General features: G+C 43.3%; 192 protein-coding genes, 1 pseudogene and 2 riboswitches (2 of these 195 cut by a window edge). Of the genes and pseudogenes, 34 read left to right on the forward strand and 159 right to left on the reverse strand.

What is annotated here, in order from left to right; translation table 11 throughout:
* The 23 genes from BLS14_RS07145 to BLS14_RS07255 all read right to left on the reverse strand — a co-directional run.
* Positions 1 to 156, reverse strand: the beginning of a protein-coding gene (locus BLS14_RS07145; protein WP_090950511.1) for an SDR family NAD(P)-dependent oxidoreductase. The gene continues 627 nt to the left of window position 1, outside the view; only the first 156 of its 783 coding nucleotides appear in the window; it begins with the start codon at positions 154 to 156; its stop codon lies off the left edge, out of view.
* A 93-nt stretch (positions 157 to 249) separates the two neighbouring features.
* Positions 250 to 825: a dihydrofolate reductase family protein gene (locus tag BLS14_RS07150; RefSeq protein ID WP_064637762.1), complete on the reverse strand. Its 576-nt coding sequence runs from the start codon at positions 823 to 825 to the stop codon at positions 250 to 252.
* A gap of 333 nt (positions 826 to 1,158) precedes the next feature.
* On the reverse strand, positions 1,159 to 1,800 hold the full coding sequence (locus tag BLS14_RS07155; protein ID WP_176854409.1) for a hypothetical protein: 642 nt from the start codon (positions 1,798 to 1,800) through the stop codon (positions 1,159 to 1,161).
* A 467-nt stretch (positions 1,801 to 2,267) separates the two neighbouring features.
* On the reverse strand, positions 2,268 to 3,542 hold the full coding sequence (locus tag BLS14_RS07160; protein ID WP_072733062.1) for a glycoside hydrolase family 125 protein: 1,275 nt from the start codon (positions 3,540 to 3,542) through the stop codon (positions 2,268 to 2,270).
* A 158-nt stretch (positions 3,543 to 3,700) separates the two neighbouring features.
* A complete protein-coding gene (locus tag BLS14_RS07165; RefSeq protein ID WP_090806720.1) occupies positions 3,701 to 5,329 on the reverse strand; it encodes an alpha-amylase family protein in 1,629 nt (542 codons plus the stop codon).
* 8 nt (positions 5,330 to 5,337) lie between these two features.
* Entirely contained in the window at positions 5,338 to 6,165 is an 828-nt protein-coding gene (locus tag BLS14_RS07170) for a carbohydrate ABC transporter permease (protein WP_063563760.1), read from the reverse strand.
* Complete coding sequence (locus tag BLS14_RS07175; RefSeq protein WP_063563759.1) at positions 6,165 to 7,052, reverse strand: carbohydrate ABC transporter permease; 888 nt, start codon at positions 7,050 to 7,052, stop codon at positions 6,165 to 6,167. The genes BLS14_RS07170 and BLS14_RS07175 overlap by 1 nt, the downstream gene beginning before the upstream one ends.
* A 105-nt stretch (positions 7,053 to 7,157) precedes the next feature.
* On the reverse strand, positions 7,158 to 8,423 hold the full coding sequence (locus BLS14_RS07180; RefSeq protein WP_256336381.1) for an ABC transporter substrate-binding protein: 1,266 nt from the start codon (positions 8,421 to 8,423) through the stop codon (positions 7,158 to 7,160).
* 150 nt (positions 8,424 to 8,573) lie between these two features.
* Positions 8,574 to 10,082, reverse strand: coding sequence for a response regulator transcription factor (locus BLS14_RS07185; protein ID WP_176854413.1), 1,509 nt, complete (start codon positions 10,080 to 10,082; stop codon positions 8,574 to 8,576).
* Positions 10,063 to 11,835, reverse strand: coding sequence for a cache domain-containing sensor histidine kinase (locus tag BLS14_RS07190; protein ID WP_072733064.1), 1,773 nt, complete (start codon positions 11,833 to 11,835; stop codon positions 10,063 to 10,065). Before BLS14_RS07190 ends, BLS14_RS07185 begins: the two co-directional genes overlap by 20 nt.
* A gap of 246 nt (positions 11,836 to 12,081) precedes the next feature.
* Positions 12,082 to 14,202 carry a galactose-binding domain-containing protein gene (locus BLS14_RS07195; RefSeq protein WP_256336247.1) on the reverse strand — a complete coding sequence of 707 codons (2,121 nt, stop codon included), beginning with the start codon at positions 14,200 to 14,202 and terminating at the stop codon, positions 12,082 to 12,084.
* A 254-nt stretch (positions 14,203 to 14,456) separates the two neighbouring features.
* Positions 14,457 to 17,510 carry a glycosyl hydrolase gene (locus BLS14_RS07200; protein ID WP_176854415.1) on the reverse strand — a complete coding sequence of 1,018 codons (3,054 nt, stop codon included), beginning with the start codon at positions 17,508 to 17,510 and terminating at the stop codon, positions 14,457 to 14,459.
* Between the two features lie 17 nt (positions 17,511 to 17,527).
* Positions 17,528 to 18,529, reverse strand: coding sequence for a glycoside hydrolase family 130 protein (locus tag BLS14_RS07205; RefSeq protein ID WP_090950518.1), 1,002 nt, complete (start codon positions 18,527 to 18,529; stop codon positions 17,528 to 17,530).
* A gap of 32 nt (positions 18,530 to 18,561) precedes the next feature.
* Positions 18,562 to 19,389 (reverse strand): carbohydrate ABC transporter permease, encoded by an 828-nt coding sequence (locus BLS14_RS07210; RefSeq protein ID WP_090950520.1) that lies wholly within the window; start codon positions 19,387 to 19,389, stop codon positions 18,562 to 18,564.
* A 13-nt stretch (positions 19,390 to 19,402) separates the two neighbouring features.
* Positions 19,403 to 20,305, reverse strand: a complete 903-nt coding sequence (locus tag BLS14_RS07215; protein ID WP_063563752.1) for a carbohydrate ABC transporter permease — start codon at positions 20,303 to 20,305, stop codon at positions 19,403 to 19,405.
* Between the two features lie 79 nt (positions 20,306 to 20,384).
* Positions 20,385 to 21,749 carry an ABC transporter substrate-binding protein gene (locus tag BLS14_RS07220; RefSeq protein WP_090950522.1) on the reverse strand — a complete coding sequence of 455 codons (1,365 nt, stop codon included), beginning with the start codon at positions 21,747 to 21,749 and terminating at the stop codon, positions 20,385 to 20,387.
* 171 nt (positions 21,750 to 21,920) lie between these two features.
* Positions 21,921 to 23,579, reverse strand: a complete 1,659-nt coding sequence (locus BLS14_RS07225) for a response regulator (protein WP_090950530.1) — start codon at positions 23,577 to 23,579, stop codon at positions 21,921 to 21,923.
* Positions 23,576 to 25,285 carry a sensor histidine kinase gene (locus BLS14_RS07230; RefSeq protein ID WP_256336248.1) on the reverse strand — a complete coding sequence of 570 codons (1,710 nt, stop codon included), beginning with the start codon at positions 25,283 to 25,285 and terminating at the stop codon, positions 23,576 to 23,578. Before BLS14_RS07230 ends, BLS14_RS07225 begins: the two co-directional genes overlap by 4 nt.
* Positions 25,286 to 25,874: 589 nt before the next feature.
* Positions 25,875 to 26,186: a hypothetical protein gene (locus tag BLS14_RS07235; protein WP_090950534.1), complete on the reverse strand. Its 312-nt coding sequence runs from the start codon at positions 26,184 to 26,186 to the stop codon at positions 25,875 to 25,877.
* A 113-nt stretch (positions 26,187 to 26,299) separates the two neighbouring features.
* Entirely contained in the window at positions 26,300 to 27,796 is a 1,497-nt protein-coding gene (locus tag BLS14_RS07240) for an alpha/beta hydrolase family protein (RefSeq protein ID WP_090950539.1), read from the reverse strand.
* 381 nt (positions 27,797 to 28,177) lie between these two features.
* Positions 28,178 to 28,636, reverse strand: a complete 459-nt coding sequence (locus tag BLS14_RS07245) for an Imm26 family immunity protein (RefSeq protein ID WP_176854420.1) — start codon at positions 28,634 to 28,636, stop codon at positions 28,178 to 28,180.
* 153 nt (positions 28,637 to 28,789) lie between these two features.
* Positions 28,790 to 29,023, reverse strand: a complete 234-nt coding sequence (locus BLS14_RS07250; RefSeq protein ID WP_090950550.1) for a hypothetical protein — start codon at positions 29,021 to 29,023, stop codon at positions 28,790 to 28,792.
* Positions 29,024 to 29,029: 6 nt separating this feature from the next.
* Entirely contained in the window at positions 29,030 to 29,506 is a 477-nt protein-coding gene (locus tag BLS14_RS07255; RefSeq protein WP_090950555.1) for an HIT family protein, read from the reverse strand.
* A gap of 320 nt (positions 29,507 to 29,826) precedes the next feature.
* Between BLS14_RS07255 and BLS14_RS07260 the strand changes: the two genes are divergently transcribed.
* The 5 genes from BLS14_RS07260 to BLS14_RS07280 all read left to right on the forward strand — a co-directional run bounded on the left by BLS14_RS07260 (position 29,827) and on the right by BLS14_RS07280 (position 33,437).
* Entirely contained in the window at positions 29,827 to 30,330 is a 504-nt protein-coding gene (locus tag BLS14_RS07260; RefSeq protein WP_063563743.1) for a DedA family protein, read from the forward strand.
* A 46-nt stretch (positions 30,331 to 30,376) separates the two neighbouring features.
* Positions 30,377 to 30,943 (forward strand): class I SAM-dependent methyltransferase, encoded by a 567-nt coding sequence (locus BLS14_RS07265; protein ID WP_090950560.1) that lies wholly within the window; start codon positions 30,377 to 30,379, stop codon positions 30,941 to 30,943.
* 89 nt (positions 30,944 to 31,032) lie between these two features.
* Positions 31,033 to 31,713 carry a response regulator transcription factor gene (locus BLS14_RS07270; protein WP_090950566.1) on the forward strand — a complete coding sequence of 227 codons (681 nt, stop codon included), beginning with the start codon at positions 31,033 to 31,035 and terminating at the stop codon, positions 31,711 to 31,713.
* 190 nt (positions 31,714 to 31,903) lie between these two features.
* Complete coding sequence (locus BLS14_RS07275; RefSeq protein WP_256336382.1) at positions 31,904 to 32,806, forward strand: HAMP domain-containing sensor histidine kinase; 903 nt, start codon at positions 31,904 to 31,906, stop codon at positions 32,804 to 32,806.
* 34 nt (positions 32,807 to 32,840) lie between these two features.
* Entirely contained in the window at positions 32,841 to 33,437 is a 597-nt protein-coding gene (locus BLS14_RS07280) for a class I SAM-dependent methyltransferase (RefSeq protein WP_072733079.1), read from the forward strand.
* Between the two features lie 218 nt (positions 33,438 to 33,655).
* Here BLS14_RS07280 and BLS14_RS07285 read toward each other — a convergent pair whose 3' ends face one another.
* The 6 genes from BLS14_RS07285 to fabZ all read right to left on the reverse strand — a co-directional run bounded on the left by BLS14_RS07285 (position 33,656) and on the right by fabZ (position 39,057).
* A complete protein-coding gene (locus BLS14_RS07285) occupies positions 33,656 to 34,675 on the reverse strand; it encodes a phosphotransferase (protein ID WP_176854422.1) in 1,020 nt (339 codons plus the stop codon).
* Between the two features lie 488 nt (positions 34,676 to 35,163).
* Positions 35,164 to 35,484, reverse strand: a complete 321-nt coding sequence (locus BLS14_RS07290) for a hypothetical protein (RefSeq protein WP_090950574.1) — start codon at positions 35,482 to 35,484, stop codon at positions 35,164 to 35,166.
* Positions 35,485 to 35,554: 70 nt separating this feature from the next.
* Positions 35,555 to 37,117, reverse strand: coding sequence for an MFS transporter (locus BLS14_RS07295; protein WP_090950577.1), 1,563 nt, complete (start codon positions 37,115 to 37,117; stop codon positions 35,555 to 35,557).
* Positions 37,118 to 37,584: 467 nt separating this feature from the next.
* Positions 37,585 to 37,914 (reverse strand): ArsR/SmtB family transcription factor, encoded by a 330-nt coding sequence (locus tag BLS14_RS07300; RefSeq protein ID WP_064637734.1) that lies wholly within the window; start codon positions 37,912 to 37,914, stop codon positions 37,585 to 37,587.
* 165 nt (positions 37,915 to 38,079) lie between these two features.
* Complete coding sequence (locus tag BLS14_RS07305; RefSeq protein WP_256336251.1) at positions 38,080 to 38,547, reverse strand: GNAT family N-acetyltransferase; 468 nt, start codon at positions 38,545 to 38,547, stop codon at positions 38,080 to 38,082.
* 69 nt (positions 38,548 to 38,616) lie between these two features.
* Complete coding sequence (gene fabZ, locus BLS14_RS07310) at positions 38,617 to 39,057, reverse strand: 3-hydroxyacyl-ACP dehydratase FabZ (protein WP_090806731.1); 441 nt, start codon at positions 39,055 to 39,057, stop codon at positions 38,617 to 38,619.
* Between the two features lie 349 nt (positions 39,058 to 39,406).
* Here fabZ and BLS14_RS07315 point away from each other — a divergent pair, with 349 nt between their 5' ends.
* Complete coding sequence (locus BLS14_RS07315) at positions 39,407 to 39,682, forward strand: hypothetical protein (protein ID WP_063563735.1); 276 nt, start codon at positions 39,407 to 39,409, stop codon at positions 39,680 to 39,682.
* A 445-nt stretch (positions 39,683 to 40,127) separates the two neighbouring features.
* Here BLS14_RS07315 and BLS14_RS07320 read toward each other — a convergent pair whose 3' ends face one another.
* A complete protein-coding gene (locus BLS14_RS07320) occupies positions 40,128 to 40,550 on the reverse strand; it encodes a MarR family winged helix-turn-helix transcriptional regulator (RefSeq protein WP_090950586.1) in 423 nt (140 codons plus the stop codon).
* A 143-nt stretch (positions 40,551 to 40,693) separates the two neighbouring features.
* Between BLS14_RS07320 and BLS14_RS07325 the strand changes: the two genes are divergently transcribed.
* Positions 40,694 to 42,178 (forward strand): MFS transporter, encoded by a 1,485-nt coding sequence (locus BLS14_RS07325; RefSeq protein WP_371121621.1) that lies wholly within the window; start codon positions 40,694 to 40,696, stop codon positions 42,176 to 42,178.
* Between the two features lie 548 nt (positions 42,179 to 42,726).
* Here BLS14_RS07325 and BLS14_RS07330 read toward each other — a convergent pair.
* The 3 genes from BLS14_RS07330 to BLS14_RS33065 all read right to left on the reverse strand — a co-directional run bounded on the left by BLS14_RS07330 (position 42,727) and on the right by BLS14_RS33065 (position 44,203).
* Positions 42,727 to 43,698: an aldo/keto reductase gene (locus tag BLS14_RS07330; RefSeq protein ID WP_064637728.1), complete on the reverse strand. Its 972-nt coding sequence runs from the start codon at positions 43,696 to 43,698 to the stop codon at positions 42,727 to 42,729.
* A gap of 65 nt (positions 43,699 to 43,763) precedes the next feature.
* Positions 43,764 to 43,895: a hypothetical protein gene (locus tag BLS14_RS33060; RefSeq protein ID WP_256336254.1), complete on the reverse strand. Its 132-nt coding sequence runs from the start codon at positions 43,893 to 43,895 to the stop codon at positions 43,764 to 43,766.
* On the reverse strand, positions 43,883 to 44,203 hold the full coding sequence (locus tag BLS14_RS33065; protein ID WP_348537067.1) for an SDR family NAD(P)-dependent oxidoreductase: 321 nt from the start codon (positions 44,201 to 44,203) through the stop codon (positions 43,883 to 43,885). Before BLS14_RS33065 ends, BLS14_RS33060 begins: the two co-directional genes overlap by 13 nt.
* A 213-nt stretch (positions 44,204 to 44,416) precedes the next feature.
* Between BLS14_RS33065 and BLS14_RS07340 the strand changes: the two genes are divergently transcribed.
* On the forward strand, positions 44,417 to 44,887 hold the full coding sequence (locus tag BLS14_RS07340; protein WP_063563732.1) for a MarR family winged helix-turn-helix transcriptional regulator: 471 nt from the start codon (positions 44,417 to 44,419) through the stop codon (positions 44,885 to 44,887).
* Between the two features lie 244 nt (positions 44,888 to 45,131).
* Here the strand turns inward: BLS14_RS07340 and BLS14_RS07345 are convergent, their stop codons facing one another.
* The 4 genes from BLS14_RS07345 to BLS14_RS07360 all read right to left on the reverse strand — a co-directional run bounded on the left by BLS14_RS07345 (position 45,132) and on the right by BLS14_RS07360 (position 48,468).
* A complete protein-coding gene (locus BLS14_RS07345; RefSeq protein WP_090806733.1) occupies positions 45,132 to 45,428 on the reverse strand; it encodes an immunity 53 family protein in 297 nt (98 codons plus the stop codon).
* Positions 45,429 to 45,461: 33 nt separating this feature from the next.
* Complete coding sequence (locus BLS14_RS07350) at positions 45,462 to 46,547, reverse strand: protein kinase (protein WP_090950591.1); 1,086 nt, start codon at positions 46,545 to 46,547, stop codon at positions 45,462 to 45,464.
* Between the two features lie 73 nt (positions 46,548 to 46,620).
* The gene (locus BLS14_RS07355) at positions 46,621 to 47,001 is read right to left on the reverse strand and encodes a hypothetical protein (RefSeq protein WP_090950595.1); all 381 of its coding nucleotides are present in this window, start codon (positions 46,999 to 47,001) and stop codon (positions 46,621 to 46,623) included.
* A 432-nt stretch (positions 47,002 to 47,433) separates the two neighbouring features.
* The gene (locus BLS14_RS07360; protein ID WP_090950601.1) at positions 47,434 to 48,468 is read right to left on the reverse strand and encodes a glycosyl hydrolase family 18 protein; all 1,035 of its coding nucleotides are present in this window, start codon (positions 48,466 to 48,468) and stop codon (positions 47,434 to 47,436) included.
* Positions 48,469 to 48,820: 352 nt separating this feature from the next.
* Between BLS14_RS07360 and BLS14_RS07365 the strand changes: the two genes are divergently transcribed.
* The gene (locus tag BLS14_RS07365; RefSeq protein WP_090950605.1) at positions 48,821 to 49,858 is read left to right on the forward strand and encodes a hypothetical protein; all 1,038 of its coding nucleotides are present in this window, start codon (positions 48,821 to 48,823) and stop codon (positions 49,856 to 49,858) included.
* A gap of 139 nt (positions 49,859 to 49,997) precedes the next feature.
* Here BLS14_RS07365 and BLS14_RS07370 read toward each other — a convergent pair whose 3' ends face one another.
* From BLS14_RS07370 to BLS14_RS33530, 11 genes are all read right to left on the reverse strand, one after another.
* On the reverse strand, positions 49,998 to 51,305 hold the full coding sequence (locus BLS14_RS07370) for a 6-phospho-beta-glucosidase (protein ID WP_090950609.1): 1,308 nt from the start codon (positions 51,303 to 51,305) through the stop codon (positions 49,998 to 50,000).
* Positions 51,290 to 52,282, reverse strand: coding sequence for an N-acetylglucosamine kinase (locus tag BLS14_RS07375; protein ID WP_090950616.1), 993 nt, complete (start codon positions 52,280 to 52,282; stop codon positions 51,290 to 51,292). The genes BLS14_RS07370 and BLS14_RS07375 overlap by 16 nt, the downstream gene beginning before the upstream one ends.
* Before the next feature lie 113 nt (positions 52,283 to 52,395).
* Positions 52,396 to 54,039, reverse strand: a complete 1,644-nt coding sequence (locus tag BLS14_RS07380; protein WP_063563723.1) for an extracellular solute-binding protein — start codon at positions 54,037 to 54,039, stop codon at positions 52,396 to 52,398.
* A gap of 72 nt (positions 54,040 to 54,111) precedes the next feature.
* Positions 54,112 to 55,005, reverse strand: a complete 894-nt coding sequence (locus BLS14_RS07385; RefSeq protein ID WP_063563722.1) for a carbohydrate ABC transporter permease — start codon at positions 55,003 to 55,005, stop codon at positions 54,112 to 54,114.
* A 22-nt stretch (positions 55,006 to 55,027) separates the two neighbouring features.
* A complete protein-coding gene (locus tag BLS14_RS07390) occupies positions 55,028 to 55,981 on the reverse strand; it encodes an ABC transporter permease (protein WP_072733090.1) in 954 nt (317 codons plus the stop codon).
* 133 nt (positions 55,982 to 56,114) lie between these two features.
* Positions 56,115 to 56,945 carry an AraC family transcriptional regulator gene (locus BLS14_RS07395; protein WP_256336256.1) on the reverse strand — a complete coding sequence of 277 codons (831 nt, stop codon included), beginning with the start codon at positions 56,943 to 56,945 and terminating at the stop codon, positions 56,115 to 56,117.
* Positions 56,946 to 57,271: 326 nt separating this feature from the next.
* Positions 57,272 to 58,042: a beta-glucanase gene (locus BLS14_RS07400; RefSeq protein ID WP_063563719.1), complete on the reverse strand. Its 771-nt coding sequence runs from the start codon at positions 58,040 to 58,042 to the stop codon at positions 57,272 to 57,274.
* A 528-nt stretch (positions 58,043 to 58,570) separates the two neighbouring features.
* Positions 58,571 to 59,461: a GNAT family N-acetyltransferase gene (locus tag BLS14_RS07405; RefSeq protein WP_063563962.1), complete on the reverse strand. Its 891-nt coding sequence runs from the start codon at positions 59,459 to 59,461 to the stop codon at positions 58,571 to 58,573.
* A gap of 168 nt (positions 59,462 to 59,629) precedes the next feature.
* Positions 59,630 to 60,514 carry an AraC family transcriptional regulator gene (locus BLS14_RS07410; protein WP_090950623.1) on the reverse strand — a complete coding sequence of 295 codons (885 nt, stop codon included), beginning with the start codon at positions 60,512 to 60,514 and terminating at the stop codon, positions 59,630 to 59,632.
* 275 nt (positions 60,515 to 60,789) lie between these two features.
* On the reverse strand, positions 60,790 to 61,125 hold the full coding sequence (locus BLS14_RS07415) for a hypothetical protein (protein WP_090950624.1): 336 nt from the start codon (positions 61,123 to 61,125) through the stop codon (positions 60,790 to 60,792).
* A gap of 152 nt (positions 61,126 to 61,277) precedes the next feature.
* Positions 61,278 to 61,433 carry a TetR-like C-terminal domain-containing protein gene (locus tag BLS14_RS33530; protein ID WP_371121622.1) on the reverse strand — a complete coding sequence of 52 codons (156 nt, stop codon included), beginning with the start codon at positions 61,431 to 61,433 and terminating at the stop codon, positions 61,278 to 61,280.
* On the opposite strand from BLS14_RS33530, the gene BLS14_RS33535 reads away from it, so the two are divergent.
* A complete protein-coding gene (locus BLS14_RS33535; RefSeq protein ID WP_371121481.1) occupies positions 61,382 to 61,576 on the forward strand; it encodes a carboxylesterase family protein in 195 nt (64 codons plus the stop codon). The genes BLS14_RS33530 and BLS14_RS33535 overlap by 52 nt on opposite strands.
* Complete coding sequence (locus BLS14_RS33070) at positions 61,485 to 61,673, forward strand: carboxylesterase family protein (protein WP_371121483.1); 189 nt, start codon at positions 61,485 to 61,487, stop codon at positions 61,671 to 61,673. The genes BLS14_RS33535 and BLS14_RS33070 overlap by 92 nt, the downstream gene beginning before the upstream one ends.
* A gap of 267 nt (positions 61,674 to 61,940) precedes the next feature.
* On the opposite strand, the gene BLS14_RS07425 is transcribed toward BLS14_RS33070, so the two are convergent.
* Positions 61,941 to 62,504, reverse strand: a complete 564-nt coding sequence (locus tag BLS14_RS07425; protein ID WP_063563716.1) for a class I SAM-dependent methyltransferase — start codon at positions 62,502 to 62,504, stop codon at positions 61,941 to 61,943.
* A gap of 680 nt (positions 62,505 to 63,184) precedes the next feature.
* Here BLS14_RS07425 and BLS14_RS07430 point away from each other — a divergent pair.
* Positions 63,185 to 63,670, forward strand: coding sequence for a hypothetical protein (locus tag BLS14_RS07430; protein WP_063563715.1), 486 nt, complete (start codon positions 63,185 to 63,187; stop codon positions 63,668 to 63,670).
* Between the two features lie 274 nt (positions 63,671 to 63,944).
* Here the strand turns inward: BLS14_RS07430 and BLS14_RS07435 are convergent, their stop codons facing one another.
* From BLS14_RS07435 to BLS14_RS07475, 9 genes are all read right to left on the reverse strand, one after another.
* Positions 63,945 to 64,817 (reverse strand): AraC family transcriptional regulator, encoded by an 873-nt coding sequence (locus tag BLS14_RS07435; protein WP_090950630.1) that lies wholly within the window; start codon positions 64,815 to 64,817, stop codon positions 63,945 to 63,947.
* Between the two features lie 413 nt (positions 64,818 to 65,230).
* Complete coding sequence (locus BLS14_RS07440) at positions 65,231 to 70,261, reverse strand: golvesin C-terminal-like domain-containing protein (RefSeq protein ID WP_176854427.1); 5,031 nt, start codon at positions 70,259 to 70,261, stop codon at positions 65,231 to 65,233.
* A gap of 297 nt (positions 70,262 to 70,558) precedes the next feature.
* The gene (locus BLS14_RS07445) at positions 70,559 to 71,767 is read right to left on the reverse strand and encodes an SGNH/GDSL hydrolase family protein (protein ID WP_090950635.1); all 1,209 of its coding nucleotides are present in this window, start codon (positions 71,765 to 71,767) and stop codon (positions 70,559 to 70,561) included.
* 7 nt (positions 71,768 to 71,774) lie between these two features.
* Positions 71,775 to 74,015, reverse strand: coding sequence for an FAD-dependent oxidoreductase (locus BLS14_RS07450; protein WP_256336258.1), 2,241 nt, complete (start codon positions 74,013 to 74,015; stop codon positions 71,775 to 71,777).
* A gap of 84 nt (positions 74,016 to 74,099) precedes the next feature.
* Positions 74,100 to 75,722, reverse strand: coding sequence for a response regulator transcription factor (locus BLS14_RS07455; RefSeq protein ID WP_063563710.1), 1,623 nt, complete (start codon positions 75,720 to 75,722; stop codon positions 74,100 to 74,102).
* Positions 75,722 to 77,239, reverse strand: a complete 1,518-nt coding sequence (locus BLS14_RS07460; RefSeq protein WP_256336259.1) for a sensor histidine kinase — start codon at positions 77,237 to 77,239, stop codon at positions 75,722 to 75,724. The genes BLS14_RS07455 and BLS14_RS07460 overlap by 1 nt, the downstream gene beginning before the upstream one ends.
* 316 nt (positions 77,240 to 77,555) lie before the next feature.
* A complete protein-coding gene (locus BLS14_RS07465; protein ID WP_063563708.1) occupies positions 77,556 to 79,142 on the reverse strand; it encodes an extracellular solute-binding protein in 1,587 nt (528 codons plus the stop codon).
* A 70-nt stretch (positions 79,143 to 79,212) separates the two neighbouring features.
* Complete coding sequence (locus BLS14_RS07470) at positions 79,213 to 80,082, reverse strand: carbohydrate ABC transporter permease (protein WP_063563707.1); 870 nt, start codon at positions 80,080 to 80,082, stop codon at positions 79,213 to 79,215.
* Between the two features lie 13 nt (positions 80,083 to 80,095).
* The gene (locus tag BLS14_RS07475; RefSeq protein WP_053781115.1) at positions 80,096 to 81,043 is read right to left on the reverse strand and encodes an ABC transporter permease; all 948 of its coding nucleotides are present in this window, start codon (positions 81,041 to 81,043) and stop codon (positions 80,096 to 80,098) included.
* Positions 81,044 to 81,401: 358 nt separating this feature from the next.
* On the opposite strand from BLS14_RS07475, the gene BLS14_RS07480 reads away from it, so the two are divergent.
* The gene (locus BLS14_RS07480; protein ID WP_063563706.1) at positions 81,402 to 81,878 is read left to right on the forward strand and encodes a MarR family winged helix-turn-helix transcriptional regulator; all 477 of its coding nucleotides are present in this window, start codon (positions 81,402 to 81,404) and stop codon (positions 81,876 to 81,878) included.
* Positions 81,868 to 83,250 (forward strand): alpha/beta hydrolase, encoded by a 1,383-nt coding sequence (locus tag BLS14_RS07485; protein ID WP_090950638.1) that lies wholly within the window; start codon positions 81,868 to 81,870, stop codon positions 83,248 to 83,250. Before BLS14_RS07480 ends, BLS14_RS07485 begins: the two co-directional genes overlap by 11 nt.
* A gap of 159 nt (positions 83,251 to 83,409) precedes the next feature.
* Here the strand turns inward: BLS14_RS07485 and BLS14_RS07490 are convergent, their stop codons facing one another.
* From BLS14_RS07490 to BLS14_RS07540, 12 genes and pseudogenes are all read right to left on the reverse strand, one after another.
* A complete protein-coding gene (locus BLS14_RS07490; RefSeq protein WP_090950641.1) occupies positions 83,410 to 84,165 on the reverse strand; it encodes a class I SAM-dependent methyltransferase in 756 nt (251 codons plus the stop codon).
* A gap of 17 nt (positions 84,166 to 84,182) precedes the next feature.
* Positions 84,183 to 86,470 (reverse strand): annotated as a pseudogene (locus BLS14_RS07495) (DEAD/DEAH box helicase).
* 182 nt (positions 86,471 to 86,652) lie between these two features.
* Complete coding sequence (locus BLS14_RS07500) at positions 86,653 to 88,953, reverse strand: stalk domain-containing protein (RefSeq protein ID WP_090950644.1); 2,301 nt, start codon at positions 88,951 to 88,953, stop codon at positions 86,653 to 86,655.
* A 395-nt stretch (positions 88,954 to 89,348) separates the two neighbouring features.
* Positions 89,349 to 89,522 (reverse strand): hypothetical protein, encoded by a 174-nt coding sequence (locus BLS14_RS32505; RefSeq protein WP_161490550.1) that lies wholly within the window; start codon positions 89,520 to 89,522, stop codon positions 89,349 to 89,351.
* Positions 89,523 to 89,690: 168 nt separating this feature from the next.
* Positions 89,691 to 89,896: riboswitch (cobalamin riboswitch) on the reverse strand.
* A 112-nt stretch (positions 89,897 to 90,008) separates the two neighbouring features.
* Positions 90,009 to 91,556 (reverse strand): ABC transporter substrate-binding protein, encoded by a 1,548-nt coding sequence (locus BLS14_RS07505; protein WP_090950648.1) that lies wholly within the window; start codon positions 91,554 to 91,556, stop codon positions 90,009 to 90,011.
* 7 nt (positions 91,557 to 91,563) lie between these two features.
* On the reverse strand, positions 91,564 to 92,325 hold the full coding sequence (locus BLS14_RS07510; protein WP_064637670.1) for a response regulator transcription factor: 762 nt from the start codon (positions 92,323 to 92,325) through the stop codon (positions 91,564 to 91,566).
* A gap of 3 nt (positions 92,326 to 92,328) precedes the next feature.
* Positions 92,329 to 94,056, reverse strand: coding sequence for a sensor histidine kinase (locus BLS14_RS07515; RefSeq protein ID WP_090950651.1), 1,728 nt, complete (start codon positions 94,054 to 94,056; stop codon positions 92,329 to 92,331).
* Positions 94,057 to 94,230: 174 nt separating this feature from the next.
* Positions 94,231 to 95,736 carry an ABC transporter substrate-binding protein gene (locus BLS14_RS07520; RefSeq protein WP_256336260.1) on the reverse strand — a complete coding sequence of 502 codons (1,506 nt, stop codon included), beginning with the start codon at positions 95,734 to 95,736 and terminating at the stop codon, positions 94,231 to 94,233.
* An 84-nt stretch (positions 95,737 to 95,820) separates the two neighbouring features.
* Positions 95,821 to 96,750, reverse strand: a complete 930-nt coding sequence (locus tag BLS14_RS07525; RefSeq protein WP_063563695.1) for a carbohydrate ABC transporter permease — start codon at positions 96,748 to 96,750, stop codon at positions 95,821 to 95,823.
* 15 nt (positions 96,751 to 96,765) lie between these two features.
* Positions 96,766 to 97,710, reverse strand: coding sequence for an ABC transporter permease (locus BLS14_RS07530; protein WP_090806770.1), 945 nt, complete (start codon positions 97,708 to 97,710; stop codon positions 96,766 to 96,768).
* Between the two features lie 291 nt (positions 97,711 to 98,001).
* A complete protein-coding gene (locus BLS14_RS07535) occupies positions 98,002 to 98,295 on the reverse strand; it encodes an aldo/keto reductase (RefSeq protein WP_256336261.1) in 294 nt (97 codons plus the stop codon).
* 96 nt (positions 98,296 to 98,391) lie between these two features.
* Positions 98,392 to 98,931 (reverse strand): cysteine hydrolase family protein, encoded by a 540-nt coding sequence (locus tag BLS14_RS07540; protein WP_090950653.1) that lies wholly within the window; start codon positions 98,929 to 98,931, stop codon positions 98,392 to 98,394.
* Between the two features lie 179 nt (positions 98,932 to 99,110).
* Between BLS14_RS07540 and BLS14_RS07545 the strand changes: the two genes are divergently transcribed.
* Positions 99,111 to 99,491 carry a hypothetical protein gene (locus tag BLS14_RS07545; protein WP_090950656.1) on the forward strand — a complete coding sequence of 127 codons (381 nt, stop codon included), beginning with the start codon at positions 99,111 to 99,113 and terminating at the stop codon, positions 99,489 to 99,491.
* A 73-nt stretch (positions 99,492 to 99,564) separates the two neighbouring features.
* Here the strand turns inward: BLS14_RS07545 and BLS14_RS07550 are convergent, their stop codons facing one another.
* Positions 99,565 to 100,863 carry an NCS2 family permease gene (locus BLS14_RS07550; protein ID WP_063563691.1) on the reverse strand — a complete coding sequence of 433 codons (1,299 nt, stop codon included), beginning with the start codon at positions 100,861 to 100,863 and terminating at the stop codon, positions 99,565 to 99,567.
* A 443-nt stretch (positions 100,864 to 101,306) separates the two neighbouring features.
* Entirely contained in the window at positions 101,307 to 102,107 is an 801-nt protein-coding gene (locus BLS14_RS07555; RefSeq protein ID WP_090950659.1) for a GNAT family N-acetyltransferase, read from the reverse strand.
* Between the two features lie 331 nt (positions 102,108 to 102,438).
* On the opposite strand from BLS14_RS07555, the gene BLS14_RS07565 reads away from it, so the two are divergent.
* On the forward strand, positions 102,439 to 102,840 hold the full coding sequence (locus BLS14_RS07565; protein ID WP_072733113.1) for a VOC family protein: 402 nt from the start codon (positions 102,439 to 102,441) through the stop codon (positions 102,838 to 102,840).
* A gap of 117 nt (positions 102,841 to 102,957) precedes the next feature.
* On the opposite strand, the gene BLS14_RS07570 is transcribed toward BLS14_RS07565, so the two are convergent.
* The 7 genes from BLS14_RS07570 to BLS14_RS07600 all read right to left on the reverse strand — a co-directional run bounded on the left by BLS14_RS07570 (position 102,958) and on the right by BLS14_RS07600 (position 112,525).
* Positions 102,958 to 105,162 carry an ABC transporter ATP-binding protein gene (locus tag BLS14_RS07570; protein WP_090950661.1) on the reverse strand — a complete coding sequence of 735 codons (2,205 nt, stop codon included), beginning with the start codon at positions 105,160 to 105,162 and terminating at the stop codon, positions 102,958 to 102,960.
* A 40-nt stretch (positions 105,163 to 105,202) separates the two neighbouring features.
* Positions 105,203 to 105,787, reverse strand: a complete 585-nt coding sequence (locus tag BLS14_RS07575; protein WP_090950666.1) for a DUF1854 domain-containing protein — start codon at positions 105,785 to 105,787, stop codon at positions 105,203 to 105,205.
* On the reverse strand, positions 105,784 to 108,081 hold the full coding sequence (locus BLS14_RS07580) for an ABC transporter ATP-binding protein (RefSeq protein ID WP_090950671.1): 2,298 nt from the start codon (positions 108,079 to 108,081) through the stop codon (positions 105,784 to 105,786). The genes BLS14_RS07575 and BLS14_RS07580 overlap by 4 nt, the downstream gene beginning before the upstream one ends.
* Positions 108,082 to 108,528: 447 nt before the next feature.
* Positions 108,529 to 109,764 (reverse strand): MFS transporter, encoded by a 1,236-nt coding sequence (locus BLS14_RS07585; protein ID WP_090950676.1) that lies wholly within the window; start codon positions 109,762 to 109,764, stop codon positions 108,529 to 108,531.
* Positions 109,765 to 110,008: 244 nt separating this feature from the next.
* Entirely contained in the window at positions 110,009 to 110,458 is a 450-nt protein-coding gene (locus BLS14_RS07590; protein ID WP_063563684.1) for a nucleoside 2-deoxyribosyltransferase domain-containing protein, read from the reverse strand.
* Between the two features lie 66 nt (positions 110,459 to 110,524).
* Complete coding sequence (locus BLS14_RS07595; RefSeq protein ID WP_090806784.1) at positions 110,525 to 111,325, reverse strand: HAD-IIB family hydrolase; 801 nt, start codon at positions 111,323 to 111,325, stop codon at positions 110,525 to 110,527.
* 456 nt (positions 111,326 to 111,781) lie between these two features.
* Positions 111,782 to 112,525: an SDR family NAD(P)-dependent oxidoreductase gene (locus tag BLS14_RS07600; RefSeq protein WP_064640818.1), complete on the reverse strand. Its 744-nt coding sequence runs from the start codon at positions 112,523 to 112,525 to the stop codon at positions 111,782 to 111,784.
* A gap of 159 nt (positions 112,526 to 112,684) precedes the next feature.
* Here BLS14_RS07600 and BLS14_RS07605 point away from each other — a divergent pair, with 159 nt between their 5' ends.
* Positions 112,685 to 113,818 carry a LuxR C-terminal-related transcriptional regulator gene (locus BLS14_RS07605; protein ID WP_090950682.1) on the forward strand — a complete coding sequence of 378 codons (1,134 nt, stop codon included), beginning with the start codon at positions 112,685 to 112,687 and terminating at the stop codon, positions 113,816 to 113,818.
* A 72-nt stretch (positions 113,819 to 113,890) separates the two neighbouring features.
* On the opposite strand, the gene BLS14_RS07610 is transcribed toward BLS14_RS07605, so the two are convergent.
* The 8 genes from BLS14_RS07610 to BLS14_RS07645 all read right to left on the reverse strand — a co-directional run bounded on the left by BLS14_RS07610 (position 113,891) and on the right by BLS14_RS07645 (position 123,764).
* Positions 113,891 to 115,192 carry a sensor histidine kinase gene (locus BLS14_RS07610; protein ID WP_090806786.1) on the reverse strand — a complete coding sequence of 434 codons (1,302 nt, stop codon included), beginning with the start codon at positions 115,190 to 115,192 and terminating at the stop codon, positions 113,891 to 113,893.
* Positions 115,167 to 115,865, reverse strand: a complete 699-nt coding sequence (locus BLS14_RS07615) for a response regulator transcription factor (protein ID WP_064640817.1) — start codon at positions 115,863 to 115,865, stop codon at positions 115,167 to 115,169. Before BLS14_RS07615 ends, BLS14_RS07610 begins: the two co-directional genes overlap by 26 nt.
* A gap of 337 nt (positions 115,866 to 116,202) precedes the next feature.
* Positions 116,203 to 117,240, reverse strand: coding sequence for a branched-chain amino acid aminotransferase (locus tag BLS14_RS07620; protein ID WP_063563680.1), 1,038 nt, complete (start codon positions 117,238 to 117,240; stop codon positions 116,203 to 116,205).
* A gap of 291 nt (positions 117,241 to 117,531) precedes the next feature.
* A complete protein-coding gene (locus tag BLS14_RS07625) occupies positions 117,532 to 118,530 on the reverse strand; it encodes an NADP-dependent oxidoreductase (RefSeq protein ID WP_090950685.1) in 999 nt (332 codons plus the stop codon).
* A gap of 317 nt (positions 118,531 to 118,847) precedes the next feature.
* Entirely contained in the window at positions 118,848 to 119,600 is a 753-nt protein-coding gene (locus BLS14_RS07630) for an SDR family NAD(P)-dependent oxidoreductase (protein ID WP_064637642.1), read from the reverse strand.
* A gap of 84 nt (positions 119,601 to 119,684) precedes the next feature.
* Entirely contained in the window at positions 119,685 to 120,257 is a 573-nt protein-coding gene (locus tag BLS14_RS07635; protein ID WP_064637640.1) for a TetR/AcrR family transcriptional regulator, read from the reverse strand.
* 94 nt (positions 120,258 to 120,351) lie between these two features.
* On the reverse strand, positions 120,352 to 121,389 hold the full coding sequence (locus tag BLS14_RS07640; protein WP_090950688.1) for an aldo/keto reductase: 1,038 nt from the start codon (positions 121,387 to 121,389) through the stop codon (positions 120,352 to 120,354).
* 383 nt (positions 121,390 to 121,772) lie between these two features.
* Positions 121,773 to 123,764, reverse strand: coding sequence for a Na+/H+ antiporter (locus BLS14_RS07645; RefSeq protein ID WP_090950691.1), 1,992 nt, complete (start codon positions 123,762 to 123,764; stop codon positions 121,773 to 121,775).
* Positions 123,765 to 124,117: 353 nt separating this feature from the next.
* Between BLS14_RS07645 and BLS14_RS07650 the strand changes: the two genes are divergently transcribed.
* A complete protein-coding gene (locus tag BLS14_RS07650) occupies positions 124,118 to 125,224 on the forward strand; it encodes an FAD-dependent monooxygenase (RefSeq protein ID WP_090950696.1) in 1,107 nt (368 codons plus the stop codon).
* Between the two features lie 170 nt (positions 125,225 to 125,394).
* Here the strand turns inward: BLS14_RS07650 and BLS14_RS07655 are convergent, their stop codons facing one another.
* The 9 genes from BLS14_RS07655 to BLS14_RS07695 all read right to left on the reverse strand — a co-directional run bounded on the left by BLS14_RS07655 (position 125,395) and on the right by BLS14_RS07695 (position 141,112).
* The gene (locus BLS14_RS07655; protein WP_176854429.1) at positions 125,395 to 130,554 is read right to left on the reverse strand and encodes an NPCBM/NEW2 domain-containing protein; all 5,160 of its coding nucleotides are present in this window, start codon (positions 130,552 to 130,554) and stop codon (positions 125,395 to 125,397) included.
* A 156-nt stretch (positions 130,555 to 130,710) separates the two neighbouring features.
* Positions 130,711 to 130,802: riboswitch (cyclic di-GMP riboswitch) on the reverse strand.
* 193 nt (positions 130,803 to 130,995) lie between these two features.
* Positions 130,996 to 131,484 carry an NUDIX hydrolase gene (locus BLS14_RS07660; RefSeq protein WP_079693760.1) on the reverse strand — a complete coding sequence of 163 codons (489 nt, stop codon included), beginning with the start codon at positions 131,482 to 131,484 and terminating at the stop codon, positions 130,996 to 130,998.
* Positions 131,485 to 131,855: 371 nt separating this feature from the next.
* On the reverse strand, positions 131,856 to 133,070 hold the full coding sequence (locus BLS14_RS07665; protein WP_063563671.1) for an MFS transporter: 1,215 nt from the start codon (positions 133,068 to 133,070) through the stop codon (positions 131,856 to 131,858).
* A 494-nt stretch (positions 133,071 to 133,564) separates the two neighbouring features.
* Entirely contained in the window at positions 133,565 to 134,746 is a 1,182-nt protein-coding gene (locus tag BLS14_RS07670; protein ID WP_063563670.1) for a NupC/NupG family nucleoside CNT transporter, read from the reverse strand.
* 2 nt (positions 134,747 to 134,748) lie between these two features.
* The gene (locus BLS14_RS07675; protein WP_090950704.1) at positions 134,749 to 136,065 is read right to left on the reverse strand and encodes a purine/pyrimidine permease; all 1,317 of its coding nucleotides are present in this window, start codon (positions 136,063 to 136,065) and stop codon (positions 134,749 to 134,751) included.
* A 45-nt stretch (positions 136,066 to 136,110) separates the two neighbouring features.
* Positions 136,111 to 136,818, reverse strand: coding sequence for a purine-nucleoside phosphorylase (deoD, locus tag BLS14_RS07680; protein WP_064637627.1), 708 nt, complete (start codon positions 136,816 to 136,818; stop codon positions 136,111 to 136,113).
* Between the two features lie 159 nt (positions 136,819 to 136,977).
* Positions 136,978 to 138,414: an AcpB/EbpR/MafR family transcriptional regulator gene (locus BLS14_RS07685; protein ID WP_090950707.1), complete on the reverse strand. Its 1,437-nt coding sequence runs from the start codon at positions 138,412 to 138,414 to the stop codon at positions 136,978 to 136,980.
* Positions 138,415 to 138,988: 574 nt separating this feature from the next.
* Positions 138,989 to 139,618 carry a DapH/DapD/GlmU-related protein gene (locus BLS14_RS07690; RefSeq protein ID WP_064637624.1) on the reverse strand — a complete coding sequence of 210 codons (630 nt, stop codon included), beginning with the start codon at positions 139,616 to 139,618 and terminating at the stop codon, positions 138,989 to 138,991.
* 72 nt (positions 139,619 to 139,690) lie between these two features.
* Positions 139,691 to 141,112 (reverse strand): MATE family efflux transporter, encoded by a 1,422-nt coding sequence (locus tag BLS14_RS07695; protein WP_256336267.1) that lies wholly within the window; start codon positions 141,110 to 141,112, stop codon positions 139,691 to 139,693.
* Between the two features lie 91 nt (positions 141,113 to 141,203).
* On the opposite strand from BLS14_RS07695, the gene BLS14_RS07700 reads away from it, so the two are divergent.
* The gene (locus tag BLS14_RS07700) at positions 141,204 to 142,103 is read left to right on the forward strand and encodes an AraC family transcriptional regulator (RefSeq protein ID WP_090950712.1); all 900 of its coding nucleotides are present in this window, start codon (positions 141,204 to 141,206) and stop codon (positions 142,101 to 142,103) included.
* 274 nt (positions 142,104 to 142,377) lie between these two features.
* Here the strand turns inward: BLS14_RS07700 and BLS14_RS07705 are convergent, their stop codons facing one another.
* The gene (locus tag BLS14_RS07705; protein ID WP_090950717.1) at positions 142,378 to 143,283 is read right to left on the reverse strand and encodes a LysR family transcriptional regulator; all 906 of its coding nucleotides are present in this window, start codon (positions 143,281 to 143,283) and stop codon (positions 142,378 to 142,380) included.
* Between the two features lie 129 nt (positions 143,284 to 143,412).
* Here BLS14_RS07705 and BLS14_RS07710 point away from each other — a divergent pair, with 129 nt between their 5' ends.
* Positions 143,413 to 144,426 (forward strand): alpha/beta fold hydrolase, encoded by a 1,014-nt coding sequence (locus tag BLS14_RS07710; RefSeq protein WP_090950721.1) that lies wholly within the window; start codon positions 143,413 to 143,415, stop codon positions 144,424 to 144,426.
* A gap of 68 nt (positions 144,427 to 144,494) precedes the next feature.
* Here the strand turns inward: BLS14_RS07710 and BLS14_RS07715 are convergent, their stop codons facing one another.
* Positions 144,495 to 144,923: a MarR family winged helix-turn-helix transcriptional regulator gene (locus BLS14_RS07715; protein WP_063563662.1), complete on the reverse strand. Its 429-nt coding sequence runs from the start codon at positions 144,921 to 144,923 to the stop codon at positions 144,495 to 144,497.
* Between the two features lie 158 nt (positions 144,924 to 145,081).
* Here BLS14_RS07715 and BLS14_RS07720 point away from each other — a divergent pair, with 158 nt between their 5' ends.
* On the forward strand, positions 145,082 to 146,392 hold the full coding sequence (locus tag BLS14_RS07720; protein WP_090806813.1) for an amidohydrolase family protein: 1,311 nt from the start codon (positions 145,082 to 145,084) through the stop codon (positions 146,390 to 146,392).
* 173 nt (positions 146,393 to 146,565) lie between these two features.
* On the opposite strand, the gene BLS14_RS07725 is transcribed toward BLS14_RS07720, so the two are convergent.
* The 10 genes from BLS14_RS07725 to BLS14_RS07770 all read right to left on the reverse strand — a co-directional run bounded on the left by BLS14_RS07725 (position 146,566) and on the right by BLS14_RS07770 (position 159,642).
* On the reverse strand, positions 146,566 to 147,552 hold the full coding sequence (locus BLS14_RS07725; RefSeq protein WP_090950724.1) for a glycoside hydrolase family 43 protein: 987 nt from the start codon (positions 147,550 to 147,552) through the stop codon (positions 146,566 to 146,568).
* An 88-nt stretch (positions 147,553 to 147,640) separates the two neighbouring features.
* Positions 147,641 to 148,663, reverse strand: coding sequence for an endo-1,4-beta-xylanase (locus BLS14_RS07730; protein WP_090950729.1), 1,023 nt, complete (start codon positions 148,661 to 148,663; stop codon positions 147,641 to 147,643).
* A 51-nt stretch (positions 148,664 to 148,714) separates the two neighbouring features.
* Positions 148,715 to 150,271: a glycoside hydrolase family 43 protein gene (locus tag BLS14_RS07735; protein ID WP_090950735.1), complete on the reverse strand. Its 1,557-nt coding sequence runs from the start codon at positions 150,269 to 150,271 to the stop codon at positions 148,715 to 148,717.
* Positions 150,272 to 151,225 carry a carbohydrate ABC transporter permease gene (locus BLS14_RS07740; RefSeq protein ID WP_063563657.1) on the reverse strand — a complete coding sequence of 318 codons (954 nt, stop codon included), beginning with the start codon at positions 151,223 to 151,225 and terminating at the stop codon, positions 150,272 to 150,274. It lies immediately after the preceding gene.
* Positions 151,225 to 152,190 carry an ABC transporter permease gene (locus BLS14_RS07745; RefSeq protein WP_063563656.1) on the reverse strand — a complete coding sequence of 322 codons (966 nt, stop codon included), beginning with the start codon at positions 152,188 to 152,190 and terminating at the stop codon, positions 151,225 to 151,227. Before BLS14_RS07745 ends, BLS14_RS07740 begins: the two co-directional genes overlap by 1 nt.
* Positions 152,191 to 152,296: 106 nt before the next feature.
* Positions 152,297 to 153,970, reverse strand: a complete 1,674-nt coding sequence (locus tag BLS14_RS07750; protein ID WP_090950742.1) for a type 2 periplasmic-binding domain-containing protein — start codon at positions 153,968 to 153,970, stop codon at positions 152,297 to 152,299.
* Positions 153,971 to 154,087: 117 nt separating this feature from the next.
* Positions 154,088 to 155,623: a response regulator transcription factor gene (locus tag BLS14_RS07755; protein ID WP_090950747.1), complete on the reverse strand. Its 1,536-nt coding sequence runs from the start codon at positions 155,621 to 155,623 to the stop codon at positions 154,088 to 154,090.
* Positions 155,613 to 157,436, reverse strand: a complete 1,824-nt coding sequence (locus BLS14_RS07760) for a sensor histidine kinase (RefSeq protein WP_256336269.1) — start codon at positions 157,434 to 157,436, stop codon at positions 155,613 to 155,615. Before BLS14_RS07760 ends, BLS14_RS07755 begins: the two co-directional genes overlap by 11 nt.
* A 44-nt stretch (positions 157,437 to 157,480) precedes the next feature.
* On the reverse strand, positions 157,481 to 159,007 hold the full coding sequence (locus tag BLS14_RS07765; RefSeq protein WP_072733137.1) for a response regulator transcription factor: 1,527 nt from the start codon (positions 159,005 to 159,007) through the stop codon (positions 157,481 to 157,483).
* Positions 159,008 to 159,288: 281 nt separating this feature from the next.
* Entirely contained in the window at positions 159,289 to 159,642 is a 354-nt protein-coding gene (locus BLS14_RS07770) for a VOC family protein (protein WP_063563652.1), read from the reverse strand.
* A gap of 217 nt (positions 159,643 to 159,859) precedes the next feature.
* On the opposite strand from BLS14_RS07770, the gene BLS14_RS07775 reads away from it, so the two are divergent.
* Positions 159,860 to 160,324 carry a CBO0543 family protein gene (locus BLS14_RS07775; RefSeq protein ID WP_063563651.1) on the forward strand — a complete coding sequence of 155 codons (465 nt, stop codon included), beginning with the start codon at positions 159,860 to 159,862 and terminating at the stop codon, positions 160,322 to 160,324.
* Positions 160,325 to 160,348: 24 nt separating this feature from the next.
* Here BLS14_RS07775 and BLS14_RS07780 read toward each other — a convergent pair whose 3' ends face one another.
* Together BLS14_RS07780 and BLS14_RS07785 are read right to left on the reverse strand one after the other, a co-directional pair.
* On the reverse strand, positions 160,349 to 161,635 hold the full coding sequence (locus BLS14_RS07780) for a cellulase-like family protein (RefSeq protein ID WP_090950758.1): 1,287 nt from the start codon (positions 161,633 to 161,635) through the stop codon (positions 160,349 to 160,351).
* 97 nt (positions 161,636 to 161,732) lie between these two features.
* Entirely contained in the window at positions 161,733 to 165,128 is a 3,396-nt protein-coding gene (locus BLS14_RS07785) for a DUF5107 domain-containing protein (RefSeq protein ID WP_090950763.1), read from the reverse strand.
* 127 nt (positions 165,129 to 165,255) lie between these two features.
* Between BLS14_RS07785 and BLS14_RS07790 the strand changes: the two genes are divergently transcribed.
* Complete coding sequence (locus tag BLS14_RS07790; protein ID WP_079693775.1) at positions 165,256 to 166,152, forward strand: AraC family transcriptional regulator; 897 nt, start codon at positions 165,256 to 165,258, stop codon at positions 166,150 to 166,152.
* A 117-nt stretch (positions 166,153 to 166,269) separates the two neighbouring features.
* Here the strand turns inward: BLS14_RS07790 and BLS14_RS07795 are convergent, their stop codons facing one another.
* The 35 genes from BLS14_RS07795 to BLS14_RS07965 form a co-directional block, all read right to left on the reverse strand.
* Positions 166,270 to 167,499 (reverse strand): multidrug effflux MFS transporter, encoded by a 1,230-nt coding sequence (locus BLS14_RS07795; RefSeq protein WP_063563647.1) that lies wholly within the window; start codon positions 167,497 to 167,499, stop codon positions 166,270 to 166,272.
* A 332-nt stretch (positions 167,500 to 167,831) separates the two neighbouring features.
* Positions 167,832 to 168,263 (reverse strand): universal stress protein, encoded by a 432-nt coding sequence (locus BLS14_RS07800; protein ID WP_090806834.1) that lies wholly within the window; start codon positions 168,261 to 168,263, stop codon positions 167,832 to 167,834.
* Between the two features lie 2 nt (positions 168,264 to 168,265).
* Positions 168,266 to 169,501, reverse strand: coding sequence for a CynX/NimT family MFS transporter (locus BLS14_RS07805; protein ID WP_090806836.1), 1,236 nt, complete (start codon positions 169,499 to 169,501; stop codon positions 168,266 to 168,268).
* 222 nt (positions 169,502 to 169,723) lie between these two features.
* Positions 169,724 to 170,290, reverse strand: coding sequence for a helix-turn-helix domain-containing protein (locus tag BLS14_RS07810; RefSeq protein WP_063563645.1), 567 nt, complete (start codon positions 170,288 to 170,290; stop codon positions 169,724 to 169,726).
* Positions 170,291 to 170,436: 146 nt separating this feature from the next.
* Positions 170,437 to 172,695 (reverse strand): FAD-dependent oxidoreductase, encoded by a 2,259-nt coding sequence (locus BLS14_RS07815; RefSeq protein ID WP_090950769.1) that lies wholly within the window; start codon positions 172,693 to 172,695, stop codon positions 170,437 to 170,439.
* 19 nt (positions 172,696 to 172,714) lie between these two features.
* Positions 172,715 to 173,542, reverse strand: coding sequence for a carbohydrate ABC transporter permease (locus tag BLS14_RS07820; RefSeq protein WP_064637560.1), 828 nt, complete (start codon positions 173,540 to 173,542; stop codon positions 172,715 to 172,717).
* Positions 173,543 to 173,557: 15 nt separating this feature from the next.
* Positions 173,558 to 174,442: a carbohydrate ABC transporter permease gene (locus BLS14_RS07825; RefSeq protein WP_079693781.1), complete on the reverse strand. Its 885-nt coding sequence runs from the start codon at positions 174,440 to 174,442 to the stop codon at positions 173,558 to 173,560.
* 122 nt (positions 174,443 to 174,564) lie between these two features.
* Entirely contained in the window at positions 174,565 to 175,872 is a 1,308-nt protein-coding gene (locus BLS14_RS07830; RefSeq protein WP_090950775.1) for an ABC transporter substrate-binding protein, read from the reverse strand.
* A gap of 93 nt (positions 175,873 to 175,965) precedes the next feature.
* Positions 175,966 to 176,733 carry a response regulator transcription factor gene (locus BLS14_RS07835; RefSeq protein ID WP_090950781.1) on the reverse strand — a complete coding sequence of 256 codons (768 nt, stop codon included), beginning with the start codon at positions 176,731 to 176,733 and terminating at the stop codon, positions 175,966 to 175,968.
* The gene (locus BLS14_RS07840) at positions 176,711 to 178,534 is read right to left on the reverse strand and encodes a cache domain-containing sensor histidine kinase (protein ID WP_090950786.1); all 1,824 of its coding nucleotides are present in this window, start codon (positions 178,532 to 178,534) and stop codon (positions 176,711 to 176,713) included. The genes BLS14_RS07835 and BLS14_RS07840 overlap by 23 nt, the downstream gene beginning before the upstream one ends.
* 162 nt (positions 178,535 to 178,696) lie before the next feature.
* Entirely contained in the window at positions 178,697 to 179,500 is an 804-nt protein-coding gene (locus tag BLS14_RS07845) for a phosphoenolpyruvate hydrolase family protein (protein WP_371121623.1), read from the reverse strand.
* 52 nt (positions 179,501 to 179,552) lie between these two features.
* A complete protein-coding gene (locus tag BLS14_RS07850) occupies positions 179,553 to 180,767 on the reverse strand; it encodes a Tm-1-like ATP-binding domain-containing protein (protein WP_090950789.1) in 1,215 nt (404 codons plus the stop codon).
* Positions 180,768 to 180,910: 143 nt separating this feature from the next.
* Entirely contained in the window at positions 180,911 to 182,110 is a 1,200-nt protein-coding gene (locus tag BLS14_RS07855; RefSeq protein ID WP_256336271.1) for a phosphoenolpyruvate hydrolase family protein, read from the reverse strand.
* Positions 182,111 to 182,283: 173 nt separating this feature from the next.
* Complete coding sequence (gene map / locus BLS14_RS07860) at positions 182,284 to 183,024, reverse strand: type I methionyl aminopeptidase (RefSeq protein WP_063568306.1); 741 nt, start codon at positions 183,022 to 183,024, stop codon at positions 182,284 to 182,286.
* A gap of 168 nt (positions 183,025 to 183,192) precedes the next feature.
* Positions 183,193 to 183,708, reverse strand: coding sequence for a hypothetical protein (locus BLS14_RS07865; RefSeq protein ID WP_063568307.1), 516 nt, complete (start codon positions 183,706 to 183,708; stop codon positions 183,193 to 183,195).
* A 226-nt stretch (positions 183,709 to 183,934) separates the two neighbouring features.
* A complete protein-coding gene (locus BLS14_RS07870; protein ID WP_090950795.1) occupies positions 183,935 to 185,245 on the reverse strand; it encodes an ABC transporter substrate-binding protein in 1,311 nt (436 codons plus the stop codon).
* A gap of 24 nt (positions 185,246 to 185,269) precedes the next feature.
* A complete protein-coding gene (locus tag BLS14_RS07875) occupies positions 185,270 to 186,094 on the reverse strand; it encodes a carbohydrate ABC transporter permease (protein ID WP_064637538.1) in 825 nt (274 codons plus the stop codon).
* Between the two features lie 19 nt (positions 186,095 to 186,113).
* Positions 186,114 to 186,986 carry a carbohydrate ABC transporter permease gene (locus BLS14_RS07880; protein WP_090950800.1) on the reverse strand — a complete coding sequence of 291 codons (873 nt, stop codon included), beginning with the start codon at positions 186,984 to 186,986 and terminating at the stop codon, positions 186,114 to 186,116.
* Positions 186,983 to 188,071, reverse strand: a complete 1,089-nt coding sequence (locus BLS14_RS07885; protein ID WP_090950805.1) for an ABC transporter ATP-binding protein — start codon at positions 188,069 to 188,071, stop codon at positions 186,983 to 186,985. The genes BLS14_RS07880 and BLS14_RS07885 overlap by 4 nt, the downstream gene beginning before the upstream one ends.
* 24 nt (positions 188,072 to 188,095) lie before the next feature.
* Positions 188,096 to 188,932, reverse strand: coding sequence for a metallophosphoesterase family protein (locus tag BLS14_RS07890; RefSeq protein WP_176854431.1), 837 nt, complete (start codon positions 188,930 to 188,932; stop codon positions 188,096 to 188,098).
* A 38-nt stretch (positions 188,933 to 188,970) separates the two neighbouring features.
* Positions 188,971 to 189,804 carry an HAD-IIA family hydrolase gene (locus tag BLS14_RS07895; RefSeq protein WP_090950818.1) on the reverse strand — a complete coding sequence of 278 codons (834 nt, stop codon included), beginning with the start codon at positions 189,802 to 189,804 and terminating at the stop codon, positions 188,971 to 188,973.
* 18 nt (positions 189,805 to 189,822) lie between these two features.
* A complete protein-coding gene (locus BLS14_RS07900) occupies positions 189,823 to 190,536 on the reverse strand; it encodes a glycerophosphodiester phosphodiesterase (RefSeq protein ID WP_090950823.1) in 714 nt (237 codons plus the stop codon).
* 144 nt (positions 190,537 to 190,680) lie between these two features.
* Entirely contained in the window at positions 190,681 to 191,220 is a 540-nt protein-coding gene (locus BLS14_RS07905) for a glycerol-3-phosphate responsive antiterminator (protein ID WP_090950827.1), read from the reverse strand.
* Positions 191,221 to 191,408: 188 nt separating this feature from the next.
* On the reverse strand, positions 191,409 to 192,248 hold the full coding sequence (locus BLS14_RS07910; protein WP_079693787.1) for an ABC transporter permease: 840 nt from the start codon (positions 192,246 to 192,248) through the stop codon (positions 191,409 to 191,411).
* Positions 192,245 to 193,411: an extracellular solute-binding protein gene (locus tag BLS14_RS07915; protein ID WP_090950836.1), complete on the reverse strand. Its 1,167-nt coding sequence runs from the start codon at positions 193,409 to 193,411 to the stop codon at positions 192,245 to 192,247. The genes BLS14_RS07910 and BLS14_RS07915 overlap by 4 nt, the downstream gene beginning before the upstream one ends.
* Before the next feature lie 14 nt (positions 193,412 to 193,425).
* Positions 193,426 to 194,466, reverse strand: coding sequence for an ABC transporter ATP-binding protein (locus tag BLS14_RS07920; protein WP_079693789.1), 1,041 nt, complete (start codon positions 194,464 to 194,466; stop codon positions 193,426 to 193,428).
* Positions 194,467 to 194,508: 42 nt separating this feature from the next.
* Positions 194,509 to 195,333 (reverse strand): ABC transporter permease, encoded by an 825-nt coding sequence (locus BLS14_RS07925; protein WP_076289304.1) that lies wholly within the window; start codon positions 195,331 to 195,333, stop codon positions 194,509 to 194,511.
* Positions 195,309 to 196,373, reverse strand: a complete 1,065-nt coding sequence (locus BLS14_RS07930; protein WP_090950840.1) for a LacI family DNA-binding transcriptional regulator — start codon at positions 196,371 to 196,373, stop codon at positions 195,309 to 195,311. The genes BLS14_RS07925 and BLS14_RS07930 overlap by 25 nt, the downstream gene beginning before the upstream one ends.
* Positions 196,358 to 197,110 (reverse strand): glycerophosphodiester phosphodiesterase, encoded by a 753-nt coding sequence (locus tag BLS14_RS07935; RefSeq protein ID WP_063568311.1) that lies wholly within the window; start codon positions 197,108 to 197,110, stop codon positions 196,358 to 196,360. The genes BLS14_RS07930 and BLS14_RS07935 overlap by 16 nt, the downstream gene beginning before the upstream one ends.
* Positions 197,107 to 198,183 (reverse strand): CehA/McbA family metallohydrolase, encoded by a 1,077-nt coding sequence (locus BLS14_RS07940; RefSeq protein WP_079693791.1) that lies wholly within the window; start codon positions 198,181 to 198,183, stop codon positions 197,107 to 197,109. Before BLS14_RS07940 ends, BLS14_RS07935 begins: the two co-directional genes overlap by 4 nt.
* Entirely contained in the window at positions 198,180 to 198,647 is a 468-nt protein-coding gene (locus BLS14_RS07945) for a hypothetical protein (RefSeq protein ID WP_079693792.1), read from the reverse strand. Before BLS14_RS07945 ends, BLS14_RS07940 begins: the two co-directional genes overlap by 4 nt.
* A 262-nt stretch (positions 198,648 to 198,909) precedes the next feature.
* Positions 198,910 to 200,034 carry an N-methyl-L-tryptophan oxidase gene (solA, locus tag BLS14_RS07950; RefSeq protein ID WP_079693793.1) on the reverse strand — a complete coding sequence of 375 codons (1,125 nt, stop codon included), beginning with the start codon at positions 200,032 to 200,034 and terminating at the stop codon, positions 198,910 to 198,912.
* 178 nt (positions 200,035 to 200,212) lie between these two features.
* Positions 200,213 to 200,959 (reverse strand): type I methionyl aminopeptidase, encoded by a 747-nt coding sequence (map, locus tag BLS14_RS07955; protein ID WP_090950842.1) that lies wholly within the window; start codon positions 200,957 to 200,959, stop codon positions 200,213 to 200,215.
* A gap of 27 nt (positions 200,960 to 200,986) precedes the next feature.
* Positions 200,987 to 201,709, reverse strand: a complete 723-nt coding sequence (locus tag BLS14_RS07960; protein ID WP_079693795.1) for a TetR/AcrR family transcriptional regulator — start codon at positions 201,707 to 201,709, stop codon at positions 200,987 to 200,989.
* 297 nt (positions 201,710 to 202,006) lie between these two features.
* Positions 202,007 to 202,717 carry an SDR family NAD(P)-dependent oxidoreductase gene (locus BLS14_RS07965; RefSeq protein ID WP_072733155.1) on the reverse strand — a complete coding sequence of 237 codons (711 nt, stop codon included), beginning with the start codon at positions 202,715 to 202,717 and terminating at the stop codon, positions 202,007 to 202,009.
* 103 nt (positions 202,718 to 202,820) lie between these two features.
* On the opposite strand from BLS14_RS07965, the gene BLS14_RS07970 reads away from it, so the two are divergent.
* The 3 genes from BLS14_RS07970 to BLS14_RS07980 all read left to right on the forward strand — a co-directional run bounded on the left by BLS14_RS07970 (position 202,821) and on the right by BLS14_RS07980 (position 204,703).
* Positions 202,821 to 203,180: a MerR family transcriptional regulator gene (locus tag BLS14_RS07970; protein ID WP_063562626.1), complete on the forward strand. Its 360-nt coding sequence runs from the start codon at positions 202,821 to 202,823 to the stop codon at positions 203,178 to 203,180.
* A 227-nt stretch (positions 203,181 to 203,407) separates the two neighbouring features.
* Positions 203,408 to 204,235, forward strand: a complete 828-nt coding sequence (locus BLS14_RS07975; RefSeq protein WP_079693796.1) for a helix-turn-helix transcriptional regulator — start codon at positions 203,408 to 203,410, stop codon at positions 204,233 to 204,235.
* Between the two features lie 129 nt (positions 204,236 to 204,364).
* Positions 204,365 to 204,703: a cupin domain-containing protein gene (locus tag BLS14_RS07980; RefSeq protein ID WP_079693797.1), complete on the forward strand. Its 339-nt coding sequence runs from the start codon at positions 204,365 to 204,367 to the stop codon at positions 204,701 to 204,703.
* A gap of 132 nt (positions 204,704 to 204,835) precedes the next feature.
* On the opposite strand, the gene BLS14_RS07985 is transcribed toward BLS14_RS07980, so the two are convergent.
* Both BLS14_RS07985 and BLS14_RS07990 read right to left on the reverse strand, forming a co-directional pair.
* Positions 204,836 to 207,334, reverse strand: a complete 2,499-nt coding sequence (locus BLS14_RS07985; protein ID WP_090950847.1) for an FAD-dependent oxidoreductase — start codon at positions 207,332 to 207,334, stop codon at positions 204,836 to 204,838.
* Positions 207,327 to 207,644 (reverse strand): ArsR/SmtB family transcription factor, encoded by a 318-nt coding sequence (locus BLS14_RS07990; protein WP_090950850.1) that lies wholly within the window; start codon positions 207,642 to 207,644, stop codon positions 207,327 to 207,329. The genes BLS14_RS07985 and BLS14_RS07990 overlap by 8 nt, the downstream gene beginning before the upstream one ends.
* Before the next feature lie 715 nt (positions 207,645 to 208,359).
* Between BLS14_RS07990 and BLS14_RS07995 the strand changes: the two genes are divergently transcribed.
* The 4 genes from BLS14_RS07995 to BLS14_RS08015 all read left to right on the forward strand — a co-directional run bounded on the left by BLS14_RS07995 (position 208,360) and on the right by BLS14_RS08015 (position 212,822).
* Complete coding sequence (locus BLS14_RS07995) at positions 208,360 to 208,968, forward strand: RNA polymerase sigma factor (RefSeq protein ID WP_240321261.1); 609 nt, start codon at positions 208,360 to 208,362, stop codon at positions 208,966 to 208,968.
* A complete protein-coding gene (locus BLS14_RS08000) occupies positions 208,929 to 209,906 on the forward strand; it encodes a hypothetical protein (protein WP_090950854.1) in 978 nt (325 codons plus the stop codon). Before BLS14_RS07995 ends, BLS14_RS08000 begins: the two co-directional genes overlap by 40 nt.
* A 709-nt stretch (positions 209,907 to 210,615) precedes the next feature.
* Positions 210,616 to 211,230 (forward strand): TetR/AcrR family transcriptional regulator, encoded by a 615-nt coding sequence (locus tag BLS14_RS08010; RefSeq protein ID WP_063562634.1) that lies wholly within the window; start codon positions 210,616 to 210,618, stop codon positions 211,228 to 211,230.
* Between the two features lie 77 nt (positions 211,231 to 211,307).
* Positions 211,308 to 212,822 (forward strand): DHA2 family efflux MFS transporter permease subunit, encoded by a 1,515-nt coding sequence (locus BLS14_RS08015; RefSeq protein ID WP_063562635.1) that lies wholly within the window; start codon positions 211,308 to 211,310, stop codon positions 212,820 to 212,822.
* 496 nt (positions 212,823 to 213,318) lie between these two features.
* Here the strand turns inward: BLS14_RS08015 and BLS14_RS08020 are convergent, their stop codons facing one another.
* The 3 genes from BLS14_RS08020 to BLS14_RS08030 all read right to left on the reverse strand — a co-directional run bounded on the left by BLS14_RS08020 (position 213,319) and on the right by BLS14_RS08030 (position 216,842).
* Positions 213,319 to 213,795 carry a PTS sugar transporter subunit IIA gene (locus BLS14_RS08020; RefSeq protein ID WP_090950861.1) on the reverse strand — a complete coding sequence of 159 codons (477 nt, stop codon included), beginning with the start codon at positions 213,793 to 213,795 and terminating at the stop codon, positions 213,319 to 213,321.
* A 52-nt stretch (positions 213,796 to 213,847) separates the two neighbouring features.
* Complete coding sequence (locus BLS14_RS08025; protein WP_090950866.1) at positions 213,848 to 215,311, reverse strand: glycoside hydrolase family 1 protein; 1,464 nt, start codon at positions 215,309 to 215,311, stop codon at positions 213,848 to 213,850.
* Positions 215,312 to 215,462: 151 nt separating this feature from the next.
* A complete protein-coding gene (locus BLS14_RS08030) occupies positions 215,463 to 216,842 on the reverse strand; it encodes a PTS transporter subunit EIIC (RefSeq protein WP_090950870.1) in 1,380 nt (459 codons plus the stop codon).
* A gap of 150 nt (positions 216,843 to 216,992) precedes the next feature.
* Here BLS14_RS08030 and BLS14_RS08035 point away from each other — a divergent pair, with 150 nt between their 5' ends.
* Positions 216,993 to 217,985 (forward strand): AraC family transcriptional regulator, encoded by a 993-nt coding sequence (locus tag BLS14_RS08035; protein ID WP_090950875.1) that lies wholly within the window; start codon positions 216,993 to 216,995, stop codon positions 217,983 to 217,985.
* A 381-nt stretch (positions 217,986 to 218,366) separates the two neighbouring features.
* Here the strand turns inward: BLS14_RS08035 and arsC are convergent, their stop codons facing one another.
* The 3 genes from arsC to BLS14_RS08050 are packed head-to-tail and all read right to left on the reverse strand — an operon-like array spanning position 218,367 to position 220,568.
* On the reverse strand, positions 218,367 to 218,786 hold the full coding sequence (gene arsC, locus BLS14_RS08040) for an arsenate reductase (thioredoxin) (RefSeq protein ID WP_090950879.1): 420 nt from the start codon (positions 218,784 to 218,786) through the stop codon (positions 218,367 to 218,369).
* 47 nt (positions 218,787 to 218,833) lie between these two features.
* Positions 218,834 to 219,451 carry an NAD(P)H-dependent oxidoreductase gene (locus BLS14_RS08045; protein ID WP_079693805.1) on the reverse strand — a complete coding sequence of 206 codons (618 nt, stop codon included), beginning with the start codon at positions 219,449 to 219,451 and terminating at the stop codon, positions 218,834 to 218,836.
* 19 nt (positions 219,452 to 219,470) lie between these two features.
* Positions 219,471 to 220,568: a lipocalin-like domain-containing protein gene (locus tag BLS14_RS08050; protein WP_090806879.1), complete on the reverse strand. Its 1,098-nt coding sequence runs from the start codon at positions 220,566 to 220,568 to the stop codon at positions 219,471 to 219,473.
* Between the two features lie 124 nt (positions 220,569 to 220,692).
* Here BLS14_RS08050 and BLS14_RS08055 point away from each other — a divergent pair, with 124 nt between their 5' ends.
* The gene (locus BLS14_RS08055; RefSeq protein WP_090950883.1) at positions 220,693 to 221,232 is read left to right on the forward strand and encodes a TetR/AcrR family transcriptional regulator; all 540 of its coding nucleotides are present in this window, start codon (positions 220,693 to 220,695) and stop codon (positions 221,230 to 221,232) included.
* Between the two features lie 246 nt (positions 221,233 to 221,478).
* Complete coding sequence (locus BLS14_RS33075) at positions 221,479 to 222,342, forward strand: cupredoxin domain-containing protein (protein ID WP_256336274.1); 864 nt, start codon at positions 221,479 to 221,481, stop codon at positions 222,340 to 222,342.
* A gap of 139 nt (positions 222,343 to 222,481) precedes the next feature.
* Here the strand turns inward: BLS14_RS33075 and BLS14_RS32945 are convergent, their stop codons facing one another.
* Positions 222,482 to 222,607, reverse strand: a complete 126-nt coding sequence (locus BLS14_RS32945; RefSeq protein ID WP_063562644.1) for a hypothetical protein — start codon at positions 222,605 to 222,607, stop codon at positions 222,482 to 222,484.
* Between the two features lie 203 nt (positions 222,608 to 222,810).
* Between BLS14_RS32945 and BLS14_RS08065 the strand changes: the two genes are divergently transcribed.
* Positions 222,811 to 224,259 (forward strand): amidohydrolase family protein, encoded by a 1,449-nt coding sequence (locus BLS14_RS08065; protein ID WP_176854433.1) that lies wholly within the window; start codon positions 222,811 to 222,813, stop codon positions 224,257 to 224,259.
* A gap of 209 nt (positions 224,260 to 224,468) precedes the next feature.
* On the opposite strand, the gene BLS14_RS08070 is transcribed toward BLS14_RS08065, so the two are convergent.
* From BLS14_RS08070 to BLS14_RS08090, 5 genes are all read right to left on the reverse strand, one after another.
* The gene (locus BLS14_RS08070; protein ID WP_090950892.1) at positions 224,469 to 225,551 is read right to left on the reverse strand and encodes an ABC transporter substrate-binding protein; all 1,083 of its coding nucleotides are present in this window, start codon (positions 225,549 to 225,551) and stop codon (positions 224,469 to 224,471) included.
* A gap of 339 nt (positions 225,552 to 225,890) precedes the next feature.
* Positions 225,891 to 226,475 (reverse strand): LOG family protein, encoded by a 585-nt coding sequence (locus BLS14_RS08075; RefSeq protein WP_072733167.1) that lies wholly within the window; start codon positions 226,473 to 226,475, stop codon positions 225,891 to 225,893.
* Positions 226,476 to 226,481: 6 nt separating this feature from the next.
* Positions 226,482 to 227,360 carry an RCC1 domain-containing protein gene (locus BLS14_RS08080; protein ID WP_090950896.1) on the reverse strand — a complete coding sequence of 293 codons (879 nt, stop codon included), beginning with the start codon at positions 227,358 to 227,360 and terminating at the stop codon, positions 226,482 to 226,484.
* 153 nt (positions 227,361 to 227,513) lie between these two features.
* Positions 227,514 to 228,866 (reverse strand): FAD-binding oxidoreductase, encoded by a 1,353-nt coding sequence (locus tag BLS14_RS08085; RefSeq protein ID WP_090950902.1) that lies wholly within the window; start codon positions 228,864 to 228,866, stop codon positions 227,514 to 227,516.
* A 185-nt stretch (positions 228,867 to 229,051) separates the two neighbouring features.
* Positions 229,052 to 230,686: the 3' portion of a serine hydrolase domain-containing protein gene (locus tag BLS14_RS08090; protein ID WP_090950907.1), read on the reverse strand. 417 nt of this gene lie beyond the right edge of the window; only the last 1,635 of its 2,052 coding nucleotides appear in the window; its start codon lies off the right edge, out of view; its stop codon occupies positions 229,052 to 229,054.

The following is a 230,686-nucleotide window of genomic DNA, read 5'->3' on the forward strand; positions in this document are numbered from 1 at the left end:
CTTAATACGTTTCGCCGCAGCTTGAAGCGCCTCTTCGTTGCGGGCAACGATTGCCACCTTTGCGCCTTCCGATGCTAGAACAACTGCTGTCTCTAGTCCAATTCCTTTGCTACCGCCTGTTATTAGTGCAATTTTATCCTTTAATCCTAAATCCATTTGTATTTCCTCCCTTATTGCCTCCACTAATTGAACTAGACTGGTTATATTCAACTATCATTCCCGTTAGCGTAATCATCTTAAGTGACAAGGTCATCTTACCGTCTGGTAAACGAGGCCTATCGCTCCAGAATCAAAGGTCTTGTTTTCGATTAGCTTAAGATTGATCTTCTCCTTGAGACCTTGGAATAACGGCAATCCTTTACCGATCAGGACAGGAGAAACCGTAATTTTATACTCATCAATTAAATCAAGCTGCATAAGATGGTGTGCGAACCTAGGACTACCGAGGATGACCATATCCTTGCCTGGCTGCTGTTTGAGACTATTGATCTCTTCCTCGACATTTTCTTTCACGAGTCTGGAATTATTCCATTCAACTTTCTCCAGCGTCGTGGAAAAAACGATTTTGGCTGTGTTTTCGATCCACTCGGCATGATTCCGTTCATGCTGCGAAGCTGATGGGTTTGAGGGTACAGATGGCCAGTAACTGTGCATCATCTGATAAGTCCCACGCCCCCAAATGACAGTGTCGGCAGTACTCAGAATTTCTTTCGCGTGTTTCTCCAAATCAGCATCGTAGGAAACCCAGCCAATATCCATTTCACCGTTCGGCCCTTCTACAAAACCGTCAAGAGATGCGTGCAGAAATAGAACGAGTTTTCTCATTTTCAGTTCTCCTTTTTTCAAGAGGGATATTTACATTTTACATTTACTACATTTTACCATAATTTAAGTTGGGTTGTTTCTTATGGATTGCTAATCTCCAACCTGTCCGTTAACAAAAAAAGCAGCTGAATTTGGTATTACCCCCTTTTAGTCGACAAGGGATCAAAGACATCTTTAAGATGGACTTATCTTGCCTAACGAAGGGGATAACACTAATATTTCCACTTTCAAAGTTGAACAATTTCATATCCATCGATATTTATTCCCGACCGTAAAGTAAATTACACCATCACTCTATTAATAACTACAACGCCTTTAGCTAGTGCAGTTCATTTATTGTGCTTGTTGTTCATCTGCATAATACCTTTCATATTCTTTAGTCAACGTGTAACGCTGTACACCTTTGCACGCATTCATCGCTTCCTTAGTGTGTTGGATAGCCAGTTCGCGCCGACCCAATTTGCGTTCTATTTCAGCAAGAATCGCAGATCGCATCCATTGTCTTCTAATCGATTTCAGATGCTCCCTTGCTTGCTCACTCTTCTCTTCCTCCGAAAACAAAAACGTCTCGTAATATGTACGATAATCTGATCTGCGCATCTGGAGTACCGCTTGCCGAACGGCAGTGATGTCCTTGCGATAAGCACCGTAAGCTGCCTGATATATTGCTTGCCTCGATTTTATCGTCGTCTGTTTTCTTAGTTTTTCCATCGTGATCTCGACTTCATCATCCAGTCTGTTGGCAGTCACATAAAAAATATAAATATAAGGCGTATGATGATTTTTACGTAAAAAAGCTTCCACACGGTCCATCCGGGTTTCCCATGCCATTGGGTAGATAACGTAAATCGTAAACGCAATAACTGTGGCGACCAGCACCGTTCCTACGATAAGAAAAACAGATTGTTCATTCCACAACATCACCAGCACAAATACAAATACAACGGAATAAAACGCTACATTCCACCTACTCATTCTCATCTATCATTCCCTTCAGCATCTAAATCATGAAGTTTCTATTATATCAGAATTAAAACTATTTATTGTATAAATTTAGGAAACAAAGATTGATTTCACCAACAAAATAGAATTTCAACAGATATGGTGAAAACAAGTCTTCAACGTGCTTCCTGTACGCTGTGAGAACCATACGTATAGCTCGCTGTATGTAATGACAACAAAACAGGGCATCTTCAGTAGATGCCCTGTTTTGTTTCAAAAAATGGTCTTCCATTCATCACACTTGTTAAACACCCAAATTTGTTTTGTATTCAGCATTTTGCAAATGTCCGAATTGCTGAAATATTCATCCCCGTCCCAGTTTCTAAATGAGCCACTGAAACAATACAGATTCCGCTTAAGGTCCGTATTAGGTTTAGGTTCTGGGTTGAGATTAGAGTTGAGATTGGAATTGAGATTAGAGCCTGATCGAATCTCGATTCTTATTCTCCTTCATCGACATATTTCATTATCAGCTCACTGCAAATGGAGTTGGCCCAGGCGAACCAAGGTCTGGTGAATTTCCCGGGATCATTGACATCAAAACCTTCATGCATAAACCCGGTATCGGCATCTGTTGTCTCCAGCAGAACCAGCAACTGTTCCAGCTCTTCAGGGTCCTCGGTAGTCAGCCCTTGCATCGCCAAGGCAATATGCCAGATGTAATTATGCGGGGTATGCGGACTGCCAATCCCCTTTGCTTTTTCACCAGCAAAATAATAGGGATTATCCTTACTCAGAATAAACCGTCGGGTGTTCAAGTACACCGGATCATCGGCCTTGCAATATCCAAGATAAGGAAGGGACAACAGGCTGGGCACATTCGCGTCGTCCATCAGATTGTAGTTGCCCATTCCGTCCGTCTCATAAGCATAGATTCGTCCATATACGGGATGCTCCGTGATCGCATACGTCTGAATGCCTTCTTCGATCTCATCCAGCAGCAGCTGGGACCGGCGGCCGATATCCTGATGTCGTAGTACATCTTTATTAATCTCCACAATATAGCGCAGAGCCACGGCAGCGAACATATTCGCCGGAACCAGATACCCGTAAGTGCAAGCATCATCGCTTGGACGGAAGCCGCTCCAGGTCATCCCGGTATAAGCTACAGGCGTGCCGCGCCCACCATAACTCAGCGTATCCGTCTCCGGGCAGTTCAATCGCTCAAACGTGTACGGAGATTGCTCGTGGCGCTGTTCTTTTGTCCACAGATCGAGGATATTCAAAACTGCTTCCTGAAAAACATCGTCGAAAATCTCAATATCGCCGGTTGCCTTCCAAAACAGATACGCCAGCTGTATCGGGTAACATAGGGAGTCGATCTCGTATTTGCGTTCCCACACCCAAGGATTATGTTCGGTAATATCGTCCTTGTGGCCGTGATTATTGCCTTCACGGTTGAACGCATTGGCATACGGGTCCAGATTAATGTAAAACATTTGCTTGCGGATTACCCCTTTGATCATATCAGCTAGCTCGGAGTCCTTCACGGCATCGCCAATATAGTGCCGCACCTGGGCAGAGGAATCTCTCAGCCACATTGCCGGTATATCTCCCGTAATTACAAAAGCCGTTCCGTCTTCAAGTTGCTGAAAGGTGGTCTCCAGCGTGTTGGGATAACAGTTCTGGAACAGCTGCGCCAGTTTGGGGCGGTGGGAAAGCTTGCTTGTTACACGTTCAATCGTCTCCTTGATAGCGGTGATGTCAGATTTCATTTCCATAATCCTCCGTTGTTAATTATTATTCTATCTATATTTGGGCTGAGCCAAAATCAGCGTTTCACGTTGTGAATAAAGACGCTACATATTCAAAAGGTTCTTATGCTCTATTCGCACTTTATATCAACCTCTGATTCTTAAATTCAGCCTCTATATCAGTTCCAGCTAAAATAGCCCGAGCAGGCTTCGATACTCCCCTTATCCGTCCAGTCATAATCTGAAATTACCCCACCCGATTTCCAGCGGGAAGGTGCCATATTGGAGAGCCAGTCCAATGGCTCAGAGACTGCTGTAGCTATAGCTGCCCGTTCAAAGGCTTCGGTGACCGCCTTGCGCTGTTCACTGCCCATGGCTTTGGGATCGGCCGACACGAAGAGCGGGGTGCCGCTGCGCGACAGAACATCCAGCCACTGTCTGTTCATTTTCCAATCCACATTGTTTGTCAATCCCACACAATCAGCGTCAACGGCATAGAGCGTGTCATGCTGAGGCATTCGGAAGGCCAAGGTGTTGATCCCCATCCGGCGAGTGCGTTCCCATTGAAGACCACTGGTATCGTCGCCGGTACGCTGAATTTCAAAGATGCCTGCCGACAAGTGGGACAGTGTGTTGCAGCCGATAATGAGCGTATCTCCAGCATTACGTTTGATCGCCTTGTACAACGCAAGAATAATCTCTGCAGATGTTCTGGAACGGTCGGCGAAATGCCAGCCGTCATCGGTAATACCCATGCCAAAGCGGCTGCCCCAACGACCAAACAGATCATAGGTTGTAAAATCATGCTTCAGCAACTTGTAGCCCCAGCCTGTATAACGGGCTACATAGTCTGCGATGGACTCCAGCACCTCCGGAATGCTGGGATCCAGAATGTAACCTTCCGGCTGTTCCGCTTTTGCTAATGGATTGTTTAGCAGCCACTCCTTGGGCGAATCCATCGTTGTCAACAGCGGGCGGAACCACATGCCAGGACGCACGCCCGTCTCTGTCATTTGCCTGGCCAGCTGTTCCATATCCGGGAACAGCTGCTCGTCCGGCAGCCATGGCTGATGGCGGCTCGCGGCAAATTTGCCCCAGTTTTTCTGCCAACCGTCGTCAATGACCATGTATGGACGATTGACAGAAGAAGTGGCCAGCGAGGACATCAGCTTGCTGTCTTCAAGAATCTGTCCATGGGAGCTGTGCCCATAGGCATAATACCAGTTGTTTCCCCCGTAGACGGGGAATTTCGGCAGCACCGGTTGCTCGCACATTACACGGCAGAACGCCTGCGTTGCCTCAAATGGTGTCTCTCCAAGCTCTCCCTTACGGCTGACCACTTCAGCCGCCTCGAGCTGGCGACCACTCAGTAGCACGCCCGTACCCCCGCATCGCACATCAAGGACCAGCGTCACCCAGTGGGCGTCGACGAACCAACAGCATAGCGAGGCAGGCCCGGTCTTCACGCCGTAACCATGCGTGATGCCGTCTTGGAGGGCCATGAAATACCAGGGCATCTCCCGGTCTGGCATAATACCCGCCCATTGCAGATCACCATAAGATCTCTCCCAGTGGTCACCGAGCAGTCTAACATGCTCGCCGATCTCCCGGTTCCATCTCAGCGCAATCCGGCTAACCGGAGTCTGATCGGCAGATAGACTCACGCCTAGGCTTCCGGTCTGCTTACGTACCTCTACCCGGATATCCTTATCCGTATATACGCCGCTTTGCGACTCCATGCGGCTCCAGCTTTTGTCCTCCTGGACCAATACGATTTCGGGAAGTTCAATAAGATCAAGATAAGCCATACCATTCCTCACCCTTTCACAGCACCTGATGAGATGCCTTTAATAAATTGTTTCTGGAAAATCAGAAATAGCACAATCATAGGTGCAGCCGACATTAAACAACCCGCCGCCACCCAGTTCATCTGCGATTGGTACTGCCCAACGAATCTGGACAAAGCCACCGTAAGATTCTGCACATCCTTGTTCTGCAAAATATAGAGCGACATGCCGTACTCGTTCCAGATACCCACCCCTTGTAGAATTACCACTGACGCCGTAATCGGCTTCAGCAGCGGCAGAATCAGCTTGAAGAAAATACCGATTCGGCTCGCACCGTCAATATAACCGGCTTCATCCAGTTCTTTGGGGATCGAACTGATAAAGCCCGTATAAAGAAAGATGGACATCGGCAGTGAGAAGGCCGTCTGAACCAGAATCGCTCCCCATAGCGTGTTCAGCGCATGCATTTTGATCAAAATCATATACAGTGGCACAATCAGCGTCAGCGAAGGAATGATCATACAAGCGATAAAGGTGGTATAGATCGCTTTATTCAGTTTAGACTTGTTTCTCGACAGCGGGTATGAGGCCATGGAAGAGACCAAGATAACAAGTAGTAACGTAAAGACCGTAATAATAATATTGTTCATGAAAGCTGTGCCGAGACCCGCGCTTTTCCAAGCATCCACAAAGTTCGCAAATACAAACTCTTTCGGAATGCTGATCGTCGACTTGTAGTCGGTTACATCCTTCAGTGAGATGTTGATCATCATATAGAAAGGGATCAGCGGAATCAGGCATATGATTAGACTGACAACGGCAATGAAGATTTTCTTGACGGTATTATTCCGCTTCATCAATATTCGACCTCCCGTTTCCGCAGATTACCCAGCACAAGCAGACCGACGACACCGATAATGACGAACATAAAGTTTCCGACCGTTGTGGCATAGCCTGCATCCTGCTGCCCCGAGTAGACGGAGTACATGAATGTGGACAGGGACGAAGTTGTATATCCAGGTCCGCCATTCGTCAAAGCCATGATAATATCGAACAACTTGAGACCGCCGATAAGATTGTACACGACATTAATGGTGATGGCTGGCATAAGCAGCGGCAGGGTAATCGATCTGAACTTAGCAAAAGCAGAGGCACCATCCAGATCGGCCGCTTCATAGTAATCGGAAGATATCGACTGAAGTCCAGTCAGATAGATAATCATCGCCGGTCCAATGAACTGGAACGTATTCACAATAATGATGCTGGTTACAGAGCTGCTCCATTGATTAAGCCAGTTCTTCGGCTCTATGCCGAACCAGGAAATCACTTCATTCATCGTTCCGCCGTTATATTGGAAGAAATAGTACAAGATGTATCCCATAATGAGCGGTGAGACAATAACGGGCAAATACACGATCGTACGGACAACGCCCCGCAGACGGAATTTCATATCTACAAACAGTGCATACAGCAGCCCGAATAAGTTCTGGAAGACGGTACTCAGAATTCCATATAAAAAGGTATTGAAAATGACAAGCCCCATATCTTTATCCGCAAACAGGCGGGCGTAATTTTTCCACCCAATAAAATTCCGTGCTTCAGAGTAACCGTTCCAGTCAGTAAATGAGATCATAATGCCCTGAATGAACGGGTAGGCAATAAAAACAAAGAAAAAGATCAGTGCAGGAATGTACATTACGTTGATGCTTGACTGGGAATGTCTTATCTTTTTGAAGGTGTTCATTCGGCTTTACTCCTCCTATCTGTATTGCTTATCTTTGGCCTGAAATGAAGATACCTTCATCAGTCCCAAAGAGGGAACTTATGAAGGTACGTTATCCATCAAACCTTATTTATCGAGCAACCGGGTATAGCTATCGTTCATGTCCTTGGCAAATTGATCCACGGAGTACGACCCGGTGAACAGCATTTGACCGTATTTGGAGATAGCATCCCACATTCCACTTGGCAGGAAGGCCCGGTCAAAGTAAGGCACAATTCTCGCATTTTTGGAAGCTTCGTAATAAGGCGTCATCTCTCCCAAGTCCACATTGACATCGGTAAAGGCCGAGCGGATATTCGCTTCTTCACAGAGCTGCTTGTTGATCTCTGGCTTGGCAAAATACGCGATGTATTTCTTAGCAGCTTCCATATGCTTCGTGTTCTTCGAGATCCCCCAGGCATCAGTCTCTCCACCAACCAATACAGGCTCATCCTTATCGGAGAAGGTCGGAATTGGGAAGAATCCGATTTTCACATTGGGATTGTATTTCACTGCGGAATCCTTGATTCCAAATCCGGTGATAGCAATAAGCGCCTCATTGTTAGCAATGGCTTTGGCAGTATCGTCATTCTTGGCCGTAAGAATATCCACGTTGACATAACCCTTGGCTTTCATAGTCTGGAACAGCTCGCCAAGCGGCTTATAGTGATTCCAATCGAACGTGCCGTTCTTCAATTCTTCGCCGTAGTTATTGTTGCTGTCTGTCGTAAGCAGTGTGCTGGAGAAAAAATCTACAGCCTGGCCGATCGGCCAGCCGTCGCCACCGCCAATATGGATCGGAACTACTTTACCACCACTCTCGGTTTTAACCTTCTCACACAATGCCAGCAGCTCATCTACCGTCTTCGGCACTTGAAGATTGTATTTCTCAAACAGATCCACATTGTAAGCGATTGCAGAAGTGTCAGAATCAATCGTCATAGACAGCACCCGGCCATCCGCATCCGTTACCTGCTCTTTCAGGGAAGGAATTAAGCGGGGTACCCATTCCTCATTCGAGAGATCGGCCAGTTGGTCGCTGTACTTGCCAATGGCCCAGCCATGTGTTGACCAGATATCCGGCATCTCATCCGATGACATCTTGATCTTCAGGATGTTCTCATATTCCTTACCCGGGGCATTGAAATCAATTTTGATGCCCGGATTCTCGGCTTCGAATTGTCTCGATACTTTCTCCAGAGCGGCTGCACCTTCACCACTACGCTGGGTCCATACGGATAAAGTAATGGTATCTTCCTTACTGGAGCCTCCAGATTCCTTGCTGGAGTTGGAGCTGGAACAGCCGGTAAACAGTGCGGCAGCCATCGTCAGCATCATTGAAACCGCTAACATTCTTTTCAATCTTTTTCCTTTTGCCATCTGTCTGATTTCCCCTTCTGCATTTGTATTTGTAAGGCTTAATTCAATTCTAGGGCAGCCGCAACTGAATGTGCAGATAGCCAATCTACACTCCAGGTGCAAATTTCTATAATATCGGAGGGCTCACTTCGCTCGAAGCTCCGCCCTAAACTCCGAAGGGTAACTTCCACTATGCTCTTTGAACAGCTTGGCAAAATGTTTGGGACTGTTAAAGCCCACTGCTGCCGCTACCTCCTGCACCTGAAGGTCATGTCCAGCCAGCAGTTCTTTGGCCTTAGCAATACGCAGGTGGGTCATATATTTGACGAAGGTGCTGCCTGTTTTTTTATGGAAAAGTGAGCTGAGATAATTGGGCGTGATACTGAAAATCTCTGCTACCCCCGCCACGCCTATATCTTCGGCATAATTCCGCTCAATGTATTCGACGACACGATCAATCATATCCGTACTGCCTTCGGTATCACGGAGCAGTTCCTTCTCTCCACGTTCGAGCAGTTGTCTCCAAGCTGCAGCATCAGGTAGCGACTTTTCACGGGGGTCTGTGCCTGTAGACAACGCATTGTTGAGAAAAGATCCGGCATGATTTCTGGCCTGAATCGGCAGGCTGTCGTACCCTTTATCCAAGAAGCTCCCGATCCCTCGGCTAAGCATGACATACCGGTAGTAATCCTTTTTCCTATAAGTGTCAGCAAGCTCCACCAGCGCTCTAGACCATTCCCTCGCTTCCTTGGATAGCGTGCCCACCAGCCCGGATAGCTCCTTCCAGCGGATTAGATCATTGCGAGCCAGCAAAGCCTTTATCAGCAAAGCAGCTTCAATAATAGCGATATGGGCCTCCAGTTCTTGCAATCCGGCGCAAGGTTCGCCTGCCAAGGCATAGAATCCCAGACTACCACCACTCAAGCGTCCCAGCACCTTATTGATTTTGCCATAAGCGCTCTGCATCACCCACTGCTCCGTATGTTCATCTTCCCGGTCCCAGCCAAGCATGATTCCCACCGTACCTCCGGGTACAACGACCAGCGCAGCGCGCAGGCTCCGATTATTCAATTGCTGGACTGCGTTCTCCATCTCCGTATACCAGCCGGTAAGTTCCTCGGAATGTTGCCCCTTCTCCACATACCTGTCCAGTGCAAAAAGGATAGGCACATAGCTCAGTTGCTTCAGCTCATGTCCCTCCGGCAGCGTTCTGAGGCTCAGCGTGCGGTTAAATACAGCCGTCAAATTCTGCTTGAACGTGCTGCAGCGAACCTCGGTCTGTGCCAGCATTCGCTTCCTAATATCAGCCGTAATCAGCTCCAGTTGCTCCGGGGAGACGGGCTTGAGCAAATAATCTACCGCGCCAAGCTGTAGCGCTTTTCTGGCATATTCAAAATCAGCATAACCGCTGATCACAATCCATTGCGTCTCCGGAGACAGACCATAGGCCTGTTGAAATGCTTCAAGACCGCTCATCCGCGGCATCTTGATATCCAGGAACACCACATTCGGCTGAATCTCCCGAATCTTGTCCAGTACCTGGTGACCATTCTCCACCTCAATAATGGAGTACTCCTCCGTCAAAATTTCTTCCAGCATTTTTACCAGCCCGATCCGAACGTAGTACTCATCATCAGCTATGACGATCTTCATCGTTATCATCCTCCAGTGGAATGGTTATTGTAATTCGGGTGCCCACGTTCACCCTGCTCTGAATATTTAAATCGGCTTTCTTATAGGCATATTGAAGTCTGTTCTTCACATTGGTCAATCCCACACCCATCCATTTTGAACCTTCGGTCTGCTCCAGACCGGTGCCAGAATCCTCGATGACAATGACCACACAGCGCTGGAAATGCACAGTTTCTATACTCCCCAAGACCGTCAGTTGACCCGTTTCGCCAAGCGGCTCAATACCGTGCACAATCGCATTCTCCACCAATGGCTGAATCAGCAGTTTCGGGATTTTCATTGGTTCCGCTTCTGGGTCCAGTTGGATGGTGTATTCCAGCCGATTCTGGAATCTGAGCTTCTGTAGATAGCAGTATTGATTCAGCATCTGGAATTCTTCGTTCAGGGTTGTCCAATCGGCCTGCTCTGTCATATAACGCATCATACCAGTCAGTGACAGGATTGCTTGCTCCAGCACCTTGCTGTCGCCCAGACGGTTGATGCCAATCATTGTATTGAGCGTGTTGTATAGAAAATGAGGTTCAATCTGGGATTGCAGCGCCTTATACTCTGCGGATTGCTTGCTCAGAACTGCCCTATATTCACGATTCAACAGGTTGTTCACTTCGCTGAGCATCAAGTTGAAGGAGCTGCCAAGGATGGCTATCTCATCTCTTCCTCTCACTGGGACACGTACATTGAAATTGCCGGTCTCTACCTTGGCCATCACATTCACCATTTTTCGCAGGGGCTTCATCATACGTTGTGACAGAAGCGCCACCAGAAGTACAGAGAAAATCGAGACTAGAACATACACCCCTGTAACTGTGGCCTGCATAACATTAATTCTGTTGATATATTCCGTCTCAGAGACCATAGCCACCATGTTCCAATCCGTCTTCTCAATATGCTGGGTTGTTACACTGTACACCTCGCCGTGATCATCAATTTTGGAGGAATTGCTTTTGTTGCGGAGTTCTTTTAGCATCGTGTCCGATAACGGTTTGTTGGAATAGATCACATTGCCTTGCTCGTCGATAACGGACATAATCGAAGACACATTCAGTTTGATTTTATCCAGTATGACAGACAGCACCCGAGTATCCGCATCCGCCTTAACAACGGCGATTGGCTGTCTTGTATCCAGATCCTTGACCAACTTCACTATAGAAAAAACTTTATCTGCGGCCGGATCTGTCAGATAGTCCTGCTTATGCGAGCTAATGAATACCGTCTTGCCTTCGGCTGCTAACGCTTGTTTGTACCAGGTCTGTTCCGTAAAGGGATAGTCGCTGACCAGCCCACTATTGTTGGTGTACACGGCGAACACGGTCTTTGGAATGAAGCACACTAGCGTCCCTGTTATATCCTTACGCAAATTCTGTGTGTAATTGGGCAGGGTCGTGTTCATCGTTCTTGTGGCTTGCAGCTGCTCTAAGAGGGATACCGTCTTTCCGCTGTCAATCTTCCGAAAAGTGTTAAAAGCATCCATAATGGAATCATTCAGATAAGGCACCACGACGAGTCGCTCCAGATCCTCGATGTACGTATTCAGGTTAATGAGTGCAGATGAAATCGTAGCTTGCGTGGCGAAATTTATATCATGAGTCATATTCTTGTTATAATAAGAGGGTACAAATAACACGAAGGCTAGTGCTGGTATAAGTAATCCAATTAGCGAGATACCGATCATTTTGAAGCGGACACCGAGGCGGGGTTTCAGGGTTGGTCTCATCGTTGCACCCTCTCCGGCGTGTGATTACTCAGTTGCAGATTTATCCAATTAGTCCTCATCTTGTTTTTCCTCCTTCATCCAGCTTGCCCACCAGGGACAGGGCTCTATTCCAGCATTATAGCAAAATAGTCATGATACTTAGGTCAGAATCTACTTCAGAAGAAACTAAACAACCGTCCCCCGGTAGACTCCGGGAGACGGCCAAAGCGTAGTAATGACATTCTAGTCCTATCCTACTCGAAGGAGTTATTGCGTCGGTCCGTATACCTCAAATTCCCAAATTGAATACCCATAGATCGTAGCTCGGACAGTCCCGTACATACGAACATAACGTGCTTCCACTTCGTTAAAAGTAATCCTCTCTAAACCACCTTTGCCGTTAGTGGTGCTATAAACGTCCCTCCAATTTGCCTCCTGGTTTGGAGCATCGGCTACCTGTATGCGATAACTTTTACCGTACGCGGCTTCCCAGTACAACCTGACTTCATTGATCTTTTTAGTTTCTCCGAGATCCACATAAATCCAGCCTGGGTCCACCCCGCGCTTTGAACCAAAGCGGGTTGTTAAGTTTCCATCGGTCACATACGGTGCGGTGTTCTCAATTCCATCATTGGATGAAGCTACCGCTGGGCGATGGAGCGCCAAATTAATTAAGGGAAGCGGCTCAGTATTCTGAACCGGCTTAATCGTAACTCCGCTGTAATGCTCTTTATTTAGGAAATTCATCTCTTGTAGCGTACGAGCAGGAGTGTTGCTACCAGGCATGTAGACGTTCTCAAACGTCAGATCAGTAATCATGGCTCCTTCCAATCCTTTAATCTTGGCAAAGCTTTCCCCTGCGTCACGGACCGTAATATCTTTTACTGTGACTCCTCGAATGGTTCCCACTCCATGGTTGCCACCATTAACCGTGAACAGGGTCATCCAGGCACTATTGTCTTCGTTACTTCCACTGATGTCCTCGACATCCATTGATTCAAACCTCACATCACTAACGATTCCGGTCCCATATTTATGATGAATAGCGAAGCCCACTGCGGCTTTGTAAACGACTCCGTTTCTGAATACAATATTAGATTGATCTTGCATAACTCCTTGACCAATCTTATAACCATAACATAACGTCCACGCTATCGTATCCTTGAATAACACGTTTTGAACCGGTTCTGGATTCCCCGGCCAAGGTACTTTACCTGAAGCGATGTCTGTGTCCGCTTTCCAGGCTTTCGTAGAAAATGGATCATCCAAGGAAATACCGATCGCATTTTGTACAACTACATCCTGGGATTCGCAAATATCAATGCCGTCATTCTCGCCCATTCCCAGACTATTGAACAATTTCAAATTTGTGAAGGTCAGATCGTTAGAGCGCACCGTAACAACGGCCCAGCCAGATGATTCCCGTATAAGGATACCATCCATGACAAAATTGGAAGTGGCAATGGGAACAACCAGATTATTGATCATTCCTTTACCATTGCTAGTCTTATCATCGTGCAAGGCTTGCCCGTTGCCATCAATCGTACCCCGTCCATATATCCGAATATTTTCGGATTGAAATGCAGTTGAGATCCACCAGGTAGCCGGCCTTCCCATGGAATCCTTAAACCAGTGCTCCGTATAATCAACTGTCTTTCCTGTACCGATGAACGTTGCTCCAGGCTCCATGTAGACAGCAGTATTACTTTTTAATACCAGATTACCAATATAATAAGTTCCGGCCGGTACATAGACAATGCCCTGTTTACCGCCTCCTTGAAGGGTTCCGTATTGGCTGGCATCATTAATTGCTTGCTGAATGGAAGCCGTTCTCGTGCTTACTCCGGTTGCTGGTGTGCCTGAGGACACCACATGATATGGAGCGGATGTAACATTAAAAATGCCTTCTCCGTTTGAGGCGGGAACATCCTTCTCCATCGGATCTGCAGCGATAACCATGCGTGTTTGGCGATTATTCATTGTCACGATCAGGTATTCGTCAGATTGTGTTGTGAAGGTTATCGTCCTTCCCTCTATCTTTTCAGCTTGTATACCGAGCTTCTTTGGACTTATAGAATATTCATGTACTTTATCGGTATTTAAAATCGTTAATTCATACGTAACAGGCCCTTCCGACATGGAAAAATGAGCATAGTCGTAATCACTAAATCCTTTGACAACCGGCACAACGACCCCGTTTGCTTTTAACGTATAATTAGCCGAGTTAGTATAGCGCACTGATGGTTGATAAGTGTGAATCGTTGCTGGTGCCAAGCGAGTTTCTTCCGCATTTTCTACTCCAGATTGGGCGTTCGAGGTAAGTGTAAAAATGGTAGCAACTAGCATCACCACCAGAGTAGAGCATAAAAATTTTCTAAACATTGTCATCACATTTGCCTCCTTTAATTTTTTGAAAGCCCTTTCAAATTAAGTTGGACTGAAATTGCAGTCCCGCCGGCATGCAATTTCTCCCAGCACAATCATTATAAACTGCATCTATAAATCGAATAATGAGGGTAACTCCACAAAAAGGGCAGATTTCACACATTAATTATGTGAGCATCTGCCCTGAAAGGGAATCATTAATTAACACCATATGTCCTTTTATAAAGATCAAACTGACCACGTATCTTCTTGCTCTTTCAAGTCATCATAACTATCCGTGGTAATGTACTTAGTCCAAAGCGAACAAAAGCATAATGAGATTGATACAAATTGATATCTGGGTCTAGGTCTCTATCCATCCAACCGACTCTATTTTTAAAACTATCTGGGCCAACCTTCATTGGTTCACCTTTCACATGATGGTGAGGTCCAAGCAAGTTTCTACAACTGCTGGTCAGCTCCAGCTCAATCAGATTCTCTCCTTGTTGGAGATATTCTGAAATATCTGCTTCATAGGGTTCCCATAAAAAGGTACGAACTTCTTGTCCGTTAATTGATAATCTTGTGACAATCGCATTCGGATGTGAGCCGAATTGCCATACCCGTGAAACACTGTCTTCAAAATGTATTGCAACCTTCTGCACAAGTTGAATACTGCCTGCAAAGAACGGTAATCCCTGACAACCTAGATCAGTTATCAAGGAATATTGATGAGGGAGTTCTTCAAGTATAAATGGACCATCTGTATATATAACACCATGCTCGCCATTTTTATAAGGAGATTCCGATTTCACTGCAAAATGTCCAACTAGATACACGCTTTCAAGTTCCGTATCGAATTTCAGCTTATTCCCCTCAGACTCAAAACTTTGAGCACGTTCAATAGCTGCATACGTTTCAGCAGAATTCCAAAAATCCAATGTTAACCTGATGGTATTTCGACCATGCTGAAGGAACCCACTTAGATCAATTTTCTTGAAGGATACATCTCTCCACCAATCACAGCTATGAGATGCTATCTTACTGTCATTAATAAGAATTTGCACTTTCTCCGGATTTTCCATCACCAGATGCATTTCCCGCACGAGCGCAGGATCAAAGGCGATCTGAAATTCGAATTCCAATTCGACTTGAACAGGATATCCTATCTGAAGCAGTTCTTCTTGAATAAAAATAATAGGCTTAGGTTCCGACCAATCACCATTCTCCAGCCTGTACCTGCAAGTGTCCATCGTCAAGCTATTGTGATCGATATGGTCAATTTCCCATAACTCACTTAGTTCCTGAATGAACCTAGCTGAATTGTCTGTTTGGAGTAGAGTTACCTCATCCGTTTCCAGTTGACCTTTCGTCGGAACTAGTTTGATAACATAGGATTGGGTAGGGTACAGAGTCATGTTCAATTTGACGCCGTTACCTACCCTGGTATAGTTAAGTGGCCTGATATCACCACTCTCCAAATCAATTAGAGACAGTATACCCCTTCGAGGGAGAGTCACCTCTACATCTGGATAACACTTTTCTCCGGAATTCACCAGGTAATAGAGATAGGAATCTTCTAACTTAAGCGTCTGGATATTGACCATGTCCGATACGATAGGTAGTCCTTCCCTGTCAACGATAGCGATCGATGGAGAAACGGTTCTGGAAACAGATTCTACCAAGGCGTTGCGATTCCAATCGGGTTTTACTGCACCATTCACTAAACGACGGATTTCTTCACCCGGTTGTCCATTGATGAGGAACGGAACGGGTTCCAATACAACTAAGCTTCCTCCATGAAATACAAACTGATGGAGCAATTTCACCGTCATCTCGCTTAAGGTCACACTCGGTGGAACGACAACAACTCGGTAACCTATCTCTCCTACAACAAAAAGATTCCCCTCTACTCTGCCATGACGTTCAATAATTCCCTCGCTTCCATAATCATGCTCGATAAACGATTGGCACAACCAGCGAGAAAGCTGTGCAAATGATTCATGATATTGCTCAACCTGTGATGAGTTAGAACCCTCCAGTTCCACCCAAGCTGTTCGAATGGGATGAAGCAGTAATACCTCAGCTTGCCGTACTCCTTCCACAAGGAGCATGGACAAACGGGCAAAGTAATCATTAAAGTGATAATAGTACCTCCACCAAGGCTGCTGATAAAACAAAGATGGTGGATAATCCCGTTTACGAAGTCCCCTCAGCGTATAAGCTTGCAAATGTTGACACATTAGATTCATTCCATGAACAAATTGCCATTCCCCAATCCGCTTTAAATCCTGAAAGCTGACATTCCAACCGGAACAGCCGTAACTCTCCGTGATGGCTTGCTTTTTGCCCAACTGGCGAACAACGGAGCTAACTTGCTTAGGAACAACCGGCTCTTCACTCACAGAACGTCCAAGCCAGTCACAACCGGGGATTTGCAGATATTCATAGAAGAGCAGTGGATCGCCCACTGAAGTCGCTTGACTCATAAGGGTTTGCTCGTCTACAACATGACCCGTAGCTAACCATCCCCTTTGCTCGCACCACTCTCCAATTTGCTTGGCGTAGGACTCAGTAAACAAGGTGGTGACACATGACCAATAATCATACCTGACCCTGCGGCAGTCCTTCGTTTCCAAGAACAGAGCTGGAATTACCTTACGTAGCGAATACCCGTGCTGGTTCTGAAAGGCATCTTCGAGTTCTAACGACCACGGAAGATCTCCGCGTCCAAACTGCGGTTCATCCGTGAATATTCCTTTCAACACAGAGCCGAATTGTTCACCGAACTCCGCCCAGTAAGCATTATAGGTGGAATCAATGAACGCAGCTACAGCCTTTTTGCTTAACGTGTCGATATAATAAGGATTCAACTCGTAATATACTCGAAAGTCAGGTTTGCGTGTGTCGCCAGTAGTAAGCAGATGCAATTCTTCCTCAGACTGGACATAGGAGGCAATTGTCACTCTATTCCCCCGATTAAAAGGAGCCCATTCATAAGCTAACCGCTTCTGTTGATAAGCCACTCCAAGTGCAGGCACCTTTCCGTCAGCAAAACCACTAGGCCAGCCATTTTCATCATAGAGCCATGTTTCCATCCCAAGTTCCTGACTTTTCTTGATGCAGATCTGTATGGCCTCCATCCACTCTTTGCCCATGTAAGGAACAGTAAGGCCTCCCCTGGCATGTATAAAAAAACCACCGATTCCCGCACTATGCATTTCTTCGATCTGCCGTACGAGTTCATTGTGATCTAGATCGTCATTCCAGGACCAAAATGGCACCGTACGATAATCAGCAGGGGGATTTTGTAGGAGATCCCATATGGTCATTGTCTTATTCCCTCCTGTTAACCCTTCAGACATAACTGGATCAAATCATCAATATGGGCTGTTGCGAGACATTCAATCGTGTCTGCTGCACCATAATAAATCTTAACCTCACCATCATCTTCGAGTACCATTCCGCCTGGGAAGATGACATTGTTACGGAATCCTCCTTCAATCTCATAGCTAGCTTCTGGAGCCAGCAGCGGATTCTGATACATGCCGATTATTTTTTTGGGATTCTCCAAATCAAGCAGCATTAAGCCTGCTGTATACCGTTTCTGCCATGACGTTTCCCATCCGTTCTTGCCTCTTGTAGGGTCAATATCAACGGCATGAAATGTAGTAAGCCATCCCTGCTCTGTCTTGATGGGGGGAGCTGCAGGACCGATCTTATCATTGGCAAATGGTACATCTTCAACAGCAAGCAGCAAGTCAGAATTTCCCCAGTACCTCAAATCCGGGGATTCTGAAATCCACATGTCGAATCGGTCAACTCCCCCGCGGCTGTAGACTGTGAAAGGCCGTTCAAGCCTCATAAATTTTCCGCCAATCTTCTCCGGGAATAGTACCATGTTTCGCAAATCCGGTGTCGACAAACTCAGTATTTCAAATTCTTCAAAATCGTCGGTAACGGCCACACCACCGCGGATGCCATGCTGCGTGTCTACGGCAAAGCACATATAGCAGCGTCCGTCAATTACGGTAAGCCTTGGGTCATAGGCACGAATAATTTCTTGGTCATGTAGCTTAAAACACGGCTTCGGTTGCACCTCCCAATGAATTCCGTCATCGCTGAAGGCAACACCAAGATCTGTTGTATGATGTGCCTCGATCGTCTGCTGCTCCAAAGACCCATAGTCGTTTCGAAAAACCATCACATATTTTCCATTGAATTTCGTTACACCTGCATTAAACACAAGTGCAGTGGGATAGGGAACTCGAGAAGCATCTAGAATCGGGTTATTCAGATAACGTTCAATTACAGAACTTGATGTCAGTTTTCCAATATAAGGTGAATTCATTTCCATTCCTCCTGATGATGTTAAGAATACCACTAGCCCTTTAAGGAGCCCGCAGTCATTTGCATAAAGGATTTGTTAGCAAAAATATAAGCAATAAGGATCGGGAGAATGGACAGACACGCCCCCGCCATCATGAAGTGTGTCTGTGAAGCAGCGGTGATTCCGTACTTCAAATTGGCTAGTCCGACGGTCAATGTCTGCAGTTCGGGTTTACTGAGCGTAAACACAAATGGAATCAGGTATTCGTTCCACGCTCCCCGGAAGGCAAACAAGGCACACACTCCTAGCCCAGGCGTAAGCAGCGGAATAATGATTCTCCAGAATGTTCTGCCCGGAGAGCACCCATCGATGCGTGCAGCCTCATCAAGCTCTTTAGGAATTCCGTTCATGAAGCTGAGCAGGATAAAGAATGCCGAAGCATGTGTGCTGATCAGAATCAAAATTACGCCCCACAGCGTATTATGCAGATGAAGTTTAATCATCAGCTCGAATTGAGGTCGAAGAACGACTGCTCCGATCGCTACAAACATAGTAAATGCCTGGATGCTGACGTATAGTTTTTTGCCAATAAAGTCCATTCTGTTCACGACATAGGCTGCCATGGACGAGACAATTAATGTTCCTATGGTTGACGCGACGGCAACAAATACACTATTTAGTGTGTATGTTGAAAAATTAGCCTGTTTCCACGCTTCGATATAGTTGGTGAACTGCCAAATAGCTGGCAGAAAAGTCGCTCCGGCAGTAAGTTCGGCATTCGTTTTAAAGGAACCGAGCAGGGTGATAATTATAGGAAACAGCGTTAGAAATGCTACTATTAACAGAAACGCCCACAGTACGGTATTCCATGCAATTCTCATGAACGTTCCTCCCTTATTCGTTATGACTCATCCGTTTTGATCCATAAAAGTAAAGTATCGTGATGATGCCAACAATAACAGCTGTGACAAAAGCGACAGCACTACCATAGCCAAATTCTTGAATTTGTGTAGATGCCGTGGAACCCGCAGGCGGGAAAAATAATTTATATACATATAAGAACATGACATTGGTTTTTCCAATTGGCCCGCCATCAGTCATCACCATAATACTCTCATAACCTTTTAGCGCATTAATAATGGCTAGCATAATGATCATTTGCATGACAGGGCCCAGCATTGGAATGGTAATGTAACGAAATTGTTGGAATTTGTTAGCCCCATCCAGAGCAGAACTCTCGTACACATCTTCGGGAATATTTTGGAGCCCTGCTAGAAACAAAAGCATATAATTGCCTACCGCCCCCCATACAGCAACGAGGATGATCGTCAGCATGGCATAATCAACGCCCAGCCAATCTATAGCACTGCCGATCAATTTATATTTCAGAAGGAACTGATTGAGGATGCCATTATACGAGTTGAAAATGGTGAAAAATACGACCGCCATAACCGCTGTACTAATGATCGTAGGCATAAATATAATAGCTCTCAGCAGATTTCTCCCTTTAATTTTCCAATTCAGGATGACGGCCAATATCAGAGCGAGCGGTATCGATAGCAGGAGCTTGCCTCCAGCATAAACGAACGTGTTGGATACTGAATCCCAAAACTGATGATCTGTCATTACGCGTTCTAGATTTGCCAGTCCTACAAATCGTGCAGTCCCAAACCCTTTGTAATCGTAGAACATATATCTCATGGCCCACATAATCGGGTAGATGCCCAGAACAATGGTAAGAATATAGCTTGGCAAAAGAAAGCTGTATGAAAAAGCTAGATTCTTTGCTTTATTCATATCCTCTCAACTCCTTGCAATCTCTGTAAGATTTAATGAAAGGATGGAGCGTGCCCCACCCTTTTTAAACACCTCTATTTTATTTTACGTATTTTCCTGCAAGTTCCGCTGGATCGAAATCTGCAATAGGCTCGGCCTTCGTTTCTCCACTCGCAATTGCTGTATCCAAAGCAGCGTTATAACGAGTATTCAAATCGTTGATAATGGTATCCAGATTACCTCCGCTTAGAATGTACTTGACGAAGGCATCGTCAGATTTCATACCGTGTACCGGCACTGTAGGGTAGACCGGCCAGACACCGTCGTACTTGTTCGGCAGGAAACCTTCTATGCCTTTAACTTCCGGTTTCGCTGCAACAGCACTTACTGAAGGGACCATGGATATGCCAAAGCCTTTCTCTTGATATTGTTGAAGAACAGATTCATTATACATATACTCCAGGAACTTCCAGGCTGCTTCCTTATTTTCGGTCTCTGAACTTATTGCCAACCATTGGCCCCCTAAGAACCCAGAAGCACCATTGAAATTTCCGTCAATGGATGGTGCAGGTGCTGCAGCCCAATCAATTTTAGCTGGAAATTGAGATTGGTAGACTCCCGCTTCAGCAGAAAAGGATAAGTACATCCCGATTTTCCCTTCAGCGAATTGGGCGCGCAATGGGTCGATATCAAGCGATTCGACACCGGGCAACATACTTCCATCATCCTTGATTTGCTTAAATGCTTCCATGATGGGTTTAAAGCCACTATAGTCATATCGAGCTGTCTTAAAATCATAACCATATCCGCCGTAACCACTTACTTCTGCAATAACACGGGCAGATCGGCCCAAGGCACTGGAAGGATTTTTAAAATTCTGTGCGAAACCGTAGGCTCCGTTTGATTTACCCACTTGCGTAATTTTCTTGGCTGCCTCAACCAACTCATTCAGTGTAGTCGGAGGTTGTTCAATACCTGCTTTGGCGAAAAGCTCTTTGTTGTAAATCAGACGCATCGTTGTCCCATAGTTCGGCAAGCTATAGCGTTTTCCATCGAAGCTGTTCAGATCCTCCATGACAGGAAATGTATCTTTCATTTTATCTGTGAGAAACTCGTCAATTGGAGCTAGGAATCCTTTTTTATAGAAGGTCTGTATGGTGTTTTCTTTAACACGAATGACATCCGGTGGTTCTGAGGTCTGAAAAGACATATCCAGCGCTTGATCGAAATCATCTCCCTTGATAACCAGTTCCACTTCGATGTTATCCTTATTGGTTTCATTGAATTTATCGATCGTTTCTTTCACGAACTCAGAATCATGGCGGTCTCCAGTCCAGTAGGTGATCTTGGTTTTAGCCGCTGCGCTTGCTCCTTTATCTGTGGACTTAGGGCTACTGCAAGCCGCTAGGCTTCCCGTGAGCACGATACACAGTGCAGACATAAGAAATTTCTTGTTTAATTTCATTCGTATTACCTCCCCTTTTTATCTGTTATTCTCTTTCTTCTTCATTATAGTTTCTTGTAATCGTTTACATAATGCGGTAAACCACACATCAAGGGCAGGTTTTCTTATGAATCTGTCATTAAAAAACTAGCCCTGCATCCGAAACTTTCGGAAACAAGGCTATCTTTCGAGTTATGATTGATCATAGGCCAGATCCACAGGCGGACTGATCTTCCCTGTACTATATAATTTGAATTCGGATGGTGTCATATTGGTATGCTTCTTGAAAATTTCGCTAAAATAACGTCGATGCTCATACCCCAATTCCCTAGCGATCTCCTGTACCTGATAATCATTGATTAGCATTTCTTTAGCTTTTTCCATTCTTTGATGGATTACGAATCGCTGAAATGAAATATTTAGCACTTTTTTGAACAGATTCGAAAAATATCCGGGACTTAAATTGAACTGCTTTGCACATAAATCAAGTGATAAATTTAAATGCAAGTTGGCACATATATAATCCTTCGCCTGATAGATCAACTTGGTCGTTTCATCCGAACGCTCGTGCTCAATCCACGAACACGCTTCAAGACAAAGTTCTTTTACTGTATCCCGCATAATCTGAAATGTAACCACACCTGTGCGCTTTACATGGTTCCACTGCTTCTCAAGGTTCTTCACCCGATCAGGCGGAAATTGTTCTAACATGACTCGACATATCTTGGATGACAGCTCATAACAAAGGTTTTCGACTTGTTGCGGTTTGGGAAGAGGATCTCGCTGCAATAAATCATTAAAGATCTGCTCCAGAATAAGTCGGCATTTTTCTCGATTGCCCGAGCGCAAAGCCATTAAAAACTCGTGCTCCGTGGACGCAGTATAATGAAGCAAGGTTTTCTCATCATCCGATGTACTTGAATAACTGTTAACACCATTACCATCTGTATAAAAATGATAGGCCAGAGCACTTAAGGCTAGTTGATATGAATCCGGTAATTCATCGATAGATGTTACACAACTACCAATACCGATTGAGATGGTAGAGTTCGTGAATTGATAAATATTTAATCTGCATGCTTCAGAAATCTGCTCTGCGATTCTCATATCTTCACAATTGATCAGACAGATGAACCGATTTAACGCTTCACTAAAAACAACACCACTGCTAAAAGCTGCGATAGTTTCCTCCAAAATATTTCGAAGGCTGAATCTGATCAATTCCACTTCCCTTGAGGGTTGTGCTTTATATTTGTCCATAAAACGGTCTAGCTCCACAATAAAAAGATTGAAATTCTGAGGAGCAAGTTGAATGCCGAGTGTTTGCCATTTTTGAAAGGCTACGACAGCATTCGTCCTATGATGAACTAGCAAGGACAAATACTCCTGCTGTAATACAGGTAAGCTTTTTCTTACATGTTGCTTCAGTTCTATCGCCTTGCTCTGCTCCTGCCATTCTTCTTCGATTGCTGCCTTTGCTTTCAACACGACCTGAATGATTTCATCTATAGAGAATGGTTTCTTTACGAAATCAAATGCGCCTAATCGAATCGCTTGTCTCGTAAATGAGAAATCGGTATACGCGCTGAGAATGACAATTTTCGTAAAAGGAGCGTTTACGAGAATTTCTTGCGTCATGGCTAGCCCATCCTTTTTGGGCATCCGTATGTCTGTAAGAACAATATCCGGTTTGGTCTCTTGGATTAGGCGAATGCCTTCCTCCCCATCGAGTGCCGTACCAACCACTTCAATGTGATGTTCTTCCCAGGGCGGCTTCTGAGAAATCATATCGACTACACTTCGAATATCATCAATGATGCATAATTTAATCCGTTGGAGTTCTTCTATCATGATTCAACTTCTCCTTCTCTAATCGGAATCCAAATGTCAGTTCTCGATCCCTTGCCAGGACTGCTGTGAAGTTCGATTCGTGCTTCTTCTCCATAAAATAGGTTGAGCCGATTCACGATATTGTTCAGAGCATAACCCTTCTTGGAGACAGGCGGTTTCAACATCGCTTGACTTACCATAGCCGCATCCATGCCTGCACCGTTATCCTCAATAATCAAATGAACCCAATTGTTTTGTCTGTCCACCTGTATATGAATCTGACCTCCGAAAGTAATGTCCTTAAAGCCGTGTTGAATGCTATTTTCCACAATTGGCTGCAAGAGAATCTTTGGCAAAAGGCTGTTCAGCACAGATTTATCAAGTACAGTAACTTCAAACACAAACAGTCCTTCATAGCATTTTTGTTGAATTAAACAATACTGCTGTGCGTGCAACAATTCATCCTGCAGCGTGTTCCAATCCTTCCCCCCACTCAAGCCAAGCTGAAACATCTGGGACAAGGAGAGAATCATCTCATTGACTTCTTCATTTTCCCCCAGAACGGATTTGCAGTAAATCGTATTAAGAGTGTTATACAAAAAGTGTGGTTCCATTTGCGCAGTTAAAGCTCTCATCTCGGCCTTACGTTTTCCGGATTCGCTCAACCTTACATCATCAATGAGTCTGTTGATTTCATCCAACATGCGATTGAATTGAAAACCGACCTGAGCTACTTCATCGGACGAACGGCTGGCAAAGCGAACATTCAGGCGGTTATTCTCTACCTCGCGCATAAGTCGTTGAAGCTTGTATAGAGGATTTAGCAACAGCGCCGTCAGTTTATTGGATAAAAGGCTAGTGAACAGCAGAAAGAAAAGCATTATATAAAGGGTTGTGCGCTTTACACCGTTCATTTGTTCAAGCAGTTTATCCTTCTGTTGAATACCGAATAAGCTCCAATCTTTGACAACTGTTGATCTTGTGTAATTGACTAGGTAATCCGTTTCATCAAAATTATGAAAGAAAGAGCCCATATTGCTCTCAGATACATTGTACAAGAAAGGTTTATCTTTCATTAGATTATGGCTGGATGACCATGAAGTTCGGATGACTTCCTCGCCATTGGAATCGATTACAAAATAGTCGCTGTCATCATTCGAAGAATGTTTGTTAACCAGTCCTATTAGTCCACTCTCATTTACATTCACGACAATGTATACATTTGTATTGGGGACATTCTCTTGAGTTCCCTTTGTAACAAATGAAATAGCACGCTTATTACCAGAAAAAAACTTATCAGAATGCCCTTTTATCCACTTTCCTCCATAATTCTCAATCATATCGAAATACATACTGGATTCATAAAAGGATTGTGTCTGAGAACGTCTTTGTGAAATAGGATAAAAATCTCCAATGGGCGTGGCAATAAGTATACTTTCGATTAGAGGTTCGTTGAAATAAACCTGTGAAAACACATATTGGAGCTCTGACAAATGCACATAGTAATTGGAGATATCATTACTCTGTACATCCAGCATCATATCTTTGAAGGCATAGCTAAAAGTCAGTGAACGAATGGAGTTGGAGATCCCCGTTAATTTATCATCCAGTATCTGAGTGGTTTTGTTTACGGTTTCTTGACTAGTCTCAAATGCATTCTTCTGGAGCTCTTTGGATGCAATCCAGTAGGTTGTCAGACCTACCGCCCCAATTGCAAGCGTTATCATAGTTATGATGGATAAGCGAATTCTCTGTTTGAATGAACTGCTGTATATCAAACGATTGAATTTTTTAGTGATGTGCTCTGCCCAAAGTCGTCTCATAAATTCGGTATCAACCTCTCTTGTAAATAAAAGAAGTCTTGCTGAAATTAAACTTATCTATTTGCGAATCATTTTACATTAAAATATCAATTTAGCAATACATTCTTCATGTCAATACGGATTTATTACAAATATACTGTTCCATTCGGATCATCAATTAAACAATTCCACGCTCCGGTTTAATATGTTTCAATTCTTTTGCTGCCAAGAAGAAAAAATTTATATCAACTTAAATTTATTTGACTCGCCGATATAATCATTTTACTACTAAGGGGGGCTGAGGTTTTGCCGATCAGGGAGATTTTTTGTTTAGTTCGTTTCACGCACTCAATTGGCTTAAGCCATAACAAAAAAGCCGCTATATAGCGACTTCCAATGGAATCATGTTCTTGTCCCTCGACACTTCCCTTAAATCATCGTCTGTCTAAATGATCCTTCTATTTTTGGTCAACGTTGTTAGCCTTATGAATACCACATCATACGTTGGTTTAAATCACTTTAATTGTTTTAAATATTGCTCCATTACTTGTAACCACACTCTTAATTGACTCAAATTTTCTACTGAATGAGAGCCATATGGAAACAATTCAAATTGATATAGCTCTGGACTTCCAAATACATGACTAAAATTAACTTCAATTTGGTCTTTCGTAAAATTTAAACATTCATAGTAGCTCGTAATTTCTGCTTCACTATATTCATCTGGGCAGATGTAGTCGATTGCCTGTATGATTTGCTCATAATTATAATCTTCGGCTTTTACTTCAAATATGACCATATCTTCATGTGAAAACTCACGAAACATGGTTGCCACCTACCCTAATCATTTTTTGGTGAACGTTGCTGCCTTAATGGGGGTTAGTCATAGAAGAAGAGTTGTACGTAATAGCATATCAAAATTGGTAGCCTGTTTGTAATTTATAATAGCGAGGTTACGAACTTCACCTCCTGAAAACGGCTGTCCGGTCCTTTCATTAAGATTCCGCCTTGATTCTTTAGATACATATCGAAGAAATCCAGCATATAGGCATTGATCACGGAGTTCGCTCTTTCTGGCAGAATCTTCCCTGTAATGCCCAGCATATTGAAAACCGGAGAAATGAACTGTACGTCGGTAAAATTCAAATGCTCTGTATTTTCGATATAGAGGATTTGTCCTCCTTCGTCAACCGTTTCGCGCATCCGTTCAAGCTCCAACTTTTTATCTTCCGTTACTTGATCCATCCACTCTCTTGTTGATCCCATCCGGTTAAGCTCTGCATCAGTGTAGACCCGATTATTTATCACCCTGTTTAATTCTTCGAAATAGCTTTCAGAGTTGATGAACAAAAACGGCTTTCGCAGATCCTCGCTGTCACGCAGTCGATACAGCCCTCCATCCAAGTCTATTCCGACCGTGATTCGTGGATCGTAAGAAGCGTCGTAGGCTGTCGCTCCGCCGATGGAATGACCGAACACCCCGACATGACCGAGATCAATCCTCCCTTTTAAAGGACTTGGAATCTGTCCCGATTGGATGAGCTCGAATTGGTCCAGCGTAAACGCCACATCGGCGGTTAACACTTTTCCCAACTTGTCGCGATTTTCTCTTCCCGTTCGGTAATCATCTTCGGGAGAGAATAAGTCGTTGGTTGTGCTGGTCGTGATTCGACCGTCCGGAAACTCGGTTGCAACTGTATTGTAGGTGTGATCGATCACTGCCACGATATATCCGTGACTCGCGAGATTCTCAGCTTGCGACGTATGGAGGAACCTGGACGAGCCAAAGCCGGGATTTGCAAGGATCAGCGGATATGAAGTCTGTGCCGAGGAGACTTCGGCCCCCGAATAAGCATGACTGGATACGTACTTCAAGTGCTGAAGAGTAAACTCAGGAAGGCCATAGTTCGCGGCCATATAACGTAAAATTGGAGTATCGGGAATAAAGGGAGCGTACTTGCTGGTGCCAACTTTAACCGGATACCATACCTGAACCATCAACTCTCTCTTACCCTCTCTGGCTTCGTCGAAAATCTCTTCCCTATTAGTATCCACGAGATGAAAAGTTTGCGTTCCTACCTTAAATTCGCCTGTAGGTTTAGGTAGATTAAATACTGGAAAAGCATACATGACACCCGCTGTTACGACCAGCATTATCGCTATAACGGTATAAGCTGAACCCAACAAGAATCGCGGGATTTTTTTGGGGCCGTTTTTTCTAAAATAGCTATAACCTGAAATGGCTAAAAAAAAGATCGTTATGCAATATGAGAAAAATAGTTGAACTCTGTATCCTTCCACAGTCCAATGAATGACCAATAAAAGAGTGGCGATTCCGCTTGCAATGAATACCTTACGCCGTCCTTTCTTTAATAGGAATGTTAATGCAAACAAGCCGATGTTTGACAATAAAAGCAACAGTTCAAACAGCCTCATCTCGATTCTCCTTTTAAAAATTTTCTATTTTCGTTTGTTCCAATATTATCCTGCCAGGATGGCCTTAGCTATCGATTCCACTTACATTCACCTTACAATTTTGTAATTCTACCTTGTAGTACTGGAGGACTCGGAAAACGGAAATGACACAAAGTTCTTGTCTTCAGCTTTGGACAAGAACTTGATTCCTTAAAACAAAAAAAGCCGCTATATAGCGACTTTGAATGGAACAATGTTCTTGTCCCGGGACAACTGATAAATGACCTAATTAGTCTTTCAGTTTAGGGACATCGTTGTTATCCTTATAATATCTAGTTACACATTTACCTTAATTAAAAAAATTGAGAGCAATGAGCCCATTAAGCTTAAATTGAACATAAACTAATTTTTATAAATTAACTCATTATAGTACGTATCCCATTCTCCAGTTACAAATCTAGCATTGGCTGCTTTTTCTAGACTAACAGGTGACCAAGACTCCAGTTCGGGGACTTCTTCAATCTCCGAAGCACTGGGATCTTTATTCACAACATCACCCTTATGATCTACCAGCATATATCCATCTTCAGTTTCCACTTTGTACAACGGAAATGTCATGCTTGGTATTGGCCCATTTCCAATCACTATCCAGATACCATCTTCAATCCTAGAGTTTACAGTCTGTATTAAGAAAATGATGGATTTCGAGGTGATTTCACTAACCGTTGGGTGTTCCATTGATACCAAATCATATACAATCATACAATCTGATATTCTTCCTTCAGAAACAACTTGTCCGTAACAATAACGACCCTGATTAAGACTTATTGCGAAGATATCTCCTAACTTCAACTTAGGCACTATTAGTCTCCCTTGCTATCTCTTTTTAGGTGGACTAATACCATATTCTTTCCACCTTTTCTCACTAATCTGATTTTGTTTATTTTGTAACGCCAAAGAAAGTTATACGAAATCCTTGTAAATGCAGAATTAAACTAGAGCTATCGTGTCCCGTTAGTTTAAAGACTTATTAGTCATTTTGGGAGTTGGAAATTCCACAACTTGAATTTCAAATAGATCCAAAACCGCAATTATAGACAAAGCGAAACCACTGTTCCAACCCTCATCTATCCAATTTCCTTCAAATTTCTCCGTACATTCATTAATAAAATCTTGATTGATCAGGATTGGAGATGTTTCTGCCACTTCAGAGTATAGATGTTCCTCAACTCCAATTTTATCTATCATCCATCTTCAACTATCGTTTTTCTTTATCCAAGAACGCAACTTATCAGCATAGAAATCGCGTTCATCTGGATCGGATGGAGAACCCTTTGACAGATAAAGTTGATCATTCACATATCTAGGGTAAACATGGAGATGATAATGCCACACGTCTTGATTGCCAGCAGGCTCATTATGTTGGCGTGTAGAAATCCCATCACATCCATATGTACTTTTCATTGCAAATGCTGTGAGCTGCGCCGCGCGGTGAATTTCACCAGCGTAATCCGCTGGGAGATCAAAGATGTTCTCGAAATGTTGATTCGGAACAACAAGAACATGTCCTTTATTGTTTGGCCACCATTTGCTCGCTATAAATGCCGTTACCTTTTCATTCTGATAGATGATATCCCTTTCTTTTGTTCCCTGATTAGTTCGCTCGATACCCCAAACACAACAAAATGGACATACGTATCCTTCGGGCTTATGTGAAATTGATGCTGTCATCTTTCTCATTCCACTCCTTTCATATTTTTCCAACTAGCTATTAGACGCAGGCAACTTTTGTTCGTTGCGTTATCCTCAACATTGATAATCAATCTGAGCTCGTTTTTATTCCGGCATGACCGGCTCATTTGATCACCACTCCTGAATATATCCACCTTATCAAGTCTTTCCAGTAAGTTGGCAAGGCTTTTTTGTCTTGAACGTACCGTAGTTGTACCGCTTTGATTATGTAATCTTTAGATTTTCTTCAGAATTATGCTTATTAATTCCTTAGTTTTTTTCATTATGATTTCTATATCGACAAGAGAGGAGGCAAAACAATGATCAGTAATACGATCTTAGAGCTACTACATCAGTATGGATATCTGATTTTTTATTTTGCCTTCTCATTAGGGCCATTTGGCATTCCAATTCCGAATGAGATCACGATTATCAGTGGTGCTATTTTGAGTCACACGGGTGTTATCAGCTCATGTATCACATACTTCTGCATTTTAACAGGACTATTAACTGCCATTACCTTTGCTTATTTTGCAGGGAAGTTATTTGGGCCCAAGATAAAACACAAATTTCAACATAATAAACACTTCGTTAAGGCTGAACTGATTCTGAATAAGAGTGGCAATTGGGCGATGTGCATCGGTTTATTCATTCCAATCGTGCGATATGTTCTCCCTCTGGTCATTGGACTGAGCGGCGTTCAGTATCGGAAATTTGCTCTCATTTCATATTCCAGTGCTTTGCTTTGGACCATAACGTATTTTACAGCGGGAATCTACTTCGGCGCTCCCATTCTATCAATGCTTCATTTATTAAAATTTTGATCGAATTTGATAAAATACCATCACGTATACGGAGGAACCACAAACAATGAATTCCAATGAACCTATTTTATTTCTGAAAAGCTTTCTTCAAAGCCCAAAACATGTTGGTAGCATCATACCCAGTTCCCGGTTTCTCGCTAACAAAATGGTGAACCAAGCGCCTTGGCTAGAGGTAAAAGCAGTCGCCGAACTCGGATCGGGCACAGGTGCCATCACTCGTTATATTCATCAACAGGCACAAGATTCGACCCAAGTGTTATTGTTTGAGATGAACGAGACGATGAGGAATAATCTGAAGACTGAATACCCTTCATTCCCCTGTTATTCAGATGCCTCTCGATTAGTGGAATCCATGAAGCAAGAGGGCGTTGAGCAACTGGACTGTGTATTTAGCGGGTTGCCTTTCTTCAACTTTGAGTCTGAATTAAGGAATACGTTGGTAGACCAAATCCATAAGGCGCTTAAACCCGAGGGGTTATTTATCGCCTTTCAATATTCGCTTCAAATGAAAAAAACACTATCCGAAAAGTTTATCATCGAAAAGATAGAATTAGTGCCCTTGAATGTCCCTCCTGCCTTCGTTTATGTCTGTCGCAAAAAGGAAACAATTTAAACAACTCAGGCTATGGTTTACACTGATATTATCCTCTTTATAAGGATTTAAAATTTTATTTAGAACAGTCATAAAAGGAGTGTTGGATTGTGAGTACCGTTCTCATTGTTGATGATGAACCCGACATCCGTGATGTCATTCATGTCTATTTACGTAACGAAGGATATCAGGTCATTGAAGCAACCAATGGTGAAGAAGCACTAAATATTATCAAAACTACATCGGTCCAGCTCGTTATACTGGATGTCATGATGCCCATTATGGACGGAATCAAAGCCTGCTTCAAAATAAGAGAAATATCAACCTCTCCCATTATTATGCTATCCGCCAAAGAAGAGGACATAGATAAAATTACAGGCCTGACTACCGGGGCTGACGATTACATGGTCAAACCGTTTAATCCGTTAGAATTACTAGCTCGCGTTAAGGCTCAGCTACGACGCCAAACACTGATTGGCAAAGCAGAATTCAATTCACTTATCCTGATCAAGGACCTTGTCATTGATACAAGTAAACATTCCGTGAAGTTAAAGGAGAATGACATTCCACTAACTCCACTGGAGTTTTCCATTCTGGTGCTGCTTGCAAGCCATCCTGGACAAGTATTTAGCTCCGAAAAGATCTACGAAACCGTATGGAAAGAACCTTACGGGTATTCGGATAATACGGTTATGGTCCATATTCGCAATCTGCGAGAGAAACTGGAAGTGAATCCACGAGAACCTCAGTATATTAAAACGGTATGGGGAGTGGGTTATAAACTTGATTAGACGATCTAACCCCTCTCATCGAACTCGAAAGAAGAAAATACAGATTAACATTTTGATCCGAATTATTTTGAGCACCATTGCTGCAGCTGTCTTTAATAATATGCTCATTTACCTATCTATAGATGTTTTTAAAGCTTGGGAGCAGGCTTGGTTTCGCAATTCGCTTCCGTATGTCATTACTCCAATTTTTATATTAACTTTTATCTTAACCTTCCTATTTTTAACACGTCGAATGGTTAAAGATATTATTCATTTGGAGCAAGGATTGCAATTCATTTCAGAAGGAAATCTGGACTACCGGGTGCCCGTTAATCGACAAGATGAACTTGGGCGAGTCGCTTCCAACATTAATCACATGACTGAACAGTTGCAGCTGCAGATGGTTAAGGAGCGCGAGCTGGAGAAATCCAAGATGGACATGATCACGGGTATCTCACATGACCTGCGCACACCGCTTACCAGCATCATCGGCTATATTGAGCTTCTAAGAACAGAATCATTTCAAGACAAAGCAGAGTATGACCGCTTCATCCAGAACACCCATAACAAAGCAACGCATTTAAAGAAGCTGCTCGATGACTTATTTGAATACACACGTCTAACCTCAGTAGATACCCAATTGGATTTGAAAAAGGTTGACCTATATCAGCTATTGGACCAGTTGCTGTTTGAATTTGAACCTTTAGCTCAGGAGAATGGAATTCATATTGAGAAAGAGATTGGCGATTCCCCAATCATGGCCTGCGTGGATAGTGATAAGATTGCTCGGGCCATCGATAATCTTCTTATGAACGCCCTGAAGTATTCTGTGAAACCTGGTGCGATTCATATTCGAATGAGTATGCGTCATGAGTACATTATCATTAAAGTCGAAAATAAAGGTGAGCCGCTCACAATAGAGCAAAAAAGTAAGCTGTTTGATCGATTTTATAAGGTTGATTATTCAAGAAGCAGCGAAGGTATTCAAACGGGGTCTGGTTTGGGTCTTTCGATTGCAAGAAATATTGCGGAGTTACATCAGGGTACCTTAACGCTTCAACATACGCATAACGTATTTACGTTCCAGTTAAGCTTGCCTGCCAACATCAAGTGAAACATTATTGAATTCAACAATGGAGGATACCGCATTGAAAACATCCGAACCGTTTCTTTTCCTGCAAGGATTCTTAAAGAACCCCAAACGAGTAGGAAGTGTCCTGCCCAGTTCCAAATTTCTAGCCCATAAAATCGTCCAGTCTGTACAATGGGAAGAAGTTAAAACCATTGCAGAACTGGGGCCAGGAACAGGTGTTATCACACGTCTTATGAGAGCAAAATTACCGAAATCTTCAATCGTGTTTTTATTTGAGAGAGACCCCAAAATGAGGAGTAATCTGAAGAAAACATATCCTGAATTCATGTTCCATTCGAATGCATCCTATCTTTTGAAAAGGATCAATCATGAACATGTGCATCAGTTGGATAGTATCATTTGCGGACTACCATTTTTTAATTTTTCCAGAGAAATGAAACAAAACATCCTTTCACAGATGCATACAGCGCTTCGACCTGGAGGGATGTTAGTGTTGTACCAGTACTCACTTCATATGAAGAAACGATTGGCTGATTTATTCGATATTGAGAGAATTAAATTTGTGCCCCTCAGCTTCCCTCCTGTTTTTGTCTATACTTGTCGCAAAAAGAAAGATGAAGGACACAGTGAAACGAGGGAATCAGTATACTAACCATAACCATACGAAGTGATGTGAAAAAAAATGAGAAGTCTCTCTCTCTTCAAGCTCGAAGACGATTCTGCGTTTCCGCCCGGCTCAAGCTCGATTTTGGTAAAAGCTTTTATTCACTTCTCCGGGCCGGTCCAGTTTCATCATGAATAGAGTGCCGTAGCTTCCCCGCTTGTTGGGACGCAAACGTACTGCTAAATCGCATCTCATGATGAGACAATTTAATTGAGCTTATGAAGTGTACCGTTCTTATGTTCATTGAGCAGCTTTGAGAAAAGCTTGCTAGAGTAATCAATCCTACGCTCTGGAAACTCGCCTGTAAGTATAATCTTCAACATATGAAGCAGACGTTTACCCGTTAGTTCAGTAGGCCCGAGAGACCATTGTCTAATACTGGGATATAAGTATATCAACCCAGAGTAACGAAATGCTGCCCTCAATCTTTCATAAAAATCATCATAGCTAAGTGATATACCATTTGCAATTAATTCCTTGTAATAAATTTTGGCATCCTCAAGGTTAAAATAACTAGCCAGATCAATATAAAAGGGTGCATAATAACACCACCCGAAGTCAATAAAATAGGGTTTTCCATTGTAATAATGGATGTGGGAACCGTCTACGGATTGCAAATCTCCATGCGTAAGAGTTAGGCTTTCCTTCTCATCATACAAAGCCACCATATCACGTGCAAAAGCGTTTGCTTTTTCACGTAGTAATGGCAGATACGCGCCAAATTCCCTGTAAAAGTCGGGGTTCTGCTCTATAAGCGTTTGAAAATGGTCCACAGACACTTGTGTAACTAAATAATTTTCCCAATAATGACGGTCAGCATGGGGGAGCCACAGCATCTCCGAACCTCTATGCATATTAAGGGCATGGATTCTGGCTAATGCCTCCGCAACTCTTGGCGACCAGTCTACGCCAGGTGGAGGAGATTTAACACTACCCAAATCTTCTATCGCCATCCATCTAGGCTCATCTGTTTCTAGATCTAGTGAAAAAGTGGCGGGTGTGTTCTGATGGCCCTGGTCAGTTAACGTTTTCATTGCCATGCGTTCTTTTAGGGCAGCTTCTTTAAATATTACGCTCTCCTTTTGACCATTTTCATAAGTAACCTCTATACGACGTACATCCGCACCAGACCACCCACGTTCAGCATCCGTCATATACCCTTGCTCTAAATGACGGATCTTTCCACGTTGTAGTTCTTCGGCTAAACCTTGAGCAATTATGATCATATTATGTTCCAAATTAATCTACCTACCATTCTAGTTAATATAGGTTACTCAATAGAGCAATTTTTTGAACTCCTAAGAAATCTCAAGCAAACAGGTGTCCGACGTGCCTTCGAGTTCACTTCCTTCCTCATTATTTTTCAAAACAAAAAAAGGGCAGAAAATGAACAAATTGTTCATCTTCTGCCCCTGTAGAGAATTGACTAACGGATAACATGATGTCCAATTCAACCGAATGTCAAACAAATGACACTTGTCAAAATAGGCTTAATGTAAAAAAACCATGCATGAGAGCACGGTTCCGCAGTCAACTAGAAGTAGTCGATGTCCCATGTTCTTAACTAATGCAGGGGTTATTCCATTTTATTACATGAAGAAATAAACCACTTAAATAAGCGGATTTCTGCAAATTAAATGAAATAAACCTAATGCAATTAACTAGCTAAGAACAACAGCAGACACTTGATACTTCCCCCTTATATTGAAACTAGCTATAGTATAGATTGAAAACACGAACTAGTCAAAATTCTAAATGCTTTATGAGGAGCATCTGCAAGGTCTTCAGCTGACAACCCTCCATCCTTATGGAATACAAGCACAGTTGGCATTCCGCTGCTGGTGCCAGAGCTGTCGTTCTCTCCAATGGCTTTTTCTAATTCGCGGGCTACGGTCGAGGAGTACCCATCTGGAACATTAATCTGCCCCTTTGTTCGTACCAGATCCTGCATCCCCGGTGCGGTAACCATCAGTCCCACCGTTGCAATCAGCCAAACCGCAATTACCAGCCATCTAAACTTCAGTATTGTTCTCATTTCTAATCTCCCTCTTAATAAAGTAAAACTAAGGATTCATCATTTCCATTGCGAGTCTCTCGAAGGAAGATTAATTCCCGTTCTGTGTATTCTTTTTGTTTTTAATCAAAATTGCACTCGCGATTGTACCAATTATTAAGAAAATACCAATCAATAGTGTTACATTTTGCATACCTGAATTAAAAGCATTAAACACGAGTGACTTCATTTCATCAAAAGCTGGCATAGCTTTAAATGCTTCAGCTTGCTTGCTATCAAAAACTTGTGAACCCCCAAAAGCTCCAGCTTTATGGAAAACATCCAGCATTTGATTTCTAAACTCGGTAGGAATATTGGCTAAATTCATGATACTTGTGTTCAATGAAGCGTTATAACCTTCCGTTAATTTAATTCCAAGCATTACAACACCAAAGGAGATACCCACTTGTCTAAAAACATTTAAAATACCCGAAGCCATACCTACATACTCTTTATCAACTGAACTCATAGCAGCATTAGTAATAGGTGGATTAACTAGAGCATTACTAATACCTAAAAGAATAAAACCAGGCATCAGATAGCTCCACTCAAACGGAGCTTTGATCATATAACGCATAACAAATATTCCGATTGCACCGATCAATAGTGCTCCACTAACTAACCAACGGTTACCAATTTTCCCCGAGATAATTCCTGCAATTGGACCAAGAACTATCGTAAAACCACTAATGAGTAACATTTTTGCACCTGTATCAAAAGCCGAGTAACCCATGTAATTTTGCATAAGAATGGTTAAATAGGTAAAGCCTCCATATAGTCCAGCACCTAATACAAAAGCTGCGATATTAGCACCATTAAATGTCCAATTTCTAAAAATAGATAATTCAATCATCGGCTGTTCTACTTTTTTTTCGGTAATGATAAAAGCTATAAGTAAAATAAGTGATAATCCAAGTAGACTTAAAATGTGCCAATCAGTCCATGCGTAATCTCCATTCACTGACTTTTGAATTAAGGCTAGAATCATCGTAAAAATCATCGCTGTACTGAAAATCAGTCCCCAAATATCAATTCGTCCATTTTTGTTTGTTTCACTTTCTTTAATCACAAACATTCCTAATATAATTGCTACAACCGCAACTGGAATGTTAACAAGAAAAATAGATCTCCAACCAAAAACATCGACTAATGCTCCTCCGACCAAAGGACCACCGGCAATAGCAAGCCCAACGGCACTACTCCAAATACCTAGTGCAAGTCCTCTTTGATTTTCAGGAAATGAAGAAGTAACTATCGTTAAAGATAATGACATCATAGCTGCGCCACCAATTCCTTGAAATCCACGGAAGATGTTTAACCAAATATCACTGTTTGCCAATCCACTGGCTAAAGAGCCAATCATAAAAATACCCAATCCTAATAAAAAGACTTTTTTACGTCCGATAATGTCGCCTAATTTTGAAACTGGCAACAACATTGCCGCATAAACTAAAGTATAGGCATTCAACACCCATTGGAGATTTGAAAAACTCGATGAAAAATTTTGTTGTATATCTGGTAATGCAACATTGACAATTGTAATGTCTAACATGGCCATAAATACGGTTAAACTTACCGTGGCTAGAACCCACCATTTTCTTTTTGATTGTGTCAAAATAAAAACTCCTCTCATGTATACGTGCGTACAAATGCATATATATATTAAAATGAAGAGCACTACATTATTTCGAATTCATGAGTGCTTTCATATTGTTAGCCGTTATCTGAATATCAACAGAGGAAAAGTTATAAAAGTACCCTGCAAGTTCACTTCATATTCCGATAATCCAGATCATGCATCTTTGATTGAATTAAAATAAACCTCTTTATCGTGTATACGTGTGTACAAATGCATATATATATTAATATAAAAAGCACTGCATTATTGCAAATTCATGAGTGCTTTCATATTGTTAGCCGTTATCTGAATATCAACAGAGGAAAAGTTATAAAAGTACCCTGCAAGTTCACTTCATATTCCGATAATCCAGATCATGCATCTTTGATTGAATTAAAATAAACCTCTTTATCGTGTATACGTGTGTACAAATGCATATATATATCAATATAAAAAGCACTGCATTATTGCAAATTCATGAGTGCTTTCATATTGTTAGCTGTTTGTTCAAATTTATCTACAATGAAATTGTTATTCGTTTTGTAATAAACTTCTCGCCCTTCTTTTCTCCTTTGAACGATACCAAAACGACTCATGAAGTCAAGGTGCCGAGAAATAACTGAACGATTCTGTGGAAAATATTCTGCAATACCACCGATTGTCATTTCACCATTTGCAGAAAGAAAAATTAACAACTCACTCCGCACTGGATCAAGTACCGCTCGAAAAAACTCAATATCAATATTGTCTTCTATCAGCTTTTTACATTTATTTGGATCAAGATTTAATCCCATTGTCATACCCCCTGAATTCATTATATGCATTCGTGTGCACATGTCAATGTTTTCGGGAAAATTCAATGAACGAAATTTTATATCCCGTACTTACACCTCCATAAAATCAGTCAGGGAGTCTCTATATCTTTTGATCAGCTGTTATTCATTTTTCTTACCTACTGCTCAATCCCAGTGCTTTTCCATGGCTTCTTCACATCGAGAAAAACCATTTTTTGAATAAAACTTTACACTCTCACTACTTGGCCAAAGTATAAGAAACTCAACCTCATTTTCTTTTGACCATTTTTCCATAGCTTTATGAATTTCTGAGCCGATACCTAGATTCCTGAAAGCAGGGCGAGTATAAACATTCGTAACGTAACCGTAATAAGGATCTGGTGATTTCCCTGGCCTCGGAACTTTATGTATTAATTGCATATACATATGTGAGACAAGACTTAGACTTCCACTAATCTCTGCAATCCAAATATACCAATCTCCACTTTTGATAGCTTTCACCAAGAACTCACTACAAACCTGGTTAAATTCCTCAAATGTGACCGCAGTATCCACACTTTCCTCTTCCGAGAAGTCCCAACGCATTTGAACAAGCTGAGGCACATCCTCCAACGTGGCCAAGCGAATTATCATCATACATCCCACCTTGCTTTTAAATATCTTTAAACTTCATTTTATTATATCTTTGCGCTAACCAGCCCGTTAGTTGAATGCCTCAATAGAATTAAATGCAAACATTATTTCTGCTTCACAAACCAATTCATTGTTTACCTTTGCGATGCCTATTCCTTTGACAATCTGTCCCTTGGCTCGGGTCACTTCGAATTCCAGATGGAGTTGATCCCCTGGTTTTACTTGCTTTTTGAACCGACAATTATCAATACCAGTCAGTAACCCTATCTTATGGTTATTACTCTCTACGTTGGACATAGCGATACCACCCACCTGTGCCAGTGCTTCTACAATCAAGACTCCAGGCATGACAGGATAATCGGGAAAGTGACCAAGGAAATAAGGTTCATTAAAAGTCACATTTTTGATTCCAACAGCTTTCTTTCCCTCAACAATTTCTAAGATTCTATCGACCAAAAGAAAGGGATATCTATGGGGAATAAGCTCTATAATTCGATTAATATCAAGCATGGATTTCCTCCTCTAATATTGGCTTATAACCATTCTAACGTCATTTGGAGAAATCAGCCATTTTTATACTAACCTGCCCCCTGACCTTTCTCTTCTTTCACCAACCCTAATCTTCCCAGCCGCTACAAAAATCGGACATGCTCGAGTACCCGGCAATAAAGAACAAGGAAAGTCAATAAGCGATTGGACTTCTGCATTGTGGCTATGAGTATGAGAAATAACGATGCTCCTATTCCTAACAATTGACAGCTAATATAAATACCGCTTTAACAGAACGTACGTTCCTGTTATTATGTAATTATAGTGTTTTTGTTCTGGATTATATTTCTACTTAGAAAGGATACATAATATGAATTTATATAAGTTTGAATTAACGGTTAACGGATTTCTTTTACGCGTTCATTTTAGTGCCTCTGAAGAAAGTGGGCTAAAATGGTGTAAACGAATTGCTTCTGAATTCCAGAGTCATGTTGCTAATTTGGAGATAAAAGTTGATATACATAAAAAGGAGAAGCAAAAGAATGCATGGGAATATCACGGAAAACCTTATTTATATGATCGAACACTGAGGAAAAAGCCGCTGACAAAGAAAAACAATGTAGCTGAATCAACTGCTGCTATGTAAAGGGAATTATAGAGACGGAGAATTTAGCATACTGGAACATTTATTTGTTGTGTTTGAATTTCACGTTAAGTACGATACTGAAAATAAAATATTTTTATTGAAATCGAGGAATACTTTCAACATTAATATTAACTTCTCGCCATAAGCTCAGCTCAAGCATAGTTATTTTAGGATTTAGTGTGGGCGGATTTTGGGCTATCTCTATTGCAGTTAATATACCCACAAACCCAATCTGGGTATAACGGATCGAACCCAGCTTTTTTACAAACCCGTTCAATCAGGCCGGAAACATGCCGACAAGCAGTACGATCAGGCAAATCGTGGCTACGACTGACAGAGCCGGGATCATGATACCGATCACTCGGGCAATTCCCAGATACCCGGTCGTGGTTATGATCCATTCTTTTCCGGCAATATCCGCGTCAGTTGCTATGAACTTGATAATCTAGCCCTGTTTGCTGTCGTAAATTTTTTTCAGCAGGTCCGCAAACTGCTGTGTATCGCTTTCGGACAAACAATTCGTCATCTGAAGGCTGAACTCATCCAAAATCCGTTTCAGCACAGGTTCGAAATCTTTCGCTTTTTGCGTTGGATAAAGCAGGTATGAACGACGATCGCGAGCATCCACCGAACGGTAAACGTATCCAGCCTCCTCTAGCTGCTTGACGCAACGGGTCGTAGTCGCTTTATCGAACTTCACTTCATTTGTGAGCTGGTCCTGGTTAAGCCCGGGATTCGACAAGATCGCCTTAAGATAACTGTGGTGCCCGCCCCCGCCGATATCAAATGGTTTTAATATACCAGCCAATTCTTTTTGGTTAATACGATGAACGTAGGACAACATTTTGCCAATCGAAGGTTTCTTCAACCCAGTACCTCCTTAAAATCTTTTGTATCCAAAAATTTTACCTCATGCAAGTTGCGTACGCAACTAACTTAAAGTATAATCAAAACCAAATTAGTTGCTAATGCAACTAATTGTTTTTGACGATAGTAAGGAGTGATTATTTAGTGAAACTGAAACTGGAAGACGAGAATCGTTTCATTACTTATCAAGATGACCCAGTTATCCAGAAAAGACGTTGGATCATCCTGATAGTCCTGAATTTATTTACATTTATGTCGACGCTCGACGGCAGCATCGTCAATATTGCTCTGCCCGTTATCGCGAAGCGGATGGATCTGACAGTCGCTGAAGCGGAATGGATAGTCACCGCTTACCTGATGACCATTTGTGCAGCGATCCTCTTTTTCGGTAAGCTTGGAGACATTGTTGGTAAAATTAAAGTGTTCAAATGGGGTATGGTTATTTTCACGCTTGGTTCCCTTCTGTGTGGGTTCAGCTTCAGCCTGCCTCTTCTCCTGGGTTCACGACTACTCCAAGCCCTGGGCGCAGCGATGACGATGGCCAACAGCCAGGGCATCATTACAGACATCTTCCCAACAACAGAACGTGGAAAAGCATTGGGGTTGATCGGGACATTTGTCTCCCTTGGCAGTATAGCTGGACCGAGCCTGGGCGGTTTTATCGTATCCGGACTGGGTTGGGAGTATATATTTTTGGTGAATATACCGGTTGGGCTGATCGCGATTGCGATTGGGTGGAAGGTACTTCCTGCTGATCGCACCAAACTGAAGGTCCTTATTGATAAGGCCGGGGGTTTTCTATTCCCTCTATTTATCATAGCTTTGTTTTCAGGTCTACTGCTCGGGCAGCAGGTCGGTTATGGAGATATGCGGATCGTCGCTGCATTAATCATCTCCGCCATTGTTTTTGTTATTTTCCTTTTCGTTGAGATTCGTAAACCAGAACCCATGCTAAAGCTTACCCTGTTTAAAAATCCGCTGTTCAGCTTAAGCATTTTATGCGGCTTTCTGGTATTTGTGGCCAACTTTTGTTTTAACATCATCGCACCGTTCTATACGCAAAGTATTTTGAATCTTACACCCTCCCATGCTGGGCTCCTGCTAATGCTGTTTCCGATTGTCATGGTAATCGTAGCTCCACTCAGTGGCGCACTATCGGACAAAATTGGTTCCGAGCTGCTCACTTTTGCAGGACTCATTGTGATGGTTATCGCTCAAGTCGGACTTGCACGACTTCATAGCGGCAGCTCTATCATTCTGGTTGGGAGTTGGATTGGTATGCTCGGTCTCGGCAGCGGTTTGTTTCAATCACCGAACAACTCGTTGGTAATGTCGAAAGTGCCCAAAACCCAGCTCGGAATTGCAGGGAGTATTAACTCACTTGTCCGCAATATGGGCATGGTCGTGGGAATTACGGTTGCTACTACCACCCTATTTGGTGTTATGAGTAACTTAGCTGGTCATAGGGTCACAGGACTTGTGCCGGGCCGCCCCGATCTTTTTCTATCGGGCATGCACGTGGTTTTCATGACCTCCGCTTCAATATGCTTAGTAGCTGCAGTACTTACGGGTTGGAGGCTGTGGTCGGCAAAACGGACTTTACGCCGCGAACATTTACGGTCTCGATAATAATATACTGGAACTGTAAATCAACTGAGGTGCTGTTCTAGTCAAAAAAATAAATTATGTGAAAAGTAAAAATGTTAATTAGTAAAATTATTTATGTACTCTTTTTTTTCGGGCATAAATTAGATTGATACCCAATCATAAATAAAGGCACTCAGTAATTGCGTGCCTTCTATGCCCGAGAGGTACAACCCTTTTCACTTCTTATCCTCCCCAAAATGGAAAAACCCTCTCTAATACAGCTGACCTCGTGTTAATTGTTAACCGTATTTTTTGCGCTAACGATCATTCAATCCATGTTCAATAGATTAGGGGTTATTCCAGAAAGTTCCCCGCCATTTTGCCTATAAGGTATGCCTGAAACCAGGTTTACCGTTTTTTTAATCGGCTCCCAAATGTCTTCAACTGCTTGTCACATCGAAAAAGCGAATAAACTCTTCAAGGATCGCATCCAAGAAGAGTTTATTACAAAAGTTTTAGCTTATAGAATCGATGTTGTTGGTGAGGATATCGATACAGAACGGTATCATAATAAAGGATATGTGTCCAATTTATACTAATGCATGTGGTATATAAAGTTCTTCTAAACGGGTAATTTCTTCAGACGTTAATTTAACCGATAACGCTGAAACCGCATCTTCAAGATGGCTGATTTTGGTCGAACCGATTATTGGTGCTGTGACCTCTTCCTTTTGCAGCAACCATGCAAGAGCAACTTGTGCGCGCGGAATCCCTCGGTTAGCGGCAACTTCTGCTACTCTTTCAGCAACTTTGCGATCAGCTTCTTCCGTTTTTATAAACAACGCTTTTGCTATTTGGTCGTTCTCGGATCGCGAGGTCTGCTCATTCCAGTCCCGGGTTAACCGGCCTGCCGCCAAAGGCAGGTAAGGAGTGATGCCAACGCCCTCATCTTTGCAAAGGGGGAGCATTTCTCTTTCTTCTTCCCGATAAAGCAAGTTGAGTCTATTTTCCATGGAAACAAAACGTGTCCAGCCATTGCGCTCCGCGACATGCTGCGCTTTCGCAAATTGCCATGCCAACATGGAGGATGCTCCGATATATCTAACCTTTCCCGCCTTAACTAAATCGTGAAGAGCCTCCATTGTCTCCTCGATTGGTGTATTAGGATCCCACCGATGGATCTGGTACAAATCGACGTAGTCCGTTCCAAGCCGTTTTAGACTGTTATCAATTTCGGTCATGATGGCTTTACGAGAAAGTCCCATTGCATTCGGACCTTTGCGCATCGGAACAAATACCTTTGTAGCAATGACGGTTTCATCACGACGGGCGAAATCCTTTAATGCACGTCCAAGAAATTCTTCACTTGTTCCATCCGAATACATATTAGCAGTACTAAAAAAATTAATGCCCATTTCGACTGCTTCTTTAATGATCGCTCTGCTGTCCTCTTCATCCAATGACCATGGGGTATTGCCGCGTTCAGGTACGCCGAAGCTCATGGTTCCAAGACTTAACTTCGAAACATCCAAACCGCTTTGTCCCAGTTTCACATATTCCATTTAATAACACACTCCTTATATTTGTAGGCGTTACGCCTTATATTATCTGTAGATCTTCTGTTGAGTCACAAAATTGTTAAGATCCGTTGGGATGAAGTCAACCAACTCGAGCCGCTTGACACGTTAACAATACGTTCCGCTGCTGCTTCAATCAGAAGTGGCAGGATCGCTTGCGTGACAGCAATTACATCGAACACATTCGTTTCGAAAACTGTGCGTATCTCGTCGAGAGACGCGATGCTTGGGGAGCGGACCTTCCAACTTCCTCCAGTGGCCTACCTGGCAGACCTGCGGATGATATACCCGCGTTGTTAACAAGCACGTCAAGAGAGCCGAGTTCGCTGCGAATACGTGCTGAAGCAGCTGAGATGAAATCCTGATTCGTGACGTCGAGCTGTAGAGCACGAGCATCTTCACCGATACTTTTCTCTGCTGCATCCCCTTTTTCGAGATTGCGCGAGCCGATGAGTACCGCAAAGCCTTGTGACGCGAGAACTTTCGCTATTTAAAGCCCGATTCCTTTGTTTGCCCCAGTGACCAAGGCGACAGGTTTATGCATTTTTCACTCCTTCCTTTACATCCTTTGCAGAACTTTATAATTTTCATAGGTTGACATATCAACCTAAAAACAAATTCAATTCCCTTGGTTGATATGTCAACTAACAAAACAAACTGTACCATCTTGTGGTTGACGTGTCAACCATGGTATTATATTGGCATGGATATTAATGAACTAAACGACGACGAAATGCGACTATGGAATACATGGAAAGGCTCCTTTAAACGAGTCTTTGGCCACGTTGTAAAAGAAATGTCTGAATATACAGGACTATCAGAAGGTGATTTTGGAGTATTAGATCGTTTAGTCCAATTTGGGGATGGAAAACTTCGCCAACAGGAATTAGCTGACTCGATGGACTGGGATAAGAGCCGACTATCTCATCATCTAACGCGTATGGAAAAACGAGGTCTAGTTCTGAGGAAACCACTGGACACAGATCGCGGTGTGCAAGTCATTATTACTCCCGTCGGAAAGTCAGCCTTGGATGAAGCCCTTCCCATAGTCTCAAAGGCAATACGCAAGTATTTTCTAGATCTATTAACTGATCAAGATATTAAGTCAATAACTGAACTGGCGGAACGAACCAAAAAAATTGACAGATCGCCTAGTAACGACTCTTCATCTTGATCGCTGTTTTGGATGGCATGCACAACATATAAGTACTGCAATTGACAAGTAACGGGCCTCTCTCGCTAAAAATAGCGGAGGGGTCAGTTTAATTTTTCCAGTTGAAGTCGTATAGGTGTAATGCAGTCGAAACTTTATTAAATAATCATCAAATCAGTAATGTTATTGTTTTTTTATTTGGCACTAGTGTCCTAAAACAAGATTAGGGCAGCGCGATAGAAAACATCGATAACTTCCGTAATTATCATCTTTCTATGCTTGAAGCCCAATTTTTAAAGTGAATCAGTATCTCTTCTAGATTCGTTGCTCCGCCTGCACCATGAAATACTCCATCCCTCACAATACAGTAGAACCAATCTTCATCAGTTCTCTCTTCTTCTATCGAATCAAATGGCGTATCCTCTAAATAAGTTTCCGCCAAATTGATTTCAACAGACCAACCGGGATTATCCACTGTATCAATTTTCACACCATATGAATGTTCCCAATCTCCATTACAGTTTTCATAATACCAGTTCTGAAGCCATTTTAATGTATTCATCATCTCTACCTCTTCTTTGGAATTCCGTCTGGTCTAGTTAGTCTTACTACTACAGATCCGTTCAATCTCCTCAACTGGAAAAATCGTAGTTCTGCTCATCGAAACGAGATTAGTGTAGAAATCATTCATCACTACGGCTATTGGAGCGTACCGCATGATAATCTTTGCTGCTGAATCCATCATCTCTGGCAACTCGTCGCGCTCAGTACAACGGCGTATGTAGTCTATACGTTCAGTTCGGTTTACCGTGCCAACTAATGCCGTTACAAGCCAGTTCACTAACGTTGTTACCACATAACACCCATCATGAGTCTTGTTCACTTCAAGAAAATTCAATTCAGAATCGGACAGTTCAAACCGAGAAGACGTCGCAAGACCAAAGTCCGAAATATAAACACGGTTTCCGTCGGTTAAAACATTCTTAAAGTGGAGATCGAAATGATGTAACTTGTTTGCATTCATAAAGGAGACAGCGGATCGCAGATTCAAATCCACCATGGACAGTGCTGAAGCGGCTTTACTCTCACCAATAGCAATCTGTTCGGAAAGCCAGTCGTGCAGGTTGTAGGGAATGTACTCACAGAACAGTACAACACTGTACTCGGATTGTTCAAGTGCCTCAATACGGTCACCCATTTTTGAAGTATCCCAAAACTCAACCATACGGGAAACATCGCTCAGTTCATCAGAGATTGGAGTTCGTCGTTCTGGACTTTTTAACACCCGCCAGTGGTACATTAACGGAAAACTCGCACAGTGAGTTGCCAGCACCCAGTTGGTGGTCATGGTATGGGCTGCAACCTCGCGCCACACACTAAAACCTGGAGAACCTATGCCATACTGGCAATATGGAGGAAGTTTGAAAACGTTTTTCGTGGACATGGCATTTTCAGTGAGCCTTTCTTTTTCCGTAAGTGGTATTATTTTCACGAAGATGGGCGTTTCCTCAATCTGCATCAAAGCCGTTGCACCACCAATGCCAGTATCAAGACCCGTAGCATCTTCTACTCGTTCTCGAAGCTGTTCATCACTGAGCAATGTTACGGAAGTGGACACGATAGCATAGCGGGTAAGGCGAGTTTCATGAGACACATAAGACTCCTTCGGTGATGATGTCATAGGGGGTATTCTCCTTTTTTCCCAGATCGGATGGCGTGAAGTATGTACATTTTGTACATTGACATAAAGTTCCCTAACTTTCTCTGATCATAGCATATTTAACGACGTTCCATTGCCCTTGCTGGTAAGCAAGTATCATGTCTAAAGAGATTGATCCCTCGTTTGCACGATACTTACTAACCTCAATAGTCATCTCATCTGGGCTGATCGATTGCTTCTGTTTTTCAATGGTTAGAAGAATGCCTTTAAGCATCGTTTTCCCCTGCTCATATAACTTTTGCTCTATTAATTGTTCATAGTTGTAGTTATAAATCTTGATGTTATATTCTTTTTGTAAGTATTCTTCAATAACTTGTTTATCAGAACTTTTCAAAATAACTCCCTCTTCCCAAACCAGAGAAATGTACTCCATATCGGCATTAAGAGCTGTATCATTTGAAATCACTTCATCCAACGCTACGCGATAAGGTCCAGTAAGATCCTCCTGTGAAGCTGAACTAGTCAAACTGCTGGAGCAAGCTGTTGTTAGAATAATCAGCATAATGTTGAGAATAAAATATAAATATTTTACTTTTATTATAATCATCCCCTTTAAAGTACTTACTTAAATGAACGCAATACAACTATATAATGTTGCCATACAATGGAAAAACGTTCTTTTCCCTCGACTTTCCCCTCTGAACACAGTCTGTTAAACGTGTATAAAACATCGTTGTTAGCCTTATGAATATCACAACATACGTTGGTTTAATTCACTTTAATTGTTTTAAATACTGCTCCATTAATTGATTTATAAAAAAAATAGATTTTGATTCTTGCGAATATGCAAGAATCAAAATCTATTCCTCTATTAGCTTAGATGATCAATACTAACTCACCTTATACTTTACTCTTTCAATCCAGCTGATATGGCTTCCCAGAACCCTGAATCTTCTGTTCCCATAGACCAGATGGAGATGCCCGCGAGATTATACTTTATTGTTAAATGAGTTTTTTCCTGGATACTTGCTGCATTTTCGTACCAAACCACATGATTTGAACCATCATCTGCCTGATAGCGGAGAGATATTGAAGACGAAGACTCATCCCATTCTGGTTTAGCGCCTGTTGAAGCAATCAAAGCAGGGATATCTTTTAAACCTATAATATCTCCATTCTTCTTCGTTTCATTCCAATTATATCCATAAGCTGGCACTCCAATAATTACTTTTTGAAGAGGAATTTCAGATATAGTGTACTGAATGGCAGCCTCCATCCAATCTTTACCTGCTACTGGTCCAGAAGGTCCCCATGGACCATTCTGGTCATAAGTCATAACTTGAATATAATCAGCATGCTTGCCTAATTCCTTGTAATCGAAGGCACCTGACCAGCTATTAGTAGGATCATTTTCAAACTCAGCTGGAACCGATACCATTGTGAGATATCCCTTAGGTCGTAACGTTTGAGAAATCTCTCCAATAAAACTACTGAAAGCTTTACGATCCTTAGCCTCAATATTCTCAAAGTCGATATTAATACCTTTATATTGATTCGTTTTAACTAGGTTAAGAATACTCTTGATAGCCTCTTTCCTTACTTTCGAATCGCCTACAATTTTGTGAGCTAGTGCCGCATTGAAGTAATCTCCTTGCCAATTGGAAACCGCTGCAAACGTTTCGATATTTTTCTTATTAGCAAAAGAAATAGCTTCCTTGGGGGCAGAACCAACAATTTTACCCTTCGAGTCGAATGTAAATGAATCTGTGGAAACTTGAGTGAGGTAAGAATAATTAGTAATAAGAGAGTCATAAGCATTTTCATCTTGAGCATAGTATCCCAAAACTATTTTGGAGTTGGAACCCGCTGAAACATAACTCGACGATAAAAGAAAACTACTTAATATTGTGCTGATTATGGAGAGATATAAAAGTTTTTTCATTACAATACACACACCTCGTATTTAGTTATTTATTAATTTATCAGTATTTATGAATTGATTAATCTCTGGCATGACGTCATACCCAATTTCCCTAACGAACATTCGTTAAGCCACTGTAGCATAGCGTTTTTTTGAATACAATATATATAGATATAATCTCATATTATTAGTAATTCACTAAGACATTAGGATAGACAAATATAAGTGCCTCCCCATTCCTTGCCATTTTGCACTCAAGAAACTAACATTATTTATTTTAAAATTGTAATGAAATTTACTTTATTTTCTCTTTTGCAACAAATTGATATGTTGCTCCGTTAGAGGTGCTGAATACATCCTAGGAGGAAAACATATGAACACTCGTAACAAAAAAATAGCCTTAACTTTAGCCGCAACGATTATAGCTGGAGGAGCTTTGTCATTTACTAACTTTAACAGTTCCGATGCGGCAGAACTTAATTCAACTAAGGAAATCCACATTCTTCCTATGAAGATTTCAGAGGAACTGAACAATAAACTAAAAAATGTTAAGCTCTCATATCAAATTCCGAGTATCGTTATTTTCAACAAACATCTCAGTGATAAAGAATATAAGGATTTAGAGAAGAAGATTGGTAAGTTCCACATCAAAAATACGTATAGCAACGTTCTTGAAGGATTCTCTGCAAATCTCACAAAAAGACAAATTGAGCTGTTAAATAATGTCTCATTCGTGTCTTTAATTGATTTAGATTCAAAAATTTCATTGGGTAAAGAAATTACCATAACATCAGATTTTGTTAAGAATAGCGACCAATGGTCCGCCGGATTCGCAGATTACCCCAAAAAGGATCGTTCAATCTATAAACTGAATTATTCGTTTAATTCACTACCGAAAGAAATCAATATGAATCAAAGGGGGCTGTACCTGAGTGGTGTTAATCGTAGTGATGATTTATTCATGTTCGTGAAGAAAAAAATAGATAAGACATCTAAATTAAAGCCAAATCAGACCTATCTTGTAACCTTTGATTTTGATATTGCGACTAACGCAGCGAAGGATAGTATGGGTGCTGGTGGTTCTCCAGGAGAGAGTGTGTATGTAAAAGCTGGAGTAACTAAGCAAGAACCCAAATCGATTCTAAATAAGGATTATTTCTATCAAATGAATATTGATAAGGGCCAGCAGTCTCAAGAAGGCAAAGATGCTTTTGTGCTCGGAAATTTATCGAAGAGTACATCTACAGATCAAACATATGAAGTAAAAACGTTCAATAATAAAAACCGACCTTTTCTCGTGAAAACGGATGCGAAGGGAGAATTGTGGATTATCCTTGGCACGGATTCAGCATTTGAAAGCGAAACCAGTATTTATATCACAAGAACTAAAATAACCCTCAAAGAAATTTAGATTTTGAGTAAGGAGCTGTGCTAATGACAGCTCCTTTTATCTTTTTACACTCGCAGACGAAAAGTCTCTTTCTTCTTTTCTTCACTCCGGTTTTCAGTGTTGAGATCGTCCAAACATGATCTCTTTTTATTTAGAATCCTTACCTCCCATGGCAGAACTGCGGCAAATATTTACGGTTCTGCTCCAGCATTTCATTCAGGATCTCTTCTGATATACACACGGAATCGGTTAGCGGATGAGAGCTAAGGGCGAGCAGTGCCTTCTCCCTGCTTCCCGAGACTGCCGCTTCGATGGCCAGACTCTCATAGGTCTTCACCGCTTGAATCAGGCCAACTGCGGCATCCGGTATTCGTGTAATAGGTACCGGAACAGCTCCTTTCTTCGTTACCAGGCAATTCACTTCGATACTGACATCCTGTGGCAAAAAGTCCAGGGTATCGCCGTTCATGACGTTTAGCGTTAGAACCTCTCCGCTATCCGTATGAATCGCCTTCATCAGATTGACAGCCGCCTCGGAATAATAGGCACCTCCACGCTGCTCCAGCTGCTTCGGTTTCTCCACTAGCTCTGGCCGCTTGTAAATCTCAAATAGTTCATCCTCAAGGCGCTTGACCATCTCAGCCCTCGTCTCGCCTATGGCTGCGGCAGCCTGCTGCTCCGCCAACATCTCACGGTGAAGGTAATAATATTTCAGATAATAGGACGGAATAGCGCCAATCGCCCGAATCAGCGTAGCGTTCCAAGCAAGCTGTGGCACGTTACTGGCCGAGTAGCTTCCCCCTGCGTCCAACATCTCCTCCATCTTGGACTCTCCATCAATCTCGATCCGGCTGATCCAGTGCAGATGATTTAACCCGACAAACTCGCAATAGATGCGTTCCTCAGGCACCTGGTAGAGCGCAGACAGCCACTTGTAGGCGGCGATCGGGGAATTGCATAAACCAATGGAGCGGATGCTGGAATGCTTCATGATGGCTTCCGTTACCATTCCGGACGGATTCGTGAAATTAAGTAGCCAGGCGTCAGGACATAATAACTCCATATCCTTGCATATATCCAAGAGTACAGGTATGGTACGAAGAGCCTTCATCATTCCGCCGGCTCCGGTCGTCTCCTGCCCGAGCATTCCATATTTCAACGGGATCGTTTCGTCCCATGCTCTAGCCTCCAGCAATCCTACCCGCATCTGTGTAGATACATAATGGGCATCCCTAAGTCCTTCCTTGCGGTCCAAAGTTAAAGTAATATTAATCGGCAGTCCGCTTCGTTCAACCATTCGCTTCGCCAGCCCGCCAACAATGGTGAGTTTATGAAGGCCTTCCGGAATATCCACTAGCACGATATGCTTAACAGGAAAGCTCTCATAATGACGGATGAAACCTTCGATCAGCTCAGGGGTATAGGAAGAGCTTCCCCCAATAACAGCAACCTTTAATCCAGGGCCCATTTCACATTCCTCTCCTTTACGGCAAGTCCTTTGTGCAATTGGTCATATACAATGGAATCTGGTTTCACTCCGTTCTCATCCATTGCGAGCAGGATGGCACCCGCTGCTGGCTCAAGGTCCAAGATACGCAACCTGCACTTCGGTGCTGCTGTAGTAACCTGAGACTCGATATGCCGAACCACATAATCTCCTTCTCCACGAGTTAGCACGCTCCCGGCCAATACAACATCAAAGGAATCATTGCCCATACCTAGTTTATGAATAACTGCACTGGCGACTTTCCCCAGCTCCAAACCTTGCCTTTCCAATATTTTTCTTGCGACTTCATCCCCAGGCGCAGCCTGAAACAGCAGTTTCGCCAGCGTATGTGGTGCCCTTCTTCCATCGTCCAAAAAACGGTGGTACATCTCTTCCACGGTCTCGAAGGTAAGCGCATTCAACGTAAGCGAGGTCAATGTAGTAGGCTGCTCCCTACCTTCCCATGAACGAATGACTGTCCGAAACACCTCGACGGCCAGATCACCGCCTCCGCCGAAATCGCCGAATTCATAACCGAATCCTCCGATCTGAACCTCCTCGCCTGCAACGTTAACACCATATCCATTCGTCCCGCTTCCGCATATAAGGACAACCCCATCCGTCTGCCTTGTGCCGGCTCTCATGGCAATGACAGTATCGCATACGATACGATGTTTCTTTAAACCCATTGCACCTATTATTGGACGTAAGATGCGGAAATCCGCCTCACGATCGGCTCCCGCAAGCCCGAATGTAGCGTAAGTGATATTCTCTTTGTTAAGCCCCGCCTGTGCATAAGCCTCATCAACGGCCTGGGTTATACTACTTTCTGCAATGGCAGCACCAAGCTGATGATTGCCACAGCCGCTGATTCCCCTGCCTAATATTCGTCCCGTTTCGTCCGCCACGACGGCCAATGTCTTACTACCTCCACCATCTACTCCCAAGTAATAGTTCAAGTATGATCTCTCCTATGTTTCTCGGCTAATGAAGCAGCCAACCAAGACTCTCGTGCGAAAGCTATAGCTTCCCGCAAAAATCTTAACGAAAGGGCTGCTTCCAACCATGACTTTTATTTCGCAGCTGCCATTTTCGCCTTATTCTCCTGCCATCTCGCTGTTTTGTACTTCAACAACTTGTCATAACCGGATTTTTGCGCATCCGCCTCAGCCTTATCCAGAAGCGAAAGCACTTCCTGATCCGAGGTCGTGGAGCTTATCGCTTTAGCTCTAACTTGCTCATAGATCTCAAACACCCGCTGCGCAATAATGCCTTCTTCCGAATCGCTTGCAGGATCCAGATTGGCGAACTCCGTAGTGTTCATCTGCGTCTTCCACGTAATCTCCGATTGCCAATACGTTTCAAAGTTTCGCTTCTCTGGCGGAAGTTTAGACTCGAATTTCATCTTAGAATTGTCCACATAGACTGTGTTACCGTTCCACTGAAAGTTGACGGTTGCGTTCATCAACTCATCACGACCTTTAGCATCGCTTGTGAATTTGTCGGTGAACAACGGCATATCCTCCTCGTCCGTTCCATCCCAATATAATCCTTCTGGCCCCCACATAATCGTACGTTGGCCATCAGGACCTGTGAACCAATCCAAGAAGGCGAAGATGGCCTCTGGATCTTTGGCCGATTTCGTAATGACGCTGACATTCCAGCCTAGCTGTTTATAATCACCCGGGAAAATCTTGTTGCGATCCAACTCCGCTTTGTGTACAGGCCATACCATGATGTAACCAGCATCCGGGTCTTGCGCTTTAAGCAGATTGTTGCCCTTGGAGCCAAACTCGGTGGGACTGGACGCCACATAAATGGCTACTTTGCCGTTGATAACCTTCTGCTCGACCTGCTCCAGCTTCTGTGTGAAGGCATCCTGAGTGACAAGTTTTTCACGGTACAGACGGCTCATATACTGCAGCAGCTCACGATAGACAGGATCCGTGAACAGCGATACGAGTTGATCCCCTTGTGGAACGGCGATCATACTGTTGAATGTATGTGGGCGATTTTCTGCAAACGCAGATACCATGATGTCCACTCCTGCAGCAGTTTGACCAACCTCCAGCGGAACAACATCTGGATACTTTGACTTCACTTGCTTCAAATAGACGTACAGATCCTCTGGTGTTTCCAGGCTCGGCGAGCCGAGTTCCTCGTAAATCTTCTTATTGACGAGATATCCTGCGTTGCCGTTTGGCTGCGTGGTATACCAGTTAGGGAACTGATATAGCTTACCGTCAGGTGAGCGAAGCAATTCGAGCGTAGACTCCCCAGCCCACTTTTTCAGATTGGGGTATTTATTCAGATAATCATCGAACGGGACCAACATCCCCTCAGAACGGAGCTTTTCGACATCCGCTCCACGATCCATCCATATAACATCCGGCAGTTCACCGGCCACGATCATGGTACTGAGCTTGTTCTTGGCGACGCCACCGGAGCTGATCGGCACTACGTCGATCTTTTTATTCTCTTTGATCCACTTCGTCGAAGCATCTTTACCCCAATCCGGCATTGTGTACCAGTCATAATGGCCGTAGAATGAGAATTCCAGCGGTTTCTCTCCCAGTACAAAGGTATCCCCCGAGACTGGGTAATTCTTCTCTTGGCTTGCAGTATTACCTCCTGAACCCGAACATCCCATTAAAGCCATGACAATGATAAGTGTGAGTGACAAGCCAGAGAGAAGGTTCTTTTCCCCTTTTTTCATTATGAGTGCTCCCTTCGCGATTCATCTATGGTCAAAGCGGACGCTTAAAGCCTTGTCCGGGATTTGCTTGAATTACTCCTTCAAAGAACCGATTAATACACCCTTCACAAAATATTTCTGTACGAATGGATAGACGCAGAGGATCGGAATGGTTGCCACCATCATCGTCGACATGGACAACGATTTGGTAGTTACGGTTTTCATCGCGCTCATCCGGCCCTGTGCAGCAGCATCCATGTTCTGCATCTGTTCCATCATGATATTGGCATTAAGTATCTGCTGAAGCTTAGTTTGAATGGGTAGAAGATCCGTGTTAGATATGTAGATACTTGGCGCAAACCAATCATTCCAGTGATACACTGCCGTAAACAGCGACAGCGTAGCAATGACCGGTCCCGATAAAGGAAGTACGATTCGGATGAATACCCCCCAGTTCGAGGAACCGTCGATACGGGCGGACTCCTCAAGCCCGGGCGGGATACCCTTAAAGAACGTCCGGAATATGATCATATTCCACACGCTGATAATGCCTGGTATGACCATAACCCAAAAAGAGTTCATCAGACCCAGCTCCCGAATGAGCAAGTAGTTGGGTATAAGTCCGCCGCTGAAGTACATCGTTATGATACAAGTTACCATATAAAAGTTGCGACCCATCAATTCGCGTTTAGAAATGCCATAAGCTAATATGGCTGTTGCCACAATGGAGAGCAGTGTACCCAGCAACGTTCGGAGCACCGAGATGATGAAACCGTCAATCAGTCGCTCATCCTTAAACACCACATGATAATTTTCAAGCGTGAATTCACGCGGCCAGAATGTAATGCCGCCCTGCATCGTATCTGTCCCGGAGTTAAATGAAATGGCGGCAGCGTTCCAGAACGGATATAACGCAATAAATGTAAACAAAGCCAATGAGACGTAAATTATGCCAACAAACCATCGATCCCCATTCGACAGCCTCATGTGTATCTCTCCCCCTTCTCTCCTACCAAAGGCTGTTCCCCGATCGACGAGCCCAATAGTTGGCTCCGGACAATAACACAACGCTGATGATGGCCTTAAACAGCCCTGCCGCCGTTGCGTAGGAGTATCTGCTGTTCTGAATGCCAATTCGATATACATAGGTGTCCAGCACGTCGCTGACATCTCGCAAAACCGGATTGCCTCCCAGCAGCAATATGTCCTCAAACCCTGCATTTAGGAAATTACCGATAGCCAGAATCGAGAACACAACGATAATTGGCATAATAGACGGAATAGTGATGGAAAAAATCTGCTTCAGACGGCTCGCACCATCAATCGAAGCCGCTTCATACAGCTGGGGATTGATGCCCGCAATTGCCGCCAGATACACAATGGAGGAGAAACCAATCTCCTTCCACACATTCGTTACGGTCAAAATACTCCAAAAGTACTTTGGCTCCGACAGAAAGTTAATCGGCTCATCGATAAGACTCAGCTTCTGCAGCAGTATGTTTAGGCTGCCGTTGTCCGTAGACAAGATGGAGATCACAAAGCCCGATACGATGACCCACGACAAAAAGTGAGGCAAATAGCTGATCGTTTGAACAATTCTTTTGAAAGAATGTTTCCCTACTTCATTGAGCATCACCGCGAGAAGGATGGGGGCAGGAAACCCGATGCACAGTTTAAGCATGCCAATGACGAGAGTATTCCGCATAATGGTCCAAAACTCCGGCGTCCCGAAAAACGCGTCAAAATGTTTGAAGCCTACCCAGGGACTGTTCAGAAACCCTTTGAATAAACTGTAGTCCTGAAACGCCATCAGCACTCCGTACATGGGAATGTAGCTGAAGACCAGGATAAACATCATGGCCGGAAGCACCATAAGTTGAATATCCCATTGCTTCAGAAAGCGGTGCAGGTGACTTTTCTTAACAAGCGGCTTCGTTTTGCTGCTCATCTCCACTTGCGGCATTGGCATCTCCCCTTTTTAATTTAGTGTTAGATTTATTAACATAATTATGAGATGCTTGCCACTTCATTGTATCTCCTGCACCAGTTCATTTCTCTGCTAAAACCAGTAAAATATAGCACTATATTACTGATTTCTAGGGATTTTGCTTTTGTGAAGTCTTTGGCGTCATGCCGATGTGCTTTTTAAACAGCCGATTAAAGTTGGTCAGCGTGCGGAAGCCACATTCCAGAGCAATATCCATTACCTTCATATGGCCTCCCTCCAGCATTGTGACAGCTTGCTCCAGTCGAATATGGATCAGGTACAGCATCGGAGGCATGCCGACCGCGCGTTTGAATATTTCGCTGAACCTTGAAGGACTGAGATAGACAAGAGAGGCCAGCTCCTCCAGCGTCCATGGATGGGCGAAGTTTTGTTCCATAACCATAATCACCTGACGTATTTTCTCATACTGTCTCTCACTGATGAGGTGTTGACTACCGCAAATCCCCTCTATTCGACACTCCCGATTTACTATAGTCAGAAACTGGAGTATAAGCGAATATACAACCGTAGCGTAGGAACGCTGCTCCCTCTCATGCTCCAATTGGAGTTCAAGAAGAAGTGACCGCAGTCTGTCCATGGCCGGATGATCACGGTGGATTAGATTCGTGTAATGTTTGTCTATGTCGCGGAACGGGCTGAATAGCTCCGGATCGAATCGGAGATTATGAATAAACCAGGTCGAATCGAACGTAATGACAGTCATGACAAGATCCTTCGTTTCGTAAGCGCAGTGAAGATCATTCGAATTGATGAGCAGCACATCTCCCTGCTGGAAATCAAATTTTTGACCGTTGATGATGTAGTAGCCCGTGCCGGATTTGATATAATTAATCTCCAGAACATTATGCCAATGAAGCTTTTGATAATGGATAGTCACACCAATCGTGTCGCCGATATAAACTGGATAATTCTTATTCATTTTTACCTTTTCCTTCGGAACCACTTCTTCCCTTATGATAGATGGCATTCATAACTCCCCCCACAACTTTTCTTGTAAGCGCTACCAAATACATATCTTGTAAAAAACTCTATCACCTATATTCCATTGTTGTAAATAAAAAAGCTATCCCAAGAGCCATTACTGACCCGGGACAGCTTTTTAAAAGTAAACTCTGTAGTGCCTTTCAGATACACCTTATCGCTGCTAATTCTTCAGGACTTCAACTTCTGCCATATCGTTCAGAGTTATATTCAGATTATTTCACCTTATTTGTAAGTTTCGTTATAAATTCCATCTTTCGAACGTCAGTTGGCCGGTTTAAATTTGATCCAATCAAAATAGGCCCGTACCGGCATACCTGGGTAATTGAATTTTCCTGTCCATATTTCAGCCGGTCCCGAGCCCGACCACAGATTAACCATAATATAGCCAGGACTGGTCGGAAGTGTTCCACGTGATCCAGTCTCCGTGTGTACCAGTTTACCGTCTACATACCACTTAATGGATGATGGCGACCATTCGAACGCATAATTATGAAAATCGAGCGAGGCATCAAACCCCAGATTGATGATCGTGCTATGCTGGCCTACGCCATTCGTAAAATAATTAGTTTCCATCTTCGTCGTGTCTTTGCCCAAAATTTCAATGTCGATTTCGTCATTGGATGTGCCTGTTCCTTGCCCGGAATACGTGAAGAGGCTTGTGACGAGACCGACTCCTGAAGCCGCTTTTAAACGTGCTTCAACCCGGCCATAGCCATACTTCACATGGGTCGAATATTCAGCGGAAGCATAATTTTTCCCCGAGCAACTTGCGGGACACCCAGTATTGTCAAGTCGCAGAGCCATAATTCCATTCACGAATTCCTGATTAACCGCCTTCCAGCCCACTCCGAAATCTGGACCATTAGCCCATCCATCTGAGGTATAGAACAAATTAGGATTCACGCCGTTTAAAGGTTCGTTAAAAGCAATGTCTGCCGCCGACGCTTGAATGGGCAACAGCATCGCGCATATCAGGCCACTTGCCATTAACACAGCCGACATTTTCTTTCTAAAATCCATTAACTTTTTCATAAACAACACCTCTTCCTTGGAATGTAATTAAGAAAACATAAGCACGAGAAGTTATGCACTTCTGGGATTCCGGAATGAATAATTCCATCCTGAATCAACTTCATACTACATGTAAAAATGTAGTAAATCTCAATCATTTCAATGATTAAACTGCACTATTTAACGGTTTTTCGCATCAGTCCATTAGTTAAAAGGCTACAAACAGCCTATAGTTCCTTCCTGTTACGGTCTTCTTCAGCCTTCTTATCTCTAATCTTAGGCAGCGACCTGCGATACTATTTTGCAAATATTCTCGGAAATCTGTGCATATTGGAGCACTATAGTGACGCTATTGCCAATGAACTGTCCTGTCGGTTAGTTAAACAAGAAGACAGCCGATCGTGATCGGCTGTCTTCTTGTTTTTTTGCTCTATCGTGTCCCGTTTGCTTAATGATGTGTGTTGCTTTATTTCTTGTATCATGTATTCAACGAATGCTAAAAAAATTTGTAAGTCAACATTACTATTATCTATCTGTTTCTCTTTTATCTTAGTTAAGATCCATATTTCGCATCATGAGCACTTGCTCAACATTCGTTGTGAAACCTAATTTTAACAATAGATCGTTCAGAGGTTGATTGGATTTACGCAGGTTAGATGTCCCTCGTCTGCAAACATAGTCTAACGGGGCGAACAGTTCACTGAGTGCAAGCTTATAAATCTCCTCTGCATCTTCCCGCCCTGGAAGGACCTCACATTGATAGAGCGAAATGGTTACCATTTTACCCTCATGATCAAATGTTCGCTTATACAACGCATAGCATACAGGCTCGCTATCTTGTCTAATGATTATAGATTCACCCTCCTTCATGCTAGGCCATTGTGTCTGCCAAGCGGATAAACCTCGATAGAAGTCTAGCGCATATACATCACGGGGCAATCCTTTGGTGATAGAAAAGGGATGCTCAACAGATCGCTTCAATAATTGGGGATCTATTGTACCCGTATGTTGTAAAATCATTAATCGATCCGTAATTTCATACCCCACATACTGATATAGCTTGATCGCACTCTCATTCTGCGTGAGCGCTTCAAGTAACGCAAGTTCCACGCCTTGTTCTCGGTACAACTCTAGATTTCTTAACATGAGCGCTCTGCCAATGCCCTGCCCTCTAAATGCAGGCGCAATACCTGTCCCACCGTTCCATGCCACTTTCTTTCCATCTACGTCACGAAATCCATTCATGACAAACCCTGCAGGTTCACCATCCACATAAATAGCGAGTGAATTCTCCAAGGAAAGTCCTTCGTTAACAACCCTGGTCATCAAAGCATCAATCGTCATGACCATCTGTATAAAATAGCCCTCGAATCCTAGATTCCAAATACGTACATTTTCCTCCATCGATAGCTCACTTAGTTTCCTAAACGTCATTGTCATAAGTACAAACCTCTCTTTTACTTCGTTTAATGTGATCATTTTCGTATTTTCGTCCAACCTATATGCATTCTACTTTAACCGCTCGATAATGAAAAGTAAGGGAGCCATGGTCGAGTCGAACAACTAGACCTTTCCAATTCAAGAGTCACAGATTATAAAGAAATAGAACTAAGATATTTTTCTTACAGCAAACCATAGCTCAACAAAATTCAGACCATCTTTACCTCCAGTAATTTCAAATTCCATTCCGTCTAACTGTTCATATCCTGTAGTAGGAAGCCATTCAGAAAAGAATCGTCTATATAATGTTTCAATGGTTTCATCGAATTTATCCCATGTAAAGGGATCAGATGAAAAGATCGCCCACGTATGTGCTGGTATCGTTATACTTGTATACCCCTCGGCTTTACTTGTTTCATCTTTAAATGCACACAGCATGTATGGGAAAGTATCCTCTCCAGTTTTTTTGTAGCTACAAGCAGCATGTACTTTATGATAATACGGATTCACAAGATCTGGAAGGTCACTGGCATTTGCAGCAAGTCTTTCAACCTCGCCGTTTTCGTGGCTTTGCTTCCATAACTCTGCCGGAGTCTCTATCCCGTTTAATTGAAAAACTTTCTCAATTCCAAATATTTGAAAGGTTTCTTTTGTTTCGATACGATAGTTCATAGGCTCTTCCCCTTTAATTGAAATAAGGAAGGAAAGCCGAGGATAGGCTTTGAGAACAGTCCCTTCTTCACGGGCCATTGCTGGATTAACACCATGCAACGATTGAAAAGCCCTTGCGAATGAAACTGGTGATTCATAACCATACTTTATGGCAATATCAACAACTCTCATATCACTATTCTGCAATTCAATTGCAGCAAGCGTAAGCCGTCTTCTTCTTATGTATTCTGCAAGTGAAACATTTGTAATGAATGAGAACATTCTCTGAAACTGATGTGAAGAACAACAAGCACATTGAGCAATTTCCTTCAATTCGATCTCACCGACTAGATTGATTTCAATATAATCCAATGCCCGATTCATCCTCATAAGCCAATCCATCTGATCCCTCCTCTTAACAAAAGTATAGTTGTACTAGGGTTTCATATCGCAACTTTTTGTGCACAATTAAGTTTCGTATCCGTCGAAAAGTTTATGTCGTTATAAGTCCTCAGAACGTTGAGAGACCTCCAACTAATCTGCACGTTAGATTAATGTATTAGCGGCGGATAAATCTTTGAATACATACCTAATCGTTATAAGCTCACGTACTTGTCCCTCGACTTTAGTTCGAAAGAAGGAAAAATTTGACTCCTTAAAACCAAAAATATCAAAATCTATCCGAAATATTGAAGAATTAACTGGTATATTGCTATAGAAAGCCCTAAAATACTCGCTTTCATCTTAGAAGGATGATTTCTTTCGCTGCGAAACAAGTAAAAGAAAACCACTATAAATCCTAAGGGAATCCATAACTGAAAGACACCTTCTGTTGTAGCACGAGAATAAATGGAAGTAATGAAAGTACTAATTAAAAAGTAAAAGAAAACCGTAAAACGTCTTGTTTCTAATTGCTTGCTCCACCTTATTAAAAAGAAAATAATAATTATTGCGATAATTGTAATGTGTAAAGGGGGTAGAAAAATAGCAGCGTCCCCAAACTTGAATTCCATTCTACATCGTCCTCCTCATCTTTAGTACATCGCCAAATTTGATCAATGCAAATCTTGATCCTATTCAAACTGCATATACTGCTATCTTAAGATAGATTAAGAATTAATTACAGGTTAAAGAAGGCCCCACTACTTTTATTCCGAACTTCAAATTAATCTGTTGAGTTGGACAATAGTAGATGCATGACTATTTCGGCCATATCTTCGGGGGATTCGCGTTGGTTATTCTTAATCCAATGGACCAGCACACCAATCGATGAACCAACATAATGAAAAAATAAGTGAAGACAGCTTATATTTAAATGTATGGTTAGGTGCTACATCAGATCAGGAAAAGCTGCCTGTATTGGTGTACATCCATGGAGGGACATGTAAAAAACGGATCAGGTTCCATGGACTTGTACAACGGCGAAAACATGGCAAAAAAGGGAGTTGTATTCGTAACGATTAATTACCGACTCGGTATTTTCGGTTTTACGTATTGGGTAAATTTCGCCAAGAGTGGCGACCCTAACGATGATACACTACCATTTTTGGGCGCCATATGATGCTAAAACGAACCAGGTTATGACACTCGGAACGAAACTGGGAATGATCAAAATGCCTCGCAGAACATATATGAATTTCTTTGACGATTATGAGAGAAGAATCTACAAATACACCCTGTATGATCAATTCGATAAGCTTTCAACTCCTCTGTTATTTCCGGATACAACCAAGTTTCTTGTCTTGTCTCAGAATAAGAACTTAATATTATGTAGCAAAAAGGACGGCTTCGCCGTCCCTTATGGGAACTATAATTGAAAGCAGATTCACTAGTAACCCTTCTTCTGTGCAATAATGATATAGACGGGTTGGTTAGCAACTTGTGTTGGTGGATGAATCGTATCAATAACTGTAAAACCTGCCTTAACGATTTCTTCCTCCATCTCCTTCGATGAAACCCTTGGAGCATTAGTCATCTCCGTCTTCTCTAATTCAATGCACAAAAAGATCCCTTTGTCTTTTAAAACTCTGTGGATTTCATCCAACACCAATGAAAGAGGTTGAACCTCGTGTAACGAGATTGAAGCAACAGCTTTTTCGAATCTATCGTTCTCTAATGGCATTTCTTTAAAGTTTGCAGCGGTGGTCTCAATATTGGTTATCCCTTTTTCCTTAGCTTTTAGCTCTAGATACTGTAAAATATCAATATCGTAATCAAACGCAACTACCTTTTTCACATATTTAGCAAAAGAAAAGCTTATATAACCTGTACCAGCTCCAAGATCTAATAGTTCGTCCTCTTTATTAAGCTGTATAAACTTAAATAACTCCTCTGCTGGGAACCTCTCAATATTCTCCAAGTGCTCAATTTTTCTTTGTAGTTTTGGATTCATTTTTATACTCCTTGTATAATCGTATTTGTAAAAATATTTTGTTTTTTTCCAGCTGACGTCGAGGTAGATCCCAGTCTTGCCTGTTGAACTAAGGGATCAACAAGTTCTGCTTAGGAGATTTTCTATAGGCTTTTTAGTTCATATATTATTCTAACCACCGAAATTACCTCTCTGAGCACATTAAAGATATTCATTATCCATAATAACTATAATGTACAAAATAAGATTTGTAAATAACAATGTTTAACACACCAACCCCCTAATTTCCTACACTTGACCTAACCCGATATTTCATAAAAATTGGCAGAATCCTCCATCTATCACCAACGATCCAAGCTGGCATGAAACATGGAGTAAGGTGCTTGCTATCGTTCTCCTCAGTCTTGTAAGTCTGTTGGGTACTCGACCATGAAGCCTAATAGCCCGTCGCTCCAATCTCGACGAAAACGTAAAAAGAAGTATCGTTTTTCGAGCATCTTTCATTATTTTATCCTCATATCGCCTTGTCGCCAGAAGCTCTGCTAAAGTTAATGAATCGCGATCTCCTCATTCAGAGAACAGGCCGTTTGCGTATGACAGTCTCTTGGCAGGCGAATTTTATTCAATTTTTATCCATAAAAGAAAAATATATGATATATTTGATAAGTCACTTAAAACATATCAGGAAAAGAGGATGTTCTATGAAAAAAGTCTTTTTATCATGTATTGCCATGCTCTTGTTTTTGATTTCATTTTCCCCTGTGACTTCCGCCGCCAGTGGAGATCGTCTGATTTATGACACGATGTATAACGTCGCCGGTGGCGGGTTAGTGTCAAACAATATCAGGTTTTCGTTTCAATTTGATAATTATGGTGATGCGCAGATCTGGGACGTCAAGGCACGCAAGATGATATGGAACAGCAAAACCAAGGACACAAGAATACATAAACTCCAGATTAATTATTTCAGCGGGAAGTTGGTTATATCAGATCCGCAAAACACACCTTATTGGACGTCGGATAACCTAGCATGGTCTAAGACATATTATGGAGCAGACAATGTGCCAGCCAATCTTAGAGGCAATGTGCTGATCATGCAAAATGACGGCAATCTGGTACTGTACAACAATGAAAATCCGGCCTTGGGCTGGTATCCTGTCTGGGCTTCCGATACAGGTGGACATTAAACACCATAACAGTACCTTGCAAATGGATACACGCACTCATCTGCAATCATTATGTAATGTAATCTGACACTCATTAAACAGTTGTTGTACACCAAAAGATCTCTTCAATAACGAAGAGATCTTTTGGTGTTTCACATATAACCGACATTTGCAACTCAAAAATTCAATAATTCTCGCTTGCTCACTACATAGGAATACAAATTGAGGATGGGACTCTTCTTTATCCGCGATTTAAATCTATTGCGCCACCCCACACTTATGAAGATAAACAGCTTTATCTCTTCTGTATTGGTATCCATATCTCGCTTCTGTATTGCAAAGAAGTAACATCCTTGTGCTCATTCCACAGGATTTCCGGTCCTTCGCTCAGCTCATAATCTGAAGAAGGAAACCACTCGGAATAGATTCTTCCCCAGATATCCTGAAGCGTACCGGGAAAAGGACCAACGACAGTAAACACTGCCCATGTCGAGGAAGGCACTTCCAGTTGTGCCAAACCCTCAGGAGCCTTTTGGGTCGTAGCTGCACCGATATAATAATCTAGTTCCCCCTTTTCCTCCATCCGTTCCTCACTAAAATGAGCCGAAGCACTAATTAGCCCAAGCGGCTGAACATTGGATATCCTCTTAATCGTCTCAATTAATTCCGGCGTAAGACGTTGATACATCGCAGCAATGTCCGGGTTTACCCCGTTGAACACGATCGGCACCCTTTTACTGATACCCACAATCCGAAAGGCGTCTTTGTCTTCAATACGGTAGTTCATTTCGCTTCCTCCTTGAATGGTCAATTGGAATGTCATTCGAGGGAAGGCCTTGAGTGATGGACCATGATTTTTCGCTTCCGAGGGCGTAACCCCATGCATGCTCTGAAAAGCTCTAGCGAAGGAATCCGGAGAAGTATATCCATATTTGAGGGCAACATCTATGACTTTACTGTCATTCCGGCTTAGTTCCAGAGCTGCCAGCGTCAAGCGCCGACGTCGGATATACTCTGACAAAGTAATGCCGCTTAGAAAGGAAAACATACGTGTAAAATGGTATTGCGAGCAGCAGGCGATTCGTGCTACCTCTTTCATCTCCACAGAATCCGTTAGATTCTCCTCAATATAGCTCAAGCCCTCATTCAATCGTGCTAGTGCATTCATGATCTTTCCCTCCCTCGTTGATCTAAGCATATCAGAGCCTTTCTTCTCGTATCCGACATTCCCTGCACCATTTTGCAGGCCTTGCTACTTTCATAATTTCATAACCAGCCTCATTAAACGCCTCTCCCGCTCTTGTCCACAACGTCAATTTGATGGCCCATGGCAAACCTGTATTAATTTACGTCTACTTGTTATTAGATAATATATTAAATTACTAATGGTGTCTTTTTAAAGCATTTGCTAAAAGGAGCGACTTCAATGGGAACATGTTCTTGTCCCCGACCAAAAAAGCCGAATGGATTGTTCTCATCCACTCAGCTTTTAGGGTAATTTCACAATAATTTGTATAGCATCACCTCAATAACTCACAAGTACAACTAACTGCATCATGTAAGCCTGTCGCAACACCGCTATTATTCAGAAAGTATTGGTTCACCACCTGGCGCCTCATTTGCAAGCAGCTCTGAACCATCGGAATGCCGTTCGAACATAACTGCGTCAACCCTCGTATAGATCATATCGGCAGGAAGCGTTGGCGGGTCTACGGTTGTAGGAGTAACCCTGGTTAACCGGACATACTCGCTACTGTCACCCGTAAAGTCGAACGTTCCTAAATTAACCCAACCCGATGAGCCGGCCGTTGCATCGATATAGGTGACCTCAGTACCCGTCTTATGCTTCACTTCCACTTTGACATTATTATCGTTTCCCGTCGTATGGACGAGCTTGTAGATCGAGACTGTATATTTCCCCTCTGGAAACTGGCCTTTCCACGTTGCAGATGATCCTTGAACTGTAGAGTAACGGGACTTAACCCCAATTTTGTATCCGGCTAAATTGCTTTGACTCCAAGACCCTTCTGTCGTGTATAACCCAGTTGTATTTGTACTGTCCACGATAACCGTTAAGTCCTTGATCGTGATGTTCAAAGATGGTGTGGTTATGGTCACTCCGTCAATCGTGACAGTAGCCCATACCTCAATGTGATCCGTGTCCCCATCGAGATTAAGAAGGGTCAACACCCCACTGCTATCCACTTCGGCCAGATCCGTACGATCAACGAAATACTGCACATCGGCCTGTGTTAAATCACCGATCAAACCGTTATCCAAATAGCCGGTTACGCTCAGCTGTGCGGTTTGAGTCATCTGCAGCTCGTTCCGATCAGACAGGATCACAGCAGACTCCAATTGCGGTACCCTGTTCGGGTCCACCCACATGATCGCATCGGCAATGACCCTGGACTTGTTGGCTTTATTGGTTAGTTCCACGTACCCACTATCGCCTGCAGCAAAAGGATAATCCCCTAGGTGCACCCAAGTACCATTCGCCGCTGTCTCATCAACAGTAACCGTCTCGGAGCCCCCGCTATAATAAACAGTAAAAGAAGCATTCGTTGCCCAATTTTCACTCGCAGCGGTGATTTGCGGAATCTTGTAATACACACTGTAAGTGACACTTTCCGGCAGCTCAGGCCGCCATCTCATTTTGCTTGTCGCGTTGCCGGCCGTAGATTTGGCATACACATAGTTATCATAGTAATAGTTGTCAGCCGTCGTATCCCTTATCCAGACGCCTTCTGTCTCCGCCTCCGTATTATCCACAATGATAGATGAACTCTCCTGCCCATCGGGTTGGACTGGAGTTTCCGTTACCTCATCAGGCAGATAGAGTGTCCGCTTACGGGTCTGTTTCCCCTCCGATTCCACGTAATACGTGAAAGTTTGGGATAAATCATTCACCCGTATCGACCATTCCATTGGGTATATCGTATCTGGGATGGTCGTGTACGTGGCCCCTCCATCCAAGGAATAATGAATGGTCGCGGGTTTCGTCGTTTTGGCCTGCACATAAGCATCATAGACCGTTTCGTCGGGTTTAACCATCAGCATGCCTTTAACCGCATCAATTGGACTATGGGTATCAAAGAAATAACTTGCATCCGATGGTTCAGCCGTTCTAACCTGATGCAGCGGCACATCAATGTTAAGTCCTTCTACAATGATCGCGGTGATTCCCTTACCTGAAACCGTGGCTTGAATGATTCCGCCACTCATAACTGCTTGCTCTGGTGTACCATTGTCGCGGATGATCGTTACAGTATAATCCTGTGTCGGGTTGAATCCAATGATTTGTTCATTCAATTCGATCGGAGTCTGAACTTCATCTGACGATGCATTACTTAGCCCGATGTAGAATTTATCCCCGCTTTCACCCGTTATCCAATTCAATTGAGGATGGTTGGTCTTAATAATCCCCTTGGGCATCCAAAGCCAAACGTCGGAATTACCATAAAATTGACCTGGTTTATTACCATAGAGGTGATATTTGAACCATAAAAAATTCGTTTCAAATACGGAAGGAAATGTAATGCTCCCGTTCGATTTCAATGATTGTTCGCTGATCAAATAATCCATCGTTTGTCCTAGCTGCCCCGGAATATGGTGATAATAGATGGATGTAGCCCCGCTTGGGCCTTCCAGAGGAAAGTCCGGTTCAAGTTGGCTAACGGCGAAGCCTTTATAGTAATAACCTGGATAACTGGAATATCGACCAATAACCGCATTATGAGCAATATCCTGCAGCAGTTTATCCCCTGTATAGAGCGACAATCTCAGCATGAATGGAGCTTCCTGAGCATTCATCCGATAATAGCCGGTTGTACTTCCTGCTTCAAACGTCAATCCGCTCGGTGAAACAAGCCAACGATCCGCTTGAACGCCTCCGGCTATATCTTCTGGAAGCTTGAGCCTAGGATATTGAAATTTACCACTTTCCGGCCAATGGAACGACTCCGCGTAATTATACGTCTCAGGCTGAGGAATCGTAACGTTACCTTCAGGAACTGGACGAGCAACGAACATGGTTGCATACCGTTTGGCTTCCTTATAAGCGGCATTCAAGTATTTGGGATCCTGAGTTTCCTCATATAGCTCCAAGATCTCCATCCACAGCTTGCTATAATAATAAATGAACTCATTTTTACTCACATCCACGGTTGCAGGCGTATCGATATATTGCAAGATATAACTATCGGCTGCATCCTTGGCAGCCTGCAAATACTGCGCCTCTCCTGTCATTCGATACATCATCAGGGGTTGAATGACAGGCCCCCGGTCTTTCTGGTCCGGGTCTCGCATGAGGTACTCTTCCTGTGCCAGCGCCCCAATTCCTGCCGAAGTGCCCATCATCTGATTGACGGCGGCTACGCTTGAAACATCGAACGGCAGAGTAGCCATTTTCCATAAGGAAGGCACACCGTATACTTTCTTCTGCGTCGGCGACCAACCGATACCATTTCGCGATACGCCATACTGGACGGACGGCAGTGCTCTCGTATCGTAAAGCTGGTCATCCCCAGTCAAATAGTAAGCCCCCAAAAGAACCGCATTCGAGCTTGTTCGGACGCTGTCCTCGTTTTCGATATCAATAAAGCCCTTGGCACGGCTCCACCACCCGCTGGGTGACGGGACATAATTAACAGAGTCGTCCCCTTGCGGCTCAATCTTAAGTAAATCGATCATATTGAACATCGCGTCAGTTAGCGACTGATCTGACACATTTTCGCGGTATGCTGAATAACCGTACTCATTGCGAAGAATATCCGCGTAGGATTCATACAGATTGCTTTTTTGAGCGATTAGCCCCATATGAAATTGATAAGTGCTCTCTGCGGTCATTTGCGAATAAGTTCCTAATTGAGGCGCATACAAGATTGGCTGCACGCTGCCTTCGTTGTTGACCAGACTCATGCCAAGCCGTTGTTTCGTAACGCCTCCCGTCGGTTCAAATTCAACCGGAAGCTCTGCCGAAGGTACAAATACACCATACGTTAATGGATTTCCCGAACCATCATTTTTCTCAACCAGGCTCATCGGAGCGCTCAGCTCTCTCAAGCTTGTTGATTCCACTGTACCTACCATTTTGGCATGTGACCTGAATCCATTTAACACTTCATTGATGCCCGAGACTGCTTCTGTTGTGAAGGACTGATATCCAATCACATAATTGCCGTCGCGACGAGGCGTAAAGGCGAAAGAAACATCTGGTTTTTCCCCTGCCATGGACCAGTTCACTTCAAAATCGTAATCACTGCCATGCGTAGAATCGGTTAACACCGCCGTGTGGTTATCGGGAAAATGGACCCCATCGAATGTAATCCAGCGTTTGTTCATCGTATCGTAGTAATTGGTTCGGCTGCCCGCATTCCCATCCAATAAAACCCATTGCTCCTCAAGTCTTTCCGATACGTTATTGATTGGCGTCCAGTTTCCCGTGTCCGTGTTCTTATAGAACATGTCACGAACGATGGATTTCCCCCCATCCCATGCTGCCTCATAGAAGGTCGCCTTATAGTTAGCATTTTCGATGCTGCCTTTTTCCGTATAACTGAGATTCGCTAATGTGCGGCTCCGCAGCGGGGGCAAGGGTGGTGCTTGCTGCCGGATATTTCCTTCGAACTTGACTGCATCGGCCCGAGTAATAATCGTACCCGTCGTAGGTTGCGTTCGAGTCAGCCTGACAAATTCGCTATCATCACCACTAAACTCATACTCCCCCAGATCCACCCATCCAACCGATGGACCTGACGAAGGTCTAAGATCCATAAACTTAACATCCGTAATCCCGTTATGAACAATCTCAATCTTCACATTACTATCTGCTTTATCCGCCCAATCCAGCTTATAGAACGATATTTTCGCCGTCCCTGCTTCCAAGCGCGGATTCCATGTGATAGTTCTACCTACAGCATCCGTATATTTGGAACTGGAATTATTGTATCCCTTTACTCCTGCGCTTGTGGTCCAATATGGAGCGGAGAACCCGTTATTGACGTTGCCTGAATCAACAGTGACGACATTATCAATTGTGAGGCTTCCATCATCAATGATGATCGTCTTGTGTGGTTCTTTCTGCCTTATATTCCCTTCGAACTTTACCGCATCCGCACGCGTAAGGATCGTATTCGTGGTGCCGGTAGACCGGGTCAATTTAACGAATTCTTCACCAACTCCGGAAAAATAGTACTCTCCCAAATCAACCCAACCAGCTGGAGCGCCAGATGAGGGTCTTAAATCCATAAAGACTACATCCGTCGTTCCATTATGAACAATTTCGATTTTCACATTGCTATCAGCCTTATCTGCCCAATCCAGCTTATAGAAAGATATTTTCGCCGTTCCTGCTTCCAAGCGTGGGTTCCATGTTATCGTTCTGCCCGCTGTACTCGTATATTGGGTGCTGGAAAGATCATACCCCTTCACCCCTGTGCTTGTGGTCCAATTTGGAGCCGAATATCCATTGTTCTCGTTACCCGCATCAGGTGTCACAACATCATTAATCTTAATGCTCCCGTCATCGATGATAATGGTCTGATAAGGTAAGGTCTCCGCATAAGCGGCCCTTATTCCGATCAGGCTGGAAGGAACTACTATCGTCAACATGAAAACGATGAAGAAAAACAGCTTCCTTTTGACCATACAACTCACAGCCTCTCCTATTAATGATAACGCTTCCGAAAAGTAATACCCCTTTAATCAAATGATCGTAAAAAAGCAATTAACCTTAACATTCTGGCTAATCCCGCTCTGTCGTTTCTATCTTAGCATGTCACATTACCGTGAAATTTCTTTCATTTTAAGAATTTCTTATACGATTTTAAGTAAAAAAAGAAACCTACATCCTAATTGAGCGCTCATTGCAGTCAGATAGAATATAGGTCTTCCAAGTAGACCAATCAATTATAATGGCGGCTGCACCAATAGCAACTTCCCAAGCTGAATGACCGTTTGATCATACCAAGCCGGATGTTGTCGAACATGTTCCATACCTCTTTCATTGCCACTTGCCTCAAACACGGCCGCTTTGTCTGTCTTCTTGTGATCGATTTCGAAGCGAACCGTATGTTTCCCATTCGGTAGCTCAGGTAAGTAAACATATTGATTTCGATTATGATCGTTATATGAAGTGAATCGATCGATAAGAAAGGGTTCACCCTCATCCACCGTCACCTTCAATCTGCCGGAATCCGGCCCCCCAATATCGAATAATCCGATGTGGGTTCCCTCAAACTCCACTGTGATCGTCTCTCCGGGATCGACTGCTCGCCATAGACCGGGGAACAACCAATCATACTCGCGCACTAAAGCAAAATCATCAGGGGTCATGTAAGACCACCCCGCGGAAAAATGAGTAAGACTATCCAGTGGCAGCATGGTTGCATACTCCCAAGGGTTGGCCGGGACCAAAGGCTCCTGCGGCAAGTGATGTTCGACTTTTCCTACGTGATCTCGAAGCTCTCTGATTTTCTCAAACGACCGGGTGATTGTATCCGTGTAAATCTGATGTCCTTCGGGAATCGTTGGATGGATCGAATCATGCGTAAAAATAACGGCTCCTGGAATAGATACGTCTGCTCTTAAGGTGAAAATGAGCTTACCTTCCAAAACCAATTGACTGACTGCTACGCCCAGATGAATCGAAGGAATGCCGTAATAGTCAGCGACTTCCTCTTGCATACGAGCGCCCTTCTGGTATTGGCCGGATTGAAATGAGGTCAAATCCCGTTCCTTAACCGTATACACAAACAGAATATCGGTAAACCGGTTCCGCTTGCGAATCTGTCGGACAATACCTTCGATCCGCGCCTTGGATTCGGGAACTCCGCCATCGTTACCAACAAATTCAACAAACACGAGATCAGGCTGATGACGCAGTACATCTACCTCCAAACGGGCGCAGCCGAGGTCCGATCCTGTCCCATCAATGCCTGCATTCACAGAGCGGATATCTGCATTGGGATATTGCCCTCGCAGCCAATCCGCCGTCATGACCCTATATCCTTTAGAACGCGTATTACTGCCGCCAAAATAGACAATTGTTACTGTTTCCCCATTTTCCAACTTTTGAATGACATTAGGCAGCCCTCTTCGAGGGAAAAATTCCTTCATCGTGACTTCACCCGCCCTCACTTAGCGTTTTTAGGAGCAAAAATTTGACAGCAAACACTTCATAATAAGGTGAACCATACGTCGCACAGAAATCAAACCGGATTCGGATTACACCTTTTGCATGCATCTGATGTTTATTCAACGAAAGATAGTTCCCACGGATATTCATTGCACTCTCGGTTCCGTCTTCTAAGGTTAAGATCACATCATAATCTTGAATCAACGGCTCGATCGGATCGTCGAAATGCTCCAAATTCAGCTGCGAATTGAAAACAAGATGGATTTCATCCAGATTCTTGGGGCTTGCAAAAGCAAATTCCAACCACTCCTGTCCTTCTGAACGTTCAGAAATCCAGCTGTTCGGTAGACCATAAGGTCTGGAAAAGCCATTGACGACATTCTCAGGGCTATACATATTTTGGGATGGCGATAGGTCTTTGAAGCAAATACTCTTATTAAGCTTCTTCAGTCTGGATGGCTCTTCTGGTTTATAAAAGAAGCTCACCGCTCCAGTCATTTTCTCTTCATTGCCGTGTACGGCAAGGCTCGCCGCACCTTCCAATACGATGTAGATTTTGTCATCAGCTGGCTTCTTGCAGCTGAGGTCCAGTGTAATCCAGTCATCGTGACCCGCTGAAATCAACAAGTTGTAGCCTTTCAGCTCGCTGGCGGGAATATAGTTTTCCTTCCGCTCCCCGCCAAACAGCTTCACTTGCAACGTTTCCGATTGCTCGGATCTATTTTTAATTTTGATCTGCACGCTTTCAGCCAAGGATGTCTGAATCGGTAAGACCAAACATAACGCTTTTTCCAAGGAGATCTCTTCGGTAGGATGCAGATGATCATAGCTTCGCTGAGACGAGGCACGAATCGTTAAGCCGTCAGCAAAATAAGGATCCAACTGGTCTTGAAGCCCTACAATCGTTTGCCCGTCTCGTAGCAGCTGCGTCTGAAGCTCATCCATATGCGCTTTGACGATGTCCGCGGGGTCTGTATCATATTTTACGCATAACGCAGCAGCCGTTCCTACCGCCTGCCCCATACAACCACAGGTTGCCATCACCCTTGTAGACCCGAAAGCCACATGGGTAGCGCTTATATTGCGGCCAGCGAACATGAGATTAGGAATATTACGTGAAAATAAGCTGCGGAAAGGGATATTATACAATCCCGGTACGAAATTCCACGCTGTAGCGGGTCCCTCATCGTAGATGCCTTTATTCGCATGCAGATCCATATACCAGCCCCCGACGGATACAGCATCTTCGAAATGAGTCTTTGCTGTAAGATCGTTCTGAGACAGCATGTGCTCCCCGATAAACCGTCTTGACTCCCGCTTTCCCGGAATCGGGCATACATAATCCAAGATGAGATTGTCTACATCATCAAACTCACCGCTATTTTTGATATAATCCCAGATCCCGTACACCAATTTCCGCAATTCCAATGCGATGTCTTCATTATTCTTGATAATATCCATATGTCCGCCGTATTCCAGCCACCACAATCCGCCAAGCCCGTTGATTTTCCTTGGAAAAGACCGATGGTTTAATCCTTTTCTGATACTATCGAAAAACTCCAGCTTCGTGATATCATACGCAAAGCCAGGCCTTTTGTAAGGAACGGCATAGTTTACGTCACGGGCTTGAAACAGAATCGTATCGCCCATCGTGTAATGATCCGCCACTTCTGGAGCGAGCTCCTCCTTGTATTCATGCTTCGCTTCTCTTCCCCATCGGAAGTCAGCACCTGCTTGGTATCCAACTATTCCATCACCGGAGCAATCAATATAGGTTGGGCTTTCAAAACGAAATTTTCTTTCGGAAGCTAATTGAAGACCCTCCACCCATTGAATTCTGCCGTTCTCCATGCCCGTTTCATGTACACATGTATTCAGAAACAGAGAAATGTTAGGCTCATCATAAACCATGTCGAGCAAGACCGTATCCGAAAGCGAAAGCATAAGCTTCTTGTTGTATAACGGATTATAATGAAAGATCTTCAGCTTGAGTTCTTCTACCAACCCGCCCTCGCGGGCATAATAGGATGGACTATTTCCGAGATATGCCGACCCGTTGATATGAACTCTGACCTCGCTGCTCGCATTTCCCCCAAGCACCGGCCGATCATTAATAAGTGAAACCTGCAGACCTTGGCGTGCAGCCGCAATGGCAGCGCATATCCCTGCAATACCTCCACCTACGACGGTTACATCTGCTTTCATAAGCTCCATTTTGATAACCTCCATGATTAGATGCTCCTATCATGGTAATGGTTTTGGCCTCTTTTTTTTTACAGGATTTCACGAAAAAATCATACATTTTTTGCATCCTTATTTGGATTCGTACCGTGTCATTTTTATCCGATATTGCTTAGGTGTATCACCCGTATATTCTTTAAACAGTTTGCAAAAGTAACCTTCATTGACGATGCCTACTTCCTCGCACAATTCCAATAAAGAATAATCCCGGACGTTTAACAACTCGAGAGCAAGATGGATTTTTTTACGGTTGATGTAGCTGATCACGCCTTCGCTCATTGTTTTTTTGAATAAGCTGCTAAAATACGATGGCGCTAGATTCACTTCCTCCGCAATTGCCTCCAACGTTAAGCGTTGTTTCAGGTTTTTCTCGATAAAATGCATAGCACTCATGATTTCTGCACGATGTAATAGTTGGCCCGCGTGTACGTATTCGAATGTGAAGTCACCAATATAGGCAAGCTGCTCCTGAAAAGCCATAAATTCCATGGGGAAGTCTGGGACTTCCGTGGCCATCTTGTTCCCTGATTTAAACTTTACGGTAATGTCTCTGTACAAGTCTCTAATCATGGGCGCCATGATGGACTTGTGGATTTTATGGTCCGAAACAAATTGAGACAGATCGGCAAGTGCATTCTCCAGCTCTTCCTTGGAAATCTTCCTTTTCATCCGTATAAGAAAATCAGCCAGCTTCTGCTGAAAGTCTGCTTTTTTGTCATTATCGTATTGGAACCGATGCATCGGTGTTTTCACTACTTTTTCTGTATGATAATAGAAATCCTCACTCACATTTTTAGCTTCCGTGTATGCCTGTTTGATCGATTCCCAGCCTCGGTGTGGACCACCAAAAGCGACGGATACCCTTTGATTCAAATATTGATGCAAATGAGAGACGATCTGCCCTCCCAGTGATAGGCAAGCATATTCCGTTTCCATATCACTGCGGTTATTTTCCCAGGATAGAAAGCCAATAAAACGATTATCGGACAGATCCGCAGCTACCCCACTGCCACCATTCATTACCGTTTCTTCGATGATATTCGTAATCGCATATTTCAAGATGTTTTGATCTGCGGCAGCGTATTCGTTGCGGAAACTTTCATACGTATTCATCTCAACGATGAAGCAGCAATAGTTGGCTTGAAAGAAATGGAACTGCATGCGATTAGCAAAATCCGATGCCCGATGAGAAGGAATTTCGCCTCTGATCAGTTCGTTGAAAAATTGCTTGCGCACTCTATATTTATTTTCAAGCACGGATACGTTTAACGATTGAAATTCCGCTTCTTTTTTCTTGAACTCATTTAAAATTCCGGCTGCCTTATCCAAAGCTCGATTCAAATCCGCTTCCCTCAGCGGAACCTTTACAATGTACTCCAATACGTTGGCTTGAATCGCTCGCTGGGCGTATTCAAAGGATGAATAGGCGGTCAAAAGTATGTATTGCGTATGGGGGAGCTCCGCCTTGAGCTGCTCAATCATGGAGATTCCGTCCATTCGCGGCATAACGATATCGGATATGACGATGTCCGGCTTAAGTTTTATGATCTCCTCGATCCCATTCTGCCCATTATTCGCTTTGCCCACTAGAACAAATCGCTTATCCCTATGAGAGAGTTCATTAAAAAACAATTCCAATCTTTGAATGATCAGGTCTTCATCGTCAACAATGAAGCAGGTATAATCTCTCACCATTATGCATCTCCTTTTTGCAATTCTGCCGGGAATACAGCGCGTATACGGGTTATTTCCTTAGGTATGCTTATGATTTGCAGTCCAAATTGATCGCCATAGTGAAGTCTTATTCGGCCATGAATATTATTTAGCCCGATTCTTTTCCTTTTTAATTCCATTTCACTCGGTTCTGAGATTAAAATATGCTTTATTTTATCAGCTGGAATTCCCTCGCCTTGATCAACAACTTCTATGATGACGATACCGTCCTCCCTGTACGCATGAATCGTAATCGGTCCCTCAATTCCCCCTCCGTTATAACCATGGAAGATGCTATTCTCCACAAGAGGCTGCAGCAGCATTCGAAAAACAGGAAAATCCATTAACCCTGCTTCGATATTTTCAATCAAGTGGAAGCTTCGGTTATACCGAATGTTCTGGATCTCGATATAGTCTGCTACATTGCGTAGTTCCTGACTTAAGGAAACCTTCTCTGAAGCATCGTCTATCCCGTATTCCAATAATGAAATTAGCGATCCGATCACCACATCTACTTTCTCTATTTGTCCGAGACGTATAACGTTGCTGATCGAACCAAGTGTGTTATACAGAAAATGAGGGTTAATTTGAGACTGTAGCACCTGGATTTCCAACTTCCGCTCAAGTTCATTATGAAGTTCCGCTCGCCGAATCAGTTCCACAATTTGCTGCAGCATACGATCGAATGCTCGTGAAAGATCTCCAAACTCATCGTTTCGATTAACCGTAATTGTCGTTGTGAGTAAGCCTTGCTCCACTTGCTTCATTTTTGTTTTGAGTGTATAGAGTGGTTTCCTTATATATTTGGCAACCAAAAAAGAAATGATCAAACTTAAGAGAAGACCTGCAGCTAAAAGCTCAATATAATAGGTTTCTAATCTGGACAAAGCTGCTTTCAAGCGTGATTCATCATTGATTGAGATGATGGTCCAGTTGAATTTCTCCGTCGGTTTTTTTAGAAGGGAGACCGGAATGCCATCCATGGTATGCAGTTGAAGACTTGTTTCTGTCGTATCCAGGATTTGTTCAGCTGACGTTTCCCCGATTGAAAACGTATGATCTTGAATATTCAGTAGTCCTTTATTTTCAGAAAATCCGGCAATGATTTTACCTGAAGCTGTAATCAGAGCCAGATTCATTTGTTCTTGTTTATTAATCTTGAACAAGGTTTCTTCAATGGCATTTAGATCCAAGTCAACCGCAATGGCCATTGGAAACGAAGCGCCGTTCAGATATCGAACCATCGTAACGGTCCAGCCGGAATACTTCGATTTGTAAGGTTCACTAACAAAAGTAGTCCTTCTGTTCTTGTCAGCCGCATCAAACAAAGGTGCTCTTTCAGATAAAGGTTCATCGAATATTCGGGTAGCTGTACTTCCACCTAGAATGGATAAATCACTTTTGATCAAATAGATATTACTGACGTAATTACTATTGAGTTCATACAGTTCTCTTAATTGCTTTTTAATCACTTCCGCATTGTCAATATTGGCTTTCACTGATGTTTCGACTGAGAAGAGAATCGTCTGGAAGGAGGAAAAATTAACAGTGAAGTACTGGTCTACCTTGTCAAGGATTTGGTTGGTGTAAAAAATGTCATTGGTTCTTATTTCCTTTTGGACATAGCGATAAGACAATTGGCTTATCAAGATGATGCAACCTAATACAAACGCAAACACGAGAAAAAATAATTTTAAAGGCAAGCTGATTCTTCTTCGCATCCATCATCTTCCTTTTAATTCTATAGTAAACTAAGAATAGCATATGCTAATAAAGAGAGGGGCTACGAATAGCCACTCTCTTTGTTTATTTATTTTACTTAATAAGGCCGGCCTCTTTAAATTGTTTGATTGCTGTTTCCTTATATTTCTGCATGTCAAACTTGGTATCCAATGTTTGGAGGAAATTGTCCCAATTCGAAAGAGGTTCTTTGCCCGTCATAAATTTAACTAAGCTTTCATTAATGAAACGAGTGCGGTCAGCATCCAAAGTATCGTTGGGGTCTGGAGTCAATAAATTTCCGGGCAACGTTGGCCCCACATATTGCTGATTGTCCTTGAAAGCCTCCGCCGTCTTCGGATTCTGGAAGCTGAAGTACTCCGCATCATCACCACGGCGCGGCATTCTATAATGATCGACCCACAGGTACTTCTCTTTCATTTCCTTCGATAACTCGGAGGTTTTATTTTTGATCTTGCCGTCCACCACATCCCAATGAATACCTTTAATTCCGTATGCAAAGTTAGGATAAGCTTCTTCGTCTGTAAAGAGATAATTCAGCATGGACAAGATCCGAATGATTTTGTCCTTATCCGCTTTCGCGGAAATGGCCCATGAATTACCTTGGAATGATTTTCTTTCTACAATTTGATCCCCGTAAGGACCTTTCATCGGAGGAATGACGATCCATTCCGGCACCTCGCCACTAATCTCTTTCATTTTCTGCTGATAATCCGGCTCCAGCCTACGGGCATCTCTGATCATGAAGCCAACTTTACCCTTAAACATTTTTTGGTCCAACAGATCAGGTGAATTCATCGTCACCCAGTCTGGGTCTACCACGTTGGCGGCCATCATTTTGTTAATGTAAGCAAGCGCCTCTTTCATTTTGGGATCGATAAACAGAAATACCGGTTCATTATCTTTTATCTCAACGGCCGAAGGAGGATTGACACCAAACATCCACATCAAGCTATCGAAGCCATAGGTTTGCAGATTACCTTCTTTATTCATACCGCCGATAAATCCGTACGTATCGTTTTTACCATTCCCGTCCGGATCTTTCTCTGTAAAGGCTTTCATAACTTCGAACAACTCATCCGGTGTCGTTGGTACCTCCATATTCAGCTTTTTCAGCCAATCATTGCGGATGAAGAAGCTTCGACTGATACCGTTAACATTATCATAGCCTGGAACTCCAATCGTTTTTCCTTGATAGGACATTGCATCCCATGAGTCGTTGCCAAACCGTTTCTTTAATTCAGGGAATTGATCCAGATACGGTGTCAAATCCGCAAGAACGCCTTGGTCGTAATATTGCGCGAGATCAGCCCGACTCTTCAAGAAGATCAAATCTGGAATATCTCCGCCTGCAATGAGTGTATTCAGTTTGGTTGTTGCTTGCCCAGCTTGAGGAATCATCATATCCAAGTCGATGTTCATCTCTTTTTCCAACATTTGACGTTGAACATCTTCATCACGTGGAGGTACCGGAGCAGCAGCGTTGAAAGTGCCTTGGTTAAACATTGAGATTTTCATTTTGGTTGCAAACTGGCCAGACTGCCCTTGAGAATTACCCGAAGCTGTCGATGTAACTTCTTCATTTCCCCCACATCCTGACAGTAGCGTTCCCAATCCTAAGATTGCCGACAGAATAGCAAATGAAATCTTCTTACGCTGCATATTGACCTCTCCTTTGCTTGTATTTGTATATTATCACGGTTTCCCCGTAATAAGTTAGGTTGGAACACTTTTAACCTTTAACGGATCCCAAGAGCACACCTTTGGTAAAATGCTTCTGTAAAAATGGGTAAACGATCAAAATTGGAATCGTAGTCACAACAACTGTAGCCATCTGCACAGCGAATGTACTTACAGCTCCGGAATTGGCGAGCGACTCAGCGCTTTGTGTTGCGACGTTAAGAAGGATGTTGCGCAAGACTACTTGAAGCGGCATGAGGTTGGAATCATTGATATAAACAATAGCATCAAAATAACTGTTCCAATGCCCCACTGCGTAAAATAAAGAAATGGTGGAAATGACGGGCAAAGACAGTGGTAAAATGATCCGCCATAACGATTGAAGTTCACTTGCACCGTCAACCCTCGCTGATTCCTCGATTTCACCAGGCAATTGCTCGAAAAAGCCTTTAATGATTACCAGATTAAATGCACTAATGAGATTTGGAATAATCAATACCCACGGACTGTTTAGCAACCCCAGAGAGCGAATTAGTAGATAAGTCGGAATTAACCCCCCACTGAACATCATGGTAAACACAATGAATAGTAAAAACGGACTGCGTCCCGGCAAATATTTTTTGGATAACGGATAAGCTGCTAAGACCGTAAATAACACATTAAGCACCGTGCCTACAATCGTTCGAAACAACGTAATTTTATACGCCTGCCAGATCCCATGAGAAATGAATACTTCTTTATAGGCTAGAAAGGTAAAAGATTCTGGTATAATCACAATCCCTCTTCTTAACACTTCCGATTCTGGCGTCACGGAGACAGCAATCACATACAGAAAGGGTAGTAAGCAAAGTAGTGATAAGAAAATAAGAATCACATAAACGACGGATTGCCAGACTTTTTCCCCGATTGTCAAATTGATCATTTTAAAAACCACCTCACCAAATTTGCCCATCGAATTTTTTGGCGAGCTTATTGGCTGCCAAAACTAAACCAAATCCAATGACAGCTTTAAACAATCCTACAGCAGTAGCCAAGCCAATCTTAAGACGCTCCAACCCTTCACGGTATACCCATGTGTCGATAATGTCGATCTTCTCCTGGTTAAAGGTGTTGGCAAACATGAATATTTGGTCAAAGCCAGCATCCAGAATATGGCTTAATTTAAGAATCAGCATCAGAATAATGACTCCTCGAATGCCGGGTAAAGTGATATGCCAGAGCTGTCTCCATTTGGAAGCACCATCCATTCGAGCCGCTTCATATAAGCTTGGATCAATACCTGCTAATGCGGCGAGGTACAAAATCGCTCCCCATCCAATGTCCTTCCAAATTTCAGATGCGATGACCAGCAGTCTACCCCAAGCAGGCTCCGTTAAAAATGAGATGGGCTGAAAACCACTTTCTTTCAAAATCATATTGAAAAGACCATCACCTGGGGCTAATAAGGCTACCATCAATCCATATACAATGACCCAAGACAGAAAGTGGGGTAAATAAGTAATGGTTTGTACGATTTTCTTAAACCATTGGGTATGAACTTCATTGAGCAGTAAAGCAAGTAAGATGGGAGCGGAAAAACCGAACAATAGCTTATAGAGCGAAATAACAATCGTATTTTTCATGATGTCCCAGAAATAAACGCCGTTCATAAAATCCGTAAAATTTTTGAATCCCACCCACGGGCTATCCCATACGCCCAAAGCCAGGTTGTAGTTTTTAAAAGCAATCAATATTCCCGCCATAGGAATGTATTTGAATACGGCAAAGTAAATTAAGGCGGGTAATAAGAGAGCATACATCACTTTATATTTTTGGATCGTCCTTATCCATGACTTCCGCTTTTTGGAGAGGGGAATGGCGTCCGCTGCCAATTTCACTTGCATATCATCACCTCGTCTTTGTTTGTATTTGTATATTAGCACCCCCCTATCGGATAAATTTCTGAAATTTCAAGAATTTCTTATAAGATATTAAGGAAGTGTGCCTTGGATCGTTCCAACAGCTCATCCAGGAAAGCGGGATAAGAACTTGTATCGCTAAATAAAAAAAGCCGCTAAAATAGCGACTTTCAAATGGGGCTATGTTCTTGTCTCTCGACAAGTGTTTAGAACGGAGAATCTTAACCAACAATAACATTTGCCTTTTTTTCAATTGTTGACTTACAAAAAACATGCTGTTAATATTAGTTTCACAGTCTAACCATTAGACAATGAAACTAATTTCGTAAAGGAGCAATTAACTATGGATATGGATAGAAAGCAATTAGAACAACATATTGATCTGTATACTCAGAGAGCAATATCAATTTCAATCAGTATGCAATCTATTCAAAAGAATATTTCAAAAGATAGCAGTGTTACTCCAGACCAGTTTAATTTATTGAATGTCATTAATACGACTGATCATTGCACAGCCAGTTTTTTAGCTAAAGCACTTAATGTCAAAAAAAGTTCTATTACTGCTATCGTGAATCGATTAACGGATAAAGAATTAATTAAACGTGAGTACAATGAAAAAGATAAACGCGTGGTCTGGCTTGAATTAACAGAAAAAGGACAGCACATTGTGTTGGAAGAGAGACAGAAAATACTGGCTGTATTGATGCCTTTAGGAAATAAGCTCACTGTTAAAGAGCTGGAGGAATTAAACCAATATTTATCTGTGATTGATACACAATTAAATAATATAAAGAAGGATATGGTTAAAAATGAAATTTAGTATGAGGTTATACGGAGTTATTGTAGGGTTAATTACGATCTTATTGTCTTGGTCACAGTCATTTTTTATCAATTATCTTATCCCATTAGGAATCGTAGCCATGGTTGTGTCTGTAGTTAATATTCTAGTCGTTAAGAAGCACTTAAATGAAAAGATCTATCGTGCCTGGTTAGGTATCTCGGCTTTGTTTATAGCTACTGAAATCTTCTGGATGATATTTGATAAAATCGGATTATTTGTAGTTGCACAAGTTTCATTTGCAGTAACCGGGTTTGCATTAATTATTTTTGCCTTAGGCATGCATAAGAAAATGAATCGAAGTTTCAAATCATTAACGTTGAGAATTAGCAAATGGGTTCTCGTCCTTGTCTTAATGTTGGGGACATCCATATTAATATTATTTACAGCTACGCCAAAACCAGTTGCTTTATATTTGCAAAGCAGTTCTGGAGCAGAAAATACTTATACAGCAGAACCATCTACTACCACAACTATTGATGGTAAATATCAGTTAACAACGAATATTCAATATGGAGATAAGTATCCAAGAAGTTTTTTAAATATCATTACACCCGATGGTCAATTGGATGAAGAACGTCCAACATACTTTTATGTGCACGGCGGTGGCTTTATAGCGGGAGATTCAATTGGAGGTGATCCTAACGCAGGAGCGGCTTCAAATACAATGTTATATCATTATGAATTAATGGTTGATCATGGTTATAATGTGGTGACCATAAATTATGCTTTAGCTCCAGAATATATACACCCTACACCCATAAAACAATTATCAGAAGCGGTGCAATATATGCAGCAAAATGGCAAACAGTACGGAATTAATATGAACAATGTAATCTTTGGCGGGGGAAGCGCAGGTGGATTTATCGCTGCAGACTTTGTGACAATTCAAGCTAACCCTGAGTATGCGAAAGAAATCGATATTAATCCTGTCATAGAGCTTACGGATATCAAAGCTTTAGTATTAGAAGTACCCATTCTTGACTTTAGTCGGGGCCATAGAACCGTAACCGAAGACATCGTGACTGACTATATTTTCGCTCAATCAGGAAGTGCATACATTGGTCAGCCGGTGGTTAGCGCTGATAAAGATATCTTACAATCCTTAAATGTAATACCAAGAGCGACGAGTAATTTCCCTCCAACTTTTATAACGGATGGAAACACGGGGACATTCACAGATCAGGCTGAAGATTATTATAACCGCTTAAAAGAATTAGGGGTCAAGACAGATTTATATATTCCTGATATCCATGAGAGCAAAGAAGTTCATGGATATATGAACACGATTGATACTAAAGCAACTCGAACTTATATTCAGAGAAAATTAGCCTTCTTGGATAGTTTAGATTAATGGTGTTAGACATTTATAAACAAAAAGTCGTTGCCTACTTATCACTTAGGCAACGAATCAACATCTAGGCGTACAATCGTTAAAAGGCTCTATGGACGTAAACTCCACAAACATACCCAGCTATAGCTTGATGATATAGCTGGGTATCATTTTGTTGATCTATACTTCTCCCCAAAAAATCTCAGTTTCATAATCGAATTCAACAATACCATCTTGATTATTTTTATCAAATAAATTCCGCAGTTCTGTCATCATAGGATCGTAATTTGCATGCCCGGGTACAGGGCTGTAGGAAGATGATAGCAAACGGCCTTTCAAACCCTCGAAATCGAACTCCTGACTCATTCTGAATCGCATTTCATGCATTGAACCTTCCTTGAAAAAAGAGAGCAGAATCGTCTTAGAAATATTTTTATGATTGACTTTTTCGTAGTCGGTTCCGTATGTATGAAGCAGTTGATTGTACTCTTCACGAAATGGAGTACCGTTTGTAAGACGTGAATTCCAGATGAGTATTACTCTCCCACCTGGCCGTAAAATTCTGCGAAACTCCATTTGGGCTGCGGAGCGATCGAACCAATGAAACGCCTGAGCGCAGACAATAAAATCAACCGACTCATCAGGTAACCCAGTAGATTCTGCAGAACCTGATGTACTCTGAAATTTCGGATTACTTTCTAACATTTGCTCGGCGGCTTCCCGCATTGCCTGATTTGGCTCGACCGCGATAACATAGCTTCCGCGTTCCAGAAGTAGCTTTGAGATGATCCCAGTACCTGAACCGATGTCTGCTATGTTGCTGTTCGCACGTAAACCGACGACGTCGTACAAATGGTCAATAGCCTCTTTGGGATAGCTCGGGCGGTATTTCAAATACGAATCGACCCGACTCGAAAACCGTTCTCTGTTGTTCATCGATCGTCACGCTCCCATCAATATTTTGACATCCTATATATCGGCCACAGTACCAGCTTCAACATCTTACTGCCCCAAAAAGCCAATACGGTCGTTCCGGTCCATGAACTGCGCTTATCTTGGCTGTATTGATCGTTGATCATATAAGTCCGAGTCGAAATAGGACTCTTCAGACCGAACTGTTCCCATTTCGCCGGATCATTCGAACCTCCGAGTTTTCTAAGCATATTCGCCGACTCATGATCTATTTTAGCCGGAATTTGCTCGAATGCTGGGTAATTTGCGTATGAAACTCGTCGATCGGGTTACGACTGGTAATGCTCTCGAGATGGATGCTTTCGCGAATGTAAGAAACGTATGCCAGATGGTCAGCCCAGAACTCGTCGATATAAAAAAGCCGTACCCGCTGCTCTGAAGGACTCATCTTCCTCTCGCCTTTCAATATTTCGAGCCGCTCCTCGTAAAGGATTCGCCGCTGATCCTCCACCATATCCGAATAACCGTTCAATTCCCGCTGAATATCGAAGTTTTGGCCAATAATCACGCGCTGAATATGCTCGATTTTGCTGCGGAGCGCCGGATCATTCAGAACCTCGTCCTGCCTGGGGGCACGAAACAATTTATGAATGCCGAAGCGAAGCATCAACTCGTCTTCCAGGCTTATATAGAATACGGAAGCACCCGGATCACCTTGGCGGCCGGAACGCCCGCGCAACTGGTTGTCAATCCGCATGCTCTCGTTCACATATGTACCTATCACGTATAATCCGCCCAGCTTGGCAACCACTTCTGCCTGCGCTGGGTTGCCTCCACCGAGACGAATGTCGACGCCGCGTCCTGCCATATTCGTAGATACCGTTATGGCCCCGATTTCTCCCGCTTTGTCGATGATCTCGGCTTCTTTCGCATCGTTTTTCGCATTCAGAACCTGGCAAGATACGCCGGCAATCGCAAGCGCCTCCGCCAGCATGTCAGACTCCTCGACGCTTGACGTACCAATAAGAATAGGGCGTCCCACCCTATGGACGGAAGAGATTTCTTGTACAAGCGCCTTATATTTGGCTTCTTTATGGGTGTAAATTCGGTGCTGGTGGTCTATCCGTATGTTTGGCTGGTTCGGCGGAATTTGCACGACCTGCAGCGCATAGATATCTTCGAATTCCATTGCTGAAGCGAGCGCCGTAGCCGTCATTCCGCAAATTCCCGAATACAGGCTAATGAAATGTTGAATGGTGATCGTACCGAGAATTCTACCACCGGCCTTCCACTGCAACCCTTCTTTCGCCACCAGTGCAGCTTGCAGCCCGTCCGGCAAATACCTGTTCTCAGCCACACGGCCGGTATGTTCTTCGATTAACTCAATTTCACCATCCCGGACGATGTAATCGACGTCTTTTTTTAATAACGCTTCCACATGCAGCGCACAATTCAATGACGTTAACAAATGACTATTATGGCTATCGTACAAATTGCCGCATCCCAGCAGCAACTCCGCTTTCGCAGCACCCGCATCATTCAAGTAAACGTTCCGCTGGAACTCGTCAAAATCGTAATGCTCTGCTGGCTGAAGCTGCCGGGCCACTTCTGCGAAAAGAATACCGTCATTCTTGGAAGCGCTCGAATCGCCACTAATGACTAGCGGCACCCGCGCTTCATCAAGAAGCAATGAATCCGCTTCGTCGACGATGACGTAGTGGAAAGGACGGTGTACGGTATCAGCTTCATTTAATGCTATTGTGTCACGCAAATAATCGAACCCTGCTTCTTTAGCCGTAACATAGGTTATATCCTTGGCGTACGCTTCCCGTTTCTCCAACAGGCTCATGCCCGCTTGAACCGAGCTTACCGTTAACCCAAGGAAACGGTAGATCGGACCCATCCACTCCGCATCTCGATTTGCCAAGTAGTCGTTAAAAGTGAGTACATGAACGCCTTCGCCTGTCAACGCGTTGAGATAAGCAGGCATAACAGCAGAGAGTGTTTTTCCTTCACCGGTATGCTGCTCGATCAAAAATCTCTCGTGCAAAGCGATAGCAGCCATAATCTGGACATCGTAAGGCTGTAATCCGAGTGTTCTCTTCGCAGCCTCGCAGACTAACGCATAAGCATCAACAAGCAGCTCATCCAAATGCGTGCCTGATCGTGCTTCTTCTTGCAGCCGAAGGGATTCCACTTGTAGACGCTGATCTTCCCAAGCTTCCAAATTCCGTTTCCTGATAAGCTCCACTTCGTCTCGATAATCTTTCAACAAACGCCGGGTATCGCGCTTCTTGAATTCACGTATCAACTTGACGACTACATTCATCGGAATTTGATTCCTCCTCAGTAGAAATAAGCGGTTCTATAGTGGCTTTTTAAGCAGCATCCATCCCGTATATCCTCATATCCCCAGTGAAAAGAAAAGACTCCTTATGGAGTCCTTCTTTCGATAGTTAATACGCCAACCCAATCATTCATTCCCGCTCTAGCTTATGAGAGACAACTTCATCACTTCTCCGATGGGAGCGGTGTAAAAAGTAGATTAACCGGCAGGTTGCTTCCTGGCGCGGCAGAGAAAAGAATCGTTACGCTCTCTCCATATGCCCCTGTGCGGTAAAGAACGCTTTGTTCACTTGAATTGCTAACAGCAACGTTACCATCGGCAATGGATACAACCTGATTGTTCACTAGAGCCACTCCTGAGTATTTCCCTCCACGAGGGTTAAATGAGATTAACGTACGCGGAGCCACATTATTCAGCGTGATTTTGTACAATACGCCAAAATTACCCGCGTTGGATGCGTCTGTGTAAGCCATTGGATCTGTTCCAACCAGATTGGGATCGCTTGCGTTATCACCCAGTGGCAGACGAGCAGGTTTGACTCCCACTAGCTGATCATACGTAATGATACGAGTCGCATTCGGGTACGTTCCACGGTTGTGCACACCGTCACGATCAAGCACAGGTAGCATTGGTAAAGTCTCGAACGGATCTTTATTTTCTTCGACGAGGATAACGTTATAGTCCAGGGAATAATCACTATAAGCATCCGAATAGAGTGAGATCACTTGTCCTTCTTTCATCGGAGTTTTATTTAGCTCGGTCAAAATCAGTTTGCTTTCTCCAGGTTGAATAACTTCTTTCTTCTGATCGGCTCCGGTCTGAATCGATTTGAACCATTTATCAATCGACAGTTTCCCAGCTACGGTAGCATACGGTGTAGGCCCGGCAAAGCCCATATTTTGTTGTTCGAATACGGCCGGATTGGGGTTGTTATTGGTTGCAATAACATACATTTTTACTCTTTTGCCTGTATTGTTAACATGATGAATCATGAAACGGGTCTGCCCTGAAGATGATTCTTTATATACGATGCCTTCCGTATTAACCGTTTCAGGACTGTTGCTGCGGATCAGCAGACTTGGCTCATCCCTGTACGTATAAGGTACTTTTTCCATAGAAGTCACTTCGCCACCGTTGAAGGTGAATTTCTGTCCTACCGGCGTGAAGAGTAAATTGAAATCGGAAAATGAATATAATGTCTCATTGGTTATGGTTATAACTTTGGAGTACATGTTCGTCGCGCCGTGATTGTCAGTAACGGTGAGTGTTACCGTTTTTGGACCGGGTTCAAAGAAGGCCAGCGAATTGTTTTCCCATACCGTTTTTTCAATACTGTTTTCATCATCTGTACTTTGGTCGATGTATGTTATTTTTTCGCCCATTTTATATTGTTCCTTGTCTGTAGTGAACATGGCTACAGGAGGAAGATTAGGACTCAGTACTTGAATCGTCATCGAATAGGGATCGCTCCATTGACCATTGGAATCCTGTACTTGATATGAAATCGTATATGTACCCGCTTGATCAAATGATTCCTGACGACCTGTCCAGCGTTCATCTAGGATATCCAGACCATTTGGAGAACTGGAAGAAGTCACATAGTCCACTTTATCGCCCGCAAAAATTTCCTTTTGGGAAATCACAAAGCTTGCAACGGGTTTAGTATTGAGATTCAGCACAACCGTTTTAGCCGACTGATTCACTTTATAGGTGATGTTCAGAGCTTGAGTAATGGAAGTTAACGGCACCATGAACGTATTTTTTTGCTGATAAGCAGGGCCTTTCATCGTTCTGGACTCTCCATTTACGGTATAGACCGTGCTGTTGGTTTTGAATCGGAGCTCATTATCACCACTGATGATGATCGTTTCTTTGGTTTTATTATCGTATTTGACCCCGTATCCCACACGGTCCACCAGTGCACGGATCGCAACATAGGATACGCCGTTTTTTACAGTCATGGGCTGGCCAGCAAGATACGTTTTGCCATCCTGCTCCATTTTGTTGCTATTCATGTACAACGTCAGATTGCCGCCTGCTGCTACGGCAGAATTTCCATCAATAGATGGTTGCTCTATTTGAGCTGGCGTAGCTGGCGTTTCAACATCCTCGGGGGTTCCCTCTTGGTTTACAGGTTTCGTACTCGTTTCGTTTGTAGTCGACCCTTCGCCATCAATGGCGGATTTCTCGATATCTGTTTTGGGTGTTTCCTCAATGCCTGTCAAAGTTCCGGTTTCTTTTCCTTTAGTGGACGGCGTATTGGTGGATGCATTATTGCTCCCTGTCTTTACTTCACTCTCAGCGATCGGCTGCTCCTGCTTCAATACCTCAACCGATTCTACTTTGGCCGTATTTACTGATGCTGTGTCATCTTGCGGTGCTGATTGCGCACTCACTGAACCGACTGCAAATGCTTGAAAAACGGCTAAAGCGGTAAAAATGGACAATTTCTTCTTCATATTCATGCTTTGTCTTTGGCTCCTTCTGCTCCCAAGTAATTGTTATCCTCTCAAAAAGTCATACTATTAGACGCTAGATTTAGGAAAAAGTTTCTAGTAAACTTGTAAATTATGGATCGTGTTCAGCTATTTTCAATGGAAATGCTATTTAATCAACAAATAAATTATAAAAGAATCATTTAAGAGTCTTCAAAAGATTACCTTTTAAGCAGCGGATAGCGCAAACGTATAAGCCTTCACTAACATTACTGGCTAACCGTAGTAATACAAAAAGCCGCTATAAAATAGCGACTTTGAATTGGAACAATCGTTTTCTACCTCGACAATTGATTTTTCTTACGTTCTTTATGCATCGATTTTACCAGCCAGAATGTACTATAATGTCCTACTTGCTAGCAAATCTAACTTAGTACTTTTCGTAGTATCTTCTGCCAGCGCTCTTGTGTGTCTGGAGATGTATATTCCAGATGATGAAGCAGGTCGCCATATGCATCGGCATTTAAATTTCGAATGACTCTGATCATCGTTTGTTCATTTTCTACGTGAGACAAAAAATGGACTAATTCATACCGCATTGATGGACTCCCTCCTCATAACCCACAACCTTGTGGGCATCTGTACTCATGACATCTGTAGACAACCAAAAAAGACGTCTTTCCCCTGAAAAAGCATAGGGAAAGACGCCTCCATAATTATGCAAATTATGACGGTTCATCTAACACCTTCCTATCTCCCGTAGGTACAGCAGTGCTGTCGAAACAGGCAGGTCTCCTGGCTCCGGAATCGTCACATGGCAGCGGCCTTCCCGATTGATCTCAATCAGTGGCTAAGTAGGCTACCTGCTCCTCCGTCACAGTGGCGGGACCGCGTCGGCATCGCACCGACTTCCCTTTTAAGTTTGGCCGACAAGCAATGTTTGCGACCAGACACCTGTTCCCGATATTTAATTTGGGTATTTTAAAATCTCTTACATCTTACTCGACAACGAAAGACAAATACAAGCGTTCAATTACAAAGGAGTAAATACCACATCCTGAACACCCTTTCAATTGGCAAATAATTTAGTGAGCTTTTTGACGAACACTGTGAATGCCATGCATCTGATCAACACGCCAAACGTCAAGTTGCCTCTGCACTTCTGTCCGCACCTCGTCCAGACCTGCCTGCTTCAGCTCCTCATTAAATTTGGGCAGTACCCTGTCCACATCCACACTGCCGGTCATCAGGCTTGGATAGTACTTTTCCCAAACCATTTTTATGAGGTTGACCTGAATGGACATACTGGTTAAATTCGGCGTAAATCCGAGCAACTTCGATGTAACGTATTCCGCGTTTGCTGCTCGGTACTGATCCCACTTATCCAACGGATCGGGATATTTTCCACCGATCGTTTTGAGAATGAACCAGTTTCCTTGTGTATATTGCACACCTTCATAGCCGACTTCTGATACCGGATCATTGCCGCTGTCTCCCGAAGATTTCAGCAGCACCTGCCCGTTCTTGTCCAACGTATAATGCACACCTTCAATACCGTAATTAAACAGATTGCGGATCTCCGGGTCCGTGTTGAGCAAATTCAAAAACTTTACGCTTTCAACGGGGTGCGCTGACTTTGCGTTTATTGCCATAATCCCGCCGCGAACGGATTCCGTCGTGATTAGTGGCGGGGTCACAGGATAAGCAACAACTTTATAGCCGCGATCCTTGCTCCAGCTGTTTTCCGAAAGTGGTCCCCCTCCCGCAGATTTCCAGAAAACCCGTTCTTCGCGTTTGAGATTTTGGCTCTCCCGCAGGGCCGCGTCTTCATTGATGTAACCCTTGACGTAATAGCTGCGGAGTGTATCCAGCACCTGCCTTGCTTCCTTGGCCTCAAATATATTGATCACATGCGCGTCGGGATCCAGAGAACGCACCATGAGCGGTAGCGGTTTGTCCAGCACATATTCGTAACCGTACATGGCGAAGAAGTTCTGGGAATCCTTGTCCATCTCCATCAACTGATAGGAGGGTTCCTTTTCCTTGATCATTTGGAACAGCGGATCCAGAGATTCCAGGCTGTTGTACTTCGTAATATCAATGTCATACTTTTGGACAAGCGTCTCCGGATACATCCATTGCATACGGACCGCAAGCTCCTTATTCGTGGGCACACCGTAGATGCCGCCGTCTTCCATGCGAACGCCCTGCCAGAGAACGGGGTCGATCGCGTCGTACATATCCTTGCCGAAGTTGGATAAGTAGCTGTCCAGTCTCAGCCATGCTCCCCGTTGAACATAGCTTGAGTAATCCGTGGTAAAAGCGATATCAAAAGGAGTTCCCGTCGAAATTAGCGTATTGATCCGGTCATTGTACTCCTGCCAACCAATCTTGATATATGTAATAGTGATTCCGATTTTTTGAGCCAACACTTCATTGATTTTATCGTTTACCATCTTCAGATCCGGATCAGAATTGCCAAGCGTATAATAAATCAGATTCACTGTGTTGATATTTTTGTCGAATTCCTCGTTCTTGCCCGATATGGAGATACACCCGGACAGAGGCAGCGTCAACATCGTTGTAATCAGGACAGACTTGATAAATCTATTCCAGATACATGAATGTATCATTTCTGAACTACTCCTTTCTCCGCAGATCGGAAGGCGATTTGCTGAAGTAGGCTTGGAAATGCGTGTAAAAGTAGTTTAGATTGGCGTAACCGACGGAAAGCGCAATCGTCGATATCTTCTCGTTTGTAGCCTGAATACGATCTCGCGCACATAACATCCGGTAAGCCATAAGGTACTCCGAAAATTTCATCTTGGTTTCCTTCAGAAACAACTGTCCAAGATAGGTTCCGTTCATGCGAAAACGGCTCGCCAACTCTTTGAGATTAAGATTTTGATTGTATTCAGCCTTAACCATTAGCAAAATACGGTTGGTTAGCTTGGATAAGCTGTCGTAGCGCACTTCCAATATGGGGTCTATATCACGGTGGCTCAGATTTCTTCCCTCCAGCGTACCGTTCAAATTTTCGACGATGACTCGTTCAATCAGAGCTTGAAGCTTTGCTCGCTCAACGGGTTTGAGTAGATAATCCTTAACCCCACAATGAATAGCCTCCAGGGCGTATTCGAACTCACCATAACCGCTCATCATAATATAGGTAGTCGGGAGCCCGAGCTCATTAAGCTTGTGAATGGCGTTATAGCCGCGATCCTTGCCAATGCAAACGTCAAAGATTGCTAGGTCCGGCCAAAACTCCACGGCCTTTGTTAGCGCATCCCCATAGGTTTCGCTGGTCTCGATCTGTCTGAAGCCAAGCATTTCCCAATCTAGCGTTCGCTTGATTCCTTCCAGAATTAGCGGCTCGTCATCAACGATTAGAAGTTTGTACATACGTTATGCCTCCTTCGCTATGGTTAAGGTAACTTTGACACCAGCTTCCACATTATTTTCAATTTGCATGGTAAAGCCTTTCCCATAGAAAAAATGAAGCCGTGTATAAACGTTGCGTAGGCCGATGCTCTCCGATGCCGAGTCCCCGACAAAAGACAGATTGCGGCGGATATCAGCTAATCGATCTTCCGAGATCGAGTTCCCATTGTCTACAATCTCCAATACGTATGAGTGGGCATTTTCCAATCCATTCACAACAAGCAGATTAAATTCGTGGTCCGAATGGAAGCCGTGTACTAAAAAGTTCTCGGCGAGCGGCTGCATCCAGAACTTAACGGTAGGTAAAGCCAGCAGTCCCTGGTCCACATTGATTTGATAATAGAATTTGTCCGGATATTTAAATTCCATGATCTTTAAGTATTTTTCAAGCAAAGCCAGCTCACTGCCCAACAGAATAATATCTTCGTTCTTCACGATTTCACGATATAACGAGCCCAGTGTAGCTACCGCTTCAGCCGTATCAACCGCGCGGCCCGCCAACGCAAACGATCGGATTATTTCAAGTGTATTGTACAAAAAATGAGGGTTAATTTGATTTTGAAGCGCTTTCATTTCTGTTTCCTTCTGTTTCAGTTTTAGCAAGTACTCGGTTCGAATATGTTGGTTGAGCTGATGCGTCATATCGTCGAGTTCCCTCGCGATCATTCCGTACTCATTCTTTCGATAGCGGGTCGGACTGATTGGCGTAAAATTGGCGGATTTTACACGTTGGATGGAATAGATAATTCGTTGCAAAAAACCTGCGTCTTCACGAAGATTGTATCCGATTAACAGGAGAAAACTGACCATAGCTGCCAAAAAGATCAAGAACACGGTAATCAGCATGCCGGCTTTTTGCCGGAAAAGCACTGCCATGTCTACAATACTAATCAATTGGTAATCGTAAGCATTGGACGAATGGGTCACATAAAATGCGCGATCCAGCTTGCCTAACTGCATAAACCCCTTGGTACGTTCTTTTGAAGCAGCCTTTATGAATAATTCCTGGGTGGCTCTGTCTCCAACGTCCATGAGATAGACATCTCCAGCCGCGCTGACGACTCCGTTTTCGATCCATTGATTGTTCTGCACGCCTTTGAATAATACATCGCTACTGACCAAAAAACGAAACTCACCGAGCTGGCGTGAGATTTGATTTTCGTCCAGCAGCTGCTTACGGATCACGAAACCTCTTTGGATTGTCTCTCGAAATATATCATCCGTGTTAGGCAGATTAAACAAAAAGCTCGTCGCACCGTTACTGGCGAAACGTACTACGTTGCCTCGTTCCTCGGTATGCAGACTCACCTGGATAATATCTTCCTGCCCACTGCCGAGAAAAGCTTTCACATCCTCTGGAAACGATGCAAGAGGCTGATCATAGCGGCTGTTCTGGAGTCTTCCCGTCAGATAACCTTCCGCGCTGTTGGCGAGAAAATAACGAACGTCTGCCACCAGACCGTTATTGGAGTAAACTCGCTGTAAATAGGATTCGATCCGCTCAGCATCGTTTTGAAGAATGCTTTCAACCCGGGAGAATGCATCTGCCGCTTGATTCTGAGCATTCTCTAACCACTGCTGCAGCAAAACAAATGTGGTCAATACGCTTAAAATCAGACCCATGAATAACGTAAAAATCGCGTAAGCAATAAATTTGCGGCGGTAGATTTTGATTTGAAAGAAGGAAAACATGCAGCTCTCCTTAGCAGTTGGATTATATTGAGACTTATAGTTTTACCATATAGCTATTTGTCGGACAAATCAATCCGTTATAAACTCAAATTAAATGCAAATGTCACCAGTAAGATTGGAAAACCCGAACGGCCACAACGGCTCCGTTCGGGTTATTGTCTCAAGTCTCAAGGATTATGATTTGAAATATGCGTTGATCTGTTCTTGTGCGGCTTCCATAATCTTATCCAATCCAGCTTTCTTCAACTCTTCTATAATTTGCGGTATCTTTTTTTCCGGATCGGATGCGCCAGTGATCAGCTCATAATTGTATTTGTTCCATACAGCCTTCACATTGGCTACTTCAGTGCCGAGTTCGCTAATATCCAGTGCAAAGCCAAGGATTGAAGATGAGGTGGCTGCTTCATTCAGCTTGCGGACCTGATCCCACTGATCTTCAGGTGCGCCTTTTGTGACAGCCATGTTGAAGAACGTTCCTTGTGTATAGGCCGCCAGCGGCCACGAATCCGTTTTCCGTTCAACTGTATTGTCGTTTACATAATCGAAATCGACACCCTCTTCGCCATAAGCAAGCATATTGCGCAGCTTGGGGTCGGTGTTTACCAGTTCCAGATATTTAAGCGCTTCTTCCTTGTACTTGGAGTTGGCAGAGATTGCGTTCATGGATCCCTGGATTGTGCTGGTTGTATAGATCGGACCTAGAATTTGAACCATGTCGTATTTATCAATACCCGCCGAGATCTGCCAATTCACTTCTGCACCAGGGAACGCCTGCGCACTGAAGAACGGGCGATAAGGGTCGGCCTCGATCTTGGTTGGCGCATCCGGATTGATAATGCCGTCCTTGTACCATTGATGCATGAGCTTCAGTTTTCCCTGTATATCCGGTTGTTCCAGAACAGAAACGACTGTACGGGATTCATCTTCGGCCTTTACGCCGATCGGCTGAAAGCCGAGAGTCATATCGTCATAGTCATTAAAGAAACCGTTAATGCCCTCTCCTTGAGTCAAGGACAGTGGATAGAACCCTTTGCCTTCACCAGCCTTGAAGTCACGGAATGGCTTGTCCAGATCCTGTAGTGTCTTGATGCTGCCGAGGTCGACATTGTACTTTTGCACGAGCGCATCGTCAAACACCCAGTACTGGGTTAATGAAGAATCCTTATATGTTGGAACAGCGTAAATCTTGCCACCGACTTTCGTTCCATCCCACACCAATTCTGGGATATAGCTGTGCAAGTCCGGTACCGTACTTGGCACAAGGTCAGTAATATCCGTGAATGCGCCCATGTTGACCTGTTGACTGTATTTTCCGTTATTCGTAAACATAATGTCGAAAGCTTCACCGGAGTTTACAATCGTATTGATCTTGGTGTCCCAATCGCCCCAACTGGCAACGCGGAGATCGATTTTTACACCAATCTTCTCTGCCGTATATTCGTTTATCTTCTCAATTGCCTTATCAAAATTGGCTGGCACTTGTCCGCCGATCGTCCACCACACCAGCGTAGGTACCTCGCCGGAACCTTCGCCTGCATTCGATCCTGAGTTTTCCGCTGACGTGTTGTTTGACGCGTTATTGTTGTCTGAGCCGGAACAGCCTGTTAAACCAAAGATAGCCAGCGTTACCACTCCAATCAAAAGCGGAGTTTTCATCCATGCTTTAAACCTTGTCCTCATTCCTCTATTCCCTCCCTTAAGTTAACACGCACCGATCCTGCGAAAAAATTATGATAAACCTGAAATTTCCAGATTTATTTCGATTTATCCCTTAACTGCACCCACCGTCAAACCGGAGATAAAGTATTTCTGGAAGAAGGGGTAGGCCAGAGCAACGGGCAGTACAATAATGATCGCAACAGCCATACGTGCCGATTCTTTGGGCATGGTGGCGACAAGCTCGGCGTAGCTTATGCCCATCGTCGAGGCGTTTTTAGCCAGCGCATCAACGTTGCTCATCAGGCTGTTCAGTAGCGCCTGCAGCGAATACAAGCTTTGGTCGTCAATATACAACATCGATTGAAACCAGTCATTCCAGTACGAGAAGCAGAGAAACAGACCAATCGTCGCTAGAACTGGCAGTGAGATCGGGAGCACGATTGTGAAGAAGATGCGGAATTGACCTGCTCCGTCAATTTCAGCCGATTCGATCAGCCCGTCCGGAATGGTCGTCTTGAAAAAAGTTTTGCAGATGATGACATTAAAGGAAGAAACGGCTAATGGTAAAATCAGCGCCCAGATTGTATTGCTTAATCCCAACATCGTCGAATTGATGTAATAGCTGGAGACAAGACCGCCGTTAAAAACCATCGGGATGAACACAATCCATGTCAAAAGTCCTTTTAGCTTAAATTGGGGACGGGACAATGCATAACCCATCGTAGTGGTGAGCAGTACGCCGATCAGTGTGCCTATTACCGTAACGAATACGGAGACTCCGAGCGCACGTACAATCATCGAGCCCTGCTTAACGATATAGTTGTAGGACTCAGCCGAGAATGCCGACGGCAGGAGTTGGTAACCGGTCTCTCGAATGGATGCTTCGCTAGACAGTGAAATAGATAGCACGACGACGATAGGGACTACGCATAACAAAGCTAAAATGATAAAGATGAGGTGAAAAAAAATGTTCGTTCCTTTGCCGACTCGGTTAAACTTTTCAAGACCGGAATCGTAGCTTGATTGTGTTGACATCTTCCTGCCTCCTCTCTAAATCAGTGCGCTTTCTGGGTCAACTTTGCGAACGACCCAGTTCGCGAATAGGATCATTCCGCAGCCCAGTACAGATTGCATGAAGGCAGAGGCGGACGCCATCCCGACCGTCGCGGTTTTGAGTTGTTTGTACACAAGCACATCGACCGTCGTGGTCACGTTGTAGAGAGAATTGGAGTCCCGCGGCACTTGGAAGAACAAACCAAAATCCGTGGAAAAGATGCCTCCGACTGACAGGATAAACATCAGCACGATAACAAATTTCATTAAAGGCAGCGTAATATACCGTGTCTGCTGCCACTTACTGGCACCATCAATGACGGCGGCTTCGTAATACGTTGAATCCATGCTTGTGATTGTCGCCAAGTAGACAACCATCCCATAGCCGAGACCCTTCCACATGTTCATAAACACAAGGAGATAAGGCCAATACGATGGTTCCATGTACCAATTTTTTGGATCCTGGTTGAAATGGGTCAGAACTTGATTGGCAATCCCCTTGTCATAGCTCAAGAATGCCCAAAGCACCGCGGAAACGACAACCCAAGATAGGAAATACGGGAGAAACATCATCGTCTGATAGATCTTGGCTGCCTTGCGGCTGTGCAGCTGTCCAACCATCAATGCAAGTGACACAGGCACGATGATACCCAGAATAATAAAAATCATGTTGTAACCGATTGTATTGCGAATTACGATCCAGACGTCGTTCGAACTGAACAGGAATTCAAAGTTTTTGAACCCGATCCAGTCGCTGTTTATAACATTACTGAGAAAATTCCCGTGAATCTTGAAATTCTTAAAAGCGATAATGACACCGAACATCGGCAAGAAGCTGAACAAAATGTACCAGATTGTGGTCGGAAGCACGAGCAGCGTGAGCTCGGTGTCATGCTTGCGCCAGCGTGTTCGTACTCTTTTGCGGGTGACTTTTGCTCCCATATCATTCTTCCCTTCTTGTAGAACCTATCCTCGATTAGTTGTAATTCTATGTAAATCACCAGATAATTCCTAGATCAAAAACGTTAGATAATAGTCAAAAAACAATAGGTTTTAATATATTTAACATCGATACTGGGTGAGAGAATATAAGAAAGACCTTGAGAGTTTACCACCCTCAAGGTCTGGAACTATCTATTAACTTACGGACGAACCACAACACCATTTTTAAAATTCATCTGCGGAAACTCCCACCTGCTATTTCATTCTCTGGAATTGCGGCTTCAATTCTTTTCAGGTCACTTTTAATAAATTGGACATCCAGAGACCGGATTGATAAAGATCGATATATTCTACGTTTAACCGTTTTAGCGTGTAGGCCAGATAATTTTTTATATGTTGAGGCCTAACATCCAGGCCGTACATGAATCCGTCTAGCGCCACTAATGCTCCAAACGTTACAGCTAAAAAAGCCTTCTCTCTTTGGCTGCCTTTAAGTGCCTCGCCAATAAGCATTTCGTTATGTCCGCTGCTATAAAAATCAGCCGTATTTAAATGAGAAATTCCAGCATCCAACGCGGCAGCCACTGCTCAAAATAATGAATAAGGGACTCGATTTCTCCACGAAACTGCTCTAAGCCCTTAAGTTTTAGATCCGTCACAGCAAGGTGTTCACGAAGGGTCTCATCGTGAAATCGACATTATGATATCCTGGGTATCGCTTAAAGAAACAAACCAGTTTTGTAGAAGGATATTATGATGTGTAATGATTTGATCTGCAATTAAAAAGGAAGAGTCCGCAGTACTGTGACCATCTTTGGCTAAAATAACATCATATCCTAAGCTAAATGCTCTACGACATGTAGCATCAACACATATCTCAGTCTGAATTCCTGCGACAATCAGTTGATTAACGTCTAGCTGATTTAAATGTGATTCAAGGGTGGTATCTTGAAATGAATCTGGAAAGTCCTTTTCAATTTTCACATCTTGAGCGATCAAGGGTAAGGCGGGATGAAGACTCCACCCTGAGGATTTTTTTGAGGTTAGCGACCCTAATTTCCCATTATGCTGCGTAAGTATGACTGGAATCTTACTTATGTGGGCCCACGTAATAAGTTGTTTGATATTATCTAATAATTTTTCACTGTTATGTATAAAGAGAGGATTCATAAATGATCCGATTTGTACATCTATGATCAATAATGCTGGCTTGTAGATCATAACTTTCCCCTCCTCATCCTAGATACTTCTTCATTCATTCATTCTAGAGGTTAGAATTGCCCGTAAGCATAATTATATTCATCATTTTATACACCTAATCAGTTATGAGACAAAGTTCTTGCCCTCTGTTTGGTACAAGAACTTTGTTTTGAATAAACTCTGAAATACTCATACTTCTTATGAATTCCATGCGTGTTGAGGAGGCTCAAAAAAAGCTGCTTCAAAAGTATGTCTCTATAGATAATATTGATAAGGTGTTTCCAGAGGACATCTCTAAGCAAACGTACTTGGATGGACAACTTTATAATTTGTTATTGCTTGTCCATCGAGCTATCGTAAAGGATCTTAAACCAGACCATCCTTTCCTACAGCAGCAGTTGCATGGCATATTTGCAGATACTCCATTACGTAATCTCATTTTCAATGACGAGGCAAATAACGAAGAACTGTATAAAAACGTAAAACCCTATGAGTCGTTGGTGCCTAAGCATACTATGGATTTTTTAATAGAAGCATTTGAGGTATTAAATACGAAGAAGAATTCTTCTCTAAAGGATTAAACCGAGGGTTACATATAAATAAGGAGAACTGCCTATATATAAGCAGTTCTCCTTATTTGGATTAAACCGTTTCTTAGTGGTCCAGGAATACAAGCTGGATGAAGAACAATACCGCAAAAATGTAGAATATCGGATGAACATCCTTGCCCTTTCCGCGAAGCAGCTTGAGTACCGGATAGAAAATGAATCCAACACCGATACCTGTCGCAATACTGTGCGTCAATGGAGTAAGTATGATAATCAGAAAGGCAGGAAATGTTTCTTCGAGATCCTTCCAATTGATTTTGCTGATTACGCTAATCATAAAGTAACCCACAATAATCAGTGCCGGAGAAGTAATCGCCGGGATACCTGATATCACACTAACGATAGGTGTAAAGAACAAAGTAAGAGCAAGCAGTACACTTACCGTGACCGCCGTCAGTCCTGTTCTTCCTCCTGCAGCCACCCCTGTGCTGGACTCGATATAAGCCGATGTTGGGCTCGTTCCGAGCAAAGCGCCAGTCGTAGTCCCTACAGCATCTGCCAATAGGGCGCCGCGTGAGCGCGGAAACTTACCTTCCTTCAGCAGTCCTGCTTGTTCAGCAACGCCGAGCATTGTCCCCGTCGTATCAAACAGCGTGATCAACAGGAACGTGAATATGATGGTATACAAACCATTAGAGAATACGCCTGCCAAATCCAGTTGGAAAGCCGTTGACGTGAGGCCTTGCGGCAAGGATACAATTGACTCCGGCATTTGAAATAGTCCCATGATCCAGGCAAGAACCGCTGTTACCACCATTCCGATGAACAGATAACCTTTTACATTGTAAGCCATAAGCACAACCGTGATAATCAAACCGATAATGGTCAGGTAAGTCATAGGCTCTGCCAAGTTCCCGATCGTAATCAAATTTGATTCTGAATCGGCAATAATCCCGGAATTTTGCAGGCCGACCGTTGTAATAAACAATCCAATCCCTGCTGTTATCGCGTGCTTAAGACTCGCAGGAATGGCATCAAGCAGCATGTAACGAAATGAAGTAAGCGATAAAATAATAAACAAAAGCCCTGCTATAAATACAGCTCCTAGTGCAACCTGCCAAGACACCCCATATCCAGCAACTACACTATAGGCAAAGAAAGCATTCAGACCCATGCCAGGCGCTATGACAATCGGATAATTGGACCCGATTCCCATAATCAGCGTCGCCACAATACTCGCCAACACCGTAGCAATGAATACTCCGTTAAAGTCCATTCCTGTGCTGCTGAGTATTCCCGGGTTTACGATAACTATGTATACCATTGTGAAGAAAGTCGTGATCCCTGCGATGATCTCTGTTGAAACAGTCGTACCTCTTTCTTTTAGTTTGAACCAATTGTCCATGATTAAAGCCAGCCTCCAACTTTCAAATTATTCTCCAGAGCAAAAACAAAAAAATCCTAATCATCGTAATAGGATTGTAATATTACCGCTCCTATATTCGTCATTAGGATTAAAAAGCTAAGATTCTAAACCAATGATAAGGATACTCATATCTGCTTTACCCTGATGCCCTTTCGAATTTTAATAAATATAACACTCATTGTCAATGAATTAACGTATTGTTCACAGTTATTTACGAACTATATAGAGATGACATTAAGTATTCATTCGTTTTTCTGGAATAAGTTATACTGAATTTAATTCCCAATTCGCATGTATTTGCTTAAATGTTTTTAATTACGGCGATCAAAGAAAACGCCGATATACGGCAAAAGAGGCCCATTCCTTTAAATACTTATACCGATAAAACAAAAAAGCCGCTGAAATAGCGACTATAATTAAGACTATATTTTTGTCGTGGATAAAGTAAAATTCACAATAGAAAGTTCCGTTGTTGTTTGATACCCCAAGCCTTCATATAAGCGAACAGCAGGCAAGTTATTTGCCAATACGCCCAGATAGACATCTGGTGACAGTTTTTTACCGAGGTGTGTCAATTCACTTGTTAGGCGTTTAGCTAATCCTCTTCCTCTGTAATCTAACCTGGTAACAATGTTCCCAAGCTCTACTAGCTGAGAGTCATAAAAATGGTATCCGCCCACAGCTATGAAATCTTCACTTTCCTTAATTCCAAGAAAAGGATAATCCACTAACTCACTCCTTGTGAAAAACCTCATTTCCCCACTATGTAAAAAATCAATTACCTTAGAATAATCATTTTCATTTATCTTTTTTGCAATGTTAGATTCAAGGAGTTTCGATTCATCCTGATGTTTCATAGTTAAAAAACGTTGAGGAATTCCTTTGATAAGACCGAAGGATTGAAAAAGTTCAAGATCCCGTTGACAGAGTATCGTGCCACATACAGCACTTTCGTCAAGTTGGATCGTTTCTCTTGTAAAAGCAATGAGTTCTGGAAAAAAGATATCACGATCTTCAACTCGGAAGAAAGAAAATGCAGGAAAGGATAGTTCGCTAAAATAAGCTAATACGGCTGTAAGTTGACTATTCGTAAATTGACCAACATATTGAGCCTTATCCTTACGTTGCGTTAAATAACTATAAAAAAGCAAATTCTGTTCTGTATTAATGTGGGGCAATAATTCAAGAATTGTATCGTGAGTAAGCAATTGATGCGAAACCATTTTAACACCTCTCAAACTATAATTTCTATTCTGTTTTTTTATATTTTTTTCTTTCAACAAATACCCAGATATAGTACGTCAACCAAAATACAATAGGAACTAAGAATACATAAGCTCTCTGATTTACTGGAAGAAAATACATTATAAACAGTCCAATTATTAACATCGGTGGCATCAGGATAAAGTACTTTTTCTTATCTATGTTCATCCCTCCATTTGTTCAATATTCATAATAATAACATTCATTTATTTCTTTGATAAGATTCGCATCTGCTGCCAAAAGTAGAGTATAGTAGGCGTAGTTAAAATTATATTCTAGGAGGCTACAACCATGTCACAGGAGATCTGGATTAACCTGCCTGTCAAAGATGTTGAGAAGTCAACTGCCTTTTTCAATGAAATTGGATTCCATGCGGTGAGCGTTGGGAACGAGAGAGCCCAGCTTTCCATAGGTCAAACAACGATTTTGCTGTTCCCGGAGTCGGCGTTTGAGAAATTCACAGGTTCAAAAACAGCAGATACTTCCAATAGCGCTGAAGTAATATTTTCCATTGGCGCTGAAAGCAGAGAAAAAGTAGATACCTTTATTCAAAAAGTAGAGTCTGCCGGAGGAAGCATCTTTGGCAAACCGAGTGAAATCGACGGCTGGATGTACGGCGCAGGATTTGCCGACCTGGACGGTCACCGCTGGAACCTGCTTTACATGGATGAGAGCAAAATGCCGAAAAAATAAGTGAAAACGCCGGTTACCTGTTTAAGGTCATCGGCGTTCCTCCTATTTCTAAGTACAACGCAGCTGCCGGAGCATACATGTGACGAACAAACTACAAAATGGATTGAGATGGATGAGTTACCCCGTCTGCTCTTTCTTCGACATCTCCCTCTGGGCTGTAATCAGTGTGTAGTAAATGCCCTTTTTCTCTATTAGCTCGGCATGGGAGCCAATTTCTGCAATCTTGCCTTTCTCCAGTACCATCAGCCGGTCGGCATTGCGGAGAGTTGACAGCCTGTGGGCAATGGCAATCGTTGTCCTTCCTCTCATTACCTGCTGGAGCGCCGTCTGAATGACACTTTCCGTCTCAATATCGAGTGCAGAAGTCGCTTCATCCAGAATAAGAATTGGCGGATCATTCAGAATCGCTCTTGCAATTGCCAGACGCTGGCGCTCACCACCGGATATATTGTTCCCGTTCTCCTGAAGCAGCGTGTCGTACCCATCCGGCAGATTGATAATAAATGAATGCGCATTAGCAATCCTGGCCGCCCGGATGACTTCTTCCTCCGTCGCTTGCGGCTTAGAGTAACGGATATTATCAAGTATCGTGCCTGTGAATAGGAAGGTCTCCTGAAGCACGACACCAATCTGGGAGTGAATGTCATCCTTCTGGATGTCCCGAATGTCTACACCATCAATTTTAATTTGACCTTCATTCACATCATAGAAGCGGGAGACGAGATTAATCAGGGTAGACTTGCCCGATCCCGAATGACCCACCAACCCAATCATTTCCCCATTACGAATATCAAAAGACACATCCTTCAGCACCGGCTCATAGGAGTTATAGCCAAAGTACACACCGCGGAACGAAACCTCGCCATGAATCGTATGTCTCACTGTTTTATCAGTCTCCACTACCTCTGGCTGCTCGTCAATGACCGAAAAAACGCGGTCAATGGAAATCATCGCATTGGAGACCCATCTTGGCATGAACATCATCCAGGCGATCGGTCCAAACACCATGGAAGCATACATGCTGAACTTGATCAGTTCACCTACATTCATCTGATTGTTCAAAATCATGTTAGAGCCAAGCAGCAACACAACATATTGGCCAAGCTGAATTAAATAATTCGTTATCGGGGCCAGCATGTTGAACAGACTCTCGGTTCTTATCGTAGCGGCAGCAAAATCACTGTTATGGGACCGGAATTTTTTGATCTCCGTGGCTTCCTTGCCGAATGCCTTGACAACCCGGATTCCGCTCAGCACATCATGCAGAAAAGAACTCCCCCGGTCGTAGATTGCCCACTGTTTTTGATACAGTTTCCAGAGCACATGTTTCCAGATGTACATATTCATGTAGGCGACAATAGGGGCAGGCAACAGCACAACACATGCCAGGCGCCAGTCAGCGCTGAAGAGTAAGCTACTGGCCGCAACCAGCAAAATCATTTGATAGATTGCTGTTGTGCATAGCTCTTGAATCAATTGCCGAATCCGGTCTGTATCCGCCGTTACCCGGTTCATTATATCTCCCGCCCGTTGAGAGGTCATGAAGCCAAGCGGCAGGCTCAGTACTCGTTCATACACCATTTTGCGCAGATCGGCGGCAATATTGGAGCTGACATTCGCCATGACCCGTGCCCGAATAATCGCCAGCAGTTCTCCGGCCACAAGTCCTCCGATCATGGCGGCAAGTGCGAGATAGAACAGCTTCATGCTCGGACTATGTCCGTCAGACGGCTGCAAGACACCGTTAATCAGAATTTCCTGAAAATAAGGTCCTGCCAGTGCAATAGCGGAAGCCGCTATCATGACAATAAGACCCATCGCCAGCGGCTTCCAATGCTGCTTCGAGACACCGAACAGCTTTTTGAACGCCGCGGACTTGCTCATGCATCTGGGGCATACACGGGTTCCTTGCACTAGTCGATCACCGCACTTAACACAGACGTTTTCCTCATCATTATTGAAAATCCGAACTTTGCGGGCTGCTGATTTATCATTCAGCACTTGTGCAATATAACCGAAGCGTGGAGCATGCTCCATGGAGGAGCGGACGAGGATACGCTTTCCCTGCTCATCTTCGGTCTCCAGCACAATATTTCCGATAAGCGGAATGACTTTGTACTCCCATGAGTCAGCAATAATACCGGTTTCCTTCGCTTGACCATGCTCGATGTAAGCCCATTTATTCTGCCCGATAACCAGAAATCCGGCCGTACGGTAGCCAAGTAGCGACAGATTAGCGGGCACACAATATTCAATGTCAGTTCCGACAGCCTGCACAGCAGCTTTCACATCCGGCTCTGCAAGCGAAAAATTCAAATCCATAGGCATTCACCATCCTTCATGTCCGCTCTAGTCAACTTGATTAACCATACATACATAGCTCTACCATCCGGTACTCCTTGTCTGTCAGCTTATTTATATTTGGGATGACAAACCGATTACCGTCCACGTCAGTGACGAGCAGTCGGTCTGGGGTTACTAGCTTGGCGTTGCCACCACCACCTCTGACTGTGAATCGGCATAGTCCGCCTGTCGTCTCTGCTTCCCAGTAGGAGTAGCCAAACTCCTCCTTCACGTTAATCAACCTGCTAATTTCTGGAGTGAAATAACGGATTTGCAGCTGCTCCTCTAACAGCTGCGCTGTCTCTTCCGTAAAATCCTCCAGACTGTGGATCATACCAATTTCCTTGTTTTCAACCGTCCGGATGGACAAATACATGCGTTTATTCGTATGAGGGAAAGAGCAATGTACATACACGACTGGATGCGTCTTTTCCCCCACCGTTACGGATAACATCCGACCTTCCGTTTTATGAAATGTTGCATTATCCTCTGTGAGATAGTGAATGTCGGCGGCATCGGACAGCGAACCGGCCACGCCCTTTTCCTCCTGTAGCTCTGTATCCTGGGTTGGAGTTGTCTTCTTCTGTGATGCAGACGAACTCATGCTGAAATCACCTCGCTTATTTTTAATGCTTCATCATGCTTTTTCACCAATTGATAATAAGCGCCCTCGGTACTCATTAGCGATTCATGTGTTCCTTCTTCCACAACCTTGCCCTGATCCATCACGACCAGATAGTCGGCATTGCGAAGCGTGGAGAGCCGATGCGCAATGGCAATCGTTGTACGTCCCTTGATAAGTTTATCCAGCGCCTCTTGGATTTGCAGCTCGGTCTCCGTATCCAGAGAAGCTGTCGCTTCATCTAGAATCAGTATTATTGGGTTATGCAGAATTGCCCTCGCAATGGAGAGGCGTTGCTTTTCACCACCTGACAGATTGTATCCGCCCGTACCCACGATCGTATCGTAGCCGTCCGGCAGCTTCTCAATAAAATCATGGGCGTTGGCTATTTTCGCCGCATGAACGATATCTATGACACTGCAATCCGGCTTGGCATAGGCAATATTTTCAGCAATACTGCCTGATAGCACGTACACATCCTGCGATACGATTCCGATATTGGAGCGCAACGATTCAGCAGCCACATCCTTCACATTTACTCCGTCGATCGTAATTGCACCTTCATTCACATCGTAAAGCCGGGAAATGAGGTTGACGAGAGTTGATTTTCCTGCTCCAGATTGTCCGACGACGCCAATCATTTGTCCTGCCTTCACCTGCAGCGTAACATTCTTCAGAATCGATTTATTCGGCTCATAGCCAAATACAACATTTGATACTTGAATATCTCCCTTCATGACTGGAATCCGAATCGCATTCTCCTTCTCCTTCACATCAGGGCTTGCGTCCACAATTTCAAATAATCGCTGCGAAGCCGTCATGCAACGCGACCACCAGCCTACAATATTGTTCATAAACTCAATGGGCCCATATAACATATACATATAATTGACAAAGGTCAGCATAAGCCCGAACGAAATTTCACCCTTGAGTATCATCCATCCTCCAAATCCCCAGATGAGCATACCGCCTATTTGAGTCAGCCCATTAAGTACTGGAAAGATCGTACCGCTCAAACGGTTATAATTTTGCTCCGAGCCGGAGAAGTTCGCATTTGCCTGCTGGAAGCGCTGCATTTCTTTGTGCTCCATGCCAAATGCCTTGACGACCCGGACACCTTTGATCGAGTCACTAATGATGGAGTTCAATGATGATACCTGGCGGTTCATCCGCCATGATAGCCTCGACAGCTTGGGGAATACTTGGCGTGCCAGAAAAATAACAATCGGCATCGGCAAAAAACATAGCAGTGTGAGCTTCCAGTCCAATACCAGCAAAATGACGGTAATGCCGATGATATTCATTACATTCACAACAAAATAGGACAGTACATCAATGAAAAATATTTGCAGTTCAGCGGCGTCGTAATTAACTCTGGTCATCAGCTGTCCGGTCTGCTTCCGCTTGAAAAAGTTTAGTGATAAGCGCTGCATTGCAGTAAAAATGACAGATTTTATATCAAAAACAATGTTTGCGGCCAGCCTCGCATTGATGATTCCGAAGAAGACACCAAATAATAGGGATATAGTGCGAAAAATAATGACTAGCAAGATGACTAGCCCTACCTGTCCGCCAAAATATCCTTCGCCTTTTAGCGCCTGATCAAATAAGGCCGTACCCGTCAAATATGGAATGACAAGCCCAGTCACGGAATTTAAAAGCATCAACACAATAATGAGCAACAAAGAGGCTCTATAGGGCTTGGCAAACGATAACAGCCGGAGGATCAATGCGCTTTTCTTCATGCATTTCGGGCAAATCTCTCGACCTTCTTCCGGGTAAATCCTCCCGCATTTGGGACAAGAGGCATTTGCCTCCTCATCCTCCAGTAACTCGCTGTCCACCTCCTCCTGCTTTTTCAGCTTCGTAAAGATTGCTGCCAGCCTGGATGCCTTGCTCATCAGTCCATTCGTGAACGCCGCTATGATTCGCTCATCTGGAGCCTTCATTACAAGCATCCCGGATGCAACAAGGTTCACAATGAGAACGGATTCAATTCCACTGATTTTCAACGTTTGAACCGACCATTTCCCCTCCTCCTGCGGATCCTGACGTGGATAACTTTTGACAGGGATCGAATAGCCCTTAAAGGTCTTTTCGTGATCCGGTTCCTTGAGACTTGTTGCAATAAGCATTTCATGCTGGGACAAGGCTATGTATGTATCGAGAAAATGCCCCTCTGGCGTACGATCACATGTCATTTCGAACAGGATATCCTTCTCCGCCCATTTCTGCTGCTGCAGCAATATTAATTTTTCTGTAGAATGAATAGTCATCAACTCCATATAAAATATCGAAACAAAATCCTTTTTTTACTAATTTTATTTTTAGAATGCTTCTATCTTATTTTCGGACCTTTACTTTGTCAACATTTTTGTTTAAAAAGTGTTGGATTCTGTATGCTCCATTCACATCGTAAATAAATTATCTTAAAAGTGCGTATTGACACTGAATTAATTGTGTATTAAAGTTACGTCATACATTTTACACTTTTATATTTAAAAAGTAACAAAGTGAATATTGATAGGTTTTTGCTGAAAGAAATGAATCTGAAGTAGACGCTCAATAATCGAGATAGAGGGGGATTTTGAAGGCTTTGTTGTTCAAAAATCAAGGGACTATGTTATATAAAGAAAGACTATCCATAAGTTCTGGATAGCCTCGTCATAGGATTCAACATTTTTAGCTGACAAAATAGAATATAAATCTCACTTCATGAATACTTAACTCACCGTTTCTTCCGTATCGATGTATCTATTTACTTTTAGTCCATTCCTCCGATACGTAAGAGCACCAATAAAGGAAAGAGAAAATCCAATTGATGCGTAGATGTAGAGCGTTTGAATACCTACAGTATCCGCTAACCAACCAGATAATAATAATGATACACCATATAGAATTGAGGTAAGTGATGATTGGGCCGCAAATAACGGTGGAAGCTCTGAAGCGGGAACGCTTGTTTGGTAAGAAGTACGTTCCGCTAAATCCTTTATGGCTTGAGAAGCCCCGATTGCGAACATGATAAAGAGTGTCACTAACGGGCTAGTAGAAAAACTGAATGCGAGTGTTAGCGCAGCAACGCATCCACTGCCCACCGCTAGCATGCCCCCTAGATTCCAGTTTCCGTTCGATAAACGGCTCATAAGAATGCTAATGAGAACGAATCCACCTAAATTGGCGCCATTCATCCATCCCCACCATACTTCACCCACATGTAGTCGTTCTCCTACGAACACGAGCAATAGCGCCCCTGCGAATGCACCTCTAAATAAGCCTTCCCATACATCCATCCATAACAAAACACGTAACTGCGGTAACCTAAAATAATTCTGCCATCCATCTTGAAGCGATCGTCTCCAAGAACCCACTGGTGTTTGGTGTGTACTGTTTCTAGTTTCGTATATCATGGAGGATGATAACCAAGCACCGCCTAATAACATTGTAGAAAGGAGCAGCACTTGACTTGCACCAAGCCAACTGACTGTCATGGATCCGAACGCCCATCCGGCCAGAGAACATGACTGTACAATACCCACTAGCACGCTGTTCGCTTTAAGCAACGATGCTTCAGGCACGGTTAGAGCAACAAGAGAAGATCTTACTGGGCCCGCTACCCCCTCCAGAATTGATATCCCAAAAACCATTCCGATCAATATAGCAATATTAGGATTGTCTTTGCCCATTAGAAACATATATATGGTGAGCAATGCCAAGCCAATAGTTTGCCCTCCAAGACTAGATGCAAGTAAGCGGTTCAAGCGCAACTTACGCATGATAAGAGGAGCCGCGATGCTGCCGATTGTCATACCAGCAACTCTAAGTAGGGGATACAAAGCCGTTACGGTAGCAGAACCAGATAGATGGTAAAGCGTGACGACAAGCGCCAAAATGTACCAGATGTCTCCTAAAGTAGATAGAGCCTGACTAAGCCAGAGTCTATGAAATGATTTTGTAAGCATTGTACTCATCCTTTTCAATATTCAGTTGTATTCAGGAAAAGGAATGAGATTCTACAATGGTCTGCCTCCGATCAGATTGAAAAAGATTTTTTTATTATAGCATTTGTTTTTGATTTTAAATAGTTTTGTACCTACTTTATATGTGTTGAAACTAATCATGTTATGACCTTCATGATCACTCTCATTCATTAAGGATACTTCTATCTCACCTATTTGTTCAGCTAGTTCATTCTCTGAGATGATATCATTTCTTGTTATATGAACTACTTTCTTTAGATTTATCATTTTGTAATGTAAGATCTAATTGTTCTTTGAGTTCTTCCACATTATGACAAACAACTGAAGAATTCATCAACATCAGATGTCCCCATTGATTGATATTGAATTCACCTTCATGTAGACAAAAGATTGGTTTCTTATGCGCATAAGCATAACCAAGCTCCCAGCAGGTATTACTTAAATTCAAGCCATTGTTGTTTAAAACAGCGACAAACATATCACATTCTTCTATTGCCTTAACTGCAGATTTGAACATTTCATCTCCACTTTTTGAGTGTATAGATTGATTTTCTATGTCTCTATGTGGTAGATGTGTGGTTAAAAAGTGTGCTTCCATAATCGTATTTAACCGTTCCAACTTTCGTCGTTCCCCAGAAGTAAGTATAGAGCCTGACAAATATACATTTTTACGCAAATATCCCACGCTCCTATTCACAGGCTTCGTCATATAGTAATTTCTATTTGAATGATTAGAGCAGTCCTACTGTAAATCCATCATTTTTTGAATGGTTATAAGAACACCATTTTCTTCATTAGATTTTGTGATGAAACTTGCTGCTTTTTTGGTGTTCTCGCAAGCATTGCTAACAGCAAAGCTGTACTTAGCAATTGCCATCAGTTCAACATCGTTCTCTCCATCACCGAACGACATCGTTTCCTCCGCAGTTACCCCCAGCATATCCTGTAATTTTTTTACCGTTTCGCCTTTATGGGTATGAAGAGCAGTAATATCGAGCCACCTGGCTTCAGAGTCGACAATGTAGATTTGGCCATTTAACGTCTGTTCCACATGTTTTCTAAGCATTGTGCTTCTGCCTTCTGTATCAAATACGGTTATTTTGATAAAATCACTATCGATTTCGGAGAAGGAATCCATTTTTATGACTTGTTCATAAGAGCCTTTAACTACGTTGTACATATCATCAGAGATAGAGGAATGTACGTATGCTGCATCGCTTGCACATACAATGATTGTCATGTGGGGATCAAAACCTTGAATTTCTTCAATTGCTCGCAGAACGAGTGTGCGATCAATGCTAAACTCTTTGACGACTTTTCCATCTTTCTTGATTCTGGCTGCGCTATCTCCAAGAATCCAAATCCCTTTTCCATGGTCACCAAACAACTTTTCTACTCGTTCACACTGTTTTCCCGTGCAGGCTACAAACGTTATTCCTTTCTTTTGCATTTCTTCATGTACTTCATTAAAAAGTTCAATATCAAACGAACCTTGATTATTCAGAAATGTTCCATCCAGATCAGTTACTACGAGTTTAATCATTTAAAATCCTCCGAGTTCAAGTTGGATTTATTATTCATCTTTATAAAGTTAACTTATTAAGTATTCATGGCAAAACCTTTATCTATTCAAAGAGATCATTAATTGATCGAATTGGCTTCACTTCTATAGGCTGATTCGACGATTTCAAAGCCGCATATGCCCCAATCCAAATGATAACTGCTAAAATTATATATACCATAACCCTCACCTCCCGTATTTCCGTAGATCCTTCTAATGTAGCCAGCGCTTTTTGTAATCCTCTTTATAAAACAACTTTATAAAGTCAGTATGCAGCAAACCTTAATGCTCTGTCAAAGGGTAATTAAGGAATCTTCTATAGCCTCCGCCGTATGTAAAAGAAAACCTCTACATCAATGAAGAAGTCTTCAATGATATAGAGGTTTATTTCGATTTGAAAATTGGTTTTCAGGTAAATTATCTTTTATCTGACCTGAATTAATGTGCGGTATAGCCTCCATCAACAAGCAAGGTAGTACCATTCACGAAACTAGCATCATCGCTGGCTAAGAACAACACAGCTTTTGCGACTTCTTCTGGTCGTCCAAGTCTGCCCTGTGGATGAAGTGAAGTTAAATATTCTTTGCTTTTTGCATCTACGTTCTTCAAGAGAGGCGTTTCAATGTATCCAGGACATACGGCGTTAACACGGATTCCCTTACTGGCATAAGCAGTACATAAATTCTGAGTTAACAGTTTAACGCCTCCTTTTGCCGAGGCATAAGCTGTCGTTTTAGGCAATGCAACAAAGCTGTGGATTGAGCCAGCATTAACAATAACGCCGCCATTTCCTTGCTTAAGGAACTGCTCAATAGCATATTTATCGGAAAGAAATACACCTGACAAGTTAATATCGATGGTTCGTTTCCATTTATCATATGACAATACATCAGCGGCTTCGTCATCGGCAACCCCTGCATTTGCATACATAATATCCAACTTACCATATTTCTCAACGGTTTCATTAATCATGTGTTTAATATCTTCTTCTTTAGTCACATCTGTTTTGACAAATAACGTATCATGACCTTCCCCATTGAGTTCGGCAGCTAGTTCTTTACCATGTTCAGAGAAGTCAGCAATGACCACTTTTGCTCCTTCTTTTGCGAAAAGGCGAACGGTGGCTTCACCAATTCCACTAGCACCACCTGTAACAATAGCTACTTTTTCATTTAATTTCATAAGATTCAACCGCTCCATTTCTTCATAGTAAGATTCATGAACTTGTACTCCTCAATCTTACTCCTTTAATTTTGAAATACTATCCTATAAAGTTCTGTGTAATAATGGATTGTATACCCCCCATTTGTAGGGTATTTCACTTGAAGGGAACGGCTTATTATGACACAAAATTTTCATCCATATACTGAAATGACTTTTCAGGAATTTGTATTATTTTTCAAAACGCATAGCAAACAGCTCGAAGAAAACACAAATATTTACCTGATCTCGGAAGCTAACATCTCTGAGACACATCGGAACGAAACGGGAGTACTGATGAGATCCTTTTTTCAGATGTTTACTTATTCAGACTTGGATCATATGGATAATCATTATTCTTCTTATTTGGATACCTGGGTTCAATCCCAGCTAACTATTTTAAATATGGCAAGCTTACAATGGCTTCAAATTATATTGGAAAAATCTTTACTAACACTATTAATACAACTGAAACATCAACGGATGTTGGACCCGCTTATGTTCCTGTTATCTGTCTTTTCGTATCTGATGCATAGCTTTCATAAGTGGGCTGATACGGAGTCTGGTAATCATGAAACGGAGGAAAATAACGAATTAATAAAACTGCGTCTGTTGGACCAATTAAACCAACTCCTAGTCAGTTCTTCGGGAGCTTCAGATCTAGCCTTTATCCTGAAAAAATGTGAGAAGTATTTCAATTATAAACGTTGTGTCTTCTATGCCTATGTACCTTGGTCCAACCAGTTCTATGGGGTCATTGGTGAAGAACTTCCGAAAATTCAGAGTATGAAAGGACAATTGACCGAGCAAAATCTAATCTTCAACTCAAAAAGACCGATCTATTTGAAGAATCCAAAACCTTATCTAAGGGATGAGCATATCCAGTTATTTCAGTTGTCTTCGATTATATTTATACCGATTGCTCACGAGCATCAATTGTATGGCTGGGTCACTTTTGACCAAATGGGAGATTCATTTGATTGCACGAAGGCTGAGCTGGATTTGCTTGAACAAGTGGGGAAAAGGATTGGTTTGTTTTTATCTAGAAAAGAGAAGGAAAACACCGCCAAAACGATGGCCATCGCTTTAACAGAAAGAGAGGCAACCGTTCTCGAACTTCTGGCGGAAGGTTATGATAACAAGAAAATCGCTTCCTTGTTGTTCCTCAGCGAGTATACAGTGAGAGATTACGTAAGCAGCTTGATGACCAAGCTGCGTGCAAAAAATCGAACACAGGTCGTTGCCTATGCTTTTCGTTGGGGGTTATTGAGTTAGTACCTTTGAATTTAGTTCGTCAAAAAAATAAGATCACCAACATGTGTATCATGTTGGTGATCTTTTATTCATTCAGCCCTTCTTGGGTAAATGCACAATAACGTTGAATTGATCGCCGTGAATCTCGACCTTAATCTTGCCTCCATGCAACTCAACGATGCTTTTCACAATAGCCAGCCCTAGTCCCGAGCCTTCTGTCTGGCGGGATTCGTCTGCTCTTTTGAAACGTTCGAACAGTTCTTCCGCATCAAAATCAATCTCATAGGCAGAGGTGTTTTGAATTTTGAACCTTACCAGATCATCCGTCTCGTCCAGATAAATATAGATGCGGGTTCCTGGAAGCGAATATTTCTGTGCGTTGCTAATTAAATTTTCGAATACACGCCATATTTTATTACCATCCAAATTCGCATGGATCGGAAACTTGGCAATCCTCTCCCGAATTTCGAGCGACGCTTGTCCCATATGGGTGTTTGATTCTGCTATCGCTTGTGTCAATAACGTTGCCACATCGACATACTCCATATCCAGCTCTATTGTACCGCTGGCCATCTTAGAGATATCGAACAGGTCTTCAATTAATAGTTTCAGTCGAAGCGCCTTGCGTTCCAGCGTTTCAATATAGGCTCGGGTTGTTTCCGAAGGATGATTTTCTTTTTTTAATAAATCGACATAGTTGATAATTGAAGTAAGCGGAGTCTTCAAATCATGCGATACGTTGGTAATCAGTTCCGTTTTTAACCGCTCGCTTTTCATTTGATGTTCCAACGCGCTTTGATACCCGGCTTTCATATTGTTAATATAGCCGGCAAGTTCAGATAGGGAATCGTTTCCGTTATCTTGAATTGAGTTCTGAATATTCCCTTTGGCAATCTCTTTACTTCCATTGATGATGGCCATGAAACGCCCAAGCTTGGAGAGCATATAAGGAACCAGAAACAGCACAAATAGCAACAAATAAAGAATGAGCCATCCCTGTCCGTAATATGTGACTGCTTCCCAAAAACAAATGCCGGCTAAGGCGGTCAGCAGAAACATAAGAATGAGGCCAAACGTTAGTCTCCCGTTTTGCAGACTGGCTCTAAAGCCGGTTCTCCAAATATGAAAATAATCTATCAACACACTGCCATCCCAGAAGGAACGTTTATTATGTGGTGCCTTAAAATAACGAAACAGTCTGGCTACCAACAAACCCAAGATAATACTGGAAAGCAATTCCCAGATGAAACGTGAAGTTGAAAATCTCAGACTCAACCCCAGGTATAAATACTCGTTTATAAGTATAAAGATCCCTATAATAACTGCGATTATGATGACAAGAAGGTCGATTCCAATCTTTCGATCTTCTTTACTTTTTCTCGATTTTGTATCCAATTCCCCATACCACCTTCAAATATTTTGGGTCTTTAGGATTGATCTCAATTTTCTCACGAATGTTTCTCACATGTACGGCAACCGTATTCTCTGAAGCAAAGACCGGCTCATTCCACACGCGCTCATAAATCTCTTCAATCGAGAAAACTCTGCCCTTGTTTTCCATTAACAACTCCAAAATTTTGTATTCCTTCGCCGTCAGTCTAACGTCCTCTCCATCCACTTCAACAGTCTTGGAGCTTTTGTTCAGCACAAGTCCTTTGACTTGAATGATCTCTTCTCCAATGGAGTGAAAGGAACCTAAATTCGTAAACCGGCGCAGCTGGGATCGGACTCTTGCGATCAGTTCCAAGGGATTAAACGGCTTCGTTATATAATCGTCAGCTCCAACATTAAGTCCCAAAATCTTGTCACTATCCTCCGATTTGGCGGAGAGCATAATGATTGGTATATTTTTATCTTCACGAATTTTAAATGTCGTCTTGATTCCATCAAGCTGCGGCATCATGAGGTCCATGATAATAAGATGAATCGTTTCTTGTTCAAGGATCTCCAGTGCCTCCACTCCGTTAGAGGCCGTAAATACGTCTACATCATTGCTTTTTAAGTAAATAACGAGAGCTTCTCGAATTTCCGGTTCATCGTCTACAACAAGAATATTATTGATCTCCATATTTCTCACCTTCATCGCGTAATTGCTCCTACAACTCTACAATACTTTCTGCGGAGGCACCAGTTATGTAAAGCGAATACATTTTTCCATTTTCGTTTCATCAGACCATCATACACAATCTACATGAAAAATCTCTGGTATAAAAACGAAGGAATTTATGAAGTTTTAATACATCGTTAGATAGTGATTGAGAACTTAATGAATCTCATGGGCAATGTTTATTCAACATGGTTATTCCCTTCGCATACGTTTATGCGTGTCGAAAAAAAGGATGAAATCGAATAGATATCATTTTCCCTCTATGCACCCTTACATTTCAATAGAAAAAAGCGGGGCATTAAGCCCCGCCAATAGTAATGTTTGTAATCCAGCCTTCAGGCGCTGGGAGAACTCCCATCTGGATACCAGTAAGAGTTTCTAGTAGTTTCTTTGAAATAGGTCCCATTTCTGACATACCACTTGGGAAATATATTTCTTTACCATGGTCATCTATTTTACCCACAGGAGAAATAACAGCTGCAGTTCCACATAAACCACATTCTGCAAAATCTTTTACCTCTTCGAAAAGAACTTCCCTTTCCTCAACTTCAAGGCCGAGATATTTCTCAGCAACGACCATTAAAGATCGTCTGGTGATGGACGGAAGAATACTTTCTGACTTAGGTGTAACAACTTTATTGTCTTTGGTTATAAAGATAAAATTGGCCCCGCCTGTTTCTTCAACCTTGGTTCTGGTTGCAGCATCCAAAAACATATTTTCATCAAATCCATTTTTTTGGGCTGTTCTTAGCGCATGAAGACTCATGGCATAATTCAATCCTGCTTTGATATGTCCTGTACCATAAGGCGCAGCACGATCATAATCACTAACACAGAGGGTAAGGGGCTTGGCTCCTCCTTTAAAATAAGGGCCTACTGGTGTAGTAAATACTCTAAACTGATACTCTTCAGAAGGTTTAATCCCAATAACAGGACCACTTCCGAATAGAGTAGGTCGTATGTATAGTGTAGCACCAGAGCCATACGGTGGTACATATGATGCATTTGCTTTTACTGTCTCGACAATAGCATCTATAAACCTATCCTTTGGAAAGGGTTGCATATGAAGTCTTATAGCGGAATCCTCCATGCGCTGTGCATTTAAATCGGGACGAAAAATAGCAATTTGTCCGTCTTGGGTGGTATAGGCTTTTAAACCTTCAAAGCATGTCTGCGCATATTGGAGAACGCCTGCCGATTCGTTGAGCACTACATTGGTATCCTCTGTTAAAATTCCATCATCCCATTTTCCTTCTATAAAATTTGAAACATATCGTTTTTCTGTCTTTCTGTAATTGAATCCGAGATTACTCCAGTCCAAGTTTTGCTTTTCCATTTTGTCACCATACCTTTATTTTATCATTTCAATTTTGAACCATTTACTGCGATACTGCCTTTTCTAAAGCTTTAGGAATTCTTCCATTTGTAAGTTACACAATTAAATTCTATTGTCAAAATAACACGTTCAAACAATTCAGGTCAATTAATAACAATAAAAAGTTGGAGTTGTTTAAGTCTTATATGTATCTATCCCTCTATCCCCGTTCTTCTTTAATATCTAAAGAAGAACGGGGATCTTCATTAATAACATCAACCTTAGTACCGGGAATCAGGTTTCGTTATACCTTTAGAAGGTCAGAATCACTTTGCCCTGGGAGTGACCCGTCGACACTTTATTCAATGCCTTTTCGATATCATCAAACGTGTAAGTTGAGTCTATAGATGGCTTAATATCTTCTTTTTTTATTAGGCTTGTGATCTCTTGTAATTGAATTCCACTGGCTTGTACAAATAAAAAGCGGTATTCATTCTGATTCTTACGCGCTAGAGAATCCAATCGAGCACCTGCCAGACCAAACAATGCTTTTTTCCACATCGGAAAATCATTATCAACCGCAAAGCGATAATTAGGGCCAGCTTTCAAGGATACCAATTTCCCATGTGGTTTTAGAATACCCAGTTCAGCTTTGATATCTTCGGCACCCAAGGTGTCTATCACATAATCGATATCGGACAAGATGTCAGCATAATGTTCTTCCTTATAATTAATGAATTGATCTGCCCCGATTGATAATGTACGTGATCTGCCTCTTTCACTGCCACTTGTAATAACCGTTAATCCCATGGACTTAGCAATGGGGATAGCCATCGCACCGAATCCTCCGGTTCCTCCAGGAATAAACAGCTTTTTATTGGTTTTGGCTTGAAGTACATCATGTAACGCTTGATACGCAGTTAAGGAAGTAAGCGGCACGGCAGCAGCTTCAATAAAAGATAGATTCTCGGGCATCATGGATAAAGCATCTTCATTCACAGCTGCATATTCAGCAAAAGCACCAATTTTATTCAGCGGCAACCTTGTGTACACATGGTCCCCTAATTTAAAATTCAAAACATCTTCACCAACAGCTTCAATCACACCAGATAGTTCATTCCCTAGAGTTAAAGGCAACTTATAGTTGGCAATCATCCGAACGCTGCCGTTCATATTCATGATATCCAGTGGATTGACACCCGCAGCTTTTACTTTGACAAGGACCTCTCGACTATCGATATGAGGGATGTCCATCCGGTTTAATTCTACATGAATGGTTTTGGAATACTTCTGTATTTGAGCTGCTCTCATCATCTTCCTCTTCCTCTGCTATTAGACTAAAAATATGGCGTACAATGTTCAGTTGTACGCCACGTTTCACGCTTGATGTTAGTGTAGCTCCTCTGTTGAAAGCTAAATCTAATTGAGCTAATTCCTTTACAAGGTAGAGATAAAGTTCAGGACCTTGTTCACCATCTTGGACTCCACCCAGAGGTGTATCCTCTCTGTCATGGGTGCCATCGCGAGTTGATGGGGCAATTCTATCTTACCAATTTTCGTTGTACTCCATAATTTCACCAATGGATTCACTGCTTTTTTGATGTATTCCACAGCTATGTGAATTGAATTTATAATTCTGAAATAACTGGATAGATCGGACCTCTCAGATTGAAATTATAGTTCTGATCTACGATCCCTACTACTTCGTTGTGATCATACAGTTCCACCATAAAGCCCGCCATTTCTTTAGCCGTGTGGTACTTAGGCATGTTTGCTTTGTAGTCAAATTCTTCAGCATCTATGGATCTCTTCACAAATTCCGTTTCCGTTATCGCGGGTGCCAGGATTTTCGCTTTTAGTTTTGCACCTTTCAGTTCCAGTTCTTTGGCAAGACCTTCTGTGAAGGCACTAACATAATATTTCGATGCAGAATAAGCAACACTACCAACAGCAATGGCATATCCGAGTGCGGAAGAGACGTTAATTAACTGAGTACCTTCAACCTCAGCATAATCTCGCACATACAGTGTAGAAAGGATGGTCAGGGATTCAATGTTCACTCGTAACATCGTTTCAACTTTATCTAATTTCTGTTCTGCTATAAATGAACCTTCACCGAGCCCTGCATTGTTGATCCAGGTCTCAATCTGGTATTCCTTCAGATTGTTATATAGTGTGTAAGCCTGATCTGTAACAGATAGGTCACTTGTCTGAACAATAACATTTACTTGGGGATCTATACTCTGAATGGTTGATTTAAGCTCCTCCAGTTTATCCAATCTTCTAGCTACCAAAATCAAGTTTTTTCCACGTGCTGCAAATGCTAATGCCGTTTCATATCCAATCCCTGAACTTGCTCCAGTAATCACTGTGTATTTCATCATAATCTCTCCTTAGGTTCCTACATATTTTTTAGAATGATCGTTCTCTAATGTGTAAAAAAACAGTTAGATCTAACTTGCTGTTTAATCTAAAGCAGACAGTGTCATATCAATAATATTCATTATTTTTTGTTGATCTGTTGTTGTCTTAACCAACGTACGCAGTCCTAGCCAAGCGTTCATTAGATAATGAGAAATAACGACCGAGTCAAGATCAGAATTAATCTCACCCGTTTGTTGCCCCTCCAGAACAAGGTTAGTCAAACATTCCTCGGTTCGCGCATAACTCTCACCCACGAAGCATGAAACTTCAGTGTCTAATACACCTAACTCCACACCTGAATTCACCAAAAAGCACCCCAGAGGTTCTCCTTCGTTTCTTACAGTAAACTCAAACATCTCACGGATTAATTGTTTGATTGGTTTTTGTTTTTCAATCAGAATCTTCATTCTGCTGGTCTGCTTCGTTTCATATCGTTCCAGAGCTTTCATAAATAAAGCATGTTTATCCCCAAAGGTATCATAGATACTTCTTCTATGAATACCCATAAACTCAACCAAGTCTTGCATTGAAGTTTTCTCATATCCTTGTGTCCAGAAGAGATGCATTGCTTTATCTAATACTTCATTAACTTCAAACTCTTTGGATCTTGCCATCGTCATCACCTCAAATAATCATTATACATTAAGTGATTGTTCGGCAAACTGAGATAGTTAAATTGAACATATCTCAGTGATAAGACATGTCGAATTAAGCCTGGATTCTTCGTTTGTTTGCTTGTAGCCAATCCGGTGTCCAACCTTTTTCCAGAGCATCCAGGGTCACACCCGGCGGAACGATGGCGTCGATTGCATCCAGGATATCAGTGCTTAACCGGATATCGCTGCCTTTTAATGTTTCACGCAGTTGCTCAATTGTTCTTGCCCCCACTATTGCAGAGGTAATCGACGAATGAGCTTGTGTAAAAGCCATGGCAAGATGAGGCAACGTTAATCCTGCTTCATTTGCAAGGGTTTGGAGCTTGGCAACGGCTTCGAACTTGGTACGATTTTCTTCTCGATTCGGGTCGACAACAACCGAAAGTTGCCCTAGTGATCCCGCTGCTCTTGAATCTGGAGCAGCCGCTTCTCCCGAGCGGTATTTTCCAGTTAATAAGCCACCCGAAAGCGGGCTCCAAACCAGGACACCCATTCCATATTTCGCGGTCGCGGCAAGCAAATCGAATTCGATACTCCGATTCAAAATGGAATAAGGGGCTTGCTCAGATACGAAGCGTGCCATATTTTTACGTTCACTAGCCCATTGTGCTTCGGTTACCTGCCATGCTTGAAAATTGGATGTACCGATATAGCGAATCTTCCCTTCACGAACCAAATCCGTCAACGCGTCAAGACTCTCTTCAATATCGGTATGGAGATCTGGCTGATGCAGTTGATACACATCGATATGATCCGTTTGCAGCCTTCTCAAGCTTCCCTCGACTGCACGCTTGATCCAATACTTCGAGTTACCAGATTGATTAAGTCCACTGCCCATGGGCATTCCGCCTTTTGTGGCTAGAATAACATCCTGTCTGCGGCCCTGTAGGAGCTTACCCAGAATCTCTTCGGATTGACCACTGGAGTAAACATCCGCCGTATCAATCAGGTTAATGCCTCCAGCCAAAGCCTCATCCAACATGACTGCAGCCTCTTTTTCCGTATTATTTCCCCAAAAACCAAATGTGCCTGTACCTAATACAAAACTGCTTACTTTAAGACCTGTATTTCCTAATACACGATACTCCATGTTCAATTCATCCCTTCTACATATTGATATATTGAGAACGAACATTCTAATATAGGCATAAAACTACGTAGTAAGATCTTACACCGAGCCCCATCACTCTCTGCTTCGTAATCGTGTATATCTCCTACGCCAACAATATAACATATCTAGAACGATTGGTAAAGAATCGTTTTATAACTGTCTTGTGATCGTTATTAGTAAACTTATAGGATAGTAAAATCCCCTTTCAGCATCCTCGACTTCGAACAAGAACATGTACCGATACAACAAAAAAAGCCGCTGTAATAGCGACTTCAATGGTTTTGTCCCACGATACTTTGTCACGGATGTTAATTGTTTTTCAACGGGTTAACATGTTGTTCCATATGCTCTTCTCATAAATTCTAAGCCATTGCCTCTTCTCGCAGATCATGCTCCATGAAGAGAATATCACGTTTCATTTCTTTCATGCCCTGTCTTGAAATCCGCCCTGTCTCAAACATAGATTGAATGTTGTCTCGCTCCAGTTGAATTCCGACCCGGCCCAGATCCTGCATCGATAGGTCGAACTCTCGTCGGGAGTATGTGTCCGATTCGTTTCTGGTCATACGCAGCAGTATACTTTCATATTGCAAGATCAGTGAGCTGACTGCCTCTATATCTGATTCGCCTTCTGAAAGCAGACCTTTTAGCTGCTCAATGACATAAGCCATATTTTGAATTTTGAGTCTGGTCAATTCAGCGCGTCTTTCTCGAATGCTTAGTCGGGCAGGATTCAGCATCCCGAACATTTCGACCCATTGCTTAATGGGAAAAACCTCTTTTTTATAGCGGACATCTCTTGTGCGCATAAACAACAGTTGGTTAATTCTTTTAAGGTAATTGTACGCTGTATACGGATTTACTTCTTTCTTTTCAAGAGCAAGCAACGTATTCTCTCTTTCCCATTTCATGACATACAGACCCAAGGACCGCTGTGTCTTATCTTTCTTTTCATCTTTCCTAAGTGTTCGGATTCTGGAAGTATACATATTGATAATATGGGCGGTCGCAAGCCGGTTCTGGTCCGTGGTCAGTTCATTTAATCCGGTAACCACATTCCTCAGAATCTCAATTTTCGCCTGAATTTCGTCCTCTTCCTGCTCCGTTTGTGTTTCTTTACCTAATAAAAGCGGCAACAGATAGTTGGATGCCAGAAGAGTCCACAAGATAACTCCAGCCGCAAGGAAAATGATCAGATCTCTGGCTGGAAATGCAGTTCCATCATTCAGAAAAAACGGCAGTGACAAGGTACTCGCCAGTGTAATCGTTCCCCGGACTCCCGATAGACTGAGGATAAGCGCATTCTTCAACCGGAGCCGCCAAGGTTCGCGCGGTTTGGCACCTTCAGGATTATCCATTAGCATTGCCCAGATGAGACGCAGCCCGAGTACAGCTAAAGTCAATAATAGTGTGTACATAATGACTTTAAAATTCCCTATGTCCGGGTTACTCCAAATCGTCTGGATAATATCAGGAAGCTGTGTTCCAAGTAGTAGGAAAACCAGTCCGTTCAATACAAAGATAATGACCGACCAGGTGCTTTTGGATACAACACTCAGCTTGGCTAACTCGGGGTTCATTTTCTTGTAACCAAAAGAATGGGCGATTCCTGCGGCGACAACAGCCAGGATACCGTTGACCCCTAATTCCTCCGCAGCCATGAAAATCAAAAAAGGAGTCAGGATCTCAATCAGCATGTGGAGCGTGACATTTTCCATCCCCAATTTGCGCAACCACTTCACCACACCATATTTTACTAAGGTAAGCAGAAGGCCTAACACCACACCGCCAAGTGAAATGGCAATAAAACTGATACTGGCCGTTTTGAAAGAGAATACACCTGTGACCATTGCAGCTACAGCGAATTGAAAGGAGACCAGCCCTGATGCGTCATTTATTAACGACTCTCCCTCAAGAATTTGCATCGTCTGATGGGGGATCTTCACTTTCTGCTCCAGTGCACCCACGGCCACAGCATCGGTAGGTGCTAGTGCAGCTGCCAATGCGAAGGCTGCCGCCAGCGGGATGACCGGAAGTAGCCAATTCAGGAAATATCCCATCACGGCTACCGTTACAAACACCAGACCCAGCGCTAGCAAAAGGATCGGTTTCTTCAGCTTCCAAAGCGCTTCTTTATCCGCATGCCTGCCATCATTGAATAGCAACGGGGCAATGAATAAAAGCAAAAACAACTCTGGATTTAATTTCAGTTCATAATGCAAGGGCAGCAAAGTAATTAACATCCCCAGCGCAATTTGAATAATAGGCACGGAGACCGAAGGGATAAACCGGTTTACTAAATTGGATAAAGAGACTGCCGCCAGCATCAACAAAATAAATTCAAACAATTCCAAACGTATCTTACCTCCATATTTATCTGCAATAAGCAGCTTTTCGTAAAACAGGTTTCTAACAAGAAGTCATCTTATTTTAAAATGCATTTATGAACTGTATATGAATCGCTTTGCACCTAGCCTGCCCAGAGCAATATTCTATAATCCACATAGGTATTTTTATCGGAATTGCCGATAATTTCATTAATACTTTCTAATCGAAATTTCTTTTCAGAAGGTACCCCGCGCTGTTGAAAAACAAAAGCAGCCGCTTAGCGGCTGCTTCTGCATAACTACATTCATATTCAGTTCACAAAGCTATTTTATTCTATACAACATCATTAGAAATATTATGGATCATGGGAGGAACGAATATGAAAAAAAATATTCTAGTTAGCGGGGCGAGTTTCGCCGGAATTTCAACAGCCTATTGGATGAAGCAGTTTGGCTACAACGTGACCGTTGTTGAGATCGCTGAAGGTCTTAAAAAAGGCGGCACACCTGTAAATATCCGCGAAAATACCGCCGACATCGCGAAACGTATGGGGCTTCTAGACCAAATCCAGTCGAACAAAATAGACATGGAATTGATGGAATTCAAAAATTCCGATGATGTCACTGAAAGAGTCGAAATCCGTGAGCAGCTTGCAGAAGATGAATATGAAATCGAGCGAGATGTATTGCTGGATATCATGTTCGAGGTTGTCCAAGATGACGTTGAGTTTATTTTCGGAGATAGCATTACGTCATTAAAGGAAGAAAGTAATGGCGTTGAAGTAGTTTTCAAAGGAGGACAAAAGCGCTCGTATGACCTGGTATTCGGCTGTGATGGTATTCATTCGGCCGTCAGAAAATTATGGTTCGGCGAGGAAGCGGAATTTTCGCATTTTCTTAAAACGTATTTCTCTATCACAATCGTGGATAAGTTGTTGATCCGGGAGAATACGACACAGATGTACAACGAGCCGGGCAAGGCGGTCATGCTGAACTCTTATAACAATAAAACCGATATCGTGCTCTGCTTTTCTTCGGAGAAGGAACTCCCTTACGACTACCGAAACGAGGAACAGCAGCGGGATATCATTTTGAATCAATTTTCCGGACTAGGCTGGCGAACGCCGGAATTGCTGGAAGAAGTGAAGAACTCAAAAACTTTTTACTTTGACAAGCTGTGCCAAATGAAAATGCCGTCGTGGACAAAAGGCAGGGTAGCCCTAGTCGGTGATGCTGGATACTGCGCCTCTCCGGCTGCTGGCATGGGTGGATCACTCGCAATAGATGGAGCGGCAGCCTTGGCTGATGCTTTCCAAAAAAACCATGGGAATTATGAACTTGCGTTCCAAGAATATAATCAGAGTTTCCGTCCTTTCATCGAGGAAGTTCAAGCAAACGCAGAAATGATGGTAGATTTTCTAGTCCCACGAACTGAAGAAGACATTCGCGAAAGAATTTCGCAAACGGCATCCATCAAGGACATATAAGGACCGATCTGTAGGATATTGAGACTATCCTTTGAGGGTATTTTTTCAGTGTGTATTTGTTGAGTTTAATGATTAGAATCAAGTTCTTGTCCTCAGTTTGGGGCAAGAACTTGACTCCTCAAACAAAAAAAACCGCTAAATTAGCGGTTTTCAATGGATGCATGCAAAGTTTATTGGTGATTTATCATATAGATCAATCCTATAAGATTACCTTTTACCTCGTATACCAAGTTAAAGGTGTAATATCCTTTTTCTTCATTGGACATATCTATAGTGAACTTGTCGGGGCTCTTTTCCCATTCGCTCACATTGATCAGTGTTTCTTTAAACGTTTTATTGTTTCTAACACTTGCTGAATAGGGGATCACTTTATTACCATCTATTCCTGTAACCAAATTTGTGACTTCAATGCTAGGGCCCGTTAGCTCTCCTACTTCAATGATTTGAGGATTTGCCAACAAGTTAGCGAGTTTGGTTAACCCTTTTAATGGCGAGAAATCCGTAATTGCATTGCCTGTGATATCTAACGTCACCAAGTTATTTGCGTACTGCAACCCCTCTAGGGATTTAACTCTTCCAGATTTACTATTAAATGTTGTCAACTTCAGCATATCGCCAAGGGTTAGATCTCCCGTTATTCCTAGCGTTGTCTTAATAGAATCTCTTAAATATTCATCTTGTATGACAATCGACGCAGTTAAATCAACTTCGGTTAATCCAGCTATTGCTGCCCGTAATGCCGCTAGTGCTGTATCTACTTCTTCTTGCTTAACTTCCTTATTAGCCAGGATCTCCCCGGCGGCGGATAAGCTAGCGGTGAACGCCGCAGCACTCTCCTCTGTGTACCCATCAAGATTAATCACTTTAGCATCTGTAACAACTTGTTCCAGATCTTCAGTATATAGTCTAGCCGCGTTGACAAAATGTAGCTTTGTATCTCCCCATGTGGCATGGTCAGATCCATTGCCATTTTCACCGTCTGTTACGACTAATTTAAGCTCTTTCGCTCCGTTAATGTCTACTTCAATGAATTTTTGCGGATCTCTAGAGTTCATAACTCCACTGTCGAATTTCTTATCTCCATCCACATAAACCTCAAAGCTTACAGAGCCGACAGAACCATACATTTGCCGATCTACACCCACATAGGACGTGAAGTAATCATAATTCTTATCGCTTAAATCATACACAATCGTAGAGTTCGAATGTGCTCCAATGCCTCTGTCATAGATTACTTCACGATTATTCTCATCCGTTAATCTCAAAGCATGATTACTAATCGAAATATCCTTTTGCGGAGCAGCATAGCTATTTTGGTTAGAAGTCCAATCAACATCTGTCAGATACTTGTAATCCTCCATGTTAACGACAGCGATCGTACGTGTTTGCGTCACTACATTACCATCGCTATCCGCTACAGTGTAAGTGATTGGATATTCTCCAACTCGATTGAAATTCACTTGCTCTCTTCCCGTAACCACTACACTAGAAGTTAAATCCCCATCCTCAGCATCCACGGCTTTATAATTTTCATCGATCTGGAGGGTTTGTCCTACTTTTGTCGATATCGATTTCGGTATCGTAAGTGTTGGCACACTATTTAGTACAAGGAACTTTGCATCTGCAAAATCAGCATGATCAGAAGCATTTCCGTTACCTGCATTATCTACGATTAGCTTCAATTGCTGTACACCCGCAAGCGGGATTTGAACCCTTTTGGCTTCCGTACCATATTTCATCAATCCACTGTTATACACTTCTTGGCCATCTGCCAGAATACTGAACTTCACGCTAGAGTTATTCTGCTCCGGAATATTGCGATCGACACCTACGATCGTTTCAAAATAGGCGTAGTTATTATGGGCAAGATTATATACGATCTCCGAATTGGCGTGTGTTCCAATTCCCTTTTCAAACTCTTGAATTGCACCATTGACGAGTAACTTGATTGGATTGTTCGAACTGGCTTTATCCTTTCTAACCACATTATAATCTGTTTTAGCCGACTCCCAGTTCAAATCGCTTGCATAGGGACTGGCGCTGTAAACAACGATTTGTCGTGTCTTTGTAACGGTATTTCCATCGCTGTCAGTCACTTTGAATTGGACTTGATACGTTCCAGACTTACCTGGATTGAAACCATTCAAGTTCACTTCAACTTGTGCTGTTAAATTACCATCTTCGGCATCAAATGCTTCTACGCCCTTCAGCACATCAAACTCACTATTTAACTTCACTGTAGCCATTTCTTCAGGAACCGTTAACGTAGGTAGGCTAGCATTATTTGTGAACTTTGCATCTGCCCATACCGTGTGATCCGCTGTATTTCCATTGTGGTTCGCATCGGTTGTGACGAGCTTCACTTCTCTTGCGTCTGTTACAGGGATCTGTACAAATGCATGTTCTGTACTCGATTTGAACACATCACTGCTAAATTTCTGTTCCCCGTCGACGTAGATTTCGAACGTTGCAGAGGAAGCCGCATTACCTTTCACAGCCTGATCGATACCAATATAACTTTCGAAAAAGTCATACCCTTTGCCTTCAATGTTGTACACAACTTCAGAGTTGGCATGAACACCTAACCCCTTAATATACATTGCAGCTAGACCTTGTCTTACTAAAGTAATTGCGCTACCTGATGGTGCCTGATCCTTCTTCAAGGAGCCCCAACCTACACTAGCTGATGCCGTATCCAGATCGGAGGCGTACACATAATCACTTGTTACGGTTACGTGCGCCGTTTTGGTTTCGGTAGTTCCTTCATTCTTGATTTCATAGACAACCTCATAATTTCCTTTTGTCGTGATATCCACGTTATTTGTTTTTACAGCGATAGTATCGGTAAGATCTTTCCCTTGATAATTCGCTGCCTTAACGTAGCTGATTGGATCAAAAGCCTGATTCAGCTTGAGCGTAATATGCTCTTCAACCGATAGCATTGGTTTGAATGCCTTAACCTCTACCGGGCTCAGCGCATTCAATTTTTTATCATAACCAATGATCTTATAGGTATAGTTTTGAGCCATATCGACATTGGCGTCTACAAATTGGTCCGTACCCGTAAATCCAACTAAGACATTGTCCCGGTATATTTCATAACCCAGCATATCTTCCTTGTAGGCTTTATCCATATTAAAGGTCAACGTATTCGTTTTTGCTGCTGCATTCGAGCTAATATTGATGTTGATAGGAACATTTTTATTAGCGATCCCTGTTCCTTCATAGTGGACGACTGAATTATTTAAATACCATAACTTGTTGGACGCCGGGTATTTGCTTACCTTCACTTTGGTCTCGGGATTGACTGTAAAACCGTGTCTAGCAAAAAAGCTGCTCAAATCCTGACCTAATACTTCTGACGAGAATTCTACTAAATATTGTTGTCTGGAGCTTTCCCCATTAGGAAGGGATACTTTACGATCTCGATATAGACTATTTAACTCCGCCCAGTACCCTGGATGGGCCAATTCTAATTGCCAGAATGCGCCGAGTCTCGCAAAAAGACCCTGCTGTTCCATCGCTACTTTATTTTCTTGAATAACATATTTATAAATATCCGATTCAAATGGGATGCGTGTATCTATGGAATTACGCTCTACTGACATCAACATAGGTAACATGTTATTGCTGACCTCACCATACTCCCGTTCACCTACAGCCATGCGGTGCCCGATCTCATGCGATAAACCCCAACCTGGATATACCTTGCTGAAATCTTGTAGCATCAAAGGTACGGTTTCAGCCTGAATTCCAGTATGGTCACCTGCTGCATACATCGCACCATACGGCTGCATTAATCTAATATTCTCTCGAATAAGCTTAGGATCATGGTTCTCACTGCGGCCATCTAGACCAAAGTAATCAAATAATCTATTAATCCATACATCATAACCCGTTAAGGTAGCCACAGGATTTTGACTCTTCGTAATAAACTCATTGTAGGCTTGTGTAGCCGTACCTGTAAAAATAATACGATCACTCACCATTTCAACTACGTCGATCATTTCACGGTCTTTAATGTTCGGATGGGCTGCTTTATCTGCATCTAATCTTTGTTTATAATCGTTCAAGAAAGCAACAAATTCGGCCGGATCAGAGTCCTGCGTCATCATCGGGAATCGTTCTACACCTTCAAAACGAATACGAGGCGCTTGGCCTTGCTCTTCAGACGTATAAGGATTAACGATGTAGATAGGTCCACCTTTTGTTACATCATGGGCGTAAGCACTGGTTGTAGGGTTTTCAGGTACCACGATCGTATTTTTTCCAAGACGCAATTGCACTCCTTTTGCCCAGCTATTCCAAGCACCTTCTTGCTGCGAAAAGATTAATGAAGGCACTTTATCAGTAGAATCGACATCCACATATACGTTAATCGTATCGCCCGGCATGGCTACAAGTCCGGTAGGCTGGTTATTGGTGCCCATACTAAATCTTAAGTTTTGCTGCGCATGCTTCTTCATATCGCCATGTTGTTCAGCTGTAATGATCATTCCTGCGGTTTGCAGTTCACCGCTCACGATCTTTTGGGCTACATCAAGCTGAGCTTTAAACTGAGAATATAAAGGATGGAACTTTGCCTCATTTTCCAAAGCAGTTATTTTCTCTACTGTGTTAAACTCCCCGCTAACCTGACTATATGTATTATCCGTAAACAGTTTGTTCATCTTATCCGACAGAGCATCTTCTTTATAAAAAGCAAACTCAGCCGCACTCGCCCAATCTTGATTTGCCTTCTTGAAGACAAACTTGATTCGCTTAAATGCTGTTGGCGCAAATTTCATTTCAACTACGTCACCTGTGGAGCCTTTATACTCCCCCGTGGATACTAACGTGAAATCATCGCCTGCATCCGTCATTGAACTGTAAATCTCAAACTCTTGAGCGAATCCTTTCCCTTTAGCTCCAGTTTGTCTAGCTGCGTACACGATTCTATTTAATGTAGTCGATTCATCCAAAAGAAGTACGACCTCATTTGTAAATGTTGAAGAATTGGGTTTACCTGTTTCCCAGTGTGTATTTATATCTCCATCAATCCCCTTATTTATGGTGGAACTTGAGTAGTTCCCCCCATTATTAGTGATTGACTTAATATGAGTAGTGTTCATTTTAAAGACATCATTATAAGCATTTAAAATGTCTTTTCCGTATAAATCAAACAGTTTAACGGATGCCACAGTGGGTACAATAGTGCCACGATCCCCTGCCTGGTTTGTCACAGTAGCATTAGAAACACTGGATAGTTGACTTCCTGCAGCATACCCTGCTTCACTTGACAGGCCAACGAGTAGTGCTGCAGATGTAGCGATTGCAATCATTTTTTTCATAATTGTTTCCTCCTGATGAATGATAGTTATGACAACTGACCTAAAATAGCGCAAAAAAAAACTACCCATAAGAGTAGTTTTATTGCACGCAAAGCTATTAAAAGATGAAGACTTCACCTTTTATAAACTTCTAAGAACAAAAAGCATCATATACTCTTTGGCAACTGGCTGACATTGTCATAAAACTTGAAACTTTAGTCCCTGTAGCTTTGCGTCCCTACATTTCCATAGGTTTGCCTATTCAGTTGTAAGTACATTTAGACATATTATCACAGCAATACATCAATCACATGGTTAATTAGTATGATATAGGACTAGGTAATTTAAATTATTTTTTAATGATTCTTGGCAGCTAATCACGTTGATTAGCTGCCTTCTTGATTTTATTGATCTATCGTTACTCGTTAGTGCAAAGTTTTTTAAACGCAAACCCACTTACAATTAAACACGCTTTTGAAGCTTGACATCACATTCTGACATATTCCCAGTGACGTATTCGATATAATTCACAGAGCCATTAAAGTTCAAATATGCTTCATAACGCATGCGGATGGCGGGTAATGTAATCCAATCCAGAACATTTTCCTTTGGAACCCAACTACATTCGCTCGTTTCATCAGAAGTCGCTAACTCTCCACCTACAGCTTTGCACACGAAATCAAACATAACCTTTGTGGGAACATCCGTCACACCGTCATACCACTTATGTATCGCTGTATTCGAAACAACATTAATTAAATGGTTAACCTCCGCGTCAATTCCACTTTCCTCTTTTATTTCACGAATCACACCATCAATCAGATTTTCTCCAACTTCAGTTATACCACCAGGATACACCCAACCATCATCATGGGCTTTTACTAATAGGATATTTCCATTTCCATCTTCTACAATTCCACCTGATGAGACAATATGTGTCGGAAACGTCATTTCACAACCTCCAATTTCAGTAAATTTGTATATTTATTCCACAGACTCCCTGAATTGTCCTCCTTTTGTGAACATACTTGAAAGTGGCTTAAACTCAGCTTAAGCTTATTTCCCGAACAAGATCAATGTATGGAGATCGAAACTTTAGTTTTTGATATTCTAGGGACCTTAGTCGACGAGGATGGCACCATAAATCGTGAGGTATAGGCAAAATGAGCTGAACCTACACGAAATTGCAGTAAGCAAAAAGTCATTTGTATCTAAATCTGAAATTTGATTAAAATCATTAAAATTCAAAAAGGGATCTGAGATAATTTGTTTAATGTCCGAATCTTAATCTCTGGACCCTCCTCCACAGTCCGCTTAATTCATTAAGTTCGTACACGCTGTACGCGCTTGATTCCTGTGCGCAGTGAAAGCCCAAAGCAAAGAATCAGGATGATTCCGGCAACCACATAAGGGTAGTTAACATTGATATCAAACATCAGTCCAGCTACTACCGGCCCGATGATATTGCCAAGGCTGGTAAAAGCGGAGTTAAGTCCAGCCAAATATCCTTGATGTTCTTTTGCGACCATGGACATTTGAGTGCTGATGGCCGGACGCAAAATATCGATGGACAAGAAGACAACAAAGGTGACGGCGAAGATCAGCCAGTATTGGTGTACGAACAACGTCAACAGAACAAATACCCCGGCAAGGATCAAGCAGACTGTAATGACTGTTTTCTCACCATAACGGCTTATAATCCAACCGAAAATGGTTAACTGAATCAACGCGCCCCCAATAGAGCCGAATGTGAAAATGAAGGCAATATCCTTTGGTGTGAAGCCAAACTTATGGTCAACGAACAGACCGTATACCGCTTCATAGTTGGCAAGTCCAAAGGACATGACGAACACAATAATTAAACTGATAAAATAAGGCTCGCGGTATGTAAACCGTAACTGTTGAATTAGACTTCTTTTGGGTTCCAGATTAGGCATTGCTTTGTCGCTATTCCCATTACCCTTTACAAGGGATGAAAGAGATTCCGGCAGGACAATCATAGTAAGGATCGCAGCGATTAGACCAGCAACCCCCGCAGCATAGAACGGAACACGAATGCCGAATTCGGCAATATAGCCCCCGATGCCGGGGCCAATGATGTAGCCTGTCGAGATCGAGGCATTAATGAATCCCATTCCCTTCGCACGATCTTCCTCGGAGGTTACATCCGCCACATAAGCCATAACCGTTGGCATGATGAGTGCTCCACTAACGCCACCCATCATCCGGGATACAAAAAGCAGCAGAGCTGAGTCAGCTAACCCAAATATCACCTCGGCACAGGCGAAAACTAGCATTCCGGCGACAATCATTCGCTTGCGTCCTAAGGAATCGGATAATCGTCCCGCCAGTGGTGAGAAAATCAACTGTGTAAATGCAAAGGAAGCAGTAAGCATCCCAGCAATCGTACCGTTAATATCTAAAATAGTAATATATTGCGGTATCACTGGTATGACCAGACCGATACCAGCAAAAACTAAAAATAGGTTAAACATCAGAAGCAGCAGAGCGCCCCGATTTTTGAATAATAAAGCCATCTAAATTGTCCTCCCTAAATCAAATATTGAATATGTATGCTAAATATGTAACTTCCGCAGACGCTGATCTAACCCATTGTGAAGTGAAGAATAACCAACATATGATACCTATTTTCATTCAAAGATACTTTTTAAATATAAATGTTTAAAAAGTGTGGAGTTAAATGTAATACACATTTTTTCCGCTGTCAATATATACTTTCTTAAATTTAATGTGTTGATCGGTGAGTGAGCCGATTCCCTCGATCGACGTATTGGACTGACAGTCTGTAATTATTCAATGTACAGTTCAGGCTGAAAACCCCGGTCTGACCGCTCGTGACTATATAGACAGCAACCGGTACGTCGTCCCAAATATGAGCAAACAGACGAAAAAAAAGCCGCTAAAATTAGCGACTTTTAATGTGATAATTTTTATGTCCCTCTGACATCAACTGTCTTTTTGGAACAGCTCCATTTCGAGTTCAATGGTATTCAAAATAGAAATGATTCAACTAAAATATAATTCCGATAATTATAGCGGATAAAACGCTTACAAGTGTTGCGCCATATAACAGCTTCAATCCAAAGCGAGCAACAATATTCCCCTGTTTTTCATTCAGCCCTTTTACTGCACCCACGATAGTACCAATGGACCCAAAGTTAGCAAATGAGATTAGAAAAACGGAAACAATAGCTGTAGTACGGCCACTTAAACCGTCTTGAATCTTAACAAAGTCTAGCATGGCAACAAATTCATTCGCAACCAGCTTCGTTGCCATGATACTCCCCGCATGAACCGCTTCATGCCATGGCACACCGATCATAAAGGCAATTGGTGCAAAGACATACCCTAGAACTCCCTGAAATGATATTCCAAATATGCCACTAAAGACCCCGTTAATTAAAGCAATGATTCCAACAAAACCAACTAACATTACCCCAACTACGATGGCTACTTTAAATCCATCCATAATATATTCGCCCAGCATTTCAAAAAACGTTTGTTTGCCCTCTTCCTTAACTTCAACGATATCTTCTTCTGCTGTAACTTCATACGGATTAATGATGGATGTAATGATAAAGCCGCCAAATAGGTTTAATATTAATGCAGCTACTACATATTTAGGTTCCAGCATCGTCATATATGAACCAACAATGGACATCGATACCGTCGACATTGCAGATGCACATAATGTATACAAGCGATGTTTTGGCAATAATCCAAGCTGATTTTTCACAGAAATAAATACTTCATTCTGTCCTACAATTGCGGCTGCAACCGCATTATAAGATTCCAATTTTCCCATGCCATTTACTTTACTTAGCACCAGACCAATATACTTGATAATGAACGGCAGTATTTTGTAATGTTGCAGGATTCCTATTAATGCTGACATAAAAACAATTGGCATCAACACAAACAGGAAAAAGGTATGAGCTCCTTCATTGGCAATCCCACCAAAAACAAAGTTCGTTCCTTCGTTGGCATATCCAAGTAATTTCGAAAAACTATCGGCAAACCCTTTAATTAAGAATTCGCCTATACTCGTTTTTAGTATAATTAATCCCAATCCTAACTGAATAACAATCATTATGATGATTGGACGATATTTGATTTTCCGTTTATTATTACTCGCAAGCCAGGCTAGTAATAGAACAATAACCAGACCAACAACAGAAATTAGATAATGCATAATTAACCCTCCAAATTATCGATACTTTTTTTGGAATCCTCATATCGATTTGCATCTTTCCACATTAACCCTTGTTCCAAAATAATCGCCAATAGACTTCCGCAAATTAACCCATTATTCAAAATGGCTATTACAATCGGAGATAAATGGCTGGTAGCGGATGTAGGAATAAACATTAAACCCACACCAACTAAAAGAGAAACTCCGCTAACAACAAATGTTCGTTCTTCATGCAGAACCTTCTTCAATTCCTTCAGCGATAATCCAACCATCTTCACAAAGATAACGAATGTAACGGCATAGCCTATAGGCGCTGGAATACCGGATATTACGTTCATTATTGGCGGAAACAAGGATACAGAGATGACTAAGGTGCATCCAATTAAAAACGATTTCCGTTCCCTCATCCCTGTTTGTTCAACATATCCCGCCGCTCCCGAAATAGGCACTGAGCCAATCGCTCCGAAACTGCCACCAATAAAATGGGTAATGCCAGAAGTAAATCCGGCACGCAAATAACGGTTATGATCCAATTTCTTTTGTTTCATAACGGTATCCATCAACCGAATAGACGCAAGCGCATTGGTTATTAACAATAGTGTTAATAGAAAGGCAGTTGTGACTGTCCCGCTATCAAATCTTGGACTTCCAAAAGGAAATAGTTTTGGCAGTTTAAATAGTGTATCCGCCGGTGAAATCACCGGCATCTTGTCGCATATGATAAACAATAAGCAGCCTATCGATATACTGATTATTACTGAAAATTGGCGCAGCAAAACAAAGCGACTGTTCCCTAACCCAAAGGTAATGCAAATCACAATCACACTCAGCACGAACACTTTAACATCTAACAAGGTGTGGCTGGACGTGATCCCCATCATACCTTTCATAAAAGAACCGCTTAATTGAAAGATCAATAAGAGCAAATATATAAAAGTGACCGTTGGCGTAAATAGACGAGCGATTTTATCCATCAGCTTAAATGCTGAGATTAGGATAAATAAAACTCCACTACAGATCATTCCCCCACTTAAAGCTTGCAGGGCAGCAATATTCGAAGAATACAATACCCCCACTAAACTTGCGTAAATAGTGAAAATGCTCCACCATAACCCTGCTGGACCTTCATGAATAGGGAATTTATGGCCGATGACGCCTTGTAAAAATCCAGCTATTCCTAAAGTAATTAGTGTGCTCTGGATGAGTCCAGAAGCCTCCATGGGTGTTAGGTTATATAAATCTGCGATAGCAATTGGCGCAGCAATTGCACCTGCGATCATAAAAATCATCCACTGCAATCCAGATAGTATTCCCTTCATTTCTTACTCACTCTCTCTTCTTGCACCAGTACTCTTATCGATAGATTAGCTCTCAATGGCCGTGTTAAGAGCGATTTCGACCATTTCATAAAATGATTGTTCACTTTCTTGATGAGTTAAGTGCTCTTGTGTTAACAATTGACTACCTACTGTCAAAATAGATAGCGCTTTCACGCCATATTTAGCGGCTAACGTATATAGGGCTGTGCTTTCCATTTCAACTCCTAATACACCAAAATCCATAAACTTGTGAAGTCGATCTAAGCTCTCACGGTAGAATTCATCGGAGTTATAGATGTTGCCGACAAAGACATTTACTTGTTTAGCTTGTGCTTGTTGATACGCTTTCATTAACAATGAGAAATCTGCTGTAGGTGCATAATTACAGCCATGGAAGATCTTATCCGTCATATTACTATCTGAAGACACGGATTGGGCTATTACAATATCGCGGATATTAATTTCTTTCTGCATCGCGCCACATGTACCAATACGAATCAATTTCTTCACTTCATAATCGACAATCAATTCCGTTGCATAGATGCTCATCGATGGATTTCCCATCCCTGTCCCCTGAACTGATACCCGTATCCCCTTGTATAATCCAGTGTACCCATACATGCCTCTTACTTCGTTATAACAATTGGCCTCATCTAAAAAGTGTTCTGCTACAAATTTTGCACGTAAAGGATCTCCTGGAAGCAAAACGATGTCCGCTATTTCTCCTTTTTTCGCGCCTAAATGCCTACTCATATTTCTGCCTCCTACTCTCAATGTTGAACTCAGGCTTACCGAAATCTCTTCCGCTTGCCTTCAAGAAAATCTGTTCGGAAAGTACATTGAGCATAAGATTTTTCAGCATAACAAACTAGACCAAAATCTTACGAAGGATACGGGAAATAATTGATCAAATTATAAAAGTAATTCTTTACGAATATTGTCCAGATCTCTTTTAGACGGGATCGTAGAGATAATAACAACAGGCACGGTCTGCAATGCAACAGGGATATTACTAATGACAAAATCAATCTGATGTTGCTGCATCATTTCGTCGGAGAGCCCTTTCATTATGGAAGTAATGATGATCAGCTGATCCCCAATTTCCTTCTTGATCAAATCCGCTATGTAATGACGAATTGAAAATTCTTCTCCAATCACCAAGAAGGCCCTTTTCCTTTTATAACGTAAATTGGAACGAACAATTAAGGTTAGCTTGGTTAAATGAAAATTATTGTACAAGACGGCTGGATAAGCTTTACTCCACGTTTGCATGCAGGTTTGCAGTTCTTGATAAAGCTGTTGGCATTCCTTTTGAACATAAGCCGTTAAATTACTTTGTGAAATCATCATCCATTCAGGAATTGCATTATCGATTAATAACTTGTCAAAAAACGCGTATATCTCCAATAGAAATCGTTCTTCCATCTCCAAGTTAGGGTATACTTTGGCTAGTAGCCTTAGAAGCAGATTACCCATTTGATATTCTTCTTTGTCCTTATGCAATTCAACTTCTTTCATCGGCGTTATTTCTGATCCTTCATAATAATGATATTGGCTGAGACTGACCAGGGATTGCATAAAGTAAATTTCACTATGGGGAAAATCAATGGAAAGCTTCTCTCCAAGACTCTTGGCAAGGGTCTTCACAGGCAAATAAAACATTCCCTTTTCCCAAGGGTAAGCACTTTCGTCGATTTTTACGTATTTGCCTTTAGCGACTCTTTCCACAACAATGGCCAACAAAAAGGATAATCTCCGTTTGGAATTGATAAAATACACAATATTTTTCTCATTCTCTGTATTTGTGATTAACTGATTGATATATGCAAAATCGACATTCGCAAAGGGCCATCCTGTGAACTCATACGCATCACAATATAACTTCCAATAGAAATATCGAATATTCATTTCATTCCCTTTGATCATCGGGGTTGAATATGTAATGCGTAACTTATACGCTTTTAGATCATTATTATTTAATTGCACGATCAGTTTCTTCAACGACGAGGTACTCATAAACATGACTCCGGCAAGCTCCTCCACGGACAGTCGATCCACATTCGTGAACAAAACATTCATCAGTCGATAAAAAATGGTTTGTCTGAACATTGAAGAAATCACTTCACTCATCGTCTCACTTCGCCCATCGCGCCGAAGAACGATTCCCTTTCCTCTAGAAACTTCTATGGTTACCGTAGGGGGTAATTGCTTGCTGATTTCCTCAACCATCTTACGTATGGTTTTATCGGAGATACCTAAACTTTTTTCAACTTCAGCTAAGGTAAACCATCTTTGTTCCGTATCAAGCAGCGTTAATAGTTGATTAGCTAATGTAAATCCTTTATCCATGTTTCCACCCTATTTCAATATGATTTGAATGTCATCGTGTTTTTGGCTAATGAAACGTCAATTCCCTCATAAGAAAAGAATCGGCTCTTTAATGTATTTAAATACGATCTATGATAAACCAGTGTGAATAAGCTTAAACTATCCAATGCGTTAGTTCAATCCATATACAAGTCGACCCTTTCGGCCACACCATTGATATGATTTCCCTTTTTTATCCATAAAAAAATCCCCTCCGCTCAGCAAGATTAAGTCCATCTTAACAGATGTCTTTTTTTTCTTGTCTACGAAAAGGGGATAAAAGCAATTTATATCTATAAATCTTATACTTTAATATTCAATTTGTGTTGTCTTCATAAAGATTAAGATTTCTTTCAAATTGTTCTTCTAAATGCTCTGCGTAACTGACAACTCGTGGGGATTCCAATAACCTACCTACTACACAATATAATCCAATCAAAATACATACAGATATAATGATTTCAACAATAAATGGCATCATTCTTCCATATTCTCTCCTTACCAGGTAACGTCTAAGTCGGCCCACGTTAGATTTGATTATTTGCTTGGTTATCCACTACCATTCGACTTGGTCGAAACGCATGTTTTTATAGTAATACTCTCTGTCATGATCGGTGATTTCACGAAGGACCCTGCAGGGATTACCCACAGCGATAACATTACTAGGAATATCCTTGGTTACCACGCTTCCTGCACCGATCACACTACCCGCACCAATAGTAACTCCTGGCACAATCACAGCGCAGCTACCGATCCATGCGCCATCCTCGATGACTACCGGTAGGGCGAACATTCCACCTTCTTTGCGCTTTTCTGGGTGTACTGGATGATTGGTTACAGCAATCGTGACATTTGGACCAAACATGACATCGTTTCCAATCGTGACTTTATAGTCATCGACAACAGTTAAATTAAAGTTGATATAGACATTGTTGCCTACTGTAGTGTTTGATCCATACGACATCCGAATAGGAGGTTCCATCCAAACATTTTCACCAATACTACCGAAAAGTTGTTCCATCAGAGTCTTACGCATTTCAATATCATCGGGATGTAAGCGATTGATCTCATAACATAGTGCCTTTCCTCGTTGACGCGCCCGAGCCAGATCAGAAGCTTCCTGTGGATAATTCGCATCGTGATCCGTAAACAGTTGTCGGCTTGCCATTCGTTCTGTAATATTCATGCCTTAGTCTCCTCTGAATTTAATCTAATCTATTTATTTTAGTTGACCTTACATTCTTTGACCGTCTATTTCTTAACCTACTGGTGAAAAAGTCCTTGTAATATTATTTAGCCATTTGTATTGGCGATAACGGTAAAATGCCAATGGCAACTTAATGATCTCATCCAAACTAATGACGATATATAATACAAGGGGTGATACGTGCCAGACAAAAGCACAGAGATAACCAAGCGGCAAAATAATACCCCACATTACAATCGAATCACACCAAAAGCCAAATTTAGAGTCACCACCTGCAGTAAATATTCCTGAGATATTAGTGGCATTAATGGATTTAGCAATACAATAAAATGCACTGATATATAACATTCCATCCAAGTAGTTTTGAGAAATGACATTTAGATTTACTACGGAGAAAACAAGCGGTTTTATCAGGATAATTGTACATCCTGCTAATACTCCAAATAGTAAAGCATAAAGATTCATTCTGCTTCCCACCTGTTTTGCTTTGTCGATCTCCCCTTTACCTAGATATTTCCCAACCAATATAGATCCCCCACTAGCAATACCTCCACACAGGACAATGGTTAAATTCTTAACCACGGATGCAACAGAATTCGCTGCAACCATATCAGCACTTACATGTCCAATAATTGCGGCAGTCGCAGTTAGTGCCCCTCCCCAAACAATGTAATTGCCTTGAACAGGCATGGTGTATTTCAGGAAATCCTTTAGGAGATTGCGCTGAATTCCATCCCATTTGGGAAAACGAAAGCGAATCGATCCTCTCGTCACTGAGTATATAACACAGCAGCCCAACTCAATAAACCGAGCTAAAACTGTAGCAAGAGCTACCGCCATGATTGCCATTTCAGGTCTGTCTGGGAAAAGGACAAAGATACATAACGCATTAAACAAAATGTTTAACATTAAACATAGTGAACTAATCCAAGCGCTTAGTTTTGCATTTTCCATACTTCTAATCACGCTAAGATACATTTGTGAAATGCCCATTGCAAGATAAGAAAACGAATTCATCTTTAGAAATATTGAACCAAATCGAATTAATTCACTATCATTTGTAAAAAAACGCATTAACGTTTCAGGATATAAAAAAGATACTAAAAAAAACAAAATAGAGATACTAAATGAGAACAAGCAGGCAGTGCTGAGAATACGCTGTATGGTTTGTACATCCTTCTTCCCCCAATATTGTGCAGTCAAAACCCCTGCTCCCGTAGCCATTCCCATGTAAAACAATGTTAATGCGAAGGTGATTTGTCCCGCTAGCGATACGGCCGACATTGTAGATTGGCTAATCATTCCCAACATAACTACATCAGCTGATATGACTGTGGCTGAGATTAGATTTTGTAATGCAATGGGAATGACAAGCGTGATTAATTCCTTATTAAAATCTCGCGTCATAGGAGTAGTTAACTGTATGCGCTTTTTCTTTTTAACGTACATCCACTCCTCTCTGTTGGTATCCATATTATCAAGATAGGATAAATTCATTGTCCTTTCCATAAATATTGGCTATACTTTTGTCAAAATCGTATATTTATTGGAGGCACTTTGTTGGATGAAAAATTTAGAGGTATTTTCTGATTTATCGGAAAGATTGAATTATAATCTACCTGACCTACCCTTGTATGTCCGGAGAGGAAGCTTGAATGAATTTGATAATTTTGCAGCTGCCGCTCATTGGCATTCGGATGTTGAGTTCATTTACATTCTGGAAGGCTCCATGGAGTATTCTGTTAACGGACAGACCATTAAATTAGAGCAAGGAAATGGGATTTTTGTGAATAGCCATCGTTTGCATTTTGGTTTTTCTAACAGTCATTGTAATTGTTCATTTATCGTTATAGTGATCCATTCCTCTCTCATCGGGGAAGGTTCGTTCATACGAGCTTACTGGGAAGAGAAGTTTGGGCCAAACATGGATGATTTTGTATTACTAGCAGAACAGATCTCCTGGCAGCAAGAGATATTGTTATCCATTCAAGCGATCTATGCTGAAATGCATAATAGCTTTGCTCCAAATCCGTTCCGCTTAACTTCTCAGGCTTTATCTTTATGTGCTGGTATTGGAGATCACTTGCAACCGAAGGTGGGAGATATCCACGATGTGCAATTATGGACAAATATTCAGCAAATGACTCGATTCATTCATCAAAACTACGAGCAAAAAATAACTCTTGAAGACATTGCGTCCTCAGGAGCCGTTTGTCGAAGCCGCTGCTGTACTTTATTTAATAAATACGTGGGTCAAACTCCCAACAACTATCTAACTCGATACCGCCTTCATAAAAGTTGTGAGATGTTGAGGGAAACCAAAAGATCTGTGAGTGAAATCGCACTTGCCTGCGGCTTTCAAAGTGTGAGCTACTTCTCATCCCTTTTTCGCAAGCACATAGGATTAGTTCCGCTAGCATATCGAAAAAGCGACATAAATGGCTTAAGTAAAACGGAGAATTAAACCTATAAATTACTTAGAGTGGACCTTTAAACAACACGACTTAAAGTTCAGTTCTGTCCCGCCAAGCAAACCAGTATCTAAAAAAAGATTTTCCACAGTTAGCGATCCTCCCTCGCGTGGGAAAAGAACTTGTAGCAATAAAACAAAAAAGCCGCTGAATTAGCGACCCTCTTTATCTTTTTTTCATTTTCAACGTATCTGTTCTCGGGTTAACGCGACCCTCCTTAGATTCCTTTCATGGGCGTTGCCTTTGGAGTTCTTGGTGTTCTCCCTCTTATGAGCCAGATACTTCTTCCGTTTTTAACTCACTCTTTGCGATATCGATGAAGGCAGCCATTGATGGAGAAATCCATTTCTCACGATGCCAGAGCATCTGTGCGGAAAAGGATACATCCGATAAATCCCATGGTAAAGCAACTAGTCTCCCCTCTCTTAATTCTTCCTTTAAAGCCATCTCAGGTAACAGGGCGATCCCAAGACCAGCCACAGCGCATTGTTTAATTGCTTCGACACTATGAAACTCCAGTTCTGTCAATGCATCGGCTCCTTTTTTCAATAAGGACTGGTTAAAAGGAGTGCGATAAGAACAGTTTTTTTCAGTCAACAAAAAATGCTGTTTGTGAAAGTCATCAATGTTCAATGAGGAGTGCGTTGCTAACATATGATCTGGAGAAACCACCATTTTAAAATACTCATCTTTCAAAAATTCTGAATGAAGATCTTTGGCTGCAACGAATTCATCCAATACAAATATCACATCTGTAAGTCCTTCTCTTAGGCTGTTTCTAAGCTCTTGTCCGGACAAGGGACGAAACAAAAGACGAACGTCTGGGTAGTTCTCCCGGAAGCGTTTGAACAAAGCAGGAAGAAAGTATGCACAAATAACTTCGTCTGCCCCGATAGTAACCGTTCCTGTCGTTTCCCCGTGCTGACTTGATACACACTTGGCCTCTTCTACATCGTTCAGGATTTTAGTAGCATAAGGCAAGAATTGTTGGCCGGCATCCGTTAACATGACATTTTTGCCTAGTCGATCCAGCAATTTTACGCCCAACTCTTCTTCCAAGGATTTGATCTGCATGGTTATGGTAGATGGTACATAGCTCAATAGTTCAGCAGTCCGACTAAAGCTGCGTGTAGAAGCCAGAGTCCAAAAGGTTTTTAGTTGACGTATTTCCATAATCGAACACCTTCTTTGTTCAAAAAAATTGAATGTTACCTTCAAAAACGTTTCGTTGAATTGATGATAAGCGTATTGTAGAGTGAAAATCAAGTTATTACTAATTTGGTTATAAAGGAGCATCCATCAATGAAAGATTATGAAACGTATCCCCTTGGAGATCTATTGCTTCAATCTGGTCAGCAACTCCCTCAAGCATTTATTGCTTATAAGACCTACGGTACCTTAAATGCCGCAAAAAACAATGTCATTGTGTATCCCACTTGGTTTGCTGGTCTTCACACCGATAATGAATGGTTAATTGGAGAGAACAAGGCATTAGATCCTAATCGATATTTTATCATTGTGCCCAATATGTTGGGTAACGGATTATCTTCCTCTCCCAGTAATACTCCTGCTCCTTTTGATAAGTCCAATTTCCCTCTCATCTCTATGTATGACAATGTACGTTCTCAACATCAACTCATGACTGAGAAATTCGGTATCAGCAAAATCAAGCTAGTTGTGGGTTGGTCTCTAGGAGCAATGCAAGTTTTTCAATGGGGAACAAGTTATCCTGAAATGGTCGAACGTATTGCACCATTTGGCGGAACGGCGAAAACCAGGCCGCTAGCACAACTGGTATTCCAGAGTATGATCGCAGCATTACAAGCGGATTCAAAATGGGAAAGAGGACTTTACAAGCACCCACCTATTGACGGTCTTGCAGCGATGGGGAGAGTTTATGCCCCTTGGGGATTTTCAAATTCATACTATTTGGAGAGATTGTATCAATCCGAGGGATACAGCTCATTGAAACATTATGCAGAAGAATACTGGGACCAAGTATTTTTGTCCTTTGATGCGAATGACTTGATTGCCATGTTACGTACAGGAATAAGTGGAGACATTAGCGATAATCCCGTCGACCAGTACAACTTCGAACAGGCATTACGTAAAATCTCCTCTCCTGCACTCGTTATGCCGGGATCAAGTGATTTGTTTTTCACTCCAGAGGATAGTAGGTATGACGTTCAACATATGTCGAATGCTGTTTTTCAACCCATAGAATCCAATTGGGGACACTGCTTTGGAATCGGTGCAAACGAAGCGGATTCACTCGTTATAGATAGTCATCTAAAGCGATTTTTGGAATTAGGCTAATTAAATAGGGACTTTCAGTGGGACTAAAACCTTTTAATCAGCCATCATTTCATAGGGAAGTGTCTTCTTTATATAGTCTCATTGATTTTGATCAACAATTTCTTTAATACTTGCTTCTCTTCGTCGGTAAGGACTTGAATGATTTCTTCCTCCACCTTTTGGAAAGAGTCTTGAAAATCTTCAATCAGTTCAATCGCTTTTGGCAATACGTATATGTTTTTTTGCCGTTCATTATTGGCCGGGATTTTACGCTCGATTAACCCTTTTTGCTCTAGAGCTTGAAGCATACTTGTAATGCTGGCCCGACTTAGATGAAACCGATCTGCAAGATCCATTTGAATAATATGACTATTTTGGTTTTCGTAAATATAATCGATTACTTTTCCTTGTTGAGCGTTTAAGCCCAGCTCTTTTATACTCTCGTCCGCTCTTTTCTTTAACTTAAGACCGATAATCTGAAATAAATCCAGATAAGGTGTTTCCTTTCGGGATTTCATAATCTTCCCTCCTGTGATTGTTAGGAATCTAATTGTAAGTAAATAAACTATACAGCGATCCTATTGGCTTGTCAAAAAAACATTAGCTCGTTGACAGTTAGAAGACTAACAGTTATGATTCGAATTGTTCGATAAACAAACACTTGGGAGGAATTCAAATGGAGAAGGTAACTCAAAATGCTGCGTTAGAACAAGTTACAGTGATTACAAATGTACGTATCTTTGATGGGGAGCAAATCATTGCGCCTAGACATGTTGTCATTAAAGGGAAGTCTATTGTTTCAGTCGGTGGAGACCTTCCGGCGGATGCAACAATTATCGATGGAGAAAATGCGACTCTAATGCCTGGTCTGATTGATGCACATGTCCACACTTCCATCGGCGGATTACGAGATGCGCTAAAATTCGGCGTTACCACTGAACTCGAAATGAACGGTGATTTTACTAAACGAGGGCGCGAAATTCAGTTGAAAAATGTGAATGACATCGCAGATGTCCGTTCCGCTGGCACAGCAATCACCGCTCCGGGTGGACATCCGGATGAATTATTGCCGGATGGAGATGAAATACCTGAATTCGTATTAAAGGAACTAGAGAAGTTATCGGAGGAAGATCGGGAAGCAATGTTAGCCGCATACGCTCACGATCACGATGAAATACCGCAAGTGACAACAGTCGAAGAATCGAGTAAACATGTGCATACCCAAGTCGAGAATGGGGCCGACTATATTAAGATCATGATTGAAGAAGGAACGGTCATGGGTGCACCTGGCCTGCCTGTATTAAGCGATGAGATTCTAAAAACAGCCGTGACAGAAGCCCACAAGTCCGGTAAGCTGGTTATCGCCCACGTCTTGACAGCTCTTTCATCGCAACAAGCCATCGATTTTGGAGTCGACGGTTTGGGCCACTTGTTTATCGACAGACCCGAGTACACCTCCGAGTTAGTGAAATCCATAGCAGCTTCAGGCGCTTTTGTTACACCGTGCTTGGTGTTGAATTCGTCGATTATCGGAAATCCGGCATCCGAATTGGCCAATGATCCGCGTGTTCATTCCAAATTAAATTCTGATTGGATTGATATTTTGAACTCAAGCTTCAATACGTTCCCACAAGGCAATATGGAGAACAGCTTTAAAAATGTGATGGACCTTCACCGAGCCGGAGTTGATATTCTGGTAGGGACGGATGTCGCGCCGGTTCCCGTTCCAAACCTCGGTGGCCTTGCTCATGGGGCAAGTGTCCACCACGAAATGCAACTGCTGGTGAAGGCTGGGTTCACTCCGATCGAAGCTCTTCAGTCGGCCACTTCGAAACCGGCTCGTTGCTTTGGTCTCCATGATCGCGGCCGTATTACCGAAGGTGCGCGCGCAGATCTTATTCTCGTGGACGGTGATCCAACAACTAATATTTCGGATACCTTGTCGATCAAATCCGTGTGGTTCAATGGTTCGCAGCAACTAGGTTAATCCCATTCGATCTGCCCGTATATTGGAAAACTCCGTGCTTTGGCACGGAGTTTTAAGCATTTTCCTCTTTGAAAACCGTATCCTTGCCCTGAAATGCGTATTCACTCTAGGGCTCTTCAGGATCTACAGTTATAGGTAAAAGGATACGGGTTACCGTCCTATTCACATCCATTTCACTTGTCTGGATACGGATCAATCATGCGAATCGTGCCATCCGGATTGTACGTTAACTCAGCAAACTTTACGCAGCGCTTGTAATCGACGCCGCCAGAAAGGGAACAATCGTGATAGAACAAATACCACTTTTCCCGAAATTGTACAATCGAATGATGCGTTGTCCAGCCCATGACTGGCGGCAAAATGGTACCTTGGAATGTAAACGGACCCATCGGATTGTCGCCAATGGCGTACACCAGCTTGTGCGTTGTTCCTGTGGAGTAGGACAAATAATATTTCCCGTTATATTTGTGCATCCAAGGGCCTTCAAAATATCTGCGATCCTCATCCCCAGCGGTCAGCAGCTTTCCATCCTGATCTACGATGGATAACTCCAGCGGCTCCGACACCATAGAGAGCATATCTTCACTCAGCTTTGCAACTTTTGGTCCGATCGCCGAAGCATCCGGAGCAGGACCTTCCGCATGTTCCACGTAGCTTCCAGTCTGCCATTTCTCCAACTGTCCCCCCCACAACCCGCCAAAGAACATATAAGCCTGCTCATCATCGTCTACAAACACTGCGGGGTCAATGCTGAAGCTGCCCTGAATATATTGCTCCTCCGGTTTGAACGGCCCTGTCGGTGAAGACGATGTAGCCACGCCGATGCGGAAAATGCCATCATGGTCCCGAGCCGGGAAAAACAAATAATAGGTGCCTTTTCTGTATGCGGCATCCGGAGCCCACATTTGACTGGACGCCCAAGGTACATCCTTCACATGCAGAGCTTCGCCATGGTCCGTCACGGCTGAATTCATGTCCGCCATAGAGAGTACATGATAATCCTCCATCTTGTACTGATCTCCATTGTCATTCACCGGACCGTCGTGATCCAGATCATGGGAAGGATAAATATAAATACGATCCTCGAATACATGCGCTGACGGATCAGCAGTAAATATATGGGTAACTATAGGTTGATGCGGTTTCGGTAATTCGGACATACAAATGGCTCCTTCCAATAGATATGTACTCCCAAGTATCTCTTCGAGATGCTGTGGGTTAAACGAATCGATATTGATCCGTTTCATGTCACTTGGGTACAATGATTCGCGCAACACGCTGATACGCTTCCTTTGGACGATGCAACTCATCGAACAGGAATGGCCAGTTTTTTCGCCCTCGAACAGGGAAATTGTCAAGCCAGGTGTAGTCGTCGGCAGCCCCCCAGAATGTCACAGCGCTAATATGCTCCTTATATTCGTGGAGCAGGCGGAAGATGGATTCGTATCGCTCGGCTTGCAATTCCAGCATCTCTTGCGATGGCTGAACGAGATCTGTACGTCTGTCTTCAAAGCGAAATACCGATACATCCAGTTCGGTGAGCTGAAGCTGCAGTCCAAGCTGCGCATACCGCTCAATTGCTGCGCGCATATCATCCAAGGACGGATCATACAGATTCCAGTGCGCCTGCAGACCAACGCCATGAATTGGCACGCCTTGATCGAGTAATGAACGGACGAGCCGATAGATGCGTTCCCGCTTATGTGGATCAGATTCGTTATAATCGTTGTAGAACAACAACGCTTGCGGATCTGCTTCATGCGCGAATTCAAACGCTTTGGCAATAAAATCCTCTCCGGCGATATCCAGCCATTTGGATGGGCGCAGGAATGCGTTTGCATCATCCGCATCATCGGAAATAACTTCGTTTACAACGTCCCAAGCATAGATAACGTCCTTATATCTGCCAACAACGGTCTCAATGTGTGCCTTCAATCGCTCCAGCAATACATCGCGCTCCACCAGTCCGCCAGTTTCATTCTCGAACAACCAATCCGGAGTCTGGTTGTGCCAGACCAGCGTATGACCACGCAGCGCCATGCCCTGCTCTCTGGCAAAGGAAGCGATGACATCCGCATCCTCAAACGTATACCGTTCCTGCTGCGGATGCACACTGGAGAATTTCATTTCATTTTCTGCCGACAGACTGTTGAAGTGATAGGCGAGCAATGAACGCTGGCTGTCAATCGTCTTCGGACTCACTGCTGCTCCAATGTGGAATGCATCCTTGTACAATTCCTTCAGTGAAGCCTCTTTTCGAAACGAACCCATAATTTCCCTCCTTTAAATTTCCTTCTTCGCATTGATTTATTAGCAACTGAATCAGACCGAGTACTCGAACCAATCAAAATGGGCAGGTGTGCTGCTTGCCTTACCATTGCCGGTAGCGTATAGTCCGACCACCGCTCCGGTAAAGCACATTTTGTGCACAAAGTCCTCCGGTGATATGGCACGTGCCGAGCCTGAACCCAATGCTGTCCAGTTCTGTCCGTCCTCGGAACAAGTCAGCCTATATTCCTTCTCTGTCGATTCGATTCGGAGCGACAGCCGCTCCGTTACAGTCTCGCTCTCGTGAACCATGTTCGACTCTCCGCGCACCGTCAAGCGAGCAAAGAGTATGTTTCGTCCGTTCAACCGTCTTATGCCAATCTCATAGTGTGCATCCTCATCCCGGCGAACACATAATCCCGCTTCTTCTCCATCGGCAACTGGCATGAAAGTCAGGCAGGTCGTAAAGCTGGCATGAATATGCTGCTGCCTGCGGCCAACAAACGTGATCTGACCCACGTCTTCAAGACTTCCATCCTGCCCATACAACGTCAGGTAACCTGGTTTTTCTGTAAGCGAGCATGCTCCTTCTGTAGGGTTGCGCACAAATATCCATTGCGACCCGAGTTCTCCGTCGAATTCGTCCCGGCCGACAACGATGGCAGTATGGCTCCCGGGCAAAGAAGGTAATGTCATTGGCAATCGCTGGACCTTCATGTCCAGACTCACTATTCCTTCATTGTTGTCAATGTGGGGCCACCCCTCGTTCCAAACGACCGGGGCGAGGAGGGTTTCACGTCCAAGCACACTATATCCTTCCTCTGTCAAACGCACGCCAAGGAAAACGGCCCACCAGTCTCCGTGGTGATCCTCCACCAGATCGGCATGACCCAAATACTGGATCGGATGGTCCAGATGGCGATGGGTCAGGATCGGCTCAGGATAGCGTTCAAACGGACCATAAGGTCGATCGCTTCGGCCGATGATCTCACGATGATCCTTGGCCGTCCCACCAGAAGCAGACATCATGTAATACAAACCATTGATTTTGTACAGATGTGGCCCTTCGGTCCATGGCCCTCCATCTCCGTGCCAGACAACTTGTGGTTCAGAGAGAGCCTCACCTGTAGCGATGTCGATCTCATACTGGATGGCATGAGAATCGTAATCGGCACCTTGTTGTGCGGTCACGTACACTTTGCCATCGTCGTCAAAAAACAGCGATGGGTCAATTCCACCGTATGGAATACGAATTGGATCAGACCAGGGGCCAGCAGGGTCGGTTGCCGTCACGTAGAAATTGCCGATGCCTCTCACATCTGTCGTAATCATGTAAAATGTACCTTCATGGTAACGCAGTGCCGGAGCATAAATGCCGTCTGAGCTTTTCCGTCCGGTCAAATCAAGCTGGCTGACCCGATCCAACACATTGCCGATTTGCTCCCAGTGAATGAGATCCCGGCTCCGAAAGATCGGCACTCCGGGAAAATACTCAAATGAACTGCAAATGAGGTAAAAAAATTCTTCAGCCTTCACAATGCTGGGGTCCGGATAGAATCCAGGAAGGATTGGGTTCGCATAACAGATGGTATTAGCTTGGAGTTGCTTCATCTATTCCTTCACACTCCCTACATTAAGTCCCACAACAAAGTATTTTTGCATAAACGGATACACCAGCAGAATCGGTACCGAAGCAACAATTGTAACTGCAGCACGAATGGAAATTGGAGTTACCTGTGTTGAATGCTCCACCCCCACGCCGTTCGCAACGGAAGGATTACTGTTGGCATTCATACTGGAAGACAACAGCTTCATCAGTTCGTATTGCAGTGTGCTGAGCTCCTGACGTGATGACGTGTACAGAAAAGCATCGAACCAGGAATTCCACGCGCCGACTGCGACAAAGAGCGCAATGGTCGCCAGCACAGGCTTGCACAGTGGAAAAATAATTCTCCAGAAAATTCTGAAATCTCCTGCTCCGTCAATTTTGGCAGATTCAATCAAGCTTTCAGGGATCGTGTATATATAAGTACGAATGACGATCAGGTTAAACGCACTAATCAGCGATGGTAAAACATATACCCAGAATGAATTGATTAAGTGCAGGTCCTTCATCAGGAAGTATCCCGGAATAAGCCCTGCGTTGAAATACATGGTGAGTACAAAAATGGTCGTAATCAGCTTGCGGAAAATATAATCGCGCCGACTCAGCGTATAAGCCAGCATGGTGGTCAAGAAAATGTTTAAAACGGTGGATAGTACTGTACGTGCAACGGAAATCAAAAATGCGTTATAAATTGTGCCTGATGCAAATACTGCTTTGTAATTCTGCATGGTGAAATCGCGGGGCCACAAATATAAGCCTCCTCGAATGGTGTCATTCCCTGCATTAAACGAAACCACAATTGTGTTCAAAAATGGATACAACGTCACAATCACCAGCAGAACCATGAAGATGGTGTTAAAGGTGTTGAACAGAAACGGTTCCATGCCTCTGCCACCTGGGCGGCGTACGGAAAGCGCCGCTGTATTTCCTAAACCAGACAATGGTGTTTTTTTCGTCATTATAACAGCCTCTCTTCCCCAAGCCGCTTGGCGGTCCAATTCGCTACAAGTAACATCGTAATGCTGACCACGGTCTTGAATATTCCGCCTGCAGTTGCGAGCGAATAGTTGCCCTGTGCAATCCCGTATTTGAGCACAAAGATATCAATCGTTTCCGACCAGTCCACAACGAGTCCGTTGCCCAGCAAATACTGAACCTCAAAGCCGGCTTCCAGAATATGTCCAATCGACATAATCAGCAGGATGACAATGGTAGGCTTGATTCCTGGCAAGGTGACATTCCACATTTTTTGATATCGATTGGCTCCATCAATATCGGCTGCTTCATACTGTGCCGGGTCAATAGAGGCCATGGCCGCCAAATAAATAATGGTGCTCCATCCGACTTCTTTCCAAATATGAGAACTTGCAACAACGCCCCAGAAATACTTCCCTTCCGTCAGCCACAAGATCGGCTCGTTGATTAAGTGCAGTTTCATGAGGATATCGTTGACAATGCCGTCAGAAGCAAGCGATGTCGCTACGATGCCGGTAACGATAATCCATGATAAGAAGTGAGGAAGATAAGAGATGGTTTGTACCGTCCGCTTCCACATGATCTTCTTGATTTCATTGAGCAACAATGCCAAAACAATAGCGGTAACGAAACCCAAAATCATGTTGATGATACTCATGGCAAGCGTATTACGAAGCACGCGCAAGAAATTGTCATCCGTGAACAAAAATTGAAAATGCTTGAACCCTACCCACGTTTGCTGCGAGAAACTTCTGGCCGGTTTGTAATCCTGAAAAGCCATCGTCCAGCCCCAGACAGGCACATAAGCAAAGATAATAATGTACGCAAGCAGAGGAACAGACATCCATATGAGCTGTCTCTGTGCTTTGATATTTTGCCAAGTAATCCGCCTAATTTTCGGTTTTTTCTTCGGTCGGAGCGGCTTGGTACCCACTACAATTTCCTCCATAATATCAGGCTCCTATCCATCTTTATATTGAAAGGAATAACGTCCAGCGATATGTTCTTTAAAAAAATCAGGAAGGAAGGTAGCCCTCCTTCCTGACAGCATTTTCTTATTTCACTGACCAGTTATCGATTCTCCACTGCAATACTTCATTGATACGGCCTTCGAAAGCCTTGATATCCAGCTTTTGAATTTCGGAAACGTATTCGCTCCATACACTGCTGAATTCGGATGTGTTAGCCAAAATCGCTTTCGGTAAATATTTGGTTGATAATTCGTTCAGCTTCGTATTGGCAATTTTGGCTGGAGATCCCTCAACCAGATCGACGGACCAAGCCGGGTAAGTAATCGGATTCTCTGGTGGAGCACTGAAGAAATCCACATAGCTGTTGAAACCGTAGGCGTCCAAAACTTCCTTATCAAACGGTCTCAAGCTGGCTTGATATTCTTCCGGCTGATTGCTTGCTGAAGTAGCGTTGCCATCGCTAAAGTAACCTTCCATCTTCGGTGCGGTTCCATAGAAAGCATCTGCTTTATTGGCCAGTTTCCAGGCCGCATCTGCGGCATTGTCGCGCTGCTCTTGGGTTTTCATGAAACGGCCTTCGTCATTCACGTAATAGTCTTCATCCTGAATGCCCCAAGTGAGTGTCTTTTGCCAATCTTCTTCCATAAGCTTGTCGAGCGCTTTAATAATTTTCACAGGGTCCTTGGCACTTACAGTAATGCCGTAACCATTGTTCAGGTTGAGCGCCGCGCGGTCGCGATAGTAGTCCTTCGTGCTGCTGTCGTATACCAGCGGGAAGCCGACGTACGTGCGTTCAATTTTGTCCTGAGTTATGAGCGAATCTTCCGCGCTGAGAAAATTCCAGTGTTGGTCGAACATGCCGAGTACTGCCCCACTGGACAATTTGGCCATATATTGGTCGTAGTTTTGTGCAAAAGCCTCCTTGTCGAGCAAGCCTTGGCCGTTAATTTCATTAAGTTTCTCATAGTAGGTTTTGGCATAATCTTTGTCTGCAAAGATCTCTGCTTTGCCGTCGTTTACAACGACTCCCCCGTCATTCGGATGACCAATCAAATGCTGTGGCGGGTTCAACAACCCCCAGTTTTTCCAGTCATAGTTCAATACTTCAAAGCCAATGGTCGGCTTGCCGTCGATCGTGGGATACTTCTCCTTGTATTTGGCGATCAAGTCAAAGTACTCGTCCAATGTTTTTGGCGTAGGATAACCAAACTCTTTCAACACGGCTTTCTGAATCCAGAAGGCAGGTCCGCTGTAGTAGGTGTCCGACACCTCACCGTTGTATGCACCATAGTTGGGCAAGTAATAGATATGTCCATCGTTAGGGTCCTTCATCTGGTTCCAGTACTTCTCATAATGCTTCTTCAGATTAGGCGCATGCTCCTCGATCAGGTCTTCCAACGGAATGACCGAACCGGCTGCTGTCAGTTTGGTGTCCGCAGAGATCAGATCCGGATAATCTCCTCCGGCAATCATAACGCCAAGCTTTTGGTTTTTGTCGCCAGCCAAAAATTCAAATTTGAATGTAACGCCAAGCTCATCCTTGATTTTTTTGTAGATTTTGTTGTCAGCGGTTGGCTGTTGTCCGGCCTCGTTCAGGAATACCGAGATTTCTAACGGATTGTCAGCCCCCACCTCACTACCTTTACTACTCTCTTCTCCACTGCCTGAATTGCCGCCTGAGCAACCTGCTAGCATAACACTCAACGACAATAACAGTGTTGCCCCCATACGGAAGAATGATTTTTTACTGTCCCCCATAAAGCACCTCCAAAGTTTGATCTCACTATATGAAAGCCCTTTCATTTGAATAATTTAATTATAAATTTACATCTCTATGGAAACTATATTCGAATTATAGCTCTTTCCGAGAAAAGCTCAGGTTTTCTTATATTCGTTAGGAGACATGCCCATGCGTTTCTCAAATTGTTTTAAAAAATGATGGTAATTGGCGTATCCAACCTTTTCCGAGACCTCGCTATTTTTGTACTGATTCATCTGTAGCAACCGACATGCCTCCTCAACCCTCAGGTTATGAAGCAGCTCATTGAAGCCGATCCCATTTTTGCGTATCAACAGTTGTCCCAAGTAGGCCGGATGCAGGAAGAAACGTTCCGATAGCATCTTAATGGTCAGTCCCTCCCGGAAATGCGCATGAATATAATCGTTGATATCCTGTACAATACCCTGTGCTTCGAAGACGCTCTCTTTAAGCAAAAACTCAAAGCAGACTCTTCCGCACGAATGCAGTATGCCAATCAAATCATCAAAGGTTAACAGTGCTTCATCCAGATCCGGGATTTCGAACGAACGGTAATTCTCTGAATCTTCTGCCATTTGCGCCCTCATGTAAGCACGAATTTCATGAAGAAGGTAAATCACAAATTTTCGGGCTTCATCCGGGTGGACCCGCATCTGTCGAAAGGATTGCTCAATAAACTCCACAGCGGACTGGTAGTTGGCGTAATCAATGAGCTGAAGTGCTCCCAGCACTCGCTCGATCAGTTCAACCTGTTGGTTATGCCTTTGAAAATCGTGGTTCTGGATATCGGCATAATCCAATATGCTGTTCTCTTCCGCTTCATAAAAAGCGTGCAGCAACGCCTTCTCTGCTGTTATGCGGGAGTTGCTGATGTGATGAAGAGAGGATTCGGTTGAGCCAATCGCCATATATGTACGAAAGCCCGCCAGACGGCGAGCCAGTGTTTCTAATTGTTTTCTAAAATTTCCGCTCGTTCTCTGAGGTCCGGGGGAAACATCGCCAAACACAATGGATACAAGATCATTTCGCATACGAATGATATAGAGGACATCCCGTCCGTTCAGAATCTCTGAAGCAAGACTGCTCCACCGGCCAAACTCTTTCTCCGATACCTGAACCAGGCACACAATCCAGGATTCAGCTGACTGGGAAAGGGACTGCATCAATTGAGTACCCTCTGCAGACAGCACTTTGCCTAATAAAGCCTGCTTCATCGTCAACATTTCCTGCTCTCTCAATGCAATCTGCCCAATATAAAGCTGCTCTTGCTCCTTCATCAGTTCCATGCCCATCATGCGAATCTCGGACTCCGCCTGTTCCTCATCCAATGGTTTTAACAGATAACCGGAAACTTTGAATTTAAGCGCTTTTCGCGCAAACTCGAAATCGCTGTACCCCGTAAGAATAATGAACTTGGTCGACCAGTTTCCTCTACGTCGCCATTCTTCAATCATCTCTAGCCCATTCATAATTGGCATTTGAATATCAACCATGACAAGATCCGGCTGTAACTCTTCCATTCGTTCCAACCCTTCCGCACCGTTGCCACACATAGCGCATACCTCAAAGCCAAGACTTTCCCATGGAATCCACAGCTGCAAGCCCTCTAGCGCCCACGGCTCGTCATCAATCAGCAGCGCTCTAAATGCCATTGTCCTTACCTCCTTCTTCACCCTGATGATCTAACAGTTGCAATGGAATTTCGAAGGAGACCTCTGTCCCTTCTCCTATTCTGCTCACCAAATTAAAATCCACTTTATCGTCATAATACAATTCAAGACGGCGATATACGTTACGTATGCCAATGTTACTCCCTCCGCTCTCCTCCTTGCTCCGCATATGATACAGAACCTCTTGCAGCCGTTCCTTATCCATGCCCTTACCATTATCGGATACAACGACGCGCAGGCGTTCGCTCACAACTTCCGCTTTAATCTTCACATACCCTAACCCCTCAATAGCCTGAATTCCATGTTTGCAAGCATTCTCGGCCAACTGCTGGATACTCATTTTTGGAATTCTATACTGCCTCGCCTCTTCGCTAATATCAATGTAATATTCAAACTTGTCTCGAAAACGGAATTTTTCAATTCCCAGATACATGACCGTAAAACTCATTTCCTCTTCCAGGGTGACCACATCGTCCTTCCAATTCAACAGACGGCGAAGCAGCTTGGATAGGTCCTTGATAATATCCTTGACATCCGCATAATTGTTTTTGGTGCTGACCACCAGCAGCGCATTGAGTGTATTGAATAAAAAATGGGGATTCATCTGGCTTTGCAGCAAATTCAGTTCAGCGCGAATGCGCTCAGCCTCCTGGCTCCGCTGCTGAATTTCAAGCTTGTACACATTATTGATCAAGGAATGGATCTGAGCGGTCATCATATTGAAATTACGAATCAGATGACCTATCTCATCCTGTCCCCCATCAATGTTGATCAGATCAAATTTCTCGTTCCCCACCTTTTGCATATGTCTGGACAGACGTTTCACTCGATAATTGTATGAGCGCAGCATGACATAGATGAAGATGGAGGTAACCAAAGTAATGATACCAGCGAGCATGCCGAAATAAAGCTTCATGGAGAGCATCGCTTGTTTGACACGTGTTTCCTGAGGTACGCCAATGAGCTTCCAACCTTTCACATAGCTGGCCTTGCCAATCGGTACGATATGTAGGTCCTTGTCCGCCGCCTTGCTCGTATCAAATAACGCATAATCACTATCTACCTCACCCTGATACTTGTCATCTGTGGACACGATAATCTGATTCTTCGCGTTGACCAGATACAGGTCCAGCGAGCTTTTCTCTCTCGCAATAACGTCATAGAATCGATTAAGGTAAAAATCAATGCGCACTAACTTCTCGTAAGAGTTGTCTGCGTTATAATAGTCCATTTTTTCAATCACGCTAAAATACGACGAGGTCGCCGCGCGATCATTCGCTGCCTGATCGCGATAAGCGAGTACACTTAGTGATTCCCCTGCTGCTTCCCATTGTCTGAACCAGGCACTGGCGTTCATTGAGCTGTCCAGATAATAATAATCCCCTCCAGACACAATCGTTGGATTATCTGTGTAGATGCCGATCCGCTGGATTTGATTGTTCACGGGAATATAGGAAGTCACTCGATGGCGAAGCTGTTCATCGAATGTATTGTAGAAATCCAATTGGTCTTTGTATACACGATCCATGGATTCGGACAACAGCTTGTCCGTGATTAAGGCGTGACTGACAGCGATCCCCCCGTCAATCATGGTGTGAATGTCCTTTCTCGCCCGCTCCAGCGATATTTGCAGATTCTGCTCTTCCCGCTCCTTGATTAGCCCCGACATACGATCCATGAACAAATAATTGCTTGCTATGATCGGAAGCAAAATACCGATAACATAGATCAGCATAAACTTGTAGTTCAAAGGAATATCGTTCACGATGCCGCGAAATCGAAATTTGTTAAACATGTCTTCCATCGCCATCCTTCATTCATTACTTGTCGAGTCCCAATCTATGGTTGTTTTCGATACGCGGAGGGAGCCATCCCCGTCATTCGCTTGAACTGACTTACAAAATAGTCGGCATTAGGATATCCTGAATGGACCGCAACTTCGGCTATGCTACAACAGCTCTGACGTAACAGTCTCTTCGCCTCCTCGATCCGTTTATCATTCAGATATTCCCGAAAAGACTTGCCAGTCTGCTGTCTGAAGGCTTGCCCCAGATAGTTGGCATTCATATGAAATTTCTGTGCAATCTCCTGGAGCTGCAGCTTCTCCCGAAACTCATGGTTAACATATTGCACTACACGAAAAATCGTGCTGCATTCTTTTTCTTTCCGCTGCTCCTGTAGAGCTCTCAAAGCGTTGAGACTTAATATAAGTGCATATTCCCTAAATGCAGGAAAGGAATCAATGTCAGATAAATCGCCCAACATATGTTGTAACTGCAACACAAACCTGTCTACATTCCCATCCAGCTCCTTCATTTGCTTGAGAACTCCCATTTCAAGAGCAAGCAATTGTACCCGAACATATTCTATATCCGACACAGACAGCCCTGAATCTGGACTCGCAAGCAACTCGTGTACCTCTCTCTCCAACCCATTCTCTTCACCCGTTAAAATGGTTTTAAACAGGTTACTCAACGCTTTTTGATTTACAACCGCCATGTTACTATGCCGTGGCAAATCTTGATCTCGAATAATGCCGCTTTCTTTTTGATAACGCTTCCATTTCAAAGCAGATAACGCTTTTTCAAATGCTGACCGCATAGCGACTACTCCACCTGAGTGATATCCAAATGCCACAATAATTGATCCATGACCGGAGTAAATCTCAAACAAAGTTCTCCCTAGCCTCTCAAGCCAACTCAGAGAATCTTCAATTACAGCAGCAAACACACCCATTCTTCCTTCAGCATCCATAAAAAATTCGTAGTGATGAGCGCTAGCAAAACGCTGTACCTGTGACTTTATGTCTTCATTGCAAATATCCGTTTCAATTAAAAGACAGGCCATATTCTCATGACCCTCCATTTGCAATATACTTTCCACTTCGGCTTGCAGTTCGCTGCTATCCTCCCCCTGAAACAGACGGTTGAACAAGCAATTTACATATAAAGTACGCTCGTGTTGATGCAATTTCTCTGCGACAAGCTCGTTCTGAATTTTACGACTCATCTGTTCTAATACGTTTTCAATCTCAACCTCATCAATGGGTTTGAGTAAATAATCCTCCACACGCTGTTCCAGCGCTGTTTTCGCATAATCAAAGCTATCGTATCCGCTTAATATGACAAATCGCGGCGGTTTGGCTAGTTTTTGTATCGAGCGGTCAATCAGTTCAAGTCCGCTCACTGAAGGCATATGAATATCTGTAAACACCAGGTCTGGCCGAAGGTTCTCAATAATGGACCAAGCAGCGTTCCCGTTCTCAGCCTCTCCACAAATTTGAAAACCGTATTTGTTCCAATCTACCATTGTCCGCAGACCTTCCAGTACCCATGGCTCATCATCCACTAACAAAACATTCATCATTCTTGTTTCCCCCCGTTAATAGTGATGAATAATCTGCGTTTACCTTGGACAAAACATGGATCATTGTACTTTGGAAAATGTTTACCTATAGCTTTATGTACCACATTCGACGGTTATTCTGGTTCAATTCTGTCATTGTTCACCTTGAATTTGCGACTTTTATATAATCATAACATCCGAGCAAAGAATGCCAATACTTCAAACCAATATACAATAATTTTTAAAGAAAGTACTTTAATTTGAACAGTAACTCTGCTTGTATACACTCCCTGACAACTGATTTAATGTCTATGAGCAAGAATATTGATCAACTTACCAAATGGATCACGGACATAGAATCGACGAACTCCCCAAGGCTCATCCGTAAGTTCATATTCTATTGTATAACCCGCGCTTTTCATGCGTTCGTACACTACATCGACATCATCAACTTCAATCGAAAGGTCAGGTGTAGGTGTATTGGAGCCACCTTGTGTGGCGATACTTATTTGAACGTTCTCCTCTCCAAGTAATCCGTATGTTTCAATCCAACCATGATTCATCAATAAATCTAGTTCAAGCACATCCTGGTAAAAGCTTTTTGCTGCTGGAACGTTTTGTGTATTAATATTGGTGACAATTCGTTTCACCCTCATTTTCAGAACCTCGATTCAATTAGTATATTCCCCCAACGAGGAATCCTCGCCCTTATTTTACATTATCATCTAGTACCACGTTATTCAATCGACAAAAAGACCAACCAAGGGATTCTGGCTAGCCTGATAATACAAAAGTGGGATGCATCCCTTATGAAATTATAAATTTGGTTAATAATAAGAAATTATTCAGGTGAAAACCTATGGGAGTGATTCGATGCTGGGGAATGTCATTTTTGGTATGGTTATCCCCATCTTAATCGGTGGATGGATTCTACGTAGAAACGTCAACATCCTCTTAGCTTATTATCCGCTGGGAGTAGCCACCTCTTCTTGTTTAAACAGTGCGGGCTTCAATTTTTTCTGGAATATCCTTCCCAATACCCGTAACCAATCATATGCGGGGCTCCCTTTCGACTTAGGTATATACCCTATTGCTGGATGCCTCATGATATACATGATTCTTGAAAAAAATACGAAGTCGTGGCTAGCAATCCTAATAACCTCTTTTACATTAACGCTGATCGAATGGTTGGCTAAAGAAATGGGTAGAGTTCTTTATTTTAATGGCTGGAACATCTATTGGACTTTCTTTTCTTATTTTCTTCCTTTAGTCGTGGTGTACGGATATAGTAAAGTATTCACTCTGATGTACAACGTTTCTGATAAGAGGAGAACATAAAGTTGGTTCTTTCCAACATAACAATTATTGCGATGCAAGAATATATCGATTCCATTTCTGCTGCCAGGGGACATCGTCCCAGAAAGGATGATGCGGCGCACAGTTAGAGCATAGAGTCATTCCCCAGAAGCCAAGAGCCATTCCTTTACGCAGCGCGTACTCTGCAATGAATTTCCCAACAGGCCCCTCTTCGAATCCCGCCAACAGCGGCGTATAACCAACATATCCTTCCCCAATAACGACCGGCAAGCCAGAATGAGCCGCCCATTCGTGGGCTTCCTCGAAGCGCATATCTGCCTTTTGCAGCATAGCCAGCTTATGTTTACTATAATTGTCGTATAAAAAAAGATCCCATTTATCCGGCTCCACCCAGTCATGCAGATAGAGCAGCCTTAACCCTACCGGATTACCTTCCATTCTCCATTCTTGGTCGCGCGGTAGCGTATACTCTTCAAATGGAGGCGCATCCTCCCGCAGGAGCGATTGGACGAATGAGCCGGGAAAAGGCGCCTGCTCATCATCAATTCCAGCCGCTTCGGTTAATTCATTCAATACCCCTTTGATATAGAGATGGAAATGTGCAACCTGTAAATTTCCCGCTACATAGGATTTGGGATAGGCTTCATTTAGTGTATAGCTTGCTGTCATCAAAATATCCGGGTGGACACTTCTAAGATAACCTACGGCCTCTTCAATATAAGGCTGCATGGCTTCCACCAGTGCCGGTACATTGGACGGGGCAATGCCTCGAGCGGTTCCAATCTCGGTCAGTTGCCCGAACTCCACCTCATTATGCAGCTCCGCGTAGACGATCTGCTTGTCGTATCCTTCCGCTTTTATATACCGGATAAGCTGATCCATGGATCTCGCAATAGCCATAAACCGCTCCTCCGGAGATATGGCAGCCAGTTCATCGCGCAACCCGGGAAATGCCAGAAAGCTGGGGCTCTGCTGATATTCCCAAGAAGACAGGATGATATAACAGCCATGGGCCTTGGCCTGTCCGAACAACTCCAGCAAATGTGCATGTCCATCCAGCTGGGCGCCACCTCGGCAGTTGTACCAGCGTGTCCGCTGCCCGATCTCTCCAAGGCTGCCGAAGTATAATGGACCCGGCCGCTTGCCTTCCGCCGTGAACAATAAAAAGGGCATCGCACAGATTCGGATCGTATTGTAGCCCCTCTCCACTGCTTCCTTAAATCTCGCCTCAAGGTCGCTATAGGGTTCTCCCGGTAAGGTCATGGTGTACCAGGAAAAATCCCACATCGTGATGGTCAGTTTGCGCGGCAACTCCCTACGCCCTACATCCATTATCATTACACCTTCCTTTTTGTTTGTAGCAATACAGGTTTATTCTCTATAATACAGCCAATGGAAAATATCTCTACATCTCTTTGATGATGGAGCATTAAGGTTGAAATCCTTCGCGCAGTCGTTGGGAATACCGTCTATGAACCATTGCCCCTTGATGATTAGGCTCCATTTTCAGAGCCAACTCAAGTTCGGTTCCGGCTTCTTTGTCACGGCCAAGCCCCAGAAGTCCCAATCCCCTCATGTACCTGCAATGGATTACATTTCGCCGGTTCAAATCATCCTCAAATACCAGGAAATCCGGCAATGATACCGCAAAATAGTTCATTTTGATATCGTCAAAAATATGCTTTTCAGCATAATCAATCAGTTTATTAAAACGGCGCTTAGCTTCCTTCCTGTTACGGAGCTTTAACCAGGCCAACCCTTGGTAGAAGATCATTTCTGGCGGCTGATCGTTGTAGAACAACGCACTTGTCGGCTCGGCTAGACCCTGTGAAGCTATGGTATAACTAGCGATAGCTTCTGTTTCCCGCTGCAGACCTTCGTAAGCCATGCCTAGATAATAATAAATATTATTCTCCTGAGTTCCTTCCAACTTACCTTCTCCCAGATTCAACGGATAGACTAATGCTTGTTGTAAATGCTGAACTGCTGCTTCATATTGACCGTTTTGCAGCGCTTGTATACCAAGCTCGGTATGAGCCAACTTATATTGCCCAGTCACTTTCCCTTCTCCACCTTCCCACGGATGGAAATTGCGCAGAGACAAGGCAGCGATTGCCTCTTGATAACGTTCAAGATTGTTTAGCAGGGATACGTATTCCACATACAGATCATCTCGCTTCTCGACCAGATCTCGCCGCTCTTCAAGGAACTGGAGGCGTTTGTCTGTTGACCAGGCAAGCTTCTTACGCAGCTGATCCAGTTCAAAGAAAATACGACCATCATCCGGTGCACAAGCAAAGGCCTGTTCAAGCGAAGCTAGGGCCGCTTGCGGATTGTCCTGTTTGTTGTAATAGGCCAGCCCCAAGTTGCGGTGTACCGTCGGAAAATCATCCCGCAGTTCGCGGGATTTCTCCCAGCTCGCAATCGCCTCGATAGGTCGTTTTTTGTCATAATAAAAGTTTCCGAGGTAGTAATGAGCCTTGTCGTCCTTCGGGTTAGCATGAACTGCACTTACCAGCAGCTCAAGTTCAAACAACGTGTTCGGGAAACAATAGGTTGGATTGGCCAATTGTCCCTTACGACGTGCTTCTTGAGCATGTTCATGTTGTCCGATACGTTTATATAATTCAGCCAGTGTATAATGCAGCATCGGATAGACTGAATTTTCCGGGTCCACTATTCTTTTCCCTACTGCAATGGCTTCTTCATAGAAACCGCTGTCCATATAATCTGCGATGACATTCAGATAGTTGTGGGCGTCATCTCTCATCAATTGCTGTAATTCAGTCAGAATACCTTGTGCAGCATCCTTGTCTCCCATAGCTGTATGAGCCAAAGCCAACTCATTATAAGCTCCAAAATCCGCAATATCCAATTCAAGGGTTTCAAGCGCACAGGCCTTTGCATTATCAATCAGACCAAGCTTGCGCAGCAGTGCGGCTTTCAGATTACGTGCTTTGTAGTTTCGTGAATTGCGGATGAGTGAACGCTCAATCTGCTCCAGTGCCTCGGTGTACTGGCCTTTCACGCTGGAAATCTGAGCAAGAGAGAAGTACCCCGCATCCTGCCACGTTGCCGACCATACCGATTTGTGAAAAGCAGTAAACGCTTCATCCAAACGGCCTTGGCCACGAAGTGCTACCCCCAGCTGGTAGTAGGCCTCGCTGTCATATGGGTTCGGATTACGCCAGGTCAACCGCTCAATCGCTTTACGGAAATACTGCTCGCTGTCTATGTATAATCCACGACGAAGTAGTAACGTTCCATAAGCTACATTTAACCGGATATCTCCGTTATCCCGCTTCAATCCTTGCAGATAGTACGCTTCAGGCTCAAACGTAGCATGCCGATATTGCTCCAGATGCTTGCCTGCCAGATACAGTTCTTCGGTCGAACGAAGTTCTTCTGGTGCTGCCAGTGGTTTAGAAGCTTCAGGAATCTGTTCAATATCCGGACGTTTCGGTTGATAGGAAATCAGCACTCTGCCTTCCCTATTTCGAACCAAAAGCTTCAGATCATGCTCCTGCTCCCCGCTCTCCAGCGGAATAACCTTCTGATATACATCTACAGGGGACAATTCAACCGTTTCCTGCAAATACCGGGTTGCCGCCCCACTCAACTCCACAACGGCATGTTCGAGTTTAGATGTTGCATATACCTTGATCACTGCCTCTCCGACTTCAGCATCAACTTCCAGATTGATGGCTGCTTCGATGGAGGCATTTTTTACGACACCGATGTTTTTGTAAGGCATGAAATACTGGGTAAAGGTCTTCTCCTCGTAGGGCTGTAGCCAAGTGAAGTCGGGCTGATTGTCTGTGTACACTCCAGTCATAAGTTCAATGTATGGGCCATCTTCATCCGTCAATTGACGGTCCCACGCCTGACCGAACTCCCCATTCCCCCAAGTCCATTGTTTCTTGCCGGGAGAAATATGATGATTCGCCACATGCAGCAATCCGGCTTCTACGCCGTGGTCGTATGCGCCGACGAAATTATATTCGGATTTATAAGCCATGTACGAAGTCGGAACCGGTATGTTCTTGTACCGGGAAATATCAACGCCTTCCGAGTAATCCTGTTTGTAATAAGTTCCGGTAGCAATAGGAAAACGGGAGACATCCCTTTTGCCATGATCGAATACAGCCGTTACGTCTGGTGGAAACACGGATTGTGTATATTCATTAACTGCTACGGCCGGGTTTGCCCACCACAGAAAGGTCTGTGGCTCAGGTGTCCGGTTGTATAATTGAGCTTGGATCTCCAAATAGGCTTTATCCGGATAGAGTTTGAAGGCTGCAGTGACTTTTGTACCGTACATTCGATCAATCTCACTAACCCATACTGTAGCACTGCCATCGCCAGTTGCTTCGTATTTGTATTCAACCGGACCAAATGTATTAGGACGGTGATGCTGCGGCCAGTTAAATTCAATTCCTCCGGAGATCCAAGGACCAGCAAGGCCCACCAGTGCAGGCTTAATGACGCGGTTATAATAAACAAAATCATAATTGTTCGTTTTATCAAGCGCACGATAGATTCTACCGCCGATTTCCGGCATGATCTCCATACGGATATATTGATTTTCCAGAATAACCAATTTGTAATTTTTATCATGCTTCACATCCGAGATACTCTCGATCACTGGATGCGGATACACACGACCGGTGCTTCCCTGATAGACTCTTTTCTCCAGAAACATCGGATTTGGGTCAGCTTCACCCGCCTCATATGTAGGTATCAACACGCTTGTCTCCCACACTTGTACCTGACTGGATCCGGTTGGATCCGCCTCCAGCTTGTGATCCACAGCCTCATGCTTCATGTTAGAACTGCCTCCCTTGTCTTGATAGTTATACTGTATATTCTGGCAAGGAAGGTTCCAATTGACGAAATGCGGGAAGTGATGGATTATATTCTTATTCGGATTATGAATTACGGGGGTAACTGGAATGAGTCCTGACCACATACGCAAGCGTGAAGGATTTGCAGAGGAGAAGCTATATGTACTTCCTGAATACTGGATGAAAGAACTGGAACAAGAAGAACTAACCTCTACCTTATTTATTACGGACATCGGCTATTTCCCCAACGCTCACTATCATTTCAGGGAGCGTCTGGAGGGCAGCCCCTCGCATATTTTCATCTTTTGCGAAGCGGGAGAAGGATGGGTTGAGTTGAATCATGGAGAGCGATTAATCATGCAGCAAGGAGATATGATGATAATCCCACCCGAAACTGCACATCGTTACGGGGCAATGCAGGAGAATCCATGGAGTATCTACTGGTTTCATTTCAAAGGCAGCCATTCGAATCGATTGGTGAAGATGTTTGGTTTATCTAACGCCACACTCGCTTTATCCCCAAGCGGCAAGGCCCGTTTAATGGAATGGTTCCTACCTACCTATGAAATGCTGGCCGAGCGGACATATGCCCTGACTACCCATGTACATGTGGCCCAAACTACTAGACAGTTGCTCTCCGGGATTGGCTTAAATGCCGTCAAATCGGCACAAGAGAAGAAACGTGAAACTTATCTGGAACAGGCCATTCAATACATGAATGTACATATGAGTGGCTCTATTTCTCTTACGGAGTTGGCTAATCATGTCGGGGTGTCGAAACAGCATCTGATCTTTCTGTTTAAATCTGAAACGGGCGTCGCTCCGATCGAATATTTTCTACAGCTCAAAATTCAGCGGGCAGGTCATCTTCTGGATCTTACCGAATTGAGTATTAAGGAAGTCAGCTATGCAGTGGGCATTAGTGATCCCTATTATTTCTCCAGGCTCTTCAAGAAGATATCGGGATTCTCCCCTTCCAGCTACCGGAAGATTCCGAAAGGCTAGCCTTTCAAAAGTTCTTTGCCGTCTTTCCTTCATTACCATAATAAAAAACCGTTGAGTCTTTAAATTAAAGATCAACGGTTTTTTATATCTAATAGGATCAATCCCTCATATTCTCAATTAAAAGTTAGCATCAGACTGAGCATGCTGAGGTGTGTGATGCGATATTTTTTTAACGAGTAGGAAGTACGTAAGAATCGCAACGAGACTGGTCATTAATAAAGTGAGTCCAAGTGGGACGGCAGTGTCTTCACCTGCGATACCAACCAGAGGAGCAACCAGCGCGCCTAAAAGGAAAGGAACAACTCCGAGTAGCGCTGCTGCACTTCCAGCCATCTTGGCTTGGCTCTCCATCGCAAGCGGAAATGCTGCAGTAGACGTAATACCTATGGAGCAAACAAAGAAGAACAATGGAATGACCAATGCGAACAGCGGGCCATGAACTATGGTTACCACCAAAGCTGCAACGCTTGCCGCTAGAGCAAGCCACAGTCCAGATAATAGAAGAGTCTGCTCAGGTATACGTTGTGCTAACCGACCCACAATTTGGGAACCGATGATCAAGCTGATCCCGTTCGAAGCAAACAATATAGCAAATACAGTTGGTGTGACTCCATAAATATTTTGGTAAATAAATGGTGTTCCTGCTACATATGCAAATACCCCAGCCGTCATGATTCCCTGTGCAAGCATATAGCCGACAAACTTGCGGTCACGTAGTAGCGTTCTGTAATTGCCCAACTGTTGTTTGAAGTTGGGAGCCATACGTCGTTCAGGTGGGTTAGACTCCTTCAAGCCCCACTTTGTCATTATTAATAAGAAAACGCCCAAAAATGAGAGTGAGATAAACACTCCAATCCATGTCGTGAATGAAAGAATGCCACTTCCAGCGATCGGTGCTGCCAAAGGCCCTAAATTCCCTACAAGCAACAGCAAAGAGAAGAATTTAGTGAGTTCATGTCCACTGTACAGGTCTCTAGCTATCGCGCGAGAAATAACAATTCCTGCTGAAGCCGCAAACCCTTGAGTGAACCGAAACAAAATCAATAGTCCGATATTAGGAGCAAAAGCGCACGCCAAGGAGCAAATAATATAGGCTGCCATGGAGATTAACAACGGTTTACGTCTACCGTGAGCATCACTCAAAGGACCCATAACGAGCTGCCCCACACCTAGACCTAATAAACAAGCAGTAAGACTAAACTGAACAAGTGATGCACTTGTATTGAAATTCTTTGCAATCTCAGGAAAAGCCGGTAAATACATATCAATAGTAAATGGGCCTAATGTTGAAAACAAACCCAGCAACAAAGCCAGGCCAAATACATTCCAATTATTACTCTTTATCATTGTTGATTAAATCTCCAATTCATTACGTAATTTAGTTTATTTGAATCGTCATTACAATCCATTTAGCGTTACCTATCCCCCGTTCACACCCCACATCTATGATCCTAACAACTTGTAACTGCCCTACTCCAGAAAAGCCACTTATTTTTCTTTCCTATTCGGAGTATAGGACATAGAGTTAACTGTAAGTCAATAGTTCGTTTAAAAGCAATCATAAAACCCCCTACTAGAGCAAATTATAGTTTTGCTCTAGTAGGGGGTTTTAGACTATTAATGTAACTCGTGTTCCGCATTAGTATATCAATGCATCAGCCTTGCAGTTTCCTAAGGATTTAGTGCACAATGAGCACTGGGCATTTCGATAACTGTGAAACCTTGTGGCTGACACTTCCAAGCATCATTTCTTTTATGCCACTTAGCCCCCGGCTACCAATAATAATAAGTTGCTGCTCAGTAACCTTAGCATATTTTAATATTTCATGTGCAGGATCTCCCTTAAGATGAACTGTTTCTGAGTTAATCCCCGCAGATTTTAATTTGGATTTGGCGCGTTGCAACTGTTCCAGACTCGCTTTCTTCATTTCGTTCAATATTTCTTCCAAGAAATTCTCTGGTAAATAGGTCATACCACTCGATACATATTCCTGGCTAACATTAACCAAGGTAACTTGGCTTTGTTTGTCTCGGGCTATTTCAACGGTTGCATTGAGAAGTTTGTTCGTTATTCCAGCTTGATCAATTGCCACAATAATTTTGTCAAACATAGTTATCGTCCTTTCCGTGGCAGCTCGTAACGACTTCCGCTACCTACAAAACGGTTTCTTGCTGCTCCCATTCCGGCTAACAAAAGTAAGACCGAAGCGCCCAGCAGAATGAAAAGTGGCATATCCCAACTATTTGTCGCATCATGCAGATATCCAATAAGTGCAGGACCAATTGCGGCAAGAAGATATCCGATCGATTGCGCCATGCCAGACAATTCCGCTGCTTGATGCGCATTTTCAGTGCGTAACCCAAAAAACATCATGGATAAACTAAAGGCGAAACCTACACCAATTCCCAGTATTATGATCCACAATAATATAATATTGGAGCTTCCGTAAAGAAGCCCGAGTGTTCCCGTCAAAAGCAAAATGGTTGTGATAACCACTAACAAACGTTGGCTAGACATGCGCCCAGCAATAACAGGAACAATAAATGTAAATGGAAGCAGTGCTAACTGCATTATCGAGAGGTACCAACCTGATTGGGTTGAATCAATTCCTTGCTGCTTTAAAATTTCAGGTAACCATGCGATCAACACATAGAAAACCATGGACTGTATACCCATAAATAAGGTTACCTGCCATGCAAGAGGGGACCGCCAAACATTCACATCGTTGCTGGCCCTCTGCTGACTGGTCGTGACTGTTTGCTTCGATTGATTTCTTAATTGGGGTAACCAACAGAGAATGGCTACAAAACTTAGAACCCCCCATATTCCTAATGCTCCCTGCCATTTTAGACCTGCGTTCACAGCTAGCGGTACACTGATTCCTGATGCAATGGCTCCACATAAACACATTGAAACGGAGTAAAGACCTGTCATAGAGCCAATTTTGTTGGGGAAATCCCTTTTGATTATACTTGGCAATAATACATTACATATGGCAATTGCAAATCCTAGAATTACTGTTCCAATATACAGATTAGCTGCACCAGATAAAGAACGTATTACAATGCCAATTGTCAAAAAGATTAGGGCAAGCAAAATGATACGTTCAACCCCATACTTTCGGCCTAATTTCGGTACTAGAGGCGATAATAAAGCAAAGGCTAGCAAGGGTAAAGTCGTTATCAAGCCCGCTAATGTATTTGAAATATGAACGTCATCCCTTATTAGACTCACTAAAGGACCGACTGATGTTAAGGGAGTACGTAAATTAGCAGCAATAAAAATAATGCCGAGAATGATAAACCCTATAGAGGAAGGTAGGGCTTTTGTATTTTGATTGTTCAGCATTCTTCAATTCTCCTTCCTGAAATCACAGATATTATTTGTTCCCTGTTGATTGTAAAAATGGTGCAATAATTATCCGCGCGGACAACAAAAGTATATTATAGTATATCATTATTTACAATAAGTATTTTATAATATAATTAAATTGTCTAAAAAAACAAAAATACAACTCTGAATTCCGGTAATGGAATTCGGAGTTGTATTCATAAGTGGAATTTGCGACTTTTAGAAACCATACTTCAAGGCTATATGCAGCACGGTTTCACTATTCGTATGATTAGTATAAGAGTGAGGAGAATCAGCACGAAAACTAATCGTATCGTATTGATTCAAGATGTGAATCTCTCCATTGACTTGAATTTCAATGGATCCCGTCATTACGGTCGCAATTTCAGTTGTATTCACATGATGTCCTTCAGGATGGTAGGAGCTATTGGGCTGTAAGTAAGCCCGACACATTTCAATATCGCTGCTAGCGTTTTTAAAGACGGGTTCAATAACCCAATTTTTTTGTTCATTAGAAAACCGCAGTCCTTCGCCTGCTCGATACAAACTTACAGGGTCTTCTGATTTGAACAAAGCCAAGAGTGGTAAAGATATGCCTTTTGAGATTTTCCATATGATCGCCAAAGTTGGATTTGTCTCGCCACGTTCGATATTTCCCAGAGTAAGTTTGCTTACGCCTGTCAATTCCGCTAAGTCGTCTAAGCTCATGTTGTTTTCTTTTCTGTACCTTTTCAAGGCAGCGCCAATTTGTAATACAAGTTGTTTGGATTCGTCGACTTCTTCCATTTGCTATTCACCTCAACAAAAAAGCAGTTATAAGCTAGTATATCGTTTATCTAGATTCTTTTCCATACGATTAGAGTTCAGAAGAAGAAGGCGAGATTTCGGCCAATCATTTATTTGTGGATGCTAGCTGCGGAACACGGGTGCCGTCATCTATAAGAATCATATAGTCGAATTTCAAACACTTCTGCCCGATCGCCACCGTGCGTTTCCTTAATGATCACCCTAATCCGTTTTGATTGGATCGGATTCTCAAGACGATGAATCTTTTTGCGAGTAAGGTTATGGCTATCACCAGCAAAACGTTCCCATTCCCCATTAATATATGCCTGCACCTCGTAGCTCTTAACCAACTCGGGAATGATCAGAAACGGTGTCTCGTGATGATGCAAATTGATCAAATCCTCATTAACATCGTCATTAAAGGTAAGGTGAATTTCCCGAATATCCACTGGTTCTGGAAGCTTGACTTCAATCCATTCTTCACGGCCATTAGTGATGGGCTCCGATATCCACAACTGTGGACCGCCAAACGGGCGGACATAGCCGTTGATGACTTTATCAGGTGAATACGCGCCAGTCTCAACTGCAAAACAGAATGGCTTTCGGACAAGTCGCTTCATCGACCATTCGATAATGGGCTGATTCGGCTGATGATCCTCCAGATCAGAGCTGATTATTGGCTTAACTCCCCGCTCAAACGCGAGGACACCGCTGATCGGGACAGCTGATGTATAGAGACTGACTGCTTCATTCGCACGAACAATGATAAAAACATTACAAGGATCGCCTCCAAACATTGCACTGTCTGCAGGCACATCCAACCATTGATTTTCACCTGCATCGATCTGGATATGCAAAGCTTGCTTGAAGTTTGCCGGTACATAATTCTCATGGCGACCGGTATCCCATAGTTCTATAGTGAGACTTGTAGCCTCACGGGCAGAGACCAACAGCGTAAATCCCTCAATTCCACCCTCGGTCGGGAACAGCCATCCAACATCAGTGACCAGCCGGTATTCCTCGGAAGGTTCGTTGATCAAAATTCGGGTCATCGTGCTTGAAGCCGTGATGGTCCCCTTTCTCGCAATGTCAGCAGAATCCATATTTCTCAGTCCTATAATTGAGGCATCGGTCCGTAACATCGTTTGCTGCAATTCGGTTAAATGCTGCTCACGCAGCTCACGAGGCGTAACGCCTTTGATTACCGACAAGGCAGCGCCTACACCTGCCGCTTCTCCCATTACCGCACAAGTTGCCATGACGCGGGTTGTTCCGAATGCAACATGCGATGCACTGATATTACGTCCCGCAAACAGCAGATTGCTGACATTGCGGGAGTACAGACATCCAAACGGAATATGATAAATGCCATCCGCATGCAGATGTTTGGAGCCGCTCTCGCTTGCATACATCCCTTGTGGGGGATGCAGGTCGATGGACCAACCACCAAAGGCGACCCGGTCTTCGAATGGGCGTTGAGAGATAACATCATTTTGCGTCAGAATCGTATCACCAAGGAAGCGGCGGTATTCGCGTTTGCCTGGAATCGAGCCTACCCATTCCAGCGTCATCTCCTCGGCCTGAAACTTGCCGGAGTTCTTAATATAATCCCAGATGCCATAAATAATAGACCATAACTCATCCCGAATCTGCTCATTCTCATGTACCGTATCCAGCTCGCCGCCCCATTCAATCCACCAGTAATGACAGCCAGAATCTCCACTACGGATCACACGCTTTAGCGGAATTGGGGTTGTCGTAATGTCTTTAGCAAACGATGGAGCTACAAACCGTACCGGTTTTCCGGTATCTTTCGTATAGAACAACAGTGTGCTGCCAAGCGTAATATCATCAGCAACTTCCGGTGCCCATTCTTCCCCGAACTCATGACGGGCTTCACGGCCAATCCGGTATGCTGCTCCAGCGAGAAATCCAACAAGTCCGTCCCCTGTACAGTCAAGAAAGATCTTACTTTCAAACGTAATCTCACGCTCGGAGCCCATCATCCAGCCTTTCACGCTACGAATTATCCTTGCATCCTTCTCACCGTCTGCTTCTACTTCTCTAACATCCGTATTCATAAATAGAGTCAGATTAGGTTCGGCTCTTACCGCCTCCAGCAAAGTAACATCCCACAAATAGGGGTTGCCTTCCGGATTCCGTTGTTGATTCTGAATGAATAATTCACCCATAATGCCGGTCTCCCGGGCATAACGGTTCACGCCATGCCCCGTTGCACCGCATACCCATACACGTACCTCGGAGCTGGAATTGCCGCCAAGTACAGGACGATTATGCACGAGGGCAACCTTTTGACCTAATCTTGCCGCTGCAATAGCGGCACAAATCCCGGAAAGTCCTCCGCCAATGACCGTAACATCGAATAATAGTTTCTCGCGTCTCATTATATAAGCCTCCTTTGAATTAGCCTTTTACAGCTGAACTGGATACACCTTGAATAATATATTTCTGACCAAGCAGAAAGATTAAAATCATAGGGATAATCGCTGCGGAAGAAGCTGCCATCATTCCGTTATAATCAACGTTGTTTTCCAAAACGAAATTTTGTAGACCAAGCGGAATCGTATAAAGCTTTGGACTCTGCAGGAAAACCAGAGCATTCTCATAATCATTCCACTGCCAGGAAAAATCGATAATCGCAAACGTTGCAAGCGCTGGTTTGGCTAACGGTAACACCAGCTTGAAGAAAATTCGAAAATGACCCGCACCATCGAGTAATGCAGATTCTGTAATCTCGTTCGGTATACTGAGAAAGAATTGACGGAGCATAAATACGCCAAATATCGAGAACATGGCTGGCAGAATTAATGCCCAATGCGTGTTATAAATATGAAGCCAGTTAAACAGGATAAACTTCGGAACAAAAACGACTTGAGGAGGAATCATCATCATGGATAGATACACGATGAAGAGGGTATTACGTCCTTTAAATTCCGTACGGGCGAAGCCATAAGCAGCAAAAGCCGACAAAAAAACGGCACCTGCTGTACCAATCACGGCAATCTTAATTGAGTTCAAATAATAAGGGAGAAAGTTATAGTTTCCCGTCCAGATTCGCTTATGGCTGGTCCAGTCCAGCTTCGAAGGAAGCCATTGGCGGAATACTTCACTTGGGGTCTGGAAGGAAGTACTGAGCATCCATAAAAAAGGGACTATCATAAACAACCCTGCAATCAGCATAAGGATCGTGACAGAAAGCTTAACCGAGCGTGTCTTCGTTGTTCTAAACATAGAGCCAGCTCCTCTCTAGTAATGGACCCAGCGTTTTTGGCCGACCCATTGGATAATGGTAATGACAAGAATAACCGCAAACAGGAACCAGGAAATGGTTGACGCATAGCCCATCTCATAATAGCTAAATGCCGTTTTGTAGACGAACAGCGACAGAATCGTAGTGCTTCCGCTTGGGCCGCCGCCCGTAATCGCTTGGATGAGAGAGAAGGATTTGACCGTCATAATCAGCCCCGTAATCAATAGCATAAATGTCGTTGGACTAACAAGTGGCCACACAATTCTCCATGTAATAGTCACTTTCCCTGCCCCGTCGATACGGGCCGCTTCAAGTTGCTCGGTCGAAATCTCTTGCAGAGCTGCCAAATAGATAATCATGTTGTAACCTAACATAAACCAGATTTGCACGACGTCAATGGCATACATCGCCGAACTCGAATCAGCGAACCAGCCCGGAGGCGATACAATGCCGATAAAGCGAAGTACTTCATTAATTGGCCCCTGGGAAGGCTGGAACAGCAGCATCCATACAAAAGCAACAGCAACACCGCTTGAGATATATGGCAGGAAGAACATGCCTCTAAGCAATCCTTTCAAATACACGCTCCGGTTAAGCACAAGAGCAACGAGAAATGCAATTGCTAATGAGACCGGAACGGACATCAGGAATATGATCGTATATTTGATTGAAGCATAGAACTGATCATCACCAAAAAGGCGTTGGATATTATCTAATCCGGTGAACGTCCAATTCGGATTGGCGAATTGATAGTCCGTGAACATCATAAAGAAGGAGTACAAGGCAGGCAGAATAAAAAATGCCAGGATACCGAGCATATTAGGCAAAATAAATATGTAGCCCACCCAGCCTTGTTTCCGAATCCAGCTGTTCCTTTTCACAGAAAACGCCGCCTTTCTTCTCGTATGAAACTTTTTAAATACAGCAAAGAGAGAAGACGGAAGCGAAGAATCCTTCTTCTCTCTTAAGGATATTGTCAATATTCGATTATTCGATTATTTGATTATTTGATATATTCCTGATGGCGTTTGGCCATATTCTTAAGTGTTGTATCAATATCCTGCTCATTCAGGAAGTATTTCTCATATTCTTCCTTGCGGGCATCCAGCGCTTGCTGCGGTACATTCAGCTGGAATGATGGGAACTCACCGAACACAACGCTATTCATCGACTCTGTATCGTATTTGTCTTCAACACCTTTGAGCAGCAGGTCCATCGCCTGCTTGTTATCAACGCTCTTCGAGGATGGAAGGCGCCCTCCACTTGCCATCGGCAACATTCCGCCGTCCGCATACCACTTTGCGAACTTCCATGCCGCATCCTGATGTTTGGATTTTGCGTTAACGGAGAGCATATCACCTAAACCACCAGCATACTTATAATCCTTCTGATCGGCAGATACTTTCGGAATTGTAGCGAATGCGATTTTGAAGTCATGTGGAAAATCCTTCAGGTTATTGGCGTTGCGGAAAATAAATTCTCCTGCGGCTAACATAGCTGCTTCCCCTTTAAGGAACATTGTGTCTACCGGCATCTTGCTTGTTACTTGTTCTCCATATTCGGGCGTCGATTTGTCCACAAACATCATGTCATGTACGATTTGAAGCTGCTTTTTCCAAAGATCATTATTAAAGTTAGATGTTCCTTCTGGCGTGGTTACCCCAAGACCCGCTATGGTACCGTCAATTGCGGCGGTAAAGGCAGCATCATGCTGCATAAGGCCGTACACATTTGATTTTGTTAGCGCTTTCGCATATTCTCTCAAGTCATCCCATGTCCAATCAACGGGAGGAATCGGAAGACCGGCTTCATCCAGCATGCTTTTGTTAAGCCAGATGAATAACATGTTTTTCTTTGTCGGAATGCCATAATACTTATCCCCGATTTTCCATTGAGAGGCGTCTACCCCCATTTGCTCGTCGATGTTGTAATCTGTTCGGCTGCTCAGATCCAAAGCGACTCCTGCATCAACACGTTTCTGTAAACGGTTAAGCGTGTAGTTGACGAACAAGTCTGCGTCCTGACCCGTCATGAGCGCCGTATCCAGCTTTAGGTTACCGGGGTCATCATTTACATAACGGAAGTACTCGACCTGAATGTCGGGATTTTCTTTGTTCCAGCTGTCAATCACTTCTTGAGGTCCAGCCTCGGCAGGAACAGCTCCCCAAAGCGTGAGGTTGATGGTCTCACCGGCATTTTGATTTGCCGATCCTGCACTCGCTCCCTCGTTGTTAGCCCCTCCGCACGCGCTGAGCATCGAAGCTGTCAAAGTCGTAATCAAAGCTGCCTTTAACCAATTTCTATATTTCATTTACAGTCCCCCTTATCGAGTTGATAAGCTGCTTGCTACGTCTTTAACTTTATCACCAGCCTGACATTGGGGGTATGAACGGTGTTTGTATATTCATAGAACGATTTTTTGTTCTTTCCGGTATTCGTTCGGGGTCAACCCACACCACCGCTTGAATATTTTAATGAAATAATTGTCGTTCTCGAAGCCTACCAACCTGCCAACTTCACTCACCGTTTTCTCCGTCTCTGTCAGCAGCATTTTCGCTGCTTGAACGCGGCGGTTCTGAATAAAATGCGTCATCGTGATCCCCATCTTTTTCTTAAATAAGTCACTGACATAACTGGCATCCATGCGAACATATTCAGCCAATCTCTTTAATGTCACATCCTCGGCGAAATGCTCCTCAATGTAGGTAATCATTCGGTTCAGCTCTGGATGATCTGTTGGTTCTTGGGTAGTCTTATCCGGGAACCATTTATCTGCCAAGCGAAGCTTATCCATTCTTGTCAGCTCTCCGGCTACTTTGTCCATGGTTTGCTTCAGTTCCTTCAAATCCAGAGAAAGTTTCATCAAATAACCTGTAGCCCCGTATTCCAATGCTTGTCTGGCATACTCGAATTCACTTACTGCCGTCAACATAACGAACCGGCATTCATGTCCTTCCTTTCTCGTGAGCTGGAGTAAACGGATGCCATCCATTAGCGGCATGAAAATGTCGGAAATGACAACATCAGGCTGCAGTTCCCGAATCAACTGCAAACCTTCCTCGCCATTTACCGCCTCACCGATAATTTCAAACGGAATATTCGCCTTTGTAAACAATTTGCACAAGCTTGCTCTTGCGTACTGTTCATCTTCAACGATCAATGTGCGCCACAATGGTGCTCCCCTCCTTCAAATAGGGTTTGGATAACAATAATGGGAAATGCATGATGACCTTCGTCCCTTCGTCCGTCGACTCTATCCGAAGTCCTGTTGGCTGGTTCTTAAACATAAGCTCCAAACTCTCGCGAAGGTTCTGTACACCAATGCTTTTTCGTTTCCGGTAGGACTGATTCGCCTGGGATTTTTTCATTCCTATGCCATTATCCGCGACCTCCAAAATAAGCAGAGAGTGGTGGCTTGATGCACGAATGTCGATCTGCCCCTCAAGCTGTGTTTGTCCAAACCCGTGAATCAATGAATTTTCTACCAGCGGCTGTAGACAAAATTTCGGAATCAACGCATACTCCAGATCTCTGGAAACTTCATAGTGGAGCTCGATGCCATGTCCAAACCGTTTCCGTTGGATATCCATATAGGATTCAATTAGCACAATTTCCTCCTTCAGAAGAATAAGATCAACCTCCAAATTCAGCGTAGTTTCTAATATTTTTCCTAGCGATACACAAATCTCGTAAATCTCATCTTCATCCTTATCCAGTGCAATGCTCTTGATTGTATTCAGCGTATTCAGCAAAAAATGAGGGTTCATCTGACCAAGCAACACCTGAAATCGGACAAACTGCTTCTGCCGCTCCTCAAGCTTTAACTGTTCCAATAGATTATTGATGTCTGTGATCATGAAATTGAAGCTTCGGGTTAGCGCCAGCAATTCACCTCTGCCTTGTTCCGGCAGCTTTGTCTTCAAATTCAATTTTACGGTTGTCTCCATCTTTCGTTGAAGATGCTTTAAAGGACCGGTAACGGTTGAGGAAATGAAGTAAGTCAGCAACACAAACAGCAGCAGGATGGCCCCATATACGGTATAGAACCTCAGCTTCTGTTTGTTCACTTCTTCAAATAACAAGGACAAGGGAATCTTTTTCACAAGATAACCGTCAAGCTCTTGAATTTTGTTATAGGTATACATCATATGATTGTTCACAATGGATTGGGAGGAGGTATCCTGTCCCTGGCTTTGACTTGCTGCTGTTATGGCAGATGACACGGTAGAGGGTATGTTCTGCCCCGACTTGGATTGGAGCATAATATTCCCATATCCATCCATTAGAAAATAGGCTCCTTCGCTATCGCTGCCGAATGTATTTCCCTCCGTTTTTTCCTGAAACCATGCTTCATAATCGATACTAAAACGTCCATAAGCAAATGGTTTTAGTCCGTCGTCACGCAGCACTTCGTAAAGGCTCAGCATCCGATTTCCTTTTCTCTCACGAACGCCAGTCGTCAAATCATTGGATTTCCATACGTACCGTTGTCCCTCAGTCCTCTTCAGCTCCTGTACCCAAGGCTCGGAACTGATGTGGGCATAATTCAGAGAATTCTCTGGCGTATACGAAGTGTAAGCGTTTCCTTTTAAATCGATCAATGTGTAGAATACGGTAGCTCCTGTAAGGAAAAAGCTGTTTTCAATACTAGCGAATTTATTTTCCACAATCCGCTTTCGATGGATAGCATCATATAATTCCGGCTTCTGCATCACTTCCCGGAGGACAGAATCCTGATCCAGCAGCATCCCAGTCTTCATCACAAGACTCATCAAATCAATAAGATCGGCTTTGATGCCTTCGAGTTGCTTGACGTTAATGTCCGAAGCATCCCGCTGGAGCATAACTTCCGTTTCTCGGAAGTTGTAGAGAACTAATATGGCTATAGGCGTCAGGAGGAATAACAGAAACGAAAATAGTATTCGGTGTTTAAACGTGCCAGGCGTTATTCGTCGCAGCCATCTGGTCAACATGATTATTGCTCAGCCCTCCCATCGGTGTATACCTCCCAATTTACTGAACATTATGGGAGATCGCAACAGTAAAATGTAAGCGCTCATATGAGAAGTTGGGAGTCTCCTCTTTCTTATGGATAAAAAACGACAGCCAAATAATTGACTGTCGTTAAGTTGATGCTATTTCCGAATCGACTTGAAGGACTCCGTCTGCTGTGTAATACCTTTCTCTGCCGCAAAGCGCTCGATGCTGGATGCGCCGAAGAATCCATCGATGCCCTTTGTTCTCTCAATGACATAGGCCGCATCCTCCGGCTCTGCAATGGGTCCACCGTGGCAAATAATCATGATCTCCGGGTTCACAGCCCGCCCTGCTTCAATAATAGCTTCAATTCGTTGTACACAGTCGTCCAGGGTCAGTGCTGTTTTTGCACCAATGGAGCCCTTGGTCGTCAACCCCATGTGCGCAACCAAAATGTCAGCCCCCGCCTCCGCCATAGCTTTTGCCTGAGCAGGATCAAAAACATACGGCGTAGTCAGCAAATCCAATTCATGGGCGATACGGATCATTTCAACCTCCAGGTCGTACCCCATACCGGTTTCCTCCAGGTTTTGTCTGAACACCCCATCAATCAAACCAACGGTTGGGAAGTTTTGAACTCCGCTGAAGCCCTGCTCCTTCAACTGCTTCAGGTATACCTCCATTATTCGGAAGGGGTCGGTGCCGCACACCCCTGCCAGAACAGGCGTATGTTTGACGACGGGCAGCACCTCGGCTCCCATCTCAACGACGATTTGATTGGCATCTCCATAGGAGAGCAGGCCCGCCAGCGAGCCGCGGCCCGCCATTCTGTACCGACCGGAATTGTATACGATTAACATATCTGCTCCGCCCGCTTCACTGCTCTTGGCCGTAATGCCTGTGCCTGCTCCGACACCTAGTAAGATTTTACCCTGCTCTACCTCTCCCCTAAATTTGTCCATAATTTCTGATCTGTTCAGCTTATTCATTTCGTTATCCTCCTTATTGGATTCATTAGGAATTTGATGTCATGAGAGCGATCAGCTTTTGTGCTGCGGCCTCTGCAAAGGCTGGATCGTTGATGGCGCAATCCATTTCAATCACTTCAACAATTGAGCGATCGACATACTGGCGCAGGGTATCAAACAACATCCGGTCCTCCTCCGGTCCGTAGAAAGGCTCCCCCTCTACATCAATTGCGGATACGCCTCTAAGTGGTAGCATTAGCACGGTGCGTTCCTTTGCCATGTTCAGCTTCTCCGCAAGCTTCCTGCCGATCTGCTCATTCTCTTCCACCGTGGTTCTCATCAGGGTTACCGTCGGATTATGCTGATAAAATTTATGATCCTTGAATTTCTCCGGCACAGTATCGCTCGGCCCAAAATTGCACATATCCAAGGCGCCCACCGAGACTACCTGCGGAATGCGATTGTGGCCTGCAGCCTCTAAGCGATTCGGCCCCGCATTTAAGACACCGCCGATGATTTCATCCGCCCACTCCGTCGTGGTCAAGTCCAATACCCCTTCAATGAAGCCTGCTTCAATCAACGCCTCCATCGACTGCCCTCCGATGCCCGTGGCGTGGAACACAAGCACCTCATAGCCCCGCTCCTCCAAATATTTTCTTGCCGCTGTCACACATGGTGTTGTCACTCCGAACATCGTGGCTGCAACCAGCGGCTTCTTATCCGGTTTGTGCGTATGCTCAAACTTGAGCATGCCCGCCATCGCAAATAATGCATTTGTAAATATTTTCGTAGAAATGGAGTTCAATCCGGCTACATCCACCACAGACGGAATCATGACAATATCACTCGTGCCTACGTATGGAGCTGTGTTTCCAGAAGCAACGGTCGATACCATCACCTTAGGGACACCAATCGGCAGAGCTCTCATGGCAGGTGTGACCAGTGAGGTTCCGCCAGTGCCACCAAAGGAAATGATTCCGTCAAATTTACCTTGTTTGTACAACTGTGGCACCAGCTTCTTCAAGCCTATGGACAAAACCTCTGTAGCCAAAGCCCGATCCTTCTTTGCCGCAAGTTCTTCTATGATCATGCCTGCGGCGTGGGCGACTTCCTGATTGGACACATCCGGAACAAAGGACGGTTCAAATACACCTGTATGAATCATCAAAGTCCCTAACCCAAGCTCCTCTGCAATGCTCTTGATGTAAAGGTATTCATCACCCTTCGTATCAAATGTTCCAATGATTGCGACGGTCTTCATTCCACGGCCTCCTCGTATGACTCTTTAGAAACCAAGCTCGATCGCAGGTAGCACGCTGATTTTTTTTGCTAACAGAAAAACCAGTACGATCGTTATAGCTTCATCATACTGGTCCTGTTTATATATGAAAACGCTTTTAAGTTCTATGTTTTTGTGTTTAGGTTAGATCTGTACTTTTTGGGAGAGCAGCCCTTAAGCTTTTTAAACATTTTGCTGAATTGTGCGTAATTGGGATACCCTACCATCTCAGCCACCTCGGATAATTGAAGCTGCGGCGCATGAAGAAGCGTGACGGCTTTATTGATGCGGAAGCTTACCAGATAGGTCTGAAAGCTGCAGCCAACCTCCTTTTTAAACAAACTGCTCAAATAGCTGCGGGAAACATGAGCAACCTTGGCCAGATCCGAAAAAGTAATTTCACTACTGTAGTTTTGCGCCACATACTCTTTGACAAACTCAACGTAATCATAATGCTGGGTGATGCCTTTCAGCATTTTGACCATAAAATCGTCCTCATCCAGTTTACCCAGGCGTTTAAAATCGCGAGTAATTGCCGTAATCGACTTCTCGGAAGGAATTCGTTCAAAAGCAGACCCGCCAATATAGCCCATAATGTCTGTGTTGTCGCTATACATGTACTGGACATCGATAGGCGTCTTTACCGGACCGCCATAAATCATCTTGATCAAATCCGGCTTAAGCTGATTGCAGGTATCAAAAATACGCAGTGCCTTTGATTTGGCGGCCTCCAAGGATACAACCTTCCGTGCACCCAATAACCCGCCTTCGGTCAGGCCAAGATGAGCACAGATTACATCTGCCCCCGCTTCAATCATCTGGGCAGCCTGAAGCTCATCAAATACGAACGCCACCGTAAACAAATCCTGTCGATGGGCCATACGTATGGCCTCAACCTCGACGTCATAACGAATCCCGTCTTCCTCCAAAGCCTCTCTGAATAATCCGTCTATCAAGCCGACCGTAGGATAGTTGTTGACTCCTGAAAACCCTCTCCTCTTGATTTCCTCTATATAATCAGTCATTTCTATGGTTGGATCATTCGCATTCAGTCCAAAGAGTACGGGAGAATGCCTCACCAGCGGCACAATTTCTCTTGACGCAAAATCCATCACCATATCATTACTGTTGCAAAACGACAAAAAGCCGGCTAGAGAGCTTCTCCCCATCTGGCGAAACTTACCGGAGTTCAGCATTAAAATAAAGTCCGCTCCGCTCTGAGCTGCATACTTGGCTGTAATCCCCGTGCCTGTCGAGACACCGATGATGTGATTTCCCTCGCACAGCTGTGATTGAAGACGCTCCAGTATGACTGTTCTGTTCAAACTCCATCCGCTCCTCATCACAATTTAACAATTGTAGTTTTTGTTCCTCAATATTGTTATTGTACATCATTCCATATAGCTCATTCCCTCCTTCCTCGAACCGCTTTGTTAAGGGGCATTAAAAAAAAGCCGATTTCCCTGTTGGGAAATCGACCTTAGACATGCTCTTGATATTATTGTGTGACAATGATCGGACCATTTTTAGTAAGGATAATCGTATGTTCCACTTGAGCTACATAGCTTTTTTCTGTAGCAAAGGTCCATTCGTCTTCTTTTTGATACACTTGTTCTTCTAAAGTTGAGATAAATGGTTCGAAAGCAATAACCATGCCTTCTTTTAATAACTCATCATCCGATGTATCGTTATAATTATAAATATGGTCAGGTGCTTCGTGTATGTTACGTCCAACACCATGTCCTGTAAGGTTTTTAATAACGGTTAATCCATGCTGTTTTGCTGTTAGGAATACCGCTTTTCCGATGCCGCTTTTTTTGGAACCAGGTTTTGCTTTTTTAAGACCTGCTTCAAATGCTAGTTTAGCAACGTCGCATATTTTCGTTAACACTTCTTCTCCTTCGCCTACTACAAACGAGATTCCTGTATCAGCGAAATAACTGTTCTTCGAGCCAGAGACATCTATGTTGACTAGATCTCCTTCTTGAATAACCCGTTGCCCCGGAATACCATGTGCTACTTCTTCATTAACACTAATGCAAGTATAGCCAGGAAAATTATATGCACTTTTTGGAGCTGAGACTGCGCCTTCTTTCTCAAAAAGCTCTCCAGCTATATCATCAAGTTCCTTCGTCGTTATGCCAGGAACTGTTCTTTGCACCAATTCATCTCTGATAAAGGCAACAATTCTGCCAATTTCCTTCAAACCATTAAAGTCTTCCTCTGTTTTTGCAATCATTGTTTTCTGACCTCACTATCTTTTATCATCAATTAAATGTATAAGCTGAAACAACCAATTAGATAATCATATCCAAATGGTCAAAGCTTCGCAACTTTTTTTATCAATAACACCTTGACACTAAAAAAAGAAAAGCCCCTTCCGTCTTCAAAGGGGCTGAATATTGCATTATACCTCTTGTTCTTCGGCCTGACTAGGCGGAGCCATCAGACCTTTGACGGCACCCATAAACGGATGGATGGATTTGATCATGCCGTAGCCCATTTTCATGACCGGCATGAATTGCTGGATCATGCCGAATATCCGCATTCCGCCGCCAAGCATACCGCCAGCCGAAGCCGCACCGCCAAGCCCGCCAAACAGCGAACCCATCATCGGTAGAAAGGACGAAACCTGCGCACGCGACACTGTGCGCGAACGGGTAGACGGCTTGCGCGTACCATTCACCCGTTTCCGGTTCTGAGAACGACCGCTCTTGCTGGGTGCAACCTTTTGCTTGGAACGCTGGGAACTGTCCCCTGTGGTCGCCGTCCGCGATATTTTTCCTCCCCCGGTAAGCACCACGCCTCCGCTATTCACGTCAGAAATGTAACCGATATACGTTTCACCACTATGAAGAGTCACGCAGACGGGCCGGGCTTTATACCGCTTTGCCTTTAGGCGTATTTCGTTGGTTTTAGCCATTGAATTTCACCTCGCTCTACTGAATCTACTTCAGTTTACGCGATAAGTGGACTGCTTGCCTGTGCGAATGGGACATCTGTGCGGTATTCGCTATAGGTCAATTCATCAATTTAAATGATCCCAATGGAAATATAACTACATATCTCACGGAGCCTACCACCAACAAAAGCAAAGAGCTAAGCAGGACATATGCCGCTTAGCTCCTTGGTCTCTTTAAATTATAACTCTACTTATTCAGCAAGGCATTGGCCTTCTTCGCCGCTTCAGCTACAGCGGCCTCTGCCGAAACGGAAGAATCCACAGCCGCACGCAGAATCTCATTCTTGATCATCTCACCAATCTCTGGATAAACCTTCTGCATTGGACGTGGACCCGCATATTCCAGTTGGTCTACCGCCACCTTGAACAGCGGCTTTTCCTCATAAAGCTTCTTCATTTCATCGCTCTCCACTGCACTGATTCGGCTAGGCAAATAGCCCGTGAAGGAGCTTGCATAAATCGTTTGTTCTTTAGAGGTCATCCACTTGATAAACTTCCACGCCGCTTCCTGTTTTTCGGGCGACAGGCCAGAAGTCATAACCAAATTGGCACCGCCTGTCGGCACTCCATACGTATCATTTGCAGGCATAAATGTCGTTCCGAGTTCAAAGCCTTGCTCTTCTGCAACCTTCATATTATTGGTCAGATCCGCAGTTGAGGAGAACAGCATCGCTGAACGCTGATTGTGGAAATCCGTTTTGGCTTGCGTACCTGCATCATCGGTCGTACCGATGCTCATAATGCCTTCATCCTTCATCTTAAGCCACAGCTTCACAGGTTCAATGCCGGTTTCATTATCGAATGCCGCACTTTTTCCGTCCTCGCTGATCATCGTGCCTCCACTCTGTCTCACAAAAGCTTCATAAAGCCAAATATCGACAGGCATCGAGATGCCGTAGCGCTGATCCTTAATCGTTAGCTTGCGCGCATAATCTTCAAACTCTGCCCAATTCTTAGGTCCAGCAGGATCAAGGCCAGCCTCCTTCAGGATCGTACGATTAAAGTACAGGATCGGGGTACTGCGTAAATAAGGAAGAGCATACAGTTTATCATTCACATAGGAATTCCCCATGAGCCCTTGAATAAAATCTTCCATATCCAGCTGATCCTTCTCCACAAAAGAAGTCAACTCCTGCGTCATGCCTGATTCCGCAAACACACCCACTGAAGCAATTTCATTTTGCCATACTTCGGGGGCATTGCCCGCTGCAAAAGCAGCTTGTGCCTTAGAATGCTGATCTGCATACGTCCCTTGATATTCCGCCTTCACGATCACTTCATCTTGGGATTCATTAAACATCTTTACTAAGTTCTCATTGTTCTCAGCGATCTTGTCTCCCCAAGAGTACCAATATGTAATCTCTATTGGTTTGTTGGCCGTATCATTGGAATTGCTCCCGGAAGCAGCTCCGGTTGAACCATCAGAATTAGAAGCACCACAAGCAGTCATCGTAAGAGCAAGCGTTGCCGCTAACAAAACAGATCCAAATTTTTTCATGAATAAACCCTCCTGTTAATCTGATTATTTAACACCCGAATAGACAAATGCTTTAATAATTTGACGTTGTCCAAATAAGAAAACAATAAGAATCGGAACGACCAAAATCATGTTTCCAGCCATCAAAATATGCCAGGCAGCTCCTCCGTCAACCTCGCGCAGCTTAGAAATCCCGATCGGAAGCGTTCTTGCTGCATCGGAGGTTGTCATCACGAGCGGCCAGAAATAATCATTCCAGTGTGCAATGAAGCTGAACAATGCAAATGTTACTAACGTAGGACGCGCCATTGGCACCATAATCTTAAGAATGATCTTCCATTCCGGCGCCTGGTCAAGTCGCGCCGCTTCAATAAGCTCTTCCTGTACTTGCTTGAAGGACTGCCTGAGCATGAATATGCCAAAGGCGCTGGAAGAGAAGGGCAAAATGAGTGCCAGCAAATTGTTAATGAGTCCCCACTTGCTCATCAACAAATACACAGGTAGGAAAATGAGCTGACCAGGAATCATCAAGGTCACCATCGTTATCCCGAATAACAGCTTGTCTCCTTTGAAGGAGTATCTTGCAAAAGCATAGGCTGCCAATATTATTGTCGTGAATTGAAGAACGAGTATGCTGACCGATACAACAACGCTGTTCATTAGATATTTCAAAAAAGGCCCCGATTCCCACGCCGCTTGAAAATTGCTCCACATCACCTTGGAGGGAATCCACTTGGGTGGAAAAATCACCGTCTCCGGGTAAGACTTCAAAGATGTTGAAATCATCCATAGAAAAGGGATAGCAAAAATCGCAACCAATGCTATTGTGGCAGTAATATTGAGCGTACGCAGCAATGACTTCCTTGCCATAAAATTCCCCTTCTCCTTTCTATTGGTAGTGAACCTTGCGGCTCAGCAATTTGAAGTAGACTAGCGTAAGTAGACCAACGACAACGAGCAATATAACTCCTGCTGCCGATGCATAACCGATCTTGAAGTAGCGGAATCCATACTCGTAGATGTAAAAGACGAGCGTATTGGTTGAATTGATCGGACCCCCGTTGGTCATAATGGCAATAGTCTCAAACACCTGGAATGAACTGATCAGATTGATGATTATTAAGAAAAATAGTGTCGGCGAAAGCATGGGAAGCGTAATTTTGTAGAATTTGCGCCACCAATTGGCCTCGTCCAGAGCTGAAGCTTCATACACATTCCTGGGAATGCTTTGGAGGCCCGCGATGAAGATGAGGGCGTTATAGCCTACGCCTTTCCAGACCGAAACAAGCACAAGCGACAGCAATGAACTGTCTGGACTACTCAGCCATGCCAGCTTAGGCAAGCCAACCATATCAAGCAAACCGTTAAGCAAACCGAATTTGGGATCCATCAGCCACATCCACACCAAGGATACCGATACAAGTGAAACAATATGCGGACTGAAAAGTGCCCCTTGAACAAACCCGTACCATGCCCCTTCCCGATTCAGCCAGATCGCAAGCAAAAGCGAGATCACAATGGATAAGGATACGGAAAGAAGCGTATAGTTCAAGGAATTGCTTAACACCTGAAGAAATGCACTATCCTTAAATAGTTCAACAAAGTTGTTGAATCCCACGAACTCCTTGACCGGATTAATAAAATCCCAGTTGTAAAAGCTTAAGAAGATCATATAGAAGATCGGATAAAGGAAAAAAATAGAGAATATTGTGATGGAGGGTGCCACCAACACATAGGGACGGAGCTTGGACCAGACGGTCATGAATATCCTCCTCCCAGGACAATCAGCTCTCCCGCTTCGGCCAGCTCATGCTGACGAGCACGTTCACCCTTCCGATCAAAATAGTACAGGTCCTGCATAGACACGTTGATGTTTACCTCAAAGGCTGACTCCAACGGTTTCAAGAAGCTCTTCACGGAGATAAGTCCAAGCGCGGAATCCAGTTGATAGATGATCTCTGCTCCCAGTGTCTCGCGTGTCATGATATGAGCCGAGAACTGAATATGCCCGGTCTGCGGTCTGTTCTCAAGCGTCATCGTTGCTTTTTCTGGTCGAAAGCCAATATGGCCAATATCATCATGAAGCTGTCCATTCAAAAAAGGCAGGATACGTTCACGATCTATCACATTCATCGGCGGTGTACCGATAAACTGCGCTGTGAAAACATTATCCGGATCATTGTAGATTTTCATTGGACTGTCTGCTTGTTGAATACGCCCTTTATTCATGATGACGATGCGATCTCCCATCGACATGGCCTCAACCTGATCATGAGTTACAAAAACAAAGGTTGCGCCCAGCCGTTTGTGAAGCTGAATCAGTTCCGTGCGCATCTGATGGCGTAGCTTGGCATCCAGATTCGACAATGGCTCGTCCATCAGGAAGACTGCGGGACTTTTAACCATGGCCCGAGCCAAGGCAACCCGCTGACGTTGACCTCCGGACAGAGCCTGCGGCTTCTTATGCAAATACTCTGCCAGGCCGACGACCTCAGTGATCTCCTTTATAAGACGCTCACGTTCGGGCCGAGGCACCTTGCGATTTACTAATCCGAATTCAATATTCTCCTTGACTGTCATCATTGGATACAATGCATAGTTTTGAAATACCATCGCCACATTACGCTTGCCTGGCTCTACTCCATTGACACGATGGTCCCCAATCCAAATTTCACCGCCTGTTTCTTTCTCAAGTCCTGCGATCATCCGGAGTGTCGTCGATTTTCCACAGCCAGACGGACCGACCAATACCGTAAAGGAACCATCCTTAATGGTCAGATCGAGACCTTCGATGACTTTATCCTGCTTGAAGCTTTTTTCGATCTGCTTTAACACAATTTGAGCCATGACATTCCCTCCTTTTTCTTCACATTATTGTGCGGCCGATGTTATTCGAACGGATAAGATAAGGTCGCTTTCTTCACCCACTGCATTAGCGACAGGTCCAAAGCCCGGCGTATCATGACAAAAGCTCTGAATATCATTCATGAGATCAGCATCCAGCATTCGTTGGTGAGCAACGACTACTTCGCCCTCATGAACTTCAATAACGCGGTATGCTGGTACATCGAGACAAGCTGCAGTTTGTACATAATGCCATTCTTCTTGCTTAACGATGGAGTTCATGTGGTTATGCCCGCAAAAATAGATGCCTCCACCTGGCCGACTATTGAATATCCCCCTCAGTTCATTCTGCGGACGGATGTAAAGCTTATCTAGTGTTGAGCGCGCAGTTGTATCGAATACCGGATGATGCCCGAAGACGAGCACTTGCTTTTCATGTGAATTGGCAAGTTGGCCTTTAATCCATGTCAGCTGCTCTTCGTCCAGCTCTCCTCCCCAATCCTCTCGATTCATTTCCTGGGTAGTATCCAGAAAAAACAGCCTGACGTGAGGTGTATCAATAGCCCGGTAGCGCTCCTGTCCTGATAGCGTGTAAATTTCATGCTTTGGCAGTGAATACGTATCATGATTACCCAGCACATGAATGAATTTCCGTTCACTTTTTGTAAGCATGGAGAAAATGGATCGAAGTTCCTCAGCTGTCCCTTCATGCGTTAAATCACCAATTGAGATATGATAGTCCGCATCCTCCTTCAGAAAAGCCTTGAGCATATGCTCGTATGCCCGGAATCTTGCAGCCCTCATTTCTTCCGTCCCGTGACTCATGCATGAATAATGAAGATCACCAAGTAATGCCAGACGCATAAACGCCACCTCCATCTTTATTTTGGATACCTAGCGGTTCAAGCCTTCTTCACCTGCAACACATTTGAAGGCTTTGGATGGGCCTGCTGCTCCATGATGAATTCGTTGAATGAAGGCCATATATAATCCGGAACGATATCTGTCTTTCCGATATCCTCTCTTGAAGAGATCCCCGTAAGCACGAGCGCAGTCTTCATTCCATTTTGCTGTCCAAATAAAATATCTGTTTGGAGCCTGTCACCTATCATGAGGCATCTGCTGCGATCCACGTCCAATAGCTGAAGCGCCTTCTCTGCATAATAGCGGGAAGGCTTGCCAATCACGACCGATGCTTTCTGCTGGCTGGCCGCCTCAATCGAACTTAGAATGGCTCCGGTATCCGGAATGATATCCCCTTGAACGGGACAACAGCTGTCCGGATTAGTTGCGAGCAGAGCCGCTCCGTGGCGCACTGCTTTTGCCGCCAGATGGAGCTTATCATAGTTAAATTTCCGATCCATTCCGACTAATACATGTGTTGATTGATATGGATCCTCGGTAATGGCTATCCCAAGTGCCTGAAGTTCCCTCCGTAAAGCCACCTCACCTACAACTAGCACCTTGGCGTCCGGCGCATGCTCTGCAAAATACATTCCCGAAAGGTAACCTGCAGTCAGAATTTCATCAGGCTGGCACGAAATGCCCAAACTCAGCAGCCGTTGGTAGCAATCTTCCTTGGTATGAACGGGAGTATTGGTAAGGAACAACAGGCGCTTGCCTCGTGAACGCAAGTTGTTTATAAAGTTATTCACGCCAGGGAGCCTCATCTGGCCAATATAGATGGTCCCGTCTAGATCAAAGCAATAAGCATCGTAAGCATATACATCTTCCATGACATTACTCCTGCCCGCTCACAGTGAGCTGGACAACTCCAATACATCTATGAAGCTTTCCAGTTCGTCAGTGCAGACCCATACGGACGGATACTCCTGAAATTTTTTCATGATGGAAGTCTCGTTGATTGTCCACGCCATCAATTGGATTCCTAATTCTTTGCATTGATGAATGTAATGCTCGGTCACAAAAGCATGGTGTATGGACAAGAACGTCGCACCCATTTCTAATGACCAGTCCAGAATAGCTTTCGAACAGCCGAAAGTAATGAGACCAATGCGTACATCGCCAGATCGTTCCCTGATCTTCTCCAGGGCATCGAAATCAAAAGACGTAATTACCACCTGATTCAGCATGCTCAATTCCTCGATAACTTCAAGTACCCTTTCCTCCAGATGAGGGTAATAGCTTCCCATCTGCTTGAGCTCAATGTTAAGTTGAATCTTACCCTTCAAAGCACGCAGTACCTCTTCAAGGGTTGGAATATGTTCACCTTGCCTGATTTCTAAAGATTGCAGCTCCGAAGCAGTATAATCAGCCACTCTGCCTGTTCCATTTGTCATGCGGTCAAGCGTATGGTCATGAATCACCACTGGAATTCCATCCTTGCTGAGATGAACATCTAGTTCGAGATGTGTGAACCCAAGCTCTACCGCCTTTAAAAAGGAAGACATCGTATTTTCAGGATACTTACTTGGATAGCCGCGATGCGCAACTGCTTGAATGATCATGTTCTGTTACCTCCTGTTATATATTTTTGGACAACACAAAAAACCCAGCAGCAAATCACCCTCCTTCAACATCAAGGTTGTATTGATTTACTTACCACCGGGTTTTCTCGTCGTCTCCACCCAAGGATAAATGTATGAAATTAATTAATTCCAGAACTTCTCATGGCCTACTGAAACAAAATCTGCCCCGCTCTTTAATGCTTGTTGTATTTCTTCCTCATACCGGATAAGGCCACCCACAATCAAAGGCTGCGAGATGCGTTCTTTCAGTTCTTGGATAACTCGAGGCATTAACCCCGGCATCAGTTCAACCTCATCAGGCTTATAGCTCATAATCATACGAATCGCAGTCGTAATTGCTGCTGTATCAATGGCGAATATGCGCTGAATGCTTAATATGCCCGCTTGCTTGGCCGCAGAAACTGCGTTGCTCTTTGTCGTCACGATCCCGTCGATGTTGAACACATCTGCAAGATATTGAATTGCTGAGGCATCTCGTCCAATCCCGGATACCATCTCGGTATGCACATAAGCTTTTTTGCCACTTTGATGCAAACTCTCTATGATTGAACCCAGATTGGTAATGTTGCCTGTCATCAGAATAACTCGCTGCACATCGCTTGCTATCGCTTGTGAAATTTGTTCATCTGTCGTGATGGAGGCTATGATCGGATAATTCTTCATGTGTGAGTCCTCGTTCCTTTGTTTGTCATCTTAAATGTTAAAGCTAAAGTATTCGTTATGTATCATTGTGATGTAAACGGGTTGTTAATTTTCACCTTTGCCAACTAGAGAAAGTGCTGATCTTTTTTTCCATCAAAAAAAAGAAAAGCGCTCCCTATAAAGGACCACTTCAGCTTTTTGGAACTCGTCTAAACCTTCGCCTTCTCCTCTTCCGCCATCGACCGGATGTAGAAAGCACCCAGCACCGAGCAGAGCAGGAATGAGAAGAAAGCAATCGCTGCGGCTTGTTCACGCTCCTGGAAAACGCTGAATACCTGCTGCATGGAGACACCAAGCATCTGCGGAGAGTTGGCTCCGATCAGATAGGGTGCAGTGAACGAGCCGATGACCCCCATGAAGACAAAGGTCAGGGCAACAAGAAATGTCTTGTACGACAGCGGGAAAATAAACCGGGTAAATAGCGTCAGTCTGCCTACACCCACGTCCTTTGCACTCTCAATGATCGATGAAGGAATGCCCGACAGCGCGGAACTGAGCAGCATCGTCGTAAATGGAATGTTGAACCACAGGTTGGCGATGATGATTCCTTTCTCGTCAAAGATGATGCGTGGCAGCGTAATCCCGACCACCTCAAGCATACGGGCGAGCCAGCCATGATTGCCAAGCAAATTGATCAGACCGTAAGTTGCAATAACACCAGGGATAAACAGCGGAATCATGTACGTTTTACGAATCAGATTGACGATCGGCCCCTGGTTGAAGCGCATATAGATCGCCAGGGTGTAGCTGATCAAGATTACGGCAACACACGTAATGGCAGTGACCCGAAGTGTAAATACGATATTGCTGCGCATCCCCTTATCTGTGAACAGATAGGTATAGCGGCTCAGATCGTATCCACCCGAGCCGTTGCTCAGGCTCATGATGAAGGATTGAACAATCGGGATAATGACAACGATCAACAGGATGGCGAAGGAGGGGAGCACCATCGCCAGGCCTGTGATCGACTGTCTGGCTTCCTTACTCATTTCGCGGCAACGTCGCTCTGCCAGCGTTTGTTAATTTCCGTGCCCAGATCCCCGATGTTGAACGTACGGAAGCCTTCGGCCACACCGTCGAACTTATTTTGCATTTCCTGTGACATATTGGAGAGCTCAATGCCCGGGAAGCCATTCATTTTGTCAACGATCACTTCCTGCGCTTCAGGGGACAGAACAAAGTTCAGGAATTCATTGATCGCTTGCTTCTTGTCCGACTCCTGGTTGACCATCAGGTACGTTGGTCCGCCGTTGAAGCCTGGCGTGATCTGCTGCATCTTAATTGTATCCGGCAACAAACCTTCGTTCAGCTGCTGCAACACCATGTCGGACCAGGCCGGAATTAAGGACACTTCGCCATTCATCAACAGATCCAGCGTGCCCTGGTTTTTCTTCGGATAGATGCCCTGCCCATAGACATATGGTCCGATTTCTTTGAGCGTGTCAAAACCGCCATCCCACTTCTCCATGATCGCCGGATCGGAGTTGTGGATGTCCTCTTCCGGCAGGTCCTTGTAGACAATCGTCTGCACGAACGAACTGCCGGAACCACCCGTTGACGGGTCATTGTAAGCGAACTGCTCGGGATTGGCTTTGATCCACTGCAACAGCTCGTCCAGCGTAGTTGGTGGATTGGAGATTTTGCTGCTGTCATAGGCTAGAACCACGGCGGACGAACGATACGGAACAGCGAAGTTGTCCACATCCTTCATCGTGTCTGTGTTGACTTTGCTCAGGTTAGCAATGTCCTTCTCGTTCAGTTGCTCCCAAATACCATCCTTTGTGCCCTGAGCAACGGAGGTGATTCCGTCCTCGTACAGGTCAATGTCTCCTGAGCCCTTACCCGCTTTCTTGGCGGCCACGATCCGGTCGTAGGTCGGCTCAGCACCAGTACCGGACGGGATATAGACCAGATTCACGTCGATATCCGGATGCTGTTTCTCAAACATTGGCTCCAGCGAATCCCACAGATCCTTGACGTTCTGAGAGCCCGTAAAGTAGAAGTTAAATTTCACCTGATCGCTTGATGCAGCAGCGTTCCCCCCGGTGGTGGTTGTACTTTTTATCTCACTTCCGTTTCCACACCCGGCCAGCAATGACATTGATAATCCCACAACAGTCAACAATGATAAAAATGGCTTTTTCATACGCATATCATTCATCCTCCTCAGTTCGATTCATCGACCGGGAATCCGGTCATTTTCGAGATCGAGACGCCGACGTCTTTTCCTACCTGCAGCTGCTCAACGAATTCCTTGTTCAGAAAAGCACGTATAATGCCGAATTCCACCAGTTCCACGGTAACTTCGGCGTAATGTCCAAGAATCATGACCTGCTTGACCTTACCCGCCAAAGTACCTTCACCCATCATAGTACTGCTCACCTGTACGTCTTCTGGTCGGACCGCAGCTGTCACCTGTCCACTTAACCCCTTCTCGTTCGGCAGGCGAAGATGTGCAATCCGGATGCTCTCCCCTTCCGCCACCCCCTTAAGGAAATTCATTTTGCCGATAAAACCGGCGACGTATAATGAAGCGGGCTCATCGTAAATCTGCTGCGGATGAGCAATTTGCTCGATGCGCCCGTGATTCATGACGATAATGCGGTCGGACAACGACAGTGCTTCTTCCTGATCATGCGTGACAAAGACCATTGTCAGCCCGGTCTTCATTTGGATCTCACGCAGCTCCTCACGCATTTCGTGCCGCAGCTTGGCGTCCAGCGCCGAGAAAGGCTCGTCCAATAGCAGTACCGCCGGATTCAGCAGCAAAGACCGAGCCAGCGCAACCCGCTGCTGCTGTCCTCCCGAAAGCTCGGCCGGATATTTCTTCTCAAAACCCGACAGTCGGACCAGCTTGAGCGCATCTTCGACCGCTGTGCGGATCTCTTCCTTCGGCATTTTGCGGATCTTCAGGCCGAAGGCCAGATTGTCGTATACCGACATATGCGACCACAAGTTATAGCTCTGGAACACCATCGAGGTCGGCCGTTTCTCCGGTGGCAGTTGAATGACACTCTTGCCCTCGATCAATATGTCACCGGAGTCCGGTTCGAGAAATCCGCCGATGCTCCGGAGTACGGTAGTTTTCCCGCACCCGGAGGGACCAAGAAGGGTGACCAGCTCGCCTTTTTCAATATCGATGTTGATGCCGCTGACCCCGTCACCCGTTTTGTAGCGTTTGGCTAACTCTCGTACAGACAACTGCATACTTCTGCCTCCCCTTGCTTCGGTATATCGACCGAAATATTTTTATTTCATTTGAAAACCACTCGCCAGCACGTCCGCGCTCACCAGCCGCTGAGCTGCCACTAGCAAAATAATAGTAGGCAGCGTCAGGATGATCGAGAATACTGCTCCGGCGCTGCTCGGAAAGTCGGAAATAATGGAGTACATGACGATTGGCATTGTTTTGTAATCGGGAATACCAACCAGGAACGTGCCCTGCGCTTCGTCGAGCGAATTGAGGAACGTGAAGATCGAAGCGACCATGATGCCGGGCATCGCCATTGGCAGGGTGATGCTGCGGAACACTTTGAACGGGCTTGCCCCAACGTCCCGCGCCGATTCTTCCTGCGCCCGGTGCACGTTGCGAAAGGCGGAGGTCGGAATCCAGGTCATGAACATCAACACATTGATCATATGGATCAGCACAACGCCGAGCAGCGTATTCATCAGTCCAATCCGGTAGAAAAGAACCGCAATGGAAACATACAACCCCATTTTCGGAAAAGCATGTGTCAGCAGGAACGAGAACAGGAACATCCGCTTCAGCGGAAACTGGAGTCTTGCGAAGGCATACGCTGCTGGGATGCAGACGACGATGGACAGCAGGGTCACCAGAGTAGCAATGAGGAACGACAGTGAGATCGACGAGACAATATCGTCCTTTGCCAGTACGAACTCCCACCATTTGAAGCCCCATACCTGGGGCAGAATATCCGGATAATTCCACTTTTCACTAAAGGCAAGCACTAGCAGGTTGACCAGCGGACCTGCGAAAAAAATGGCGAACACGGTCAGCAACACAAATTCGATTATTCTTCTGGGACCTACGTGTTTCCAGTACCAAGACATGTTCCGTCCTCCCCTCCATTTGTCGATTGACGAACAATCACTTCGCTTTCGTATTCAATCAGGCGCGGCACGCTCCCCTCGCCGCTAATCAGGCGATCCAGAATCGATACCGCGTCTCGGCCAATACCAGATGCATCCACGCTGACGGTAGTCAGTGATGGGTGGTACATTCCGGCCACTTCGGTATTGTCGTAGCCCATAACGGATACTTCCTCCGGAACGCGGACTCCGCGCTCCAGAAGCACCTTCATCGCACCCAGTGCAAGCATGTCATTTGTACTGAACAGAGCGCTGTATCGTCCATCCCGGAATGCCACATAATGCTCCTCCATCAACTTCCGACCGGAATCGAAGCTCGATTCCGATGACTCGACAACGGTAAATCCGTCCTGTTCAGAACTAACGCCGAGGGACTCCAGCCGTTTTCGGAAGCCCTCCAATCGCAGCGAGTGGCTCCGATGTTCGCCCGGTCCAGCGATGATAAAGAATTTGCGGTGTCCGCAGTCATATAAATGCTGTGCCGCCCGTTCTCCACCGGCTTCATCGTTGCTCACGAGATGCACGACGTCCGGATCTTCCGTCGATCCGTTGACCATCAGATAAGGGATATTGAAGTTTTTGACGTAATCGATGACGTTCTTCTGCAGCCGGCTGACCAGGATGAGTCCATCCACCCGCTGTTCCAGCATATAATCAGTGGAGCGCAGCGACATTTCCCTATCGGTCTTCAGGAAAATCGAGTAGCCCATCTCTTCAGCGGACATCAGTATCTCGTCAATGATTCTGCCATACAGCGTGTGGGACACGATCGGCAGCCTGTCACGGAAAACGATGACTCCGATGTTGTACGTGCGCTTGGCGACCATCGCTCGGGCGACGGCGCTCGGCTTGTAGCGAAGCTGCTCGACCGCCTTGAGAACGCGATCCCGGACTTCAGGACTCGCATATCCGTTTCCGGAGATAACCCGAGAAGCAGTCGATTTCGATACACCAGCCAGTTGAGCCAGCTCCCGCAAACTATGATTCAGCTTATTGTCCAATCCCTATTCTCCTTTGCAAAATCCGTCTCTTCCCGGACGGCAATTAGCTTCGCCGGATCACGGGTTGTTATCGAGTCGACGCCCAACTGTGCAAGTCGCCGCATATCGTCCGCCTCTGAAACCGTCCAGACGTAGATAGCCAGACCGCTCCGCTGCACAGCTTCCATAAGTTCTGGCTGAACGACCTGATACGGCACGTTAATCCCAAAGCAGCCGGCTTCGCGAGCATCTGCACACGCCTGGAACACTGCCTCGTCGTAGCTCAGACTGCCGAAGCTTTGCTTGTTCACATTAAGAAGCCTGCGTATGCTTGGAGCGTAACGACTAGCTTTAACCGCTGACCCGTAATCGCAGCCACTGAGAAACACCATCTCCGCCATACCCATCCGATTCACCAGAGCTGAGACCGGCTCCAGAGCACTGTCTGTTTTGATATCAAGGTTCATCACTTTACCGGCTGCGCGTATCTGCTCAAGCACATCCTGAAGTGTTGGAATAGGCGATAGTCTAGCGGTGTTCAACTCCTTCAGTGTCATTTCTGCAAGACTGCCGCAGCTTCCATCTGCCAAAGTGATATTGTCATCGTGGGCAAGCACCGGCACATGGTCCCGAGTCGAACGGATATCGTCTTCGTAAATATCTACGCCAAGTGTTAGGGCTGCCTGAAGTGACTCGAAAGAATGATCAGGATGGCCCATACAGCCAGTATGGGCTGTGATCAGCGGGAATTTGTTCATCGCGGGTATCCTCCTTCTTCGAAATAGATCGCGTTGGTAAAGGCGATCAGTACATGGACTCCTCGTACGGTTCCCCACAGCTCGGCACGAATCCAACTGCGGGGGATTTCTGGAGCGGACTCCCTCAGTTGGGCTTCAAATTGCATCATCTGTTCGTCCGATGAAGACGGAACTTCAAGATTAAGCTCCTCGCCCAGATTGGAACATAGCTTCAATCTGCAGACCTGCTTCTGTAGCGACCAGAGTCCGGAACGGACCGAGAAGTCCAGCATCAAGTTCGCCCGGACCGGATCCTCTGCAGCTTCCCGTCTCTCGACTACCGTTGGAACGGTAGAGCCGATTGCATACAATGCATCTCCAGCTTCCAGCGTCAAGGTCAGCAGAGGACCTATCGTTACCGACGCGCGCCCTTCCCGCAGCGCTTGGATAAGCGTTTCTTCATGGAGCGAAAGGGCTGTCGAGCCTCCGTTCCCCGCCACTGCGTCGTCCTCAATCCCGAGATAAGTAACTGAGATCGGATCGTCTGTCTCGCCCTGCGCATGCCAGTCCCTGCCTGAAGTGGCTGCAATCCGATATCCTTCGTTCAGCTTGTGAGTCCACAGATCAAAAGCTCGCCGATTGTTCGTCTGAATGGAAGGGAACGTGCCGGACCAGACTTCGATGTAATCGACAGCGGACCAGTTCCCAATCTCGTATTCCCAGAAGCAACCGGTACAGGCAGGACTGCCGATTCGGAAGGGATGAGCAAGCCCGGCGATTCCACCGAGTCGATGCACGTTCTCGATCCCCGCATCAATTCCATCCCGATTCGCTTGACGCCAGTCGGCAAAAGCGCTAAGTCCTATCGTCACCATATGACCGTAAAAAGTTGTCCACTCCATACCGGGAATGATTCGTAGTCCGTACCTCTGCTCGATTTCCGCTTTGCCGCTCAAGCCGGACATCGTGTTGTGATCGGTCAGCGCGATGGCGTCGAAGCCCAGATTGGCTGCTCCCGCTGCCAGTTCTCCCAGCGTCTGACTGCCATCGCTGTGCAGCGTATGTGTATGCAGTTCACAGGCGAACCACTTCATATCGAGTCCTCCTCTGTCGTCCAGACTTCCAGCCGATAAGTGCACGTATCGGTCACGATGCAATGCAGGCTTAATGTGACGCTCCAGGGCCCCGGAACCAGCTCACCCGCCATAAGGCCGGGAGAAGCTTCTCTCTCCGATACATATAGATCCTGCACCTCGTCTTGGCGGTGGCACGCCCCTCGGTATCCGCGAGCATCGTCCAGCGAGAGTGTGATCAGATTTTTCAGAGGGAGATGCCGATCAGCATTGGCAATCGCGTATTCCCGATGTTCCGGCAAAATGTATAGATCGTAACTTTCCTCGAGCAGCCGTAGCGCATTCTCCCGATTCTCAAGCGTCTTCGGCGTATATTGTAATCGCAGGTTCAGCTTCACGCAGCCCTCTTCCAACTCAAAAGGAATGTGGATATGTGTTTTGGAATCCTCCGGAGATGCGTATCCTTGTAGATCCAGCAGCTTCATTGCGGCGCACCACCTTTCATTAATCCGTTATCTTCATGACTTACGTTATGCACGTTTTGCTGAATGTGGGACCGTTCCCACATCTAATACTTATGTTACGGGTTAAAAATCAGGTCCATATCTGCATCGTGTTAATATTCTGTAAATGCAAAAAAGACCGAACTTCTATTAAAAGAAGACCGGTCTTTGTATTTTTTTATCGCTAGATTGTTTTCGCACTGCATACAAGTGGCAGCACATAAAATTTCTCTTGAATGGATTCTTAAAATCGATTGATTGAAAATGGAGAAATGTTATGTTCCGTTTTCCCTGATATAATCAAATCACTTAAAATCTGTCCAACTACACTACTAAATTTAAAGCCATGTCCTGAGAAACCTGATGCAATGGCAACGTTTGGATAGTTAGGATGTGTATCTATAATGAAATCTTCGTCAGGAGTCATTGTATACATACACGTTTTACCGAACTTCAATTCTTGTGCTGAGGGCATATAGTGTTGCAAAAATTGTTTTAAATCTGTCGTGTCTTCCTCTAGTTCACCAAATTCCAGGATGGCTTCATCTGGATTGATTGTATCTCCTCCATCATGTCGGCCTAATTTTAATCCGGAACCATCAATGCTTGGGAAACCATAATAATGTCCGTGAGATGTTTCAAACGAAAAGGCTGGGAACTCCTTATGATTATATAAATCATCTTTAGTATCAAACCAGGCAAATGTTTTTCTTATAGGATTAAGAGGAAGATTTAGATCCAACATGGAAAGGAGACTTCCTGACCAGGCCCCTGCTGAAACTACTAACGCATTAGCACTAAAAGTATGATCTTCGGTCTTGATGGTAACTCTTTTATCATGAACCATAATTTCTTTTACTTTACTATTGGTTATGATGGTAGCTCCGTTTTGCTCTGCGAGTTCTCGATATGCTTCAATGCATTCCTCACATTTCAACACTCCTGAGGTTGGTTCGTAGCAACCAATGTAATTGTTCGGTAAATTGATGCCTGGCCAGCGCTTATTTACTTCATTGGAATCTAAAATCTCAAGTGGTAATGAATAGGTTTTTGAGCTTGAAATGATATTTTGGATAAAATCTGTTTTCTCGTAACCCACGTTTATAACCCCAGTAGGGAGAAATAATTGTTTTCCCGACACTTTCTCTAAGTCATTCCATAATTCTTGAGCCTTGAGTGCCAACGGAACATAATTTTCACCTTCACCATACGCGTGCCGAATGATTCTTGTCTCTCCGTGATGACTGCCTTTGTTATGGGGCGGGTTAAAGGAATCTATTAATAGTGTACTTTTCCCACTCTTGGATAAAAAATAACCCGCCGCCATCCCCATTGAACCTGCTCCTATTACAATTACGTCATAATGCATTGCAAGTTGCCTCCTTGTAAGAAATCCCCATGTAACTTAAGTATTAAGTATGGCTAGTATTCTTCTATATTACTAATGATATTAACACTTAACAATTGCGCTATCCTGGACATGATACCCAAGTCATAATAAAAAAACCGCATAACAATGCGGTTTTCTTAGATTCGTAAATTTACTATTACTGAGCCGTTAAAATCAGCGGTCCATCCGAGGTGATTGCGATCGTATGCTCATATTGTGCCGACAACTTGCCGTCGGCCGTTCTCGCCGTCCACTGATCGTCGTCGATCCTGATACGGAACGTTCCTTCGTTGATCATCGGTTCAATCGTAAACACCATGCCTTCTTTTAATCGAATGCCTTTGCCGGCTACGCCGATATGCTCATAGGTCGGTTCCTCATGCAGGCTCCGCCCAATCCCGTGTGCCAACAGATCACGTACCACCGAGTACCCATGCGCTTCCGCATGCTTTTGAATCGCCGACGTTATGTCGCCGAGCCGGCCTCCGGGTATAGCCCGAGCAATTCCCAGATCCAAGCATTCCTTTGTCACCTTCATTAACTTTTGCACTTCCGGCCGAATATTGCCTACCGCATAGCTCACACACGAATCGCCGAACCATCCCCCGTATTCCACGACGATGTCGAGTTTTAGCAAGTCTCCATCCATGATTACCCGTTTCGAAGGAATGCCGTGGGCCACCACATCGTTGATCGAAATGCAGGTTTCGGCGGGGAAACCATTATAGCCTTTCGTAAACTGCTTGCCACCCAGCTTGGTGATGTGCCTGGCAACAAAATCATTGATTTCTAGTGTGGTGATGCCAGGCTCGATTAGTTTGGTCACCTCGCGGTAACAGTCCGCAACGATTTGGCTCGCCGGCTTCATTTCTTCAATTTCCCTAGGTGATTTTATAATGATCATCTTTTGTATATTCACTCCTTAGGCATCCTATAATTTTAAAAACCCGACGATATCCCCTGCCTCCTCGTGCAGCTTTTCGCGACGCAGCGAAAGCGAGGCGCACCCAACCAAGGCAGCCATCAGCATTTCCGCGCGCTGTAGCCGATACGGCTGCTCCGCCGCGTTTCCGCCGGAAGCATCATCCTCGTCTGCCGCACGCCCGGTGTCCACCAGCGCAGCAAACGTCGAGAGCACCTCATCTTGAAAAGCAGCCATAAGCTTGGTCGAGCGTGCTTCAGGTAGCGAGGCAAACCCCTCAAGAGCCAGCTTATACAGCAGGTATATGGCGTGGTCCTCCGCCCAAAGCTGCAGCAACTGGACGCTGGCTGCCGCGACGGGGCCAAGTTCTGCGGAAGCGGTCGTTTCGTAGTTTCCGCTTTGGGAATCCGCGACAGCAAAGTTTCCGGTATTCGCCGCAGAAGCAAAGGCGAGGAGCCCATTCGCTGGCTCATCCCCCGAATTCGAAGCGTGTGGGGCTGCCGGTGCTCCCCCGGCCCGCTCCAACGCATCCCACAGCAGATCGTGGAGCAAATCGCCTTTATTACTGTAATAATGGTATACCGTGCCATATCCGAGTCCCGCCTCAATGGCCACATCTCGGATTTCGAGTAAAGACCCTTTATTCAAAAACACATCGGCAGCGGCTTTACGAATTTGCGCCAGGCGCCGCAGCCGGATCTCTTCGTTTTGTTCTTTTGTGCGTGGAGTCATCTCGTCCGCTCACCTCTTTTATTTTTGACCTACTCTTATGTCAATATAAAACATTAGCTTGCAAATAACAAGAATTAGCTGGAGGATTACGGAAAAACAGACATACTAAGCGGGTGCCCCGGCTTAATATGTCTGTTACTTAACGAGTATATAGCTTTACCACAACATAATGACAAAGCCTTTTAACACTTCGTTCTTGTCCTTCCAAATTAATTCGCGCCATTTTACCCCTTTGATTAGCCGTTGAATGTTACTCTAACCAAAATACATTTGGATACCATTGCTTTGCAGATGGGATTACCAGGCGTACACGCCTTGCTCATTCAAGAATTCGCCGTTATGATGTTTGCCATCTGTCGCATAACCCACGATAATCGCAGCAGCTGCCTCTTTTGATTTACCGCCTTCAGCATTTCCGTTGAGGTCTGTTGATGTGAATCCAGGCGTTACCGCAAATACTTGAGCCCTGCTGCTTTTAAGTTCATAAGCCATCGAAACTGTCATAGCATTGTTGGCCGTTTTGGATGAGTTATAATCGAATGCGTTTAAAGCAAATCCAGCATTTTGCATATGATCCAGAGAAGCCATGTCGGTCGATACATTAACGATTGTGCCTTCGTTATCTTTGATTAACGGGAACAAACGCTGGTTCAGACGAAAGGTTCCGAAAAAGTTGACTTCAAAAGCGCTCCTCAGATTCTCTTCTTTGGTATCCGTAAAAGAACGGGCGAAAGCACCCGGCATACCCGCATTATTGATCAAAAGTGTTAAGTACGGATAATCCTTGGCAATCATATCGGCTGCCCTTTCGATAGTTTCCAAGTCACTCATGTCAATTTGCACAAATTCTATGTCTAACCCCTCAGAAGTTAACTCGGTAACAGCCGCTTCGCCCCGTTCAACGCTGCGTGCACCAAGGACGACTTTCCAGCCGGCTTGTCCTAACTGCTTAACGATTTCGAATCCGATTCCTTTATTTGCTCCAGTTACAAAAGCGGTCTTCTTCATGTGAATCCTCTTTTCTCTAATTTGATTTCATTAACAATACATAAGTTACTATGCTACACTTAGTGTAGGTCAACTATAAATTTTGATAAAAAAGAGGGTTAACATGTTAACGATTGGAGAAGTAGCGAAGAAAGTCGATATCGCTATCGGGGCGATACGCTTTTACGAAAGAAAGGGCCTGTTGAAGCCTGCTGCGCGAAGTGAGCAGAATAACCGTCTTTACACGGAAGATGATCTGAACTGGCTGGTTTTTATCAAATGTCTTCGCGAAACCGGGATGAGTGTGGAGGATATCAAAACGTATTATGACAAAGTAAATGAAGGAACCTCGACTCTGCCGGAAAGAACCAAACTGATTCAAGATCAAAGGCAAAAGTTGCTGGAAGATATCGAGGAGAAAAAAGCGCAGCTCGTTCATTTGGATCACAAATTGGAGCGCTATTATCGCGGAGAAAATTATTAAGATAAGTCTTTTCCTAAAGACAAAACTTTTGAATTTCATGTAATTAGAACGTTGAACCCAAAAAAGGCAGACGATCACGTTTGATCGTCTGCCTTCTTCATTTTATTTAGCTATAGTTCGCATAAGCTAAAGTTTCAACATCGATGAAACTATTGTTTAAATAGGTTGACAATGAGAATTGTTATCAATAATGTGGAGTAAGTTACTATCGAAATGAGGTACACAACGTGAAAATAGATGTGAATCAGTTAGCAGAACATTTTGCACACATTCCTTTTCAAGTAGAGGGAATATATAGATATGCTACAAATCCAGGAGTGAATCACGCTGACTATACCGACTCTTTTCCTGGATTTGTGTTTCCCCTTACAGGAAAGATACAATTTCAATTTAATGGAACACCTTATATTCTTTCGCCAGGAAAAGTGGTGCATGGTGGTGCAAAAATGAAATTGGATGAAAAAACGTTTGATAACTCCAACTGGGAATATATCCTTGTTTTATACCGTATATGTAGCTCAGAACTAGAAGAGTCAAGCTTTTCCCATCAGCATTTTGAATTATCAACGGGACAATCCCCACGTCTTATCGAATTAATTATGCAGCTTTGGCATGTGTATAATCAGCGTGGAGGCATTTCAAAATTTCAGACTGAAATGCTGTTTCGCGATGTGCTGAACGAAGCCTTAATAAGTGTGTCGAATAGGCAAATGAGTAGTGAATCACATACTTTATTCGAACGGGTATCTAATTATATTCATGAATACTACTATCATGGCCTTACCATAACATCGCTCGCAGAACAATATAACGTTAATCGAAATCGACTTTCTTACGTATTCAAAAAACATGCAGGGATGGGCCCGGCAGAATATCTATTAAAATACCGTATAAACATGGCACAAAAAATGCTATTTACAAGTGATGTGCCAGTACAGCAAATTGCACAAGCGGTTGGAATTGCTGACCCTTTTTATTTCAGTAAAGTGTTCAAGAAACAATTTGGCTTTTCTCCTACTGAATATCGACGGAAGTTCATCAATAATCCATGCTAACTTCAACAGGCATCCATTTTAAAGCAAAAATTAAATCAGTATACTTATGGCAGACCAAGAAAAACATCATCATGTCTTGAGTTGCGTATGCAGCATTGTATCGAAAGTGAAAAATAAGGAGGGCTTACTATCCATCATCAAGCGATTAAACTAAGCGAGGAACTATCTAAAATAAAAGATAATTGGTCACCCCAATTAATTGGTGAAATGAATGACTATCAATTTAAAATTGTTAAGATTGCTGGCGATTATGAATGGCATGTTCATCCCGAAACCGATAAGTTATTTTTCGTGATTGAAGGCGAGATGATCATTGATTTTCGTGATGGTCAGGTGAGAATTTCCAAGGATGAGATGTTTATTGTCCCGAGGGGACTTGAGATCAAACCCTCCGCCGAAAAGGAATGTCATATCATGTTGATGGAACCTAAAAGTGAAGGAAACACTGGCGGGACTGAGTCCGCATAAATACCCTACTACGTTTCATCGAACGGACATTGTAATAAACGAATCTAAGCCCCTTCAGCAATGAAGGGGCTTTTGCTTTTTAAGATAACACATGTCACTAAACAGTTGAATGGTTTTATTAACAAACCGATTTTAAATAAATAGATTATGATTTGCATGAGCTGCCTGCCCCAGATAGTAGCCCACTCCACCGATGTTAACCGAATCCATTAATTCTTCACGCTGAATCCCCATTAAATCCATGGACATCTGGCAAGCGACAAACTCAACTCCCTGCGCAGTTGCGGTCTGCATCAGTTCTTCCAGAGAAGCAACATTATTATTCTTCATAATGCCTCGAATAATCTTTGGGCCAACTCCAAGCATATTCATTTTGGACATGCCTAGCTTGTGGCTGCCGCGCGGTAACATCATGTCAAACATGCGGCCAATCATTGTTTTGGATACAGGCTGTGGCTGATGCTTACGGATAATATTCAATCCCCAGAAAGTGAAGAACATGGTTACTTTACGTCCACTTGCTGCTGCCCCATTTGCAATAATAAGAGAAGCAATCGCTTTATCTAGATCACCACTGAAGACAACCAGCGTGCTCGCAGGCTCCTCTTTAGGAGTTTCCATAGCTGACGATGCGGTCTGCGCAGTATTTTTGGCAATTACAGCTTCAATAGTACCGCTTTGGGATCGTTCCAAGTGTAGAAGTGAGGAACCAGACATCGTTGCCCATGCTTTCACATCTTCATAAAATCCTGGATCGGAAGCTTTCACCCGTAGAGTCTCTCCATTCGATAGTTGATCCATTTTCTGCTTAAGTTGTATCAGCGGACCGGGACAACTTAAACCGCACACGTTCAACTCATTATCAATACGCTGTGGCTCTGTAAAGATTGGATTGGAGAGCTCTGCTTCCTTTACAGCATGTTTCGGATTGTTGTTCTGACCCTGTCCATCATTATTATCATGGTTTCCGGTAGAAATTGGAGCAGGCCGAAATTGTGCTTGGCGGTATGTTTTATAACCTCCACTCAGATTTTTCACATTAAAGCCATGCTGACGCAAAATCTGCGAAGCTGTATATCCACGCAGACCAACCTGGCAGTATACCCAAATATCTTTGGTTGAGTCTAATTCATCTAATCGCTGACGAAGCTCATCCACTGAAATATTTATGGAGTCCGGAATATTCCCATTGCGATGCTCCAGCTCACTGCGTACATCCAGCAATATCGACTGCTCCGGCTGGCGTTCAGTTAGCTGATCATAGGTGAACGTTTCAACACGTCCAGCCGTAATATTTTCAGCTGCATAACCAGCCATATTAACTGGATCTTTCGCAGAGGAATACGGTGGCGCGTAACTCAACTCAAGCTCTGATAAATCACTGATGTGACCCCCAAAATGAATGGCTACAGCTATGTCATCAATCCGTTTATCCACACCGTCATAACCAATTGCTTGTGCACCTAAAATTTTACCTACCGGAGTAAACAGCAGTTTAAGTGTAATCGCGCTGGAACCCGGATAATACGATGCATGAGATGCAGGATGCACAATTACAGTTCGATAATCGATGCCGAGACGTTTTAGTGTTTTCTCATTACTACCTGTAGTTGCTCCGGTCATTCCAAACACTTTAATAATTGCCGTTCCTTGTGTTCCTTTGTAGATGGAACTTAGTCCGGCGATTCGATCTGCAACAATTCGTCCCTGTTTGTTGGCAGGTCCAGCAAGCGGAATAGCTGTCTTTGTGCCATGAATGGTTTCAGTTACTTCGATGGCATCGCCAACAGCATAGATATGTGGCATACTGCTTTCGAGTGCTTCGTTGACCATAATATGTCCACGTGTTCCTAGGGAAACTCCGCTATTTCTCAGAAAAGCTGTATCTGGAGTTACTCCTATCGCAAGAATAACCAGGTCAGCTGTCAGAACACGACCATCTGCAAGCTCAACACTAATTCCCTGCTCAAGTGCCTGAAAGCTCTGAACCCGCTGGGAAAACAACAGCTTCACCCCATTTTGCTCCATTTCCTGTGCCAATGCTGCTGCCAACTCAGCATCAAATGGGGTGAGCAGCTGACCATTACCCTCTACCAACGTTACATCCAATCCAGCTTCCTTCAAATTTTCTGCCATTTCAACACCAATAAATCCCCCGCCTATAACAATCGATGATAGGTTGTTAGAAGAACTTATTTGTTCCTTGATGCGATCAATATCTGGAATGCTGCGCACTGTATAAATCAGTGGATTATCCGTACCCGGCAGATCGGGAATAATTGGCTTGGCACCTGGTGACAAAATCAATTCGTCATAGCTTTCTTCATATTGACCGCGCTCCTGGCTTTGTACCTGAACTGTACGAGTATGCGGATCAATAGCGACGACCTCACTTCGTGTACGCACATCAATATTAAATCGATCGACCATACCTTTGGGAGTTTGTACTAGCAAACGCTCTCGATCCTCGATCGAGCCACCAATATAATAAGGTAAGCCGCAATTGGCAAACGATATATAGGGTCCTTTTTCAAATATGATAATTTCGGCATGTTCATCCAGACGGCGCAGACGGGCAGCTGCTGATGCACCACCCGCTACTCCGCCCACAATCAGTACTTTTTTACTCATGATTCACAATCTCCTCTCCAAACAAAATAGGTATCATCTGTTCAATCCGTTGGTCGGCAAGCACGTAATTTACTTCAAGGCCATTGCGCTCAGTCGTTACAATACCTGCACTGCGTAGCTTCTGCAAATGCTGGGACACTGTTGATTGGGGAAGGTCTAGACACTCCTGCATATATGAAACATTACATTTCTTTTTTCGCATCAACCCGCGCACAATGCACAGGCGAATTGGATGAGATAGAGCTTTCAGTAAATTAGCAGGTTCATCGAACTGTTTTAAATTAGTGCTATCAAAAGCTTCAGTATTCAAAAATACCCCTCCTGAATCGTTATATCGTAATATTACGATATTTGAATTGGGATGTCAAAATATTTTCATCTTATGCTCATGGCCCTATAATAATTTTAACCAACAAATTTATAAGGCAGCTGAACGTATTCAATCAATAATCAATTAAGTAAAGTATTTCTTTTAATATGTTAATCCTAAAATTAATACCTGAGGATACATAAAAATATTCCTTATATCTAGAAGCTGATTTTCACCTCTTACTCTCCCAATCTGTTAGTCACATCTAACATATAGGGGTTTATTTACTACGTCCACTTCAAAAATCGGTGCGTTCTTCCATGTCGCCCCCTACTTCTCTTCTAACTAAGTCGACCTTCCTTAAAACAACAATCCCAACAGTTTTATCGAGTTTTAGTCTACAGCTAGTGTAATTCAGTTTAAGTAACAATTCTCGAATGAAAACATATCAATCACGTTTACTATGTCCCATCAATATGTTATATAACACCCATGGCTAAAATAAACATCTCCATACTAAATCCGATCATACTAATAGAATGGCTTCTCTCCACAATGTGTCGTCCTCTGTTTATATGACTTAAGCCGCTCGGCTTATACACGAATTTAACATTTTTTCCCCACTAAAATCTAGAATAAATATAAGAAAACAAAATCATTTTTCGGAGGCACTTTTCTTTGTCTTCAAGTGTTATAGGGATAAAAGGTCAAGGAGGTGTTGGCATCGCCGCAGGAATACATTAACTCAGAAGAAGTGGAAACGCTTATCTCCAACATTCAACAAGGAAATACAAACGAATATGAAGCGATCATCAAGATATTTCAACAGCCGATTTTCCGCTATTGCTACCGTTTGCTGGGCAACAGACAAGACGCTGAAGACGCCGTACAGGATGTATTGGTCAAAGCCTATCAATCGCTGCATCAATACAAGAAAGAGAATCATTTTTCGGCTTGGCTGTATCGGATCGCCTATCATCATTGCCTGAATCTGCTGCGAAGACGCCGTATTTATCTTAATGTATTGAAGATTATTTCCTTAGAATCCGTTGTAATAAGCTACGAACAGGAGCTGGATAATATATTGTACAAGCCTCTATGGGCTGCAGCACTGTCTCGATTATCACTGGAGGAACGAAACTTGCTTATACTTCGGGTGTTTGAAGACAAGACTTTCGCGGAGATCGGCACCATTTTGAAGGTCAACCCTAATGCGCTTGTAAAGAGAATGAAACGGATCCAGCAGAAGATTCGGAAATCCATGAAATTGAAGGAGGAATTCGTTTGGAACGAAACAGAGTTGCCCATGAATACCAAGATTTAAAACAAGCATTGAGCAACGAGAGGATGCCTGAAATCGACGTCACCTGCCAGGTAATGCGCAGAATCTCTTTAATTGAAAGCCGCCGTCATTCGGTCTTGAAAAAAACAACGAGAAGCACAGTTGCAATGGGTGGTATGCTCGCCCTCATTTTGCTAATCTCAGTCAGCGCTTATGCCGCTTCGGAATACATCCAGCTCTTTACTCGTGACGGGGTCGTTAAGGTCCAACATGTTGCTTCGGATGAACCTGCTACTGGCACGGCAAACGTATATGATTATTCTGCTGCCCAGGTACAGGACTTTGCTAAGCCGGGGGAATTAATCGCTTTTTTTGTGAAAAGCGACAGAATTTCAGAAATTACAGAGCTTGGACTACGTTTTGAGTATAAAGAACAGCAAATAACTTCGTACTCCGACTTCTTGAAGGAAATCAAACGTACAGGAGCTCCTAACCTGCCTCTAACCGCCATGGGCTATTCCTTCGAGTACGGAAAGATAAACCCAAAATTTCCAACAATTGATGTGCAAAAGGAAGACTCCTATTACCAGAAAGTATATAGTGATCTTAGAGTTCAAGCTGCCAAATCTTCTTCAGGGCAAAAGGTGTTCATGAAGACCGTACCATGGTCAGAGCCTTTAAGCATTAGCGGAATATATTCAAAAGGAAAGGCCCATATCGGAATTTCTGTCATCCTCATGAATGGAGGAAATATGGTTGTAGAGCAGGAGAAAGAGAATTCAACGGACAAAATTTTAGTCGCCGGAACGGAAGTTGTCTATAACAATATGAAAAAAAATGCCGTAAGTTATCATTACCTAAACTGGTACAATGAAGAGCAAGATGCATATTACACACTTTCCAGCTTTGGGGACAAAGAATTAACCAAAGCACAATTTTTACAATTGGCCGGAGAGTTACTAAGAAAAGGAACATCATAAGAAAGCCGATAAACACACAGAAGCTGTTGTGTTTATCGGCTTTCTTAAGTGCCCTTATATCATGAATGAATAATTCCCGATCTTCGGAATCAATATAAAATTAAAGACCTGATAAGAAAGAACGCACACAAAACACCCAGCAATAGAAACATCATTGCTGACTGACGTTCACTCTTCCACAATCGAATTGTATTAGCAATACTCAAAATTTCCAATGCAAGCATATTAATTCTAGTATTCATTTCAATAAAATTAATACACAGTAGAATAAATACCACTATCCCTACAAAAAGAAACCATATCGGTATATTCTTACTAAGCCGTTTAATCATTTCATTCCCCTTCTAAAATTAATATTCTATCTCTAATAGGGTATTCTTCAACTTTATTGAAATACCTTTATAATTTCAATAAAGTAGGAATCGTAGACGTCCACGCTAGTCACGGAAATGCGGGCTTTAATCCCCACTCGTAGCCGTTAACTCATACTCCTGCTCAATGTGGGAATAGCCGATTATTGCGGTGTTTCCAGTTCCAAGGTTGAATTTTTATACGAAACGTCGGATTCCGAGCTCATGCATCATGAGGTGCCTTTTCCACATATGACACGGTGTCATTTTTATTATTGACTTGTGACACAAGTGTCATATATAATTCATTAATCAGCAATTGTGACACGGTGTCACTTATTAGGATTGGAGGATCATATTTGCCCAAAAAAACATTTTTTCACTTATCGAAAGATAAACAGGACACGTTAATTCAATGTGCCAAAAGGGAATTTTCTCGAGTTCCATTACACGAAGCATCTATTGCCAATATCATCAAAGACGCGGGGATCTCTAGAGGAAGTTTTTATCAATACTTTGAGGAAAAAGAGGATCTGTATTATTACCTGTTGAACCAGTCCTCACAAAAAAATAGTGACCGATTTATCGCAGCTTTAAAGGAGAACAACGGAGACATATTCGAAGCTTTTATCGATTCATTTCAATTTATGATTCAGAATCACACCAATCAAGAACACAAAAACTTTTTTAGAAATGCCTTTTTAAATATGAATTATAAAACGGAAAAAACATTTACGAAGAACATTTATGAAGAAAATAGGGATAGCCATCTTTTACCTATCATTGGGTTAATGAATACGGAAACTTTAAATATACAAGGGGACCGAGAATTGCAACATATTTTAAAAATCATTATAGCTGTAACCTTTGATAACCTTATTCAAATATTCGTAAAAGATTTAACCTATGATGAAGCTTTAAAAAATTATGGTGAGCAGATGGAACTGCTGAAAAAAGGATTTAAAAAAATTTAAATAAATAGATGTTTATACACAAATATTTAAACGACTAAGGGATTAAATGAAGTGTAAAAAAAGGAGAAAAGACATATATGGATTCAGCTTTACAAGAAAAAAAACCACCCTATTTAATGATTGCGATTCTTTTTATTGGTGCATTTGTTTCATTTCTAAATAACTCGCTCTTAAATGTAGCGCTGCCATCCATCATGGTGGATTTGAACATTAAAGATTATTCCACGATCCAGTGGCTTTCCACTGGCTATATGCTGGTCAGTGGTATATTGATTCCGGCGTCAGCATTTTTATTAACACGTTTCTCCAATAGAAGTTTGTTTATTACTTCCATGACCATCTTCACTTTAGGTACGGCCATAGCAGCCGTTGCACCAAACTTTGGCATATTGCTTACAGGAAGAATGGTTCAAGCAGCAGGCTCTTCAGTAATGGGACCACTGTTAATGAATATTATGCTGGTAAGTTTCCCACGCGAAAAACGCGGAACAGCAATGGGTATTTTCGGATTAGTTATGATTACAGCCCCTGCAATCGGGCCAACATTATCAGGTTTCATTGTAGAATATTATGACTGGCGCTTGCTTTTCGAAATGATTTTACCGTTAGCCGTCATTAGTTTACTATTAGGGATTTGGAAATCCAAAAATATAATGCAGCAAAACAAAAATGCAACACTGGACTATTTCTCCATCATATTATCTTCCATCGGTTTTGGTGGTTTGTTATATGGGTTTAGTTCTGCAAGTTCAGATGGCTGGACAGATCAAGTTGTCTTAATCACTTTAATCGTTGGAGCTATTGCTCTGATCTCCTTCGTTGTCCGTCAATTGAAAATGGAGACGCCATTATTGGATTTACGGGTTTACAAGTATCCGATGTTTGCCCTTGGCTCTGTTATTGCGATTGTAAACGCAGTGGCGATGTTCTCCGGAATGATTTTAACACCGGCATACGTACAAAACGTAAGAGGTATTACACCACTTGATTCAGGTTTAATGATGTTGCCTGGTGCGATAATCATGGGGATTATGTCACCTATTACAGGTAGACTATTTGATAAATACGGCCCACGTGTTCTTGGCGTAATCGGACTTACGATTACAGCGATCTCAACGTACATGTTGGCAAACTTACAAATCGACTCGACTCACACTTATATTATCCTTGTGTACACTCTGCGTATGTTTGGTATGGCTATGGTGATGATGCCTATTATGACAAACGGCCTGAATCAATTGCCAACACGCTTAAATCCACATGGTACAGCTGTCAACAATACAGCTCAGCAAGTGTCCGGTTCGATTGGTACGGCTATTTTGATTACGATTATGAATTCTGTGACAAAAACAAAAGCTGAAGATTTAATGACTGGTGTTGATCCAACAACTTTGACAGCAGCCAATAAAGCTTTATTAACCCAAGAAGCGTTATTAGCCGGAATTCAATATTCATTCTATATCGCACTTGGCATTAACATTGTTGCATTAATATTAGTTTTCTTCATTAAACGTGCGGAAGTAAGTGATGAACCTGTCGAGGCTTTAAAAAATCAGCAGGGTAACACTAAAACTAAAACCGCAGTAAATTAATTAAAAGCATTTGATCAAAAAAAAATACAGACAATATCAAAGAAATATAATAACTAGGGGCCTACTATCTTAAGGATAGCAGGCTCCATTTTCTTTTCTCTAAACTTACATGTTATGTATGTTTTCAATCTAATCGACCGCGTAAATATTCATCAATGACTTGTTCATTGGGGAGGTTAGATAAATATGTTTATGGAATTAACCATCAAACTAGTGATTAGCTTTTTTGGGCTATGGGCCATCACTTTTATTACAGGTAGAAAAACCGAACGATCATTAGAAATATGACATAAAAACTTACTTTCCCCTCCTCTACCTAAAGAGCTTCATTAAGTCCATGCTTGTCCTATTAGTATTATGGAGAACCACATCATTTAACCACTAAACGATAAGAAACCTGTAGCCGTATAATAGGCTACAGGTTTCTTATACTTAAAAAATGTTAGGATTACTTCTTAAGAAAGTATAATTCCTTGTAGAGAGTTTTTCTTGGGTTTCAATACTTAACCTCAATCATCAAGTCTGGTCCCTTGCCTAAAACCTGTACCTCTTTCACTATTTCTTGGCCGTTTGGAACAATAACTGGACTCAATAGGTCATAACCGGCCTTTTTGATTAAAGGAATATCAAACTCAAGCAGCACTTGACCTTGTACGACACGATCTCCGGTTTGTACATGAGCAGTAAATCCTTCACCTTTTAAAGATACCGTGTTCATGCCGACATGAATTAGAATTTGAACACCAGAATCGTGCTCAAGAATAAGTGCATGCTTGCTCTTCTCCATGATATGGGCAATCTTACCCGAAAATGGCGCTGTCACTTTTCCTTCGGAAGGTTCAACTGCAAATCCGTCGCCCAACGCTCTGCTGGAAAAAGCTTCGTCTTCTACCTCATCCAAAGAGCGAGTTGTACCTTGAATTGGGGAAAAAATCTCCATTGTATGTTCTTGTTTTCTTTTAAATCCAAACATGTTGTTTCCTCTTTTCCTTAGCAGAAGTCTGCCTCTAATCCCATTACTGTCTTCAATCTTCTAAATGCTCACCGTTACTTTTGATACAATTTTGATACCAATAAAATGAATCCTTTTTATACCGTTTATTCGTACCCTGTCCACGGTCATCCCGGTCAACGTAGATTACACCATAACGCTTCCTCATTTCGATCGTACCACAGGAAACAATATCAATAATCCCCCACATCGTGTAGCCGATTAATTCAACTCCATCAATAATAGCCTCTTTCATTTGTTTGAAATGTTCCTTGAGATAGTCAATTCGGTAAGAATCATGAATTTCGCCTTCATTCAATTCATCAAGGGCACCTATTCCATTTTCCGCAATGAAGATGGGCAGTTGATAACGATCGTACATTTGGTTTAAAGAAACCCTCAGACCAATCGGGTCAATTTGCCAGCCCCAATCACTTGCTTTTAGATACGGATTTTTGTTTCCTGTCACTAGGTTCCCGCCGGTTCGATCCCAGTTTTTATCGGTTGTCGCTACCATGGACATATAGTAAGAAAAACTCAGGAAATCAACAGTGTATTCCCGCAAAATATTATCGTCATCCGCCTCTTTATGGACATTGATGTCGTTGTCATTAAAGTAACGTTCCATATAAGCGGGATACTTGCCTCGCGCCATAATATCCATATAAAAATAGTTGGCATATTGTTCATCTAAAATGGACTGCATTACGTCTTCCGGCTTACAGGTCGCAGGATAAGTCGTGAAACGGGCAATCATGCCGCCTACCTTAGAACCCGGGATGATCTCGTGTGCCAGCTTAACAGTTAGGGCATTCGCTATGAATTGGTGATGTAGACATTGGTAAATTGCATTTTCATAGTCTTCTTCCTGATCTTTTATCAAGCACACACCGTTATAGGGGTTAAACTTGCCGGCATTGATCTCATTGAATGGCAGCCAATAATCCACCCGATCTCCCAGTCTTTCGAACAGCACTCTGGCATATCGCAAGTAAAATTCGATGGTTTGCCGGTTTTTCCAGCCGCCGTATTTCGTAACCAAGTTAACCGGAATATTGTAATGCAGGATTGTGGCAAAGACTTTCATTCCTCTTTTGCGACATTCATCAAACAAATCAATGTAAAATTGTATACCTGTCTCATTCGGCTCTGCATCATCACCGTTAGGAAAGATTCGAGCCCAGTTAATGGATGTCCGGAAGATTTTTAATCCTAATTCTTCCATCAATCTTAAATCCTCTTTATAGTTGCTGTAAAAATCAATTCCCCAGCGAAATGGGTAATGGGTCATATCTTTGTCCAATAATGCTTGCTTGAACCGCTCACCAGTCATGTTGATGTTACGATGATGGTCACGCTCCTCTTTGGTCCAGTTGCTGTCAAAATAACGCAAGTCTTGGGTATCCAAACCTTTTCCGCCCACGTCATAGGCACCGTCCGCTTGGGATGCTGAAATTGCCCCGCCCCATAAGAAATCTTCCGAAAACCCTGTTCTCATATTCATATCCTCCAATCAATATTTACATTTTTCTATTTTTGAATGGGGTTTAATCAGAACCCTCGTCCTTATCATATAAAGACTTAAGGTGATGGAACAATGTCAAAAGATCAAATAAAAATAACAAAAAGTAAGATTGTAATTCTAATGTTTAGTGTTTAGATTTTTTCAACAGTACGGTTGTTAAGAAGTAGGACAGGATAAAACTGATGATAGCGCCGATAATTGCATACACAAGATTCATCGCATGATTTGGATCTGCAAAAATGGGTAGAGTCAGTAATCCAGTCGGAGCAAGCGCCAGTCTCTTAACTCCCATAAGGCCAACAAACAATCCACTAATTCCTCCGGCAACCAGTACGGCATAAAATGGTTTTTTCAGCTTGAGATTCACCCCGTAAATGGCAGGCTCTGTTACGCCGAGGAGAGCGGTAAAAGCCGCGGAGTTAGCCAATACTTTAAAATCCGGATCATTCTTGACGTGTCTGGCCACCGCAAATGCAGCTGCGCCTTGTGCAACGTTAGCTACCAGAAATCCGGCGCCAATCATATCGAACCCATAGGTTGTAATGGATTGAATGACAATGGGTATGGTAACAGCGTAATGCATACCCAGCATGATAAATACCGGCCCGAAAATACCAAAAATGAAAGGTAAAATCCACACGAGATGGTTATTCAAAAAATTGATTCCCACTGCAACATATGTTCCGACGATGTTACCTAGTGGAGCTATAAAAATTAGTGCAACCGGTGCCATTACAAGTAATGTGATTAACGGCTTCATAAAGAAACGAACTGATTTTGGGGTTACCCGATCCGCAAACCGTTCAACATAAGAAGCAGCCCAAATCACCAAAATAATCGGGATAACGGATGAACCATAGCTTACCAAGGATACGGGTATCCCCAAAAAGTAAACAGGGTCTTTGGCTTCTACCATAGCCACAAAACTCGGGTGTAATAGAACGCCGCCTAAGGACACAGCCATCATTGGATTCATCTTAAATTTGTTTGCTGCCGAGAATGCCAGCATAACCGGCAGGAAATAAAAAGCCGCATCTGTAACAAAGTTAAGAATGGCATAGGTTTGTGTTTCTTTGGACATAAGATGAGTCATCGTTAAAATGATGAGAAGCGTTTTGAGCATTGCAGCCCCAGTGATAGCAGGCAGTATGGGCGTGAAAATCCCAGAAATCGTACCCAACAAACGCGAAATGACAGACTCTTTTCTTGCAGAGACGTTTGAATCTTCGATTTTGATCTCTTCCTGGTCAGAAGTGTTATCGCTTAACAATGGAACGATCTCATTGTATATTCGCGCCACCTCTTGTCCTACGATAACCTGGAACTGTCCACCACTGTTAACCACACCAAGGACACCAGGAATCGCCTTCATCTTCTCTTGATCTGCCTTAGCAGAATCTTGGAGTGTAAAACGTAATCTTGTAGCGCAATGCGTTAACTGGTTGACATTCTCTCTGCCCCCGATTTCTTTTATGATGTTACTTCCTGTACGCTTGTAGTCCATATCTTCTTCCCCCTATTCCCTGACTTAATATCACTTTTCAATTTGCGGAAAATGTATGACCAGTGATACACTTAAATTGTAAAAAGCTTTGGAAGCGGTAACAATATCATAAAGAAAGCTATACTATATCAAAAGGTAAGGTTGAGTGATATGAACTATAACCAATTGGATTTTTTTCTAAAATCATACACCGATAGTGAAAAAAAGTATTTGGCTAATCCGGATGCGGTAAGCCCGATCTACCAAGATATGATTCAGGTAGATGTCCGGGGGCATATGGTCTATCGCTTTAAACCTCTAAATGTCATTGAAACCGGAATCGCCATTAGTAAGGACTCTCGCTTTACTAGCGTTCCTCTTTACGTTCATACCAATGTCAATATGAACTATATATACTCAGGAGAATGCACGTATGTGGTGGATGATAAAACCATAACGTTAAAGGAGGGTGATGTTTGTGTTTTTGATAAAGACGTTATTCGTATGAAGAACAAGATCGGGGAAAACGATCTTGTCATCAATATCAGTATGAGTGACCAATTTTTATCAAGTAATTTCCTCAGCCGATTAGCTAAACAAAGCATTGTATCCAACCTAATCCTTTCAGCCATATCCAACAGTCAAAATCATGATAACTTTCTGATCTTCCGTACTAAAGGAAACCATAAAATTAAACGTTTGTTTGCCGATTTGCTTTGTGAGTATTATGACTTGCGTATGTACTCAAGTGAGATTATAAACTCGTATCTGGTGATTATTTTTACAGAGCTGCTGCGTATATATCAGGATGACTCCGAAAATCAGAAAATTCAGTTATCCAACGATTCTTCAGGCAATATAGTGGATATCCTGCGTTATATTGAAAAGGAATATTTGAACTGCACCTTATCGTCATTATCCAAACAGTTTGGTTATCATCCGAAATACCTTTCTTATCTTATCAAGGAAAAATCGGGAAAGAATTTCAAAGAACTTCAGGTTTCTTTGAAATTGAAGTTAGCTTGTTATTACTTGGCTAATACTTCATTATCGATTCAAGAAATTGCCGAGAAGGTTCAAATCAGCAACCTGAATTCGTTTTATCAAAAATTCGCAGTGACTTACAATATGACGCCAAAAGCTTATCGCCAGGCTCATAGTTAACCGATTTGGAGAGGAACGTATGAGACCACATCATTAGCTATGATCTATGCATCCTATTCTTCCCCATGAATTTAAAATGTAATAAAAAAGCCGCTGATCTGTTCAGACCAGCGGTGGTACCCTTTGCTTTTTGAGTTATGTTTAACAGCAGTTTGAACCCCCACTAATGACTCGCGTTAATCTCTTGCCACCACATCACTCTCTAGACTTCAGTCCACTTCTTTAAACTGTCATAACTAACGGCTTCTTTGGGTTCCCACGGTATAATCACGGTGTGGTTATTCGAAGCTTTCTAAATCTTCTTAATCCATTCCCGCTCAGCTATTGCTCCCTCTAAGTATTGGATCCATAATGTTAAGTTGCAGGAAAGCTCTGTTTGTGTTATCTGCCTGTTTCAGCGAACGTCTTCATGCGCTCCCCAATCTGGTCACGAACCCTTTGGAATACAGCCCATCTCTCTTCTTCTGTACCTTGTGCTTTCGTGGGATGGTCGAATCCCCAGTGTTCTCGCTTCACTTGTGGAGGGGTTATTGGACATTTATCTGCCGCATCCCCGCATAATGTGACGACGAAATCTGCACTGTTCAGTAGCTCGGAGTTAATGATGTCCGAAGTTTGGGTTGAAATATCGATACCTACTTCGTTCATCGCTTCCACTGCTTTTGGATTCAAACCGTGTGCTTCGATTCCTGCGCTATAAATGTTCCAGTCCTCACTCAGGTATTTCTTAGCCCAACCTTCAGCCATTTGGCTCCGACACGAGTTGCCTGTGCATAGGAAATAAAGTGTTTTTTTGCTCATGTTCATCATCATTACTTGCAATTTGCAAATAAATTTCGAGTTATCGACTAGAATGATGCAAAGCGCTTCTCTGTTTTTTCTAATGCTTTCGTTCTAACTTCTAGTGTACGACCATCCATACCAGCATAGTTATACCATTTCAACTTGTGAAACCCCATTTTCCGAAATGTACCACGAAATAGTATTTTAGTTATGGGATTACCAAATATCCATCTATAGAAGAACCCTGGAGTGGCCATTACTGTTAATAGCGATACTCCCTTAAGCTTTTTTAACTGGCTAACAAAGGGCCTACCTTTTTTAGGTTCCTCATAAATGATTCCTTTGGCAAACACTTTATCCAAAAAGCCTTTCGTTGATGCAGGCATCGCTTCCCACCATATTGGGAAAATAAAGATTATATGATCCGCTGCAAGCAATCTTTTTTGATAATCTTTTACCAGAGGATCAAGGGTTTTCTTTTGTCTCCACGCCGAGAGTTCTGCCCCTGACATCACAGGATTAAATCCATCTGCGTGCAAGTCAATGAGATCTACATTGTGTCCACTGGATTGAAGCCCTCTAGTAACCGAAGCCAATAATGCTGCTGAATAGCTTCTATGATGAGGAACATTCTCAGAAGAATTAGCTGTGTAAGGATGGTCAAATATAATAAGCACTTTCATAGGACTCTTTTCCCTCCTGTTATTCACAAATAATAGCGTCTTTGATGTTGCTAAAGAACATCTGTTCCCAGAGACCTTCCTGCTGATGTACCTCTTGCTTCCCATTCTCATTGACGGTCAACTTAACTGTCCCTATACTACGAACGTATGTTGGATTTATTTTCAAGACTTTTACAGCCACACGCATCGGTAAAGAAAGCTTCATGCCCTCCAATAGAGAACTTGCAACGATATCCGCTTCCCGATGATACTCAATTTGATAAGAAGTGTTATTGCCAGAGGACTGAATAAATTTCAATTGGTTATCCATGAATTTCTTTGTAAAGGGATGCTTAATCGTATCCGTTCGTTCTATCCTCGTGTTCTCCTCACGATCTTCCAGAATCACACCGTCTTTAGCAATCATGATGATAGGCATGCGTGTATAACCATACTTTTTCTCCGCAATGATATCGCAAGATATCACGGTATACGGTCCAATATTAGCACGGCACCAGTACCAATGGTTGATGAGCTTGTTCATTTCTGCGTTTCCCCAATTATGATCGTGATATCCGTTACCAACTAATTCACGGCGTTGTCCATTTACAGTAAGTACGGCCTCCAGATCGGCAGAAGGCTGGGCAACGAACCATGCAAAGAAGTCCTTTTGTTTTTCTCCAAAAAATATATGTCCTGTTTTAGGTCTCCACATGGGCACGATAGATTTCATGGTACAGCGATATTCAATGTCATCGTCAACGAAATGGATTATATAATCCCCATTGGAGTATTGGATACTACTTCTATCAATTTTCACATCACATGTTTCTTTGGAAGCGCGGATTGTACTACCTTTCTCTTCGGATATTTTTTTCGAAATGTTTCTACCATCCGGCATCGTCAGATCAAACCTTATTGTTGGGCATGCCTCACCTTTGAGGTCGAACTCATACTTCGTGTAGAACACGACCACAATCTTAGTACCATCTGTAAATTCGGCGTCAAAATACCACCACTCATAACTACCTGCTTGACCATCTGTTCTCATACCATCTTCCCAATTGGCAGGTTCTTTATTAATCCCTAATCTTTTGTAATCTTCATAGGTATGTGCTAAAGTCACTACCTTGTTCATCCTAAATTCCTCCGCTTCCCATTAGTGTCACACTTGTGTAACTTGTTGGGTTCGATTATAATTGGATGTCTATAAAGCAGTCAATACGTGTGACAGAGGTTACACATTAGAGGTGATTTGTGACATGTCTACTCGCGTTAATCCTATTGCTCAACGATCAAAGAAATGGTTATGTGATGCTTTAATTGAACTTTTACAGGAAAAACCCTATAGCGCAATCACGATAACAGAGATGTGTGATAAAGCCGGTCTAGTAAGAAAAACCTTTTACCGCAACTTCACATCCAAGGAATCTGTACTCGTCGAAATCATTGATTTAATGTTTCAGGATTTTTTTGAATATATTAGTGATCAAAACTTAGGGCCTCATGAAATGCCCCTTGCCTATTTCACATTTTGGGAGAAACATAACGTTTTTCTGCACATTTTAATCGAAAATCAATTATTTGGACTTCTTAACGACCAATACGTTCTTTACTTGGAAGCGATGGAGCATATTATAGGTACTAAGCATGAGTACCAGAGCGAAATAGAAAAAGATTATATGAGAACGATGGTGGCTGCGGGGTTATGGAGCATATTAAAAAAGTGGATAATACGCGGTTGTACGGAGTCAAAAGAAGAAATGGCCAAAATGACACTTGATTTTTTTGATATAGAGTGAAACTTATATTTAGGTTAGACCATACTCTAACTAAGAACTAAACATAGATTATAGAAAGAGATATCAACAAAATGTCAATTTATCTTCATACTATTACGACAATCCTTTGACTTGTCTGTGACAATAGTCACGTTCTTATGATAATTCTGATATATTAGTACATGAGTGAGATGAATGATCTTGATCGTAATGTTATGAGTAGATAACTACCATCATTACTGTATGGATATTAGGAGGAATAAGATTGTGTTATTAGCGATATTAAGTATAGTTATGGTCGTACTTTTTACAGCATTCATTGTTCTTAAAACGTATAAGCGAAAAGAAAAACTTACAGGTATGCCTGGCATGATGATCGCTATGACCATTGGCATGATGTCCAGCCTTGTACTTGGTGTACAATTAGGCATTGTGTTTCCTCGTGATCTAACAGTCCCATCCATTGCCGCCATATTGTTTGGCTTAGGAGCCGGATACTTCACAGGCAAACCTATCAGTATATTGGCAACTTTGGATGGTATGTTGGCAGGAATCATGGGTGGCATGATGGGCGCAATGCTCGGGGTAATGATTGGTCCTTCCTATATCATGATGATATTTGTTGATATCCTATTCATTTTTATTTTGAGCGTTGCTCTTCAATTGTCGAATCAAGAAACGGATACTAGCGCTAAAACAAATAAAAGTGGAATTGGTGTGCCGTTTATTGGAGGTATACTCACTGTAGCTTTTGGAATTGTAGCTGTGGGTGCAACGTTATTTTACCAATTCCAACCGAATGATACATCGGCAATTAAATCACAAGAATCACAGAGTGAGCAAGCTAATTCTGTTCAAGAAAATTCAGGATATCAGATTGTTTCTGTCGACGTAAAATCAGATGGTTTTAGTCAAGAAAATATTAAAGTAAAAGCTGGCGTTCCGACGAAAATAAATTTTATAAAACATTCAGGTTATACATGTATAAGAAGTGTTCAGTCTAAAGATTTAGGAATAGATGTGTATCTTGAAAAAGGTGACAACTTCATTACCTTAAAAGATCTGAAACCTGGAACGTACAACTTTAATTGTGGCATGTACATGTATTATGGAACGATCACCGTAGTATAAGCGAGAAATGTAGGATCATGTTAGGGAACATTATGTCAGTTAATCATGACATAACGTTCCCTATTTAAATTGCTTTTGTTGACCTTTACATAACAAAAAAAACCGCCAGCGAAAGCCAGCGGAAATTCTAAGCTTAATATTAAACTAAGAATGCTTTGGAGATGATAACCAACAGAATAAACAATACCAGAATTGCACCAACGGACGTGAAGCCACCGTATCCTCCACCAAGTCCGCCTACATTTCCATATCCAACTTCGCTCATGTTTCTTCCCCCTCTTTTGTGGTATGTGTTAGATTATTCAGGATTTGTTAATTTGACAAGGCTAAAAATAAAAAAGGCTACTGCTTCCTCTTCCCTTTCAACCGTAAGATTTTTGTAAGAATGAATTAATAAAAAATCAGGATTCACACTCTAGAATGAAGATATATTGGTTGATATCATTCATATCTATGAGGAGGACAATAATGAGTTTAACGAGAGAATTGGGCAGCTTCAAGAAGTACATAGTAGGGTTCATGGCATTTTGGATTGTGTTAGCATGCGCTACAGGTACCGGTTATGCAAGCATTGAACCTGCGACAAGGCAGACGTTAGCGCTTGAGCATGCGACGATTGTAGATGTAAGGTCCGGAAAGTTAGCCAGCGATCAGACCATTATCATTAAGGATAACAAGATCAGTTACATTGGAAGTAGCAGTCAAACGGCCATTCCCGATTACGCGCAAGTACGGAATGCTAAGGCCCAATACATCATTCCCGGTCTGTGGGACATGCATGTCCATCTGGAAGATAACTATAAAGACGCTTTTCCTCTCTTTCTGGCTAATGGTGTAACCGGAGTAAGGGAGATGGGCGCGGCGCTGACAAACGTCGATATATGGAAAACGAGTATTCAAGCCGGAATGCCTGCACCACGTCTATTCTATGCAGGTTCGACTCTAAATGGAGGTCCTGCTGACGAAGCCCCACACATGTTCTACCTGAGCACAGAGGAACAAGCGCGGGAAGCTGTACGTCTCAATGTGGCAAAAGGCGCGGATCATATCAAAGTGTACTCTTGGTTGCCGCGTCCTCTGTTTCTAGCAGTCATGGATGAAGCCCAAAAATACGGTTTGCCAGTTGTCGGTCATTTGCCGGTAGAGGTTCGAGCCAGCGAAGCCGTTCAGCTAGGATTTAAGAGCATAGAGCACCTACACGGGTTGTTTATTGCCACTTCGAGCATCGAGGATGAACTTTTCAAACATGCCGACATGAGTGATTTGCTTGGTTATTCGCTCGCAGAGGTCGCGGCTTCCCAATCTTATGATTCAGTAAAGGCTAACAAGCTGTTCCGCAAATTCAAAGAAAAAGGTGTCTGGCCTGTACCGACCATGGTTACCTATTTGAATATGGCCAAAACCGAAATCGATCCGCGGTCCAAATACGTACCGACGGCCGTGCAGAAGCAATGGGCCGAAGTGATTCGTGCCACCCCTCCCGAACAAACGGAATTAATGGAGGCCATCAATTCCCTAACGCCGGGCATGGTCAAAAAGTTAAATGATGCTGGCGTGCCTATGCTTGCAGGCACCGATTCCAGTTACGAAATGACTAACTTTATATACGGCATTTCCTTGCACGATGAACTTGAATTGCTAGTTAAAAGCGGCCTCACCCCACTCCAGGCCTTGCAGTCAGCAACGTTGAATCCGGCACGATATTTGGAAAGAGAGCAGGAACTGGGCACCGTAGAAAAAGGAAAACTTGCCGATCTCGTAATTCTTGATAAGAATCCGTTAGAGGATATCCGAAATACGACAAGCATCTCAGCCGTTATCTTGGATGGGAAACTGATGGAGAAACAAACTTTGGACCATGCAGTTCAAACCTATCCCGTGATAAAAGTGGTCGATGTGAAAGAGGAAACGCAATAATCTGGGTCTTCTGCCAATAAAAACATCCTTCATTAATCATTAATGCGGACAAGCCCTTCTCTTCCCGAATATGAAGAGGAAGGGCCTTATCCTGTTTCGATACTTTGATCATATTAAAATGAAAACGACAGCCCAGTAAATTACTGTTCTGCCGTTAAAATAAACATGATATTTATCGGATCATGGTAATCAAGCAAGCGCATGTGCCCTTACAAGTTCAGATCATCTGCAAGTGCTTCAACTCCTGTGAAGATAGAATCCCCGTAACCCCAGAAGTTGTTGAAATCGATAACGTAAATTTTCTTGTTTTTAATCGCGTTAATACTTTGCAATTGCTTGTTGGCTAGCAGCTTTTCAATCGTTTGTTCTGGATCAATACCGCCGGCATATTTCGAAATAATCATGGCATCTGGATTGATCTCGATTAGCTTCTCCAAACTGAGGGTGCCTTCTTCGTTAATCAGCATATTATGGATATTGATTAATGACATTGCACTTTCAATAAATGTGTCTCCATTTCCGTTGTACACTCCAATGGTTCCATCACCATTATCAAAGAAAGATGCATAATTGATCGTTTCAGCGCTTGCTCGAGCCGATAACGCTTTCTCACGTGCTTTGAGCTGATCGATATATGCCGCTGCATTCGCTTGTACGTTAAATATTTTACCTAGCTCAGTGATATCCTGATATAGATTATCTAATTTTGCGTCAGTAACACTGGTACTTTGTACAAATGTTTTGATATTCATCTCATTCAGACTGTTTACAGTGCCAACGCCCCAATCAGCATCTTCAAACAATCCCCCGCGCCCCATAATCAGATCAGGTGAAGCACCTATGGTCACTTCTTTACCTACATAACCTTCAGATAACACAGGAATTTTTTTGAAATCTTCAGCAATATCATCAGGTACATTGCCAAACAACGCCGCTACGCCAACAATCTTGTCAGTCAAACCAAGACGAATCAATAACTCTGCTGCACCTTGTGTATTGGCAACTACTCGTTCAGGTGCCTTATCAAAGGTTTGTTCCTTTGCCACCCAGGTGCCGTTTTCAGTTGTATAGTTTGACACAACAAATGGGTATGTTGTTTGAGCTGCGCCTGTAGCATCCGCATCCGTTTTTTGCTCATCTGTTGAAGCATTCGTAGCGGTATCCGTCACTGCTCCCTGTGAGCTAGTGTTTGCATCTTTGCTGCTGCCATTACTACTGGAGCAAGCTGCAAGCACAAAAACAAGTGCAGTAATTAAACAAAGGATTGCTCCTTTTTTCACTCGTAAAAACATTCAAAATCTCTCCCTTTTCCTTTTTCTTTTTGGCCATTATGTATCATAGTCATTGTCAGTATACAGCAAATGTCGAACTACGTAAATGAGAATGATAACTATTATCATATAAAGAAGTTGCGATTTATAGAGCCCCACATTCCATTGGTGAAATTTCCACGACAGATCAACTATCCATGCCCTCGAGATCTTCCGTTTCTAGTAGCACATCCAGATAAAACAAAAAAAGCCGCTATAATAGCGACTTTCAATGGAGCCCTAACCGATTGTGCCAGTCGGAACGTGCCGTCTTCGAACCTTCTACTCATCCGTTCGTTACATTGCCGCTGATATTAAACATTAATTGTATTGACGAATATCAGGCGGTACATAAGTACTTATAAAAGTGTTAATTTCGTCTAAAGAATCTGTAACAAGTATCTTTTGTCTATCTGTTTTCGTTAAGAAACCTTCTTCGACCATTTTGTCATAGAATTGGCCAATCAGATCATAATATCCGTTCACATTGTAGAAGATGCATGGATTGACATGCTGCCCAATTCTCCCCCACGAAATGACCTCTGTAATTTCTTCAAGTGTCCCTGGTCCACCTGGAATTGCAATATAGCAGTCTGCAAGTTCAATCATTTTAGCTTTTCTCTCATGCATATTAGACACAATAATGATTTTGTTAAGCTGCTCATGGGCCAGTTCTCTCGCTTGCAAAAAGGTGGGTATAACCCCAGTAACAATGCCACTACGTTGAATCACAGTATCAGCGAGTACTCCCATTAATCCTGCTTTTCCGCCACCATAGACTAGTTCATGTTCCTGGTCAACAATCCAGTTACCTATCTGAACGGCAGCTTTCTCGTAAATAGCGTTGTTACCTTTACTTGCACCACAATATACCGCAATCCGTTTCAATTCAATTCCCCCGTCCATAGTAAATTAGCCGCGCCAACTGCTTACATCACATTGACCATATTCATTATCCCCCACAGCCACCACCGTGCCGTCTGATTTAATGCCAAGAGTATGAGCACAACCCGCAGCTACCGCCACAATATCACACCAGCCCCCTACATTGCACTGTTCATGCTTATTCAACCCCACAGCCACAACCGTACCGTCCGATTTAAGGCCAATGGTATGATTACTTCCTACCGCTATCGCCGTAATATTACCCCAGTCGCTTGTATCGCATTGGCCATGTTTATTCCTACCCACGGCAACCGCCTTACCGTCCGATGTAAGCCCCACGGTATGAAGATACCCTGCCGCTACTTCGACAATGTCGCTCCAACCGCTTACTTCACATTGGCCATACTGATTATTGCCCACAATCGTCACCGTTCCGTCTGATTTAAGTCCGACGGTATGCCAGTCACCCGCCGCTACCGCCAACATATCACGCCAGCTGCTTACATCGCATTCGCCTTCATTATTTCGTCCCACTGCAATCACTGTGCCGTCCGATTTAAGACCAACGGTACGACGCCACCCCGCAGCAATTGCTACAATATCGTGCCAGTCGTTGACTTCGCATTGATCGTGTATATTCCAACCCACAGCCACTACAGTGCCCCGAGACGTTAGGCCGATGGTATGCGCATTACCCGTGTTCGTTGCCATGTGAACATTACCAGCAGCTACCGCCACCATATCGCGCCAACCGTTTACATCACATTGTCCAACTTTATGATCACCCACTGCCGTCACCGTTCCGTCCGATCTAAGACCAATGGTATGACGTCGCCCCGCCGCTATGGCGGTATATTTAGGGCGCTTCACCTTTAATGCTGCTTCAATCGACGAAATGTAATCCATCTTTTACCTCCTTAAAATAAATTACCAGAACCCCGTTGCAGTATGAATATTATTTTTTTACATCTTACTCTACAATAAATAGTAAATACAACGATTAGAAAGGTCAAAAAAACCGTTAACTCTTTTCAGAATTAACGGTTTGGAAATCGTACCCTATTTTAATTTAGCCGGTGGAATACTTTGCGGGTTATTAAACACATTTTTCGGATCATATTTCGCTTTTACTTTTCTCAATCTGGCAAAGTTCTTGCCATAATAGGTCGGCCCTGGATTTTTAATACCTTGGTCTGGTACGTTAATGTACGACCCAACAATATAAGGTTGCAATTTCTTTCTTGTGTTCCGAGTCAAAGCAATATTTTTAGCTGCACGCGATGGCTTCACCCATGAGCTGTTCCATTCTACATAAAATTCAGCTTTACGCCAATAAAACGCAGTGGCTTGAGGAGCGACTCGACTTACAGCACCGCCCCAGTTAAGGAAATAGAAACCGGCTGGTGTACCTTCCTCTGCATTTTCCAGAAACTCACGCATGACTTTGAAGGCTTTATCCGGGAATGGCTGTCTACCAAAGCCACTGGAAAACTGGTTGCTGTACCTTTGAGTGAGCACAGGATCTGGGGCTAGCAAAAACTTCGTGGCTGCCCTGTATGGCAGGTACAGAATGCTTTTTTTGGTAGGCGTTCCTACGCTAAGAATGGGTTCCAACTGACGGAGGGCTTCACTCTTCGAACCGAGGTATACCCCTATCATGCTAACATTTCCGCCTTTTTTGGGACCAACACTTAATTCACTTCCCAGCTTGGTACTGGCATTAGGCGCCCATACTTGCCATTTCTTCACGACTTTTTCGAACTGATTCCATGGCCATGTGATACTAAATACAGTAGCTTTGGCTGGAGAGCGCCGCACCTTGAATTTATATTTAGTATATACACCGAAGTTACCGCCTCCGCCGCCACGTGTAGCCCACAGAAGATCGGAATTTTTCTTTTTGTTCGCCCGAATAATCCGCCCTTTAGCGTCAACCATTTCGAGCTCGATTAGATTATCACAGATGAGACCCGTTGTCCTTTGCAGTGGACCAATTCCACCACCAGGTGTTATTCCACCAATTCCAACCGTTGGACTGTCACCAAATGGGGCCATATATCCTTGTCGAGCCAACGTATCCACGATTCTTCCTACCCGATTACCTGTCTCCACGACGGCCGTTCCGCTTTTTTTGTTTAATTTGATTCTCTTCATTTCGCTAACGTCGATGACAATACCACCATTGACCTGTGATAGGTTGGGCTCTAAAGCGTGCCTCCCACTTCTCGGACGAATAGGGACCTTATTTTGACGCGCCCATCTTATGGCATTGGCTACATCCTGTGTTTTTTGAGCAAATACAAAAACTTTAGGGAATCTGTCCGTATGCGGATCCCAGTTCTTCCGAGCCACTTCATATCCAGGGTCACCTTTAAACACCACTCGCCCTGTAAGCTTAACTTTTGAAATCACGTATCTATCCAACTCCTTAGTTATGAAAACACATAATTTTCATTAACAAATTAGGCTGATTCCATATAACCTATGAAGGAGAATCATGTTGTGTTTGGGCGTATAAAAAAAGAAAAATATCGGATCACGAGCAACCTACGCTCAGAATCCGATATTTTCGAATGAAATCATTTTTCCTTATGCAATCACTTTAGTTGAATCTTGAAGACATCTCCCGCTTCACCACCAAAGACGATAAAACCACCTTTAGGAAGCAGCGTTGATTGTTGATTCGTTGCTTTTGAAAATTGAAGCACTTCACCTTTATCGTTATATACCGCATAACCTCCGCTCTCCGGAGAATCCACCGTTAGCGTTTTATTCGCTGAGCGGGAATCGATGGCATACCACCGAGCTTGACCGTTTGAAGGGATGGTGGTGATGCCTTTTTTCCCACCGAAGATTGGTGTAATGGCTTCCTCCGCAATATACTCCTGTCCATCCTGAGTTAAGTACTCCGCTTCGTTCTTCGTGCGGAAATGCAGATCGAAAGCATCTCTTCCGTTCATCACAGGAATCTGGGCAACATTCTCTGCATTATACGGATCTACAATTTGTGTGCCATTCGCATAACCGTTCTCCACATCTACGGTCAGGTTTTTGATCAGCATCGATGGCACCAGATAGAAGATCGACGTTATCTTTTCATCCAGCGCGTAATATTTCGAGCCGTTTCTAGCCTTCCATTTCTCTTTCGATGCTGTATCCAGTGAATTCTTTTCCAATTTTTGATAATCATATGTGTTCATGACCGTTTGGCCTAATCCAGGCAGCGTGATATTCGCCTGAACTTTAAAATATACCTTGTCGTTGCTTTCTTTCTCGAAGCTGACCTTCACACTTCCATCGTCACTCGTAAATTCCCCTTCACCTGTGTACACGTAATTCTGCTCCGGGATAAGTCCTCCCTGCATAGCCGGAAGTGCGATCTCGCCATTTTTAACCTCTATATCAAGGGTTGAACCTACCGTACCATAGTGGCCTGAATACGCCGTTAATTCCGATGGCATCGTTGTTTTGACAGGTTGTGAGAAAGTTTGTTCAGGCTCTATCTCGTCGATGATGCCTTGATCCTGAAGAACCTCCAGCAGAACTTTAGTGGCAAACATCTGATTATAGATAGAAGACCCGCCCGAAGATAGGACCGCTATTGATATATCATGTTCCGGTATAGTGATTAATGAGGCATGATACATCATGGTGTCTCCACCTTTGGCAAGTGCGGTAATGCCATAATCGCTGAACGGTGCTAGTGCTACAGCATCCCATCCGAGACCATAGTTGAAGGTATTTCTCTCTTCGGACACCCATATTCCCCGACGATATTCATGATTTTGCATGGACTCTGCTGCTGATTTGGACAGAATATCCGGTTTGTTTCCTATCAACACTTCAGCGAACTTGCTTAATTCTTCTGCAGTCGAGTAGACTCCACCTGCACCGATGATATTGGCATTTTCGACAGGCAGTTTCGTTTCAAACGAAGGCCAATAGGTTTCCGATAATTGTTTTCTATCAAAAGAATCAAGCGGTGTCTTGGTTGCTTGCAGCTGTAACGGCTCACTGATGAACTTGGCAATAAATTCGCTGTAGCTCAATCCACTCACACGTTCAACCAATATCTCAAGCAATTGAAAGCCATCATTGCTATAGACGGAATAGGCTCCCGGGGTTGATTTCAATTTCTCTGACTTTAGTTTGAGTAGTAATTCATCATGATTGCGGGTATCGGTATCGTCAAATAACATACTGTTTCCATAATGGGTGCCATAAAGCCCGGA

Origin of the sequence: Paenibacillus sp. OK060 (assembly GCF_900101205.1) — a bacterium.
GTDB lineage: Bacteria > Bacillota > Bacilli > Paenibacillales > Paenibacillaceae > Paenibacillus > Paenibacillus marchantiae.

Excerpts from the sequence above, each read along its gene's own strand:
- BLS14_RS07745 (WP_063563656.1), bottom strand. The coding sequence starts at position 152,190 with ATGGAGGAAATTGTAGTGGGTACCAAGCCGCTCCGACCGAAGAAAAAA.
- BLS14_RS07960 (WP_079693795.1), bottom strand. The coding sequence starts at position 201,709 with ATGACTCCACGCACAAAAGAACAAAACGAAGAGATCCGGCTGCGGCGC.
- BLS14_RS07475 (WP_053781115.1), bottom strand. The coding sequence starts at position 81,043 with ATGCAAGTGAAATTGGCAGCGGACGCCATTCCCCTCTCCAAAAAGCGG.
- BLS14_RS07780 (WP_090950758.1), bottom strand. The coding sequence starts at position 161,635 with ATGGATGTAGGGCGTAGGGAGTTGCCGCGCAAACTGACCATCACGATG.
- BLS14_RS07805 (WP_090806836.1), bottom strand. The coding sequence starts at position 169,501 with ATGCTGAACAATCAAAATACAAAAGCCCTACCTTCCTCTATAGGGTTT.
- BLS14_RS07935 (WP_063568311.1), bottom strand. The coding sequence starts at position 197,110 with ATGAACAAATTCCCGCTGATCACAGCCCATACTGGCTGTATGGGCCAT.
- BLS14_RS07385 (WP_063563722.1), bottom strand. The coding sequence starts at position 55,005 with ATGAGGCTGTCGAATGGGGATCGATGGTTTGTTGGCATAATTTACGTC.
- BLS14_RS07965 (WP_072733155.1), bottom strand. The coding sequence starts at position 202,717 with ATGAAGAAGACCGCTTTTGTAACTGGAGCAAATAAAGGAATCGGATTC.
- fabZ (WP_090806731.1), bottom strand. The coding sequence starts at position 39,057 with ATGCTTGATATTAATCGAATTATAGAGCTTATTCCCCATAGATATCCC.
- BLS14_RS07890 (WP_176854431.1), bottom strand. The coding sequence starts at position 188,932 with ATGCGTCTGGCATTACTTGGTGATCTTCATTATTCATGCATGAGTCAC.
- BLS14_RS07490 (WP_090950641.1), bottom strand. The coding sequence starts at position 84,165 with ATGAACAACAGAGAACGGTTTTCGAGTCGGGTCGATTCGTATTTGAAA.
- BLS14_RS07150 (WP_064637762.1), bottom strand. The coding sequence starts at position 825 with ATGAGAAAACTCGTTCTATTTCTGCACGCATCTCTTGACGGTTTTGTA.
- BLS14_RS07640 (WP_090950688.1), bottom strand. The coding sequence starts at position 121,389 with ATGGAGTATCGTGTATTAGGAAATACAGGTCTTAAAGTAAGCAGTTTT.
- BLS14_RS08080 (WP_090950896.1), bottom strand. The coding sequence starts at position 227,360 with ATGGATTACATTTCGTCGATTGAAGCAGCATTAAAGGTGAAGCGCCCT.
- BLS14_RS07580 (WP_090950671.1), bottom strand. The coding sequence starts at position 108,081 with ATGACTATTCATTCTACAGAAAAATTAATATTGCTGCAGCAGCAGAAA.
- BLS14_RS07205 (WP_090950518.1), bottom strand. The coding sequence starts at position 18,529 with ATGAATTCACCTTATATTGGAAAACTGACATCAAGTTCTGTAATTGAA.
- BLS14_RS07240 (WP_090950539.1), bottom strand. The coding sequence starts at position 27,796 with ATGAGGCTGTTTGAACTGTTGCTTTTATTGTCAAACATCGGCTTGTTT.
- BLS14_RS07845 (WP_371121623.1), bottom strand. The coding sequence starts at position 179,500 with ATGGACAAATTTAGGGGAGAGGTAGAGCAGGGTAAAATCTTACTAGGT.
- BLS14_RS07670 (WP_063563670.1), bottom strand. The coding sequence starts at position 134,746 with ATGCATTATCTAATTTCTGTTGTTGGTCTGGTTATTGTTCTATTACTA.
- map (WP_090950842.1), bottom strand. The coding sequence starts at position 200,959 with ATGATCATTATAAAATCACCTAGGGAAATTGAAGAAATGAAGCCGGCG.
- BLS14_RS07910 (WP_079693787.1), bottom strand. The coding sequence starts at position 192,248 with ATGAGTAAGGAAGCCAGACAGTCGATCACAGGCCTGGCGATGGTGCTC.
- BLS14_RS07630 (WP_064637642.1), bottom strand. The coding sequence starts at position 119,600 with ATGAAATACACAGTGATTACTGGAGCAAGTTCAGGGATTGGATATGAA.
- BLS14_RS07315 (WP_063563735.1), top strand. The coding sequence starts at position 39,407 with ATGAATTTATATAAGTTTGAATTAACGGTTAACGGATTTCTTTTACGC.
- BLS14_RS07570 (WP_090950661.1), bottom strand. The coding sequence starts at position 105,162 with ATGGATTTGAATTTTTCGCTTGCAGAGCCGGATGTGAAAGCTGCTGTG.
- BLS14_RS07390 (WP_072733090.1), bottom strand. The coding sequence starts at position 55,981 with ATGCCGCAAGTGGAGATGAGCAGCAAAACGAAGCCGCTTGTTAAGAAA.
- BLS14_RS07620 (WP_063563680.1), bottom strand. The coding sequence starts at position 117,240 with ATGGAAAAGCAAAACTTGGACTGGAGTAATCTCGGATTCAATTACAGA.
- BLS14_RS07520 (WP_256336260.1), bottom strand. The coding sequence starts at position 95,736 with ATGAGGACAAGGTTTAAAGCATGGATGAAAACTCCGCTTTTGATTGGA.
- BLS14_RS07735 (WP_090950735.1), bottom strand. The coding sequence starts at position 150,271 with ATGAAGCAACTCCAAGCTAATACCATCTGTTATGCGAACCCAATCCTT.
- BLS14_RS07370 (WP_090950609.1), bottom strand. The coding sequence starts at position 51,305 with ATGGGCCCTGGATTAAAGGTTGCTGTTATTGGGGGAAGCTCTTCCTAT.
- BLS14_RS07395 (WP_256336256.1), bottom strand. The coding sequence starts at position 56,945 with ATGAATAAGAATTATCCAGTTTATATCGGCGACACGATTGGTGTGACT.
- BLS14_RS07425 (WP_063563716.1), bottom strand. The coding sequence starts at position 62,504 with ATGAATCCAAAACTACAAAGAAAAATTGAGCACTTGGAGAATATTGAG.
- BLS14_RS07225 (WP_090950530.1), bottom strand. The coding sequence starts at position 23,579 with ATGATAGAAGAACTCCAACGGATTAAATTATGCATCATTGATGATATT.
- BLS14_RS07180 (WP_256336381.1), bottom strand. The coding sequence starts at position 8,423 with ATGTTAGCGGTTTCAATGATGCTGACGATGGCTGCCGCACTGTTTACC.
- BLS14_RS07920 (WP_079693789.1), bottom strand. The coding sequence starts at position 194,466 with ATGCAGTTGTCTGTACGAGAGTTAGCCAAACGCTACAAAACGGGTGAC.
- BLS14_RS07785 (WP_090950763.1), bottom strand. The coding sequence starts at position 165,128 with ATGAAGCATGAGGCTGTGGATCACAAGCTGGAGGCGGATCCAACCGGA.
- BLS14_RS07190 (WP_072733064.1), bottom strand. The coding sequence starts at position 11,835 with ATGAGACCAACCCTGAAACCCCGCCTCGGTGTCCGCTTCAAAATGATC.
- BLS14_RS07615 (WP_064640817.1), bottom strand. The coding sequence starts at position 115,865 with ATGGAGATCAATAATATTCTTGTTGTAGACGATGAACCGGAAATTCGA.
- BLS14_RS08075 (WP_072733167.1), bottom strand. The coding sequence starts at position 226,475 with ATGGACGGGGGAATTGAATTGAAACGGATTGCGGTATATTGTGGTGCA.
- BLS14_RS07165 (WP_090806720.1), bottom strand. The coding sequence starts at position 5,329 with ATGGCTTATCTTGATCTTATTGAACTTCCCGAAATCGTATTGGTCCAG.
- BLS14_RS07485 (WP_090950638.1), top strand. The coding sequence starts at position 81,868 with ATGAAATTTAGTATGAGGTTATACGGAGTTATTGTAGGGTTAATTACG.
- BLS14_RS07170 (WP_063563760.1), bottom strand. The coding sequence starts at position 6,165 with ATGAAGCGGAATAATACCGTCAAGAAAATCTTCATTGCCGTTGTCAGT.
- BLS14_RS07915 (WP_090950836.1), bottom strand. The coding sequence starts at position 193,411 with ATGCGTATGAAAAAGCCATTTTTATCATTGTTGACTGTTGTGGGATTA.
- BLS14_RS07405 (WP_063563962.1), bottom strand. The coding sequence starts at position 59,461 with ATGACAATGACGTTTAGGAAACTAAGTGAGCTATCGATGGAGGAAAAT.
- BLS14_RS07575 (WP_090950666.1), bottom strand. The coding sequence starts at position 105,787 with ATGAGTTCGTCTGCATCACAGAAGAAGACAACTCCAACCCAGGATACA.
- BLS14_RS07350 (WP_090950591.1), bottom strand. The coding sequence starts at position 46,547 with ATGACATCATCACCGAAGGAGTCTTATGTGTCTCATGAAACTCGCCTT.
- BLS14_RS07470 (WP_063563707.1), bottom strand. The coding sequence starts at position 80,082 with ATGATCAATTTGACAATCGGGGAAAAAGTCTGGCAATCCGTCGTTTAT.
- BLS14_RS07260 (WP_063563743.1), top strand. The coding sequence starts at position 29,827 with ATGATCAGTAATACGATCTTAGAGCTACTACATCAGTATGGATATCTG.
- BLS14_RS08015 (WP_063562635.1), top strand. The coding sequence starts at position 211,308 with ATGGATTCAGCTTTACAAGAAAAAAAACCACCCTATTTAATGATTGCG.
- BLS14_RS07750 (WP_090950742.1), bottom strand. The coding sequence starts at position 153,970 with ATGGGGGACAGTAAAAAATCATTCTTCCGTATGGGGGCAACACTGTTA.
- BLS14_RS07585 (WP_090950676.1), bottom strand. The coding sequence starts at position 109,764 with ATGCTTACAAAATCATTTCATAGACTCTGGCTTAGTCAGGCTCTATCT.
- solA (WP_079693793.1), bottom strand. The coding sequence starts at position 200,034 with ATGCATTATGACGTAATTGTAATAGGAGCAGGTTCAATGGGGATGGCG.
- BLS14_RS07300 (WP_064637734.1), bottom strand. The coding sequence starts at position 37,914 with ATGGGATTAAATCTTGATCCAAATAAATGTAAAAAGCTGATAGAAGAC.
- BLS14_RS07525 (WP_063563695.1), bottom strand. The coding sequence starts at position 96,750 with ATGTCAACACAATCAAGCTACGATTCCGGTCTTGAAAAGTTTAACCGA.
- BLS14_RS08045 (WP_079693805.1), bottom strand. The coding sequence starts at position 219,451 with ATGAAAGTGCTTATTATATTTGACCATCCTTACACAGCTAATTCTTCT.
- BLS14_RS08055 (WP_090950883.1), top strand. The coding sequence starts at position 220,693 with ATGTCTACTCGCGTTAATCCTATTGCTCAACGATCAAAGAAATGGTTA.
- BLS14_RS07695 (WP_256336267.1), bottom strand. The coding sequence starts at position 141,112 with ATGGATACCAACAGAGAGGAGTGGATGTACGTTAAAAAGAAAAAGCGC.
- BLS14_RS07730 (WP_090950729.1), bottom strand. The coding sequence starts at position 148,663 with ATGGGTTCGTTTCGAAAAGAGGCTTCACTGAAGGAATTGTACAAGGAT.
- BLS14_RS07945 (WP_079693792.1), bottom strand. The coding sequence starts at position 198,647 with ATGAAGCTGCTGGATCTACAAGGATACGCATCTCCGGAGGATTCCAAA.
- BLS14_RS07360 (WP_090950601.1), bottom strand. The coding sequence starts at position 48,468 with ATGAAAAAACTTTTATATCTCTCCATAATCAGCACAATATTAAGTAGT.
- BLS14_RS07175 (WP_063563759.1), bottom strand. The coding sequence starts at position 7,052 with ATGAACACCTTCAAAAAGATAAGACATTCCCAGTCAAGCATCAACGTA.
- BLS14_RS07675 (WP_090950704.1), bottom strand. The coding sequence starts at position 136,065 with ATGAAGGGAATACTATCTGGATTGCAGTGGATGATTTTTATGATCGCA.
- BLS14_RS07925 (WP_076289304.1), bottom strand. The coding sequence starts at position 195,333 with ATGTCTTGGTACTGGAAACACGTAGGTCCCAGAAGAATAATCGAATTT.
- BLS14_RS32505 (WP_161490550.1), bottom strand. The coding sequence starts at position 89,522 with ATGCGGTATGAATTAGTCCATTTTTTGTCTCACGTAGAAAATGAACAA.
- BLS14_RS07775 (WP_063563651.1), top strand. The coding sequence starts at position 159,860 with ATGCTGGGGAATGTCATTTTTGGTATGGTTATCCCCATCTTAATCGGT.
- BLS14_RS07985 (WP_090950847.1), bottom strand. The coding sequence starts at position 207,334 with ATGAGTAAAAAAGTACTGATTGTGGGCGGAGTAGCGGGTGGTGCATCA.
- BLS14_RS07800 (WP_090806834.1), bottom strand. The coding sequence starts at position 168,263 with ATGTTTGACAAAATTATTGTGGCAATTGATCAAGCTGGAATAACGAAC.
- BLS14_RS07700 (WP_090950712.1), top strand. The coding sequence starts at position 141,204 with ATGAAAAATTTAGAGGTATTTTCTGATTTATCGGAAAGATTGAATTAT.
- BLS14_RS07480 (WP_063563706.1), top strand. The coding sequence starts at position 81,402 with ATGGATATGGATAGAAAGCAATTAGAACAACATATTGATCTGTATACT.
- BLS14_RS08065 (WP_176854433.1), top strand. The coding sequence starts at position 222,811 with ATGAGTTTAACGAGAGAATTGGGCAGCTTCAAGAAGTACATAGTAGGG.
- BLS14_RS07210 (WP_090950520.1), bottom strand. The coding sequence starts at position 19,389 with ATGAGAATTGCATGGAATACCGTACTGTGGGCGTTTCTGTTAATAGTA.
- BLS14_RS07435 (WP_090950630.1), bottom strand. The coding sequence starts at position 64,817 with ATGAATGCACTAGCACGATTGAATGAGGGCTTGAGCTATATTGAGGAG.
- BLS14_RS07500 (WP_090950644.1), bottom strand. The coding sequence starts at position 88,953 with ATGAATATGAAGAAGAAATTGTCCATTTTTACCGCTTTAGCCGTTTTT.
- BLS14_RS07565 (WP_072733113.1), top strand. The coding sequence starts at position 102,439 with ATGTCACAGGAGATCTGGATTAACCTGCCTGTCAAAGATGTTGAGAAG.
- BLS14_RS07195 (WP_256336247.1), bottom strand. The coding sequence starts at position 14,202 with ATGACAATGTTTAGAAAATTTTTATGCTCTACTCTGGTGGTGATGCTA.
- BLS14_RS07365 (WP_090950605.1), top strand. The coding sequence starts at position 48,821 with ATGAACACTCGTAACAAAAAAATAGCCTTAACTTTAGCCGCAACGATT.
- BLS14_RS07885 (WP_090950805.1), bottom strand. The coding sequence starts at position 188,071 with ATGGCTCAAATTGTGTTAAAGCAGATCGAAAAAAGCTTCAAGCAGGAT.
- BLS14_RS07345 (WP_090806733.1), bottom strand. The coding sequence starts at position 45,428 with ATGAATACATTAAAATGGCTTCAGAACTGGTATTATGAAAACTGTAAT.
- BLS14_RS07290 (WP_090950574.1), bottom strand. The coding sequence starts at position 35,484 with ATGAGAACAATACTGAAGTTTAGATGGCTGGTAATTGCGGTTTGGCTG.
- BLS14_RS07840 (WP_090950786.1), bottom strand. The coding sequence starts at position 178,534 with ATGTTGACCAGATGGCTGCGACGAATAACGCCTGGCACGTTTAAACAC.
- BLS14_RS07380 (WP_063563723.1), bottom strand. The coding sequence starts at position 54,039 with ATGAAAAAAGGGGAAAAGAACCTTCTCTCTGGCTTGTCACTCACACTT.
- BLS14_RS33070 (WP_371121483.1), top strand. The coding sequence starts at position 61,485 with ATGGAGGGACATGTAAAAAACGGATCAGGTTCCATGGACTTGTACAAC.
- BLS14_RS07220 (WP_090950522.1), bottom strand. The coding sequence starts at position 21,749 with ATGAAATTAAACAAGAAATTTCTTATGTCTGCACTGTGTATCGTGCTC.
- BLS14_RS07530 (WP_090806770.1), bottom strand. The coding sequence starts at position 97,710 with ATGGGAGCAAAAGTCACCCGCAAAAGAGTACGAACACGCTGGCGCAAG.
- BLS14_RS07545 (WP_090950656.1), top strand. The coding sequence starts at position 99,111 with ATGAATTCCATGCGTGTTGAGGAGGCTCAAAAAAAGCTGCTTCAAAAG.
- BLS14_RS07655 (WP_176854429.1), bottom strand. The coding sequence starts at position 130,554 with ATGAAAAAAATGATTGCAATCGCTACATCTGCAGCACTACTCGTTGGC.
- BLS14_RS08025 (WP_090950866.1), bottom strand. The coding sequence starts at position 215,311 with ATGAGAACAGGGTTTTCGGAAGATTTCTTATGGGGCGGGGCAATTTCA.
- BLS14_RS07895 (WP_090950818.1), bottom strand. The coding sequence starts at position 189,804 with ATGGAAGATGTATATGCTTACGATGCTTATTGCTTTGATCTAGACGGG.
- BLS14_RS07185 (WP_176854413.1), bottom strand. The coding sequence starts at position 10,082 with ATGAAGATCGTCATAGCTGATGATGAGTACTACGTTCGGATCGGGCTG.
- BLS14_RS07710 (WP_090950721.1), top strand. The coding sequence starts at position 143,413 with ATGAAAGATTATGAAACGTATCCCCTTGGAGATCTATTGCTTCAATCT.
- BLS14_RS07255 (WP_090950555.1), bottom strand. The coding sequence starts at position 29,506 with ATGACAGCATCAATTTCACATAAGCCCGAAGGATACGTATGTCCATTT.
- BLS14_RS07765 (WP_072733137.1), bottom strand. The coding sequence starts at position 159,007 with ATGATGAATGTTTTGTTAGTGGATGATGAGCCATGGGTACTGGAAGGT.
- BLS14_RS07430 (WP_063563715.1), top strand. The coding sequence starts at position 63,185 with ATGAAAAAAGTCTTTTTATCATGTATTGCCATGCTCTTGTTTTTGATT.
- BLS14_RS07905 (WP_090950827.1), bottom strand. The coding sequence starts at position 191,220 with ATGAAGAATTATCCGATCATAGCCTCCATCACGACAGATGAACAAATT.
- BLS14_RS07600 (WP_064640818.1), bottom strand. The coding sequence starts at position 112,525 with ATGAAATTAAATGAAAAAGTAGCTATTGTTACAGGTGGTGCTAGTGGA.
- BLS14_RS07760 (WP_256336269.1), bottom strand. The coding sequence starts at position 157,436 with ATGTTTAACAAATTTCGATTTCGCGGCATCGTGAACGATATTCCTTTG.
- BLS14_RS07755 (WP_090950747.1), bottom strand. The coding sequence starts at position 155,623 with ATGGCATTTAGAGCGCTGCTGATTGATGACGAGCCGTGGGCGCTAGAG.
- BLS14_RS07830 (WP_090950775.1), bottom strand. The coding sequence starts at position 175,872 with ATGAAATATAGAAATTGGTTAAAGGCAGCTTTGATTACGACTTTGACA.
- BLS14_RS07450 (WP_256336258.1), bottom strand. The coding sequence starts at position 74,015 with ATGGAGGTTATCAAAATGGAGCTTATGAAAGCAGATGTAACCGTCGTA.
- BLS14_RS08035 (WP_090950875.1), top strand. The coding sequence starts at position 216,993 with ATGAACTATAACCAATTGGATTTTTTTCTAAAATCATACACCGATAGT.
- BLS14_RS07665 (WP_063563671.1), bottom strand. The coding sequence starts at position 133,070 with ATGGCTTTATTATTCAAAAATCGGGGCGCTCTGCTGCTTCTGATGTTT.
- BLS14_RS07870 (WP_090950795.1), bottom strand. The coding sequence starts at position 185,245 with ATGAAAAAATTTGGATCTGTTTTGTTAGCGGCAACGCTTGCTCTTACG.
- BLS14_RS07265 (WP_090950560.1), top strand. The coding sequence starts at position 30,377 with ATGAATTCCAATGAACCTATTTTATTTCTGAAAAGCTTTCTTCAAAGC.
- BLS14_RS07900 (WP_090950823.1), bottom strand. The coding sequence starts at position 190,536 with ATGATCATTCAAGCAGTTGCGCATCGCGGCTATCCAAGTAAGTATCCT.
- BLS14_RS32945 (WP_063562644.1), bottom strand. The coding sequence starts at position 222,607 with ATGAGCGAAGTTGGATATGGAAATGTAGGCGGACTTGGTGGAGGATAC.
- BLS14_RS07230 (WP_256336248.1), bottom strand. The coding sequence starts at position 25,285 with ATGATAACGCTTGCAATTGGGGCGGTAGGTCTGACAACCTACTGGATT.
- BLS14_RS07285 (WP_176854422.1), bottom strand. The coding sequence starts at position 34,675 with ATGATCATAATTGCTCAAGGTTTAGCCGAAGAACTACAACGTGGAAAG.
- BLS14_RS07660 (WP_079693760.1), bottom strand. The coding sequence starts at position 131,484 with ATGACGTTTCCGACACATATTGTCTCATCAGGTGGAATTGTAGAAGAT.
- BLS14_RS07650 (WP_090950696.1), top strand. The coding sequence starts at position 124,118 with ATGAAAAAAAATATTCTAGTTAGCGGGGCGAGTTTCGCCGGAATTTCA.
- BLS14_RS07235 (WP_090950534.1), bottom strand. The coding sequence starts at position 26,186 with ATGTTTCGTGAGTTTTCACATGAAGATATGGTCATATTTGAAGTAAAA.
- BLS14_RS07685 (WP_090950707.1), bottom strand. The coding sequence starts at position 138,414 with ATGGATAAAGGATTTACATTAGCTAATCAACTATTAACGCTGCTTGAT.
- BLS14_RS07875 (WP_064637538.1), bottom strand. The coding sequence starts at position 186,094 with ATGGCAAGGAAGTCATTGCTGCGTACGCTCAATATTACTGCCACAATA.
- BLS14_RS08020 (WP_090950861.1), bottom strand. The coding sequence starts at position 213,795 with ATGTTTGGATTTAAAAGAAAACAAGAACATACAATGGAGATTTTTTCC.
- BLS14_RS07455 (WP_063563710.1), bottom strand. The coding sequence starts at position 75,722 with ATGGTGAGAGATTATACCTGCTTCATTGTTGACGATGAAGACCTGATC.
- BLS14_RS07970 (WP_063562626.1), top strand. The coding sequence starts at position 202,821 with ATGTTAACGATTGGAGAAGTAGCGAAGAAAGTCGATATCGCTATCGGG.
- BLS14_RS07440 (WP_176854427.1), bottom strand. The coding sequence starts at position 70,261 with ATGTTGACGATAGTAGTTCCTTCCAGCCTGATCGGAATAAGGGCCGCT.
- BLS14_RS07340 (WP_063563732.1), top strand. The coding sequence starts at position 44,417 with ATGGATATTAATGAACTAAACGACGACGAAATGCGACTATGGAATACA.
- BLS14_RS07820 (WP_064637560.1), bottom strand. The coding sequence starts at position 173,542 with ATGTTTAGAACAACGAAGACACGCTCGGTTAAGCTTTCTGTCACGATC.
- BLS14_RS07160 (WP_072733062.1), bottom strand. The coding sequence starts at position 3,542 with ATGAAATCTGACATCACCGCTATCAAGGAGACGATTGAACGTGTAACA.
- BLS14_RS08030 (WP_090950870.1), bottom strand. The coding sequence starts at position 216,842 with ATGGACTACAAGCGTACAGGAAGTAACATCATAAAAGAAATCGGGGGC.
- BLS14_RS07715 (WP_063563662.1), bottom strand. The coding sequence starts at position 144,923 with ATGAAATCCCGAAAGGAAACACCTTATCTGGATTTATTTCAGATTATC.
- BLS14_RS07305 (WP_256336251.1), bottom strand. The coding sequence starts at position 38,547 with ATGATAATTCGCTTGGCCACGTTGGAGGATGTGCCTCAGCTTGTTCAA.
- BLS14_RS07720 (WP_090806813.1), top strand. The coding sequence starts at position 145,082 with ATGGAGAAGGTAACTCAAAATGCTGCGTTAGAACAAGTTACAGTGATT.
- BLS14_RS07725 (WP_090950724.1), bottom strand. The coding sequence starts at position 147,552 with ATGTCCGAATTACCGAAACCGCATCAACCTATAGTTACCCATATATTT.
- BLS14_RS33535 (WP_371121481.1), top strand. The coding sequence starts at position 61,382 with ATGAACCAACATAATGAAAAAATAAGTGAAGACAGCTTATATTTAAAT.
- BLS14_RS07445 (WP_090950635.1), bottom strand. The coding sequence starts at position 71,767 with ATGAAGGAATTTTTCCCTCGAAGAGGGCTGCCTAATGTCATTCAAAAG.
- BLS14_RS07790 (WP_079693775.1), top strand. The coding sequence starts at position 165,256 with ATGAGTCCTGACCACATACGCAAGCGTGAAGGATTTGCAGAGGAGAAG.
- BLS14_RS07815 (WP_090950769.1), bottom strand. The coding sequence starts at position 172,695 with ATGAGACGCGAGAAACTATTATTCGATGTTACGGTCATTGGCGGAGGA.
- BLS14_RS07410 (WP_090950623.1), bottom strand. The coding sequence starts at position 60,514 with ATGGATTGGCTTATGAGGATGAATCGGGCATTGGATTATATTGAAATC.
- BLS14_RS07550 (WP_063563691.1), bottom strand. The coding sequence starts at position 100,863 with ATGGACAATTGGTTCAAACTAAAAGAAAGAGGTACGACTGTTTCAACA.
- BLS14_RS07605 (WP_090950682.1), top strand. The coding sequence starts at position 112,685 with ATGACACAAAATTTTCATCCATATACTGAAATGACTTTTCAGGAATTT.
- BLS14_RS07250 (WP_090950550.1), bottom strand. The coding sequence starts at position 29,023 with ATGATAGATAAAATTGGAGTTGAGGAACATCTATACTCTGAAGTGGCA.
- BLS14_RS07510 (WP_064637670.1), bottom strand. The coding sequence starts at position 92,325 with ATGTACAAACTTCTAATCGTTGATGACGAGCCGCTAATTCTGGAAGGA.
- BLS14_RS07555 (WP_090950659.1), bottom strand. The coding sequence starts at position 102,107 with ATGGTTTCGCATCAATTGCTTACTCACGATACAATTCTTGAATTATTG.
- BLS14_RS07810 (WP_063563645.1), bottom strand. The coding sequence starts at position 170,290 with ATGGAAGAAGTCGACGAATCCAAACAACTTGTATTACAAATTGGCGCT.
- BLS14_RS07215 (WP_063563752.1), bottom strand. The coding sequence starts at position 20,305 with ATGAATAAAGCAAAGAATCTAGCTTTTTCATACAGCTTTCTTTTGCCA.
- BLS14_RS07595 (WP_090806784.1), bottom strand. The coding sequence starts at position 111,325 with ATGATTAAACTCGTAGTAACTGATCTGGATGGAACATTTCTGAATAAT.
- BLS14_RS07690 (WP_064637624.1), bottom strand. The coding sequence starts at position 139,618 with ATGAATATTACAGAACGAATGGCAAGCCGACAACTGTTTACGGATCAC.
- BLS14_RS07200 (WP_176854415.1), bottom strand. The coding sequence starts at position 17,510 with ATGACCATATGGGATCTCCTACAAAATCCCCCTGCTGATTATCGTACG.
- BLS14_RS07705 (WP_090950717.1), bottom strand. The coding sequence starts at position 143,283 with ATGGAAATACGTCAACTAAAAACCTTTTGGACTCTGGCTTCTACACGC.
- BLS14_RS07795 (WP_063563647.1), bottom strand. The coding sequence starts at position 167,499 with ATGATAAAGAGTAATAATTGGAATGTATTTGGCCTGGCTTTGTTGCTG.
- BLS14_RS07865 (WP_063568307.1), bottom strand. The coding sequence starts at position 183,708 with ATGGCTAAAACCAACGAAATACGCCTAAAGGCAAAGCGGTATAAAGCC.
- BLS14_RS07770 (WP_063563652.1), bottom strand. The coding sequence starts at position 159,642 with ATGAGGGTGAAACGAATTGTCACCAATATTAATACACAAAACGTTCCA.
- BLS14_RS08070 (WP_090950892.1), bottom strand. The coding sequence starts at position 225,551 with ATGTTTTTACGAGTGAAAAAAGGAGCAATCCTTTGTTTAATTACTGCA.
- BLS14_RS07740 (WP_063563657.1), bottom strand. The coding sequence starts at position 151,225 with ATGACGAAAAAAACACCATTGTCTGGTTTAGGAAATACAGCGGCGCTT.
- map (WP_063568306.1), bottom strand. The coding sequence starts at position 183,024 with ATGATTGCAAAAACAGAGGAAGACTTTAATGGTTTGAAGGAAATTGGC.
- deoD (WP_064637627.1), bottom strand. The coding sequence starts at position 136,818 with ATGAGTAGGCATTTAGGCGCGAAAAAAGGAGAAATAGCGGACATCGTT.
- BLS14_RS07625 (WP_090950685.1), bottom strand. The coding sequence starts at position 118,530 with ATGAGAGCAGCTCAAATACAGAAGTATTCCAAAACCATTCATGTAGAA.
- BLS14_RS07515 (WP_090950651.1), bottom strand. The coding sequence starts at position 94,056 with ATGTTTTCCTTCTTTCAAATCAAAATCTACCGCCGCAAATTTATTGCT.
- BLS14_RS07330 (WP_064637728.1), bottom strand. The coding sequence starts at position 43,698 with ATGGAATATGTGAAACTGGGACAAAGCGGTTTGGATGTTTCGAAGTTA.
- BLS14_RS07540 (WP_090950653.1), bottom strand. The coding sequence starts at position 98,931 with ATGATCTACAAGCCAGCATTATTGATCATAGATGTACAAATCGGATCA.
- BLS14_RS08050 (WP_090806879.1), bottom strand. The coding sequence starts at position 220,568 with ATGAACAAGGTAGTGACTTTAGCACATACCTATGAAGATTACAAAAGA.
- BLS14_RS07155 (WP_176854409.1), bottom strand. The coding sequence starts at position 1,800 with ATGAGTAGGTGGAATGTAGCGTTTTATTCCGTTGTATTTGTATTTGTG.
- BLS14_RS07880 (WP_090950800.1), bottom strand. The coding sequence starts at position 186,986 with ATGACCGTCTGGTCCAAGCTCCGTCCCTATGTGTTGGTGGCACCCTCC.
- BLS14_RS07505 (WP_090950648.1), bottom strand. The coding sequence starts at position 91,556 with ATGATACATTCATGTATCTGGAATAGATTTATCAAGTCTGTCCTGATT.
- arsC (WP_090950879.1), bottom strand. The coding sequence starts at position 218,786 with ATGAGCAAAAAAACACTTTATTTCCTATGCACAGGCAACTCGTGTCGG.
- BLS14_RS07850 (WP_090950789.1), bottom strand. The coding sequence starts at position 180,767 with ATGAAGACCGTCGCAATCATTGGAACATTTGATACGAAGGGTGATGAA.
- BLS14_RS07940 (WP_079693791.1), bottom strand. The coding sequence starts at position 198,183 with ATGAAGTGGTTCGCCTGTGAACTGCATACACATACGCTGCACAGCGAT.
- BLS14_RS07635 (WP_064637640.1), bottom strand. The coding sequence starts at position 120,257 with ATGGCAAGATCCAAAGAGTTTGAAGTTAATGAAGTATTAGATAAAGCA.
- BLS14_RS07415 (WP_090950624.1), bottom strand. The coding sequence starts at position 61,125 with ATGGAATTCAAGTTTGGGGACGCTGCTATTTTTCTACCCCCTTTACAC.
- BLS14_RS07400 (WP_063563719.1), bottom strand. The coding sequence starts at position 58,042 with ATGAAAAAGTTAATGGATTTTAGAAAGAAAATGTCGGCTGTGTTAATG.
- BLS14_RS07465 (WP_063563708.1), bottom strand. The coding sequence starts at position 79,142 with ATGCAGCGTAAGAAGATTTCATTTGCTATTCTGTCGGCAATCTTAGGA.